Raw genomic sequence first — 225,542 nt, forward strand, 5'->3', positions numbered from 1 at the left:
GACTACGCTATCCGCTTTGACCTGGCTGCGCCCTGGACCTTGCAGAACTTCCGCAAGGCCTGGGACGCGGCGCCTTTTGCGCGCTACTTTTTGAACACCAGCCTGCTGGTGGCCATGATTTTGGCGGCGCAGCTGGTGCTGTCCACCCTGGCGGCCTTTGCCTTTGCGCGCTACCAGTTCCGGGGCAAGAACATCGCCTTCGCGCTGGTGCTGGTGCAGCTGATGATCATGCCCGACATCCTGCTGGTGGAGAACTACCAGACCATGGCCCGGCTGGGCCTGGTCGATACCTTGTTTGCGATTGGCCTGCCGTACTTTGCCTCGGCCTTTGCGATCTTTTTGCTGCGCCAGACCTTCATGGGCATCCCCAAGGAGCTGGACGACGCCGCGCGTGTCGAAGGGGCCAGCACCTTGCAGATTCTCTGGCGTGTCTATGTGCCGCTGGCCCGGCCCGTCTACACCGCCTTTGCGCTGGTCTCCGTGAGCTTTCACTGGAACAACTTTCTCTGGCCGCTGATCATCACCAACAGCGTGGAATCGCGCCCGCTCACCGTCGGGCTGCAGGTGTTCTCCAGCGTGGAGCAGGGCGTGGACTGGTCCACCATCACTGCCGCCACCTTGATGACCTCGGCGCCGCTTCTCGTCGGCTTTATCCTGTTCCAGCGCCAGTTTGTGCAGAGCTTTATGCGGGCAGGGATCAAATAGCGGAAGGCATCAGCACGCCACCACAGCGCCGCGAGAATGTGGCGCTGAAGTTCTTTGCGGCTGTCCCTTCACTGGCCGATGCGGGCGCTGTGACAGAAAGCCTGGGCGGTGCGCTGCTGCCCAGTAACGGGTCACCCTGTCCCCGCGGCCTGCTGAGCCGCAGTTTCCGCTCAGGCCGGTTGCTGCTGCGTGGTGCAGTGGATGCCGCCGCCGCCCGCCGCGATGGCGTCGATATTGAGCTGCACAATCTCACGCCCCGGGAACTGCTCGCGCAAGAGGGCGCGGCTGTTGCGGTCAGCGCGGGTATCGCCAAACTCCGCGCTGATCACCGCGCCGTTGCAGACGTAGAAGTTGATATAGCCTGCCGCAAAATCCTTGCTCTCATACTGCGGCCGGACTTCGTCAGGCCCCGGCATGCGCAGCACCTGCAAGGGGCGGCCACGCGCGTCCGCCGCCTTGCGCAAGATGGCCAGGTGGCGCTGGGTGACCGCATATTCTGGCGAGGACCGGTCGTTGTCAACACCGGCAACCACGACCCCGGGCGCGCAGAAGCGGGCATAAAAGTCGGTGTGGCCATCGGTGATGTCGTGGCCGGCAATGCCGGGCAGCCAGATCACCTTGTCTATCCCCAGCACCCGGTGTAATTCCTGCTCGCACTGCGCCTTGCTGACGCCGGGATTGCGGTTGGCGTTGAGCACGCAGCTCTCGGTGATGATGGCGGTGCCCTGGCCATCCACTTCAATGCCGCCGCCTTCCAGGACCAGGCTGCTTTTCAGCAAGGGCACCCCTGCCGTACCGGCCACAAAGGCCGCGACCTGGGCGTCATGGCGGTGGGATTGCTTGCGGCCCCAGCCATTGAAGTTGAAATCCACCCCGGCGAGACCGCCGCCTGCCGTCTTCACAAATACCGGGCCGGTGTCCCGCATCCACAGGTCATCGATGTCTTGCACCAGCAGCTTGACCTTGCTGCCGCACAGGCGCGCGGCCAGGTCGTAGTCCTGGGCGTTGACCAGCATCTGCACCGGCTCCATCTGGGCAATGGTCTGGGCAATCAGTGCCAGGTTGGCCTGTGCGCCCGCCTTCAGCCGCCGGCCCCAGATTGCGTCACTGGCACCAAAGGCCATCCAGGTCGCAGCATGGCGCTCGCCTTCATCGGGCATGCGCCCTTGGCGGTCTGCCGCGGGCGCCGACTGCGCTGGCATGCCTGCCGTTGTGCCAGCGGCCAAGGTGGCGCCGGCCGAGAGAAATTGTCGTCGTTGCATGGTGGTGGCTCCCATGGGGTCGTTCGCGCCATCGCGCATCACATCTTGACCTGTCTTCATCACTTTTCCAATGGCTCCTGTTCGGAGCCGTTGCGTTGCCGAATATTCGGACGAGGTCGCATTGTGGATGGCGGTAGGTATGAGATCAAATGATAAGATTTGTGCTAATTCATTAATATCTCTCATATGTCAGAGCCGCGTATCCCTTCGTTGAAGCTGTTGATGGGGTTTGAGGCCGCCGCCCGGCATGGCAGCTTTTCACGCGCAGCCGATGAGCTGCATGTGACCCAGTCTGCGATCAGCCACCAGGTGCAGCAGCTCGAAGCGCAGCTGATGCAGCCGCTGTTTCGGCGTGCGGGGCGCGGTGTGGAGTTGACCATCGCAGGCGAGGTGCTGCTGCGCAGCGTTCAGCGCTCGCTCACCGTGCTGCGCAGCGGCATGGAGCGCATTGGCACCTACCTCGATCCGGGCCTGGTGTCCTTGGTCTGCCCCGCGCCGCTGTTGCGCGGCTGGCTGCAGCCCCGGCTGCCCGCGTTGCATGCGCTGCTGCCCGGGCTGAGCCTGGTGCTGTCGGCCGACGAGAGCGCCCGCTTTGTCGATGAGATCGATGTGGACATTGCCATCAGCCGCAGGCCGCTGTTGCAGCCAGGCTTGGATGAGCGGCCTCTGCTGCAGGACGAATGGCTGCTGGTGGCCGATGCGGGTATCGCCCAGAAGCTGGGCCGCATCCCGCAGGAGCAGCAACACCTGCATGCCGATCTGGTGTGCCTGGAAGAAAGCCTTACTTCCGAAGCCACGGCGCCGCTTTTCCTGGGGCCGCTGGCGCAGTTCCGCAAGCGCGCCATGTATGACGATGCGCGGCTGGTGCTCGATGCCGTGCTAGCCGCGCAGGGCATCGCTTGCTTGCCCAGCCTGTTGGTGGAAGGGAGCGTGGCAAGCGGGCGGCTGCAGCTGCTGCCAGGCTACCCGCGCTTGCCGGGCACCACCTGGTGGCTGTCGGGCGTGTCTGGGCCCGCCCGTTCGGACATGGTTGCGCAGGTCTTCCAGTGGCTGGGCGCGCAAGGCCAACCACGGTGACCGTGTGCCCGGTGCTGCGCCAATGGTGCGAGGCATTTACCCTGCGATGCGCAGGGTCTGAAAATTATGTATGATGAGCATCATGCGAAATGAAACTTCCAACACCCGGGCTGCCGCCAAGCAAGCGACGCATGAGCGCATTGTGTCCGTTGCTGCCCGCGCCATCCGCCGCAGCGGCTATGGCGGCACGGGGGTGGCCGACATCATGAAAGAGGCGGGCCTGACGCATGGGGCCTTCTACGCGCATTTCGCCTCGCGCGAGGCAATGCTGGCAGAAGCTGCGCAGCTGGCGTGTGCAGAGTCTGCTGCCGCGGTGGCCGAGGTTGCGACCCAGGCAACCCCTGACCAGGCCTGGGATGCCGTGCTGCGCGCTTACCTCTCGAAAGCCCATGTGCAGCATGCCGAGCAAGGCTGCCCGCTGGTGGCCTTGGGGTCCGAGACCGCACGCCAGGCGCCGGAAGTGCGCCGCGTGACCACCCAGCACATCAAGGGCATGGTGGATCTCATCGCCCGCCAATCGCCCGATTGGGGGCAGGCGCAAGCGCATGAGCGCGCTATGGTGGCCTTGTCCACGATGGTGGGCAGCCTGCTGCTGGCCCGCGCGGTGGACGACGCGGCGCTGTCGGACAGCTTGCGCGAAGCGGCGCTTCAGCATCTGCTGCCCGCCGATCGGGCGGCAGACCTCGCACCCGGCAGCAGCGCCTAGCAGCGCGCTGCTTTTTTTTGATTTTTAATATGATGAATATCATGCGAGATAAGACCATGCAAGCGTTTGTGCTGGATCGCTATGGCAAAAAGAGCCGGTTGCGGTTGGCGCATGTCGACAAGCCGCAGCCGCGCGAGGATGAGGTGCTGGTGGAGGTGCATGCCGCTGGCGTCAACCCGCTGGACGCCAAGATCCGAAGCGGTGAGTTCAAGCGCATCCTGCCTTATCCCCTGCCACTCATCCTGGGCCACGACATCGCTGGGGAGGTGGTCGAGGTGGGATCCCGGGTGCAGAAGTTCAAGCGCGGCGATGCGGTCTATGCGCGGCTCGATGATTTGCACATCGGCGGTTTTGCGCAGTGGGTTGCCGTCAAAGAGGCATCGTTGGCCCATAAGCCCCAAGGCATCACGATGGAGGAAGCGGCTTCCATCCCCTTGGTGGGTTTGACGGCATGGCAGGCCTTGGTTGACAAAGCGGCGTTGCGTCCTGGGCAGAAGGTGTTCATCCAGGCAGGCGCAGGCGGGGTGGGCAGCTTCGCCATCCAGCTGGCCAAGCACCTGGGCGCCACAGTGGCAACCACCGCCAGCGCCGCCAATGCAGCGTTCGTCAAAGGCCTGGGTGCGGATACCGTCATCGACTACAGAGCCCAGAAGTTCGAAGACGTCCTGCACGGCTACGACGTGGTGCTGCACAGCCAGCCCCGGCAGGCGCTCGGTGCATCGCTGCGCGTGCTGCGCAGCGGTGGACAGCTCATCTCCCTCTCAGGCCCCCCCGATCCCGACTTTGGCAAGGCGATCGCTGCACCCCGTCTTTTGACGTGGGTGATGCGGTGGCTGAGCGCAGGCATCCGCGCAAAAGCCAAGGAGCGGGGTGTGGGCTATTCGTTCCTCTTCATGCAAGCCAGTGGCGAGCAGTTGCGCGAGATCGCCGCGCTGATCGAGTCGGGCGCGGTCCGTCCGGTGGTGGATCGCGTTTTTCCCTTCGAATGCACCCCTGAAGCGCTGGCCTATGTCGAGGCCGGTCATGCCAAAGGCAAAGTCGTCATTAAGCGCCCGTGAGCGCTCTTTCAACCTCGGTAAACGTGGAGATTCCCATGAAAATTGCTAACGCTGTCGTTCTTGTCTCAGGTGCCAACCGTGGCATCGGCCAGGCCTTTGTGCGCGAGTTGCTCGCCCGCGGTGCCCGCAAGGTCTACGCCGGTTCACGCGATCCCGCCAATATCAGCCCCCAAGCGGGGGTGCATCCGCTGCGGCTGGATGTCAATAACCCCGAGGATGTGGCGGCGGCCGTGGCGCAGGCGCCCGATGTGACCCTGGTGATCAACAACGCCGGCATCGCCCAGCCGGGAGGCTTTCTCGCCGAAGACAGCGAAGCGGTGGCTCGCCGCATCTTCGAGACCAATTTCTTCGCGGTGCTGCGCATGAGCAAGGCCTTTGCGCCGGTGCTGGCGGCCAATGGCGGTGGTGGCTTGCTCAATGTCTTGTCGATTGCCTCCTGGGTGAATGGCAGCGAACTGGCCGCCTATTCGGCGAGCAAATCGGCCGCCTGGTCGCTGACCAATTCGCTGCGCTACGAACTGGCCGCCCAGAAGACGCAGGTGCTGGGCCTGCACATGGCCTATGTCGATACCGACCTGACACGGGGGCTGGATGCCCCCAAGTCCAGCCCGGCCGACATTGTCGGCCGCACGCTCGATGCGCTCGAAGCGGGGCTGGACGAGGTGCTGGCCGATGACCTGACGCAGCAAGTCAAGCGCGGGCTGGCGGCGGACCGGCCGAGCTATCTGCCGCAGCGTTCTTAAGCTCTGGCCACCGGCAGCGCCTATCAGCGGTGCAGCACCAGCTGAAAGCCTTCTGACGCTGAAGGCGCTGCAAAGTGCTGGCTGATCAGCTCAAACTGCGCATCGCTGGTTTCAAATGGATGCTCGCCAGACGCATTGCGCACCCGCAGGCGGCGCTTGCATTCTTCGTCGGGCAGCTGCAGCCAGTGCAGCGCATGCGGGGCACCGGCTGCCTCAAAAATGCGGCGCGCCCAGGCGCGGGTGGCGGGGGTGTTCGATGGGAAATCCAGCACCACCGAGGTGCAGGCCTGGAGCAGCGCCACGATGTGGGGCTGCATCGCGCCCCGCAGTCGTTCAGACAATCGGACGTAGTCCTGGACCGAGACCAGCGCATCCGGGTAGAGCTGGGCGAGCCAGGCGTCTTCGCTGACCAGCACCGTGCGGGGCTGCGCCGCGAGCTGCCGGGCCAGGGTGGACTTGCCGGAGGCGATCTTGCCGCAGAGCAGGTGCAGGGTGCCGGTGTGGTTATTGGCTGAGGTATCAGGCGCTTGGCTAGTGTTCATTCCATCTCCTTCGAGGAAACCCCAGAGACGGAAAACCCACCTCCAGGGTGGGTTGCATGGTGACCTGGCCGCGCGCTATCCCACCGTCGGTATGACGATGCGAATAATTCGGGGGGTGGTGCACAGGGCCATCTGCGCAATGTAGCAGAAGTAAGAACAGAAGGCCAGACAGCGTGCAGCGCTGCGTAGCGTCAGGCGCGCCGCTTGGTCAGGCGGATATCGCCATCGCCCACATCGCGCTCATCGCCCCAGCCCAGGTGGCGGTAGAGGCGCGCGGCGCGGCTGGCTTTGGCTGTCTCCAGCCAGGCTGCTTCATGCTGCGCCAACAAGGCCTGCTCGCCGGCCCGGCACAGCGCGGTGCCCAGACCCCGGCCTTCGCAGCCGCTGCGCACAAACAGTGCAAACAGGCAGGCACTGCGCAGGTCCACCATCGCAAAGCCGGCGACCTCGCCATCGATGGTGGCGACCCAGGCGCAAGGGGCGCTGCGAATAGCCTCGGCAATGGAGGCGGGCGTGATGCCGGCGGCGGCCAGTTCTGCGCTGGTCATGCTGTTTTCCGTGACCGCCAGGCGCACCTGGAACATGGCGTCGACGTCGCCCACGGTGGCAGGGCGGATTTGAAAGGAATCTGGCTGGGGGTTGCGCATCGCCCGACTATAAGCGCGCAGGGGCTGGCTTTGGCTGCAGGCATGGCAAACGCATCGCCGCTGCTGCACAATCACCGGCAACTGCGCCAGCGGGCGCGGCTATCCACAGAGTTTCCCACATGCAAATACTGAGCTGGAATGTGCAATGGTGCTGCGGCCTCGATGGCCTGGCCGATCCGGCGCGCATCGTGCGCCATGCGTTGGCGATGGGCGAGGGCGCGGGCGCGGGCGGCATCGATGTGCTGTGCCTGCAGGAGGTCGCGGTGGGCCACGGCGCGTTGGCGGGCGCGCCGGGTGACCAGGTGGCGCAGCTGCAGGCGTTGCTGCCGGGCTGGCAGCTGTTTTTTGCCGCCACCACCGATGGCTTTGATGCCAGCGGCCAGCGCCGCAGCTTTGGCAATCTGGTGGCCAGCCGCCTGCCGGTGGCCGAGGTGGCGCAGCACCGGCTGCCCTGGCTGGCCGAGGCCGGTGTGGTGAGCATGCCCCGGGGCTGCTTGGTGGTGACGGTGCGTGACCCGGTGCTGGGCCTGGTGCGCGTGATGTGCACGCATCTGGAATACCACAGCGCCAGCCAGCGCCTGGCGCAGGTGCAGGCCTTGCGGGCGATCCATGCCCAGGCTCTGGCGCAGCTGCAGGCGCTGCCCGCTGCGGCATCGGCGGCCACGCCCTACACCACGCCGGTGCACACGCCGCACGCGGTGTTGTGTGGCGATTTCAACCTGCACGCCGGTGAGGCGGCCTATGCCGCGCTCGTGGCCTTGCAGGACGATGGCACGCCACTGTGGCATGACAGCTGGCCGCTGCTGCATGGCAGCGCGCCGCAGCCGGCCACCTTCTGTGTGTTTGACCGCAGCTGGGGCCCCACGCCGGTGGCCTGCGATTTTGCGCTGGTCAGCGACAGCCTGCGCAGCCATGTGCGGGCCTGGCACAGCGACAGCACCACGCAGCTGTCCGACCACCAGCCGGTGCTGATCACGCTGGCTTGAAATATGCGGCACCGGCCTGCAACTGGCGTTTGCATCGCTGCCTATGATGGGCAGCAGGAGAGTGCCCCATGACCGAAGACAGCCTGCACATTGTGTGCCCCCATTGCCATACCACCAACCGCGTGCAGCGCGCGCAGCTGGCCCAGCAGCCCGATTGCGGCAGCTGCCACCAGCCCTTGTTCACGGGCGAGCCTGTCGCGCTGGATGCCGACAGCTTTGCCAAGCAGCTGGGGCGCAACCACATTCCCGTGGTCGTGGACTTCTGGGCGCCCTGGTGCGGCCCCTGTCTGCAGATGGCGCCGGGGTATGCGCTGGCTGCCAAGCAGCTCGAACCCCGGCTGCGCTTTGCCAAGCTCGATACCGAGGCTTATCCGCATGTGGCCCAGCCCTTCAATATCCGCAGCATTCCGACCATGGTGGTGTTCAAGGGCGGCCAGGAGGCGGCCCGCATCTCCGGCGCGCTGCCGCCCGCTGAGATCGTGCGCTGGCTGCAGTCGGTCTTGTAAACGCACTGCGCCACGAAAAAATGCCATCCGTCGGGATGGCATTTTCTTTTTGAAGCGAGCGCGTGAGTGGCCACACGCTCTCTGAACCGTTTTACAGCTTCACAGCTTGCGGGGTGCCGGTCAGGTAACCCACCGAGGCGCCAAACTTGTTCTTGTAGTTGGCGTTGATCAGCGGATCGAGCTGGTCCTTGATCTTGGCGTGCAGCGCGCTCCAGTCACCAGGGTGCTGGAAGTTGCTCATGATGTAGGTCCAGCCGTTGGCCTCGTCCACCGCGTGCAGGCCGGTCGATTCCGCGCCGGCAGGGGTCGACAGGATGCGCGAGAGCTGCTTGGTGTCGGCGTTGTAGGCCCACAGGAAGTTGTTCACGTGGTTGCCGCTGTCTTCGCCGATGAACAGGGTGCGCATCTTTTCGGAGAACTTGAGGTTGTCCGGGCTGGCGATCTTGTCGGGGTTGGAGGTGTTGCCCAGTGCGTCGGCGGCAATGTCCTCGCCCATCATCAGCATGTGCGATTGCTGTGGCACCCATTCGCTGTTGATGGTGGCGCCCTGGCGGTCCTTGATGCCGCCGCCCAGGTTGTGGGCCAGCACGCCGCCGGCCTTCACGGTCTTGGGGAAGGTCACGTTGTGCTTGGCATTCCAGGCCTTGTCACCGTTGATCATCGAGGTCTGGATGTTGGCCAGTGCCGAGTAGGCCACCTTGTCCTTGATGTTGACGGTGGTGCCTTCCATCTTGGTGAACGCCATCGAGCCGCCCACCAGGTTGGCATAGCGGTGGGTTTCGAGGAAAGCGGCTGCCTTTTCCATGCCGGGCTTGAGCTTGAGCCAGGCGGCCTTGCCGTCCAGGAACACTGCGGTGTAGCTGGCATCCTGCGGGTCGGTGGTCAGCGACTCCATGATGTCGGCCGGCTTGAGGCTGTTCGCCAGCGCTTCGATCTCGGCGCTGGTGGCGTGGCCCAGGTGGATCCACTCCATCTTGGCGGTCGAGGTGTCGGTCAGCACTTCGGTGTAATGCGCGACGTACAGGTTGCCAGCGGACAGGTCTTTTTCCTTGTCGGCCACGAACATGAACAGGCCGCCGTTGGTGTAGTCATCGCCCATCAGCGCGGTGCGGTTGTCGGGCATCACATGGATCAGCTCGTGCGAGATGCGACCCAGGCAGTAGTGCTTCTTGACCGTGCCGGTGCCGTCCTTGTTGACGGTGATCTCGGGCAGGTGGCCGTAGTGGTAAGGGTTGGCCGTGGTCTCGTTGCCGTACACGTGCTTGCTGAAGGCCTTGAACTGGGCCGAGCTGGCAGCGGTGAAGGCATCGGGCTCGTACTCTTCGCTGGACAAATGGGTGTTCCACGGCGAGAGGCTGGCGCCGCAGGTGATCCACAGGCCATGGGCCTTGGACATGTCGACGTTGTGGTATTTGACCAGGCTCAGCTTGCCGGTGTCCTGGTCCTGGTCCAGGGTCAGCACGGCGATGGGCGAGGGCAGGGTGCCATAGGCATCGGCGCCCGACTGGTCCTTGGAGGTGTACTCGAACTGCACCACGGCAAACACGGGCTTGCCCTTGACGCCGTCGACCTTGGCATCGGCGACCTGGATGATCGAGGAGCCATCGGGGCAGTCAGAGAAAAACTGCCGCTCGCTGCCGGCCACGGACTTGTCCATGATGGGCTGGTTGTTGATGTCGTAGTAGCCACCCGCCAGGATCTTGCCGCCCTTGCCGTCCGCCACCATGTCGCCGGTGACAAAGAAGGATTGGTAGGCCAGCGCCACTTCGCGCTTGCTGTCGTCGGCGTAGAGGATGGTCATCACCGCGGTGGTCGAGGTGGTCGCCATCGCTGCGGGGTTGGTCAGGTTGGGCGCTGCCATGTTGGAGAAGCTCACCGACTTGAAGGCCGCCGTCGGGCCATCGTCATCACCACCGCCGCCGCAGGCGGTCAGCAGGCCTGCTGCAGACAGGGAGCCGGACAAGGGCAGCAATGGTGCGCTGCCCAGAAATTGCAAAAGACGGCGACGCGAGGTCAGCACTGCGCTCATATCGGTAACTCCGTGGGGTGTTATGTAGTGTTTGGATGCACCACAGAGGCCCATGAGAGATCCAGGCCAACATACTCTGTGGTGCGCACGGAGTATCGGCGGCGACCGTGGCAGAGGCGTGACGCTGCTGTGTCGTTTTTATGACGATGAAGTCAAGGCGTGTTGCCGTCTTGCGCCACCCAAGTCAGGTGCTGCGCCGGTGTGCGGCACGCGTTGGCGCACCGCCCTTCGAGGGGGAGGGGCGTGTTTCCGAGGCCAGCGCGGCGGCTGGCGCGGTAAACAGAAATATTGCCTGCATTGTGGTCATCCGTGTGTAGGACATGTGATCTGGTCAAAGCGCCGCTAAGGTGCTAAAACCAAGTCACGATAACGGTTGCCTAGGGAGGCTCTGCAAAACCCTCGCCAAATGGTATGGCCGCATTTGCGCCATGGCAGGGAGTTTTGCAGAGGGGTCCTAACAAGTTTGCGGCACGGTCTGCCCCTTGAGTGCCGCCACGGAGGTCGTATGGATGTGATCAGCAACTCTGCCGCTCGCTACGTGCGCCTGCGCGAAGAGGAAATGTCGCTCGACGAGTTTCTTGCTTTGTGCCAGCGCGACCCGATGGTCTACGAGGGAGCGGCACACCGCATGCTGGCCGCGATTGGCGAGCCCGAGATGATCGACACGCGCAACGATCCGCACCTCTCGCGTCTGTTTGCCAACAAGATGATCCGCCGCTACCCGGCGTTTGCCGAGTTCTATGGCATGGAAGACTCCATCGAGCAGGTGGTGAGCTTCTTCCGCCATGCCGCCCAGGGCCTGGAAGAGCGCAAGCAGATCCTCTACCTGCTTGGCCCCGTCGGGGGCGGCAAGAGCTCCATCGCCGAGCGCCTGAAGTACCTGATGCAGAAGGTGCCGTTCTACGCGCTCAAGGGCTCGCCGGTGAACGAGTCACCGCTGGCGCTGTTCGACCCCATCGAAGACGGCCCGGTGCTCGAGGAGCAGTTCGGTATTCCGCGCCGCTGCCTCAACCATGTGCTCTCGCCCTGGGCTGTCAAGCGCCTCGATGAATACGGGGGCGATATCCGCCAGTTCCGCGTTGTCAAGCGCTACCCCAGCATCTCGCGCCAGGTGGGCGTGGCCAAGACCGAGCCGGGCGATGAGAACAACCAGGACATCTCGAGCCTGGTGGGCAAGGTCGACATCCGCAAGCTGGAGAACTATGCCCAGGACGATACCGACGCCTACAGCTACTCGGGCGGCCTGTGCCTGGCCAACCAGGGCCTGCTGGAGTTTGTCGAAATGTTCAAGGCGCCCATCAAGGTGCTGCACCCGTTGCTGACCGCAACGCAGGAGGGCAATTACAAGGGCACCGAAGGCTTTGGCGCCATCCCCTTTGATGGCATCGTGCTGGCCCACAGCAACGAGAGCGAGTGGAAGGCCTTCCGCAACAACCGCAACAACGAGGCATTTTTGGACCGGGTCTACATCGTCAAGGTGCCATACTGCCTGCGGGTCTCGGAGGAGGTACGCATCTACGAAAAGCTGATCCGGGAATCGTCGCTCGCCAGCGCGGTCTGCGCGCCCGGCACGCTCAAGATGATGGCGCAGTTTGCCGTGCTCACACGGCTCAAGGAGCCCGAGAACTCCAGCATCTTCAGCAAGATGCAGGTCTACGACGGCGAGAGCTTGAAAGACACCGACCCGCGCGCCAAAAGCTACCAGGAGTACCGCGACTATGCCGGCGTGGACGAGGGCATGTCGGGCATCTCCACCCGCTTTGCCTTCAAGATCCTGTCCAAGGTGTTCAACTACGACAGCACCGAGGTGGCGGCCAACCCAGTGCACCTGATGTATGTGCTGGAGCAGCAGATCGAGCGCGAGCAGTTCCCCGCCGAGCTGGAGACCAAGTACACCGGCTACATCAAGGAATACCTGTCGCCGCACTACGCCGAGTTCATCGGCAAGGAAATCCAGACCGCGTATCTGGAGAGCTACAGCGAGTACGGCCAGAACATCTTTGACCGCTACGTGACCTACGCCGACTACTGGATCCAGGACAGCGAGTACCGCGACACCGACACCGGCGAGGTGTTCGACCGCAATGCGCTCAATGCCGAGCTGGAGAAGGTAGAAAAGCCCGCCGGCATTGCCAATGCGAAAGACTTCCGCAACGAGATCGTCAACTTCGTGCTGCGTGCGCGTGCCAACAACCAGGGCAAGAACCCCAGCTGGACCAGCTACGAGAAGCTGCGCCTGGTGATCGAGAAGAAGATGTTCTCCAACACCGAAGAGCTGCTGCCCGTCATCAGCTTCAACGCCAAGGCCAGTGCCGAGGATGCACGCAAGCACGAGGACTTTGTCACCCGCATGGAGGCCAAGGGCTACACGCCCAAGCAGGTGCGCCTGCTGTGCGAGTGGTACCTGCGTGTGCGCAAGAGCAGCTGAAGCAAAGATAACGGCGCGCCGGCACCGAACGCGCCGGGTCATGGATGGGGGCATAGATGGCATTGCAAATCATCGACCGCAGGCTCGCCGGCAAGAACAAGTCGGTGGGCAACCGCGAGCGCTTTGTGCGCCGCTACAAGACGCAGATTGCCGAGGCGGTGCGCCGCGCGGTGGCCAAGCGCGATATCCGCCACATCGAGCAGGCCGAGAACATCACCATTCCGCGCAAGGACATCCAGGAGCCCGTCTTCCACCATGGGCAAGGGGGCGTGCGCGACACCGTACACCCGGGCAATACCGAGCATGTGCGGGGCGACCGCATTGCGCGGCCCCAGGGTGGTTCGGGCGGGGGCGGAGGCTCGCAGGCCAGTGACAGCGGCGAGGGTGAGGACGACTTCACCTTCACGTTGACCAAGGAAGAGTTCATGGAGCTGTTCTTTGAAGACCTGGCGCTGCCGCGCCTGTTGCGCACCCACATCGCCAGCACCTTGCAGTACAAGACGCGCCGCGCCGGTTACAGCCACGACGGCACGCCACACAATCTGGCCGTGCTGCGCACCATGCGCGGCGCGCTGGGCCGGCGCATTGCGCTGACCAAGGCGCCGCACCGTGAGCTCAAGGCGCTGGAAGACGCGCTGGCAGAGCTCATGGCGCAGGATGACGGCACCAGCGAAGCAGTGGCCGAGCTGCAGCAGCGCATCGCCGTGCTGCAGGCGCGCATGGGCAAGGTGGCCTTTCTCGATCCGCTGGACCTGCGCTTTCGCAGCCGCACCAAGGTGCCCGAGCCCAGCAGCCAGGCGGTGATGTTCTGCGTGATGGATGTCTCGGGCTCGATGGACCAGTCGCGCAAGGACCTGGCCAAGCGCTTTTTCATCCTGCTGTACCTGTTTCTCACGCGCCACTACGAGAAGATCGAGATCGTCTTCATCCGCCACCACACCCAGGCGGCCGAGGTGGGCGAGGATGAGTTCTTCCATTCCACCGAAAGCGGTGGCACCGTGGTGAGCAGCGCGCTGGTGCTGCTCGACCAGGTCATCCGCGCACGCTACCCGGCAGCCGACTGGAACATCTACGTGGCCCAGGCGAGCGATGGCGACAACTTTGGCGACGACGGCGGCAACTGCCGCAGCCTGCTCGCTGACAAGATCCTGCCGCTGGCGCGCTACTTTGCCTATGTGCAGGTGGCACCGGACGAGCAAAGCCTCTGGCAGGAATACAGCCAGCTGTTGCCGCTGTTCTCGCATTTCGCGATGCGCAAGGTGGCCGTGCCCGGGGATATCTACCCGGTGTTCCGCGATCTGTTCAAGAAGGAGGGGGTACCGGTATGAACCCGTCGCAATACCCCGTGCTGGCACGGCGCAAAGGCTCTCCGCATTGGAAAGTGCCCTTCTCCGGTGACCGTTCCCAGCGCGACGTGCCCGCCACGCCCCGGCCTGCTGGCCAGCGCCCGAACCAGCCCTTGCCCGACCCCAGCGACTGGACCTTCGAGCTGATCGAGCGCTACCACGCCGCCATTGCCGCGACGGCCGAGCGCTACGGACTGGACACCTACCCCAACCAGCTCGAGGTGATATCGGCCGAGCAGATGATGGACGCCTATGCCAGCGTCGGCATGCCCGTGGGCTACCGGCACTGGAGCTATGGCAAGGAGTTTCTGGCCACCGAGCGCCGCTACCGCCGCGGCCACATGGGCCTGGCCTACGAGATCGTCATCAACTCCAACCCCTGCATCAGCTACCTGATGGAGGAGAACACCACCGCGATGCAGGCGCTGGTGATTGCCCATGCGGCCTACGGGCACAACAGCTTTTTCAAAGGCAATTACCTGTTTGGCATGTGGACCGATGCGGGCAGCATCATCGATTACCTGGTCTATGCCCGCGACTTCATCTCCCAGTGCGAAGAGAAGCACGGTATCGATACCGTGGAGCAGTGGCTCGATTCCTGCCACGCGCTGGCCAACCTGGGGGTGGACCGATACCGCCGCCCGTCCAAGAAGACGCTGGCGCGCGAGCGCGCCGAGCGCGAGCAGCGCGAGGCCTATGCCCAGCAGCAGGTCAACGAGCTGTGGCGCACCCTGCCGGCGCGCCCCGACAAGAACAGTCCGGCCCAGCACCATGAGCGCTTTCCCAAGGAGCCCGAAGAGAACCTGCTGTACTTCATCGAGAAGAACGCGCCGCTGCTGGAGCCCTGGCAGCGCGAGGTGGTGCGCATTGTGCGCAAGATTGCCCAGTACTTCTACCCGCAGCGCCAGACCCAGGTGATGAACGAGGGCTGGGCCACCTTCTGGCACTACACCCTGCTCAACACCTTGTACGACGAGGGCTGGCTCACCGACGGGGTAATGATTGAATGGCTGTCATCGCATACCAATGTCATCTACCAGCCGCCCGCCGGCCACCGTGCCTACAGCGGCATCAACCCCTATGCACTGGGCTTTGCGATGTACCGCGACATCCAGCGCATCTGCGAGCACCCCACTGACGAAGACCGGCGCTGGTTTCCCGATCTGGCCGGCACGCCCTGGCTGCCGGCGCTGCACCATGCGATGCAGAACTACAAGGACGAGAGCTTTATCGGCCAGTACCTGAGCCCCAAGCTGATGCGCGACATGCGCCTGTTCTCCATCCATGACGACGCCAGCGAGCGCGAGCTGCTGGTCAGCGCCATCCACAACGAAGACGGTTACCGCAACCTGCGCCAGACCCTGTCACAGCAGTACGACCTGGGCGCGCGCGAGCCCAATATCCAGGTCTGGAACGTGAACCTGCGCGGCGACCGCTGCCTGACCTTGCGCCACACCCAGTACCAGGGCCGCCCGCTGTCCGACGATGTGCAGGAGGTGCTCAAGCACGCCGCGCGCCTCTGGGGCTTTGGCGTGCAGCTCGAAAGTGTGAACGGCGATGGCACGGTGCCGGTGTTGCTGCATTCGGTGGCGGCGCCGCCAGCTTGACTTGGCGGTGCCTGACCCGGCGCCGCAGCTGCTCAAGGCTGCCCGGTAGCAGGGCCTGCGGCGGCGTCGGCTGCCACCATCTGTGCCACCGCCTGGCAGCGCGCATCATGCACCATCGCGCCAATCTCGGCACCTTGGCGGCCGCTGCGGGCGGCGCGTTCTGCCACCTCCTTGGTGCTGACGGCCTGCGCGGCGGCCAGTAGGCGCAGCAGCTGCGCGCGTTGCGGGTAGGGCTTGTCTTGCAGGCCCAGCCGCCCCTGCGCATCGCACTGGCAGGCCAGCAGCGCCTGGCCAAAGCGTTCGGGTTTGCGAAAGGCGTCGCAGCGCTCGAGCAGGCGCACGACGGCAGCGGGCGCAATGCCCGGGCTGCGGTGGATATTGCCGTGTTCGGCGGCCACCACCAACGCCAGCTCGGCGCAGTCGCTGGGCACGCGCAGGCGCTGCTGCAGCTTGCGGGCCAGCTCCACACTGCGCTCCTCATGGCCGATATGGCGGGGCAGCACATCGGCCGGGGTCGTGCCCTTGCCCAGGTCATGCGCCAGGCAGGCCCAGCGCACGGGCAGCGCGGCGTCCAGCTCGGCGGCGCGGTCCAGCACCATCATCACGTGGATGCCGGTATCCACCTCGGGGTGGTAGTCGGCGCGCTGGGGCACGCCCCAGAGGCGGTCCAGCTCGGGCAGCAGGCGGGCGAGGGCGCCGCAGTCGCGCAGCACCTCGAACATGCGTGAGGGCCGGGCCTCCATCAGGCCGCGTGCCAGTTCCTGCCAGACGCGCTCGGGCACCAGCGCATCGACCTCGCCATCGGCGACCATCTGGCGCATCAGCGCAACCGTTTCCGGCGCGACGGAAAAATCCTGGAAGCGCGCCGCAAAGCGCGCCAGGCGCAGGATGCGCACCGGGTCTTCGCGGAAGGCGTCGGTCACATGGCGCAGCACCCGGGCCTGCAGATCGGCCTGGCCGCCATAGGGGTCGGTCACCGGGTCGCTGCCATTCCAGTTCACTGGCGCGGCCATGGCATTGATGGTCAGGTCACGCCGGGCCAAGTCCTGCTCCAGCGTCACATCGGGCGAGGTGGCGATGCTGAAACCCCGGTAGCCCCGGCCGGACTTGCGCTCGGTGCGGGCCAGCGCATATTCCTCATGCGTGCGCGGGTGCAGAAACACCGGGAAATCCTTGCCGACCGGCACAAAGCCCTGGGCCAGCATGGCCTCGGGCGTGGCACCCACCACCACCCAGTCGTGGTCATTCACCGGCAAACCCAAGAGGCGGTCCCGCACTGCGCCGCCGACCATGTAAGTTTTCATCGTGCGAGTTTACTTGCGTACCGGCTGCACATAGATGCCGCTGTCGTGCAGTTCGCCTTCGGCCGACTCGATGCGGGCCACCGCCTGCGGGCCAGCGCGGCTGACCAGCACTTCCAGCAGCGACTCGGACAGTGCCTGGGCGGCGGTGACCGAGGGGAAGAAGGACGGGCTGTTGACGGCAAACAGCAGGGTTTCATCGGCCGCCAGCGACAGGGGCGAGGCCAGGCTGTCGGTCAAGGCCAGCACCTTGCAGCCGCGCGCGCGGGCCAGCTCCACCGCATGCACGGTTTCCTGCGAGTAGGGGGCAAAGCTGATGGCGACCAGTGCATCGCCCGCATCGATGGCGCGCAGCTGCATCTCGCGCACGCCGCCCATGCCTTCGAGCAGGTGCACCGAGCGGCGGAACAAACGATAGACATAGACCAGCGAGAAGGCCACCGGAAAGCAGGCGCGCATGCCCATCACATGCACCTGGTCGGCCGTCTCCAGCAGCTGGGCGGCGGCGGTCAGGCGCGCTGCGCTGTGCTGCTCGGTCAGGTCCAGGTTGCTGCGCTGCATCGCAAACATCTCGGCGGTGAGCTGCTGGTCCTGCGCGCGGCCCAGCAGGCTGCGGGCGCGCTCGCCGTATGCGTTGGCCACTTCTCCGGTCAGGCCCATGTCGGCGGTCAGCGCCTGCTTGAACGGGTTCCAGCCCTCAAAACCACAGGTCTGGGCAAAGCGCACCAAGGTGGTGGGGGGCACCTGGGCATGCTGGCCCACGCTGCGCATCGATTGCGTCACCACCTCATTGGGGTGGTCGAGCACATAGCGCGCCACTTGCTGCAGCGACGGGCTCAGGGAGGCAAAGCGGTCTCGCAATTGGTCGATTACGCCCATGGCGGCGGGTCTTTCTTCAGATTGAGGGAAATCACGGGTAGCCATTGTGCGGCATGGATCATATGATCCGAAAAAAATAAAAAAGGAGCAAAAGTTCTAAAACGCCGCAAGGCATTGGCCGGTACCGACGGGGTGCCAGAGGATCATGGATATGCAAGGAAAAATGGGTGTGAAGCGTGCGGTGGCTCTGGCTGCCCTGGTGTGTGCCTCTGCGGGCGCGATGGCGCAAAGCAGCAGCACGCTGGACAAGATCAAGAGCTCGGGCGCCATCACGCTGGGTTACCGCGAGGCCTCGTTCGGCTTCTCCTACCTGGACGCCAACCTCAAGCCGATCGGCTACAGCATCGATATCTGCGCGCATATTCTGGACGCGATCAAAGCCAAGCTGCAGTTGCCGGAGCTGAAGGTGAACTACCAGGCGGTCACCTCGGCCAACCGCATTCCGCTGGTGCAAAACGGCACCGTCGATCTGGAATGCGGCTCGACCACCAACCTGGTGGAGCGCCAAAAGCAGGTGGCCTTCTCGCCGGACATCTTCCGCTACAACGTGCGCATGCTGGTCAAGAAGAGCTCGGGCATCAAGGGCATTGCCGATCTGCAGGGCAAGTCGGTCGCCACCACCACCGGCACCACCTCGTTCCGCCTGCTGCGCCAGGCCGACCGGGCCAGCAAGCTCGACGTCACTAATGTGCCGGGCAAGGACCACACCGAGTCCTTCCTGCTGGTGCAGGGCGACAAGGCCGCCGCCTTTGTACTGGACGACATCCTGCTGGCCGGCCAGATCGCCAACGCGCGTGACCCGCAGAACTACGAGATCGTTGGCGAGAGCCTGCGCACCGAGAACCAGGCGCTGATGCTGCGCAATGACGACCCGGCCTTCAAGCAGCTGGTGGACGAGACCGTCTCGGGCCTGATGCAATCGGGCGAGATGGAAAAGCTCTACCAGCGCTGGTTCATGTCACCGATTGCGCCCAAGGGCATCAATATCAACTACCCGCTGAACGCGGAAACGCGCGATGCCTTTGCCAACCCCTCGTCCAAAGGGATCTGAGCGCCGATTGCGCACAGCCCGCTGAACACCGGCAGCCAGGCAGCCACGCCGCAAAGTGACCAGGACCAGGGGCCAGCCCCTGGTCTTTGCTTTATTGCGGCACCAGGCCGGCGGCCTTGACCAGCTGCGCATGCAGGCTGATCTCCTGCGCAATGGTTTGCTGGAACTGCTCCGGCGTGGTGGGCGCCACTTCCATGCCCACGTCCTGCAGCTGCTGCCGGATGTCGTCGCGCAGCAAGATGGCCTGCACCTGGCGGTTGAGCGCATCGACGATGGGGCGCGGTGTGCGCGCCGGGGCCAGCAGGCCGATCCAGGTCTGCATCACCATGTCGGGGATACCGGCCTCGGCCATGGTCGGCACCTCGGCAATCAAGGGTGAGCGCTTGTCGCTCATCAGCGCCAGCGCGCTGAGCTTGCCGGACTTGAGGTGGGGCAGGGCCTCGGGCAGCGGCGCAAACAGCAGGTCCACATTGCCGCCCAGCATGTCGTTGATGGCGAGGGCACCGCCTTTGTAGGGCACATGCGTCATCTGCAGATGGCCCCGGGTCTCGAACATCAACGCTGCCAGGTGCTGGGGACTGCCTTCGCCCGAGCTGGCATAGGTCACGAGGGTCGGCTGGGCCTTGGCGGCGGCCAGCACGGCCGCGGCGTTGGGGAATTTCTTGCGGTCCTTGACCACCAGCACCATGGCCTGGTTGGCGAGCTTGGTGATGGGCGCAAAGTCGGCCTGCGGGTCATAGGGCAGGTCCTTGAAGATGCTTTTGTTGGTGGTCAAAAAGGACGCGGGCGAGGCCATCAAGGTGTAGCCATCGGGGCTGGCCTTGGCGACCACCGGCAGGCCAATGCGGCCGGAGGCGCCGGCGCGGTTGTCGACGATGAACGGCTGGCCGGTGCTGGCCTGCAGCTGCTGGCCCACCAGGCGCGCAATCATGTCCACACCGCCCCCCGCGGGCAGGGCCACCATCACTTTGACCGGGTGGTTGGGGTAGCTGGCGGTCTGCGCCTGGGCACTGAAGGCCAGGAGACCCAGCGCGGCGGCCAGGCTGAAAAAGCAGTGACGACGATGCATGATGAACACTCCTGAAAAATCAATGGCTGGGGGCCGGGGCGGGATCGCTGGCCTGCAGGTAGCGCGCCAGCCGCAGGCGGCTGATGGCGGCAATCTCGTTCAGCGCCAGTCGCAGCTCCTTCTGCCGCGTGTGGCCCAGGCGCTGCTCGAACACAAGCAAGGCCGATGCCAGGCTGTGCTGGCGGATGCAGAGAATGAAGGGAAAGCCAAAGCGTTCGCGGTAGGCGCGGTTGAGGTCATCCCAGCGCTGGGCCTCGGCCGCCTGCAGCTGGCCCAGGCCCAGGCTGGCCTGCTCGTCGGTGGATGCGGCATTCATCGCCCCCTGCCGGGCCAGCGCGCCACCCAGCTCCGGGTGGCCGGCGTAAAAACGGATGCGCGCCGGTTCATCAAGCCCGGCGACTACGGCCAGCATGGCGCTGTGCAGGGCATCGGCGCTGGCAAAGGGGCGCAGCGCCACGGTCTGCGCCGCCACCCAGGGCGCATGCTCCCAGATGTCGGCCAGGGCCGCGCAGAAGTCGTCAGGGCTGCAATGGTTGAGGTGGTCGAGGCGTTGGGCAGGCGTCATGCAGGCCATGCTAGGCCTGCAGACCATTGCCGTCCATCATAGGTTTGGCAATGCTGCATACGAAAAATTAGTACAATCGCCGCATTCCGGAGGTCCCACCCGATGCGCCATTCGCTTGTCCCTACCGCTTTGCGCTATGCCGACCAGGTGGCCCGCTCGGGCTCGATCCAGAAAGCCGCGCGCGAGCTGCATGTGGCCGCATCGGCGATCAACCGCCAGATTCTGGCGCTGGAAGAAGAGCTGGGCGTGCCGCTGTTCGAGCGCATGCCCAGGGGCATGCGGCTGACGGCCTCGGGCGATGCGCTGATCACGATGGCCCGGCGTTGGCGCCAGGATGAGACCCGCATGGTGGCCGAGGTGCGGCGCATCCAGGGCATCCACCAGGGCCATGTGTCGCTGGTCGCGATGGACAGCCATGCCACCGGCGTGTTGCCCGCGCTGATCGAGGCACTCAATGCCCAGCACCCCTTGGTCAGCCTGTCGGTAGAGCTGAGCACCCCCGACGATGCCGAGACGGCGCTGATGACCGGCAAGGCCGACCTGGCCGCCATCTTCAACCTGGCGCCGCGCCGTGAGCTGCTGGTGCTGTGGCAAGCCCAGCTGCCGCTGGGCTGCGTTGTGGCGCCGGGCCATGCGCTGGCCGGTCGCAAGAGCGTCAGTTTCCAGGAGGCGACCGCCTATCCGATCGCACTGCAAAGCCGCGCCATCACCATCCGCCGCCTGCTGGAGGCGCAGTTCAGCTGGCTGTTTAAGGATGCGCGCGGCTTTGTCGAGAGCAATTCGCTGCAGCTGGTCAAACAGCTGGCGCTGGGCGGGCAGCGCCTGATCTTTACCTCGCAGCTCGATGTGGCCCCTGAGCTGGCGGCCGGTACGCTGGTGTTCATCCCCATCCGCGACCAGGGCGCCGAGCCCCAGAGCATCAGCGTGGCCGTCGATGCCACGCGCCCGCCAGGCCCGGTGGTCAAGCTGGTGGCCCAGCAGCTGAGCCAGGCTCTGCAGGCCAGCCTGGACCGGGCCCGCCAGCCAATTCCAGGCTTGGCCTGACGTCGGGCGAAGGCTGCGTAGCGGCCGCCCACAGCTTCCCAGCGCTTTGCGTCAGCCACACTTCCTCGCTATGCTGCTCGGTTGGCCCGATGGGCTGATTCGAAATAATACAAAGAGGGAGGGATTTATGTGGACAACCATGGGCGTGGTGTTGGTGACCATCGCATTGACGTTTGTCGGTCTGTTTGTGCTGCTCAAGTTCGGCATTCGCTGGTATTTTTCGCGCATGCTTGGGCATGTGCAGGCGCTGGGTAGTGCGCAGCAAGGCGTGGTGGCTCGCATCACGATGCAGTTGGACAAGCTGCAGTTCAGCGACCCGCAGGTGCGCCGGGTGATGCAGGAGTTCAAGGCGCTGGGCTATGCATCGGCCGGGCGCTACACGATTGACGAAATGCCCGGTGTCAAGATCTGGGCGGGCACGCATTCGCAAAACGGCAGTCTGGCCCTGGTGCTGGAGCTGGCGGACCGCTACTTCTCCGCAGATGTGGTCCGTTTTTATGACAATGGTGCAGCGCTGGGCGCGGGCACCAACCCGGTGTTCCATGCCGAGCACTACCCCAGCCATGTGCAGTACCGCCAATTTCCACGCGATACGGCCATGCAGGACCTGGCCCAGTGGCTGGAGGCGCGGCCCTTGCAGTCTGCGGTGGTGGCGGCCACGCCCAGGAATCTGCGCCAGCTCAATGCGCGCATGTACGCGGAGATGATGGACTTTCAGCTGTCGCAGCCCATGCCCAGCCTGGAGGCCTGGAAGCGCATGGCTTTGCAGGATGCCGCCGCCTTGGGAAGTGCCCTGCCGACCTTGACCGAGCCGCAATGGCAGGCCGCCTACGATGCGCAAAGGCAGAGCCAGCAGACGGCCACCGAAGACGCCCTGCAGGACCATGTGCTGCGCAGCGGGCAGGTGTCTGCCGCGCAGTGGCAGGCGATGGCGCATGAGCTGGTCTATGTGCATGCGCTCCTCGGCGCAGAAGAGGTCGCAGAGCGCGCACTGCGGCGCAGCGCCTGGACGGCGGATGCGCCCCAGGTCGAAGCGCTGCTGCGCCAGAACCTGGCGCATGCCGAGCTGTTTGAAGCGATCCAGGGCCTGCTGCCCGAGGACGAGCGCTTTGTCTACCTGATCAGCATCGATGCGCCGCTGGATGCGCGGGTGTACCGGCCGCAAGCGCTCTGATTGCGAGGCGGCAGATGCCCGTGCTCTGGCACACCAAGGTGCCCGAAGCTGCGGACAGGTCGACGAAGCTTAGCGCTTAACGCTCTGCGCGGTAGGGCTCGTCCACTGCGACAAAGTCCTGCTCGGCCAGCGCCGCATCGATCCAGGCCTTGACGCCGGGCAACTGGTGCACGCGCTCGATATAGGCGGCAATCTCGCCGGGGATGGGCAGCTGGTAGGTCTTGAGGCGCGAGCACACCGGCGCGTAGTAGGCATCGGCAATGCTGAATTGGTCAAACAGCATGGGGCCGCCATGCTGGGCCAGCAGGTGGCTCCACATGCTGCACAGGCGCTCGACATTCTTGCGCACAGCGGCGTTGTCGCGCCAGACGATGCGGCCCACCTCGGCCAGGTCGGCCTCGATGTTCATCGGGCAGGCACTGCGCAGGGCGGTGAAGCCGCCATGCATCTCGGCGCAGATGCTGCGGGCGCTGGCGCGGGCTGCCTTGTCCTTGGGCCACAGCTGCTTGTCAGGGAATTGCTCCGCTGCATATTCGGCAATCGCCAGGCTGTCCCAAACGCTGATGTCGCCATCGCGCAGCAGCGGCACCGTGCCGGTGGGGCTGATGGCGGTCATCGTGCGTTTGAACTCGGACTGGCTGTCAAAACCGTCGAAGCGGACAAACTTCTCTTCAAAAGGAATGCCCGCCTGGCGCAGCAGCACCCAGGCGCGCATGGACCAGGAGGAATAATTTTTGTTGCCGATATAAAGCTGCAGCATGATCTCAACCGATTGATGAATGAAGGTATCGGGCCATTAATACCGTCTGCACGCGCCCCAAAATGGGCTCGCCAGCGGCTACGAATCGCCCAGGGGCCAGACTACGCCATTGTCATTGAGGATGGCATCGAGCGGCAGGTCATGCGCTTCGGGCTCGAAATCATCGACAAAGCCATTCGTAAAGCCCAGGCCGACGGTGAAGGGGCGCGGCTCCAGCGCGGCCAGGGTGCGGTCATAAAAACCGCCGCCGTAACCCAGGCGGTAGCCGCCCGGGCCATAGCCCACGCAGGGCACAAACAGCAAGGTGGGCACGACCAGCTCGGTATTTTGCGGCTTGGGGATGTCGTAGGCATCCATCTCCATCGGGCAGCCGGGGTACCAGGCGTGGAAGCTCAAGGTCTTGTGCTGCTTGTTCACCACCGGCAGCGCAATGCGGCGCAGCTTGGGCTCGTCCATCAGCGCACCGTCTTCCTTCCAGCGGTGCAGCGCGGGCAGAGGGTCGAACTCGCCCTTGATCGGCCAGTAGGCGCCGATCACCGCATCCTGGCGCTCCATCAGCCAAAAACGCAGGACTTGCTGGAGCTGTTCGGCGCGCTCCAGACGATCGGGCATATGCAGACGCTGTTCAATGAGCGCTTGGCGCACGGCTTTTTTATCCATTGCAAATATCCCTACAGAAACACGCTGGGTCAACCATTCTGACAGCCAAAAGTGACGCTCCCAGCAAATTGGGTACGGTGAAAACCAGGTACCTTTTTTACATATTGGGGCTGTTTCGGTAAGGGCATGTAAGAGTAAGCCTGGTATTGCAGCCTTTGGGACCGCGGGCACGCTGGGCGATGTGTATGATTTTAGGGATCACCTGGGCGCCGCTCTATAGCGCCGCTGTCTCACAACCTGGATCGGCTATGCCTTGGAATGTTTTCACCCCCTTGATGGCGGCCTTGTTGGCCTGTAGCGCGCTGCCGCTGGCCGCCCAGACGATTTTGCAGGGCGCAACGGCCGCGCCCGCCTCGGTGCAGACGCCCGTGCAGCTGCAGTCCAGCCCCTCGGTCAGCAGTGGCATGGTCAACGACGATGTGATCGTTGACATGCAGCAGGCCTTTCGCAAGCGCGAGAAAAGCAAACTTACCCAGCTGCTGCCCGGCGCGCGCGGCCATGTGCTCGAGCCCTGGGCGGCGTACTGGGAGCTGCGCGCGCGCCTGAGCGAGGCCACGCAGGACGAAGTGCAGGCCTTTTTGACCCGCTGGGCCGGTACCTACCAGGAAGACCGGCTGCGCAACGACTGGCTGCGCCTCCTGGGCCAGCGCCGCGACTGGAGCAATTTCGATGCGATGTACCCGGCATTCCGCATGGGCGACGACCGCGAGCTGCGCTGCTACGCGGCGGTGATCGATCTGGCCAAGGGCGGCGAGCGCGAACCGCTGGCCAGCACGGTCAAGAGCAACTGGTATGCGCAGCGCGACTCGGAAGACGGCTGCAACCTGGCGGCCTCGGAGCTGTTCTCGGCCGGTGGCCTGCAGGCCGACGATATCTGGCGCAGAGCGCGCCAGACCATGGAAGCGGGGCGCCCGCGTGCCGCCCGCGCTGCGGTGGAGGTGGTGGCCCCGATGCAGCTGCCCGCCTTTGCGACCATGCTGCAGTCGCCCAGCAAGTTTTTGACGGCCCAGGCCAAGACGTCCTCCAAGGAGCAGCAGGAGCTGGCCACCTTGGCGCTGATCAAGATCGCCGCAGACAACCCCGATGGCGCCGCCACCTTGATGGAAGGCCGTTGGAACGAGCTGCTGACCCAGCCGCGCCGCGACTGGGTCTGGGGCGTCATCGGCAAGACGCAGGCCACGCGCCTGTCACCCGATGCGATGGCCAGCTTTGCCAAGGTGAGCAAGGACTCCCACCTGAGCGACGACCTGCTGGCCTGGAAGACGCGCGCGGCACTGCGCGCCGGCCAGTGGCAGCAGGTGCGCAAGAGCATCGAGGCGATGAGCGCCGAGGAGCGCGAAGACCCGACCTGGATGTACTGGCAGGCCAAGGCCTTGCAGGCGGGCCGCATCAGCGAGGCGCAGACTCAGCAGTCGCGCCAGCTGCTGCAAAAGATTGCCGGCACACAGGGCTTTTATGAGCAGCTGGCGCAGGAGGAGCTGGGCCAGCCCATCGTCATCCCGTCGCAGCCGGTGGCCATCGACGAGCAGGCGCGCCAGGCGGTGCGCAGCAGTGCGGGCCTGGCACGTGCGCTCTATGCGATTCAGCTGGGGCTGCGCAGTGAAGGGGTGCGCGAGTGGAACTACATGACCAACCTGCACCAGCGCGGCGGCATGGACGATGCCCAGCTGCTGGCTGCGGCCGAGCTGGCCTGCCAGCGCCAGATCTGGGACCGCTGCATCAACACCAGCGAGCGCACCAAGACCGTGGTCGATGTGGGCCAGCGCTACCCGATGCCGTTCAAGGAGGCCGTGGTGAACCGCTCGCGCGAGATTGGCCTGGACCCTGCGTATGTCTATGGTCTGATCCGCCAGGAAAGCCGCTTCATCATGGATGCGCGCTCGGGCGTCGGCGCCTCGGGCCTGATGCAGATCATGCCGGCCACCGCCCGCTGGACCGCCCGCAAGATCGGCATGACCGATTTCACACCGGCCAGCATCAATGACCGCGACACCAACATCACCCTGGGCACCGCCTACCTCAAACTCGCGCTGGATGATTTTGACGGCTCGATGGCGCTGGCGGCTGCCGGCTACAACGCCGGCCCCGGCCGGCCGCGCAACTGGCGCAATGGCCCGGTGCTGGACGGCGCCATCTGGGCCGAGAACGTGCCCTTTGCCGAGACGCGCGACTATGTGAAAAAGGTGCTCTCCAACACCACCAGCTATGCGGCGATTCTGACGGGCCAGCCCCAATCGCTGCGCGCACGCCTGGGCTCGGTGGGGCCCAAGCCCGAGGGCGAGCCGGATCTTTCCAAAGAGCTGCCCTGATCGGGCGGATGGTGACGTAAGCGCGCTTACTGGTTAACCAGCAGCGCGCCCTCACGCCGCGCGGCGCCCGAGCGCTCCAGGTCGGCCACCAACGATGCATGCCACTGCGCCAGGTCCTGGCCTGCAAAGTAGCGCTGGTGCAGCAAGCCGTAGTAGGGCGTGGCGGCCAGCCAGGCCTGCACTTGCACCAAGGGCAGCTGCTGCCATTCCAGCAGCTTGTACTTGAGCAGTACCTTGGCGGCATAGAGCGCATGGCGCTCGGGGCTTTGCACAAAGCGCTCCAGCCGCTGGCGGGCGGTGTGCAAGGCACTTCCCACATCGCTGAACGCACTGCCGTGGCCGGGCAGCACCAGGCGCGGCTGCAGGCGCTCGATCACATCCAGGGTGACGGCCACCTCGTCAAAGGCCGCCGTGCCTTCGATCTCCGGAAAGACCACGCCAAAGCCGCTTTCCCAGAGCGCGTCGGCCGAGATCAGGATGCCGGAGGCGGGCTCAAACAGAATCACCGAATGCGGGTCATGGCCGGGCGCGGCATGGATCTGCCAACGCTGCTCACCGAGCGTGATCTCTGTGCCCGGCTGCAGCAGCTCGTCCATCTGAAAGCGCGGGCAGTCCTGGCCGGTGGGGCGGTAGCTCAGCTGGTTCTCGTCCCAATCGGTGACCGCCTGCGCATGGCCGGGCGCAATGCTGGTGCGGGCCTGGGGCCAGCGCCGCTGCAAAGCGGCATTGCCGCCGCAGTGGTCGCTGTGCAAATGGGTGTTGACGATGCGCTGCAGCGGCGCGCCTTGCAGGCTGGCCTCGATGAGGCCCACGGTCTGCGCGGCATGGCTGCAGTAGCCGGTATCGACCACCGCCGTGGTGCCGCGCACAAACACCGTGTTGTTGGCCGACAGCCAGCCGCGCTCGATGAACTGGAGATCGGCGGGCAGCGAAGCGGTGGAGGCGGACATGGTGGCGCAGGCGAAGGGGCAAGACCGCCAGCCTAGCAGACGCGGCATGTCTGGCGCTGGCACCCAGGTGTCAGCGGGGCGTTTGCGGGCCGCTGCTGCCCAGCATGAAGGCCTGGCGGGCCTCTTGGGGCGCGGCCAGCGTGTCGGATTCGTCCTTGAGCTGGACGCCCGAGAGCTTGCGCTGGCGCGCCTGCTGCATCAGGTAGTGCAGCTTGTGGACGGCCTGCGCATAGCTCAGCCCCTGCTCGCGCACATTCGAGATGCAGTTGCGCGCCTCATCGGTCATGCCCGGGCGGGGCTGCCAGGTCATGTACAGGCCCATGCTGTCCGGGGAGCTCAGGCCCGGGCGCTCACCAATCAGCACCACCACCAGCGAGGCGCCCAGTGCCGCACCAATCTCGTCGCCCAGCGCCACCCGGGCATGGCGCACCACCGTGATCGGGCCGACGCGCCACTGCTCGGCCAGCGCCGGCAGCATCTGGCGCAGAAAAGGCAAGGCATTGCGCTCGATGGCCAGCGAGGAAAGCCCATCGGCGACGACAAACACCACATCGGCCTGGGCAGGGGGCAGGCCCTGGAGCAGAGCCCGCGACTCGGCGCTCAGGCGCCGGCCCAGATCCGGGCGCTGCAGGTAGGTGGGGCGGTCTTGGGCGGCGCTGTGCAGGCGCAGCACCGGCTGGGTGTGCAGCGCTTGTAGTTCGCCCGCGAGCGGGTCCATGTCAAGCTCGGTATGCACGGCCATGCGTGCCTGGGCATGGGCGAGGGCAAAGTCCAGGTGCGCGCGCGTGGGCAGGCTGGTGCCGGCGCGGCCCAACGCAATGCGGGCGCTGGTGAACTGGCGCAGGCGCTCCCAGGGGTTGGGGGTGACGGCGGCGCTCGCGGGCTCGGCTGGGTCGGGCAGGGCGGCTGGAGCAGAAGGGCGTGGGGACATGGGGAGCTTCAGTTGAGCTGGGCCAGCGCTTGCGAGAAAGGCGCGGGCAGGTCAGTGGCCAGGCGCAGGCCCGGGCCCGGGCCCGAGCCTGCGGCCTGGGCAATGCCCATGGTCTGCAGCCAGGCCTCGAACTCCGGCGTGGGCCGCAGGCCCAGGGTCTTGCGCAGGTAGAGCGCATCGTGGAAGGACGTGGTCTGGTAGTTCAGCATGATGTCGTCCGAGCCCGGAATGCCCATGATGAAATTGATGCCAGCCACGCCAAACAAGGTCAGCAGCACATCCATGTCGTTCTGGTCGGCCTGCGCATGGTTGGTGTAGCAGATGTCGCAGCCCATCGGCAGGCCCAGCAGCTTGCCGCAGAAATGGTCTTCGAGCCCGGCGCGGATGATCTGCTTGCCGTCGTAGAGGTACTCGGGGCCGATAAAGCCGACCACGGTGTTGACCAGCAGTGGCTCGAACTTGCGCGCCACCGCATAGGCGCGCGCCTCGCAGGTCTGCTGGTCCAATCCATGGTGGGCGCCGGCCGACAGCGCGCTGCCCTGGCCGGTCTCAAAGTACATGGCGTTGTTGCCGATGCTGCCGCGAGAGAGGCTCTGCGCCGCGTCATAGCCCTCTTGCAGCAGGGCCAGGTCCAGGCCAAAACTGCGGTTGGCAGCCTCGGTGCCGGCGATGGACTGGAACACCAGGTCCACCGGCACGCCCCGGCCAATGGCCTCGATGCTGGTGGTCACATGGGTGAGCACGCAGGACTGGGTGGGGATCTGGTACTGCTGGATCACCTCGTCGAGCATGAAGAGCAAGGTGCTGACGGCGGCGATGCTGTCGCTGGCCGGGTTGATGCCGATGACCGCGTCGCCATTGCCGTACATCAGGCCGTCGAGCAGGCTGGCAGCAATGCCCGAAGGGTCGTCGGTGGGGTGGTTGGGCTGCAGCCGGGTGGACATGCGGCCGGGCAGGCCGATGGTGTTGCGAAAGCGGGTGATGACGCGGCATTTCTGCGCGATCAAAATCAGGTCCTGGTTGCGGCAGAGCTTGGAGGTGGCAGCTACCATCTCCGGGGTCAGGCCGGGCGCCAGCGCGCGCAAGCTCGCCTCGTTGGCGGCATCCGACAGCAGCCAGTCGCGAAAGCCGCCCACCGTCAGGTGCGCTACCGGTGCAAAGGCGGCGCGGTCATGGCTGTCGATGATCAGGCGGGTGACCTCGTCGCTCTCATAGGGCACCAGCGCCTCTTGCAGAAAGTGGGCGAGCGGCAGATCGGCCAGCGCCATCTGTGCGGCAACGCGCTCGGTGTCATGGCGGGCCGCAACGCCGGCCAGTTGGTCGCCCGAGCGGGCCGGTGTGGCCTTGGCCATCAGCTCGCGCAAGGAGGCAAACAGATGGCGCTCGGCGCCAACGGTATGGGAATAGGGCATGGTCGCAGCGCCTCCTCAAGGGGTTGTCTCGCCGGGGGCGTCGGCCACCAGGTGGTGGCGGCTGTACAGCGCAAAGTAGGCCACGAAGACAGCGTAAACGATGACCGCGCCGATGAGAACCCGGGGGTCCACCAGAAAGCCGGCCACTACCGCGATGCAGGCCAGCACCAGCGCGATGCCCGAGGTGAAGACGCCGCCCGGCGTGCGGTAGGCGCGCGGCAGGTTCGGCTCCTTGATGCGCAGCCAGATGTGCGAGGCCATCATCATCACGTAGGAGATCGTGGCGCCAAACACGGCGACCAGGATCAGCAGATCGCCCTGGCCGGTCAGCGACAGCGCAAAGCCGATCGCGCCGGGCACCAGCAGCGCGAGGTACGGGGTCTTGCGCTGCGTGGTCAACGACAGGCCCCGGGGCAGGTAGCCGGCGCGCGACATCGCAAACACCAGGCGCGAGTAGCCATAGATGATCGAGAAGAAGCTGGCAATGAGGCCGGCCAGGCCGACAAAGTTCACAAAGCGGCTGATCCAGGTGGGGCCACCCAGCACCTTGCTGGATTCGAGCGCCTCGACCAGCGGGTTGCCCGAGTTCATCAAGGCCGCAGCCCCCGCGCCGCCTGGCGCCAGCACCAGGATCAGGCCGCAGAACAGCACCAGCACGGCGATGGCGCCAATCAGGCCGCGTGGCAGATCGCGGCGCGGGTCCTGCGCTTCTTCGGCGGCCAAGGGCACGCCTTCTACCGCGAGAAAGAACCAGATGCCATAGGGGATGCAGGCCCAGATACCGATGTAGCCAAAGGGCAGAAAGCTGCTGGCGCCCCAGGCGTCGGTAGGCGCAATGTCGAACAGGTTGCTGAGCTGGAAATGCGGCACCATCGCGACGATGAAGACCACGAGCGCAACGACTGCCAGCGCGGTGACGGCAAAGATGAGGCGCAGGGCTTCACCCGCGCCATAGATGTGGATGCCCAGAAACACGGCATAAAAGCCCAGGTAGACCATCCAGCCATCGATGCCGAACAGCGACTGGCAGTAGGCGCCGATAAAGGTGGCAATCGCCGCCGGTGCAATCGCGTATTCCATCAGGATGGCGACGCCACATAAAAAACCGCCCCAGGGCCCAAAGGCGCGCCGGGCAAAGCCATAGCCGCCGCCGGCCGTGGGCGCGATGGTGGCGAGTTCAGCGAGCGCAAAGCACATGCAGGTGTACATCGTCGCCATCAGCGCCGAGGCGACCAGCAGACCGCCCCAGCCACCAGTCTTGAGGCCGAAGTTCCAGCCGGCATAGTCGCCCGAGATGACATAGGCCACGCCCAGGCCGACCAGCAGCAGCCAGCCGGCGGCACCGCGCTTGAGCTGGCGCTGTTCGAAATAGTTGCTTGGGTGCGCGGCGCTGGCGCCTGCGGGATTGGGGTGATGGGCCATGGCCTGCCTTGTTGTCTGTGGTGTCCCCGATGGTGGCAAGAATGGCGCGCACGCTCTATCCGATTTCGGCAAATCTGGCTAAGGGGAAGGCTGGGTTGACCTTGGTGCGCTTTTTGCATGACCATGCCTGTATGCCTAGCCACGCCATTGCGCCGCCATGTCCCTGAGCGCCCCTTGTTCATCGCCCGCGCTGAGCAGCTCCCGTGCTGAGCGCGGCGCAGCGGCGCGCGGCCCAGCGGTGCGCGGCCCGGCTGCGCAGGTGGCGCAGACCTGTGATGTCGATGAGCAGGCGGCCTTGCTGCAGGGCTGGAACCAGCGCTATGAGCAGCTGTCGGCCGGCAGCTTTGAGGGCCGGGTGACCAGCCTGCACCTGGGGCCTATCCAGGCCTGGCGCGAGTTCTCCAGCCAGGCGCTGCACCAGACCGGTGCCTTGCGCGCCGGGCAATTGGCCATCGGCCTGCCCAGCAGCATTCCGGGCAACACCATGTTCTGCAACCGCTCCTGCAGCGAGGGGCATGCGATTGTGTTCTCGGGCGATGGCCCGTTCGAGTTTGTCTCGCCCGGCGGCCTGGAGATCATCGATTTTGTCGTGGACCGGGGCAGCCTGGACCCCTATCTGACGGCCAGCGAACGCGAGCAGCTGCAGGCCCAGCTGGCGCAGCCGCATCTGCGGCCGGTCTCGGCCCATGAGCGCTGGCGCCTGCCGATTCTGCTGTCCGACATGCAGCAGTGCCTGGCCGATACCACGCCAGACGCCCTGCCGCCCCAGCAGCTCGACGAGATGGCCGGCGATGTGCTTGCCGCCATTGCTGCGGTGCTGCGCGATGGCGTGGGGAGCGAGGCCGATGAGCAGCTGTCCTACCAGCGGCGCGCGCATATCGTCAGCATGGCGCGGGAGCGGGTGGTGGCGACGGGCGCCGATGGCTCATTGACGGTCGAAGACCTGTGCCAGGCGCTGGCGGTGAGCCGCCGCGCCTTGCAGTACTCGTTCCAGGAAGTGCTGGGCATCTCGCCGCAAAGCTATCTGCGCGCCGTGCGCCTCAATGGTGCACGCCGCGCGATCAAGCAGGGCAGCAGCGTCTCGGACGCCGCGCTGGCCTGGGGCTTTTGGCACTTTGGCCGCTTTGCGCAGGAGTACAAGGCGCTGTTTGCCGAGCTGCCCTCCCATACCTGCAAGCGCTACCGCTGAGCGGCGCGCGCAACTTTTAATCCTGGGCGTCTGCCGCCAGCTCCGGCAGGCCGCGCAATGCGGCATACACGGGGGTGAAGTCGCCCTCGGTCATGTCAAACAGCTGCTGGAAATCGTCGATGACGAAATAGGTCTGCTGGTAGCTGTCGATCTTGTAGCGGGTGCGCATCGTGCGCTCCAGCGACAGCGGCAGGCGCTGGGGCAGCGGGCTGGTGACGGCGTGCTGCAGCTCGCCCGATGAGCTGAGGATGCCGGCGCCATAGGCACGGATTTCACCTTTCTCGCGGATGAGGCCGAACTCGATCGTGTACCAGTAGAGGCGGCTGAGCATCTCGCAGGCACCCAGACGCTCGGCCTTGAGGCCGCCCTGGCCATAGCGCTGCACATAGTCAGCAATGACCGGGTTGAACAGCAGCGGCACATGGCCGAACAGGTCGTGGAAGATATCGGGCTCGACCACATAGTCGAACTCCTCGGGCTTGCGGATCCAGTCGGTGACCGGGAATTTTCGGTTGGCCAGCAGGCTGAAAAAAGGCACCTCCGGGATCAGGCCCGGCACCGCGACGATCTCCCAGCCGGTGGCCTGGCGCAGGCGCTGGTTGATGTCTTCAAAGCGGGGGATGCGGTCTTCGACGCCGAGCGATGGCAGCGCATCGATGAAGGCCTGGCTCGCCAGCCCCGGCAGCAAGGCCTTTTGGCGCGCATACAGGCGCCGGTAGGTGTCGTGGTCGGCCTCGGTGTAGGCGGCGTAGTCCTGCGCGCAGGTGTAGTCGTCCTGCGCGCGGCTGTAGTCGCCGCGGGGCGGCCGGTCCGATTGTCCATAAACCACGGGTGCTTGTCCCATGCTGTGCTCCTTACATTGTGGAGCCGCCAACACAACCCTTGATACGTCGTTGCCAAGCCTGGTCGTACGTCTGTACTGCCTGCGGCTTGACGCCTAGTCTCAACCGCAAACCTTCGGTTTGCTGGGTCGTGTTACCGGCTCTTATAAAGACCAGCCGGGCACCCGCAGTTGATGGGCTGCAGGCGCTCAGTTGGTCTTGATCTTGATCGTGTTGATCAGAAACTGAAACTTGCGTGCTTCCTGCGATACAAAGTGCGACAGCTCCTTAAGGCGCATGTCTTCGGGGGCGATGCCCATCTTCAGGTACTCGGCCTTGAAGCGCGGGTCGGTCAGCGCGCCCTGGAAGGCGTAGGCGTACTTCTGCGCTTCCTGGTCGGGCAGGCTGGCGGGCGCAAACACGCCAAACCAGGTAGAGACATCAAAACCGGGCACGGACTCGTTCACCGGCGGCACCTGGGGCAGGGCCACATTGCGGTCCGATGTGGTCACGGCCAGCGCCAGCAGCTCGCCGGACTTGATCAGCGGCAGGGCCGAGGCCAGGTTGTCGAACACCACATCGATATCGCCGCTCAGCAGCGCCTTCTGGGCCGGGGCCGCACCGGCGTAGGGCACGCTGGGCATCTGCAGATTGGCCAGCGACTTGAGCATCTCGCCCGAGATATGGCCGATACTGCCGTTGCCGCCCGAGCCCATCTTCAAGCTGCCGGGGTGGCCCTTGATATAGCTGACCATCTCCGAGGTGGACTTGATACCCAATTGGTCCGCGCGGCTCTTTTTCATCACCAGCACGTTGGGCACGCGCGCCACCAGGATCAAGGGCTTGAAGTCCTTTTGTGCATCGTACTGCGGTGGTGTGCCCAGGTAGGGCAGCACCGCGTGTGTGGCCACCGCGCCCATCAGCACCATGTTCTCCTGGGGCTTGGCCTGGGCCACCAAGGTCGCGCCTGTGGCACCGCCGGCCCCCGGCTTGTTGGCCACCGTGATGGTGCCCAGTTGCTTTTCGGCGCCCTGGGCCAGCAGGTGGGCCGAGGTGTCCAGCGGGCCGCCGGCGGGGTAGGGGACCACAAAGGTCAGCGGTTGGCTGGCGTTCTGCGCGCTGGCAGCCAACATGAAACCAGACAGAACGGCGGCGAGGGTGACGGAGCGTTTCACAATTGTTTCCAGATTGATAAATCGCTCCGCAGTATAGAGAGGCCGCATGGCAAATTGAGGAATATCAAAGCCGCAGCCGTTCAATTTTTCCTATAGCACCCCACGGCGAATCTGATCGAGCTCAATGCTCTCGAACAGCGCCTTGAAGTTGCCATTGCCAAAACCATCATCGCCCTTGCGCTGGATGAACTCGAAGAAGATGGGGCCCAGCTGGTTCTCGCTGAAGATCTGCAGCAGCAGTTTCTGGCCGGTGCCATCGATCAGGATCTTGCGCTTTTTCAGCTCGGCCACATCCTCGCCATGGTCGGGCAGGCGCTTGTCCACCAGCTCGTAGTAGGTGTCGATGGTGTCGAGCAGCTTGACGCCGCCGGCGCGCAACTGGTCCACTGTTTCGTAGAGGTTGTCCGAGCCCATCGCGATGTGCTGGATGCCTTCACCGTTGTACATGTCCAGGTACTCCTGGATCTGGCCGGCCTTTTCCTTGCCCTCTTCATTGATGGGGATGCGGATCTTGCCGCAGGGGCTGGTCATGGCCTTGCTCTTGACGCCGGTGACCTGGCCTTCGATGTCGAAGTACTTGATCTCGCGGAAGTTGAACAGGCGCTCGTAGAAGCCCGCCCATTCGTCCATGCGGCCCCGGTGCACGTTGTGGGTCAGGTGGTCGATATAGGTCAGGCCGTGGCCGTGCGGGTTCAGCGCCTCTTCGGCACTGACGCCGGGCAGCGGCTCGAAGTCCACATCGAAGAAGCCGATGTTGCCGATGTCGCCAGCTTGGGCACCGTTCTTGCCGCGCCAGCGGTCCACCAGGTAGATCAGGCTGTCGCCAATGCCCTTGATCGCGGGGATATTCAGCTCGCCTGGGCCGGCCTGGCCGGCATAGCCCCAGGCGCCCAGGCCCAGGGCGCGCTCATAGGCGGCCTTGGCGTCCTGCACGCGGAAGGCGATGGCGCAGACGCTGGGGCCGTGCAGGCGGGCAAAACGCTGGGCAAAGCTGTCGGGCTCGGCATTGATGATGAAGTTGATCTCGCCCTGGCGGTACAGGGTGACGTTCTTGTGGCGGTGGCGCGCGACGGGCTTGAAGCCCATGGACGTGAAGACCTTGCCCATGGCGACCGGATCGGGCGCGGCATATTCGATGAACTCGAAGCCGTCGGTGCCCATGGGGTTGTCCCAGGTCGTGAATTCGGTGGTCTGGTGGGGAATGGCGGCTGTCATCGCAGGTCTCCTGTGGATCGTCTCGGGTGGCGCCAGCGTCGGCTGGCTGCTGTGCCTCCACTGTACCGATCTTGGTGCGCAGCATTTTGGCGATTTATCCCAGTCCAATCGCTGGCAAAGCCTGATTCATGTGTTCTTGCTAAAAATCAAGCATTAAAATTGCGTGATCCTGTTGTGTCGCGCTGCTGCGGTGCAGCAAAAACATTCTGGACCTCTGCCATGACCACCTCTGCCTACCCCCTGGACAAGCTCGACCGTGCCATCTTGCAGCGCCTGCAGCACAACGGCCGCGAAACCTATGACGTCGTGGGCGAGCAGGTCGGCCTGTCGTCCAGTGCGGTGCTGCGCCGGGTCAAGCGTCTCGAAGAGGTGGGCGTGATCGAGCGCTATGTGGCCCTGGTCAAGCCCGAGGCCGTGGGCCTGTCGATGACGGCCTACCTCAATGTGCGGCTGGAGAAGTTCACCGAGGCGAGCAAGCGCAACCCGCTCGATCTCTTCCGCGCCAGCGTGCAAAGCTGGCCCGAGGTGGTCGAATGCGTGGCGCTGACCGGGGACATGGATTATCTGCTGCGCGTCGTCGTCGCCGACATGGCCCACTACAGCCGCTTTGTGATGGATACCTTGCTGCGCCACCCTGCGGTGCAGGACTGCAAGACCAGCTTTGTGCTGGACCGTGTCAAGCTCACCACAGCGCTGCCGGTATTGCCCGGGGTCTGAACCACAGCCGATGTTGCGCCAGCGCAAACGGCGCTGCGATTGCTGGGCCGCTCACAGGCCCTTCAAACCGCATGCCCGAGTGCCCACTTGCGGCGCAAAGCCGCATGGCCGGGGGCTTTGAATACCCTTTGTAAGCGCGGGGTAAGCCATAGGCACGAAATATGCTGCATCGCAGCATGATTGATAATACGCGGGTTAACCCGTATATTTACCCCATGATCACGACGAAAGAATGGTTCCCTTCATCCGTTGCCAACGGCATGATGGCGTTTTTCCCCTTCTTTGGCCGGTTGGGCGAGAGCCCGCAGCAGCCCGACGGCAAGAAGCCACGACCTTCCGCCTCTATGGTTCCTATCCGCGCCCTCAGTGAGCGTCACCGCCCGCGCATCCTCGCCCATCTGCTGGCGCTCGATGCGCAGGACCGCTATTTGCGCTTTGGCTACCAGGCGAGCGACGCGCAGATCGCGCGCTATGTCGAGGGCCTGAATTTCGAGCGTGACGAGATCTTTGGTATCTATAACCGCAGCCTCAAGCTGATTGCGATGGCCCATGTGGCCTATGCGCCGCCGTCGTCGAACATGGCCAGCTGCGCCGAGTTTGGCGTGTCCGTGCTCAAGTCCGGCCGGGGCAAGGGCCTGGGCAGCCGTCTGTTCGAGCGCGCAGCGATGGACGCGCGCACCAAAGGCGTGCAGATGCTGTTCATCCATGCACTGTCCGAGAACACCGCGATGCTCAAGATCGCGCGCAAGGCGGGAGCCACGGTCGAGCGCGATGGCTCCGAATCCGAGGCCTACCTGAAGTTGCCACCCGCAGGTTTTGACACCCGCATGGCCGACCTGGTCGAGGACCAGATGGGCGAGATGGACTACCAGTTCAAGAAGCAGGCGCGCCAGTTCTGGGATTTCCTGTCCACCGTGCAGGAAGTGCGGCGTGATGTGCAGGAAGGCCGGCACAAGTCGGGCCAATGAGCCGTGGATGTGCAGCAGGGCGTTGCTGAAGAATTCAGCAGCGATTTCGGAGGAAATCCGCAATTTGATATCCTGATCGCTTGTTTCACTACCGCACGTCCTGCATTCCAAGACAGTGTCAGACCCCCATCCCTCGCGCTTCCCTGACAAGGAAGACAAACGCACCTTTTTCCAGAAGGTCGCTGAACTGATTCACCCGGCCCCGGACTCTGCGGACGAGTTGATCGAAACCCTGGCGGAAGCCGAAAGCAACGATGTCATCAACGCGGACTCCCGCGTGATGCTGGAGCGGGTCATCCGTATGGAAGACATGACCGCTGGCGATGTGATGGTCGCCGCGCCCCGCATGGACCTGGTGGACATCGAAGCCGACTACGAGTCGGTGCTGCACACCGTCATCAACACCGCCCATTCGCGATTCCCGGTGTTCCAGGGTGAGCAGGAAAACATCATTGGCATCTTGATGGCCAAGGACCTGCTCAAGCTGCAACGCTCCCCCCAACTCAATCTGCGCGCCCTCCTGCGCCCGGCCGTGTTTGTGCCCGAGAGCAAGGGCCTCAACGACCTGCTGCGTGAGTTCCGGGGCAACCGCAACCACCTGGCCATCGTCATCGATGAGTTTGGCCGCGTGGCGGGCCTGGTCACGATTGAGGATGTGCTCGAACAGATCGTCGGCGAGATCGAGGACGAGTTCGATCTGCCCGAAGACGAGGGCGATATCTTTGCGCTGGCCGATGACACCTTCCGCATCTCGGGCGACACGCCCGTCGAGCGGGTGGCCGACGAGTTCAACGTGGTGCTCGAGAGCAGTGACCCCGATGAGTCGTTCGAAACCATCGGTGGCCTGATTGCCCACGAGCTGGGCCATGTGCCCAAGCGCGGCGCCCACATCATGCTGGGTGGCCTGCACTTTGAGGTGCTGCTGACCAAGGGCGGCGCGGTGCGCTGGTTCCGCGTGCAGCGGGCCGCGCCGGTGTCGGACCCGGCAGCAGACGCTTGAGGCAGCGCCCGATAGGCGCCCATACCGCCTGCCTCTGAGCGGCAAGCCATGGCAGCGAATCACGCGGTTCGCTGCCTTTTTTATGGGCACGCGCTGCGCCTGCCTGGCGTTTGGCCTTGTCGGCAGGGCGGTAGCGCAGCCTCCCTAAAATGCTGCTCCATGCCCACGATTCCACAAGCCCCGACCCCGGCACCTGCCGCTGATAGCGCAACCACGGCTCACCAGCCAGCCTGGCCGGCCATCACCGCCCCGCATGCGGCCCCCCAGGACCACTGGATTGAGCAGCTGGGCCGCCGGCGCAATGATGACTTTGCCTGGCTCAAATACATCCCCGAGACCGGCACGCGCAGCATGGACAACCTGCCCGAGCCCCTGGGCAGCCTGCTGCAGGCTGAGCGCGACTATGCGCAGCAGATGCTGGCGCCGCAGGCCGCATCGGCGCAGCGCTTCTACGATGCGATGGCCGCCCATGTCTGCAGCACCGAGCTGGCACCGCCTGCCGCACTGCAAGGCTGGGCTTACAGCAGCCAGCCAGGGGCGGGCGGCCAGCGGGTGTTTGTGCGCAGCCATTCGGATGGCCGGGTGCAGACCCTGGTCGACGAGGCCGTGCAATCGCAGGGCCATCGGTACTACCGCGCCACCGACCACCAGGCCAGCCCCGATGACCGTTACTATGCCTGGGCCGAAGACCTGATCGGCAATGACCGCCACCGCATCTGCGTGCTTGATACCGAAACCGGCCAGACCCAAGTGCTGGTGGAGGGCGACGCCTTTGGCTATGGTGGGCTGACCTTTTCGCCGTCGTCGCAGGACCTGTTTTGGATCTGGCGCGATGCGCACAGCCGGCCCTCGCGCCTGTACCGCAGTGCGCTGCAGGGCGGGCAGCCGGTGCTGGTGCATGAGGAGAGCGACCCGGCGCTTTTTATGCGCGTGGCGCGCACGGCGGCTAATGGCTTTGTGGTGCTGAGCCTGTTCGGGCCCGACACCAGCGAGCTGCACCTGATCGCCGCCGGCCAGGAGCATGCCGCGCCCCGGCTGCTGCGCCCGCGCGAGCGCGGCATCCGCTACGAAGTCAATGAATGGAATGGCAGCCTGGTGGCGCTGACCAATGCCGGGGGTGCCACCGACCGCCAGATCCTGCGGCTGGGCCCCGACCTGCAGCCCCAGCAAACGCTGGCCGCCCACCGCCACGGTGTGCCCATCATCAAGATGCAGCCCTTTGCCAGCACGCTGGTGCGGCTTGAGCGCGCCGATGGCCTGCACCAGCTGGTGCTGCTGCAGCGCGACGGGGCGCAAACCACCATCCGCTTTGACGAGCCCGCCTACACCTTGGACCTGCTGCCCGGCCAGCACTGGGATGCCAGCCATGTGCGTATCAAGCACCAGACGCCCGCCCAGCCGCCGCGCTGGCTGGACATCCGCCTGGCCGACGGCCAGATGACCGAGGTGGGGCGCGAGACCTGGAGTGGGTTGGACCCGGCGAACTACCGCATCGAGCGCCTTCAGGCCCGTGCCGATGATGGCCAGTGGGTGCCGCTGACGGTGCTCTCGCGCAAGGACATCGATAGCAGCCAGCCCCAGCCGCTGCTGCTGACCGGCTATGGCGCCTATGGCATTGCGCACGAGGCCTCGTTCTCGCTGCCGGCCCTCGCCTGGGTCGATGCCGGCTACCGCTATGCGATTGCCCATGTGCGCGGGGGCTCGGAAAAGGGCCATGACTGGTACCAGGGCGGCTGCCGCGAGCACAAGCGCAACTCAATGACCGACTTCATCGCCTGCGCCCAGCATCTGCAGCAGCTGGGCTACAGCACGCCGCAGCAGACGGTGGCCCACGGCATATCGGCCGGCGGCCTGCTGGTCTGCGGCGCGATGAACATGCAGCCCCAGCACTGGGCGGGGGTGATCGCGCAGGTGCCCTTTGTCGACATGCTCAACACCATGAGCGATGCCGACCACCCGCTGGTGCCGCTGCTGCGCCCGGACTGGGGCGATCCGCTGGCCGACCCGGTCGCCTATGACTACATCGCGGCGCTGTCGCCCTACGAGAATGTGCGTGAGGCGGCCTACCCGCCGCTGCTGTGCACGGCCGGCTTGAAGGATGACCGCGTGCCGTACTGGGAGCCGGCCAAACTGATGGCCAATGTGCGCCGCCGCTCCACCAGTGCCGCGCCCGCCTTGTTGCTGCTCAACCCGGACAGCGGCCACCAGGAAAGTGACCAGCAGGAGAGCGTGTTGGGCCAGGCCGCGCGCCTGTGGGCCTTTGCCCAGCACTGCGCCACGGCCGGCAAGCCGCCAGCGGTTTAGCGTGGCAGCGCTGCCTGGGGCCGGCTGCGCTGGAACAGCCCCCAGGCGCACCAGGCCGACACCAGCAGGGCTGGCACCGCCGTCACGGTGATGGCGCTGAGCAAATGGCCCTGCACCACCCAGGTGGAGATAAAACCCGCCAGCAGCGGGCCCAGTGCGCTGAACACCGATACGACAAAGCTCCACAGCGCAAAGATGCGGGCGCGCAACGCGGCGGGGGTGAGGTCCTGCAGCATCGTTGGCACCAGCGCATTGGCGGTGCAGGTGATGAAGAGAAAGAGCCCCACCACGACAAAGGCCTGGGGCAGCGATGCGGTGGAGAACAGCATCAGGATGGCAGGGATGGCCAGCAGTGCGCAGACGCCCATGATGAGCGGGCGCACCGCCTGGCCCAGGCGCTGGGCGAGCCAGCGGTCGAGCCAGGCCACCACCGGCAGGCAGCCCAGCGTGCTGACCAGCAGGATCGGGCCCATCACCTCGCCAATATGGGCGGGCGTGGCCTCAAAGCGGCGCTCCAGCGCCAAGGCGATCAGCTGGTTCAAGCCTTGCACGGCAACCATCAGGCTGCCGGCGATGCCGACAAACAGCGCAATGGGCTGCCAGCGCGCGCGCAGAAACTGGCGCAGCGAGGCGCCGCTCGCGCCATCGCTGCTGGCAATGTAGCGCGGTGGATCGGCGGTGAACAGGCCCGCCAGCAGCAAGGGCAGGCCGGCGACCGACAGCAGCAAGAAGGCCTTGCGCCAAGCATCCATGTCGCCCGGGATCAGTGCGACGGCTGTGCTCTGAATATCGCCTGCAAAATAAAAGCCGGCGCTGGCGCCGCTCGAGACCAGGGCCGCAAAGCCCAGGTTGGCCAGCACGCGGTGGCGCTGCGGAGCCAGGTCGGGAATCATCGAATACACCAGCGGGACCATTGCAAACTCGCTGATGCCGGCGGCCGAGCGGCCCAGAAAGAAGAGGGGAAAGTTGGGCGCCAGCGCGCTCAGCACCATCATCGCGGTGGAGGCCGCAATCAGGCACAGCAGCACGCGCTTGCGCGAGAAGCGATCGGCAAACCGCGCCAGCGGAATGGCCAGCGCGCTGCCCACCAGCACGCCGGCCAGGCCCTGCAAGGCGCCAATGGCGGCATCGCTGATCGCAAAGCTTTTCTGGATGGCCGACAGCGAGATGGCCTGCAGGCCGTAGTCGCTCATCTGCACCCCGGCGGTGAGACCCAGAAAAACAACCGTCAGCAAAGCGCGCACGGACCACTGCGCCGGTCCGGTGTCTGCGGCAGAGGGGGCGGCACTGCCGGAAGAAGTCGTCATGGAATTGCAGTCCGAGAAAAAGCCATATCCCCTGCTGCGGACACTGCCGCAGCATGGGCGCTAGGCTTTCGATCTTAGTGGCTTACTTCCACTGGTACTGCAGCTGCACATCCACCGTGCGGCCACCGCCGTAGTAGCAGTAGAAGTCACAGCCGCTGACATAGGTCTTGTCGGTCAGGTTGCGGGCATTGAGTTGCAGCGCCCATTCGCGGCTCAGGTCGTAGCGCACCATCAGGTCCAGCAAGGTGTAGCCGGAGATGCGCTTGCCGGGGCTGTAGCGCTGGTCTTCGGTCTGGCCGTTGTAGCGGGCACCGGCAGCCACCGTCAGCTTCTGGCTGTTGGCCAGGCTCAGGCTGTGGCTCAGCCACAGGCTGACCTGGTTGTCCGGGATCAGCGGCGTGCGCACGGTCTGCGTGGTCGAGATGTCCTGCTTGGAGTTGTTGTGCGTGTAGGCTGCCTTGATGGCAGTCGCCGCGCCCAGCTTGAAGTCGCCCTGCAGCTCGATGCCCTTGTTGGTGCGCTTGCCCGATTGCGTCTGGATGTTGGAGGCGTCCGAGATCAGCGCGTTCTTTTCCTTGATGTCAAAGTAGGCGAGGGTCAGCGTGCCGTTGAGCCAGGTGGGCTCCATCTTCAGACCGATTTCGCTTTGCTTGCCTTCGTAGGGCTTGTAGGCCATGCCTGTGCTGTCCACGCCGGCGATGGGCTTGAACGATTCCGAATAGCTGATGTAGGGCGAGACACCGAAGTCGGTGATGTACATCGCGCCCAGGTTGACGCTGTTCTTGCTCACATCGTAGGCAGCGTCGGAGCCGCTGACCGAGCCCGTGTTCTTGGCGCTGTCATGGCGGATGCCGGCGTTGAAGTTCCAGTGGCTGCCCACGCGCAGCTGGGTGGAGGCATAGGCGCCCCACTGCTTGGAGTGCAGGCCATAAGGCGTGCCGGTGATGTCGAAAGGCGCGCCGTAGACGGGATTGAACATGTCCAGACCCGGCACAAAGCCGAAGCCGTTGTTCAGGCCATCGGTGTCGGACTTGAGGTAGTCGATACCGAAGGTGGGCAGCAGCTGGATGCTGTCGGACAGCTTGAGCTTGCCGGTGATGCGGTTGTCCAGGTAATGGCTCTTGGAGGTGCCATCGGTGTAGGTGTAGCCGCGCGAGAGCGTCCGGTCACCGTCCGAGCCATAGGCAAAGGTGTTGACCTGGTCCAGATCGAGGTGGGTGTACTTGTAGTTCTGCGTGAACTTCCAGTCGCTGTTGATCTGGTGGCTCAGCAGCCAGCCCAGGCTGGACTGGGTGCGCTTGAGGTGGTCCACACCGGGCTCGCCCGCGTTCAAGCGGCGGTCGATGCGGCCATAAGGCGTATCGGTGATCGTGCCGTAGGCGGGCAGGAAGCCGTTGGTGGGGCGGCCATCTTCGCGCTGCACGCTGCCCAGCAGGGTCAGCGAGGTTTGGGGCGTGAACTCCATCGTGACGCTGGGCGCCAGGTAGTAGCTCTTCATATTGGTTTCGCGCTGCATGCCGTCTTCGCGGCGTGCCTGCGCCACCAGGCGGTAGTACACGGTGCCATCGGCATTGGCGATGTCGTTGTAGTCGATGCCAGCGCCCAGGCGCTTTTGGTTGCCGACCTCGGTGTTCAGCTGCAGTGCGCGCTCCTTCTTGGGGCGCTTGGTGACCAGGTTGACGACGCCGCCGGATTCCGAGGCGCCAAAGATCAGCGAGTTGGCGCCCTTGACGACTTCCACCGTTTCCACGCCAAAGATTTCAGGCTTCCAGACAAAGTAACCATTGGGCGAGGTGGGGGTGCCGTCCAGCGACACCGAGGCATCAAAGCCGCGGATCTTGAACCACTCGACCTTGTTGTCCGCGCCAAAGGGCTCGCTGACTACGCCGGCCTGGTACTGCAGGGCCTGGTCCAGCTTGCGCGCGCCCAGCGCGTCGATCTGGTCCTTTTGCAGCACGGCGCTGGAGTTGGGCGCGTAGAAGTCCAGCCTCTGCAGATCGTTGACCGAGCCGATCACCGTCACGGTTTCCAGCGTCGTGCTGGCGGCTTCAGCCTTGTCGGTGGTGTTGGTGTCAGCGGTTTGTGCCAGCGCAGGGGCAGCAAAGCCGATCGCGCCGATGGCCAGCACAACGGCCTGGACCACCGGGGTGTAGCGTGCGTATTGCATGGTGAGGGTGGGGGAGAAGTGGGACGAATGGAATGGATAACTAGTTTGTAATTTTATATTGCAATCGATAATTGTTCTCAAATGCATTCTCTTTTGTAGCGAATTTGCTGCATTTGTTATTTTCTATCGACCATTGCCCGACGTAGCTGCCAGTTGCGCTGTGCCGCCCACGCCGCTCAGCGCCCCAGAGGGGGATCGCGTATAGTGCGCCCAGCGGCCGTGCCCAAAGAGCGCGCGGTGGTTTCCCCTGCCAAACCCTGATTGACCTGTGCCCGCGTCCTATTCTTCTTATTCCCTGTTTGAGTCACCCCGCCGCTTTCCCTGGCTGTGGGCCTGCCTGGCACTGGTCGCCGGGGTTCTGCAAGCCTGGTCGCTGGCTTGGCCCTGGCATAGCGATGGTTTTCCGGCCAGCTATGGCCAGCCGCTGTGGTGGCTGCAGCTGCTGTCGCTGGCGGTGCTGCCCGCGGCACTCATGCGCGTGCAGCGGCCCTGGCACGGGGTGCTGATCGGCTGGGCCTTTGCCTGCGCCTGGCTCTGCGCCACCTTCTGGTGGCTGTTTATCTCCATGCACACCTATGGCGGACTGCCCGCGCCGCTGGCGGTTTTGGCGGTGCTGGGGCTGGCGGCATTTCTGGGGCTGTACTACGCCGTCGTCTGCGGCCTGTTTGTGGCCTGGCGAGGCGAGCGCCTGAGCGGCGCCGTGCTGCTGTTTGCCGCGCTGTGGCTGCTCGCCGAGCTGGCGCGTGGCCAGTGGTGGACCGGTTTCCCCTGGGGCGCAGGCGGCTACGCCCATGTCGATGGGCCGCTCGCAAGCCTGGCACCCTGGATCGGTGTCTACGGCATTGGCGCCGTCGCATCGGCCGCTGCGATGTGGCTGGCGGGGCTGCGCGGCGCGCATGTGGCGCGTTGGCCGGGCTATGTCGCGCTGCTGGCGGTGGCTGCCGTGCTCTGGCTGGCCCAGCACCTGCCCCAGGCCTCGGTGGCCGCGGCGCCCAACAAGCCGGTATCCGTCGCCTTGCTGCAAGGCAATATCTCGCAGGGCGAGAAGTTCCAGGCCAGCTCGGGCATCCCGATGGCGCTGGCCTGGTATGCCCAGCAGCTGCAGCAAAGCCAGGCGGACATGGTGATTGCGCCCGAGACTGCCATCCCCGTGCTGCTGCAGCAAACCCCGCATGGCTACTGGCAAGAGCTGCAGCAGCGCTTTGCCAGCGGCCAGCAGGCGGCGCTGGTCGGCGTGCCGCTGGGCGATTTTGAGCAGGGCTATACCAACTCGATGGTGGGCCTGGTGCCCGGCAGTGCCGAGGCCTACCGCTATGACAAGCACCACCTCGTGCCCTTTGGCGAGTTCATCCCGCCAATGTTCCGCTGGTTCACCGATTTGATGCAGATTCCGCTGGGCGATTTCAACCGCGGCGGCATGAACCAGCCCTCGCTGGCCTGGGCGGGGGAGCGCTGGGCGCCCAATATCTGTTACGAGGATCTGTTTGGCGAAGAACTGGCCAGCCGCTTTGTGGACAGTGCGCAATCGCCGACGATCATGGTCAATGCCAGCAATATCGCCTGGTTTGGCGATTCGATTGCGATCGACCAGCATTTGCAGATCAGCCGCATGCGGACCCTGGAGCTGGCGCGGCCCATGCTGCGCGCCACCAATACCGGCGCCACCGCGGTGATCGACCGGGACGGCGTGGTGCAGCAGATCCTGCCGCACCAAGCCCGCGCGGTGCTGCAGGCGCAGGTGCAGGGCGTGGATGCGGGCCCGACCTGGTTTGCCCAGTGGGCTGGTCGCTGGGGGCTTTGGCCGCTGTGGGGCCTGGGAGCACTGGTACTGGTCGGGGCCTGGCTGGGCCGGCGGCGCTGACCACCCAGCGCAGCTGCCGGTGCAGATGCCGTCTTAAACGGACAAATTGCCGGCAGATGACGGCCGCAGCACCGTGCTCACCCCATGCGGCTGCTTGGCGAGCGTCCACCATCGGCAAATGTAACTGCTGTTAAAAAACGCAGATAGCCTGGGTTCGGCGCACAAAGCACAGCGCACTCCACGGCTTTGTCTCGCACGTTCGGGCCCAGAAGCGGGATAATGTGTACCTGCAGGTAATGGTGCCTGGGCACCATCAGAGAAATGCGGCGGAGTGACCGCCACCAGAAGTTGGACTGACAATGGCTGAATCTTTTTCCTATGAACAACTGATCGCCTCCGGTGAGGGCAAGTTGTTTACCCCTGAAAGTGGCCGTTTGCCACTGCCGCCGATGCTGATGTTTGACCGCATCACCGAAATCGACGAAAACGGCGGCTCGCACGGGCTGGGAAAAATTGTCGCTGAGCTCGATGTCAACCCCGATCTGTGGTTCTTCAAGTGCCACTTCCAGGGTGATCCCGTGATGCCCGGCTGCCTGGGGCTGGACGCCATGTGGCAACTGATCGGTTTTTACCTGACCTGGCTGCGCCTGCCAGGACGCGGGCGCGCCCTGGGTGCCGGTGAGGTCAAGTTCACCGGCGAAGTCGGCCCCGACGTGAAGCTGGTAACCTACGAAATCGACATCAAGCGCGTGATCAAGCGCAAACTGAACATGGCCATTGGCGATGCGCGACTGCTCGCTGACGGCAAGGAAATCTATGTCGCCAATGACCTGCGTGTGGGGTTGTTCCTGCGCGAGGGCGATGGCAAGGAAAACGCAGCATGAAGCGTCGGGTGGTTATTACAGGGGCCGGTATCGTCTCCTGTATCGGTGTGGGGCTGGAAGCCGTGGAGACTTCGCTGCGCGAAGGCCGCTCCGGCATCGCCCATATGCCGGTGTTCAAGGAAATGGGCCTGCGCAGCCAGGTCGCTGGCATTCCGCGCATCAATGTCGAAGAGTTCATTGATCGCAAGCAACTGCGCTTCATGGGAGATGCTGCCGCTTACGCGCAGATCTCGCTGCAGCAAGCGATTGCCCAGGCAGGCCTGTCACCCGAACAAATCAGCCACCCGCGTACCGGATTGATCATGGGCTCGGGCGGCGGCTCGCCGGCCAACCAGATCGAGGCGGCCGACACCCTGCGTGAAAAAGGCATTCGCCGCGTGGGACCCTACCAGGTCACGCGCTGCATGGGCTCGACCGTGTCGGCCAACCTGGCGACCAACTTCAAGATCAAGGGCATCAACTACTCGATCACCTCGGCCTGCTCGACCTCGGCGCACTGCGTGGGCGCGGCCGCCCAGCAGATCTCCTGGGGCATGCAGGATGTGATGTTTGCCGGCGGCGGCGAAGAACTGTCCTGGGGTCTGGCCATCTTGTTCGATGGCATGGGCGCGATGTCCAGCAAATACAACGACGACCCGACCAAGGCCTCGCGCCCCTATGACACGGACCGCGATGGTTTTGTCATTGCCGGCGGCGGCGGCGCGCTGGTGCTCGAGAGCCTGGAGCATGCCCAGGCGCGCGGCGCCACCATCCTGGGCGAGATCGTCGGTTTTGGCATCTCGTCGGACGGTGAAGACATGGTCGCGCCTTCGGGCGAAGGCGCGGTGGCCGCGATGTCCCAGGCTATCGAAGGCCTGGACGCACCGATCGACTACATCAACACCCATGGCACCTCCACCCCGGTGGGCGATGTGCCTGAGCTGCATGCGATCCGCAAGGTGTTTGGCGACCGCATTCCGCCGTTCTCGTCGACCAAGTCGCTGACCGGCCACTCGCAAGGCGCGACCGGCGTGCAGGAAGCGATCTACAGCCTCATCATGCTGATGAAGGGCTTCATCGCCGGCTCGGCCAATGTGGACCATCCCGATCCTGCGGTGGGCGATATGCCGCTGGTCACCAAGGCGCGCGTGGCGGAGTTGAAGCAGGTGCTGTCCAACAGCTTTGGCTTTGGCGGCACCAATGCCTGCCTGGTGCTCAAGCGCTGGGAAGCGGCTTGATCGCCACCACCCTCCACTCCCACTGACAAAGCGCCTTCGGGCGCTTTTCTTTTGCTCTCGTAACCGCAGCAGGAGTGCTATCAAAATGAGACCGCTGTTGCAGTGCAGGCGCGGCGCCAACGCGCGCTGTTGCGGGCTGGCAGCCATGCGTGCCTGCCCTTGCCGCTGGCGCGCTCGGCTATCGCCACCCATGGGGCGGCTGAAAGCACTAAAATCAAATGTTTTTGACCGCTTTGCTGGTGCAGACAGGCAGCAAGGCATGCATGCAGTCCGATCTTGTCGCTGCGCGCCCCATTGCGGGCCGCCAGCAGCAGGCTGCGTCCACCACCAGACTCTCCATGTTGAATTTCCAACAAATCATTTTGAAGCTGCAGCAGTACTGGGCCGACCAGGGCTGCGCGCTATTGCAACCTTATGACATGGAGGTGGGTGCAGGTACCTCGCACACCGCCACCTTCCTGCGCGCCATCGGCCCCGAGCCCTGGAAAGCGGCCTATGTGCAGCCCAGCCGCCGCCCCAAGGATGGCCGCTATGGCGAGAACCCCAACCGCCTGCAGCACTACTACCAGTTCCAGGTGGTGCTCAAGCCCGCGCCTGCCAACATCCTCGATCTGTACCTGGGCTCGCTCGAAGCGCTGGGTTTTGACCTGAAGAAAAACGACATCCGCTTTGTCGAAGACGACTGGGAAAACCCGACCCTGGGCGCCTGGGGCCTGGGCTGGGAAGTCTGGCTCAACGGCATGGAAGTGACGCAGTTCACCTATTTCCAGCAAGTGGGCGGCATCGATTGCAAGCCCGCGACCGGCGAGATCACCTACGGCCTGGAGCGCCTGGCGATGTACCTGCAAGGCGTGGACAACGTCTACAACCTGCAGTGGACCGATGGCCTGACCTATGGCGATGTCTACCACCAAAACGAGGTCGAGCAGTCCACCTACAACTTCGAGCATTCCGATGCGGAGTTCCTGTTCCAGGCCTTTGGCGCGCATGAAAAGCAGGCCAAGCTCCTGATGGAGCAGCAGCTGGCCTTGCCCGCCTATGAGCAAGTGCTCAAGGCCGGCCACACCTTCAACCTGCTCGATGCGCGTGGCGCGATCAGCGTGACCGAGCGGGCGGCCTACATTGGCCGCATCCGCAACCTCGCGCGCGCCGTGGCGCAGAGCTACTACGACAGCCGCGAGCGCCTGGGCTTTCCGATGGCTCCGCGCGAGTGGGTCGCGCAGATCCCCCCGAAGGCTGCTGCCTAAACACCCCCGCCGCGCTGCCCATGCCCACGATCTTCACGCATGTCGCCGTACCGGTCGCCGCAGCGCTGGCGCTGGGCAGCCGCCGTGTGCCGCCCAGCATGCTGCTGGTGGGCGCGCTGGCCGCGATTGCGCCTGATTTCGACGGCATTCCCTACCAGTTCGGCAGCGCCGGCAGCGGCATCTGGGCCCACCGTGGCATCACCCACACGGCCTTGTTTGCACTGCTGATGGGCCTGCTGGGCCTATGGCTGGCGCGCTGGTGGAAGGTGCCGCGCCTGGCCGGCTTTGCCTGGGTGTTTTTCTGCACCTTGTCGCACCCCTTCCTGGACATGATGACCAGCGGCGGCAGCGGCATTGCCCTGCTGTGGCCTTTGAGCTCCGAACGTTTTTTCAGCCCTTGGCGACCGATTGCCGTCTCGCCCATTGCTGCAGACCGCTTTTTCTCGCAGCGCGGTGTGCAGGTCCTGGTCAGTGAACTCTACAACGTATGGTTCCCGCTGCTGACCCTGGGCCTGTCCATCTTCGCGCTGCGCCATACCCGGAAATCCTGATGACTTCCTCTCCCAATCTTCTGGTTGAACTGTTTGTTGAAGAGCTCCCTCCCAAGGCGCTCAAAAAGCTGGGCGATGCCTTTGCCCAGGTGCTGCTGCAGCAACTGCGCGCGCAGGGCCTGGCCGGTGACGGCTCGCAGCTGACGGCCTATGCCTCGCCGCGCCGCCTGGCCGCGCTGATCACCGACGTGCTGCCGCGCGCCGCTGACAAGCAGGTTTCGCAAAAGCTGATGCCCGTGGCAGTCGGCCTGTCGGCCGATGGCCAGCCAACGCCGGCCCTGCTCAAGAAGCTGGCCGCGCTGGGCGCCGATGCCTCGGTGGTGCCGCAGCTCAAGCGGGCCCAGGACGGCAAGGCCGAAGCGCTGTTCTACGACAGCACGGCCGCTGGCGTCAGCCTGGCCGAGGGCCTGCAAAAGGCGCTGACCGAGAGCATCGCCAAGCTGCCCATCCCCAAGGTCATGACCTACCAGCTCGAAGGCAACTGCGAATTGCCCGGCTGGAGCAGCGTGCAGTTTGTGCGCCCGGCCCATGGCCTGGTGGCCTTGCACGGCACCGAGGTGCTGCTGTCGATCGAAGCGCTGGGTCTGAAGGCCGGCAACACCACGCACGGCCACCGCTTTGAAGCGCTGGTCGATCCGCTGCTGATCACTGATGCCGACAGCTACGCCAAGACCCTGGCCGAGCAGGGCGCGGTGATTGCCAGCTTTGACGAGCGCAAGGCCGAGATCGTGCGCCAGCTGCAGGCAGCGGCCGAGCGTGTGGGCGGCGGCGTCAAGCCGATCGACGACGAAGCACTGCTCGATGAAGTGACTGCGCTGGTCGAGCGCCCCCATGTGCTGGTCTGCGCGTTCGAGAAGGAATTCCTGGGTGTGCCGCAGGAGTGCCTGATCCTGACGATGAAGGCCAACCAGAAGTACTTCCCGCTGCTCGCTGCCGATGGCGCGCTGACCAACCAGTTCCTGGTGGTGAGCAACATCAGCCCCGCTGACGCATCGGCCGTGACTGGTGGCAATGAGCGCGTGGTGCGCCCGCGCCTGGCCGATGCCAAGTTCTTCTTTGACCAGGACCGCAAGAAGACCCTGGCCTCGCGCGTCGAGGCGCTGGACAAGGTGGTCTACCACAACAAGCTGGGCACCCAGGGTGAGCGCGTGCAGCGCGTGCGTGCCATTGCCAAGAGCATTGCGCAGCAGTTGGGCGCCACCCAACTGGGCAAGCAGGTGGACCAGGCCGCCCAGCTGGCCAAGACCGACCTGATCACCGACATGGTGGGTGAGTTCCCAGAACTGCAGGGCACGATGGGCCGCTACTACGCGCTCAACGACCAGCTCGATGCCGCAGTGGCCGATGCGATCGAAGACCACTACAAGCCGCGCTTTGCCGGCGATGTGCTGCCACGCGGCGAGGTGGGCGTGATCGTCGCGCTGGCCGACAAGCTCGAAACCCTGGTGGGCATGTTCGGCATCGGCAACCTGCCCACCGGCGACCGCGACCCGTTTGCGCTGCGCCGCCATGCGCTGGGCGTCATCCGCATGCTGGTCGAAAAGGACCTGCCGCTGGACCTGGACACCTTGCTGGTCAGCACCTTGCCCGCCTTTGGCGACAAGATCGAAGACGCGAGCGCAGCGCTGTCCGACTTCATCTATGACCGCCTGGCCGGCAGCCTACGTGAGCAAGGCTTTGGCTCCCAGGAAGTGGAGGCCGTGCTGGCCTACCGCCCCCAGCGCCTGGCCGATGTGCAAAAGCGCCTCGAAGCGGTGCGTGCCTTTGCCGCGCTGCCCGAGGCACCGGCGCTGGCCGCTGCCAACAAGCGCGTGGGCAATATCCTGAAGAAGGCCGATGGCCCGGTACGCGCCCGCGTGGACGAAGCCCTGCTGCAAGAACAGGCCGAGAAGGACCTGTTTGCCGCGCTGCAGACCGTCGCACCCAAGGCTGATGCCCAGTTTGCCGAAGGCGATTACACCGCCAGCCTGCAGACCCTGGCGGCGTTGCGCACGCCGGTCGATGCCTTCTTTGAGCATGTGATGGTCAATGCCGAAGACCCGGCGCTCAAGGCCAACCGCCTGGGCCTGCTGGCGACCCTGCATGAGGCGATGAACCGCATCGCCGATCTGTCGCGCCTGGTCGCTGCCTGATAAGCTGGATGGGCGCGCAGCCATCGTGCATTGGCTGCCGCCCGCCAGGGCCGCGTGCCCCAGCCTGTCTTCGGAGGGAGCCTGTGATGAAACTTGCGATTCTCGAGCGTGACGGTATTGTTGGCCAGCCGGTGCTGGGCCAGCTGAGCGGCCACCAGGACTGGCAGAGCATGCCCGATGCGGCGATCAGCATCGCCCGGCTCAACCTGTCTGGCTGGCATGTGGTGCTGGTGGCCAACCAGCCCGGTCTGGGCCGGGGTCTCTACGACTGCGCCGCACTCAATGACTACCACCGCCAGATGTACAAGGAGCTGGCCACCGTCGGCGCCAAGGTCGATGCGGTGTTCTTCTGTCCCCATCCGCCCGATGACCACTGCGACTGCCTGGATGCCCAGGCCACGCTGCTGCGCCAGATCCTGGACCGCTTCAACATGGAAGCGGGCAAGGTCGCGGTGATCGCCCGCAGCGCCAGCTTGCTGCAGGCCGCCGCCAGCCTGGGCGCACGCCTGCACTGGGTCTCCGTGCCCGGCGGGCCGGATGCCGAGACGGCGCTGTGCCCCTCCGAAGAGGCGCAGCAACACGCCAGCATGGTCCAGTGCATCGAGCACTTGCTGCAGACCATCGCGAATCGGCCGCCGCAGGGCTGAGAAGCGACGTGCTCTGCCCCATGAAAAGCCCTGCCATGTAAAACGGCAGGGCTTTTGCTTGGGCGATATCGCAGCGCTCAGCCGCCTCGATCAAGCACGCATCGCACGCGACTGGCTGTGCACCGCTTCGACCAGCGCGGCCACATGCTCGGGCGGTGTGAACTGGCTGATGCCATGGCCCAGGTTGAAGATATGCGTGGGGCCGGGGCGGCTGGTGTCGGTATGGGGCGTGCCAAAGCTCTCGAGCACATGGCGCACCTGCTCGGCAATGCGCTCGGGCGGGGCAAACAGCACATTGGGGTCGATATTGCCTTGCAGCGCCTTGCCCGGGCCGCCAGCTTCGCCGCCGACGATGGCACGGGCCTTGCCGAGGTTGGCGGTCCAATCGAGGCCCAGCACCTCGCAGTCGAGATCGCGCATCTCGGGCAGCCAGATGCCGCCACCCTTGGTGAACACGATGCGGGGCACATCGGTACCGTCCACGCCGGTGCGCTTGAGCTGGCTGAGCACGCGCCTGGTGTAGGCCAGGCTGAACTGCTGGAAGGCGCCATCGGCCAGCACACCGCCCCAGCTGTCAAAAATCATCACGGCCTGCGCGCCGGCATCGATCTGGGCGTTGAGGTAGGCGGCCACGCTGTCGGCATTCACCTCCAGGATGCGGTGCATCAGATCGGGGCGGCTGTACATCAGCGACTTGACCTGGCGGTAGTCATCGCTGCCCTTGCCTTCGACCATGTAGCATGCGAGGGTCCAGGGGCTGCCGGAAAAACCGATCAGCGGCACACGGCCACCCAGCGCACGGCGGATGCTGGTCACCGCATCGAACACATAGCGCAGCTTGTCCATGTCGGGCACGGCCAGCGCCTTCACGGCGGCCTCGTCGCGCACCACCTGGGCAAAGCGCGGGCCTTCGCCTTCGGCAAACGACAGGCCCAGGCCCATCGCATCGGGCACCGTCAGGATGTCGCTAAAGAGGATCGCAGCATCGAGCGCAAAGCGCTCGAGCGGCTGCAAGGTCACCTCGGTGGCGTAGTCCACATTCGTTGCCAGCCCCATGAAGCTGCCGGCGCGCGCGCGCGTGGCCTTGTACTCGGGCAGGTAGCGCCCGGCTTGGCGCATCAGCCACAGCGGGGTGTAGTCGGTGGCCTGGCGGCGGCAGGCGCGCAAGAAGGTGTCGTTGCTCAGCGGTGCAAATGTCGTGCTCATGGGCAGGGATTGTCGCGCAGTTGCCGATGCCTGGGCAGCGATGCCGGTTTGCCCGGGTAGGGTATGGAGCAAAGTCCGCGCAGATCGCCCCCCGGCGGTGGCTCAGCCCAGGTGGTTTTGGCGGTGGCCGGACTGGCGCGGCGGAAAGGCCGCATCGCTGGCCTCGTCCTGCGCGGACCGGTTGGCCTGCTGCTGCAGCTGGTGCAGGCTCTGGTCCAATTGCGCCAGCGCATCGGCATCGAGCGCGGCCACCAGGTCGGTGTTGATGCGCCGCACCTGGGGCAGCAGCGCATCATGCAGGCGCTGGCCGGCAGGGCTCAGTTGCAGCGCTGCGCGGCGCCGGTTGCCTGTCTCGGTGGATTTGTGCAGCAGGCCCTTGGCCTGCATCGAGGCGATCGCGCGCGAGATGCGGGCCCGGTCAAGCTCGAGCAGATCGGCCAGTTGCGAAGGCTGCAGACCGGGCTGGCGCGCCAGCCACATCAGCACGCCCCATTCGCGCCGGGTGATGCCGTAGTGGCGCTCGCACAACCGCGTCACCAGCCGGCCCGCCGACGCAGTGAGCTTGGCCAGGCGGTAGAGCAGCAGGTCGCTGGGCTGCTGCGGATCGGCAAGGGAGTTGGGCGGCACTGCGGGTAAATCCGGGCGATGGTTGATTAGAACAATTGTGCCCTGGTTTTCTACAGTGCAGGCATGTTGCGCGGGCGCATGTGCGGAGGCTGAAAAAGCTTATGCCTTTGGGCTAGATCAAACGCGGCAACATAGAGGGCATCGGCCGTCCATGCGGCCTTGTTCATAAGCATCGGAGACTCTCCCCATGGTTCAACGTCGTCATTTTCTCGGCCAGTCCGCAGCCATGGCTGCCTCGGTGCTGACCACCTCCTCGTCGCTGTGGGCCTTGCCCGCGCAGGCCCAGGACGGGGTGCTGCGCATCATCGTGGGCTACCCGCCCGGTGGCGCGACGGACCGCGTTGCGCGCATCGTGGCCGACAAGCTGCAGGCCAGCCTGGGCAGCACCGTGATTGTGGACAACAAGGTGGGCGCCGGCGGCCGCGTGGCTGCGCAGTTTGTGAAGAATGCGCCGGCCAACCAGCCGGTGCTGATGCTGGCCAACCCCGCCGTCATGGTGGTGGCGCCGCTGGTGGTGAGCAATCTGGGCTATGACGCCGAGCAGGATTTTGTGCCGGTCAGCGAGGTCAACCGCTATGTGTTTGGCGTGGCGGTGTCCAGCGCCGTGCCGGTCAGGGAAATGCAGCACCTGCTCGCCTGGCTCAAGGCCAACCCGGCCAAGGCCAATATCGGCGTGCCTGCCACTGGCAGCCTGCCGCACTTCTTTGCGCTGATGCTTGGCCAGCAAGCCGGCGTCGAAGCCGAGGCGGTGGGCTACAAGGGCTCGGCCCCGCTGCTCACCGATCTGATGGGCGGCCAGGTGCCCGTCGCCGTTGATACGCTCGACACGCTGGTGCAGCAGCACCAGGCGGGCAAGCTGCGCCTGCTGGCCGTCAGTGGCGATGCCCGCAACGCCGCCGTGCCCGATGTGCCGACCTTGAAGGAGGCCGGCGTGAACCTGTCTGCCGCTGGCTGGAACACCTTCTTTGCGCCCAAGTCCATGCCCGCCGCGCAGGTGCAGCGCTACGCTGCCGCCATCCACAAGCTGATGCAGGACCCGGATGTGCACAAACAGTTTGCGACCAACTACCTGGACCCGGTGGCCAGCACCGCCGAGCAGACCGCCAAGGCGCTGCAGGCCTACAAAAAGCAGTGGGTCCCAGTGATCCAGGCCTCGGGCTACAAGCCCTGATCTGTTGCCCCTTGACATGCCAGACGCAGGCCGCGTGCCCACCGGATGCCGGCCTGCCATGACTGTGAGTGAGACCCCGTGTTGAAACGACCGAACATCATCTTTATCGTGGCCGATGACCTGGGCTACGCCGATCTGGGCTGCTATGGCGGCCGCAACGCCCGCTTTGGCGCCGTGTCGCCGCATATCGATGCGCTCGCTGCCGGGGGCCTCAAGCTCACGCAAGGCTATTCCAACTCGCCGGTCTGCTCGCCCACGCGCTTTGCGCTGATGACGGCGCGCTACCAGTACCGCCTGCGCGGCGCGGCCGAGGAGCCGATCCGCACCGCCACGCGCGGCAACCCTGACCTGGGCCTGCCGCCCAGCCACCCGACCTTGCCATCGCTGCTGCGAGAAGCAGGCTACCGCACCGCCTTGATGGGCAAGTGGCACCTGGGCTACCCGCCGCATTTCAGCCCGCTCCAATCGGGCTATGAGGAGTTCTTTGGGCCCATGTCGGGCGGCGTGGATTACTTCAGCCACTGCGGTGCCAATGGCCAGCATGACCTCTGGTTTGGCGAGGCCGAGCGCGCGCAGCCGGGCTACCTGACCGACCTGATCAGCGACTATGCGGTGGACTATATCGACCGCATGGCAGCCGGTGCGCAGCAGGACACACCCTTCTTTTTGAGCGTGCACTACACCGCCCCGCACTGGCCCTGGGAGACCCGGGACGACGAGGCCTTGTCGCGCGAGCTGGTGGAGAATAAGCAGGCCATCTACCACCTGCATGGCGGCAATATCGAGAGCTACCAGCGCATGATTCACCACATGGACGAAGGCATTGGCCGCCTGGTGGAGCGCCTGCAAGCGCATGGGCTGGCAGACGACACGCTGATCGTGTTCACCAGCGACAACGGCGGCGAGCGCTTCTCGGACAACTGGCCGCTGGTGGGCGGCAAGATGGACCTGACCGAGGGCGGCATCCGCGTGCCCTGGGTGGCCCATTGGCCACGCGTCATCGCCCCTGCGGGCGAGAGCCGCCAGACCTGCATGACGATGGATTGGAGCGCCACGATGCTGGACATTGGCGGGGCCCAGCCCGCTACCGGCTACCCCTGGGATGGGCAGTCGCTGCTGCCGCTGCTGCAGGACCCGGCCTGGCACCAGGATCAGCCCCTGTTCTGGCGCATGAACCACCGGGGCCAGCGCGCGATGCGCGATGGCGACTGGAAATACCTGCGGGTCGATGGCGTGGACTATTTGTTCAACCTGCACGCCGATGAGCGCGAGCGCGCCAACCTGGCCAGCGTGCTGCCCGAGCGCCTGCAAGCGATGGTGGCCGCCTGGGAAGCCTGGAACGCCAGCATGCCGCCGATACCGGGCGATGCGACGGTGAGCCTGTGCTACACCGACGCCGACATGCCCCAGCGCTGAGGGATTCACAAAGCCCTTGAGAGGCCGTTGCGGCGCCTGGTCGTACTTTTGTACTGCCTGCGGCGCGGCGCCTGGTCTCCTCCGCAAACCTGCGGTTTGCTGGACCTTGAGAGCCCCTCACTTCAACTTGTCATGGGCGGCCCGCTTGGGGCCCCGTGTCTTCTTCATCGTCCTCAGGAATCGCGGCCACACTGATGCCGCCGAGCAAGGCCATCACCAGGGCAAACAGGTAGACGGCGTTGCTGATACCCAGGCTCAGGCTGTAGCCCCAGGCGATGACCGAGCACCAGATGCTGTCCTTGTACTGCGCGGCGCACCCCGATTGGGCGGGCATGTGCACATACCAGACGACGGCCACGGCGGCAAAGGCCAGCGCGACGACGACACCCAGCGCATTGCGGTGGTGGCGCAGCATCGCGATCAAGGACAGCGGCACCAGCGCACCCCAGACAAACATCATCAGCCAGCTGGCCATGGGCGCCTGGGCGAGCCAGCCAGACAGCGCGGGCCAGTGCAGCTGGGTCTGGATCAGCTGCAGTCCGTCGCGCACCAGCGGCAGGGCCAGCGCGGCGATGGCCACGCACAGCAGCACGATCCCCAGACACACGCGTTTGGCGCTGACATGGCGCCGGTGGGGGCTCCCGGCCTGGGTGGACGAATGCAGATCATGGGAATGGGTAATGACAGCCATCTTTGTCTCCTATAGGAGGCTGTCATTGCCGGTTGCCAGCACCGTGCAGGGTGCCAACAGCGGGCATTGCAGCCCTGTTTTGAGGAAGGACCGCAGCACTTGGCCTGTTGCACTGCGGCAGCAGAGGTGCACAGCAGACCTTGGCTGAATGGCAGCAGTCCACTGCTTAACCCTGGTTTCAATATAGCCTTATTCAGCACATAGATCTATAGGCGCAGGCCGCAGGCGGTGGGCCTCGTATATGTGAAAAACGCATGTACAAGCGCATTTATATTCCTGTTCCAACGGCGTCCAGCGGCCTAAATTGGTGGCTATCCCCATCCATTTGACCTTAGAGGCGTTTTATGACGACAACCGATATCAGCCTGCCCGATGTACTGGATGCAGCCTGGAGAGCGGCGCAGGAGCAGTCCCTGGGCTATGCCGGCAGCGTGCCGCCGGTGGCGGCCTGGCTACTGGTGCAGCAGCAGCTGGCGGTGCTGGTCGATGTGCGCTCGGCCGAGGAGCGCCATTTTGTCGGCCATGTGCCCGGCAGCATCCATGTCCCCTGGGCGACGGGTACGGCGCTGAGCCGCAACCCGCGCTTTGTGCGCGAGCTCGAAGCGCGCCTGGCCGCCCACGGCGGCAAGGACGCCGTGGCACTGCTGCTGTGCCGCAGCGGCAAGCGCTCGGTGCTGGCGGCCCAGGCGGCCGAAGCGGCGGGCTTCCGCCATGTCTTCAATGTGCAAGAGGGTTTTGAAGGCGAGCTGGATGCGCTGCAGCAGCGCGGTCACGGCGATGGCTGGCGCTACCACCAGCTGCCCTGGGTGCAGGACTGAAACCCTGCCCCTCTCCATGAGCGCGCGTTGAACCCCTAAGAAGGCACCCCATGACCACCCCTTTTCCCATCCAAGAAGTGGCCGCACAGTTGGCCGAGCAGCGACGCCAGTGGCGCGAGTCCCACCAGCGCAGCCAGGAGCCCGGCGGGCGCGAGTTTCCCTCGCGCGATGCGCTGGCCCAGACCCTGGATCTTCTCAAAGGCGTGCTGTTCCCGATGCGGCTGGGTCCGCATGATTTGCTGCAGGAGAGCGAGGACTTTTATGTCGCCCATACGCTCGATGCCGCCTTGCACCGGCTGCAGACCCAGATTGCGCTGGAGCTGCGCTATACCCAGCGCAGCCCCGCAGGCACCGAGGAGCAGGCCCAGGCCTTGACGCGCCAGTTTGCACTCGCCTTGCCCGGCATTCGCCGCCTGCTCGACAGCGATGTGCAGGCGGCCTATGAGGGCGACCCGGCTGCCCGCACCGTCGACGAGGTGCTGCTGTGCTACCCCGGCGTGCTGGCGCTGATCCACCACCGCATTGCGCACCAGCTCTATGCACTGCAGCTGCCGCTGCTCGCCCGCATCGTGGCCGAGCTCGCGCACAGCGAGACGGGCATCGACATCCACCCCGGCGCGCAGATTGGCGAGGGCTTTTTCATCGACCACGGCACCGGCGTGGTGGTGGGCGAGACGGCGGTGATCGGCCGCAAGGTGCGCATCTACCAGGCCGTCACCCTGGGCGCCAAGCGCTTTGTGCAGACCGAGCAGGGCCATCTGCAAAAGGGCCAGCCGCGCCATCCGATCGTCGAAGACGGCGTGGTGATCTACGCGGGTGCGACCATTCTGGGCCGCGTCACGCTGGGCGCTGGCGCCGTCATTGGCGGCAATGTCTGGCTGACCCAGAGCGTGGCCGCCGGTGCCCATGTGACCCAGGCGTCGCTGCAGGCCGCTGCGCAGACCCTCGCACAGCGCCCCCGGAGCGAGCCCGCCTTGCCCGCCGAGGAGGCTGCGCTATGAATGATTTCTCCCACCATTTCGGTCTGGCCGTGCGCCGCTCGCGCGAGGCCATGGGCTGGTCGCAGGAGCAGCTGGCTGCGCAGGCCGATCTGAACCGCTCCTATGTCGGTGAGGTCGAGCGCGGCCAGGTGGCAGTGTCGCTGGCCACCATCGGCAAGCTGGCCCAGGCGCTGCAGGTGCCCCAGTCCACCTTGGTACTGCGCGGCGAGGAGCTGCACCAGCACAACCTGGTGCGCGCCCAGCACATGCGGCGCTTGGCGGCGATAGCCGGTTGAGGCGCCAGCGCCCGCCAGCGATGATTTTCCTGTTCATTCACACGCGCAACCGGAGAGAAATATGACAGCGAATGTAGGCGGCACGACCGCATTGGGCGACAGTGCTGCACGGCAGTTAGCCAACGCCACCAAGACCGTTCCCCAGCTTTCCACGATCAGCCCGCGCTGGCTGACGCATCTGCTGCAATGGGTGCCGGTCGAGGCGGGTATTTACCGCCTCAACCGAGTCAAAAACCCCGAGGACATCCGGGTGGCCTGCACCGCCAAGACGCATGAGAACCAGCTGCCGCGCACCTTTGTCGAGTACGACGCGCAGCCGCGCGAGTTCTTCCTCAACGCCGTCAGCACCGTGCTGGATGTGCACACCCGGGTCTCCGACCTCTACAGCAGCCCGCATGACCAGATCAAGGAGCAGCTGCGCCTGACCATCGAGACCATCAAGGAGAACCAGGAAAGCGAGCTGATCAACAACCCCGACTACGGCCTGCTGGCCCAGGTGGCGGAAGACCAGCGCATCTTCCCGCTGACCGGCGCGCCCACGCCCGATGACCTCGATGAGCTGCTGACCAAGGTCTGGAAGGAGCCGGCATTTTTCCTGGCCCACCCGCTCACCATTGCCGCCTTTGGCCGCGAGGCCACGCGCCGCGGCACGCCACCGCCCACGGTCAGCCTGTTTGGCTCGCAGTTCATCACCTGGCGTGGTGTGCCGCTGATCCCCTCGGACAAGGTGCCGGTGGCGGACGGCAAATCCAAGATCCTGCTGCTGCGCGTGGGTGACAAGCGCCAGGGCGTTGTTGGCCTGTTCCAGCCCGGCCTGCCCGGCGAGCAGGGCCCGGGCCTGTCGGTGCGCTTCATGGGCATCAACAACCATGCGATTGCCTCGTACCTGATCTCGCTGTACTGCTCGCTGGCGGTGCACACGCCCGATGCATTGGCTGTGCTCGATGACGTGGAGATCAACAAGTACCACGACTACCCCGATACCTACAAGTGAGCAAAGGAGCCGCCATGGTTTCCGCCGTATCCGGCCTGCCCGAGCCATCGGGCGCGCCCATCTCCACCGAGCTGCTCGCGCAGCTGGCCACCGCGCTGTTTGCCGAGCGGCCCGGCGCGCCCGGCTTGCCGCCGGGTGTGCAGGCGCCGGTGAACATTGCTCCGCCGGGCTCGCCGCTGGCCAGCCCGGCGGGCCTGGGGCCCAGCGTGCCGGGCACCCCCATCTCTGCGGGCGTGCTGCCGGGCAGCAACTTGTTGCCCGCATCGCCCACACCAGTGCTGTCGCTGGCCCACCGCGCCCCGGCCTTGCTGCCCCATGCCGCAGCCGGCAATGGGGTGCCCGATAGCGTGCTGGCCACGCTGCCCGCCTATGAGCCGCGCCTGGGCGGGTTGGTGCAAGGGGTGCCCCATGCGGCTGCACCGCAAGCCAGTGCATCCCAGGCGGTGGCAGCACCCGTTTCTGCTTCTACCCCTGGCGCTGGTTATTATTTTCTGGAGCCACCGTCAGCTGCAGCTGCACCTGCGGACAGCAGTGGTGCATCGTTGCAGGCGCTGGCCGACCAGGCCCGCCGTACTGCGCCCGATAGCCATCTGAACGGCATCGATTTGCGTGGGCCACGTGGTGCCGACGTGGCGCCTCTGGGCCACCAGGCCCACCCCGCTCCGGTGCCGGGCGCTGCGCCGCAGTACTACTTTGTGCATGCCGTGCCGCTGCCCAGTGGCTTTGTGACGCCAGCCAAGCCGCATCCGCATGCCGATGCGGCGCCTGTGGCTGCGCAGCAGGACCGCCATCCCGGTTTTGACATTCAGGCGGTGCGGCGCGACTTTCCGATCCTGGCCGAGCGCATCAACGGCAAGCCACTGGTCTGGCTGGACAATGCGGCCACCACGCACAAGCCGCGCCAGGTGATCGAGCGCATCAGCCATTTCTATGCGCATGAGAACTCGAACATCCATCGCGCAGCCCATACGCTGGCCGCGCGGGCGACCGATGCCTATGAGCATGCCCGTGAGGTGGTGCGGCGCTTCATCAACGCCCCTGAGGCGCGCGAGGTGGTCTTTGTGCGCGGCACCACCGAGGCCATCAACCTGGTGGCCAAGGCCTGGGGCGGGGCGAATGTGGGCGAAGGCGATGAGATCATCATCAGCCACCTGGAGCACCATGCGAACATCGTCCCCTGGCAGCAGCTGGCCGCAGCCAAGGGCGCCCGGCTGCGGGTGATACCGGTCGACGACCAGGGCCAGATCCGGCTCGATGAGTACCAGAAGCTGATCAACGACCGCACCAAGATCGTCGCCATCGGCCATGTCTCCAACGTGCTGGGCACAGTGGTGCCCGTCAAGCAGGTGGTGGAGATCGCCAAGCGCCGGGGCATCACGACCTTGATTGATGGCGCGCAGTCGATTGCGCACACCCCTGTCGATGTGCAGGAGCTGGGCGCGGATTTCTTTGTCTTCTCAGGCCACAAGATCTTTGCACCCACCGGCATTGGTGTGCTCTGGGGCCGGCGCGAGGTGCTGGAGGCCATGCCGCCCTGGCAGGGCGGCGGCAACATGATTGCCGATGTGACCTTTGAGAAAACCGTCTACCAGCCGCTGCCCAATACCTTTGAAGCGGGCACCGGCAACATCGCCGATGCGGTGGGCCTGGGCGCGGCGCTCGAATATGTGGAGCGCATCGGCATCGCGCAGATCAGCCGCTACGAGCATGCGCTGGTGGACTATGGCATGGCGCAGCTGGCCCGCGTCCCGGGGCTGCGCCTGATCGGCACCGTGCCGGGCAAGGCCAGCGTGCTGGCATTTACGCTGGAGGGCTACAGCACCGACGAGGTGGGCCAGGCGCTCAACGCCGAAGGCATTGCCGTGCGCACCGGCCACCATTGCGCCCAGCCCATCCTGCGCCGCTTTGGGGTCGAGACCGCCGTGCGGCCCTCGCTGGCCTTCTACAACACCTTTGACGAGGTCGACCAGCTGGTGCGCGAGGTGCGCAAGCTGGCGGCGCAGCGGCGCTGATCGGCAGCTTGTTCTGCGTTGCAGAAACGAAAAGCGCCGGGCACAACCGGCGCTTTTCTCATTGGGAGAGGTCTTAAAGCTGTGTGATCGCGTCCACCACTTCCTTGACGCTCAGCACCTCGGACAGGATCTGCGGCGCCTTGCCCGGTGCATACAGCACATAGACCGGCACGCCGCTGCGGCCCAGCTGATTGAGCGCCTGCGTGATGGCAGGGTCCTGGCGGGTCCAGTCGGCGCGCAGCAAGCTCACCTGTTTGCCTTCGAAGGCGGCGAGCACCTGGCTGTCGCTCAGGGTAGTGCGCTTGTTGTACTGGCAGGTGACGCACCAGGCGGCGGTGAAATCGACAAACACCGGCTTGCCGGTGGCATTGATCTCGCCCACCTTCTGCGCCGACCAGGCCTGCCACAGCGCGCCGCTGGCCTGTTGGCCGGGCGCAGGCGCAGGCGTGGTCAGGTTGTGGCCCATGGCGGTGGCCAGGTAGAGGCCACCGGCCAGCGACAGCACCGCAAAGCCCCAGCGCGCGCGCCCTTGCAGGCCCAGCGCCCAGACGAGCGCGGCCAGCAGCACCAGCATCGCCAGCAAGGTGGCTGCGCCATCGATACCGCTTTGCTGGCCCAGCACCCAGACCAGCCAGACCACGGTGGCAAACATCGGAAAGGCCATCGCACGGCGGAAGGTGTCCATCCAGGCGCCCGGGCGCGGCAGCCAGCGCACCACCGCAGGGATCCAGCTGGCCAGCAGATAGGGGGTGGCCATGCCCAGGCCCAGCGCGGCAAACACCAGCAGGGCCTCGGCGGCCGGCAGGCTCACGGCCAGGCCCATCGACGCGCCCATGAACGGGGCGGTGCAGGGCGAGGCAATGGCCACGGCCAGCACGCCGCTCAAAAAGGCATTGCTGATCGGGCTCTTGGCCTGCTTGCCCGCCAAGCTGCTGGGTACAAAGCTGCCAAACTCGAACATGCCCGCCAGGTTGAGGCCGATCACGGTGAAGAGCGCCGCCAGCGCCGCAATGACCAGCGGCGACTGCAGCTGGAAACCCCAGCCCAGCTGCTGGCCGGCCGAGCGCAGCGCCAGCAGCAGCGCGCCCAGGGCCAGGAACGACAGCACCACGCCCGCGGTATAGGCCAGGCCGGCATGGCGCTGCTCGCGCAGCTGGCTGCCGTGCGCGGTAAAGCCCAGCACCTTGAGCGCGAGGATCGGGAACACGCAGGGCATCAGGTTCAGGATCAGGCCGCCGATGAGCGCGCCCAGCAGCGCCAGCCACAGGCTGCCCGAAGAGGCCGGCGCGGCGGGGGCGGATGCCTGGGCATTCTTGGCCAGCGCAGCGGCCAGCTCTGGTGAGACCTGGGCCACAGCAGCGGCCTGCCATTGGCCGCTGAGGGGCGCCACGGTACGCCAGCCGATGGCGCCATCGACGGCGCGGTGCTGGTCGGTGGTCAGCACCAGCGGAATGTCTTGCGGCGTCTGGCCCCGGTTGGCCGACAGCGGCACCACGGCCGTCCAGTCCGCGCCTTGCCATTGCTGGTGGAAATCCTTGCCGTCCTGCATCGCATGGTGCAAGGTGTCGGGGCTCTCGCTGAGTACCTGCAGGCTCTGGCCCTGCAGAGCAGCGGGCAGGCCGGAGACGCGCAGCTGCAGCGTCTCGCCATCGACCGTGGCCTGGCTGCTGCCTTGCAGTGCGACCGGCGCCTGGGCATGGGCTTTTGCAAAGCTATCCGCCAGCAGCGCGGTGCTGCTCTTGGTCGGGATGGTCAGGCTGAACTGGCCTTCTTCAGGAATGCACTCGACGCGGCAGATCAGCCAGTTCGCGTGCAGGCGCACCGTCACATCGCGCGCATCGGCCGAGAAATGGCTGGGGATCTGCACGGTAACGGGCAGCAGCACCTGGCCTTCATAGCCGTAGTTGACGAGGGTACCGACCCGAATCGGGTGGGGCGTGGGCCAGGCGATTTCGCCGGCATCCCAGCCCGGCGGCAGCTGCCATTGCAACTGCGTGGGCAGGCCCGAGTCGCCGGGATTGGTCCAGTAGGTATGCCAGTCGGGCTGGTGGTCCAGCAGCAGGCCCAGTTCAATGCTTTTGCCCGGTTCGATGCCCTGCGGCGCCAGTGCCACCAGCTCTGCGCGCACACGCGGCGTGGTCACCACGCTGCTCGACGCGGGGCCGGAGGCCGTGTCCATCGCGGGAGCGCTGGCGCCGCTGCCGATCTGGAGCTTGATCTGGGCCTGGGCATGCAGCGCCGTGCCGCTCAGCACGAGGGCCAGCAGTGTAAAAAAAAGCGCTCCTATCGAGCGGCGCAGGAAAGCATGGGGCATATCGCGTGGTACCTGTTTGTCTGGCGGTGAGAGGACAGATACGTGGAGAGGTTCCCGCATCATAGAACCTGTGCGGCTTGCTCGCTGGTAGCGGCCTGGAAGCCGCTGGGTGCCAGCACCGCAGCCCCAACGCACAGACGCAAAAAAGGCCACTGCATCGCAGTGGCCTGTTCCCAAGGGGCGGTGAGTGTGTGCGCCGTCCCGTGGATGCCCTACCGGCTCAGTGGCTGCCGGCAAGGGGGAAAAGCTTATTCGCCTTCCAGGATCGAGCCGTTGGCCAGCGCTTGGCGGGCAGCCTGGGTCACTTCGGCGCGGCTCAGTTGGCCCTTGCCCAGTTCGTAGGCGTTCACGGTCGACTGGTTGCCTTGGGCAATCATCGTGTTGGTCTTGCGGGCTTCAGCCAGCTGGGCTTGCACATCGGCGCGGCTCACGGCGCTGGTCGCAGCCGCTTGGGGGGTGATGGCTTGGTCGCCTTCAAAAGGATTGGCTTGGGCAACGGAAGCACCCAGGGCGAGAGTAGCGGCGATAGCGAAAATACGTGCGTTCATTTTTCTTTCCTTTGGGATTGCGTTCGGCCTGGTGGTCGACTCGCGTCGTCTTTTGCGGTATCGGCCAACTTGTTTGCTGGCCATACCGCTTTTGTTTAACGATGGAATGAAGTTTATATTGGTATCTATCTTCGATAAATAGCCAAAAATCAAACTGATTGTTCCGAAATCAATGTGAATTAGCTTGGAACTTTTACAAATATGTGACAGCTAACCCTGGTGTTAACCCTAGATTAGGGTATTTACCAGGGGTATAAATTGGCTATGTTTTTTTGAGATAAAGTAGAGAAAAACTATTATAAAAATCTATCAAGAGCGCCTTGGGCATGAGCGGCCAGGTGGGCGCCACCCAGGGGGGCGGTGATGCCCTGCCGTGCGAATGCCTTGACTCCGTTGCAGTGCTGATATCGGCACTAATGGCCGGCTCGTTAGGCCGTCAGTTGCTGGCGCCGTGGCAAGGCCCGCGCGGGCCCTGGCCAAGACGCCTGGGAGACAGACGGGAGCCCCTGCTGGGCAGCAGCCCGTCCACGCTGTGCAACCATGCCGCGATAGCGCCTGCGAATGGTGGCATTGCTGGCAAGTATTAGACAGCCCGCGCGGTGCTGCCCACAATGGGCCGACAACAATAGGACAGCCACAGGAGACATTGCATGGACATGATTGCGCGCCGCCATTTCCTCACCACCCTCGCCGCCGCTGCGGGCGCCGCCAGCGTGCCCCAGTGGGCCCAGGCGCAAGCGGCCTATCCCAACAAGCCCGTGCGCGTGATTGTGCCGTTTGCCGCAGGCGGCACCACCGATGTGGTGGCCCGGCTGGTGATGCAGAAGATGGGCGAGCTGATGAAGGCCTCCTTTGTCATCGACAACCGGGGCGGCGCCAACGGCATGATCGGCACCGGCGAAGTGGCCCGCGCCCAGGCCGATGGATACACCTTGCTGTTCAATACCGCGGGTGCCCAGACGCTGAGCCCGGTGATCTACAAGGCGCCCTATGAGGCGGCCGCCAGCTTTGCGCCGGTGGCCAAGGTCTGCTCGGTGGGCTTCATCATCATTGCCCGCAAGGATTTGCCCGCCAACACGCTGCAAGAGCTGATCGCGCTGGCGCAAAACAAGGACAAGCCGCTGACGGCCTCGTCGGGCAGCGCCATCATTAACCTGATCACCGAGCAATTCAAGCAGGTGATCAAGGCGCCGCAGATCATCAATGCGCAGTACAAGGGCACCAGTCCGCAGATGCAGGCCGTCGTCTCCGGCGAGGTGGATTTCTCGTTCGACTCCTTTGCTGCCGTGGAAATGATCAAGGCCGGCAAGGTCAAGGCCTTGGCCGTGGTGCTGCCCCAGCGCGCCGCGTCCTTCCCCGATGTGCCGACCTTGGTCGAGCTGGGCATCAAGGACATGGAGTTCAGCTCCTGGGCCGGCTTGCTCGCGCCCAAGGGTACCCCCAAGGAGATCGTCGCGGCACTGTCGCAGAACATCGACAAGGTCATGCAGATGCCCGATGTGCTGGCCAAGCTCAAGCAGTACGACTACATCCCGGTAAAGACCAGCCCCGAGAGCTTTGCGCAGGAGATCCAGGCCGAGACCGACCGCTGGAAGCAGGTGGTCAAGACGACCGGCTTCAAGATCGAATAAACACAGTGGCGTTAGCGCCAGTGCGCAGGGGTGCTCTGTAGCAGCGCCCACAAAAAAACCACCGGCGCAACCCCGGTGGTTTTGCTTTTGGAGGGTGCTGCTCTTACTGCTTGCGGGCCGCAATCGCTTTCTCGGCGGCGGTCACCAGGTCGGCGCCCACTTGCTGCTTCCATTTGTCATACACCGGGCGGGTGGCTTTCACAAAGGCTTCGCGCTCGGCAGCGCTGAGCTCAGTGACGGTGACGCCATTGGCGCTCAGCTCCTTGACCAGCGGCTTGCCCGCCTCGATCATGCCTTTGCGGGCAATGGCGATCTCTTCCTGGCCGGCTTCGATGGCGGCCTGGCGTACGATGTCCTGGTCGGCCTTGCTCCAGCTCGCCCAGATGTCTTTGTTCACGACAAAGATCAGCGGGTCGTTGATGTAGCCCCACAGGGTCAGGTACTTCTGGCCCACGGTGTTGAGCTTGGCCGCCTGGTAGACAGCCACCGGGTTTTCCTGGCCGTCGACGGCGCCGCTGGCCATCGCCGGCTGCGCATCGGCCCAGCTCATCTGCGTGGGGTTGGCGCCCAGCGCGCTGAAGGTGTCGACAAACAGCGGCGAGCCGACCACGCGGATCTTGAGGCCCTTCATGTCGGCAGGGGTCTTGATCGCATGCTTGGAGTTGGAGATTTCGCGGTAGCCGTTCTCGCCCCAGGCCAGTGGCACCACGCCAGCTTTTTCCAGGCGGGCAAACAGGCGCTTGCCGGGCTCGCCCTGGGTCAGCGCGTCGGCCGCTGCATAGTCGGGCATCAGAAACGGCAGCGCAAACAGGTTCAGCTCCTTGATCTGAGGCGACCAGTTCAGGGTGGAGCCAACGGCCATGTCGATCACGCCCTGGCGCAGTGCCGAGAACTCGCGCGTCTGGTCGCCCTGCACCAGCGACACACCGGGGTAGAGCTTGATGTTGATGCGGCCCTGCGTGCGCTCGCGCACCTTGTTGGCCCAGATCTCGCCGCCCTTGCCCCAGGGGAAGGCCGTGCCCAGCACCAGCGACATGCGGTACTCGCTTTTGTAGTTGCTCTGGGCTTGCACGGCGGGCGCGGCAAAGCTCAGCGCCGCAGCAGCAGCCAAGGCAGTGGCAAGGAATTGACGGGTTTTCATGGTGTTGTCTCCGGGTGGTTCAAGGGGAAATCTTTGCAAATCCAGGAGCCGGGTGCAGGGCTGTGCGCCTGTACCCGGCCCGGGCTCCAATCAGTAGCCCAGCTTGGCGGGCAGCCACAGTGCGAGTTGCGGGAAGGCGATGACCAGCACCATCACGCAGAACATCGCAAACAGCATCCAGCCGACCCAGCGCACGGTCGATTCCATGCGCACGCCGGCAATGCGGCAGCTGACCATCAGGTTGACCGCCAGCGGCGGAGTGAACTGGCCCAGCGCCACCTTCAGGGTCAGGATCACGCCAAACCAGACCGGGTCCCAGTGGTAGTGCTGCATGATGGGCATCAACAGCGGCACAAAGATCAGGAAGATGGAGATGCCGTCGAGGAACATGCCCACGGTGATCAGCATCAGGATCAGCAGGGCCATCACACCCCATTCGCCCAGGCCCGAGTTGACGATGGCGTTGGTGATCGGGTCGATCACGCCCAGGGTCGACAGCGAGAACGCGAAGATACCAGCGAGCGACACGACGATCAGGATCACGGCCGAGAGCTCACCAGCTTCGCGCAGGATCGGGAACAGATCGCGCACACCGATGGTGCGGTGCACGACCATGCCGACAAACAGGCCGTAGAACACCGCGACCACGGCCGCTTCGGTCGGCGTGAACCAGCCCATGCGCATGCCGCCCAGGATCAGCACCGGCGCGGCCAGGCCCCAGGCCGCTTCGCGCAGGCTCTTCCAGAATTCGGGGCGGGGCAGGCGCGCTTCCAGCGCGCCCATCTTGTGCTTGCGCGACATCCAGACCGCCGGCACGATCAGCGCCAGGCCCGCCAGAATGCCCGGTATCATGCCCGCTGCAAACAGCGCCGGCACCGAGGCACCGGGCACCAGCACCGAGTAGATGATGAAGGCCACCGACGGCGGGATCAGGATATCGGTGGCAGCTGCGGCCCCGACCACGCTGGCCGAAAAGCTGCCCGGGTAGCCAGCGCGGCTCATTGCGGCAATCATCACGCCGCCTACTGCTGCCGCATTGGCGGGGCCCGAGCCCGAGATGCCACCCAGGAACATGGCCACGGCAATGGCCACCAGCGGCAGCATGCCCGGGCCGCGTCCAACGATGGCAATCGCAAAGTTGACCAGCCGCAGCGCCACGCCGGAGCGGTCGAAGATCGAGCCCACCAGAACGAACATCGGAATGGCCAGAAGCGGGTACTTGCCCAGGCCGGCGTAGAAGTTCTGCGGAATGGCCAGCAGGCCAAACCATTGCGCGTCGGCATTGGCCAGCGCAATGGCGACGGCGCCGGCCAGGCCCAGCGCAGCGCCAATGGGCACGCCCAGCAGCATCAGCGCGATAAAGCCGATAAAGAGCAGGGTGGCAATCATGCGTGCTCCTTGGAGGCAGCGTCGCTGTCTTCGGAGAACACATGGGCGAAGCTGGCCCGGCCCTGGCGCAGGAACAGGCCCAGTGCGCGCACGGTGATCAGCGACGAGAACACCGGCAGCCAGATGGAGTACCACCACTGCGGCACGCCAATGCCCGGCGAGGTCTCTTCGTAGCGGTAGTCATCAACCACCACGCGGATGCTGAGCACGCAAATGAGTGCAAACAGCAGCGCCACCGTCAACGCGCCAAAGCGGGCAAAGGCCTTGCGCCGGCGCGCGTCGCCACGCTCGGCAAAGTACTCGATGCGGATATGCAGGTTGCGCGCCACCGCGGCCGAGCCAGCCACCATGGCCAGCAAGATCATCAGGAACACCGAGATCTCTTCGGTCCAGGCAAAGGAGCCGTCGGTGAAATAGCGCACGATGACGTTGGCAAAGGTGATGAGCGCCAACAGCGCCATGATCACGACCGTGAGCCAGTCCTCCAGCCACAGCCCTTTGGCGGGTGCGGGCTCGCTGGGGAGCGTGGTGGAAGGGGCAGCGCTGCTGCGGCCCGAAGCATGAGGGGAGGGTGATGCCATAACAACCGGTCGCGAGAGGGCTCGGCAGAGCCAAGGGTGAATGCGGAAAACACAAACCGCCTTGTGAGCGGACCATCGGTATCGGATAGATCGGTATCTGCGGCAGCGCCGCGCCTGGCGGGTGGGCCAGTGGGGCCCGATTATGGCCTTGAAAGAACGGCTTGCAAGCCATCCATTTCCCGGGGATGGCGCGCTGCAGTCGCCTGCGTTGCGGGCGTCGGCCTGGCATCGGGCCTGCCCACTTGCAGCGGACTGCCATTGGCGTGTGGATAATGCGCGGATGGAAACCAAGTGGCTTGAAGATTTTGTGAGTCTGGCGGAGACGCGTAGTTTCAGCCGGTCGGCGCAGTTGCGCCATGTCACCCAGCCGGCATTCTCTCGGCGGATTCAGGCGCTGGAGTCCTGGGCGGGGGCCGATCTGGTGGACCGCAGCTCCTACCCGACGCGGCTGACGCCCGCGGGCAAGACGCTATACAACCAGGCCATCGAGATCCTGCAGGCGGTGCAGAGCACGCGCGCGATGCTGCGTGTGCACTCGTCCTCGGGCAAGGACATCATCGATTTTGCCGTTCCGCATACGCTGGCTTTTACCTTCTTCCCCACCTGGGTGTCGGGCCTGCGCAATGACTTTGGCCTGTTCAAGAGCCGCTTGATCGCGCTCAATGTGCACGATGCGGTGATGCGCCTGGTCGAGGGCGGCTGCGACCTGCTCATTGCCTACCACCATGAATCCCAGCCCATCCAGCTGGACCCGCAACGCTATGAAATGGTGAGCCTGGGCCGCGAGGTGATGGCGCCTTATTGCAAGCCCGGGCTCGATGGCCTGCCGCTTTTCCTGCTGCCCGGAGCGGCGGACGTGCCGCTGCCGTTTTTGGGCTACGCGCCGGGGGCCTACCTCAGCCGCGTCACGGACCTGGCCCTCAAGCAGGCGCCTGAGCCCGCGTATCTGGACCGCGTCTACGAGACCGACATGGCCGAAGGGCTCAAGGCCATGGCGATGGAAGGGCATGGTCTGGCCTTTTTGCCGCAGAGCGCGGCCAAGAAGGAGCTCAAGGCCAAGAAGCTCGTGCGTGCCGACTACCCCAGCTCAGCGCAGTGGGAAGTGGCAATGGATGTGCGCGCCTACCGGGAAAAGCCCCAGTCCAGCGATGCGGTCAAGACTGGCGCGCAGGCCCTGTGGGACTACCTCGTCTCCCGCAACGCCGCACATAATCCATGATGTCTATAAGAATATAGATAAATTGGATTTGCAGGGTAATTTCTAATATGCGGCTTAAATTTTCTGTGCAATGCTTGCGGATTGCTCGTGTTGCAGTTGGTTAGATGTACGCGATTTGTTCGAAAAAGGCTATGAATTGTTAGCAATTCATTGGTAATTTTCCGGATAATTGCACTGCTCAGTTTGCTGGCATTATCTGGACGGACTGCACAATACGTAGCGTGTCAGTTGTCGCTTTGGCGTCTGTTGAGGCCCATAGTCGACCACTTAATTGATTTATCTGGAGGTCTGATGATGAAGAAACATTTGCTGGCTTTTGCGGTCGCAGCGGTTGCTGCAGGTAGCGCGTTTGCGCAAGCGGGCGATACGCTGGCCAAGATCAAGTCGTCTGGCAGCATCACCCTGGGTGTGCGCGAGTCTTCGGGCCTGGGCTACACGCTGGGTAACGGCAAGTATGTTGGCTTCCACACCGAGATGGCTGAGCACATCGTAAGCGACCTGCAAAAGCAGCTGGGCCTGGCCAAGCTGGACATCAAGTACCAGCCCGTGACCTCGCAAAACCGCGTGCCGCTGGTGCAAAACGGTACCGTGGATCTGGAGTGCGGCTCCACCACCAATAACCAGTCGCGCCAAAAGGATGCTGCGTTCGCCTTCACCACCTACGTGGAAGAAGTGCGCATCGCTGTGAAGGCCAACTCCGGCATCACCGGCATCAAGGACCTCAACGGCAAGACCATCGTGACCACGACCGGTACCACGTCGGTGCAGACCCTGCGCAAGAACAAGCGCGCTGATGGCCTGACCTTCAAGGAAGTCATGGGCAAGGACCACGCGGACAGCTTCCTGATGCTGGAGTCTGGCCGCGCCGATGCCTTCATCATGGACGGCTCCATCCTGGCCGCCAACATCTCCAAGTCCAAGGCACCTGCTGACTACAAGGTCGTCGGCGAAGTGCTGTCGGTCGAGCCGATCGCCTGCATGCTGCGCAAGGACGACACCGCCTTCAAGAAGGCTGTGGACGACTCCATCGTGCGGCAGATCAAGGACGGCTCGCTCGAGAAGCTGTACGACAAGTGGTTCATGCAACCTATCCCTCCTAACAACGTGAAGGTGGGCCTGCCGCTGTCGGCTGCAACCAAGGATGCTTGGGCCAACCCGAACGACAAGCCCATGGAAGCCTACGAAGTCAAGTAAGCACACCATTTAGGTACCGCCCTTCCAGCCTGGGGTTTGGGGGGGCGTTTTTGTTGGTACTGGTTTCTGTCAGTTGCGACCAGGCACCAAACATTGCTACAAAGACAAAAAAAGAGGTAGTCCTATGAATTGGGATTGGCAAGTATTTTGTGAAGACACGATTGAGCGCCAGGTCGTGCAGGGCTGTTTCGGTAAAAACGGCGATGTCACGTATCTGGACTGGTTGTTGTCTGCGTGGGGATGGACTATCTCCGTTTCCTTGTGTGCGCTGGTGATCGCGCTGGTGGTGGGCTCCATCATCGGTACCTTGCGTACCCTGCCTGACCGGCCCTGGACGGTGCGTCTGGGCAATGCCTGGGTGGAGTTGTTCCGAAACATCCCCCTGCTGGTGCAAATTTTCCTGTGGTACCACGTCGTGCCCGCCATCTTCCCCGCACTCAAGCAAGTGCCTGGGTTCCTGCTGGTGGTGCTGGCGCTGGGCTTTTTCACCTCGGCGCGTATTGCCGAGCAGCTGCGTGCCGGTATCCTGGCGCTGCCCCGTGGCCAGCGTTATGCGGGTATGGCGCTGGGTTTCACGACCTTCCAGTACTACCGCTATGTGCTGCTGCCCATGGCCTACCGCATCATCATTCCGCCGCTCACCAGCGAGTCGATGAACATCTTCAAGAACTCGTCCGTGGCCTTTGCCGTGTCGGTGGCCGAGCTGACCTTGTTCGCGATGCAGGCGCAAGAGGAAACCTCTCGCGGCATCGAGGTCTACCTGGCGGTGACCGCGCTGTACATGATCTCGGCATTCGTGATCAACCGCATCATGGCCTTCATTGAAAAGAAGAGCCGTATCCCGGGCTTCATTGCCGCTGGCGGCTCCGGAGGTCACTGAGATGAATTTGAATCTTGATTTTTCGTTCTACAACTGGGACCTGATCCAGAACTTCATCATCAAGGGTCTGATGTTCAGCGTGATGCTGACCATCGTGGCCACCCTGGGTGGTATCTTCTTTGGCACCTTGCTGGCGCTGATGCGCCTGTCGGGCAAGAAGATCCTCGTGGTGCCGGCCACCATCTATGTCAACGGCATGCGTTCGGTGCCGCTGGTGATGGTGATTCTGTGGTTCTTCCTGCTGGTGCCTTTGCTGATCGGCAAGCCCATCGGGGCGGAGATGTCAGCGGTTATCACCTTCGTGGCGTTCGAGGCCGCGTACTTCTCCGAGATCATGCGCGCCGGTATCCAGTCCATTCCGCGTGGCCAGGTGTATGCCGGTCAGGCCGTGGGCATGACCTATGGCCAGAACATGCGTCTGGTGGTGCTGCCCCAGGCTTTCCGCAACATGCTGCCGGTGCTGCTGACGCAGACCATCATCTTGTTCCAGGATACGTCGCTGGTCTATGCCATTGGCGCCTACGACATGCTCAAGGGCTTTGAGGTGGCAGGCAAGAATTTCGGCCGTCCGGTCGAGGCCTATCTGGCCGCTGCTGTGCTGTACTTCATCATCTGCTTTACGCTGTCGTGGTTCGTCAAGCGTTTGCACAAGAAGATCGCCATCATTCGCTGATGCGGCAATACAAAGGATATCCAAATGATTGAAATGAAGAATGTCTCCAAGTGGTATGGCAGCTTCCAGGTGCTCAACGACTGCTCCACCAGCATCTCCAAAGGCGAAGTGGTGGTGGTCTGCGGTCCTTCGGGCTCGGGCAAGTCGACCTTGATCAAGACGATCAATGCGCTCGAACCCATCCAGAAGGGCGAGATCTGGGTCAACGGCACGGCCATCCACGATCCCAAGACCGACCTGCCCAAGCTGCGCAGCACCGTGGGCATGGTGTTCCAGCATTTCGAGCTGTTCCCCCACCTGTCGGTGACCGAGAACCTGACGATCGCGCAGATCAAGGTGCTGGGCCGCAGCGCCGACGATGCCAAGGCCCGGGGCCTGAAGATGCTCGACCGCGTGGGCCTGATGGCGCACAAGGACAAGTTCCCCGGCCAGCTCTCGGGCGGCCAGCAGCAGCGCGTGGCCATTGCCCGTGCGCTGTCGATGGACCCTTCGGTGATGCTGTTTGACGAGCCCACCTCGGCACTGGACCCTGAAATGGTTGGCGAAGTGCTGGACGTGATGATCGGCCTGGCCCACGAAGGCATGACCATGATGTGCGTGACGCACGAAATGGGCTTTGCCAAGAAGGTGGCCAGCCGCGTGATCTTCATGGACGTGGGCGGAAAGATCCTGGAGGACTGCTCCAAGGAAGACTTCTTCGGCAACCCCGATGCGCGCCAGCCCCGCACCAAGGACTTCCTGGGCAAGATCCTGCAGCACTGATTGCAGCGCAGCTCGCACCCAACCATGGCCGCTTATGCGGCCATTTTTTATCGGCAAAGTTAATGGGGGGAGGGGGCTGGCCTCCCGTGGACAGACGCATGCTGGGAGGCTTGGCGGTGAGCGCCGTGGCTCAGCAGCTGGTGGGAGGGCAGGGGCCGCAGAACGCGGCCCCCGAACGGTCAGTTGTCGAACTTGTCGCTGGGGAAGCGCAGCATGTCGGTGAGCAGGTAGGACATCGGCACGTTCAGTGCAAAGCTCTTGCCCGGCAGCGGCGACTCGAACCACTTCTTGTACAGGCGCGTGATTTCGTAGTTCTGCGACAGCACGCGCATCTCGGCGTCGAACACCTTCTTCATGCGCACGTCGGTGTCGCGCATCATCAGCGACAGCGGCTCGATCGACATCAGCTTGCCAATCAGCTTGACCTGCTCGGGCTTGTCTGACTGCGCGCGGTGGGCCGCCAGCAGGATGTCGTCCATCAGCCAGACATCGGCCGTGCCCGCTTGCACGGCCTTGAAGCAGGCGTCATGGGTGAGGCACTCGCTGTGCTGGATCTTGAGGCCATTGATGGCCACGCGGCGCTCGAGCACCTGCAGCGACGTGGTGCCCTTGGTGGTGATCACGCGCTTGCCCGAGAGGTCATCGACTTCGTTGATGCCGCTGTCAGACTTGACCAGCATGCGCACGCCAGCGATGTAATAGGGCAGGCTGAAGGACACATGCTTGCTCTCGCGCCGGTCCTTGGTGTTGGTGGTGTTGCTGCAATCGACATCAATGGCGCCGCTGGACAGGTCGGTAAAGCGGGTCTGGCCATTGATGGCGCGGTACTGGATATCGAGCTTGGCCAGGCCCATGCTCTGCTGGAGCTTGGCAATCAGCGCCTGGCAGATGTCGATGGCGTAGCCCACTGGTTTCTTGGTCTCGCCCATCTCGTAGGCAAAAGGCAGGCCGTCGGGGCGGTAGCCCACGGTGATGCGCTGTGCCTCCCGGATCTTGTCCCAGCTGTCGGGCAAAGGGGTCTGAGCCAGGCTGCTGCTGGCAAGGCACAGCAGCACAGCGCCGCGAAAAATATGGTTTAGCCACATGTTGCACAGTCCTTGATTAAGAATTCCTACAGCTGTCTATGATACGCATAGAGACTGTGTACTCTATGGGCACCTACCCTTAACATTGAGTTACCTTTATCCAATGCTCGGGGACTGTGATGACGCCGGCATGACCGGTGCGACAATGGCGGAATGAGCACCGCACCCTCTTCCATCAGCATCATCCGACCCGACGACTGGCACATCCATCTGCGCGATGACGCCGCCTTAGCCACCACCGTGGCCCATGCCGCGCGGCAATTTGCCCGTGCCATCGTCATGCCCAACCTCAAGCCCCCGGTCACGACCGCCGAGCTGGCCCAGGCCTACAAGGCGCGCATTGTGGCGGCCATCCCCCAGGGCCTGAAGTTCGAGCCGCTGATGACCCTGTACCTGACGGACAAACTCGCCCCCGAGGAGATCGTGCGCGCCAAGGCTGCCGGCGTTGTGGCCTGCAAGCTCTACCCCGCTGGTGCCACCACCAACAGCGACCATGGCGTGACCGATATCCGCAAGATCTACCCGACCCTGGAGGCGATGCAGCGCGAAGGCATGCTGCTCTTGGTGCACGGTGAGGTGACCGGCAGCGATGTGGACCTGTTCGACCGCGAGGCGGCCTTTATCGACCAGCACATGGTGCCGCTGCGCCGCGATTTCCCCGAGCTGAAAATCGTGTTCGAGCACATCACCACGCGCGAAGCGGCCCAGTATGTGACCGAGAGCGACTGCTTTGTCGGCGCCACCATCACGCCCCAGCATCTGCTGTTCAACCGCAACGCGATCTTTACGGGTGGCATTCGACCGCACTACTACTGCCTGCCCGTGCTCAAGCGCGAGGAGCACCGCCTGGCGCTGGTGCAGGCGGCCACCAGTGGCAACCCCAAGTTCTTCCTGGGCACCGACAGCGCGCCGCATGCCGCCCAGCTCAAGGAACACGCCACCGGCTGCGCCGGCTGCTACAGCGCCCATGCCGCTATCGAGATGTATGCCGAGGCCTTTGACAAGGTCGGGGCGCTGGACAAGCTCGAAGGCTTTGCCAGCCTGCATGGCGCGGATTTCTACAACCTGCCGCGCAATACCGACCGCATCACGCTGGTGCGCGAGTCCTGGACCCCGCCCGAGTCCTACCCCTTTGGCCAGGCGGATTTGAAGCCGCTGCGCTCGGGTGAAGCGCTGCCCTGGAAGCTGGCAGACTGAGCGTTTTTATCATTTAATGCGTGGATAACCGCGAGGCCACTGCACAGGATCGGCCCGCGCCGGGCTGGTCCTCGCTGGACTGGCAGGCGCCCTGGCTGCAGCCCTACCGGGCGCTGGGCCTGCAGATCCGCGCGCTGGATGGTCAGGGCCTGGCCATGCCCGATCTGCTCAACCGCCTGGGCGATTGCGGCCGGCGCTTTGTGCCGCAGTCGGCGCTGCCTGCGAGCGAGGCCTATGAAAGCTTTATCGCCCGCAGCGGCTGCGTGCCCACCCGCGAACACATGCATGACGGGCTCAACGGCCTGGTCTGGCAGCGCTTTGCGCGCACCAAGGCACGGCTCAATGCCTTGCAGGCCCAGGCCATTGCGCAAGCGGGCGGCGTCGGGGCCAGCCGGGGACCCTTGCGTGATGCCTTGACCTTGTTCGATGAAAACGGCGCTGTGCTGCTGGCGCCCGCAGCGCTGTGGCAGGCGCTGCAGCAGCGCCAATGGCAGCGGCTCTTTGTCGAGCTGCGGCCACTGTGGCAGCAGGCGCAGCTCCTCGTCATCGGCCATGCGCTGCTGGAAAAGCTCATCAGCCCCAGAAAACCAATCACCGCGCATGTTTTTTGCCCCCCGCAGCCTTGGCCGATGGTGGACAATATCGACGCGGTCATCGCCGATTCTCTGGACGCTGCGCACCTGGCGGGCAAGCCCTTCGCGCCCTTGCCGGTGCTGGGCGTTCCGGGATGGTGCCAGGAAAACCAGCATGTTTCCTTCTACGATGACCCAGACGTATTTCGCTCGGCCCGACGGCCACAAATATCATAAGCACCCGCCGTCGCCATAAAGTGGAGGTAAGGTCTTGAATTCGCAAGACATTGCCCCCAGCTATCGAGCACTGTGTTCCCCTCCTTGGAGAATCGACCCCATGAAACGAATGTTCCTTTTTCTGGCGACCAACATCGCCGTGGTTGTGGTGCTGGGCATTGTTGCCAGCCTGCTCGGTGTCAACCGCTACCTGACTGCCAATGGCCTGAACCTCGGGGCGCTGCTCGGCTTTGCCTTCATCATGGGTTTTGGCGGCGCCATCATCTCCTTGCTGATGAGCAAGCCCATCGCCAAGATGAGCATGGGCGTCAAGATCATCAACCAGCCCCAAAGCGCTGACGAGGCCTGGATTGTCGAGACCGTGCGTCGCTTCTCCGACCAGGCCGGCATCCAGATGCCCGAGGTCGGTATCTATGAGGGCGAGGCCAACGCGTTTGCGACCGGCGCTTTCAAGAACTCGGCCCTGGTGGCCGTCTCGACCGGGCTGCTGCAAGGCATGACCCGTGAAGAGGTCGAGGCCGTCATCGGCCACGAGGTGGCCCACGTGGCCAATGGTGACATGGTCACCATGGCGCTGATCCAGGGCGTGATGAACACCTTTGTGGTCTTCCTCTCGCGCGTCATCGGCTATGCGGTCGATTCCTTTCTGCGCCGCAATGACGAGCAAAGCTCGGGCCCTGGCATTGGCTACATGATCACCACCATCGTGCTCGATATCGTCTTTGGCTTCCTGGCCGCCATCATCGTGGCCTGGTTCTCGCGCCAGCGCGAGTTCCGCGCCGATGCCGGTGCCGCCCGCCTGATGGGCCGTAAGCAGCCGATGATCAATGCGCTGCACCGCCTCGGTGGCATGCACCCTGGCACCTTGCCGCAAAGCATGCAGGCCATGGGCATCACCGGCGGCCTGGGCAAGCTGTTCAGCTCGCACCCACCGATCGAAGAGCGTGTGGCCGCGCTGCAAAACAACCCGGTGCAATAAGGCCCGGTTGGCCGCCTCACCAAAGCACTGCCTCGGCAGTGCTTTTTTTGTGGGCGATGGGCGGCTGGCCGGCGTTTCACTGGCATGTTTGAACCCGCTTTTACCGCTGATTTACGCGCCGCTCACCGGGCGTTAAGCTGGCGCGCCTTCAATGGAGTTCTTGCAATGACTGGAGATACACCATGTCGCACACTCCCAGCTCTAGAGACCCTCTGCAAAACTCCCTGCCGTGGTCTGAACGCGGTCTCGGGCGATCCGCTGCGTTGTCTTCCTTGTCAATAGCTACGGCTATTGACTGCAAAAGACGCCTTGCGTCTCATCCCGATCCGCGTCCATCCCGCTTGGCGAGGGTTTTGCAGCGCATCCCTAAGCGTTCGGCCGCTTTGTGTGCTGGCGCCCTGGCGGTCGCCACCTTGGTGACCGGCTGCGTTGTCGCACCGGCCGAGCCCTATGCCTATGGCAATAGCGGGGCCGTGGTCGTGTCCAGCGAAGCGCCACCGCCCCTGCGCTATGAGCCCGCCCCGGTTGCGGTGGCGCCGATCGCGACCCAGGTCTGGATTGGCGGCTTCTGGGACTGGAGCGGTGGCCGCTATGTCTGGCGTGAAGGCCGCTGGGCTGCGCCGCCTCACCATGGAGACCGCTGGGTGCCCCGCGAATGGGTGCGCGGCCCCCACGGCTGGCAAGCGCGGGGCGGGCACTGGGAACGCCGCTGAGGCGCTGGGGCCGCGTGGCTGGCCCCCGGTCTCCTGCCCCCTCTATCCCTTGCCTGCCTGAGTCCCGCTTGGGGCCTGGGCCGCTGCGCCGGTCAGCGCATCGTGTAGTTCAGCTGAAACATCAGTGCGGACTTGCCCAGCACATTGAGCTGGCCGCCCCAGTGTTCGTTGTAGTTCCAGCCCACCGCAGGGATGGCGGTGACGCCCCAGCCGTTCTTGTTGTTGAGCGGGATCTTGCGGTGGTAGGGGAAGCGGTAGCCGTGGATCACTCCGCCGGTCAGCTTGACAAACAGCTGCGGCGAGCTGGACAGCGGCTGGAACTGCCAGCCGTAATAGGCGTATTGGCTGGGCTGGCCAAAGGAATTGCTGAAATAGGCGAAGCCGGCCAGCTGGTGGTCGTCGAGCTTTTTCTCGGCATTGATCAGCCACACATATTTGTGCCGCTCGTCATCGGGCTCGAAATCACGTTGCTTCTTGGCGTTGGAGTAGTGGTAGGTATAGGGTGAATAGCCAACGCTCCAGCCCGACAGTGCAGATGGGTTGCTGGGGGTCTGGCTGTCATGGCTGGAGGCCCCGGCCATCGCGCAGCTCAAGCACAAGGCCGCGCCCAGGCAGGCGCTCAGCGCGGGGTGGATCGGTACGGACATGGGGCTCCCTCCTTCAGCAATATCGGCAGAACAATCCAAAATTCTAGGATGCGCTGAGAAAGGATAGCTGCGTTTGTAGCGTATAGGCCTCAACGAACCAAGATGCGGTTTGTTAAGTTGTTCTTAAGTGTTTTTGCCGGATTTTGGCGGAACCTGCGCTGTCCGCCGAGGTCGAAGACCGCCACGCCGACACGGCGCCGTAGCCATGCCCGAATCGCTACCAACGCTTTGAACACTACAGTGCGCCGCCCGAGCCGCGCGAGCCCGACGACGGCACGGCCAGCCCCAAAATGGCGCAGGCCACCGCCTCACCCACCTTGATGCCATCAACCCCCGCTGACAGAATGCCGCCCGCGTAGCTGGCGCCTTCCCCAGCCGGGTACAGGCCGCGCGTGTTGTCGCTCTGAAAATCGGCACCCCGGCCAATCTTGACTGGGGACGAGGTGCGGGTCTCGACCCCCGTCAGGATGGCATCGCGCATGTCATAGCCGCGGATCTTCTTGCCAAAGGCGGGCAGGGCCTCGCGCATCGCCTCAATTGCGTAGGCCGGCAGGGCCTGGTGCAGGTCGCCCAGCGTGATGCCGGGTTTGTACGAGGGCTCTACGGTGCCAAAGGTAGTGGACGGCGTGCCTGCGACAAAATCGCCCACCAGCTGGCCGGGCGCGCTGTAGTTCTGGCCGCCCAGCAGATAGGCTTTGGACTCCAGCTGGCGCTGCAGCACGATGCCCGAGAGCGGATGGAAGGCGCCCGGCGCCTGCGTCTCCACGCCATAGGTCTTGCCGCCAAAGGCCCAGGCAAAGCTTTCGGCGTCCTGCGGGTAGTCTTCGGGGCTGATCGCGCAGACCATGCCAGCATTGGCATTGCGCTCGGCGCGCGAGTACTGGCTCATGCCATTGGTCACGACGCGCTCGGGCTCGCTGGTGGCGGCCACCACGGTGCCACCCGGGCACATGCAAAAGCTGTAGACGGCGCGGCCATTCTTGGCGTGGTGCACCAGCTTGTAGTCGGCCGCGCCCAAGAGCGGGTGGCCGGCATCCTTGCCCCAGCGGGCGCGGTCGATGACGCTTTGCGGGTGCTCGATGCGAAAGCCCACCGAGAAGGGCTTGGCCTCCATCGCCACACCGCGCTCGTAGAACATCGCAAAGGTGTCGCGCGAGCTGTGGCCCAGTGCCATCACCGCGTGGCGCGCTGGCAGGGTGTAGCTATCGCCACTAACCTGATCCAGCACCTGCAGGCCTACCAGCTGGCGGTCATCGCCTTCGACCAGCACATCAGTGACCTTTTGCTCAAAGCGGATCTCACCGCCCAGGCGCACGATCTCCTCGCGGATGCCCTCGACCACCTTGACCAGCTTGAAGGTGCCGATGTGCGGGTGGGCGGTGAACAGGATCTCCGGCGGCGCGCCGTAGGTGACGAACTCCTGCATCACCTTGCGGCCCAGGTGGCGCGGGTCCTTGATCTGGCTGTAGAGCTTGCCGTCCGAGAAGGTGCCGGCGCCCCCTTCACCAAACTGCACATTCGATTCGGGCGTCAAGCGGCGCTTGCGCCACAGGCCCCAGGTGTCCTTGGTGCGCTGGCGCACGGTCTTGCCGCGCTCCAGCACGATGGGCTTGAAGCCCATCTGCGCCAGCACCAGCGCTGCAAAAATGCCGCAGGGCCCAAAGCCCACCACCACCGGGCGATCCTGCATATCGGCAGGCGCCTGGCCCACCGGGTGCCAGGACATGTCGGGCGTTGGGTTCACATGCGAGTCTGCCGCGAAGTGCGCGAGCAAGGCCGCTTCCTGCGCGGGATCTGCCAAGGCCACATCGACGATGTAGACGGCCAGCAGTTCGGACTTGCGCGCATCGAAGCTGCGCTTGTGCACCTGCAGCTGGGCAATGGCTGCGGGCTGCAGGCCCAGGCGCTGCGCTGCGAGCTGGGTGAGCGCCTCTTGGGGCGCGTATTCGGTGTGGTTGTCGGGGTGGTAAGGCACCGCCGAGAGGGGGAGTTTGAGTTCTGCGATCCGGATCATGGCTTGTACCTATCAAGCAAGGGCATGGATGGTAGCCGATATGGCCGCTGCAGCGCGGCCGGGCAGGGCGCATCCCCATGGCGCCCTAAGGTAAAAAGCATAGCAAGGGTTCTGCGCTTCAGCCTTGCAGCTCTAAACGCGAATATCCGATTCCCGCCCCCTTCTCCACCCGGATCTGCGCCGGGATGCGCTCCTTGAGCGCCTCTACATGGCTGATGATGCCGATCATCTTGCCGCTGGCATTCAGCGTATCGAGCGCTGTCAACGCGATCTCCAGGGTGTCGCCGTCCAAGGTGCCAAAGCCTTCGTCCAGGAACAGCGAATCGATCGAGGTCTTGCTGCTGACCAGGTCCGACAGCGCGAGCGCCAGCGCCAGACTGACCAAAAAGGCCTCGCCCCCCGACAAGGTGCGGGTGTCGCGCGCGACATCGCCTTGCCAGCTGTCGACGATATCGAGCTCGAGCTCGCCAGTGGTCTTGCGCTGCAGCAGGTAGCGGCCATGCAGCCTGGCCAGATGGCCGTTGGCCAAGGCCAGCAAATGGTCCAGGGTCAGGCCCTGGGCAAACTTGCGGAACTTGTCGCCCTTGGCCGATCCGATCAGGCCATCGAGCCGCTGCCACAGCGCGCTGTCGCGCTCCTGCGCCGCAATCTGCGCCAGCAAGGCCTGCTGCCCCGCGCGGCGCTGGTCGTCATCGGCCAGGCGCGCGCGCTGGGCGCCCATGCGCTCTGCCGTCTGGTTGCGCTCGTCCTCCAGCGCCCGCAATTGCGCCGCGAGCGCCTCGGGTGCCTCCTCCGTCAAGGCCTGGGCCTGCAGTTGCTGGTGCTGCTGCACTGCCTCCTCGGCCACCGTGCCAGCGCGCTGCAAAGCCAACTGCAGGCCATCGCGCTGCTGGCTGAGCCGCTCCAGCGCGTCCGCTGGCAACAGCGCATGCGCAAAAGCCTGTGCATCGGCAAAGGGGCTGGCCTCCAAGCCCTGGTTCCAGGCGGCCTGGGCCTGCTCCAGGGCCCACTGCCGCTCGGCCAGTTGCTGGTCCGCTTGCTGGGCTTGGCCTTGCAGGCTGGCGAGTTCTTGGCGGGTCTGTTCCAGCAATGCCGCGCAATCCGCCAGGGTGGCGGGCAGTGCGATGGTCGCAGCACCGGTTTGTGCTGGTGACGGTGCCGGCAGTTGCGCCAGGCGCTGCTGCCATTGCTGGGCCTCTTGCGCGCACTGCTGGGCCTGCTGCTGCTGCAGTGCCAGTTGCTGGGCAGTGGTTTGCAGTTGGGCGCTGTGCTGCTGCCACTGCTGCCATTCCTGCTGGCGGGTCTGCAGCCAGGCATCGTGGCCATCGGCGGGCGGCATCGCCAGGTCCAGCGGGGCCAGGCTGGATTGCAAGGCGGCCTCGGCCGCGTCTGCCTGGGCCTGCAGCGCTTGCACGGCCTGCACCAGGCGTTGCTGCAGGCTGCTGTTGTCATGCAGGGCTTGCTGCAGGCGCGCTTGCGCATGCTGGGCGTCCTGCAGGGTCTGGGCTGCTGCATGCGCGGCATCTTTGGCAGCTTGCAGCGCTTGCTCAGCGGCCTCGGCTGCCGCCAGGGCCTGTTGCAACTGCGCCGCTTGCGCGGCGCTGGCTTGCTGGGCCTCGGCCAATGTGTGCGGCTGCTGCCAGGCAGATGCGGCGACGGGTTGGGCCATGGCTGCGCAGAGTGTCTGCCAGCGCTGTTGCCAGGCGTCCAGCCGCTGCTCGGCTGCTGTCAATTGGGCCTGCAGGCTGGACTGCTGGCTCAGGGCCGCCGCATGCGCGGCGCCCAGCTGTTCGCCCTGCTGCTGCAGCGCCTCCAGCTCGGCCTGGGCCGCTTGCAGCGCGGCGGCGGTGGCCGACACATCCAGCGCGGCATAGGCGGCAATGGCAGGGTGCTCCTGCGAACCACAAAGGGGGCAGGCCTCGCCGGGCTGCAGCGCGTGGCGGTGCGCTTCCAGGCTTTGGATGCGCTCTTCCTGCGCCAGCAGGCGCTGTTTGTCGGCCACGCGCTCTTTCTGGGCCTTGTACTGGCTGCGCAGCGCGGCCAGCGTGGCCTGCTGCTGGGCCAGCGGTGCGGTGCAGGCCTGCAAGGTATCGCCCAGTTGCTGCGCATCGCGCGCCAGCGGTTGGCGTTGCTCGGCATGCTGCAGCAGTTGCTGCCAGGCTTGCTGGTGCTGCTGCGCCGTCTGCCAGTGGGCGCGCAACTGGCCCAGACAGCCGCCGTGCGGGGCCAGGCGGGTGTGCTGCGCATGCTGCAGCTCGCGCGCCGCAGCATCGGCATGCTGCTGCGCGGCTTGGGCCTGCTGCAGTGCGGTGGCCTGTAATGCCATGTGCTGCTGCAGCGACTGGCCTTGTTCGCTGGCTTGCTGCAGTGCGGCTTGTTCTTGCCCCAACTGCCGCCGCTGCTGCTGGCGCTGCGCCAGTTGCGCGCGCCAGCCGCTCAGCTGATCGCCCAGCGCGGCATGGGCTGGGTGCTGCTGCAGCCAGTGCTGCAGATCGCTGTGCTGGGTCTGCAACTGCTGCAATGCCTGCTCGGCTTGCTGCTGGGCCTGCTGCGCCAGCGCGCTGGCATGCTGCTGCAGCTGCCACTGCTGGCGCTGGGCATCGGCCAGGCGGCCCTGCAATTGGGTCTGCTGTGCCTGGCTTGCTGCAGCGGCCGCTTGCGCCTGCTGCCAGCCCGTATGCAGCGGGGCAATCGCCTGTGCCGGGCCATGGGCCTGCAGGCGTTGCAGATCGGGGGCGGCAGCCTGCAGCGCTTGCTGGGCCTGCTGCAGGCGTTCCTGGGCCTGGTGCTGCGCCTGCGCCGCTTGCGCGGTGTGCTGCTGCCAGTGCTGCAAGGTTTGCAAGGCGGCGTGGCGCGCCTGCAAAGTGGCCAAGGTCTCTTGCAGTTGCTGGGCCTCGGTTTGCAGGTGATTGCGCTCGGCCTCGGGCAGCAGCTGCATGCCGCCGGCCTGCGCCTGGTCGCGCTCCAGCGCCTGGCGGGCATCGCGGGCGCGCTCAAACACGGCTTGCGATATCTGGCTGTAGATGTCGGTGCCGGTCAGCTCTTCGAGCAGCTCGGCGCGTTCATTCGCCTTGGCCTCCAAAAATGCGGCAAACCCGCCCTGGGCCAGCAGCATCGATTTGGTAAAGCGCTGAAAATCCAGCCCGGTGATCTCGGCCATCTGGCGCAGCTTGTCGTTGCTCTGGGTGCTCAGGATTACGCCATCGTCCACGCGCGCCAGCTCCACCCGGGGCGCCTGCAGCGCGCCGCTGGCCTTGTCGCGGGCGCGGCGCTGGCTCCAGAAGGCGCGGTAGAGGATGCCCTTGACCTCGAACTCCACCTCGGCCATGCAATCTGCCGTGTGGCGCGTCATCAGGTCATTGCTGCTGGCGCTGAGGGTCGCCAGCCGGGGTGTCTGGTGGTAGAGCGCCAGGCAAATCGCATCGAGCAAGGTCGATTTGCCCGCGCCCGTGGGGCCGGTGATCGCAAACAGGCTGTTATCGGCAAAGGGCGCGGCTGTGAAGTCAATGCGCCATTCGCCTTTGAGCGAGTTCAGGTTTTTAAGCCGCAGGCTGCGTATCTTCATGGCGCCTCCCCGCTGGGGTTGGAGAGCGACTGCAGCACGGCCTGGTAGCGCGCGGTCAGTGCCTGCTGCAGCTCGGCGTCCATCGTCTCCAGCGCCAGGCGGCGCTCAAACACCTGGGCCGGTGTCAGCGCATCCAGTGCTTCGATGGCAGGCCCGCTCCACTGCGCGGCCGCCCGACCGCGCAGCCGTTTGACCCGCAGCAGCTGCAATGGCAAACCTTCGGCAAGTGCCTGCACGCGCAGCGGCAGGTCGGCCAGGTAGTCGTCTTCTTCGATCATGATGTCCAGCCAGACCTTTTTGTCGTCCTGGGCCAGCGCACTGGCCTGCTGCAGCGCAGCGGGCAAGGCCGCCAGGCTGCTGCGCAGCGCTGCCATGGGCTGGAAGACCGGCACCGGCAGGGCGGTGACGGCCTGCAAGCCGGGCTCCCCCAACTCGACCAACAGCATCTGCTTGGGCTGGCGCGTCTCGTCAAAGCCCAGCGCGATCGGCGAGCCGCTGTAGCGGATGTGCGCCAGCCCGCCCACCTTTTGCGGCTGGTGGATATGGCCCAGCGCGATGTAGTCCACAGGGGGAAAGGCCTGGGTCGGGAAAGCCTCCAGCGCGCCGACATAGATCTCGCGCACCGATTCGCTGCTGCTGGCGCCCACGGTGGTGAGGTGGCCGGTGGCGATGATGGGCAGCTGCCGCCCCAGGCTGGCCTGCAGGGCAGCCTGCTGCTGCAGTGCCGCCGCATACACCTGCTGGTAGGTTGCCTGGATGGCCTGCTGCAAGGCCAGTTGCTTGTCTTGCGCACTCTGCTCAGCCTGGCTTTGCAGCACATCGCGGGGGCGGATAAAGGGCAGCGCGCAGACGATGCAGCCAGGCGTGCCATCGCGCAGCGGCAGGATGCGCACATGCTGCGCGGGCGCGCCGGTCGCGGCAATCACCTGGGTGCCCAGGTGCTGCAGCAGGCCCTGGCTTTCTTCCAGCACCGCAACCGAATCATGGTTGCCGCCCAGCACCAACAGCGCCACACCGGCCTGGTGCAGGCGGGCGATGAGGCGGTTGTAGAGCTCGCGCGCGTAGCTGGGGGGCGCGCCGGTGTCAAAAATATCGCCGGCGATCAGCACCGCATCGGCGGCTTGCGCCGCCACCTGTTCCAGCAGCCAGTCGATCAGCGCGCTGTGCTCTGCCTGGCGGCTTTGGCCCATGAAATGCTGGCCCAGGTGCCAGTCCGAGGTGTGAATGATGCGCATGGTCGGGGGAGGGGGATGGAGAGATCGCGGGAACCCTGTTGATGGTAGTCGCTGCGCGCAGCGCCGGTCAAAGAAAAAGACCTCGCCCAGGCTTGGCGCCCTGGCGAGGTCTGGCGGCCGACAAGGCGGTGCTTACTGCGGGACGCCCGGCGCCCTGCGCGCCGCCGCGCGGTTGTAGGCAAAGCCAAACACCACCAGCGCCAGCACCAGGGCCTGGGCCAGCAAGGTCTCCATCGTGGGGAACATGCCCAGCAGCTCGATGCGCGGCGCCGCTAGCGGCGTGGCGCTGACCCAGCCGGCCTCTTGCAGCGAGGACACGCCCTTGCCCACCAGCACGACCGCCAGCACGGCCACCAGGATCGAGGTGGCCGAGAAGAAGCGGCCCACGGGCATGCGGGCGCTGGTGCGCAGCAGCACCCAGGCAATGACCCCCAGGATGGCTACGGCCGCCAGGCCGCCGCCCAGCAGCGCGCCATGGTGGCCGTCCGAGGCCAGCGCCGAGAAGAACAGCACGGTCTCGAACACCTCGCGGTAGACAGAGACAAAGGCCAGTGCGAACAGGCCCCACATCGAGCCCTGGCCCATGCTGGCCGAGAGCTTTTCGCTCAAATAGCTTTGCCAGCGGCCGGCGCTGCTCTTGCTGTGCATCCACAGGCCCACGCTCAGCAGCACCAGCGCGGCGACCACCGAGCCCAGGCCCTCGGTCACCTCGCGGCTGGCGCCGCTGATCTCGACCAGATAGGTCGCAATCGCCCAGGTCATGCCGCCGGCGACCAGGGCCGAGCTCCAGCCTGCATGCACATACCGCAGTGCATCCTGGCGGCCGGCCTTGCGCAGCAGCGCGACCATGCCGATGACGATCAGCAAGGCCTCCAGCCCTTCGCGCAGCAAGATGGTGAGCGCGCCGACAAAGGTGGCGGTGGCGTCGGAGGCGCCCGCGTTCAGCTCGGCCTCGACCTGGCCAAACATCGCCTGCAACTGCTGGGCGGCGGCCTCGGCCTCTTGCAGCGTGCCGCTGGCTACTGTGGCGCGGTACTGCACCATGGCCGATTCGACCTGCGTCATCAAGGCCTTGTTGCGCGCAGCGATGGTGGGCTCCAGCGGCTCAAAGCCATCGAGGTAGGCCGACAGGGCCAGCTTCATCGCCTGGTTGCGGTCGCCCGCCTGGAGCGCAGCCAGGCTTTGCGCCAGGCGCTGGCGCGACAGGGCCACGCCGCTGGCCTTGCCTTCGCTGATGACCTCGGGGTTGGCGCGCAGGTAAGCGAGCACCGCGCGGGCCTGCTCGATCGGCATGGCGGGGGTCAGGCTTTGCGCGGTGGTGGTGCTGAGCGCGGCCAGGTCACCAAAGCGTGCACGCAAGCCGGCATCGCTCTGCCACAGCGCCTTGCCGGTGGCGCGCAGCTCATCGTTGTACGACAGGCCGCCAACAAAATAGGCCAGCGCCCAGCGGTCGTCTTCGGGCAGCGCGCCAAAGGACACCATCGAGGTGCCCTCCACGCCTTGCGAGGTCACCTGGTAGAGGGCCATCAGGCTGCGCGCATTCGCACGCTGCGCATCGCTGAAGGCAATCGGCGGCGGATCCAGGCCTTGCGCGGCCGGGCCATCGCCGCCGCCGGTAGCGCCATGGCAACTGGCACAGATTTGTTGAAAGAGTTGAGAGCCTTTGGTTATATCGGGGGCCTTGGCAGGCGCGACCGGCATCGGGTAGGCCGCCACCAGCAACTGGGCCGCCTGGTGGGCCAGCTGGGCGACTGCATCGGCCGTGGCCTTGGCCTGCACCGCTGCGCGCAACTGGGTCACCAAGCTCACCACCTTGGCCTTGTCGGCATGGGCGGGCAGGGCCTGGGCCTGTTCCAGCGCATTGGCGCTGAAGTCCAGCATCTCGGCATATTCGCCTTCGCTGGCGACCTGGCCGTTCTCGACTGCGCCGCCGTAGTCCACGGCGACATAGTCCAGCAGCTGCCAGAGCTGGCGCGCGTCCGTGGCTTGCGTGGCGGAAGCAGAGTTGGAAGCGGTGGTGGAGAGCGCCGCAGAGGGCGTTTGGGCCAGGGCAGGGCCGCTGAGCAAACCGGCCAAACCGGCCACAAGGGCCAGTGTCCAGCTGAGTGTGGAGCGCATGGAATGTTATGAATAAGAATTATTCGCGCCATTTTAAGCTTGTTTACATTCTGTACTGGCCCAGTCGACCAGTGTGAAAGAAGTGGCAAATCACGTCATTGAGCCCATTTTGCGACCGTGATGGGGCGGCGTTGGAAACGCAATTGGTAACCATTTCTGCATGCCAGATCGCTACACTGCGGCCACGCGCTTGTGCTCATAGGGAGGGCAAGGCGTTGCACGCCGCAAGCCCTGTGCCGTGCCGCAACGAGGAGAAAAAATGGAAAAACTAACAGGATTCGCCGTAGCCGCCGTGGTCGCATGTGCCGGTCTGATGGGTTGCAGCAAGAAGGAAGAGACGCCCAGCAGCCCACCGGCCGCCGCCGCGCCGGCCCCTGCGCCCGCAGCAGCACCGGCGCCAGCACCCGCCGCTGCCGCACAAAAAGTGCAGCCCGGCAAGTGGCAGGCGGTCACCGAGATGAGCGGCCCCATGGGCCAGCAGGCACTGGCCGGTATGGAGCAGGCCTTCAAGACCATGACGCCCGAGCAGAAGAAGGCCGCCAACCTGGATAACGCCAAGATCGAAGGCGGCAAGCTGGTGCAAGAGATGTGCATCACGCCCGAGATGGCCGGCAAGACCTTGCAATCGCTGGCCGATTCGCAGCTCAAGAACATGCCAGGCTGCAGCCCGGCTGACGTCAAGACCGATGGCAACAAGGAATCGATGCGCTTCAGCTGCGGTGAAGGCAAGATGAGCATGGTCCTCGAAGCGGTCTATGTCTCGCCCACCGAGAACACCGTCACCAGCACCATGGACATGGCCGGCCAGGGCATGACCACCACGGTGAGCAGCAAGCGCGTGGGCGACTGCTGATAGAGAAGCTCGCGCGCCGCTGCTTGGGTGGTGGCCTGGGGCTTTTGAATGTGAGAACGCAGCCTGGGTGGCTGCGTTTTTTTATGGGCGCCTTGGATGGGCCCCCAAGCGTCGGGCTTCAAACTTCGGGTGAGGGATTGCTGGGCCTTGCTGTTTTCTCCCGTTGCAATTCATCCCCATCCGTCCACACAAGGCTATTGCTCCACCCGTATCACCTGAGCCAAATCGACACCCAAAGACTGTGCTTTCTCCAGCAGGGCTTGCCGCTGGGCCTCCGGAATGGTCTTGCTGCGGGACAGAATCCACATGTAGTCCGTGCTGCTGCCAATCACCAGGGCGGTCTGGTACTGCTCATCGAGGCTGACCACGTTGTAGCCACCGTAAAACGGGCCAAAGAACGAGACCTTCAGCGCGGCCTCATTGGCTTGGCGCAGGAAGCGTGCCTTGCCTTGCGCTTCACGCCACTGTTGCTTGGCGGGGTCATAGCCGCGGTTCAGCACGGTCACGCTGCCATCGGCATTCAGGCTGTAGCTGGCCGTCACCTGGGTCAGGCCTTTTTCAAAACGGTGGTCGATGCGCGCCAGCTCATACCAGGTGCCCATGTACTTGCTGGCGTCAAAGCCGCTGACCGGTTGTACCCCTTGGGGGACAGAGACTGCGCAGCCGGGCAAGGCGACTGCGGCACCGGTGATTGCTACCGCCATAGCGGTGGCGCGGATGAGAGCGTTTGCAGAGAAAGGCATCGTAGATTTCCTTTTTGGTCTTGGGCGGTCGGTGAATGAACGGACTGGTGTTCAGGATTGACTGTTTTTGGACCCATCGTCATAGGCGCTGATGCTGTACCGCCGTCGTCCGGGCGCAGGCATCAGGCCTTGGTGATACGCCGCACGCTGGCAAAGTACCAGCGGTCGGGCAGGCAGCGCAGCAGGCGCACCCAGCGGGTAAAGCGGCGGGGAAAGTTCATCTCGAACTGTCCGCGCGCCCAGCCCTGCAAGATGTGCTGCGCCGCTTCGGCGGGGCTGATCAGCGCGGGCATCTTGAAATGGTTCTGGGCGGTCAGGGGTGTCTCGACAAAGCCTGGGTTGATGATGGATACGCCCAGCCCTTGGGGGTGCAGATCCAGGTAGAGGTTTTCAGCCAGGTTGTTGAGCGCGGCCTTGGTGGGGCCGTAGGCGAGCGACATGGGCAGCCCCCGGTAGCCCGCAACACTGCCGACCAGCGCGATATGGCCCCGGCCTGCCTGCAGCAGCATCGGGAGCACGGCATCGAGCACAAGGAGCACGCCGACATAGTTGACCGCCAGGTGTTTTTGCATCTCTGGCAGGTCGAAGGCGGTGGCGCGCAGCGGCCGGTAGTAGCCGGCGCAATACAGCACCAGGTCAGGCGCAGCACCCAGGGCGGTATGCACCGCTTGTGCGGCAGCCGCCACTTTGCCGGGCTCGCTCACATCCAGCGGTAGTGCCAGGCAGCCAGGGCGGCTGTTGGCAAAGTCCTGCAGTGCAGCGCTGTCCCGGGCCGATACGATGACGCGCGCGCCCTTGGCCCGCAGCGCTTCAGCCGTGGCCCGGCCAATGCCGGTGGAGGCGCCAATGATCCAGACGGATCGGCCCTGCCAGTCGCGCATCGGCTGATTGAGCTTGGCTTGCAGCAGCGGCATCACTCCGACCCTTTGGTGAAGGAGATGGTCAGATCGCCCAGCTGGATGCCGAACTTGCTCATCGCCGTGCGGTTGAGCATGGTGCGCCCGTCCATCAGGTACATCCAGTCGTCCATCCGCACATTCCAGACCCGGCCGTTCACCGGCAAGGCCAGCACATAGTTCCAGTGCAGGGCGTTGCCGGCGGCCTGGCCGGTGGCGGGGCCGACGACATCCCCTGCCTGGCCGCTGTAGCGGCCCTCACCCAGGTACTGGATGTGCCAGGTGCGTTCCTGCGTCGTGCCGTCGCTGTAGACAAAGTGCTCTTCCAGCACGCCGTCATTGCCCGTCCACGTGCCGGTCATGCGCACGGTAAAGCGCTTGACCACCTTGCCCTGGCGGTCGGTGAACATGCCCTGCGCCGTGAGCGGGCCGTTGAAATACTGGCGCAGGTCCAGCTGCGGGCGTTCCTGCGCATATTCTTCGACCGAGGGGCCGGCGCAGGCGCTGAGCAGGGCCAGCGTGCCGATCAAGGCCAGACCGATCCCCGCGCGCCGCAGGGTCAGGGAAGGACGGGGAAGGTGCAGTGGTTTCATATCTACCTCCAGGAGGGTTGCAGACGCTCGGCGCGCCAGAGAGAGGCCAGGGCCAACAACTTGAGCAGGCAGGGCAGGCCGCCATAGGCCCAGGCCAGCGCCTGCAGACCGGCAGGGGCGGTGCTGCCGCTGTGGTAGCCCGCAACGGCGAGCAGCGGCAGGCAGAGCCCGGCGGCAAGGGCCAGGTTGAGCTTGGTGGCACAGGCCCACCAGCCCAGGTAGCGCCCGTCGCCGGATCCCCCATGGCCCGATTCGTGGATCACGCCGGTCAGCAGCGCGCCGGGCACCGCCAGGTCGGCGCCCAGCGCCAGGCCGCTGGCGATGCAGATGGCCGCGAAGGCCCAGGCATCCCCCGCACCCAGCAAAGATGCGGAAAAAAAGGCGATAACGCTGGCGAGCATGCCGGCGCGCCAACTGGGCGCCAGGCCCCAGCGGGCCACGGCCCTCACCCACAGCGGCAGGCCCAGCGCGGCAGCGGCAAAGTAGCACAGCAAAAACAGTGGCAGCAATTCGGGCGCCTGGAGCCGGTCCACGACAAAGAATGGTAAGAGCGTGGCGGGTATGGCCGCCGCAATGCCGTTGAGCATGAACACGGACAGCAGCCGGCGAAAGGCGGCATCACGCCAGGGTGAGGCCTGGGGCAGTGCATCGCGCTGTGCGGCCCCTGCGCCGGCATGTGCAGCGTCGGTGCGTGGATCGCGCAGCCGGTACAAGCCCAGCAAACCCAGACCCAGCGCGGCCAGCAGCACCGCACTGGTCGCATCCATGCCCAGCAGGCTGGGCAAGACGCTGGCCGTGAGCACGCCAACCAAGGTCGGGCCCTCGCGCCAGGCCGTCACCTGCGTGCGCCAGGCTGCCTGGCCACCCCAGCGGGTGCCCCAGGTCTGGTGCAGGATCGCGACCGCGCTATAGGCCAAGGTGCTCAGCAGCAGGCAGCCGACGAGCCAGCCCAGCATCTGGAACGGGTTGCTGGTGGGCGGGTGCCAGAGCGCATAAAACCCCAGGGCCATGGCCAGACTGCCCAGCGCCGCAGCCAGCCAGGCGGCACGCCGCCCGCGCCGCAGCAAGCGATCCGCCAGGCGGCCCAGCGCCGGGTCCAGCAGCGCATCAAAGGCCCGGGTGGCGAGCAACACGGCCCCGAGGCCGGCCAGCGGCGCGCCGGCCACGGCCGCATAGTAGTGGGGCAGGGTGACGTACAAGGGCAGCGAGACAAAGGCCAGCGGTGCAGCCAGCGCGCCATAGGCGAGCCCGGTGCGCCAGGAAAGCGTTTGCTGCACAAGGGGGGCACGCATGGCAGGCAGTCCTCAGCCCTGGCCCAGCAGTGCAGCGCGCAGCGCCGGTGCGGAGGTTTGCTCCGACAGCCAGATGCCAAAGAACAGGCGCGCGTACAGCGCGTCGTCAATAGCTGCAGTCTCGCGCCCGTTGTGCAAGAAAACGACCTTGCCCGCACCGTCGTTCAAACCCAGCAAGCGGTCCTGCGCCACCACATCGGGAAAGGCCTGCTTCATCATGCGCAGCCACTGGCGGCCCTGGTCTTCGGAGAAGGGCGCCACCCGGCGCATCTCGGCGATGGAGCGCTCAGCGATGGCCTCGCCCTCGAGCTTGCGGTCATAGACCAGCTCCAGCGCAAAGGGCTGGCGCGCATAGTCCAGCGGGTTGAAGCCGGCAGACGCCCACAGGCGCGCCTCATACACCCGCAGCCCAAAAAACCGCAGCACTCCGGTGCCCACCAGGCGGGCGCCTGGCAAGGCCGTGCCCAGCTCAGCGGGAGGGGCAGGGGAGGCAGGCGTGGCAGCGAGGAGGTTGTGGGTCATGGCAGTCATGGAGAGAGCAAGAAGGCTGGCGCCCCAGCCCAGGGCTTGGCGACGGCGAATTTCAGGCATGGTCGGGCCTGCGCAGTGTGAACTGGACCACATCGGTATTGCCCATGTCGAACGAGGCCTCGCAGTAGGCGAGGTAGAAGCGCCAGATGCGCACAAAGCGTTCATCAAAGCCCTGTTCGCGGACAGCATCGATCTGCTGCTCGAAGGCCTGGCGCCAGCGCCGCAGCGTCTCGGCGTAGTCGCTGCCAAAATGCAGCTTCTTTTCCACGGTCAAACCCGCCTGGCGTGCTTCGCGCTCAAAGGCCTGGACGCTCGGCAGCAAGCCGCCCGGGAAGATGTACTGCTGGATGAAATCGGTCGAGCGCAGGTAGCGCGCAAACAAGTCGTCGCGCAAGGTGATCGATTGCACACAGGCATAGCCACCGGGCTTGAGGCACTGGCGCAGCGTCTGGAAATAGCTACGCCAGTATTCATGCCCCACCGCTTCAAACATCTCGATGGACACGATGGCATCGAAGGGCTGCGACTGGTGCTGGGCGGCCAGGTCCCGGTAGTCCTGGTAGCGCAGATCGACCTGGGCTTGCAGGCCCGCTTGGGCGATGCGCTCCAGACCCCATTGGCGCTGCTCGCGCGACAAGGTCACCCCGGTCACCTGGGCGCCAAACTCGGTGGCGGCCGTCTGCGCCAGTGCACCCCAGCCGCAACCAATTTCCAGCAGACGTTCGCCGGGTTGCAGCCCGGTTTCTTGCAAGGCTCTGCGCATCTTGGCCTGCTGGGCCTGCTGCAGATCGGCCTGGGCCAGCGCATCGCCGCTGCGCCCCTCAAACCAGGCCGCGCTGTAGTTCATGCTCGGGTCGAGAAAGAGGCGGTAAAAGTCATTGCCCAGGTCGTAGTGGGCATGGATGTTGCGCGCGCTGCCCGAGCGGGTGTTGCGGTTGAGCAAGTGGCGCAAGCGAAAACCCAGCCGCCCCCACCAGCTGCCATATACCAGCTGCTCCATGTGGTCGCGGTTGCTGATGCACAGGCGCAGCAGTGCGCTCAGATCGGGGCTGTCCCACTGGCCCTCGATATAGCCTTCGGCCAGGCCGATATCGCCCGAGCGCTGCACGCGTTCCAGCGCCTCCCAATCCTGGATGGCACAGCGCGCATCGGCCTGCGCTGCGGGCTGTTGGCTGAAATGCCGCAGTTGCCCATCGGGCAGCTGCATATCGAGCTGACCGCAGGGCAGGTGCTCCAGCAGCTGCAGCACCTGGCGCGCGCCGCGGGGGATGGATTGCCCGGCTTTGGCGGACGGGCTCGGCAGGGAGGCGGTGGTGGAGTTCATCGTGTGACGAAGCGCTTGGGCGCGGTGGGTTTGCGATGGAAGGGCAGGCGCTTGAACCACAGGCGCAGCGCCTGCCAGTGGATGCGGAACACGACACCCAGCGTCATCAGCGGCATGCCCCAGAATGCGCGCCGCACAGTGGCACGGGTCAAGGGCTGCAGCGTGCCTGCGACGCCGGTGCGCAGCAGCGCGCCGGCCTCGTCATGCAGGTCGACCTGCACCTGGTTGCGGCTGTCGCTGCGCACAAAGCGGAAGCGGTATTCGCCCTGCACATTGCAAAACGGCGACACATGGAAGCATTTGGCCGCCACCTGTTCCGTGCCCCAGGCCAGATCGGGCCCGGCCAGCAGGTAGGCATGGCGTTCGCCAAAGGTGTTATTGACCTCGGCCAGCACGGCGGCCAGCGAGCCATCTGCGCGGTGCGCATACCAGAAGCTGACCGGCTTGAAGGCATAGCCCAGCACACGTGGGAAAGTGTGCAGCCAGACCTCGCCGACCGCGTCGTCGATACCTTCTTGCTGCAGCAGCTGGTCAAACCAGGCCAGGCAGTCGGCGCTGCCCTCGCCATGGTCGCGGTCATAAAAGCTGATCAGGCCGCGCCGGTTGCGGCGCAGCACCGCATCGGGCTGGTCACGCAAGCTGCGCAGGGGCAGCAGCAAGAAATACCCGGGGTAGCGGAAGGCATGCACCACCGGGCGCAAGCGCTGGTGCCAGATGTGGCCAAAGCCGATCAGCGAGGGGTTGCTCATGCGGCCTCCTCCAGTGCCGGCGCCTGCGCGAGCGGCGCGGCGTCCTCCAGCGACTGGCACAGGCTAGCGGCAGCGGCCAGGCCGGACCGCAGCCCGTCCTCGTGGAAGCCATAGCCGCACCAGGCGCCGCAAAACCAGGTGCGCAGCTGGCCCTGCAGCTGGGGCAGCAGGCGCTGGGCGTCGATGGCTGCCTGGTCAAAAACGGGGTGGCTGTACTGGATGCGGGCATGTACCTGGTCTGCCGCAATCGGGCGCGCTGGGTTGAGCGATACCACCACCGGCTGCTGCCAAGGCAAGGGCTGGAGCCGGTTGATCAGGTAGTGCAGGCAGACGCCCGCTTGCTCGGCGCTGGATGCCGCTGCGCGCTCGTAGTTCCACGCGGCCCAGGCCGCCTGGCGCTGGGGCAGCACGCTGCTGTCGGTATGCAATACCGCCTCATTGGGCTGGTAGCGGATGCTGCCCAGCACCGCGCGTTCAGCGGCCGTGGCGCCATTGCCCAACAGCTGCAAGGCCTGGTCGCTGTGGCAGGCCAGAACCACGGCATCAAACCATTCGGCGCCCTGCGCCATCTGCACCATCACGCCCTGCGGGTGGCGCTGCAGGCCGAGCACCGGCGTGTTCAGGCGCGCCTCGTGGCGGCCATCCTGCGTCAAACGGGCCAGCAGGCGGCGCACGTACTGGCGTGAGCCTCCGCGCACGCTGTACCACTGCGGCCGGTCGCTGACCTGGATCAGGCCGTGGTTGTGGCAGAAGCGAATCATCGTGGCGACGGGGAAGTGCAGCATCTGGTCCGTGGGGCACGACCAGATGCAGCCCAGCATCGGCAGCAGATAGTCGCTGCGGAACGCGGCAGAGAAGCGGTGCTGGTCCAGGAATGCAGCGATCGAGGCCGTCATCTCGGCCTCGGCCTGGCGCTTGGCGATCTCGGTGGTCAGGCGGTTGAAGCGGGCGATGTCCCGCAGCATGCCCCAAAAGCGCGGGCGCAGCAGATTGCGTTTTTGGGCAAACACGCTGGCCAGGGACCGGCCGCTCCATTCCAGCGCAGATGCCCCGTTGACACCGGGCACCTGGACGGAGAACGACATCTCAGCGGCCACCGTATCGACCTGGAGGTCTTGGAAGAGCTGGGTCAGCAAGGGGTAGGTGCGGTGGTTGAACACCAGAAACCCGGTATCGACGCCGTGCGTGATGCCGTTCAGGCTCAGGTCCACTGTGTTGGCATGGCCGCCGAAATGGCTGCCAGCTTCCAGCAGGCTGACCCGGTGCGATGCCTGCGAACGGGCCAAGTGGGTGGCAGCAGCCAGCCCAGAAATCCCCGATCCGATGACAGCGATGCGTTGCATGAAAGGCCCCCTGTAGATGCCACAGTCAAACGGTTGAACCTTGTAGATCAATTGTTGAACTGATGAGTTCACACTATAAACCACAAATGTCAAAAATGCACCATTTAGTCTTCTTCATGACCTGCTACGTCATAAAATAGCGGCATGAATGCTCGGTCCGCCATCAAGGAACAAATACAACGTGTGCGTGAAGAGGCCATCGTGACGGCGGTGAACCGCCTTCTCGCGACCAAGGGCTACGACGCGATGACGGTCGATGAGGTGGCGGCGGAGGCGGGCATGGCCAAGGCCAGCCTCTACAAGCTGTTCACGTCGAAGGAAGAATTGGCGGGCGCCGCCATGGTGGGGGTGCTGGATCGCGCCTTGGGATTTGTTGATGACTTGCGCAATGCGGCCCAGGCGGCGGCAGAGGCAGGCCAGCCCATCGCGGCGCTGGAGCAACTGAAGGCCGTGGTGCGCTGGGCCATGCGCACCCAGCTGGAAGGTCAAATGCCGTCGCTGCCCGCGCAAAACTCCAACCTCAGCGCCTCGCTGCAGTCCAACGATGCCTATATGGACCGGCTGATTGCGCTGAGCAACCGGCTGAGCATCTGGATCACCGAGGCCCAGACCCGCGGCCAGCTGCCAGCGGCGCTGCCGGCCGAGCTGGTGCTCTACACCTTGTTTGCCCGGGCCTGCGATCCGGTGCTGGGTCTGCTCAAGGACTCGGGCCAGTACAGCGATGACCAGATCATCGACTGGGTGACGGGCACCACCTTTCACGGCCTGGCCGGGCCGGCGGCGGCGCCCGGTGCGGCTCCTAGCGCTTGACCGAGGCGTTGCGCCGCAGCCAGCGCATCAGGGCGCCAATCGCCGGTAATTTCTCGTACAGCTCTTCTGCGGCGTCCCAGTAGTCGCGGTGGTGGGACACGCGCCCTTGCGCATCGAAGCGCAACAGTGAAGCGCCGTAGATGCACTGGGACGCTTGCGCGTTCCAGCGCCGAAAGCGAAAGCGGAACTCCCACTCCAGGGACGCCCGCTCGCCCTGCACCAGCTGCTGGGTGACGATGAAACGGGGCTCATGCAAGGCTGTGAACATGTGTTCAAAGATGGCGCGGATGTCCGCGATGCCGCGCACCTCGTTGAACGGGTCCTTGAAAAAGGCATCTGCCGCGTAGTAGTCGCCCAGCTGCGCGAGGTTCTCGGGCGCGAGCGACTCGTAGAAGCCCACCAGCCGCTGCACCGCGGCGGCGCTGACATCGGAATCGGAAATCGCAGACATCGTGGCGCTCCTAGGAGGGACTAGTCCCGTGATTCTCGCTTGCCGCTGGCCTTGTTCCAGTAGCCAAACTCGTCCTCATGCACCTCATAGTCGAGCTCCTGCAGGCGCTCGTGCATGCGGGCCTGGGCGTCGGCCACACCCTGGTTGTAGAGGCTGGGGCCGATTTCCTTCAGGAAGAAGCCAAGCAGCGCGGCGGCGGTCATATTGCCGATGCGCTCGCCCTGGGTCTGCTCGAAGTAGCGTTCGATGGATTGGACGGCACGGTCGTGCACGTCCTTTTTGAGTTCAATAGCCATATGCAGATTTACAGAGGTCCATCGACCGGCTCGGCCAGGAAGCCGCCGCTCTGGTGGGCCCAGAGCTTGGCATAGATGCCGCCTTGGGCCAGCAGCTGCTGGTGGCTGCCTTGCTCGATGATCTGGCCCTTGTCCATGACGATCAGGCGGTCCATCGCGGCGATGGTGGAAAGGCGGTGCGCAATGGCGATGACGGTCTTGCCATGCATGAGGCTGTCCAGGCTCTCCTGGATGGCAGCCTCGACCTCGCTGTCGAGCGCGCTGGTAGCTTCGTCCAGCAGCAGGATAGGGGCGTCTTTGAGCATCACGCGGGCAATGGCCACGCGCTGGCGCTGGCCGCCCGAGAGCTTGACGCCGCGCTCGCCCACCTGGGCGTCGTAGCCGGTGCGGCCAAAACGGTCACTCAGTGTGGCGATAAAGTCGGATGCCTCGGCACGCTCGGTGGCGCGGCGCATGTCTTCTTCGCTGGCGTCGGGGCGGCCGTAGAGGATGTTGTCGCGCATCGAGCGGTGCAGCAGCGAGGTGTCTTGCGTCACCATGCCGATATTGCTGCGCAGGCTGTCTTGCGTGACCTTGGCAATGTCCTGGCCATCGATGCGGATCTGGCCGCCGGCCAGGTCGTGGAAGCGCAGCAGCAGGTTGACCAGGGTCGACTTGCCGGCGCCCGAGCGGCCAATGAGGCCAATGCGCTCGCCGGGGTGGATGGTCAGGTTGAGCTGGTCGATGACCGGGCGGCCCGCATCCTTGTAGGCAAAGCTGACGTTGTCGAACTCGATGCGGCCTTGCTGCACCACCAGGGGCTTGGCGCCGCTGGCATCGACGATGCTGCGCGGCTTGGTCAAGGTGTTGATACCGTCCTGGATGGTGCCGACGTTCTCGAACAGGCCCGTCATCTGCCACATCACCCAGTGCGAGTAGCCCATCAGGCGCAGGGCCATCGCGATCACGGCGGCGACCACACCGGCGCTGGCCTGGCCATTCATCCACAGGTACAGCGCCGTGCCCGATGCGCCCAGCAGCAGCAGCGTGATCATCAGGTGGTTGGTGATCTCGAACAGGCTGACCAGGCGCATCTGTGCATGGCCGGTCTGCTTGAAGGCTTCCATCGCGCTGCGGGCGTAGTCGGCCTCACGCCTGGTGTGGGCGAACAGCTTGACGGTGGCGATATTGGTATAGGCGTCGGTCACGCGGCCGGTCATCATCGAGCGCGCATCGGCCTGGGCCTTGCCGATCTTGCCCAGGCGCGGCACAAAGTAGAAGCAGGCGCCGATATAGGCGAGCAGCCACAGCAGGAAAGGAAGCATCAGCCGCCACTCGAAGCTGGCCGCCAGGATCAGGATGCCGATCATGTAGACGCTCACGCCTACCAGCACATCAACAATCATGAACACCACTTCGCGCACGGACAGTGCCGTCTGCATGATCTTGGTGGTGATGCGGCCGGCAAACTCGTCGGCGTAGAAGGACATGCTCTGGCCCAGCATCAGGCGGTGGAACACCCAGCGCAGCCGCATCGGGAAGTTGATGGCCAGCACCTGGTGCATCACCTGCGTGTGCAGGCCCAGCAGCAGCACACTGCCCAGCAGCACGCCGGCGATGCCCAGCGCAGTGCCGCCCTGCTCGGCCCAGAAGTTGTTGGGCGACAGGGTCGCCAGCCAATCGACCACATGGCCCATGACGGCAAACAGCAAGGCCTCATAGACGGCCAGCAGGGCCGAGGTGGCCGTGAGCAAGCCGATCCAGCCCCGCATGCCTTGCGTACAGGCCCACATGAAAGCAAAAAACCCCTTGGGTGGAACCTGGGGTTCGGCACTGGGATAGGGCGGCACCCGCCGCTCGAAAAACGAAAACATGCACTGATCTCCTGCAATAGGGCTGGGGCGCTGGGTCTGTGCCAGCCCTGGCGCTGCATGGTAAGCAGCTGTTGATATTAACAGTGGTAACAACCCCGATCCGGCAAGTCTAGCGGCGCCCGCGACCCCCTTGGCGGGCGGCCAACATAGCCCTAGAGGGGCGGGTGTCTTTGTGTCGGCGAACCGTCGCCTGGGCGTCAATCTTTCAACCTATGGGCTTGCAAAAAACCATAGGTGTGTTCACCAATGCGCAGCCCGCACACTGTTTCTAAGATAGCGGCTTTTGACACGAGGTGCTACTGATGCCACACAAATCGACAACAATGCTGCAGGTGTCCCAAGCGGCCCGCTGGCGGTTTCCCGCACTGAGTGCTGTGACCCTGGCGGTCACGCTGAGCCTGGGCGCTTGCGCCAGCGGCCCCCAAAACACCCAAGCCGCTGCGGCGGCCCCTGCCGTTGCCGCCGCACCTGCTGCAGCGCCAGCGGCTGCGCCTCAGGTGGCCCAGCAAGGCCAGCGCAATGTGGTCGTGCTGGCCACCGGCGGCACGATTGCCGGCGCCGGTGCATCGGCAATGAACAGCGCCACCTACAGCGCCGCCAAGGTGCCGGTGGACAAGCTGCTCGCCGGCCTGCCTGAGCTGTCCAAGGTCGCCCAGGTGCGCGGTGAGCAGGTCTTCCAGATTGCCTCCGAGAGCTTTACCAACGACAACCTGCTGGTGCTGGCCAAGCGCGTCTCTGCGCTGGTCAAGCAGCCCGATGTGGATGGCGTGGTCATCACCCACGGCACCGACACGCTGGCCGAGACGGCCTATTTCCTGAGCCTGACGGTGCACACCAACAAGTCCATCGTGGTCGTGGGCTCGATGCGCCCAGGCACCGCGCTGTCGGCCGATGGCGCTCTGAACCTGGTCAACGCCGTGAGCGTGGCAGCGTCCAAGGATGCCGAAGGCAAGGGCGTGGTTGTGACGATGAACGACGAGATCCAGACCGCGCGTGATGTGAACAAGGATGTGAACATCAAGACCAGCGCGTTCCAAAGCCAGTGGGGCCCGTTGGGCATGGTGGTGGAAGGCAAGAACTACTGGTTCCGTGCGCCAATCAAGCGCCACACGATGCAGTCCGAGTTCAACATCGACACCATATCCAGCCTGCCTGCCGTCGAAGTGGTCTACAGCTACGGCAATGTGCCGCGCACTGCGATTGATGCATTTGTCGGCACCGGCGCCAAGGCGATCGTGCATGCCGGCACCGGCAATGGCTCGGTGGCGGACCGCATCGTCCCCGCGCTGCAGGAAGCGCGCAGCAAGGGCGTGCAGGTGATCCGCTCGGCACGCGTGCCTTATGGCTTTGTGCTGCGCAATGCCGAGCAGCCCGATGACAAGTACGACTGGGTGGTCGCGCATGACCTGCGCCCGGAAAAAGCCCGCCTGCTGGCAGCGCTGGCGCTGACCAAGACCAACGACCCCAAGGAAATCCAGCGCATTTTCTGGGAATATTGATCGCCAGCGTGCCCGGCTGAGGCTGGGCACCTGCTTCGACAATGCGCAACCCCATCGCGCATACCAAAGGACAGCAAGCGCTGTCCTTTTTTCTGTCCGCTGCGTTGCTCGCCAGCGGCAGCGGGGGCCGCTGCCAATGTCACAATCGCTGCATTCACAGGAGCAAAGAAGATGGCGCATGCGTGGACCCGAATCAGTTACGAAGGCTTTGCCGCCTGGTGTGCCCAGTGGCCCGACGGGTCATCGGCCGTGGTGGCCGAGCAGGGCGCGCAGCTGCTGTCCTGGAAAACGGCCGATGGCCGTGAGCACCTGTATCTGAGCCCGGCCAGCCTGCGCGATGGCCAGGCGGCGATTCGCGGCGGTGTGCCGGTCTGCTTTCCACAGTTCAACACGCGCGGGCCGCTGCCCAAGCATGGCTTTGCACGCAACCTGCCCTGGCAGATGCGGGAGGGCGATGAAGCCGGCATCGTGATGCAATTGACGGACAGCGAGGCCACGCGCGCTTACTGGCCCCATGCCTTTGATGCGCGGCTGCGCATTGGCGTGCAGGCGGGCAGCCTCTCCATTCGCCTGGATGTGCAGAACACCGACCAGGTCGCCTGGTCCATGACCTGCGCGCTGCACAGCTACCTGCAGGTGGACGATGTGGCGCAAACGCGGTTGTCCGGCCTGCAGGGCCTGGCCTGCTGGGATGCACTGGCCGATACCCGCTTTGTGCAGCCGCCGGGCGATGTGGGTTTTGCCACGACCACCGAGCAGGGCTTTGACCGGGTGTTTTCCACACCGGACGCAGCGGGCACGGCGCTGCAGCTGCGCCAGCCCGAGGTGCCGTCCGGCCGCAGGCTGGAGATTGTCCACAGCAGCACGGCCAGCGAGGTGGTGGTCTGGAACCCGGGCTTGCTGCTGAGCCACAGCCTGGCCGATATGCCCGATGATGGCTGGCGCCAGATGCTGTGTGTGGAGGCGGCCAGCATCGACACGCCGGTGCAGCTGGCTCCGGGCCAGCCATGGTCGATCAGCCAGACCTTGACCTTGGGCTGACGCCAACGCGCCCTCAAGGAAACACGCGCCCTGTGGCGGAATTGTGGGCGGACACTACCGCAGAGCAGGGGAAAACCCGATAATGGCGGCCTTGTCATTGTCGGCATGGCGCTTGTGGCCATGCTTTTTTGTGTATGCCGGGTTCTGGGTCTTCATCTTCTTCCGCGCCAGTCAATGAACTGCGCCGTGATCTCAAGGCGCGCCATCTGTCGATGATTGCCATTGGCGGCTCCATCGGCACGGGGCTGTTTGTGGCCTCGGGCGCCACCATTGCGCAGGCGGGGCCCGGTGGCGCGCTGCTGGCCTATGGCGTCATCGGCCTGATGGTCTATTTTTTGATGACCAGCCTGGGCGAGCTGGCGGCCTTCATGCCGGTGTCGGGCTCGTTTGCCACCTATGGCGCGCGCTATGTGGACGAGGGCTTTGGCTTCGCGCTGGGCTGGAACTACTGGTACAACTGGGCCATCACGATTGCGGTCGATCTGGTGGCCTCGCAGCTGGTGATGGCCTACTGGTTCCCCGATGTGCCGGGCTACTGGTGGAGCGCGCTGTTCCTGCTGCTGATGGTGGCCCTCAATGCCATCTCGGTGCGCGGTTTTGGCGAGGCCGAGTACTGGTTTGCCGCGATCAAGGTGACGACGGTGCTGGTTTTCATCGCGCTGGGCGTGGCGATGATTTTTGGCATTCTGAAAGGCGGGCCTACCGACGGCGTCTGGGGCGCCATCGCCAACTGGCAGGTGGCCGATGCGCCCTTTGCCGGAGGCTTTGCGGCCTTGATCGGTGTGGCGATGATCGTGGGCTTTTCCTTCCAGGGCACCGAGCTCATTGGCATTGCAGCAGCTGAATCCGAGAACCCCGCCAAGAACATACCGCGCGCGGTGCGCCAGGTGTTCTGGCGCATCCTGCTGTTCTATGTCCTGGCCATTGCGGTGATCGGCTCGCTGGTGAGCTACACCGACCCGCATCTGCTGCGCAATGACATCGGCGATATCAGCGTCAGCCCCTTCACGCTGGTGTTCCAGAAGGCGGGCCTGCTGTCCGCTGCGGTGATCATGAATGCGGTGGTGCTGACTTCCGTGCTGTCAGCGGGCAACTCGGGCATGTATGCCTCCACCCGCATGCTCTACACGCTGGCCTGCCAGGGCATGGCGCCGCGCATTTTTGGCCGCCTCTCGCGCCATGGCGTGCCGGTGATGGCCTTGCTGGCGACAACGGTGATGGCCGGGCTGTGCTTTTTCAGCTTTCTGTTCAGCCCGCAGACCGTCTACCTGTGGCTGCTCAACCTCTCGGGCATGACCGGCTTTATCGCCTGGCTGGGCATTGCGATCAGCCACTACCGCTTCCGCAAGGGCTTTTTGGCGCAGGGCCATGATGTGTCGCAGCTGCCCTATGTCTCGCCCTGGTTCCCGTTTGGCCCCATCTTTGCGTTTGTGCTCTGCCTGGTCATCACGCTGGGTCAGAACTACGAGGCCTTCTTGAAAGACCATATCGACTGGGGCGGCGTGGTGGCCACCTATATCGGCCTGCCGGTGTTCCTGCTGATCTGGTGGGGCTACCGCTGGGCCAAAGGCAGCCGCACCGTGGCCTATGCCGATATGCGCTTTGATGGCCAGGTGGTGGGCGACAAATAAGCGGGGCGCGGGCTGCAGCAGTGGCCCCCATGCAGCAAAAAGCGAGTCGGAGGACTCGCTTTTTTTGTGGTTGATCGCCAGCGGCCTTATTCGCTGCGTGGCACCGGTTGGCGGCCAATCGACACATAGCCCAGGCCATAGCCGGCCACCAAAGCAGGATCATAGAGGTTGCGGCCGTCAAAGACCATGCGGTCGCGCAGGCTCTGGGCCAGCTGGCCAAAATCGGGCGCGCGGAAGATCTGCCACTCGGTGACGATGGCCAGGCAGTCGGCGCCTTGCAAGCAGGCCTCGGGGTCGGCAGCGAGCACCAGGTCGTTGCGTTGGCCATAGATGCGCTGGGCCTCCTGCATGGCGACAGGGTCATAGGCCTGCACGCGGGCGCCAGCGGCCCACAGCGATTCAAGCAGGTTACGGCTGGGCGCCTCGCGCATGTCATCGGTATTGGGCTTGAAGGCCAGGCCCCACAGCGCAATCGTCTTGCCCTGCAGCTGGCCGCCATAAAAGGCGCTGATGCGCTCGAACAGCACATTGCGCTGGGCCTCATTGCGGGCTTCGACGGCGTTGAGCAGCAGGGGATCGAAGCCGATCTCCTCGGCCGTGCGCACCAGGGCCTTCACATCCTTGGGGAAGCAGCTGCCTCCATAACCCACGCCAGGGTAGATGAAGTGGTAGCCAATGCGCGGATCGCTGCCAATGCCGCGGCGCACCGCCTCCACATTGGCGCCCAGGCGTTCGGCCAGGTTGGCGATCTCGTTCATGAAGCTGATCTTGGTGGCCAGCATGGCGTTGGCGGCGTACTTGGTCAGCTCGGCACTCTTCACATCCATCACCACGATCTTGTCGTGGTTGCGGTTGAAGGGCGCATACAGCTCGCGCAGCCGCGCCTCGGATGCGGGGTTGCTGGTGCCAATGATGATGCGGTCCGGCCGCTGGCAGTCGGCCACGGCGGCGCCTTCCTTGAGGAATTCCGGGTTGGAGACCACGTCGAAGCCGTGGCTGGCGCCGCGAGCTGCCAGGCCCTCGGCGATCACCGCGCGCACCTTGTCGGCCGTGCCCACCGGCACGGTGGATTTGTTGATGACGATGCGCGGGCCATCCATGTGCTGGGCAATGGTGCGGGCCACGGCCAGCACGTACTGCAAGTCGGCGCTGCCGTCTTCGTCAGGGGGCGTGCCCACTGCTAAAAAGATGACCTCGCTGTGCGCCACGCCCTGGGCTGCATCGGTGGTAAAGCGCAAGCGGCCGTTGGCATGGTTGCTGGTGACGAGCTTGTCCAGGCCCGGCTCATGGATGGGGATCTGGCCGGCCTGCAGCGCGGCGACCTTGGCGGCATCGACATCGACACAGAGCACCTGGTGGCCGACATCGGCCAGCACGGCGCCTTGAACAAGACCGACATAGCCGGTTCCAAAAACAGTGACTTTCATACGCGGTAGAACGAGCGGTACCAGTCGACAAAGCGCTGGATTCCGTCTGTGACAGTGAAAGAGGGGGCGAACTGCACCCAGGCCTGCAAGGCCCGGGTGTCGGCCGAGGTGCTGTGCATGTCGCCCGGCTGGATGGGCAGCATGCGCTTGTTGGCCTGCATGCCCAGGGCAGACTCCAGCGCGGCGATGTAGTCCATCAGCACGGTGGGCTGGCTGTTGCCGATGTTGAAGATGCGGTAGGGCGCGGTGCTGGTGCCCGGGTTGGGCTGCAGCGCGTCATAGTGGCTATCTGGCGTGGCCGGTTTGTCCAGCACGCGCAAAATGCCTTCGACGATGTCGTCGATGAAGGTGAAATCGCGCACCAGCTGGCCATTGCCATAGACGTCGATGGTCTCGCCCGCCAGGATCGCCTTGGTGAACTTGAACAAGGCCATGTCCGGCCGGCCCCAGGGCCCGTAGACCGTGAAAAAGCGCAGGCCGGTGGTGGGCATCTGGTAGAGGTGCGAGTAGGTGTGGGCCATCAGCTCGTTGGCCTTCTTGGTGGCCGCGTAGTAGCTGATCGGGTGGTCGACGGCATCGCTCTCGGCATAAGGCATCTTGGCATTGCCGCCGTAGACGCTGGAGCTGCTGGCATAGACCAGGTGCGCGACCTTGTGCTTGCGGCAGCCCTGCAGCACATGGCCAAAGCCCAGCAGGTTGGCATCCGTGTAGTCGTCGGGCTGGTCGATCGAGTAGCGCACCCCTGCCTGGGCGGCCAGGTGCAGCACGCGCCGGGGCTGGACCTCATCAAACAGCGCGGCCATGCCGGCGCGGTCGGCCAGATCGAGCTGGATGAAGCGGAAGTGGGGATGGCTTTGCAGCTGCGCGAGCCGCGCCTCTTTGAGCGCAACATCGTAGTAACTGTTGAGGTTGTCGATGCCAACCACGGGCAGGCCGCGCTCGAGCAGGCGCAGCGCGCAGTGCATGCCGATAAAACCGGCAGCGCCGGTGACGAGAACAGGTTTCATGGTGTGATGGGTGCGGGCAGCCACACAAATTGGTAGTGCATGGGTGGCGTGCTGGCACGCATATGGGAAAACGGAAGGGTCAGATCTTGCACGGACGCGCCGGGCGCCGCAGCCAGCACCGGCTCCCACCAGGCGGGTGTGGCCTTGTCCATGCGGGCAATGTACAGCAGGCCGCGGCCGGTTTGCGCGGCCTTGGCGCGGGCTTGAGCGAGGCAGTCGGCCATGCGGCCAAACTCGGCCGTGCAGGCCGTGGCATAGGCCCCGGGGTTGCGCGAGCGCAGCATGGCGGCAACCATGTTGTCCGAGCCAACGATGACGCCTTGGCCGTCATAGCCCGCAGCCGCCAGCGACGCGCTCAGCTGCGCGACGGGGTGGTTGAGCTCGTCGGGATCCTTGCGCAGGTTGGACTGCCAGGGGCGCACCGTTGCCAAGGTCAGAAAGACCAACGCAAACACCAGCACCGTGGTGGTGTAGCCCCGGCCCACGCCATCGGCCAGCAGGCGCGGGCGCCAGACATACAGGGCCAGCGGCGCCACGGCCGTCAGCGGCAGCACCCAGCGCTGCTTGAAGCTGCTGACATCGCCCACCAGCACCATGGCCACAAGGATGGCAAACACCAGCGCCAGGTAGCGCCACAGCAGCGGCCAGGCCCAGATGCGCCATTCAGGTAGAGCTAGATCTGCGGCGGGCAATGGGGTGGGGTCAGCCTTCCACAAGCGGCTGCGGTAGCTGGCCAGGCTGACCAGCAGCCACAGCCCCAGCGTGGAGAACACAGCCGTCGCCAGCGCGCCCAGGCCCTTGAGGTGGGAGACCTGGGTGGAGATGTCCATCTTGTGGATCGTCTCGGTGGTGGCCTCACGCCAGTGCTGCAGCAGCCAAAAGCCGTGCGGCGCAAAGATCAGCAGGCCAATCAGCGGCGCGAGCCACCAGCCCCGGCCCAGCAGCGCGCGGCGCACCTGGGGCACGCTGAAGGCGGCTACGGCAAACACGCCGATCAGCATCGCAAAGCTGTACTTGGCCAGCATGCCGACGCCACAGAAAATGCCCAGGCCGACAAAATTGACCAAATCTGGCGCGCGCACCTGGCGCAAGGCCATCCACCAGGCGCCAAAGGCCATCGCGGTGACCAGGATGGTGTGGGTCTGGTCGCGCACGCTGTCCCAGCCAAAGGGCAGCATCAGCAGCAGGCCGCCGGCGACCCAGAAGGCGCCCTTGGCCGGCAGCAGCGCGCGGCCGGTTTGCCAGGCCAGCACATAGGTCAGCACGATCAGGCTGTGCTTGACCAGCGACAGCGACAGCACCGTGGGCCCGAGCAGCTGGCCCACCAGCCATTGCAGCCAGCTGTAAGCAGGAGGCTGGGCGCCATAGCCCAGCAGGAACTGCTGGGACCAGAGGATTTGTTCGGATTCGTCCCATTTCATGCCGTCCGAGATGGCCACGCGCGAGAGGACATGTGCACAGGCCAGCACCAGCACCCAGGCCAAGGGGTGGCGGTAGAGCTGGGACTGCCAATCTTTGGCGGAGGAGGGGGACGCAGACGTCATGGCAGAAACACGAAATGCGGGTGCATACAGGGCCCGCAGCCCTGAGGCGCGGCACCAGCCTGTCGCATCAGCAGCAGAGGAAAGAGCGGATCAGGTAGTATAGGCGACCACTGTTTTACCAATGCCACAAGAGTCGCCAACCCCGGTTGGGCTGCGCCGCATGCCGGTTCCGGTCTCGGTCCAGCCGCCTGTTTGAGCGGCTTTTTGCAATGTGCCCTCTATGTCTCCTGCTGTTTCCATCGTCGTCCCCATCTACAACGAGTTCGACAATCTGATCACCCTGGTCGACCGGATTGACGCGGCCATGCGCTCGCAGCCGCTGAGCTATGAGCTGATTGCCGTGGACGATGGCTCCAAGGACGACAGCGCCAAGCGCCTGCTGGAGCTGGCTGCCACGCGCCCCTGGCTGCGCCCGGTGATCCTGGCGCGCAACTACGGTCAGTCCAGCGCGCTGCAGGCCGGTTTTGACCGCGTGCAGGGCCGCTATGTGGTGACCCTGGATGCCGACCTGCAAAACGAGCCCGATGACATCCCCCTGCTGCTCAACCGCCTGGAGACCGACCCGAGCGTGGACATGGTCTCGGGCTGGCGCAAGGACCGCCAGGATGCGGCCATCTCGCGCAAGCTGCCCTCCAAGATTGCCAACCGTTTGATCTCCAACGCCACCGGCGTGCAGCTGCACGACTATGGCTGCGCGCTCAAGGCCTACCGCCGCCACATCATTGACCGCGTGCACCTCTACGGCGAGCTGCACCGCTTCATCCCGTCGCTGGCGCGCGATGCCGGTGCCCGCATCACCGAGGTGCCGGTGCGCCACCATGCCCGCACGGCGGGGGTTTCCAAGTACGGCATTGACCGCACCTTCCGCGTGATTCTGGATTTGATCCTGATGGTGTTCCTGATGCGCTACCGCCAGCGTCCGCTGCACGCCTTTGGCGGCCTGGGCCTGTGGCTGGCCACGCCAGGTTTTCTGATCCTGGCCTATTTGTTCATCGTCAAGCTGATGGGTGAGAGCATTGGCGGGCGGCCCTTGCTGATCATTGGCGTGATGCTGGTGCTGATGGGCATGACCTTTGTTGCTGCCGGCCTGATCGGGGAGCTGCTGACGCGCATCTACTACGAGTCGGGCGGTGGCCGCCAGTACTATGCGGACGACTATGTGATCGACGAGACGGGCGACGCCCCCCGCATGGTGCGCCTGGACGCCCATGCCGGCCGTATGCCAAGCGTGCAGCCCGCTGCCGCTCCGAGTCTTTAAGCGCCCCTGGTGTGAACCGTACACAAAAAGCCTGCATCAAGGCCTTGTGTGGCGCCGCGTTGCTCGGCGCCGTGGCCTACTTTGCCGACCCTGCTGCTCTCTGGGCCCGGCTGCGTGCGGCCGATGGGCGCTGGCTGCTGGCGGGGCTGGCGGCGGCCATCGCATCGAACGTGGTCTCTGCCTGGCGCTGGCGCGCGCTGGCGCAGTGGCTGGGCGCGCCGATGCACTGGCCCGATGCGCTGCGCTGGTATTTCCAGGCCATTGGCCTCAATGCGCTGCTGCCCGGCGCTGTGGTGGGTGGCGATGTCTACCGCGCCGTGGTGCTGCAGCGCAGTGGCCAGGGCAAGGCCGCCGCTTCGCTGTCGGTCCTACTGGACCGTTTCAGCGGCCTGTGGATGCTCTGCGCCATCGGTGCCATCGGCGCGGCGCTCTCCGCCAACGCCTTGGCGCCCGTACTGCATATTTCTCCAGCGGCGCTGCAGGCTTTGATGCTGCTGGGCACCATCGTCTGGATCGCTCTGCCCTGGCTGCTGCTGTGGTGGCTGGGCCGGCGCCAGGCGGCCAGCCTGCCGGGCTGGTTGCAGCCCTTGCTGCAGGCCGCTGCGCGGCCGGACTTCAACCGCCAGATGCTGGTACAGGCGGGCTCTTCTGCGCTGGTGCAGCTGCTGTCTGCCGCTGCCCTGGCGCTGGGCGGGCTGGCGCTGGGCATTCATCTCGACCTGGCCGCCTGGGCCTTTGCGATGGCGCCCATTTTTCTGATGGCGGCCTTGCCGGTCAGCGTGGGCGGCTGGGGCACGCGTGAAGCGGCCAGTGCCGCGGCCTTGGCGCCCTTTGGCGTGCCAGCGGCCTTGGCCGTCGGCGTGGGGCTGATCTATGGCGTGTATGCGCTGGTGCAGGGCGCGCTGGGCGCTGTGGCCTTTGGCCTGCCCAGCCGGCGCGAGCGCGAGGCGGATGCAGCATCCTGAATCCTGCGCGTCCTGATGATTGCGCCCAAGAAAAAAGCAAGTCCGCAGACTTGCTTTTTTTGTGCCCAAGGCCTGCGCACAGGCCCTTGGACGGTCTTTACACGGCGGTAATCGACACGGCCTTGGAGTTCAGGTAAGCCTCCATGGCTTCGGGGCCGCCTTCGCTGCCGTAGCCGGAGTCCTTCACGCCGCCGAAGGGGAACTCGGCCGTTGGCGTGGCCGCCTGGTTGATCCAGACCATGCCCGCTTCGATCTGGTTGGACAGCAGCTGCACGTTCTTGTACGAACGGGTGTAGGCGTAAGCTGCCAGGCCAAATGGCAGGCGGTTGGCTTCGGTGATCGCGTCTTCAAGCTTGTCGAAGGTGCGGATCGCGGCGATCGGGCCAAAGGGCTCGTCGTTGAACACCGAGGCGTTCATCGGCACATCGGCCAGGATGGTGGGCGCGAAGAAGTTGCCTTCGCTGCCTACACGTGCGCCACCGGTGGCAACCTTGGCGCCCTTGGCAGCGGCGTCTTCGACGACCTGGGCCATGGCGGTCAGGCGGCGGGCATTGGCCAGCGGGCCCAGGGTGGTGCCGTCCGTCAGGCCATCACCCAGCTTCAGGCTTTCGGCATGCTTGACGAAGGCGCTGACAAAGGCGTCCTTCACATCGCGGTGCACCAGGAAACGGGTGGGCGAGATGCAGACCTGGCCGGCATTGCGGAACTTGGCAGCTGCCGTGGCCTTGACGGCCAGTTCCACATCGGCGTCGTCGGCGACGATCACCGGGGCATGGCCGCCCAGCTCCATGGTCACGCGCTTCATGTGGGCGCCGGCCAGCGCGGCCAGCTGCTTGCCCACCACGGTCGAGCCGGTGAAGGTCACCTTGCGGATGATCGGGTGCGGGATCAGGTACTCGGAGATCTCCGAAGGCGAGCCAAACAGCAGACCCAGCACGCCCTTGGGTAGGCCGGCATCGACAAAGCACTGCAGCAGCGCAGCAGGCGAGGCGGGGGTTTCTTCTGGGGCCTTCACCAGGAAGGAGCAACCGGTGCCCAGTGCCGCGCCCAACTTGCGCACCACCTGGTTGACAGGGAAGTTCCAGGGCGTGAATGCGGCGATGGGGCCGACCGGCTCCTTGATCACCAGCTGCTGCACATTGGGCACGCGGGCGGGCACGATGCGGCCATAGACGCGCAGACCTTCATCGGCAAACCACTCGATGATGCCGGCGCCAGCCAGCACTTCACCCTTGGCTTCGGCAAAGGGCTTGCCTTGCTCCTGGGTCAGCAGGCGGCCGATCTGCTCGGCGCGCTCACGCAGCAGGCCAGCGGCACGGCGCATGATGTTGGCGCGCTCGATCGCGGGGGTGGCACGCCAGACCAGGAAACCCGCCTGGGCGGCTTCCAGTGCACGGTCCATGTCTTTCTTGGTAGCGTGGGCCACCTTGCCGATGGGCTTGCCCGTGGCGGGGTTCACCACATCGATGGTCTTGCCGTCGGAGGCATCGCACCATTCGTTGTTGATCAGCAGTCGGGTATCCGGATATGCAGTGGTCATTGCCATTTTTCCTTGCGTGTCTTGGAGGTATCCAGTGGTCGGGCCGTCGCGCGCAGCCGATGGATGGCTGCGGGCGAACAGCTGTAAATCCTAACCGTTCATGCCGGTGTGCGTAGTCGCGCACGGCAATTTCGACATGCTGGGGCGGGCATGTACCGGATTTCTCCACAATAGAGCCGCAGGCCCGTGGTAAAACATGGGGTTTGCCGCGCGGGCAGCGTTGTTGCGCCGCGCCCTGTGCACGCCAGGGCGGCCTGGGCCGCACCACCATGAGACTTTTGGAAGCTTCAGACCATGCCATTGATCCGTACCAGTTCTGCCGTTGTCACCGTTCTTGCCGCACTGCTGGCAGGGTGCGCTACCAATGCGCCGGCTCCCACGCCTGATGCTGGCGCTGCTGCGACCACGGCCCCTGCCGCCAACGCGGCCCCTGCAGCGGCCGGCTGCGCAGGCAATGCCTGCGACTCGGCGCCCCAGCTGTTGACCGGTGCATCGCCCCGCTTCCCCTACCCCGCAGGCGCCCAGCCACAACCGGCCAGCGTGCGCGTGCAGTTCGTCGTCGACACCGATGGTGCGGTGAGCGATGTGAAGACCTTGACCACCACCTCCCGCGATATGGCCACCGAGGTGGAGCGCGCGGTGCGCCAGTGGAAGTACCGCCCCGCGATGAAGAACAACCAGCCGATGAAGGTCATCCTGCAGCAGCAGTTCGACTTCAAGCCCTGAGACAGACCGCGCTTTCGCGCGTTCTGCACGACAAAACGCCCGCTGCACCTGAAGTGCCGCGGGCGTTTTTGCAGTGGAGGAGCGATCAGTTTGTAGGCGAGGCGCTTACTTCAGCGCGCAGATGCGCTCGGCCAGCTCGATAAAGCCAGCGCCGCGCTCGCCACGCGTCACATAGCGCGGCAGGTGCTGCAGCTGGGGCACAAAGCGCGCGATATTGGCCACGCCAAAGCTGTTGTCGAAGTGCTGGAACATCAGCTGGTCGTTGGTGGAGTCGCCGATATAGCACCACTGGCCGATTTCCGCGTCGAGATTGCGCCCAAACAAGGTCTTGACGATCCAGCGCGCGCCTTCGAGCTTGTTGTGCCCGCCAAACCAGCCATTGATGTGGATGGAGCTGACGGTGGCATTCATGCCGGCCGCCTGCATCAGCGCCACGCAGCGGTCGATATCGGTCTGCGGCATCTGCGTGAACTCGCTGTGGTCCACCGCAATGTCGCATTCGCGCCCGGCCGAATCGGTGGCGCGCTGCGCCCCCGGCACCGTTTGCTCGATCTGCGTGAGCACTGCCTGCATCTTGGCAAAGTTGGCCATGCGCGTGGCCTCGTCCTGCTGGTAGAGCTTGTCCAGCCCGCCGCTGGCATTGCGGCGCAGCGCCACGGCACCGTTCTCCGCCACGATCGCGTCGACCGGCCAGGCGGCAGCAAAAGGCTCGCTCCAGCCCACTGGGCGGCCGGTGATGGGAATCACCGCCAGTCCCTGGGCCTTGAGGGCAGCGATGGCCTGCACCACGTTGTCAGGGACGGCGCCCTCTGTTGTCAGGGTGTCGTCGATATCGGTCAGCAGGCCGAGGATGGGGGCAGTCGGCTGCCATTGGGTCAGAGCTAGCATAGAGAGGGGAACAGCGAGAGGTCAGCGTAAAAAACGTTTGAGGCGAAGGGTGGGCGCTTCTACCAGCTGCCAGGACAGCCAGCCGGCCAGCAAGGTCAGTGTGGCCACCAGCACCAGACTGCTGGAAAAACCGAGTTCGGGCCAGAGATGGCGAACCGTTTGCTGGATGGGAAAGGCGTACAGATAAACCCCGTACGATACATCACCCCAGCCTCCTGCGTGGCGAAGCACTGGCCAGGACAGGGTGCCCACCCCCACAAGAACAGCGGGCAGAAACAGCAGCAACGCCGAATAGGCAAAGCCGAAAGCCCACAATAGCCCGCCGGCAGCACAGGCAGCAGTGCAGCAAGCGAAGCGATGGCGCAGAAACCAGCCGTTGACCGTGGCGATCAGCGACCCAAAGACAAAATAGGCAGGAAACTCCCACCAGTGGGTCATGACGCCCCGCAGGTCCATGGTCATCTGGGTCAGGAACCACAGCAGGTAGGCCAGGCAGCAGCAAGCCCATACCCAACGCCAGCGCAACAAGCCCAAAGTTCCGGCTGCCGCCAGTGCGGCATAGCAGCTCACCTCCATGGGAATGGTCCACAGGGAACCGTTGACGGTGTTGGGATAAGTATTGGCTGCAAAAACATCAGGCAGGTTAAAGCGAATATCAAGCAGTAGGTTGTGCAGGTAGTTCCAGGTCATGGGATGGCAGAAGTACTCGCGTAGCGGCAGGGTGGTAATGCTGGGGCCCAGCACCAGCATCGCCAACAGCACCACGGTGGCTAAGGCAGGCCAGATACGCAGCGCTCGCTTGGCGCAAAACGCCCACAGGCGCGGTTGGGAAAACCAGCTGATCGTCACCAGGTAGCCGCTGATGACAAAGAAAGCCATGACAGCTACGCCGCCAATCATTGCCACATTCATCCAGCTGGGCGGCACGGTAGCGGTCACCGGGTAATGGTGGCTGAACAACACGGCGAAAGCGGCCACTAGGCGCAATGCGTCAAAATTGTTGGCCTTGTGCAGGCGCTGCGGTTCTATGCGTTCCATATTCTCTAGAGTTTTCTAATTGTTTCACAGCCTGCATGCCGCACGCATTGGCGTTATGGCTGCCCAGCCTGCATCAGTGCTCTTGGCTCTGGCGGTACAACAGCCGGGTCATGCTCAGGTAATTCACTGTCATCGCGAACAAGATGCCCGTAGCCACCTACAGAATCAGCCACAACGGGCCTTGGGGAAAGGTCCAGGCCAGCAACGAATAGACCGCAATGTTGACAGCACCGCCGCCCAGCATCAGCCCCAGATAGCGCAGGTACTCGGTCAGCAGGCTGCCGCTGGTGTTGCGTCCCGCAAAGGAGATATTGCGGTTGATCAGCCAGGTGGTAGTGGCCGCGAGCCAGAACGATACGGCCCGTGCTGCATACACCCCCAGCACATCTCGCACGACATCAACCACAAAGGCGAGCGAGCCGGCAATCAGGAACCAGAGCACCGAGCGTTTGATCTTCGCATCACTTGCTCGGTGTGTTGGTCACAGAAGCCCAATAGCAAACTGCTTGATCTCGCGCCGCGTAAAGGTGATGGCTTACAGGCTCAAGCAGATCGGTCGCAAAACATAGCGCGCCATTAACAGCGGATAGCGATTTTTATCTACGCAATCATCCGGGATGCGACAGTGAGGCTGAGCTTCGGCGATCACTTAGCGGCTGGCTTGCAATAAGGCAGAGAAGCAGGATTTTCCATGAGCAGCCGATCGCCTGTCTTTTGATCAACCGTAATCAGGGTCATGCAGCGGGGCATATTCCCTGAATTTCCCGGAATGGTTAGTCTAAAGCCGTTAAATACTGAGATTAAATTACCAGTGTTGATAGGCAAGTCGGCTCGAGTCATGGTCACCCATTCAATCGGCTGTGCAGGAGTAGGTTTCACCATGATTTCCATACTGCGTGATGCCAATTCACCCTGCCACCCTCCCCATCCATTGAAAACAACGGCATTAGAATATGTTTTCTCCAAATTATAGAGCCCCTGCTTTTTGAGGTCCGAGGCGTAGTTTTCAATAGCCAACGCGTTGTTCACTTTGGCAAAACGACGGTAGGGGACTTCCAGCGAATCAGCCTGCCGAAGCGATGGTTCCAACGCCGGATAGGGATTGATATGTGAATACCTATTGAAAATATAGTTGAATTCCTTTTCAGGAAGCTCAGGAAAGTGCTTTTTCCAAAAATCAAGGTGCGGTACAGGCGTAACGTGGCTCAAAGAGCGAAAGCCCAAACCATTGGCGGTAGCGCCGGGTAAATCCATGGCGACCAAAAGGTTGTTGTTGGATTTTTCCTGCTCGCGCAGGTACTCAATAATTTTATTGTCTTTGAGATTGAATATAGGCCATGCCGACTGTAATGGATTGAATCTGCCGAAGAACAGTGCTCCAAATATCACCGATGTCATGAGAATGGCTGTGTTGGCATGCTGTGTTTTATTTTTAACTACTAGGTATGCTACTGCAATCATGGGTAAAAAGGCCAAATCCTCCCAGCGTTTTGGAGCGACGGAGTATTTGAAGAAGAACCAGCCACAAGCAGCAATAATAAGGATTGCCAAAAGGCGTTGCCAAGAAAAGACAATGCCTACAATGTTTGCGGTATAAAATACTAGGAGTGTGAGTATGACGCCGCTTGCAAATTGCATTCTGAGGGGCTGGACATTGTCCCATAGCAAGATTATTCCGATATTGGCCGGAATGGGTAGAAACATCCAGGCGCACTGCATAAAGAGCGCAATGCTCAGGCCTATAAAAATTTTGCGATGGGTTCCATCATTCCAAAGGCTATGGAAGTTTTTGTAGTTCAATAAGCATAAAACGGAAATGTAGTAATACATGCCTACCGTTCCGATTTCGGACATGTTCATGCCTACAAGGTCTTTATAGCTCCAGGAGAAATTGATCGCAGGAAAGAACCAGGATAGCCAAAAACGGGTTGGCACACCTCCACCCGTTATATGTCGTCCACCAGGATACAGAGTCGCACTCGTCTCTTTGAGATAGTCATACTGGTAGAGCGCTGCGGTAGCGGCTGCAAGTGCTGCAAATATCAGAAGATAGACCAGGTTTGGAAACTTGAAGAGCTTGGGGAGCAGTAAAATCAATATGATGAGGCCAACAAAGGCCAGAGATATCTGTACTGGAGGGTAGAGATTCGTCAACAGCCAGGAGACAGCAGCGTAATAAAAAAGAGAAAGTTGCCAGATTGGCTTTATCTTCAAGAAAAAGGGGATGATGACCCAGGGGAAAAGTGCGACCAGAGGACCTTTTTCATTCCACCAGAATTGGCTGAATCCCGTGAAGTAGAGGCCAAATGAAAGCAGTACAGCCACCTTGTCACTGGCGCCGAATTTTTTGAAGAGAAATGCATACCCAGCAATGAATAGCGCGAAGATAGCAAACCAATGGAGTGAGTAAGCATAGGCCGGATTGACAAACCCATACAGCCACATGGTGGGTTTGAAAATGATGCCCCAATCTGCAATGGGTAAACCGTAGTTGATGCGCAGGTCTTCCTCGTACAACGATGTTTTGTTGTAGCGTTCGAAATTATTATTAACTGTTGCCTGGGTCAAAGGGGTGACCACGGCCCATTCATCACTGCGTACTTGTCTAGATTGTCCAAAATCAGGTTTAATCTCTTCATAGCCAAGATGGTATTTCAAAAAATAGCCATAGGCGGAAGGAGACCAAGTTTTGCCAACGTACACAATGCCAGCCAGCAGGAAAATTAATACTAGTAGATATCTAAATCGTATGGTTTTCATTTTATGCTCCAGTTTTCTGCTAGATCGATAGATGTGGTCTAGGGGCATGAGCCCTAGGTCACCCCGTATTCCATATCGAGGACTATCTGCACCTTGACAATGGATGCAGCCAAGTGCGGTATATATTCATGCCGCAGTGGGCATGAAAAATTGCAGTGCCGATACGGCTCAGTTTTCCGTACGCTGGCGGTACAACAACCGGGTCATGCTCAGGTAATTCACCGTCATTGCGACCAAGGTTCCCGCAGCCACATACAGCATCAGCCACAGCGGGCCTTGGGGAAAGATCCAGGCCAGCAACGAGTACACCGCCAAGTTGACTGCGCCCCCGCCCAGCATCAGGCCCAGATAGCGCAGGTACTCGGTCAGCAGGCTCCCGGAGGCGCTGCGTCCCGCAAAGGAGATATTGCGGTTGATCAGCCAGGTGGTGGTGGCCGCGAGCCAGAACGATACGGCCCGTGCTGCATACACCCCCAGCACATCTCGCAGCAAGGTCAACACCACGACATCAACGACAAAGGCGAGCGAGCCGGCAATCAGGAACCAGAGCACCGAGCGCTTGATCTTGAACCGCATCACTTGCTCGGTGTGTTGGCCACAGAAGCCAAATAAGCAATCTGCTTGATCTCGCGCCGCGTCAAGGTAATGGCTTGCAAGATCAGTCCGGTCACAAAGGACACACCGCCGCAAACCACCATGGCGGACACCAGGCCCAAGGTCGGGAAGCGTCGCACCATGCCCGTGTGGCTGTACTCCATCACGATGGGGATGGCCAATGCAATGGCTACCACCGCGAGGACGGCGCCTAGCCAGCCAAAAAACTGCAAAGGCTTTTCGCTGACCACCAGACGGCCAATGGTCTTGAGGATGCGCCAGCCGTCGCGGTAGGTGGACAGCTTGCTGGCCGAGCCCTCGGGCCGGGCGCCGTAAGGCGTATCGACCTCGGTGCAAGGCATGCGCAGCTCCAGCGCATGGACATTGAGCTCGGTCTCGATCTCGAAGCCCTGCGAATGTGCAGGAAAGGATTTGACATAGCGCCGCGAAAACACCCGGTAGCCCGAGAGCATGTCGCGAAAGCTGCCACCAAAGATCTGCTGCACCGTGCCGGTGAGCAGCTTGTTGCCCCAGCGATGGCCGGGACGGTAGGTGATGCCGGTGTCGCCGGGCTCGGGCTCAGCCTCGACGCGCGCACCCACCACCATGTCCAGCTGCTGGTCAATCAGCATGTCGATGAGCTTGCGGGCCGATGGTGCGTGGTAGGTGGCATCGCCATCGGCCATCACATAGATATCGGCATCCACATCGGCAAACATGCGGCGCACGACATTGCCTTTGCCCTTGAGATGGACATTGCGCAGATGTGCGCCCACTTCAACAGCGATCTCTGCGGTGCGGTCCGTCGAGAGGTTGTTGAAGATGTAGATCTCCGCCTCCGGCAACGCTTGCCGAAAGCCTTCCACCACCGGGCGCACCGTCAGCTCTTCGTTGTGGCAAGGGAGGATGACGGCGATACGCTGGTTGCGGTAAAGGCGGGATGGAAATTCGGTCATGTCAGAAATTATTTTTAATCATTCACACGGCTGCCGCATTGTGCCTGAGCCAGAAAGTTAACCTGCAAAGCCTGCTCCAGAAAATGGCAGGGAGTAAGGAGGGAAAACGGCCATGGGGCAAAGGCGTCGTGCATGTTATTGCTGGATCAATGCATTTAATCAATATCATCTTTCGATATGCCAATGCGTGTTTGGCTCCAAGCCTCACAAACGCCAAAGAGATGCAGTACTGCCCTCCCTTAGCTAAGGCCTCAAACGATACAGGCTGACCTCGTCATCGACCAGCATTAATTCAAAATATTGCAGAAATGCAGATTGCTGCGCCACAGTCGGCGCCCGACCTGTGTGTATTACCAAGGCAGTGAAGCCCTCAGACTTGAGTTTATGATGCAGCAGCTGGGCACCGAGGTGTTGGTAGTCGCGGTAGCGCCACGGTCCAAACACATCGCCCCAGGTGGGGCGCGGTGCATAGTAGAGGCTGTCTTCCAGGTTCATCTGGTACAGCTTGGCCTCAGGGTGTTCTTTCAGGTAGCGCCAGATCTGGTAGCCGGCAACTTGCTGCTGCAGGACGGTATCGCGTGCGCCCGGAGTCGAAGCGATCAAAGGCCAGGATTTGGCGATGCTGCGTGCGCCCATGAACCCCAACGCCAGTACAAGCAGTCCTACCAACATGGTCGCCAGTGCCCGATACAGCTTGGCAGGCAGTTGCCGCAGTAGCTGAATGCATACCGCAGCCGACAGCAAACTGAGCAGGGGATAGGCGGGCAACAAGTAGCGCGGGTAGCGCGAGCTCAGCAGCCAGACCAACGCCATATAGGCCGCCACCAGCCAGGCAGCGCGCAGCGCCGGAACGCGTCGCAGAGACGGCAGCAGCGGTGCGGCCAAGGCTGGCCACAGTGCCCAATGCGGCCAAGCCGCATGGTTGCGCAGGTCCTGCAGCTGCCAAAGGTAGTCGCCCAGATTCCAATCCGTAAAGCCAAGCAGGCGCCCGCCGAGCGGGTTGAAGGGATCGCCTGTGAGCAAGGCGTTGCGGGCATACCAGTACAGACATGGCAGCGCAAAGCACAGGGCTGTAACCAGCCAGGTGTCCCATTCGCTGCGGATGCGCCAGCCAGGGCCTTGCATGCGGTGGCGCCACAGCAGCGCAGCACCAAACAGCGGCAGCAGCCCCAGCACCTGGTATTTGCTGCCAGCGGCTACGCCTAGCAGAAATGCCGCCAGCCATACTGCTCGTCGGCCAGCGGGCCGGATGCTGACCTGCATGGCGGTGAAAGCAGCGGTCAAAAACATGGCCACGGCCATGTCCACATAGGCGGCGCTGTAGTGGCTGCGGCTGGTGACCAGCCAGGTCACGGTGGCAAGAGCAGCTGCGGCGCCAGCAGGCGCAGGCAGGTATTGCATAGCCAGCCGGTAGAGCAACCAGCCTGTTACCCAGCCAGTGCTCGCATGGATCAGCTGGGGCAGCACATCGTTGCCCAACACCAGCGCGGCGGCAAACAGCAGGTCAAAGTTGTAGGGGAACCAGGGGTAGCGCAGCCATTCGTGCACACCCAGATGTCCGGTCAACGCCCACTCCCGCGCATGGGGCAGGTGGTACATCAGCGCATCCCAGGCCAGGGGCGGGCGCAGCGGGGCGAACAAGGTTGGCAACGTGGCCAGCAGCAAGAGCAGCAGCGGCCATCCCGGTGCAAGCCGGGGCCAGGCCATCTGACAGATTTGCAGCGCAGCAGCCACCAGCCCGCAGCCGATGACGAGCAGCACCGATGCGGTGTTGAGCAAGCCTGCAATGGCCAGCCCTTGCAGCGCACAAATGACCAAACCCATACCCAGCGCGATGCGCAAAGGCTGCCGTGTGGGCAGATCGGAGGCGGGCCAGAGCAGGGTGCCAAGTCCCCAGCAAGCAGTTATGAAAACCAGCAGCTGCGCGTACTGGCCAAGGACAAAGCCGATCAGCGCCATCCTGATCGGGGCAGGCTTCTCGTCACCCGTCGGCCACCCTCCAAGGCCTGCAAGTCGCTATGCCGGGTGACATAGGCTTGCAAAGGCAGTTGGGGGCTGGCGTGGCGGTAGGCCATCGGTATCTGGTACCGGCGCGATCAGGAGGTCTGCAATTCCAACCCCGCATGCTCGCGCAGCGGATGGAAGTGGATCTTCGGAAAACGCTCTTGCGCCAGGCGCACGTCATACGGGCTGGTGCACAGATACGCCAGGGTATTGGCGGCATCATGCGCCAGGCGCAGCGGGTAGGCGTGTTCAAACTCCCGCAGCTCGGCGGGGGTGTCGGCGGTGATCCAGCGGGCGCCGGTGTACTGGCAGCCTTCCAGGCGGACTTCGCAGTCGTACTCGGTCTTCAGGCGGTGCTGCACCACTTCAAACTGCAGCTGGCCCACGGCGCCCAGCAGCATATTGCCGCCGGCATCGGGCTTGAAGACCTGGATGGCGCCTTCTTCGCCCAGCTGCATCAGGCCTTGCTGCAGCTGCTTGGTGCGCAGCGGGTTCTTCAGCACCACGGTCATGAACATTTCTGGCGCGAAGAATGGCAGGCCGGTGAACTGCAGGTTGGGCCCATCGGTGATGGTGTCGCCCAGCTGCACGCCGCCGTGCGTGGTAAAGCCGATGATGTCGCCGGCATAGGCCTCGTCCACGGCTTCGCGGCGCTGGCTCATGAAGGTCACCACGCTGGTGGGGCGCAGTTCCTTGGCGGTGCGCTGCACCTTCATCTTCATGCCGGGGGTGTACTTGCCCGAGGCCACGCGCACAAAGGCGATGCGGTCGCGGTGGTTGCTGTCCATATTGGCCTGCACCTTGAACACCACGCCCGAGAAGCTGCTGTCTTCCGGATGGATGGTTTTTTCTTCGCGATTGCGGTTGACCTCGGTGTAGGCGATGCGCGGGCCGGGCGGTGGCGACATGTCCACCACCGCGTCCAGGACTTCCATCACACCGAAGTTGTTCACACCGGAGCCGAAGAACACGGGGGTCAGCTTGCCGGCCAGGAAATCTGCATGGTTCCATTCGGCAGAGGCGCCCTGGGCGAGTTCCATCGAGTCGAGCGCATCGTCAAAGGCCTGGCCAAAGCGGCTGCGCAGCTTGTCGGCCTCGCTCAGCGGGATGACTTCAAAGTCCTTGGGGCCGCGGTCGCTGCCTGGCGCGAACACGGTCATGCTTTGGGTCAGCAGGTTGATGATGCCGCCAAAGCTCTTGCCTTGGCCGACGGGCCAGGTGATGGGGCAGCAGGGCATGCCCAGCTCGCGCTCGACCTCGTCCATGATGTCCAGCGGATCGCGCACTTCGCGGTCCATCTTGTTGACGAAGGTGATGATGGGCGTATCGCGCTGGCGGCAGACCTCGATCAGGCGGCGGGTCTGCGATTCCACACCGTTGGCCGCATCGATCACCATCAGCGCCGAGTCCACGGCGGTGAGCACCCGGTAGGTGTCTTCCGAGAAGTCCTTGTGGCCGGGGGTGTCGAGCAGGTTGATGACATGGTCGCGGTAGCTCATCTGCATTACCGACGAGGCCACCGAAATACCACGCTGCTTTTCAATCTCCATCCAGTCCGAGGTCGCGTGGCGCGAGGCCTTGCGGCCCTTCACCGCTCCTGCGATCTGGATCGCACCGGAGAACAGCAGCAGCTTTTCGGTCAGGGTGGTCTTACCCGCGTCCGGGTGGGAGATGATCGCAAAGGTGCGGCGGCGTTGGGTTTCGGGAGCGTAGGACACAGTACGGAAGAGCAAAGGGCGCAGACCCGGGACTGGGCTGCCAAAAAACAAAGCCAGCAGGTGCTGGCTGGGACTGCGGGCATTTTAACGGAAAGCGTTTTACCCGGGCTTGGGCGGGCCGGGCTACAGATAGCGCTTCAGGCGCAACGCGGGCGACTCGATCAAATGCCACAGCGCATAGCCCAGCAGCATGGACAGCAGCATCGACAGCCCCATGCTGGCATAGAAGTCCATGCCCGGCCAGACGGCAAACACCGCCTGCGCGATCGGGCAGCCTGAGAGGTAGACCCCGTAGGAGGGATCACCCAGGCGGCTGACCCCGCCTGAAAAGCTGGAACTGCAGCTGCCCAGAAAGATCAGCAAAGCCGGCAGCACCACCAGGCCCGACGTATGCTGTAAGCCCGTCAGCCAGAAAAACAGGGCCACCGGAATCAACCCGAACGTGATGGCCGCGCCATGGGCCAAAAAGCGATCCCGGTGCAGCGCGATCAGCGCGCCGCAGGCAAAGTAGGCCGGGTACTCCCACCAATGCATCATCGTGCCAGTGAAGTCGGCGTTGTAGCGCGCAATGAACAGCAGGATGTAGGCCAGCAGCACCAGGCTGGCCAGCCAGCGGTAGCGGAAAACGCCCACCAAGCCGGCTACCGCCAAGGCGGCATAGCACATGGTCTCCATAGGTATGGTCCACAGCGGACCATTCATCAAGGTGTTCAGCGGGTTGCTGGAAAACACCTCGGGCAGGTTGACGTAGGCGCGGTAGAGCAGCAGGTTCTTGAAGTACTCCAGGGTCTGGCCATGGGTCAAAAACGTGCGCGCAGGTAAATCGGTAAATGCCAGGCCAAACACGTAGATGTTAAGCACCACCGCAGCAATCATGCCGGGCCACAGACGCAGCAGGCGCTTGGCGCAGAACTTGAACACATGCGGCTCACGCAGCCAGCTGGTGGTCACCAGGTAGCCACTGATCGTGAAAAACGTCATCACCGACACGCCACCAATCATGCCCACATTCATCCAGGCAGGGCCGTCACGGCCGCTGATGTAGTAGTGGTGGCAAAAGATCACACCCAGCGCCGCGCAGATTCGAAGAATGTCAAAAGAGTTGCTGCGATGGGGCATGGAAGGCTGCATAGGTAGGGGGCGGATGTGAGCGCGGCACCACTATACATGGCCCTGGCGGGTCCCCATTGCCTTTGCGCAACACCATCTTGATGCCATCTTGATATCCCCCCGCGCATTCTCAGCGCCTGCTTGATGCGCGCAAACCTACATTGGCTCCACTGCAGGCGTTTTGCCTGTGCAACACCACGCTGCGCGGGGCCGCATTGGGCGGCCTGGCGGCGCAAGAGGAGAGAGCGATGTTGTTCCATGGAGTGGAGGTGCTGGCCGCGCTGGTCAGTGCTGCGCTGTTTGTCTATCTGGGGTACGCGCTGTTGCGGCCCGAAAAGTTCTGAAAAAAGGGGAGAGGGCCATGTACATGCTGCAAGACCTCGTATTTGTCGGGCTCACGCTGGCCTGCTTTGTCGGCCTGCTGGGCTTTGTTCGCGCCTTGGTGCGCATCTGAGCGGGGGCTGACATGGGTTTAGTCTGGATCGAATATGCCGCCTTTGTGGCGGTGCTGGTGCTGCTCACCATCCCTATGGGATGGTGGCTGGCACGCTGCTTTACCAGCGCGCACGACAGCCGGCTGGAGCGCTGGACCTACGCCGCCATGGGCGTGGATCCGCAAGAGCGCATGGGCTGGCAGCGCTATGGCGCGGTGCTGGTGATGAGCAATGGCCTGCTGATGCTGCTGGGCTACCTGCTGTTGCGGCTGCAGGGCAGCCTGCCGCTCAATCCGCTGCAGAACGCTGCGCAGACGCCGGATCTGGCGTTCAATACCGCAGCCTCCTTCATCACCAACACCAACTGGCAGGCCTATGCGGGCGAGAGCAGCCTGAGCAATGCCACGCAGATGGTCGTGATCACCGGCCTGATGTTTGCAGGCTCCGCCGCCGGCCTGGCTGCGGCTGCCGGCTTTGTGCGCGGGCTGGCCCGCGCGGGCAGCCAGGACATTGGCAACTACTGGGTGGATTTTGTGCGCATGCTCTGGCGTGTGCTGCTGCCGCTGTCACTGCTGCTGGCGCTGGTCTATGTCTGGCAGGGCGTGCCGCAGACCCTGGGCACCGAGGTGTTGGCCCATACCATCGATGGCGGCCGCACGCAGCAGCTGCTGATGGGGCCGGTCGCGAGTCTGGAGAGCATCAAGCACCTGGGGACGAACGGGGGCGGATTTTTCAGCATGAATGCGGCCCATCCTTTTGAGAACCCCACGCCGCTCACCAATATGCTGCACATCCTGGCGATGCTGCTGATCCCGGCGGGCATGACCTATGCGCTGGGATCGATGCTGCTCAAGCGCCGCCAGGGCTGGGTGTTCTTTGGCGCCAGCCTGATCATCTTCCTGGGCTTTCTGGCGCTGGTCTGGACAGGCGAGCAAAACGGCAGCGCCCTGCTGGCCCGCGCCGGTGCCGACCAGCAGTGGAGCACCACGCAAGCGGGCGGCAATATGGAGGGCAAGGAGCTGCGCTTTGGCATTACCGATACCGCCTTGTTTGTCACCACCACCACGGCGGCCACCACCGGCTCGGTCAATGCCATGCATGACTCGCTCACGCCGCTGGGCAGCATCACACCGCTGGCGCTGATGATGCTCAACTGCGTGTTTGGCGGCGATGGCGTTGGCCTCATCAACCTGCTGCAGTACGCCATCCTGACGGTGTTCCTGGCCGGCATGATGATCGGGCGCACGCCAGAGTTCCTGGGCAAGAAGATCGAGGTGCGCGAGATGAAGCTGGTGATGCTGTCGGTGCTGGCGCACCCGGCCTGCCTTTTGGGCTGGACGGCGCTGGCCATGCTCTGGCCGGGCGCGGCCGACAGCCTGAACAACCGGGGCCCGCATGGCTTTTCGGAAATTCTCTACGCCTATGCCTCGGCCACCGCCAACAACGGCTCGGCCTTTGCCGGCCTCAATGCCAACACGCCCTTCTTCAACACCACCTTGGGCCTGGCAATGCTGATGGGGCGCTACCTGACCCTGCTGCCGCTGCTGGCTGTCGCCGGCAGCATGGCCAGCAAGGCCAGTGTGCCCGCCGGAGCCGGCACCTTCCCCACCGCCACGCCGCTGTTCACCGGATTGCTGGTGTTTGTGGTGCTGGTGGTCGGCGGGCTCACCTTTTTGCCAGCGCTGGCGCTGGGGCCGGTGGTCGAACACCTGCAGATGCTGGCTGGGCAGCTCTACCCCTGAGCCCCCTCTCTTTGACCTGATATCCCAACTGATTTGACGCGAACCGGGGCACGGCCAGGCCGTGCCCGCAGGAGAAAAACATGACAAGCCTTGATTCCGATAAACGCCTGCCTACGCCCAGCGCGCAGCAGGCCGCCGCCCCCGCCGACGCAGGCTGGGGCCGCACTTTTGGCCGCACTTTGGGCAGCAGTGCCCGCGCCGCCGTGCTGGTGCTGCTGCTGTGCGGCGTGGCATACCCGCTGGCCACGACCGGCGTCGCCCAGGCGCTGCTGCCCCATGCCGCCAATGGCTCGCTGGTGCTGCGCGATGGGCAGATCGTGGGCTCGGCCCTGATCGGCCAGTACTTTGACAGCGCCCGCTACTTCCATGGCCGGCCCAGCGCCACGACGGCGCCCGATCCCAATCAGGAGGGTGCCAGCATCGCTGCGCCCTATAACGCGGGCCTGTCTGGCGCCAGCAACCAGGGCGCCAGCAGCCAGGGGCTGGCCGATAGCGTGGCCGAACGTGTGGCGCAGTACCGCACGACCAATGGCCTGGCTGCCGATGCCGCCGTGCCGGTCGATGCGGTAACCGCCTCGGCATCGGGCCTGGATCCGCATATCTCGGTGGCCAATGCCAACTTGCAACTGGCCCGTGTGGCGCGCGAGCGGCAGTTGCCCCCCGCCCAGGTGCAGCAGTTGCTGGACCAGGCCACGCAGCAGCGCACCGGCTACTTGCTCGGTGAGCCGCGCGTGAACGTCCTGGCGCTCAATATGGCGCTCGATGCGCCGCCAACCCGGAGCCAACCATGAACACGAAAAAACTGACGGCCTCGGCCGGACTGGGTGATCTGGCGCTGCTGCAGGCCGCCGCCTGGGATGCGCTGCGCAAGCTCTCGCCCCGCCTGCAATGGACCAATCCGGTGATGTTTGTGGTCTACCTGGGCGCCTGGCTCACCAGTCTGCTGTGGCTGCAGAATCTGCTGACGGCACAGGGCAACAGCGGGTTTACGTTGGCCATTGCCGGTTGGCTCTGGTTCACCGTGCTGTTTGCCAACTTTGCCGAGGCGCTGGCCGAAGGGCGCAGCCGCGCGCAAGCGGCCAGCCTGCGCGGCATGAAGCGCGACACCGTCGCCAAGGTGCTGCAGCAAGCGCAGCATGGTGCCGCCTGGACGGCCCAGCCCGCCAGCAGCCTGACCAAGGGCACGTTCTTGCTGGTGGAAGCGGGCGATGTGATTGCGCTCGATGGCACCGTGGTCGAAGGCGTGGCCTCGGTCGATGAGAGTGCCATCACCGGCGAATCGGCCCCGGTGGTGCGCGAGGCCGGTGGCGATTTCTCGTCGGTGACCGGTGGCACGCGTGTGCTGTCCGACTGGCTGGTGGTCGAGGTCACGGTGAACCCGGGCGAGTCGTTTCTGGACCGCATGATCTCGATGGTCGAATCGGCCAAGCGCCAGAAGACGCCCAACGAGCTGGCACTGGGCATCCTGCTGGTGGGGCTCACCTTGGTGTTCCTGATGGTCATCGTCACGCTCTGGCCGTTCTCGGTGTTTGCCGTGGCGCAATCGGGCAGTGGCAGCGCCGTCAGCGTGGCCGTGTTGGTGGCGCTGCTGGTCTGCCTCATCCCCACCACCATCGGCGGCCTGCTGTCTGCGATTGGCGTGGCCGGCATGGGGCGCATGATGCAGGCCAATGTGATTGCCACCTCGGGCCGCGCGGTGGAGGCCGCCGGTGACGTGGATGTGCTGCTGCTGGACAAAACTGGCACCATCACCTTGGGCAACCGCCAGGCGAGCGAATTTTTACCAGCGCCTGGCGTGAGCGCCACGCAGCTAGCCGAGGCCGCCCAGCTCTCGTCACTGGCCGACGACACCCCGGAAGGCCGCAGTGTGGTGGCGCTGGCCCAGGAGCGCCATGGGCTGAGCCCCGCGGCTCTCGATCCCGCCCAGGCCCAGCCGGTGCCCTTTACCGCCCAGACCCGCATGAGCGGCCTGGACATCGCCACAGCCCAAGGCCCGCGCAGCCTGCGCAAGGGCGCGGCCGATGCGCTGCGCCGCCATGTCGAGGCGCTGAGCGGGCAGTTTCCGCAGGCGGTGCAGCTGGCGGTGGAGAGCGTCTCGCGCAAGGGCAGCACGCCGCTGGTCGTCGCCGATGGCGCGCGGGTGCTCGGCGTGATCGAGCTCAAGGATGTCGTCAAACCCGGCATGCGCGAGCGCTTTGCGCAGCTGCGCCGCATGGGCATCCAGACCGTGATGGTGACCGGCGACAACCCGCTGACCGCTGCTGCCATTGCCGCCGAGGCGGGGGTGGACGACTACCTGGCCGAGGCCCGGCCCGAGGACAAACTGCAGCTGATCCGCAGCCACCAGGCCGCTGGCCGCCTGGTGGCCATGACGGGAGACGGCACCAACGATGCGCCCGCGCTGGCCCAGGCCGATGTGGCGGTCGCGATGAACAGCGGCACGCAGGCCGCCAAGGAAGCTGCCAACATGGTCGACCTGGACAGCAACCCCACCAAGCTCATCGAGGTGGTGGAGACCGGCAAGCAGATGCTGATGACGCGCGGCGCGCTCACCACCTTCAGCATTGCCAACGATGTGGCCAAGTACTTTGCGATCATCCCGGCTGCCTTTGTCGCCACCTACCCGCAGCTGGCCTCGCTCAACATCATGGGCTTGCACAGCGCCGATTCAGCGATTCTGAGCGCTGTCATCTTCAACGCGCTGATCATCATCGCGCTGGTGCCGCTGGCCTTGCGTGGCGTGCGCTACCGGGCGGTGGGCGCGGCTGCGTTGCTGCGCCGCAATCTGCTGGTCTATGGTCTGGGTGGCCTGCTGGTGCCGTTTGCCGGCATCAAGCTGATCGACATGCTGCTGACCGCCACTGGCTTGGTCTAAGGGCTTGGCCCACAATAGCGCCACCATGCCCAACCCCAGCAACACCCCCAGCGTACCTGCAGCCAGGCCCGACCCGGACGCGCTGGTCGCCCAGCTCAAGGCCGACCAGCAGCAAGCGGCCCGGGGCAAGCTGCGCATCTACTTTGGCTCCAATGCCGGGGTGGGCAAGACCTATGCGATGCTGGCAGCGGCGCAGCGCGAGCGCCAGGCCGGCCGCCAGGTGCTGGTGGGCCTGGTGGAGACCCATGGCCGGGCCGAGACCGTGCAGCAGCTCCATGGCCTGGAGCTGCTGCCGCGCCGCCTGTTGCCCCACCAGGGCCGCCAGCGTGAGGCCTTTGACCTGGATGCCGCGCTGGCGCGCCACCCGCAGGTGCTGCTGCTCGACGAGCTGGCCCACAGCAATGCGCCCGGCTCGCGCCACCCCAAGCGCTGGCAGGATGTGCAGGAGCTGCTCGATGCCGGCATCGATGTCTGGACCACGCTCAATGTGCAGCATCTGGAGAGCCTCAACGATGTGGTGGGCGGCATTGTCGGCATCCAGGTGCATGAGACCGTGCCCGACCACATCTTTGACGATGCCAGCGAGGTCATCGTCGTTGACCTGCCGCCCGAGGAACTGCTCAAGCGCCTCAAGGCCGGCAAGATCTACCCGCTAGAGCAGGCCGAGCGGGCCTCGCACCATTTCTTCCGCCTGGGCAATTTGCTGGCCCTGCGCGAGCTGGCGCTGCGCCGTACGGCCGACCGGGTCGATGAGGACATGCGCGACTACCGGCGCGAGCGCTCCATCGGCGATGTCTGGCCCACGCGCGAGCGCCTGCTGGTTGCAGTAGGCGGTCAGGCGGGGGACGACGCGCTTGTGCGCCAGGTAGCGCGCCTGGCCCGGCGGCTGGAGGCCGACTGGATGGTGGTCTATGTGGATGCGCCCGCGCGCCAGCACCGCTCGGCGCAGTCGCAGCAGGCCGTGCTCAAAACCTTGGCGCTGGCCGCGCGCCTGGGGGCCGATACCGCAACGATACCCGGCGCCCAGGTCGCCGCGGCGCTGGTCGATTTTGCGCGCGAGCGCAATGCCAGCCACCTGGTGCTCGCCCGCGTGCCGCCAACGGCGATGCGCTGGTGGCCCTGGGCGCCGTCGGGCCTGCCCGAGCAGATTGCGCGGCTGGACCCGGGCCTGGACGTGCTGCTGCTGTCCGTGCCCCGGCCGCGCAACCGGCCAGAACCCGCGCCGGCGCGCGAGGCGCCCTGGCCCTGGCGCGGCTACCTGGGCGCCAGCCTGGCCTGCGGCGCGGCGGCGCTGCTGGCGCAAGCTTTGCTGCAGGTGTTTGACCCGGCCAATGTGGTGATGCTGTTTTTGCTGGTGGTCGTGCTGTCGGCCTTGCGCTGGGGCCGGGGGCCGGGCGCCTGGGCGGCGCTCTTGTCGGTGCTGCTGTTTGATTTTTGCTTTGTGCCGCCGCGCAACTCCTTCGGCGTGAACGACACGCAGTACATCTTCACCTTCTGCCTGATGCTGGGCGTGGCCCTGGTCTGCGGCCAGCTGATGGCCAGGCTGCGCCATGAGGCGCGGGTGGCGGCCGAGCGCGAGCGGCGCGCGGGCGCGCTGGCGCGCCTGGCCCGTGATCTGTCGGGGGCGCTCACACAGGCGCAGGTGGTGCAGACGGCGCTGACGACGGTCTCGGGCGTGTTCGATGCGCGCACCGGCCTGCTACTGCCCGATGCACAAGAGCAGCTGTATGTGGCGCCCGGTAGCGAGGCGGCGATTGATGCCAGCGTGGGCCGCTGGAGCATGGAGCACAGCCAGATGGCGGGCCGGGGTACGGACACCCTGGCCGCGTCGGACGCGCTGTATGTGCCGCTGATGGCGCCGGTGCGGGCGCGCGGCGTGCTGGTGCTGCAGCTGCGCACACCCGAGCGCTTGCGCGTGCCCGAGGAGCGGCGCCTGCTGGATGCCTGCGCCAGCCAGATTGCGCTGGCGCTAGAGCGCGTGCATTTTGTCGAGGTGGCCCAGCAGACCCAGGTGGCGATGGAGGGCGAGCGCATGCGCAACACCTTGCTGTCGTCGGTATCGCATGATTTGCGCACGCCGCTCACCAGTATCCTGGGCGCCGCCCAGGCCGGCCTGCCGCATGCGCCGCCGGGCCCGGCGCAAGACATGCTGCTGCAGATTCGCAACCAGGCCCAGGCCTTGCAGCAGCTGGTGGACAACCTGCTGGCCATGGCCCGGCTGCAGCAGGACGGTGTGCACCTGCAGCGCGCCTGGATCCCTGTCGATGAGCTGGTGGGCAGTGCCTTGCGCCAGCTCGGCGGCCGCCTGGCCGATCACCCGGTGCAGCTGCAGCTGCCGGCCGACTTACCGCTGCTGTGGATCGATGCGGCGATGATGGAGCGGGTGCTCGTCAACCTGCTGGACAACGCCAGCAAATACACCCCCGTGGGCACCGCCGTGCGGGTGACGGCGCAGGTCGAGCGCGACCAGCTGCTCTTGCGCGTGCAGGACAGCGGGCCGGGACTGCCCGCGCACCTAGCGCCCGAGCAGCTGTTTGCTCCTTTCAGCCGGGGCCATGCCGAGTCCAGCATCTCCGGCATTGGCCTGGGCCTGGCACTGGCCCAGCGCATTGTGCAGGCCCATGGTGGCCATCTGGATGCCGCTGCGTCCGAGCCTGGGCCGGGGGCCGTGTTCAGCGTGGCGCTGCCGGTGTTGCCTCAGCCGGCGCTGGATTGATGGGTATGCGGCGCAGCAAGTAGATATCCATGATCCAGCCATGCTGGGCGCGTGCTGCGGCGCGGGCGGCCACAATGCGCTCGGCCGCCTCGGCCAGCGGGCCATGCGCCAGGCACTGCTGGGCCATGCCCAGGTAGGCGCCCCACCAAATGTAGACATCGCGGGCCTGCGCCGCCGGCAGGCTGCGAAAGCTGCACTGGCCGTCCAGCATCACCACCAGCGTGTCCACGCCGGCCGGCCAGCCTTGCTCGCGCAGCTGGCGGCCGGTGGTGACGGTAAAGGGCTGGCCAATGTCATTAACGGCGATCGCGTGCGCGGCGGTGAGCGCCTGCATCGAGGTGATGCCGGCGATGACCGTGACTTGCAGCGGTGCCGGCTGCATGCGCGCGGCAATGCGCAAGGTGCTGTCGTAGAGCGATGGATCGCCCCAGACCAGCAGGGCCACCTGCAGCACGCCGTTACTCGCACGCGGCTTCAAGCCGCTCTCCAGCGCCTGCGCAATCGCGGCCTGCCAGCGCAGGGTGATGGCCGCATGCCATTCGTCGACCTGGTTCAGGTAGTCATCGCCCTGGCTGCGGCGCTCGGGCATGTCAAAGCCAGCGGTCTGCGGCGCGGGCTGCTGCAGCACGGCATCGCAGAGCGACTGGCGCAGGGCCGCCAGCTCGGCCTTGTCCTCGCCCTTGTGGGGCAGCAGCAGCAGGTCGGCAGCATTCATCGCGGCGATGGCCTGGCGCGTCAGGTGGTCGGGGTTGCCGGTGCCAATGCCGATCAGGCTCAGCGCGACCGGCGGCAAGCTGCTGCTCATGCCTGGCCTTCAGCGCTGATTGGGTTTGAGGTGAGCGGCCGGTCGGTGGCGGTATCCACCGCAGCGGCGGGCGCCGGAAAGCGCGGCTCCGTGCCCTGGGGCCGGTAGCGGCGGTCGTAGTCGGTGGCGTAGAGGCGGCTTTCGCCAAAGTCCTCGGCGCTGATGCTGCGGCCCACCAGGATGATGGCGGTGCGCTCCATGCTGGTGGCCACCGCCTGGGCCAGTTGGCCCACGGTGGTACGCACAACGGTTTCATCGGGCCAGCTGGCGCGCCAGACGATGGCAGCCGGGCAGTCGGCGCCATAGTGCGGCAGCAGCTCGCTTTGCACTTTCTCGGCCACATGGATGGACAAATGGATCGCCAGCACCGCGCCCGTGGCGGCAAAGGCGGCCAACTGCTCGCCCTCGGGCATCGCAGTGGCGCGGCCGGAGGTACGCGTCAGCACCACCGACTGGCACAGGCCTGGCAAGGTCAATTCGGCGCCCAGGGTGGCGGCAGCCGCCGCAAACGAGGGCACGCCCGGCGTCACGCTGTAGGCAATGCCCAGCGCGCGCAGGCGGCGCAGCTGCTCGCCCATGGCCGACCAGACCGACAGGTCGCCCGAATGCAGGCGTGCCACATCCTGGCCCTGCGCATCGGCGGCGCGGATCTCTTCGACGATCTCGTCCAGGCTCATCGATGCGGTGTTGACGATGCGCGCGCCCGGCGGGCAATGGGCCAGCAGCTCGCGCGGGATCAGCGAGCCCGCATACAGGCAGACGGGGCAACTGGCCATCCGATCGCGGCCGCGCACGGTGATCAGGTCGGCAGCGCCGGGGCCGGCGCCGATGAAATGCACGGTCATGCAGTAACTCCTTGGGTTTGTGGATCAGCCGGGCGCAGGCCCGCTGCCAGACAACAATAGGGGGGGCTGCCACGCTCGCGCAGCGCGGCGGCCAGGGTGGCACTGCCATCGCCGGCGACCAGGCGGGCCAGCAGCAAGCGGGGCGCTGGTGCGGCCGCAGACAGGGCCACGGCCTCGGCCACGCTGCCGGTGCCGTAACGCGCCAAGAGGCGCGGCGACTGCGTGACCACCGGCTGCGCGGGCAGGGCCTCTTGCGCCACCGCCACCATCGCCACCGCAAAAGGCAACTGCGCGGCCCATTGCTGCAGCGCGGGCCGCTGCTCCTTGCCTTGCAGCACCGCCACCGCGCAAAACTCGGCCAGCGCGGGCTGCTGCTGCTGGGCCTGCAGCCACAGCGCCTGCAGGTCGGCGGCCTGGGCCTGCGCCCGCAAACCCAGCCCCAGCACCACACAGCGGTGGGGCGCTGCTTGCGTCATACCTGCCAGCTCCACTGCACCAGCGGGCGCGCCGCCTTCCAGCTGCGCATGCGGCCCAGCGCTGCCGCGCTGGACAGCTCCAGCTGCAGCAGCTGGCCGCCCAGCTCGCCATGCAGCTGCACCAACAGCGCCTGGGTTTCCAGGGTCACGGCATTCACCACCAGGCGGCAGCCTGGCGGCATGTGGGCGCGCAATGCCGCAAACAGCGCCGCATCAAAACCGCCGCCGACAAACACCGCTTGCGGCGCCGGCAGGTCTTGCAAAGCTTCTGGCGCCAGGCCGTGCACCACCTGCATGCGGGCCTGCAGGCCAAAGCGCTCGGCGTTGCTGCGGATATTGGCCACGCGCGTGGCATGCTGCTCAATGCTGGTGGCCAGGCCACCGGCCAGGCACCATTCGACGGCGACCGAGCCGGAGCCGCCGCCAATGTCCCAGAGCCGCTCCCCGCGCCGGGGGGCCAGCGTGGCCAGGGTCAGCGCACGCGCAGGCGCCTTGGTGATCTGGCCGTCGTGGGCATACCAGTCGTCGGGCCTGCCGGGCACCGCTGGCAGCGCAGCGCCGCCTTGGGCGATCAAGGCCACGGTCACCGGCGCCTGCGCCGGGTCGGCCTGCAGCGCAGCGGCGGCCGCATCGGCGCGCAGCATGCGGCAGCGCTCGCGCGGGCCGCCCACCGCTTCCATCACCCACAAGGGGCTTTGGCCCCAGCCTTCGTGGCTGAGCCAATCGGCCAACTGCACGACGGCCGCGCCATCGCGCAGCAAGGTGATCAGCTGGCGGCCAGGGGCCAGGCGGGGCAGCAGCTGCGCAATCGGGCTGGCATGCAGACCCAGGCAGTCGCAGGCTTCCAGCCGCCAGCCCAGGCGGGCGGCAACCAGTGAAAATGTCGAGGGCTGGGCATGGCAGCGCCATTCCTCAGGCGACAAGTGCGCCGCCAGGCTGCCGCCCACGCCATACCAGAAGGGGTCGCCCGAGGCGAGCACCACCACCGGCCGGCCGCGCGCGGCCAGCACCGGGGCCACATCAAAAGGCTGGGGCCAGGGGCGGCCGCGCGCATCGATGGCGGCTAGCTGCAGATGGCGGGGGCCACCAAATACCAGCTCGGCCTGGTCCAATGCGTCTTTGGCTGCAGCGCTCAGGCCTGACAATCCATCCTCGTTCAACCCTATCAATGTCAACCACGGATCAGCCATGACGCATGTTCTCCTGCTGGGCGGCACCAGCGGCGCCAGCGAGTTGGCCCAGGCCCTGCACCAGGCGGGTGTGCGCGCCTGCTTCTCGTATGCCGGCGTCACCCAGCAACCCCTGGCCCAGCCCCTGCCCACGCGCAGCGGCGGCTTTGGCGGGCCCGAAGGCCTGGCCGCCTTTATCCGCGCCCAGGGCATCAGCCATGTGCTGGATGCCACCCACCCCTTTGCCGCGCAGATGAGCCGCCATGCCTGCGCGGCCTGCGCCGCCACCGGCACGCCCTTGCTGGCGCTGGAGCGCGCGCCCTGGCAGGCGCAGCCCGGCGACCGCTGGACGGAAGTGGCCAGCATGGCCGATGCCGCCAGCGCGCTGCCCCAGGCGCCCAGCCGGGTGTTTCTGGCCGTGGGGCGCAAACAGCTCGATGCCTTTGCCCCCAACCCGCAGCACCACTACCTGCTGCGCCTGGTTGATGCACCTGTGCCCGGCAGCTTGCCGCTGCCCCGGCACACCGTGGTGCTGGGCCGGGGCCCTTTTGGCATGCAGGACGACCTGGCCTTGCTGCAGCAGCAGCGCATCGCCTGGCTGGTGGCCAAGAATGCCGGTGGCGCCGCCACGCGCGGCAAGATCGATGCCGCCCGTGCGCTGGGCTTGCCGGTCGTAATGGTGCAGCGCCCGGTGCTGCCCTTGCGGCCGCGCACGGAAAGCGTTGCGGATGTGCTGCATTGGCTGCGTCATGGCGCGTTGCCATCCACTGCGCCGTAGTAGCGCGGCGTGTAGGTGTAGCGGCCCACGCGGCGGGTGAGGCGGTTGCCCACCAGCACGACGGTGCGCATGTCGGCCATCTCGGGCTGGGCATCGGCCAGGCTGCAGACCTGCAGCGATTCCTCGGGCGTGGAGACGGCGCGGGCAAAAATCAGCAGACGCTCGGGCTCGCAATGCTGGCGCAGCAAGGCCAACAGGCGGTTGAATCCTTCGGGCCGGCTGTGCGAGCGCGGGTTGTAGAAGGCCATCGCAAAATCGGCTTTTGCCGCCAGTTCCACCCGGCGGGCAATCACCGGCCAAGGCTTGAGGTTGTCCGACAGGTTGATGCAGCAAAAATCATGGCCCAGCGGCGCGCCTGCGCGGGCGGCAGCGGCGAGCATCGCGGTAACGCCAGGCAAGACCTGCACGTCCAGTGCCAGCCAGTCCTGCGCTTGTGGTCCCTCAGCGCTTTCGATGGCTTCAAACACCGCCGATGCCATTGCGAACACGCCCGGGTCACCAGACGACACCACCACGACCTGCCGGCCTTGGGCGGCCAACTCCAGCGCCTGCCGGGCGCGGTCGAGCTCCACCCGGTTGTCCGAGGCGAGCCATTGCGGCTCGCGGCTGCCAGCGGCTGCGCTCTGCGCCACCAAGGCCTGCGCCCGCGCCACGTAGGGGAAGTAGCCCACGACATCGTCGGCGGCCAGCAAGGCCTGCAGCACCGCAGGCGTGATCTGGTCCAGGTCGCCCGGGCCCAGGCCGGCAATGGTCAGTTGGCCGCTGCTTACCATGCGGCCTCCGGGCGGCGGCCCTGGCCGTGCACCAGCACGATCGCGAAATAGGGGCAAACCTCGTCGCCCACGTCACTGAGGCGGGCGACCTGCTGCTGGTCGGTGGTGCCGTTTTGCACCAGCCAGGCGGCGTCGGCGCGGCCCGCGCGGGCGAGCGCGCGGCGGATGCGCGGCAGGTTGCGGCCCACCTTCATCACCACCAGCGCATCGGCCGTGTCCATGCGGCGCACCAGCTCGTCTTCGGACAAGGTGCCGGTCATGACGCTCAGCACATCGTCGCCCCAGGTGATGGGCTCACCGGTGGCATGCCAGCAGCCCACCATGCCGGGGATGCCGGGCACCACCTGCAGGTCCACATCGCCGCGCGCACGCAGCCGGGTGTAGAGGTGCATGAAGGAGCCGTAGAGGAAGGGATCACCCTCGCAGAGCACGATGACCTGTTCCTGCCGGGCCAGTTCGGCCAGGCGCAGGCACCAGTCGTCGTAAAACTGCGCCAGCTGCTGCACATAGGCGGGGCTGTCCACCGGGATTTCGGTGGTCACCGGGTACTCCATCGGGTACTCGGCGGCCTGGCCGCTGAGCATGCCTTCGACCAGCTGGCGCGCCTTGCCGGGCCGGCCTTTTTTGCGGAAAAAGGCCACATGACGGGCGCCGCGCACCAGGCGGTCGGCCTTGATGCTCATCAGTTCGGGATCGCCCGGGCCCAGGCCCACGCAGATGATGCCCGTTGTGGCGACGCTGGTCTTATTCAACATGGCTGGCCATGGCATTGACGGCGGCCACGGTCATCGCCGAGCCGCCCAGGCGCCCGCGCACGATCATCGCCGGCACCGGCAGGTCCTGCATCAGCGCCTCTTTGGACTCGGCCGCGCCGATAAAGCCGACCGGGAAGCCGATGATGGCCGCAGGGCGGGGGCAGCTCGGGTCCTGCAGCATGTTGAGCAGGTGAAAGAGGGCGGTCGGCGCATTGCCGATGGCCACCACGGCACCGGCCAGGTGCGGGCGCCACAGCTCCAGCGCCGCAGCGCTGCGGGTATTGTTCATTTGCTGCGCCAGCTCGGCCACAGCGGGCTCGTGCAAGGTGCAGATCACCGGGTTGCCGGCGGGCAGGCGCGAGCGGGTAATGCCTTCGCTGACCATGCGCACATCGCAGAGCACGGGCGCGCCGGCCTCCAGCGCGCGCTGGCCTGCCGCGACTGCGCCGGCGGAAAACTGCACATGCGCGGCCAGCTCGACCATGCCGGCGGCATGGATCATGCGCACCGCCACGCGCTCCTCACCGGGGGTGAAGCGCTGCAGATCGGCCTCGCGGCGGATCGTGGCGAAGGACTGCCGGTAGATCTCGGCGCCATTGGTTTCGTAGGTATGAACCATTACATTTCTTCAAACAACAGCCCGGGATTGTCGCGCAGACTGCGCGCGCTCCAGCGGGAATCGGGGACGGCCTGGGCCGTGGCATGGCGGCCGCGCCCATAGACGGGCCCATCGCCGCCCGCTTGGGCCACCAAGGTGACAGTGGCGGGCAGCTGGCGTGCGCAGCCTTTGCTGCAGCCCGAGACATGCAGGTGCGCGCCCTCGGGCACATGGGGGGCCAGGGCGAGCGCTAGATCCTGCGTAGGCGCCAGGGCTTGGCGGCAACCGGGCGCGCCGCTGCAGGCCGAGACGCGCAGCCGCGCATCTTGCGCGTCGCAGATCCAGTGGTCGCGGTCGGTCAAGCCCGCCCCTGGCATGCCCTGGGGCGCAAGGCCTTCGACCAGCAGCATGCGCCAGGGTGTGAGCCGCAGGCCCGTGATGCCGCTGCGCGCCAGGCGCGCCAGCGCACTGGCAGCAACCCGGCCCAGCGGCGCGGCCACCAACAGGCCAAGACCGCACTGCCAGCCCGGTTTTGGCTGGCTCGGTGCGGGCAGGTATGGGGGCGCTTCATGCAGGCCAGCGGGCAGCGCCAGCGGTGGCAGCGCGCCTGTATGGGCTTGGGCCTGGCGCAGCAGCTGGGGCAGGCGGCCGGGGTGTTCGCCGGCTGCACGCCGCGCGCGCGCCTGCGCCACACACCAGCGGGCCAGTGCCAGGGCCGCTTGCACGCTGAGGATGGCGTTGTCTGCCCGCCAGGCGATGGGGTAGCCGGGCACCTGCAGCAGCCAGCCTTGGGCGCCATCGCGAACCAATTGCACATCCGCCGCGACCTCGGCCAGGCCGCCATGGCGGCCGCTGGCCAGCGAGACGCCAAATTTGGCAGGCAGGCCTTCCAGCGCGGTATCGGCCAGCAGCGCCTGCTGCAAGGCCTCGGCCAGTGCGAGTACGCCGTCACCGGGCTGGCACAGCGGGTCGATGACCAGGTTGCGCAGCTGCTCCTGGCGGGCATCGCCATCGAGCAGGCCCTGCGCGGCCAGCGCCGCCAGCAGCGCGCCATGCCCCGCAGGGGCGACGCCGCGCAGCTGGATATTGGCGCGGCTGGTCAGCTCCAGCAGGCCGGCGCCATGCTCGCTGGCCAGCTCGGCCAAGCGCAGCGCCTGCCCGGCCGACAGCCTGCCCAGCGGTGGGCGCACCCGCACCACCAGCCCATCGCCAGAGGCCATGGGCTGCCAGGCGCCAGGGCACCAGCCTTGGGTCTGTGGAAGGGGGGAGGGTGGGATGGCAAACATGGAGCAGGCGGCAGCGCAGTCGCAATGCCGGGGTGCTGAAGTGTAGCGAAGTGCCCGCTTGCTGCCGGCCAGCAGGCACAAACCACCCCGGTTTTTTGTCACAATCGGGCGCATGACGCTTGCTGCCCCCCGCATCCTCTTGGTGGACGATGATCCGCATATCCGCCGCTTTGTGCGTCTGGCCATGGAGGACGAAGGCTGGCAGGTCTTTGAGGCCGACAGCGCAAGGCGTGGCCTGATTGAGGCGGCCAGCCGCCAGCCCGATGCGCTGGTGCTGGACCTGGGCCTGCCCGATGCCGATGGCAAGACGCTGATCACCGAGCTGCGCGGCTGGAGCGGCCTGCCGGTGCTGGTGCTCTCGGCCCGCGACCAGGAGGACGAGAAAGTGGCGGCGCTCGATGCGGGCGCGGATGACTACCTGAGCAAGCCCTTTGGCGTGCCCGAGCTGCTGGCGCGCCTGCGCGTGATGCTGCGCCGCAGCCAGCGCAGTGGCGGCGAGCAGCCCGGCAGCACGGTGCACTTTGGCGATGTGGAGGTGGACCTGGCAACGCACGAGGTGCGCCAGGCGGGCGCTGCCGTACACCTGACGCCGATCGAGTTCCGGCTGCTGGCGGCGCTGATCGCCGGCCAGGGCCGGGTGCTGACGCACCGCCAGCTGTTGCTGCAGGTCTGGGGGCCGGAGTACCTGGACCGGCCGCACTACCTGCGCGTGCACATGGCCAACCTGCGCCAGAAGATCGAGGCCGAGCCGGCCCAGCCCCGGCACCTGCTTACCGAGCTGCAAGTGGGCTACCGTCTGGTGGGGTTACAGGGCTGATGCCCTTATAATCGCGTTCCATCCGAGGAGCGTTGCAGCGTTTCCCAGTCTGGCCAGGCGCCAGACCTCCATGGGGCGTGAGGCTCGGATTTCATCTCGCAACGACGCTCACCCACGCTTTCTGTGCGGTGAGATGGTTCTTCCCTTCTTCCGCGGAACGTGGTTTTTCATTCAATTTTTGGAGAAAACCATGAACGCTGCTGTTCGCTTCAATCCCGCTGACTCCGCGATTACCGATATTTCCCTGGCCGCTTGGGGCCGCAAGGAAATCAAGATCGCCGAAACCGAAATGCCTGGCCTGATGGCCGTGCGTGAAGAGTTCGCCGCTGCCCAGCCCTTGAAGGGCGCGCGCATCACCGGCTCGCTGCACATGACCATCCAGACCGCCGTGCTGATCGAGACGCTGACGGCGCTGGGCGCCCAAGTGCGCTGGGCCTCGTGCAACATCTTCTCGACCCAGGACCACGCAGCAGCGGCCATCGCCGAGACCGGCGTGCCCGTGTACGCGATCAAGGGCGAGTCGCTCAAGGACTACTGGGACTACACCCACGCGATCTTTGAATTCGGCGCCAAGGGCACCGAAGGCGAAGGCCCGAACATGATCCTGGACGACGGCGGCGATGCCACCATGCTGATGCACCTGGGCAAGAAGGCCGAGAAGGACATCTCCGTGCTGGCCAACCCCGGCAGCGAAGAAGAGAAGATCGTGTTTGCCGCGATCAAGGCCAAGCTGGCCGTCGATCCGACCTGGTACAGCCGCAAGTCGGCCCAGATCCTGGGCGTGACCGAAGAGACCACTACTGGCGTGCACCGCCTGAACGAAATGTCGGCCAACGGCTCGCTGCTGTTCCGCGCGATCAACGTCAACGACTCGGTGACCAAGTCCAAGTTCGACAACCTCTACGGCTGCCGCGAATCGCTGGTGGACGGCATCAAGCGCGCCACCGATGTGATGATCGCCGGCAAAGTGGCCGTGGTCGCTGGCTACGGTGACGTGGGCAAGGGCTGCGCCCAGGCGCTGACTGCGCTGCGCGCGCAAGTCTGGGTGACCGAGATCGACCCGATCAATGCCCTGCAAGCGGCGATGGAAGGCTACAAGGTCGTGACCATGGAGTACGCCGCTGACAAGTGCGATATCTTCGTGACTACCACTGGCAACAAGGACATCATCCGCCACGAGCACATGGTCGCGATGAAGGACGAGGCCATCGTCTGCAACATCGGCCACTTCGACAACGAAATCGATGTCGCATCGATCGAAAAGTACGAGTGGGAAGAGATCAAGCCGCAAGTCGACCACATCACCTTCCCCGATGGCAAGAAGATCATCCTGCTGGCCAAGGGCCGCCTGGTGAACCTGGGTTGCGCCACCGGCCACCCCAGCTTTGTGATGTCCAACTCCTTTGCCAACCAGACGCTGGCGCAGATCGAGCTGTTCACCCGCCCCGACGCCTACGAAGTGGGCAAGGTCTATGTGCTGCCCAAAGTGCTGGACGAGAAGGTCGCACGCCTGCACCTGAAGAAGGTCGGCGCCCAGCTGACCGAGCTGACCCAGGCGCAAGCGGACTACATCGGCGTGAAGAAGGAAGGCCCTTACAAGCCTGAAACCTACCGTTATTAAATTGAGCGGTAATCCCAGCGCCTGGTGACACCGTTGTGTGCCGCTAGGCGCTGCAGCCCTGTTGGGCATTTGTTGTGAAGACGGGCTGCTCCGCTTGGGCGGGCCAGCCGGTCGTTTTGATTGAAGGAACGCGCATGCGCGCAGATGTGTTTTTGGTGGAAACGGGCCTGGCGTCGACCCGCTCGCAGGCGCAGCGCCTGATTGCTGCGGGTGTGCAATGGCGCACCACCTCGCTGGCCCCCTGGATCAAGGTGGCCAAGAACGGGGACGAGATTCCAGCAGGCGCCCAGGTGGAGCTGCTCGATGACTCGGAAGCCAAGTACATCTCGCGCGGCGGCTTGAAGCTCGAAGGCGCGCTGGTGGCGACCGGCCTGGTGGTCCGGGACCTGCGCTGCCTGGACGTGGGCCAGAGCACCGGTGGCTTTACCGACTGCCTGCTGCAGGCCGGTGCCCAGCAGGTGATCGGTGTCGATGTCGGCACGGGCCAGCTGCACGAGCGCCTGCGCGCCGATGCGCGCGTGGTCTGTGTCGAGGGCTTCAATGCCCGCGCGCTGACGCCCGAGTCCTTGCAGGCGGCCTGCGATCTGGCTTTGACCGAGATCGTCTTGGAAGAAGAGGACAACGACACCCAGCCGGTGGCCCCTTATGCCTGGATGCGCAATGGCGGCCAGATCGATGAGGAATACGACGACAGCCAGGACGCCAAAGAGCAGGAGATCGAGGACTTCAAGGCAGAGCGCAATGCCAAGCAGCGCGCCAAGGCAGAAGGCACGGCTCCGGTCGAGCGCCGCCGCCGCGCCGGCACCGAGAACGTCGATATCCGCCCCGAGTTTGACTTTGTCACCGGCGATCTGTCCTTTATCTCGCTGACCCTCGTGCTGCCAGCGGTGGTGAGCGTGCTCAAGCCCGGCGGCCAGCTGCTGATGCTGGTCAAGCCCCAGTTCGAGCTGCAGCCCGGCCAGATAGGCAAGGGCGGCATTGTGCGCGACAAGGCCTTGTACGCCGAGGTGGAACAGCGCATCCGCGCCTGCCTCGCCGAGCTGGGCCTGGAGGTCAAGCAATGGCTGGATTCGGTCATCGATGGCGGTGACGGCAACCATGAGTTCTTTGTGCATGCCCAGCAAGGCGCCGTGGTGAAGCTGCCTGCGCCTGCGGCAGCCGATGCCAGCGATGAGGCCCCTGCCGCGCCTGCCGCGCCAGCGAAGAAGGCCGCAGCCAAGCGCCCATCGCGGGCCGATATGCGTGCCAAGCGCGATCTGCAGGAGCTGTATGTGGACCCAGAAGCGGCCAGCTTTGGCCAGCCCGGCCCGGCACGCAGCAAGCAGAAAAAACGCAACGAGCGCTGAGTATTGACGACCTGGAAGACGGCCATGACCTTTCCCATCAGTTTTGAATTTTTCCCGCCCAAGACGCCCGAAGGCGCTGACAAGCTGCGCGTGGTGCGCCAGGCGCTGTATGCGCGCAAGCCCCAGTTCTGCTCGGTGACCTATGGGGCCGGCGGCTCCACGCAAGAGGGCACCTTTGGCGTGGTCAAGGCCATCCTTGATGAGGGCGTGGATGCGGCATCGCACTTCTCCTGCGTGGGCGCGACCAAGCAGACCGTGCGTGCGCAGCTGCAGCAGCTCAAGGACATGGGCGTCAAGCGCCTGGTGGCCTTGCGCGGCGACTTGCCCAGTGGCTATGGCCTGGGTGGCGAGTTTCACTACGCCAGCGATCTGGTGACGTTTATCCGCGACGAATTCGGCCAGGATTTCCACATCGAAGTGGCCGCCTACCCGGAGATGCACCCGCAGGCGCGCAACCCTGAAGCGGACCTGCAGGCCTTTCTGGCCAAGGTGAAAGCCGGTGCCGATTCGGCCATCACGCAGTACTTCTTCAACGCCGATGCCTTTTGCAGATTTCAAGAAGATTTACAAAAACGCGGGGTAGACCTGCCGGTCATCCCGGGTATTATGCCGATCACCGGATCGACGCAGCTGATGCGCTTTTCGGATGCCTGCGGTGCCGAGATCCCGCGCTGGATTCGTCTGCGACTGCAAGGCTATGGAGATGATGTTGCCAGCATCCGCGCCTTTGGCCTGGATGTGGTGACCCAGATGTGCGAGGACCTGCGCCGCCGTGGTGCCGTCGGCCTGCACTTCTACACCATGAACCAAAGCGCAGCCACACTGGCGATCTGCGACCGGCTGGGGCTGTAGCCAACAGCGCTGTGGTCTTGCAGCGCGGTGGCCCCGAATGTGCCGAACGCGGAAAGACCAGGAGTTGCTGTTGCCCTCATCCACACGATCGCGATGCCGAGGCTGGCTGGCCGCTGTCAGCCTGGCCGCGCTCGCCGGTGGCTGCGTGCATGTGCCCAGCGACAGCGACGGCGCTGCGCCCGATGGCACGGCGCCCGATGGCGTGACGCAGAGCACAGCGCAGGGCCCTGTGCATCCCGAAGCCGCATTCACAGCCCCCGAGCGCTCGGCCGCCGAGTCGGCCATCACCTCCACCGCGCCTGAAGAGCTGGCCGCGCTGTCCGGTGAGCGCCGTGGCCTGGGCCTGGTGCTGCCGCCGTCGGCGCCGCTCAGCAGCATCGATGGGCTCTCGCGCCCTTGGGATGTGCCCGATATTCCTCCCGCCCTCAAGCAAGACCCTTACCGCTCGGCCGACCAGCAAGGCATGGCCTCCTGGTATGGCGGCCAGTTCCATGGCCGCAAGACGGCCAATGGCGAGCGCTTTGACAAGGAAGGCCTGACGGCAGCCCACAAGACCCTGCCTTTTGGCACCCAGGTCTGCGTGCGCAGCATGGTCACCGGCAAGGCCGTGGTGGTGCGCATCAATGACCGGGGCCCTTATGCCGGCGACCGCATCATCGACCTGAGCCAGGGCGCGGCCCAGGAGCTGGGCATGCTGGGCCTGGGCATCAAGCCGGTGGAGCTGTGGACCCTGGACGACGATGACGACGACTGCCCCTCATTTGTGCTGGCCGGGCGGCGCGGCAGCGGGGCACTGGCCGGTGATGCCGCGCCCCGCAGTCACCAGGCGGCCAAGGCCGCGGCACACCCTGGCCGCGTGCGGGCCGTGGTACCCGCCACCAAGGCCCGGGCCAAGCCTGCCAAGGCCGCACCCGCAGCACGGCGCAAAAAGTAAAACCGCAGCACACAAAAGCAAAAACGCAGGCCCATCTTTGTCGATGGCCTGCGTTTTTCTGTCCGGGGTTGACCCGGGCGGCGGTGTCTTTCCCGCCTGCGCTGCTTACTTGCCGCCGCTCTCCAGCACATAGCCGGCATTGCTGTCCTGCTGCAGCAGCTCGGCCATCTGGGGCAGGGCCACCTTGAGCTGGTCCTTCAGGGTGAACGGCGGGTTGATCAGGAACATGCCGCTGGCGGGCAGACCGGGGCGCTTTTCTTCGCCCTGGCGCATGGCGGTGGTGATCTTGCTGTTCTTGACCGTCAGCTCGGCATTGAGCCAGCTCTTGCCAAACTTGTTGGCCAGGGTCTTGAGGCGGCGCGGCAGGTCATGGGCTTCCTGGCGCGGAATGATCGGGTACCAGACCGCATAGGTGCCGGTGGGAAAGCGCTGCATGCTGTCGGCTACCATGTCGAGCACACGGCCGTAGTCGGTCTTCATCTCGTAGCTGGGGTCGCACAACAAAAAGGCGCGGCGCGATGGCGGGGGCAGAAATTTCTTCACGCCCTCAAAGCCGTCTTCCAGCAGCACCTGGACCTGGCGGCCGGCCTTCAGCTGCGCGATATTGCCACTCAGCGAGCGGCAGTCGGTGGGGTGCAGCTCGAACAGCTTGAGCTTGTCGCGGTCGCCCAGCAGGCGCTGCGCGATAAAGGGCGAGCCCGGGTAGACCTTGTAGGTGTTGCTGGTGTTGAAGGCTTTGACCATGTCCACATAGTCCTGCAGCATGGGGCACAGGTCCTTGGCACCTTCGAGGCGGCGAATGCCCTCGTCGGCCTCGGCGCTGGTGGTGGCGTAGTCGCCGTCCAGGCGGTACAGACCCGCCCCGGCATGGGTGTCCAGTGCAACCAATGCCGCCTCTTTTTGCGTCATGTATTGCAGGGAGGCAATCAGGATGGTGTGCTTGAGCACATCGGCGTGATTGCCGGCATGGAAGGCGTGGCGGTAACTGAACATAGGGCGCCAATGGTAGCGACAAGCGCTGTGCTACGGCGCCAAAGGGGCATGCAGCAGCTGCTACAAGCCCCAAAAACACCGAAAAAATGCCTGAACCGAGTCCATTGGCGGGAAGTAAGGAGGCACTTTACGTCTTGCCGAAAAACTTTTATAATGGAGAGCTTCGCAGCGATTTTTATGAATCCCGCGGCGAGGACTTTGTGTGCAGTGCTTACGCGCCGCATGTGAGGGAGTACCGCCTAAGAGGCTTCCTGCGTGACGAGAGTTGCGTCTAGAAGAAGCACCGACCGCGGAAAAGGATTCGCCAAACCCTCTATTGAAAGAGAAAACTCATGTCTACATTCAGCGCAAAACCCGCTGAGGTGCAACACGAGTGGTTTGTGATTGACGCCACCGATAAGGTGCTCGGACGTGTCGCCAGCGAAGTGGCACTCCGTCTGCGCGGCAAACACAAAGCCATTTACACACCTCACGTTGACACCGGTGACTACATCGTCATCATCAACGCCTCCAAGATCAAGGTCACTGGTACCAAGAACACGGACAAGGTGTACTACCGTCATTCGGGCTTCCCAGGCGGCATCACTGCCACCAACTTCCGCGACATGCAAGTGAAGTTCCCTGGCCGTGCTCTCGAAAAGGCTGTCAAGGGCATGCTGCCCAAGGGTCCTCTGGGCTACGCCATGATCAAGAAGCTGAAGGTCTACGGTGGTGATGAGCATCCTCACACCGCCCAACAGCCTAAAGTGCTGGAAATCTAAGGAGTCCCGAGATGATTGGTGATTGGAACAATGGCACCGGCCGTCGCAAATCCAGCGTCGCCCGTGTGTTTCTGAAGAAGGGCTCCGGCAAGATTGTTGTGAATGGCAAGGACATTCAACAATACTTCGGCCGCGAAACCTCGATCATGATTGCAAAGCAGCCTCTGGTGCTGACCGGCAATGTCGAAACCTTCGACATCCAGGTCAACGTGCACGGCGGCGGTGAATCCGGCCAAGCCGGTGCCACCCGCCACGGCATCACCCGCGCTCTGATCGATTACGATGCAGCACTGAAGTCGCAACTGAGCCAAGCTGGCTTCGTGACCCGTGACGCACGTGAAGTCGAGCGTAAGAAGGTCGGTCTGCACTCTGCACGCCGCGCAAAGCAGTTCTCCAAGCGTTAATTGCTGGCTACTTGCCAAGAACCGCCCCTCGGGGCGGTTTTTTTATGGCTGCTCGCTACGGCTTGGCTATTCCCACACTGCAATTGGCGTCACCCCGCTCGCAGGCTGCGAGAAACATGCGATTGGAGTACCATCCTTTGCAGTACATCAAATAAGACAGGAGTCGTCTCCCATGAGCGAAGTTGCTGAAAACACCATGACGGAAATGCCCACCCCGATTGTCTTTACCGACAGTGCAGCGGCGAAGGTGGCCGATCTGATTGCCGAAGAAGGCAATCCGGATCTGAAGCTGCGCGTGTTCGTGCAAGGCGGCGGCTGCTCGGGCTTCCAGTATGGCTTTACCTTTGACGAGATTGCCAACGACGACGACACGACCATGACCAAGAATGGCGTGTCGCTGCTGATCGATGCGATGAGCTACCAGTACCTGCTGGGCGCCGAGATCGATTACAAGGAAGACCTGCAGGGCGCGCAGTTCGTGATCAAGAATCCGAACGCCACGACCACCTGCGGTTGCGGATCGAGCTTCTCGGTATAAGCCGCGCAGTCTGTGATGGAAGGCATTGCTCCTGTGCTTGCCTTCTGGCCCACCACCTTGCCACAAGCCGCTGTTGACCAGCGGCTTTTGTTTTGTCCATGTCCGCTGAACTGACCCCCCGCCCCGTTGCGCCCCACAAGGAGCGCCTGCTCTGGCTGGTGGCGATTGCCTTTTTTCTGCAGTCGCTCGACGCCACGATCCTGAACATTGCGCTGCCGGCCATGGCCCATTCGCTGGGCCAAAGCCCGCTGAAGATGCAGTCGGTGATCGTCGCCTACTCGCTGACCACGGCGATGCTGATTCCTGCATCGGGCTGGATCGCCGACCGCTTTGGCACGCGCCGCGTCTTCATGTGGGCGATTGCGCTGTTTGTACTGGGCTCGGTGCTGTGCGCGCTCTCGCCCAGCCTGGGCTTTTTGATTGCCGCGCGCGTGGTGCAAGGCGTGGGTGGGGCGATGATGCTGCCCGTGGGGCGCCTGGCGGTGCTGCGCAGCCACCCCAAGGGCGATTTCATCCGCGCGATGAGCTTTATCGCGATTCCTGGCCAGATCGGCCCCTTGCTGGGCCCGACCCTGGGCGGCTGGCTGGTGGAGGTCGCGACCTGGAACTGGATCTTCTGGATCAATGTGCCCGTGGGCCTCTTTGGCGTCTGGGCCGCGCGCCGCTGGATGCCCGAGACCACCTGGTCGGTGCCGCGCAAGTTCGATGGCCTGGGCTATGCGCTGCTGTCGCTTGGCATGGTGGCCATTTCAGTGGCCCTCGATGGCATGTCCGGCATGGGCCTGGGCATGGCGATGGTGGTGGTGCTGATGGTGTTTGGCCTGGCCAGCCTGGCGAGCTACTGGATGCATGCGCTGCGCGTGCCCGAGCCGCTGTTTCCGCCGATGCTGTTCCGCGTGCGCTCGCTGCGCGTGGGCCTGCTGGGCAATCTGTTTGCCCGCTTTGGCACGGGGGCTGCGCCATTTCTGATTCCGCTGCTGCTGCAGGTGGGCCTGGGCATGGCACCGATGAACGCCGGCATGATGATGCTGGCCACCGTCATGGGCAGCATGCTGGTCAAGCGCTTTGCGGTGCAGACGGTGCAGCACTTTGGCTACCGCCGCGTGCTGCAGGTCAACTCGGTGATGGTCGCCATCATGCTGGCGAGCTTTGCATTGACCAGCGCCCAGCAGCCGCCCTGGTTGCTGCTGCTGCAGCTGTTTGTATTTGGCGGCTTCAACTCCATGCAGTTCTCGGCGATGAACTCGGTCACCTTGAAAGACCTGGACGGCGAATTTGCCAGCAGTGGCAACAGCCTCTTGTCGATGGTGCAGATGCTGGCCATGGGCATTGGTGTGGCGCTGGCTGGCGCGCTGCTGTCGGGCTATGCCGATCGCTGGATCACCGACCCGGACAAGTCGCTGCGCGCCATCCACGCCACCTTTTTGACCGTGGCTTTGATGACCTTGGCCGCTACCTTGGTGTTCAGCCAGCTCGACAAGGATGAGCCGGTCAAGCCGGCGCCCGATGGCGGGGATGCTTGAGCGTCAATCCTTAGCCGCTCAACGCGGGTAGATTGCGCCCAGCACCCGGGGCCCGCGTGCACCGGTCACCGCCGGCAGATTGCCCGGCAGGCGCTGCCAGCACTGGCGGGCCAGCCAGGCAAAGGCGCTGGCCTCGACCTGCTGCGGGGGCAGGCCATGTGCGGCCGAACTGTCCACCGCGATGCCGGGCAGCAGATCGGCCAGGCGTTGCAGCAGGTGCTGGTTGAGCGCGCCGCCGCCGCAGACGATCAAGGTCTGGCCCTCGGCTGCGCCATGGCGCTGCATGTCCTGCGCAATGGCCAGCGCGGTGAAGGCGGTCAGGCTGGCCTGCACATCGGCAGGGGCAGCACCGGGCGCATGGCGCTCGAGCAACGGGGCCAGCCAGGCGGGGTTGAACAGGTCGCGCCCGGTGCTCTTGGGCGGTGGCAGCTGGAAAAAAGGCTCTTCCATGAAGGCTGCTAGCAAATCTGGAATCACCTGGCCACTGGCCGCCCAGTGGCCGCCATCGTCATAGGGATTGCCGGTGTTCAGCTGGCACCAGTGGTCCATCAGCGCATTGCCCGGGCCGCAGTCCCAGCCGCGGATGTCATCGCCGTCGAGGCGGCTGATGTTGGAGATGCCGCCGATATTGAGCACCCAGCGCAGACCGCCTGCCGCGTCGCCATTGCCAAACACGCTGTGGTGAAAGGCGGGCACCAGCGGCGCGCCCTGGCCGCCAGCGGCCACATCGCGGCTGCGGAAATCGGCCACCACGGCAATGCCGCTCAGCTCGGCCAGCAGCGCAGGGTTGTTGAGCTGCAAGGTATAGCCAGTACCATCCCAGAGGCCGGGCTGGTGGCGCACAGTCTGGCCGTGGGCGCCAATGGCCGTGATGTCGCTCGGCTGCAAGCCACTGCGCGCCAGCAGCCGATCGACCACCTGCGCATAGCTGCGTGCCAGCGCGTTGCCCGCGAGTGCTGCGCGGTGCAGCTCCTGCTCGCCAGCGCTGTTGAGCGCCAGCAGCTCGGCCCGCAGCTCGGGGGCAAAGCCGGTGCTGGCGTACTGCAGCACCTCCATGCGGCCGTCCTGCCACTGGGCAATCACCCCATCCACCCCGTCCAGCGAGGTGCCGGACATCAGGCCCATAAAGCGTTCAGTCATTGTCTTCAAGGTTGCAAAAGCAAAGGCCCCAACAATACCAAGATTGTGGGGGCCTGGGGGCGGTGGCAGCAGTTGTTACGTGCTGCTTACCGGCGGACGGGCGTAGCAGCTTACTGGTTGGCGCTGGTCTCGAGCATCAGCATCTGGTCGTTCAGCGCCAGGCGCATGCTGTTGGCCAGGTTGTCAAACTTGGCGCGGGCCTGGCGGCTGATCGGTTTGCTGGTTTCGCTCTCGGCGACCATGGCCAGCGGGTCACGCTGCTCCCCAGCGACGCGGAACTCAAAATGCAGGTGCGGTCCGGTGGCCCAGCCGGTCTGGCCGACGGCACCGATCTCGTCGCCCTTGCCCACGCGCGCGCCTTGCTTGACGGCGATGCGGCTCAAATGGGCGTAGACGGTTTCGTGCTTGTTGCCGTGGTCGATGTAGATCACATTGCCGTAGCCGTTTTGCACGCCGGCAAAGGTGACCAGGCCATCGCCCACGGTGCGCACGGGCGTGCCTTGCGGGGCAGCCAGGTCGGTGCCCTTGTGGGCCGACCAGGTCTTGTGGATGGGGTGCACGCGCATCGCAAAGGCGCTGGAGACGCGGGTGTATTTGACCGGCGAGCCGATGTAGCTGCGCTCGCCGCTTTCGCCGGCGAAGTTGTAGTAGGCGCCCTTGTCCTTGGGCGAGTCCTGGAACCACAGCGCCTCATGGGTCTTGCCGTTGTTGCGGAACTCGGCGCTCAGCAGGCGGCCGGTGCCCAGCACCTCGCCATCGGCTTCCAGCGTTTCGTAGACCAGCGAGAAGCGGTCACCGGCGCGCAGCGCACGGCGGAAATCGATCTTGTCGGCAAACACCTCGACCATCTGGTTCGAGACGTTGTCGGGCAGGCTGGCTGCATCGGTGGCCGCATACAGCGAGCTGCGGATGATGCCGCCCGACAGGCGCGTGCCATGGGTCAGCGGCAGGAATTCGGTCAGGGTGTCGAACTTGCCATCGGCCTTGCGGATGCTAAAGCGCTGGAACACATCGCTGCTGTCACCGGCCCAGCGCACCGTGAGGGTGGTCAGCTCATGGCTTTGGGTGGTCTCGGCGGTGATCTGGCGGCCGGCCTTGCCAATGATGGCGCTGCGCGCCTTGGCATTGCTGCGGATGAAGGCCGCTGCAGCCGGGTCCGCCACGCCCAGGCGGCGCAGTAGGGATTCGGGCGTGTCGTTGCTGCGCACCTCGTCGGTGCGGTACAAAGAAAAACCTGGTCCGTCGACCAGGTCTGCGATCGAAATGTCCGAAGCCAGCGACTCGACGGGGTATTCCACGGTCTGCACAGGCATGTCGGACGGATTGGGGCCCAGCTCAGCCACGGCAAAAGCGGCGCCGCCACCGGTCATCAACATGACGGCGAGGGCAGCAGCGAGACGCTTGGGGTGTGTTTGGGCGGTATTGACCAGCTGGCGAATGACGAGGCTGCCAGCGGTGATGAATCCGTTGTTCAATGTTCCATCCCGGTTATGGATGGCCGTCTTGCCGGCTGCGTAGTCGGAGCCAAAACAAACCGCGTCTGCAGGCGCGGTAAGGTGTTTTTTAACAAGATGGCACAAAAAAATTCATGAACAGCGTTCGCGGGTCTGGATGAAGTCCCCTTGGGACATCGTCTGACAGACGCGGCTAGAATAAAACGCTGCAACGCAAGGGACGCAGTATAACGCCCTCGGCTTTGCTGGCAACCTGAGAAACCCCATATGAATCAATCGACTGTTACAACTTACCCTGTTACCGACCGTGTGCAAGAGGCTTTGCAGGTAAGTCTGCGTGGGGTGGATGAGCTGCTGCCACAGGAGGAATGGGTCAAAAAACTGGCCAAATCCGAGGCGACGGGTGTGCCCCTGCGCATCAAGCTGGGCCTGGATCCCACGGCCCCGGACATCCACATTGGCCACACCGTGGTGCTCAACAAGATGCGCCAGTTGCAGGACCTGGGCCATACCGTGATCTTCCTGATCGGCGATTTCACCACCCTGATTGGCGACCCCTCGGGCCGCAACAGCACCCGGCCGCCGCTGACGGCTGCGCAGATCCAGGTGAACGCTGAGACCTACCGCGAGCAGGCCTACAAGGTGCTCGACCCGAGCAAGACCGAGCTGCGCTACAACAGCGAGTGGTGCGACAAGCTGGGCGCGCGCGGCATGATCGAGCTGTCGGCCAAGTACACCGTCGCGCGCATGATGGAGCGCAACGACTTCCACACCCGTTTCAACGAAGGCAGCTCCATCAGCCTGCACGAGTTCCTCTACCCGCTGCTGCAGGGCTATGACTCGGTGGCGCTCAAGAGCGACCTGGAGCTGGGCGGCACCGACCAGAAGTTCAACCTGATGATGGGCCGCCACCTGCAGGCCGAATATGGCCAGGAATCGCAGTGCGTGCTCACCATGCCGCTCTTGGTGGGCCTGGACGGCGTGCACAAGATGTCCAAGTCCAAGAACAACTACATCGGCATCACCGAAGACGCCAACACCATGTTTGCCAAGGTGCTGTCGATCTCGGACGACCTGATGTGGGACTGGTTCACGTTGCTGTCCTTCATGGGCCTGCCCGAAATCGCCGCGCTCAAGTTGGAGATCGAAGGCGGCCGCAACCCCAAGGACGCCAAGGTGCTGCTGGCCAAGGAAATCACTGCGCGCTTCCACAGCGCGGCTGCAGCCGATGCGGCCGAGCAGGATTTCATCAACCGCAGCAAGGGCGGAATTCCGGACGACATCCCCGAAGTGGCGCTCAGCGGCGCGCCGCTGGGCATTGGCGCGCTGCTCAAGCAGGCCAACCTGGCACCATCGACCAGCGAAGCCAACCGCCTGATCGACGGCGGCGGTGTGCGTGTGGATGGCGTGGTGATCGAAGACAAGGGCCTGAAGCTGCCTGCCGGCACCTTTGTCGTGCAAGTGGGCAAGCGCAAGTTTGCCCGCGTGACCTTGGCCTAAAGCTACCGCCGTTCCCGCCTAAAGCTGGCTTTACCGGGCTGGTCTGGCCAAGCTGGCTGATCGATCAAAGAGCCGCTCCCCTTCGTTGGGGAGCGGCTCTTTTTTCTGAACGCCTCTTTTTGACAGCTGCTGCCACGCGCCAGCCCGCAAGGAAGACCTGGACCCTGGGAGGCTGACGACCAGCACCAGCCGCTGAGCAGCCGGGTGTACGGGTGCGCGGGCCGCGCGCTGGATCGCTTTGAACCAGGCGGGCCTGCAGCCTTACTGCAGCTCAATCTTGGCCTGGGTCGCAATGCGCTTCCACAGCGCAATCTCATCGGCCTGGAACTGGCGCATCTGCGCCGGGCCGCCGCTCATCGCCGTGGCGCCCAGGTTGGCATAGAACTGCTGGGTTTCGGGCTCGGTCGCAATCTGCATGAACCAGCCCGCCAGCTTGGCGCTGGTGTCCGCCGGCGTCTTGCTGTTGACCATCGCGCCCACCCAGGTGTAGGCCTCGATGCCCGGCAGGCCCGCTTCGCGGGCGGTGGGCACGTTGGGCAGGGCGGCCACGCGGCTGTCGGAGGCGACGGCCAGGCCCGTCAGCCGCCCGGCCTTGATCAGCTCCTGCACCGAGGTGGCCTCGGCAAAGGCGTAGTCCACCGTGTGGCCGGCCACGGCGGTGGCCACTTCGCCCGCGCCCTTGAAGGGCACATGCACGGTCTGCACCTTGGCCACATCGTTGAACAGCTCACCCATCAGCTGGTAGCCGGCCGAGCCCGCGCCAAAGTTGATCTTGCCCGGGCTGGCCTGGGCCTTGGCCACCAAATCCTTGAGCTGCCTGGTATCGGCATCCCCCGGCGCCACGACAATGGCCGGCGCGCGCATCATCATCGTCAGCGGCGCAAAGTCCTTTTGCGGGTCATAGGGCAGCTCCTTGAACAGCGCCGTGTTCACCGCCAAGGTGGAGTTGCTGCCAATAAAGACGGTGTAGCCATCGGCCGGAGCAGACAAGGCCTGCTTGACCGCAATAAAGCCATTGCCGCCGGGCCGGTTCTCCACCACCACCGGCTGGCCGCTGAGCTGCTGCAGCTTTTTGGCGTAGTAGCGCGCCGACGTATCGGTGCCGCTGCCCGGCCCAAAGGGCACGATGAATTTGATGGGCTTGCTGGGAAAGTCCTGGGCCTGCAGCGCCGGGCTGGCGGCGCCCGCGAGCAGCGCCGCACACAGCGCCAGCGCCTGCCGGCGGCCAAAGCGAGGGTTGAACATGGCTGTCTCCTTGTGTCGTTATCGATGGCGGCCTGCGGGTGTGGAGCGCGCAGGCCGCCGCTTTGACTGTAGGGAGGGGGCTCAGGCTTGTCTAATAGTGAATTGGCCGGGGCTGAGAGGACAGGCGTATCAGCGTGCGTGTGATTCAAGCGGCAATCAGCTGCCGGTGGTATCCCCGATGGCGGTGCGGGTAGCGGCGGCCTGCAGCTGCAGCCAGGCGCAAAAGGCCGTCACTTCGGGGCGCTGCTGGCTGCGCGGGCCGATCAGCAGCCAGTAGGCCAGCGGCGAATCCATGCGGTACTCGGGCAGCACTTCGACCAGATCGCCATTGGCCAGCGCATCGGCCACCAGCGGCATGCGTGCCAGCGCCAGGCCCTGGCCGGTCAGGGCGGCCTGCGCGATCTGGTGCGCGTAGTTGAGGTAGAGCCAGCGTTTGGGCTGCAGATTGCCGCAGCCGTGCAGCTCCAGCCAGCGCTCCCAGGTCAGCCAGTCCAGGTGCTGCAGGCGGTGGGCGTCACCTGCCTCGATCAAGGTGTGGCGGGCCACATCGGCGGGCTGGTGGATGCGCGGGTGGCTTTGCAGCAACCAGGGGCTGGCAACGACGGCCAGTTGCTCGCCAAACAAACGCTGGGCGCCGTTGCTGGCATGCTGGGGCAGGCTGTAGCGCAGCGCCAGGTCCACATCCGATGTTTCGAGGTCAAGCACGTTGTCGGTGGCATCGATGCGGATGTCGATCTCAGGGTTGTCGCGCTGGAAGGCCTCCATGCGCGGGATCAGCCACATCGAGGCAAAGCTGGCCCAGGTGGTGATGGCCACACTCTTGCGGCCGCTGGTCTGGCGAATCAGGCGCACGGCAGAGTCGATGCGCTCGATGGCCGGCGACACGGCGCGCTGCAGCTGGGCGCCGGCGCTGGTTAGCTCCACCGCGCGGGTATGGCGCAAAAACAGCGCAATGCCGACCTCGTCTTCCAGCGCCTGGATCTGGCGGCTGACGGCCGACTGGGTCAACGCCAACTCCTCGGCGGCGGCGCGAAAGTTCAGGTAGCGAGCTACCGCCAGAAAAGCACGCAGATGGCCCACGGCGATGGGCCGGGTGCGGAGCAGGGAAGGCGGCAGAGGCAGGTCTGGCATGGTGGAGGCACTGTAGCAAGAAGTACACACTGCGCCAGGGTGTATCCCCGAGGCAGGCCAACCATCATGCTCCTGCTTCGATAGCTGCCGCTGGCTTGGTGTGGCCTTGGAGCTGCGGAAAGCCAAAAACCTAGGGTAAACCATTAATGCTGTGGCTGCATCGATCGGCCCTCTTTTATTCATTGGACGCAGGCGCCGCCAAGGCGCAAGATACGCATATCGGGTAAACCCTAGGATCGCAACGACACCAGGGCCCTGCAAAGGAAATCACCATGGCAATGTCTGCATCTCATGTTCTGTCTGCTGGCTCCATCGCTGCGCGCCCTGCGCGTGCCAGCCGCGCTGCCTCGGCCGCTGCCGAGATGCGCATTCTGCCCACCGGCAAGGCCGTCAGCTTTGTGCCCCAGCGCGACGTCGTGCTGCGCATCTCCGAAGGCACCGCCTGGGTCACCCTGGGTCTGGGGCTGAGCAATGAAGCCAGCCTGCAAGCCGGTGACCTGGTGCTGCACGCCGGTCACACGGTCGTGCTCAAGGCCGGCCAATCGGTCGTTATCGAGAGCAAGCGCCAGGACGCGCTGGTCTACCACTTCCCCAAGAACCAGGGCGGCCAGCCCAACCTGGATGAGCAGCCCGCACGCTGGTTCACGCGCTTCCAATGGGGTAAGACCGACGGCAGCATGCTCTACAACATATAGAGTGACTGACACAGCCCTTGATACGTCGTTGTCCAGCCTTGTCGTACGTTTGTACTGCCTGCGGCTGAACGCCTCGTCTCAACCGCAAACCTTCGGTTTGCTGGGCTGTCTAAGTCCCTCATTCGAACACTTGCCCACAACAGTCTGCCTTGCGCAGGCTTTTTTTTGCCCAAAGACAGTGGCTGCTGCGGAAGCTGAAAGCCTGTAGAGCGCGCGATAATCACAGGGTTTTGTCTATTAGAGGCGGTGCCCGGCGCCGCCTCGCTGATTCACCATGACCGCTCCACTCGACATCATCATCATGGCCGCTGGCAAGGGCACGCGCATGAAAAGCCGCCACCCCAAGGTGTTGCAGAAGCTGGCCGGGCGCGCGCTGCTGCAGCATGTGCTCGATACCGCTGCCCAGCTGCAGGCCCGCTCGGCGGTGGTGATCACCGGCCATGGTGCTGACCAGGTGGAGGCGGCCATCGGCCAGAGCAGCGCCGGCATCAGCCAGCTGGCCTTTGCGCGCCAGGAGCCGCAGCTGGGCACGGGCCACGCGGTGCAGCAGGCGGTGCCGTTGCTGGCCGATGAGGGCATGGCGATTGTGCTGTCCGGCGATGTGCCGCTGACGCAGGCGGACACCTTGCAAGGCCTGCTCAATGCCGCGGGCAGCGACCGCATGGCCCTGCTCACCGTCAACATGCCCGACCCCACAGGCTATGGCCGCATTGTGCGCAATGCCGAGGGCACGGTGCAGCGCATCGTCGAGCAAAAGGATGCGAATGCGGACGAGCGTGCGATCACAGAGGTTTACAGCGGCATCATGGCCGTGCCGCTGCGCTGGCTCAAGCCCTGGCTGGCCCAGCTGAACAACCACAACGCCCAGGGCGAGTACTACCTGACCGACGTTGTGGCGATGGCCGTTGCCGACGGCGTGGCGGTGGAAGGCCATTGCATTGCCGATGTGCTGCAGGTGGCCGGCATCAACAGCCCCCAGCAGCTGGCCGAGCTGGAGCGTGCCCACCAGATGCGCCAGGCCCAGGCGCTGATGGCCCAGGGTGTGCGCATGGCCGACCCGGCCCGTTTTGACCTGCGCGACGATGCGCGCGGCGGCAAGGCGCAGCTCATCTGCGGCCAGGATGTCGAGATCGATGTGGGCTGCATCTTTGGCGGCCAGGTGCGCATTGGTGACGGCGCGCGCATTGGCGCCTACTGCCATATCAGCAATGCCGAGATCGCGGCCGATGCGGTGATCCACCCGTTTACGCATATCGACGGCGAGGCTACGGGCGCCCAGGTGGGCGAGGGCGCGCTGGTCGGGCCCTTTGCCCGCCTGCGCCCGGGTGCCCAACTGGGCAAGCAGGTGCACATCGGCAATTTTGTCGAGGTCAAGAACTCGCGCCTGGCCGATGGTGCCAAGGCCAACCACCTGGCCTACCTGGGTGATGCCGAGGTGGGCGAGCGGGTCAACTACGGCGCGGGCAGCATCACCGCCAACTATGACGGCGCCAACAAGCACCGCACCGTGATCGAGGCCGATGTGCATGTGGGCAGCAACTGTGTGCTGGTGGCCCCGGTCACCATTGGCGCCGGTGGCACCGTGGGCGGCGGCTCCACGATCACCAAGAGCACACCGCCGGGCGCCTTGAGCGTGGCGCGCGGCAAGCAGGTCAGCATTGCCAATTGGGAGCGGCCGCAGAAGAAGTCTTGAGCCCCAGTGCGCCTGAGCATGTCCGCACAGGCGTCTGGCGTGGACCCGGGTTCCACTATGCCCGGCGCTATGGGATGAGGGCTGCGGTCAAGCGCCTGCGGCTGCTCCAGGGCCAGGCATGCTGGCCAGCTCAGCCAGGTGCGCGGCCGAGATCGGTTCCAGCTCGGCATAGCTGCCGTACATGCGCGGGGCGCCCCGGGCCTGTTCCAATGCCGCTTCGGCCTGCACGATCCAGTCGTCCACCGACTGGTGGTATTTGGCCAGGCTGGCAATGCCGATGCTGACGCTGATCTGCACATCGGGCCAGTCGCGCAGACGGCGGTTGAGCGCCTGGCTGTGGATGCGGTCGGCAATCTGGTTGGCGATGTCCAGGTTCACACCCGACAGCAGCACGGCAAACGAGTCGCCGCCAAAGCGGCAGGTGGCATCGCCCGGGCGCACGCAGGTGCGCAAGGTGTTGGCCACGGCAATGATGACCTCATCGCCAGCGGTCTCGCCATGGCGGCTGTTGAGCTCGCGGAAGTTATCTACATCCACGACGATCAGGAACGCCGGAATGTCTTTTTGCTTGGCATAGGCGAACAAGCGGGTCGCCAGATCCTGCCAGTACATGCGGCCAAAAAAGCCGGTCATCGCATCGACGCGGCGCATCACCATCAGCATCTGTTCTTTGTGGGCCAGGCTGCGCAGCAGGTGGCCGGTGGCAATGCCTTGCATGGCCAAATACAGGGCGACGGCCAGCAGGCTGCCGACAATGGTGTAGGTGCTGGTGTGGTGCTGGACCTCGAACGAGGTGAGCAGACCGGTGACGGCCAGGCCTGCAATGGCGCCGACCACGGCCAGCATGGCATGGCGAACGCTTTGCATGGCGTAGGTGCAGTGCACCAGCACCATCAGCATGATGGCACTGGTCAGCAGGTGGAAATGCACCAGCGCCACCCAGACGCCAATGACCAGGCCGTCGACAAAGCTGAGGATGACATCGTTGACGTCCGACCCACCGGTGCGCCGGGTGCGCCAGCGGGCCAGCAGGGGCCAGGCCAGCAGCGGCAGCGCCACGGCCAGCCCGACGGGCCAGGAGGCATTGCGCTGCCACAGTGCGCCTGCGGCAGCGAGCGCACAGGACGCCAGGAAAACAATGCGGCCCCAGTCACTGCGCTGCTGGGTGCTGTCCATTTTGATATGCACCATGTATTGCCTCTCTTACCCAGTGAGTCACAGTCTGCGCAGGATGGCCTCGCAATGTTACTGTTTGATACTCACGGTGCAAGTATGAGGCCGGACTATCGCCAAGACAAGCCAGTCCGGGCTTATTACATTTGTTGAATGTTTTCGTCCACAACGACCGCCTGAGAGTGGTCATGCACATCGCGGCCATGCATCGTGGCTGCAGCGGGCCGGGTGGCAAGGCTGTGGCGCAATGCCCGTTTTTACCAAGCGGGTAATCGCAGGGCTCCAGAGGGCGCCGGAGCCGCAAACTACGCGGTAATGGTGTTAGCCGTGGTGCGACAGGTGCGGCCCCTTGGGCAAGGGGATGCGGGTGATGAACTTGCTGCGCTTGGTGGCGAAGTAGGTTTTTACATTGCGCACATTGCTCTGCGAGGTGAAGAGCTTTTGCGTCAGCGCCAGGTAGCCGGGCATGTCATGGGCGTAGACCACCAGCACAAAGTCCGGCCCCGGGCTGACCCGCCAGCATTGCTGCACCTGGTCGTTCTGCACCACGGCGGCCTCAAAGGCATCGAGCTCTTCGGCGCCCTGGCGATCCAGGCTGACCTCCACCAGCGCGAACAGGCCAAAGCCCTGCACCTTGGCCAGCACATCGTGTGAGAGCAGGGCCACCTCGGCGGCGATCAGGCCCATCTCGCGCAGGCGCTTGATGCGCCGCAGGCAGGTGGGGGGCGAGACATGCACTTTGTCGGCCAGCGCGTGGTTGCTCACCGAGGCATCCTTCTGCAAGGCATCGAGCAGCTGCAGGTCGATGATATCCAGTGTGAAATCATTCAAATTCTCATTCATTTTGAAATTTTATTTCAATAGATATTTAATAAGAAATATTATTTCAAAATCTCGCAAAAATGGAAAGAAAATAAAATGCTTACCTGTCTACACTGCAGCCATTGTTGATCAAGGAGTGAACACTATGTGCGGCATTGTTGGTGCAGTCTCTACGCGCAATATCGTCCCGGTGCTGGTGCAAGGTCTGCAGCGGCTGGAGTACCGCGGTTATGACTCCTGCGGCGTGGCCGTGCATGAGGCGAGCCTTGATGGCCGCCAGCCGGCAGGCCTGCGCCGCGCCCGCAGCACGGCCCGCGTGGCTGAACTGATGGAGCAGGTGGCCAGCGAGCAGGTGCAGGGCGCCACCGGCATCGCCCATACGCGCTGGGCCACGCATGGTGCGCCCGCCGTGCACAACGCCCACCCGCATTTCAGCGCAGGCCCGGGCGTGGCCGATGTGCAGGCCGTCGGCCGCGTGGCCCTGGTGCACAACGGCATCATCGAGAACCACGAAGCGCTGCGCGCCGAGCTGCAGGCCAAGGGCTACCAGTTCCTGAGCCAGACCGATACCGAAGTGATTGCACACCTGGTGGACAGCCACTACGACGGTGACCTGTTCACGGCCTTGCAGCAGGCCATCAAGTCCCTGCGCGGCGCCTATGCGATTGCTGTCATGCACAAGGACGAGCCCCACCGCGTGGTCGGCGCCCGGGCTGGCTCGCCGCTGATCCTGGGCGTGGGCAACAACGAGAACTTCCTGGCCAGCGATGCAATGGCGCTGGCCGGCGTGACCGACCAGATCGTCTACCTGGCCGAAGGCGATATGGTCGACCTGCAGATTGGCCGCTACTGGGTGGTGGACCACAACGGCAAGACACTGGAGGCGGCCGACCGCCCCGTCAAGACCGTGCATGCGCACAGCGGCGCGGTGGAGCTGGGCCCCTACCGCCACTACATGCAAAAAGAGATCTTCGAGCAGCCGCGCGCGATTGCCGATACGCTCGAAGGCGTGCAAAGGGTGGTGCCCGAGCTGTTTGATGGCGTGGAGGGCGATGCCGCCTGGCGCGTGTTCAAGGAGATCGACGAGGTGCTGATCCTGGCCTGCGGCACCAGCTACTACAGCGGCTGCACCGCCAAGTACTGGATCGAAGGCCTGGCGGGCATCCGCTGCAATGTGGAAGTGGCCAGCGAATACCGCTACCGCAAGAGCGTGCCCAACCCCCGGGCGCTGGTCGTCACCATCAGCCAATCGGGCGAGACGGCCGATACGCTGGCAGCACTGCGCCATGCCCAGGGCCTGGGCATGACCAACACTCTGACCATCTGCAATGTGGCCACCAGCGCCATGGTGCGCGAGTGCAAGCTGAGCTACATCACCCGTGCGGGCATGGAGATCGGCGTGGCCTCAACCAAAGCCTTTACCACCCAGCTGGCGGGCCTGTTCCTGCTGACGCTGGCCCTGGGACAAAGCAAGGGCTACATCACCGAAGCGCAGTCCGACGCCTACCTGGAAAAAATGCGCCACCTGCCGCTGGCCTTGCAAGCCGTGCTGGCGCTCGAACCCCAGGTGGTGAGCTGGGCCGAGGACTTTGCGCGCAAGGAAAACGCGCTCTTCCTGGGCCGTGGCATCCACTACCCGATCGCGCTGGAAGGCGCGCTCAAGCTCAAGGAAATCAGCTACATCCACGCCGAGGCCTACCCGGCCGGCGAGCTCAAGCACGGCCCGCTGGCGCTGGTGGACAGCGAGATGCCCGTCGTCACTGTCGCCCCCAACGACGAGCTGCTGGAAAAGCTGAAAAGCAATATGCAGGAAGTGCGCGCGCGCGGCGGCGTGCTCTATGTGCTGGCCGATGCCCACACCAATATCGAGAATGCCGAAGGCATGCACGTGATCCGCATGCCAGAGCACTACGGCGTGCTCAGCCCCATCCTGCATGTGGTGCCGCTGCAGCTGCTGTCCTACCACACGGCCGTGGCACGCGGCACCGATGTGGACAAGCCGCGCAATCTGGCCAAGTCGGTCACGGTGGAGTAAGAACCTGTTCAAAGTCTCCTCGCGTCGCGACAGTGTCTTTGCGAGATGGGATGCTAGGGGGGCGCCCAGCCGCGCAATACCGCAGCAATAGCCCAGCTATTGCGAGGATTTGCAACGACGCAGACCGCCCCTGCCCGGGTGGCCCTCGCCGGGCGCCCCTTCCCGGGCAGCGCAAAGCCACTGTCCCTGCGGGTTGGAGTGAAATCGGGCGATTTCTGCGCGCTGGCCCTTGCTTGCACCCCGGTGCAAGCGGCGGATCAGCCCTTTGAACTCATCCCGATTGCACTCCAACGCGGCTGCGTAGAGCCATTGAACAGGTTCTAAGACATGCCTGCATGGTTTGCTCAGCGCACCCAAGGAGGCCTGGTTTGACGGAACCGCTGAACCTGATCGTCACGCTGCAGCCGCGCGCGGGCTGTTTGCCGGATGTCGTCTCGACGCTCACGACGCTGGCGCAGGCCAGCCGGCAAGAAGCTGGCTGCCTGCGCTACGACGTGGCGGTGGGCAAGGAGCTGGTCTATCTCTTTGAGGCATGGACCGACCGCCAGGCTTTGGCTGCGCATGAGAAGGAGGCGCACTTTGTGCTGGGCGTCGCTGCGCTGAACCGCTTGTGTGAATCCCAAAGGGTGGAATTTGTCGAGTGGCAGGGGCCAGGCTAGCCGGCCTCGGTACCCATCTCCCTGGCTACTGAAACGGCTGCACCGGGCCGGTGCTAGCTGTGCCAGGTACTGAGCCAGGCAAAACAGGTCATCACCGCGAATGCCGTCAGCGCAAACGGCAGCAGGAACAGGTAGACCGACCGCTCCTCTGAAGCCCCATGACTGAGCCTGGCCGCAATCGACATGCGCACCGGTGAGAAAAAGCCCAGCGCGAGCCCGGACACATGCACCACCGCGCCCGTGGCCAGCAGGCTGATGCCGGCCTGCGACGCGAGCGTGGACAGCGGTGGCAGCAGCAGGCTGTTGCCAGCGTTTCCGGTGTTGGCAATGATGCCCAGCGCGCCAGCCAGTGCAGGGGTGAGCATCACCGCATCCCGCCCCCACGCGGCAAAGAGGCCATTGGCCAGGCCTTGGGCGATGCCCGATTTATTGAGCATTTCCGCCATCATCGCAAAGAGAAGTACTGTCCACACAGCCTGCTTGCCGGTGGACCAGGAGGCTGCGACCTCGGCCTTGAGCGTATGCGTGCGCTTGCGCAAAGCCGCCGTCAACAGCGCGGCCACCAGGAACCACAGGCCGGAATGCATCAGCGGCAGCAAGGTGGGCAGGTCGGGAAAGGGCCGGAACCATAGCAGCGTCGACAGGCATTCCCTGAGGCTGGGTAGGAGCCTGGTCGCGGCCAGCCATCCAATGATCAAGCCATAGGGCAGGCAGGCGATGGCACGTTGGCGAACTTGCTGCCCATCGGGGCGCTCATCCACCAGGTAGCGAAGAATGATGAGCGGGCTGAAGGCGGCAAGCAGTGCGGTCTCCGGACCCAGCAAGTAGGTGCAGGCAACGAGGCTCACCAGGCTTGCCGCCACCCAGAGCAACTCCCACGCGCACTCGCGGAGCGACATGTGCTCTTTGCCTTGGTGCAAAGTGACCCAGAACAGGGTGAGCCACAGCAGCATCAAGGTCGCGACAGGAACGGCTGAATACAGGGCCAGGTCCGTGGGCGACACCCGCAGGTAGGCTGCACCCAGCAGCGTGCCGCTGCTCATTGCACCCCAGGGAATGAAGGTCTGGCTGAGCAAGGCAAACACCATCAGGTGGCGAGGCGCCAGGGCCAGGTGGCGCAGCATCATCACCGTGCCCACCATTCCGACGCCAAACCCAGTCGCAGACTCGGCAAAAGGGCCGACCAAAAAGCAGGCAAAGAAAAGCCTTCTGCGGCGCGCATGGGGGTCGAGACCCGCAGAGGGAGCGTCAGCGCCGCCGAGCGCATGTTTGCTGGACGCAACGCGCCAAAAAAGCAGGCCGCCCAGAATATAGGGCGCGATGGTCCCGCCAATCCAGGCCCCCCGCATGAGCGACTCACCGAGCTTGTCGATGGAAAACGGAATGGGTCCGCTGAAAAACGCAATGGGCACCGTCAGCGCCAGACCCAGCAGCGCTGCCCGGGTCGCGTTCCACTTCAGAAAGGCAATGGCCAGCGCCACCACCAAGGTAGGCGTCGCCCAAAGCAGGTAGCTATGCATCACCGCGCTGTTGCTGTGGGGCGGCTGGCTGCAAACGCAGCGCTTTTAGGGTCATGCCTGGCATAGAAAAGATGTCGTTATTTATTACAACGATTCTCCGACCTTCCAGGGGTTTGCCCAGTCACCTTGGCTGCTCACGTCTGTTGAGAAGCCGGTCAGAGCGCACGGCGATAAAGCGCCAGTTCTGCATGTTATAGGGCGACGGGGCACGCGTTGCCTGTGCGATCAAGGCCTGGATGCGGGCCTCACCGAGCGGCGGGCCATCGACATAACGGTGGACGGAGACGCGGCTTTCAATGGCTTGTTGTACGGGATTGGTCATGGTCAGGTTGAGTGGCTAAGGGGTGAAAAAACGGGCAGGTCGGCATCAGCGAGAAGGCGCCGCCGTCCACTGCACGGCCAGCACGCTGACCAGCACCACCACCAGGCCGGCCAGCGCCATGCCGGTCATCGATTGGCCCAGCAGCGCCCAGCCCAGCACGACGGCGGTGAGGGGGCTGAGCAGGCCCAGCGATGCGACGGCCACGGTGGGTAAACGTGCAATGCCGCGAAACCACAGCGCATAGGCCAGCAGCGCGCCTGCCAGGCACAGATAGGCATAGGCCAGCCCTTGTACAGCTCTGAGCGACGGCAGCGGTGCATCCAGCCACCAGGCCAGCGGCGCAAGCATCAGGCCGCCCAGCAGCAGCTGCCAGCCGGTGAGCGCCATCACCGGCAAGTCCAACTGCCAGCGGCGCGTGAGCCAGACCCCGCTGGCCATGCAGGCGGCGCCCAAGAAGGCCGCGGCAATGCCGATGGGCTCGAACACCGTTTGCGGCGATACCAGCAGCAGCGCCATGCCCAGCACCCCGGCCACGGCCGCCGCCAAGGTGCTGCGGGCGGGGGATTTGCCGTCGGCCCACCAGGCCAGCGCCATCACCATCAGCGGCTGGATGGCGCCCAGCACGGCGGCCAGGCCACCGGGCAGGCGGTAGGCCGCCACAAACAGCAGCGCCTGGAAGGCGCCGATATTGAGCGCACTCAGGATCAGCAGGCGCAGCCAGTGCTGCTGCGCGGGCAGCCGGCGCATGGCCAGTACCAGCAGCAGGCCAGCGGGCAGCACCCGGATCAGCGCGGCGGTGAAAGGGCGGTGGGGTGGCAGCAGCTCCGAGGTCACGATATAGGTGGAGCCCCAGACCATAGGGGCCAGCGCGGTGAGGGCGATGTCTTGCCAGCGGGACGGGCGTGGGAGGGCTTGCATAGGTTTTATCTTCAAATCAAGATAAAATGAATGCTAACCTTTAAATATCTTGATATCAAGACAAATGCCAAAAAAACCTTTGTCCTCTGCGGGTGATGCCGTGGACGCGATCCTGGCGCAATGGGCGCGCGAGCGGCCCGATCTGGATGCCAGCCCGATGGGTCCGATTGGCCGCATCAAGCGCTGTTCCGCACTGATCGAGCAAAGTCTGGATGTGAACTTTGCGCAGTTCGGCCTGAGCTTTTGGGAGTTCGATATGCTGGCCGCGCTGCGGCGCTCGGGCGCGCCTTACCGGCTCAGCCCCACCGAGCTGTTTTCCACCCTGATGGTGACCTCGGGCACCATGACCCACCGGCTCAAGCGCCTGGAAGCCAATGGCTGGATCGAGCGGGTGCCCCATGCGCAAGATGCGCGCAGCATGCTGGTGCAGCTGACCAAGCCCGGCCTCAAGCTCATTGATGCCGCCGTTACCGCCCATGTGGACAAGGAACGTGCGCTGCTGCAGCCCTTGCCCGCAGCAAGCCTGGCGGCGCTCAATACGCATCTGTCGGCGTTGCTGGCGGTGCTGGAAGGCGGCGCAGGCAGCTCAGAGGATGAGCAGGGCAGTTGATGCGTTGTTGAGGGGGCAGTGTTTAGAACCTGTTCAAAGTCTCTACGCAGCCGCGTTGGAGTGCAATCGGGATGAGTTCGAAGGGATGGAACGCAGCTTGCACCGGGGTGCAAGCAAGGGCCAGCGTGAAGAAATTGCCCGATTTCACTCCAACCCGTAGGGACAGTGGCTTTGTGGGCGGCCGGCAAGGGGTGCCCGACTAGGGCCGCCCGGGCAGGGGCGGTCTGCGGCGTTGCAGTGCTTGCCAATAGCGGGCTATTGGCTGCGCACTGCGCGGCTAAGCGCCCCCCTCGCATCCCATCCCGCAAAGACACTGTCGCGGCGCGAGGAGACATTGAACAGGTTCTTGGATCAACGGACTTTAAATCCGCTGGTCTAGGCTGCCTCCTAGACGTCTCAGATCGCTGTGCTGCTGGTGGTCGGGGCGCCCGCCAGCCGCTCATACAAGGTATAGCTGCGGTAGGACTTGTGCGGCCCACGCACCTGGTGCTCGATGACAAAGCCGCCGCTGCGCAGGAACGCGTAACTGCTGTCATAGCGGTCCGCAATACACAGGTGCGAGCTGCTGGCGCTCAGCTGCCCGTCCTGGTCGACGGCAGGATGCAGCCGGTGAAAAAGGCGCTGCTGCTGGGCATCGAAATAGATGCACAAATGGGCCCCTTGCTGGCTGAAGAAATAGCTGCCGCTGGCGCGAAACGAGCCGCCGCTTTGCAGCACCATCTGGCCGCTCTCGGTGTAGTGGGCCGCGCTCGCCCCTTCGGGCGTGAAGCGCGCCTGGCCCTGCACGGTGCCAATGGGGTTGCGGGTCACCAGATCTTGCAGGCTGCGGGAAAAACGCCATTCGCCTTGCAGCGCGGCAAGCAGGTGTTCTGCCACCCAGGGGAGGGGGTGCTCGGTAGTCATTGCGGTGTTTTCCATAGGCGGAGCATCTGTGTTGCAGACCCTCTCAGCGCCTGACGCCCTTGTGCCGAGGTGCCGTGGGCAGCGGCAGATTTTGCCAGGGTTTTCTCGCCCGCCCTATCGCCGCCAACGGCTTGGAGCCGCCCGTTTGGGCGGTAGGTGAAATCTGACCATGTGTCCGTCCTGCCACCCACAGCCTGCGCGGTTGGGGCTGCTGATAATTCATTCACGCCATTGAGGCCAGCAACGCAGCCATTGTGGCGGTATTGCATGAATGACATGCCAGGAGACTATTTTTTTGCGCTTCATTGATAGGCCCAAAAAATAGTCAGCTCTTTCACCATAACGATCCAAGGAAAAAACCATGAAGCTCCAACCTACCATCGCCGCCCTGTGTGCAGCCGCTTTCTTCTCCGGTGGCGTTTTCGCCATGACCTCTGCCGAGCAAAAGGTCGAGAAGGACCGCATTGAAGCCGAGCACAAGGCGGCCAGCGACCAGTGCAAGCCCATGAAGGGCAATGCCAAGGATGTCTGCAAGAAGCAGGCTGATGGCCAAAAGAAGGTTGCCATGGCTGACCTGAAGCACCGTGCAGAACCTACCGAAAGCCACCGCCACGACCTGGCCAAGGCCAAGGCAGATGCCGAGTACGACGTGGCCAAGGAAAAGTGCGACGACGCCACGGGCAACACCAAGGACGTCTGCCAGAAGGAAGCCAAGGCAGCCCATGTGAAGGCTTTGGAAGCCGCCAAGGTCGCTGAGGTGAGCGCCAAGCCATCGTCCAATCCATCGGATGTGGCCGATGCGCGCAAGGACGCTGCCGACAAGTCGCGTGAAGCCGACTACAAGGCTGCCAAGGAGCGCTGCGATGCCATGGCCGGTGATGCCAAGGATGCCTGCGTGACCGATGCCAAGCGCAAATTTGGCCAGTAATTTGCGTTGATGCTGCGCCTGCGAAGGCGTTGTCACCAGCCCCTGATGCACCATCTGCGATGGCCATCAGGGGCTGGTTTTGTGCGGTGATAGCAAGTGCCTGCTATCGCTGCCAGGCTCTGGAGCAGAAAAAAGACCTCAGCCGGCACTCACCCGCCGAGGCAAGCAGTACATTGCATACATATTGACAGTGAAAGTGCAGCCATGCCTTCTTTTCTCCGATCCCTTCTCTACACCAGCAGGCTGGCTGCCGGCTATGGACCCACCGAGGTGGGGCGCATCGTCAAGCAGGCACGTGAGATGAATGCCATCCATGGCATCACCGGCGTGCTGGTGTTTGATGGCGACTGGTTTGCACAGTATGTGGAGGGCGCGCCCGAGGCCATGCTGGTGCTGGAATCCCATCTGCAGGCAGACCCCCGGCATTCCGATTTCCGGGTCATCGATTCGGGGCTGTCCGGCCCCGAGCGGCGCTTTCCCAACTGGGTGATGGGTTATGCGGATGGCGATATCGACAGCACCGGTTTGAACATCTCGGCGCTGGCCCAGGCAGATACCTATGAGGCGCTGGAGCGCTTTGCCCAAGCGGTCAAGACCTTGGATATTCTCTGACCGGAAGGCCTAGCCGCCCTCGCTGATGGCGAGCGCGCTCGATGGTGGTGGCGGACCCTTGGCCAGCAAGATGCCCCAGGCCCATCACCGTGCGCTGACCCTGTTTTTGCGGATGCGCATGCAGGCCGACAGGCCCTGCGGTTCGCGGCTGTGCAGCAACAGCACGCCGCCATGCGCCTGCGCAATGGCATCGACAATGCTCAGGCCCAGGCCGTGGCCACCCGTATTCTGGTTGCGTGATGCGTCCCCGCGCTCAAAAGGCTGGCGCATGCGCTCGAGCTGCGCGGGCGCATGCCCGGGCCCCGGTCCTCCACGCAGACCTGGGCAAGGTCCTCATCTTCATCGAGCACCAAGCTGGCGCTGCCGGCATAGCGCAGCGCGTTGTCGATCAGGTTGTCCAGCGCGCGTCGCAGGCTCAGAGGCTGGCCCATCACCGGCGCGCGGATGTGGCCGCGGATATCGACGGGCTGGCCTAGCTCCTGCCGGTCCTGGCAGATGCTGCGGGCCAGTGCATCCAGGTCAATCTGCTGCAGTGGGCCCTGGTGCTCCCGCGCCTGGATAAAGGCCAAGGTGCTGTCGATCAGGCCTTCCATGCAGCTCAAGTCGCCGCGCAGCTTTTGCTTGCCATTGTCCAGGTCGGCGCTGTCCAGCAGCTCCAGGCGCAGCCGCATGCGCGTGATGGGCGTGCGCAGATCATGCGATACGGCGGCCAGAAAATGCGTGCGCTCGGTCAGGTTGGCGGCAATGCGCTGCTGCATGCGGTTCAAGGCATGCGCGGCCTGGCGTACTTCGCGTGGGCCGTCCTCGTCCATGCGCGGCGCGGCGACCACATCGCGCTCCAGCGCCTGCGCGGCCTGGCCCATGCGCAGCAGTGGGGTCACCACCCAGCGCACCGCCAGCAGCACCAGCAACACCACCACCAAGTACCTGCAGTGGACGCTCAACGGCCCCTTTGAGGCGCTGGGCCGGCGCCACCAGTTCATGATGGGCGCGAACTACAACGACAACACATCGACCGCCTATGGCCTGGACTGCTTCAACAGCGCCGGCCAGTCGGTGGCCTGCATGAACGGCATCAGCAACGGCTTTGCGATCGGTGACTGGCGCGAATTTATCCGCACGGGCCAGGGCATTGGCGAAGTGACCACCGCCCGCAACGGCAAGGACACCGTCACGCGCATCAAGACCTATGGCAGCTATGCGGCCACGCGCCTGAGCATCACCGATCCGCTGTCGGTCATCGTCGGCGCGCGCCTGAGCTGGCAGCGCAACTTCTCCAACGGCGTCGTAACCTCGGGCTTCAGACACCAGGTCACGCCCTACCTGGGCGCCGTCTATGACCTGAATCGCAACTACTCGCTCTACGCCAGCTACACCGATGTGTTCGAAGCCCAGTCGCAGCGCCGCGTCGATGGCACGTATCTCGATCCCAAGTCCGGCACCGCGATGGAAGTGGGCGTCAAGGGCGAATGGCTCGATGGCCAGTTCGATGGCTCGCTGGCGGTGTTCCGCAACCAGCAAAAGGATGTGGCAACGATTGCGCGTGATGCCAACGGCGACCCGCTCTACGTGACCGGCGACGAGGGCGTGACCACCTATCTCAACGGCGCATCGGGCGTGACCACCAAGGGCTTTGAGCTGGAATTCTCCGGCCGCATCACGCCAAGCTGGAACGTCTATGGCGGCTACACCTATCTGTCGGTGAACAACCCCAACGCCACCGGCGCAGAGGATGATCCCAAGCACCTGCTGCGCCTGAACACCAGCTACCGCCTGCCCGGCAGCTGGAACAAGCTTACCCTGGGCACGGGCCTCACGGCACAGAGCAAGATGCACCAGGTCGCCACCGGCACCAGCCACCCGACCGAAGGCGCCAATGTCAATATCGACCTGAAGGCCTACACCTTGTTCCATGCGATGGCGCGCTATGAGATCAACAAGGACCTGGTCGCCACCCTGAACATCTCCAACCTGTTCGACAAGACCTACTACCGCCAGTACGGCTTCTACTCGGGCGCCATCTATGGCGAGCCCCGGACCGTGCGTCTGAACCTGAAGGCCACCTTCTAAACCAAGGACCGCGTTCCTAAGGCAGATCCGCAAAGATCTGCCATGCTGCAGCCCACTCTGCAGCCCTGGACTTTGCAGTGCCAGCCTGTGCTGGCGGTGCAGAGTCCTTTTTTTGTGGCCGTCTGCGCTATCGCTGCTGGAGCTCGTCCGCGATGCGCTGGCACCAGGCCTGGGCCTCTGCCTGCAGGCCAAAGCTGCTCAGGTGCATGGCGCGCTCGCCCCGTACACGCAGGCGCACGACATAGTAGGGCCCATCTTCGGCACTGCGCTCCAGCACGCTGGGCGGCTCGATATCAGCATAGGGAATGGCACGCGGGGGCCGTGGCAGGCGGCCATGGCGCACCAGGCAGTGCTGGCGCTGGTCAAAATGCAGCCGCAGGCAGCGCCCGCATGCCAGGCAAAGAAAGAACACCCCCAGCACCACCGGCGCCGTGATGCAGGCGGCCAGCAGCAGCAGTTGCCACCAGGGCAGGCCCCAGTGGCCATGCTGGACAAAGGGTACCGGGATGAGAAACATCGCCAGGCCCATCACCGCGACAAACAGCCGCATCGGCCAGCTGATGTGCTCCTCGTAACGGAGGCCATCGGCGCTGTCGCGGAATCCATGGGTCATGTCATGCCTTTTGCGCGGGGCGCGGATGGGGCGCTGAAGTGGAGAACCCACGAGCGGGGTCGCCAGGGAGCTGCACAGATTGGATCTGGATTCTACGGGGCGGCTTGGTATGGTGGGAAGAGCGAACACGCCCCATGCACAAAGTCCCGGGCCTGCATGCGATTGCAGGCCCGGGACTTTTCAGTCGTCGAAGGTGCTGGGGGCTCGTCAAGCCTCAGGCAGCTGGTACACAAAGCGGTAGGAATGCTGGCCGTTGTCGATCGTGATCTGCATGCTGCCGCGCAGGCCCTGCAGTGCATCGGTGGCCGAATCGGGTACGACGCTGATGCTTTGCGTGGACTCGCCCTGCGCCATGCTGGCGCTGTGCTGCAGCACAAAGGTGCCGCTGCGGCCATGCAGGCTGCCTTGCACGTGCTCCATCGCCACATAACCGGCCGAGCCGGCGGTCGTGCTGCGGAACGACAGCATTTCGCCCTGGCTGGTCGCCTGCAGGTCGCCGCTGAATTGTTTGTCCAGCGAGAACCGGCCCAGGCCGGTGGCCTCGGCAACCGGGCTCAGGCCTTCGGGTTGCAGCTTGATGTCAAAGCGTCCGGTGGCGATGTGGTCCATGGCAGTGTCCTGGCAAAAATGGCATTTTCATCTATCACTGTATTTATGTACAGTCATGGGTCGTGATCGTGATCTCCATGGTGATGAGGCTGTGCGCTTCGGGGCAACCCGTCGTTGGGACGGTGCCCCGGCGATCCTGTCCGGGCCTTAGTTCTCCGAGGAGGGCTTGGCGGGCGGGTTCGGTGGCGTTTGCAGATGATCGCTGTAGCCCTTGAGCATGTCTTGCAGCGCCTGGTCATTGCGCGTAAAGGCGCGGCAGCGAAAGCAGATCATGCGGTGCTGCCAGGCGGCGATTTTGCCGGCCGTGCCGGCCTCTTCCATTTGCCCGGTGGTAAGTTGAAAAATGTATTCACGGCATTTCATGAAGCAGTCTCTTTGTCAAACCAGTTTTGGTGCAGGCACAGCTGCAGCTGCTTGCGCGCGCGGCTCATGCACTGCCAGTAATCGGCCTTGGTGATGCCCAAGGTGCTGCAAATCTCCTCGGCCTCGCATTCCAGAAACTCCTTCATGGAAAACACCCGCGCTGGCTTGGCCGGCAGCTTGTGCACACACAGGTCGACGACGATGAAGAACTGGTCGTTTTGCAGCTGCTGCTGGGGGTTGACCCAGGTAGTGGGCGCAACGCCCTCAACCCAATGGCCCCGCTTGTCAAACAGGACTTGGTCGAGGTCGTCCTGGAAAGCCTCGTCATAGCTCACGGGCGCGCGGTATTTCTGTCGCAGCCGGTCGCTGATCTTGTTGCGCAAAATGCCAAACAGGTAGCTCTTGGCCTGGGCGGCGTCAAAGCTGCTGCGGTCCAGCTGCAGCAGCGCCGCCAAGGTATCTTGCACGGCATCCTCAGCCTCTTCACGCGAGGGCAGGTGCAGCATTGCAAAGCGCAGCATGGCGCTGCGCCATTGGACGGTGATCTCTGCTGCGATGGTGTGCATACACTCCTTTGCTTATCGATGGCAACAACGGTCCAGGGACCAGCGGCCCGGCCCCTGGCTGACAATGGCGACCAGCATGATGCCCAGCATCAAGGGCACCTTGAAGCCCAGGCCGTCATCGCTGTCGATCTGGTTCCAACCGGCCCAGCCCAGGTCGAAATGCACGCTGTACACCGCCACATAGGTGATGAAGATCAGCCCCAGCGCGGCAATGCGCGATGCCAGCCCGATGATCAGCGCCACGCCCAGCACCAGCTCGGCAAGCCCTGCAATGCCCCAGTTGAGGCTGGCAGGCAGCCAGCTCACCGGAATGGGAAAGTCCAGGCCTGCAAACCAGGCCGGTGCCTCCCAGCCCGATGACAGTTTACGAAAACCCGCCAGCACAAACTCCTGCCCCACCCACAGGCGCAGCAGCAGCAGACCCAGGCCATCAATCTTCTCGCGTGCTTTCACGTGCAATGAATTCAAGGAATGCATCTTTCATATCTCCATAGTAGGGCGAGCTCCAGCGCGAGTCGCGCACAAAGGCGGTGATCAATTCCCGCCAGGCCTCGTCGCCCAGTTGCTCGCGCAGTTCCGGAAAATGCGCCTCCACCATCTGGCTGGCGCCCAGGTGGACCAGGTGGCGGTAGGCACGCATGCCGTTGTCGCTGTAACCCGCAGGCACCTGGTCGGACAGACCTCTTACATAGTCGTAGAAGTGCGCAGACATGCCAGCTCCTGGTTGATGACCTCCATACCGGGGACATCGTTGTCCCATTCCAGCAGCACGGGGGTGCCATGGCGCTCGGCAAGGCTGCGTGCGAGCTGCTGGGTGTGTGCTTCCACCGGCTGGCTGTGCGTGTCCATGAACAGGTCAAAGCGCGCATCGAACTCATGGCCCGCCACATGCATGTAGCTCACGCGGCCCATGTCCAGGCCTTGCACGAATTCGCTCGGGCTGGGGCCGCCATGGTTCTTGTGGTTGACCGACAGGTTGTTCAGGTCCAGCAGCAGATGGCAGTCCGCCTGGTCGAGGACCATGCCGAGAAAATCCGCTTCGGGCATCGCGCCCACATTGGTGTACCAGGTCGTGTTCTCGACCGCGATGCGCATGCCCAATGCATCTTGCACGACGCGGATGCGGTCGGCCACCCGGCGCGCATGTGACTCGGTAAAAGGCACGGCAAACAGGTCATAGAGCTGGAAGCTGTCGCCGCTGGCGGCCAGGTGGTCGGAGTACAGCGGGGTGCCCAGGTCATCAATCAGCTGGCGCAGATCGCGCAGAAAGGACCTGTCCAGTGGTGCGGCGCCGCCCAGATTGAGGGCCACGCCATGCAGGTTGACCGGGCGTCCCGAGTCGATCAGCGCCTGCAGCGGCGCCAGATCCCGGCGCACCCAGTTCTCGGGTGCGACCTCAAAGAAGTCGGCATGCACGGCGGACATGTCCCAGTCGAGCATTTCACGTCGAAAGCCAAGGCCAATCATGTGGTGTCCTCATTTCTGTGGAGGCACGAGTTGGCGCTTGGCCAACCCGCATCCAACGTTACTCTCCAAAGCTGTCACCCTGTGGCAAGGTGCCGGCCATGCGGGCCTGGGAAGCGGCCTCGATGACCTGGGCACGGCTCAAGCCCATGCCGGGTTGCTGGGTTTTGAACTGCGGCGCATCAAAATTGCCGTCGAAACGCAACGTGCCGTCCATGCGGGCCTGGGTGAACTGCATCCGGACCTGGTCGCGGCTGAGGCTGCTGTTGGAGGGGGCATAAGCCGGGTAGTCCGAGCCGTTGCCCACGGGGGCGGTGCTCATGGCCTGGGCGCTGCCGGCAAAGGCCAGGCTGGCGGCCAGAAGAAGACGGGTAGTGATCTTGGTAGTGGTCGACATGGTTGGAACCCTTTCTGTGGTGGGGGCGGGTGAGCGTGGAGGCTCACCCTGGTGTTGTGTGGTGTGTTACGGAGTGGGTCAGTGGGTACCCGCGCCATCCTTCTTGGAGCAGCCGCCGTCCTTCTTGGAGCAACCGCCGTCCTTCTTCGAGCAGCCGCCATCCTTCTTGGAGCAGTTGGCGTCCTTGGTGCTCGATTCCTTCTTGCCGCAGCTGCCTGCGCCGCATTTGCTGTCCTGGCTGCCAGCGGCCCAGGCGGAGGTGGCGAGGACAGCGGCGGCCAAGGTGGTGAGGGTCTTGATGTTCATGGTGTCGTTCCTGTGATGAAAGGTTGAAAGTGCACAGCACAGCGCTGCCACGTTGATGAAGTCGTTCGACCTGATCGATTCCTGACATATTTTTGAAAATATTTATCGAGACCGCCAAAAAAAGCAGGCGCAAGGCTGCGCCCGCCCTGCCAAAGTGGCCAGGGTGTGGATGTTTTCAGGGAGAGTGAGTGCTGCTGGTGCTGCGGGCTAGCAACTAGCTAGTGGCTGCAGAGCTCGCGCCCATGGCATGGAAGCGGATAGCGATGAGGCACAAGGCGTTTTTTGGAAGGCGAGCCGTAGTCATGGCCAAGGCTGACCATGCAGCGGGTCAGCAGGGCCGGCGTTCAGACTGTAGCGGGGCGCATGGCAGAGGGCGCCTGGGGCAGACCCGAGAGCGTCAGGGCTGCAGCTGCGGATCGAGCTGCAGCTGCAGCAGCGCGCCGGCGATCAGCGCATGCATGCCCTGGGCCAGATCACCTTCCATCTCGGCGGTCTCAGCCTCGTAGCTGGTGGGCACCACGCTCTCCTGGCGCGCGGCCGAGTACACCGAATCGGCAGCGGCCAGGCCGTGGAAGGCGATGGTCGCCAGCAGCCAGCGCGACTGCTCTTTGCCAATGCGGTAGGCCTGCGCCACTTCTTCCTGGTGGGTATCGATCTTCTCGAGCATCGCCGGGGTGGCGACCAGCCTGCGGATCACATAGGGCGTCACGCCCGGGTAGGTCTTGGCGAACTGGCGCACCGAATCGCTGAAGCGGACCAGGTAGTTCTGCAGGCCCTCTTGTTCGCCCACCTTGGGCAGAGAAAACTCCCAGCGCCGAAAAATCTCCTCGGCCACCATGTGCTTGAGCTCGGCCAGGCTGGGCACATGCTTGTACAGCGCCATATGCGTCACGCCCAGCGTGCTGGCCACGCCCACAAAGGTGATGTTGGGCAAGCCCATCTCGATACCTGCATCGGCGATGCGCTCTTGCGTGATCAGGCGCGGGCGCCCGCGCGGGGCTGCTTTTTTCTCAGGGTCCATGTTCTCTCCAGGTGCCAGGCCATTGTCAGCCAAACCGCTGCTGCGATAGCTGTAAAAGATGTACGGTAATTTATTAGTTTAGTATTATTAAACTAACTATTGTTCCTATTGCGTTTCGCGTTGGGGCGGGCTGTCTATCGTGTGCCCGGCGCCGACTGGACCACCAACCTCTACAACCCGGTATGGGGCCCGGCTGCCGACTTTGTCGCGCCCCACATCGATGGCGCAAGACCGCGTGCAGCTCACCTTGGGCGTGCGCCGCCAGCAGGTGGTCAGCGACAGCTACAACATCACCTCGGGCGCGCGTACCTCGCGCTATGACGAAAGCGCCACCTCGCCCGCCGCTGCGCTGCTGGTCAAGGCCAGCGACAACCTCTCGCTCTACGCCAACTACATCGAAGGACTGAGCCAGGGCGCCACCGCACCGATGACCGCCGCCAACGCCGGCGAAGTGTTTGCGCCCTGCAAGAGCAAGCAAAAGGAGATGGGCCTGAAGCTCGACCTGGGCGACTTCGCCCACACCGTCAGCGTGTTTGAGATCACCCGGCCCAGCAGCTATACCGACCCTGTGACCAACGTCTTCTCGTTCGGCGGTGAGCAGCGCAACCGAGGCATTGAGTGGAGCTTCTTCGGCAGCGCCATGCACGGCCTGCGCCTGATGGGCGGCGTGGCCTACACTGCCCCGAAGCTGACGCAAACCGCTGGTGGCGTCAACCAAGGCAAGCTCGCCACCGGCACCCCCAAGTGGCAAGGCAAGCTGGGTGCGGAGTGGGATGTTCCTGGCGTGCAAGGCCTGGCCCTCAGCGCCAACGCCACCGCCGTGTCCCGCCAGTACATCAGCGCCGACAACAGCCTCTGGGCCGCCGGCCGCACCACCTATGACCTGGGCGCCCGCTACATCACCAAGGTGGCCGACAAACCAGTCACCTTGCGGGCATCTGTTCTGAACGCGACCAACAAGTCGTACTGGGGCATGCCCCAGCTGTCCAGCCTGGCGCTGGGCGCGCCGCGTACGTTTGCGCTGTCGGCGTCGGTGGATTTTTAATTAAGTTAGTAGCTAGCCCGCTGCAGCGCTTGCCGCTGCGGTGGGTGATGTGAGTGAGCCCAGATTGCTGCTGCCGTTGGCAGGGGGCGTCTGGGCTTTTTGTTGGGTTGGCCCGGTTTGAAGCGCGCAGATGCCGTCAACGCGAGGCACTGTGCAGACGCAAAAAAACATGCCCTCAGCATGTGTGTAGATAGAGAGAGATCAGGGGAGGGTAGACAGAAGGTCTGGTGGTGCTGGCTTGCCAAACATTGGCAGGGCAGAGCAAAGGCGTTTTCAGAGACTGGATCGCTGCGCTGCAATGGCGCTATCGAAGCCGGTGTTCATCGCAAAAAAATGCGTGGCTAGTGTGAACCATTGGCTGGCAAAAACGACTTCCGGACAGTTCCGGTCAGTCGCCCCACGATGAACCTTGGAGTAGCCGCAATTGCTACGCCATGGGTGCAGTATATGATCAATTGAGAATCATTCGCAAATAAGCTTTGGGGTTGTGGGGGGATTGGGGTGGGGTGCAGAGAGCCGATGAATCGTAAACGGCAATTCTTGGAGTTCGGGTTGGCGGAGGCCGGGAGATCTTCAAAGGGGTAGACGTTGCATCGAAGTTGGTATCGAGCTTCTGATGGCAGTGCTCAGCCATTGATCGCTGTTTTAGGCTGGATGCGGTCTATCAATTTGACTAGGCGTTATGGCCGCCATCGGGTGGTCGGCAGTCTTGCATCTCCGCCATACATGCGCCCTCGATTCATGTCCTCACTTGCTGGCGCATTAGACCGCTTGGCCACCCATGCCATATACAAGATTCCCAGAATGCAAAGAATCAGCGCCGGCCAGCCAACAACAAACACTCCCAAGACCCCTTCAAAGAAAAACAGCAGACAGATCCATAGCTGTGTAGGCCTGAACCGTCGCAGCGCTTGTTGGTGCATGCGAGCATCATCCTGCTCATCCACTCCGGAACCAGAGGGATCAAGCACTTCAGCTTCGATAAGGCCTTCACCCAAGGAAGTTTGACTGACGACTTCATCGGTCACGACAAGGAGCTTGTGCTCGTGCTCCATAGCAATAAATCCTTTCAGGTTGATGCATAAATGCGGACGCTCGGGTGGCGTGCTTGCAAGCATTCAGAGGGCGGTTTGGTTGCAGAAATAGTCCATTTCAGACTATTCCAGAACGGACTTTAACTTGTGAGCAGTTTCATGTCCATCCACCATGTACCGCTCCACCCACAATCCCAACTACCAGCTCTTACTGTCCGTTCTCACTGCCACGCGCAAGCGTATGGGCGTGTCGCAAGTGGAGCTGGCACAGCGTCTTGGTAACACGCAGACTTTTGTGTCCAAGTGCGAGCGTGGCGAGCGGCGCATTGATGCTGTGGAATTGGTGGAGTTCGCGGAGGCGCTTGGTGTGCCACCGTTGGAGGTCCTTGCGGAATACCTCGAAAGACGGGATAGCAACCTATTCGCAGCTAGCAAGAAGACGAGAAGCCGAAGCTAAAAGGGGGCAGACTACGCAGCGTTGGGTTGCGGAAAACTGCGTGTGCGAGCGAGCGTGGAGAAAGTCAGATAGCCCGGTGTATCTGGTGCCTTTGCCTGTTCTTTCCTGTTAAGGAGCAGAGATAGAGGCTCTCCTCGATTGGAGCGTAAATTCGCCGTAAACCTTCTCCCTTGAAAGCACCTCACTTATGCCTTTGTATGTGGCTCACTTCCTCATAAAGGAGGAAAACCTTTGGTTGAACAATCAACCACCGTACGAGGTTCTTCGCATTGAAGAACATCACTTTCTCGCATTGCATATGTTCGCAGCCGGCGACCCAGAGGCGGCATACAGCCGCGCTTTGGACATGCTCCCTGGCTTGAGCGATGCGAACCACGAAGGGCCCGGCGATCGAACACATTTCGAAGCGATTGGTATCTTCGATCTCGACGAAGTGTTCGTCGCTGAGGATCTTTCAACCAACCTGAACGACATCTATGGTGTTGATATTGGGGTGTTGGACATTGAGGAACTGCTGCATAAGCGATCTAGGGCCAAGCATGAGTTGCGCCTCTTCAAATATCAGACGGGCTTAGCTGCAACCGCAGCGAGTTAGCAATCTTCCCTAAATCCGCTGGGCCATTTAGCTCGCCGCGTGCAGTATTGACGCGTATCTCTAACGCGCCCGCTACCCCCTCACCCCAGCGCCGTATCCAACACCATCATCAAAACAAACCCCACCATCAACCCCGTAGTCGCAAAAAACTCATGCCCCTTGCGGTGCGATTCCGGGATGATTTCGTGGCTGATGACGAAGAGCATGGCGCCGGCGGCGAAGCCCAGGCCCCAGGGCAGGAGCAGGGCGGAGCTGCCGATGATGGCGGCGCCGGCGACGGCGCCCAGGGGTTCGACCAGGCCGGAGGCAATGCCCAGCAGGACGGAGAAGCCTCGGCTGTAGCCGACGGCCAGCAGCGCGGCGGCAACGACAAAGCCTTCGGGCACATCCTGGATAGAGATGCCGATGGCCAGCGCATTGGCGCGCATGCCTTCATTGCCGGCGTAGCCCACGCCAATGGCCAGGCCTTCTGGCAGGTTGTGCAGGATGATCGCAAACACAAAGAGCCAGGTGCGGCGCAGCTGCTGGGCGCTGGCGCCTTCGCGGCCTTTGATGAAATGTTCGTGGGGCAGCAGGCGGTCCATGGCCAGCAGGGCCAGGCCGCCTAGCAGGATGGAGGTGCCAACCACACCGCCGGCAGCCCAGGCGCTGCCGCCCATCAGGTTGGAGGCGCGTGCGGCATCCAATGCGGGGATGACCAGCGAGAACGCGCAGGCAGCCAGCATCACGCCGGCGCCAAATCCAAAAAGAGTGTCCCGTGTGCGTTCCGACGGACGCTGGGCCAGCAGCACGGGCAAGGTGCCCAAGGCAGTGGCCAGCGCGGCCATGCAGCCGCCCAGCAACGCGTTGCGCACCGAGGGCTGGTTTTTCAAGCCATCCCAGATCAGTGCGGCCAGCGCAAATACCCCCAGGGCACAGATCAACAGACCGATGCGGGTTTGCAGCTTGAGCGCCGGTTTGGGCGCAGGGCTGGCGGTGCTGCGCGATCCGTCATCGCGCGGGTCGGGCTGGTTGTCCATTTCCATCGGTTGGTTGCCTGGGGTCATGTGCGTGCTCGCGTGCTCGAAGAAGGGAGTGACTTACTTGCCCAGTGCAGCGGCGTACTTGCGGGCAACGACGCCCCAGTCCACCACATTGTAGAAAGCGGCAATGTATTCAGGGCGGCGGTTTTGGTACTTCAGGTAGTAAGCGTGCTCCCACACATCCAGGCCCAGGATGGGGGTGTTGCCCGAGCCAATGCCCTTCATCAGTGGCGAATCCTGGTTGGCGCTGCTTTCCACCGCCAGCTTGCCTGCAGGCGTCACTGTCAGCCAGGCCCAGCCGCTGCCAAAACGGCTCAGTGCCGCCTTGGTGAAGGCATCCTTGAAGGCGTCAAAACCACCCAGGTCGGCATCGATGGCCTGGGCCACATCGCCTTGGGGCAGGCCACCGCCGCTGGGCGACATCACTTCCCAGAACAGGCTGTGGTTGGCGTGGCCGCCGCCGTTGTTGCGCACGGGCAGGCGCAGCTTCTCGGGCAGCGATTCCACCTGGGCCACCAACGCTTCGATGGACAGGTTGGCAAACTCCGTGCCTTCAACCGCCGCATTGAGGTTGTTCACATAGGTCTGGTGGTGCTTGCTGTAATGGATCTCCATCGTCTGGGCGTCAATATTGGGCTCCAGGGCATCGTAGGCATAGGCCAGCTTGGGCAGGGTATAGGACATATCGTGTGTCAGTTGTTGAGTGGAGAACAGGGTGGTCAATGCCGGTGCGGCGGCTGTCAGTGCAGCAGCGTGCCCGGCGGCGGGTTGCCCGAAGGCATGGGAACGCTGTGGGCCTGCCGCTCCATCGCATCCTCGCGCTCGCGGGCGGCGCAGCGGTTGTGGTGCTCGGTCAAGGCGGCAAAGGTGTGGTGCAGGTGCTTGCAGGCGGCCGATCGCAGGTCGGCGCTGGCATGGTCGTCGCGCGTCAAGGCCAGCAGTTGGTGGTGGGCGCAGTTGATGCACTCGCCCGCTGATATCGGCTGGCTCAAGGTGTTGAAGCAGTCGGCCAGGTTCAGATGCGCGACCACAAAGGCGGCCAGGCGGTCATCGGCGCAGACCCCGGCCGGCGCATCGTGGAACAGCTGGTGCGCCACGCGTAGCGCATGCTCATGCCAGGCCAGCGCTTGCTCGGGGCGGTTGTCGCGGCTGGCTTCCACGCCGGTCTGGGTCAGGCGCTCCCATTCGCGCAGCAGCAGCGGGCCCGATACGGAGGACGGAAAACGCGAGCTCATGGCAGCTCCTTGGCGGGCACGCTGGCCGCCGTCATCACCCAGGCGTGCGAGGCCTTGGCGGTTTCTGTGGGGACAAAGCCCTGGGGGTCTTCCAGCAGGCAGGTGCTGCCCAGGCGCTTGCACTGGTCATGCTCGCGCCAGTAGCCGCCGTGGCTGATGCAGCCGGTCTGGCAGATCACCAGGTTGGTGGCATGCTGGCCCAGCTCTTGCAGATAGGCATCGGGTGGTGGCGGGGGCACGGCGGCCACTTCCATCGTCGCGGCCGGGTCCACACAGCGGCGCACGGCCGTGACGGCCGCCCGGTTGGCGATGGCCGACAGGTGCACCAGGCGGTCTTCGCGCTCCCAGATGAGGGCGCTGTCGCGCATGATGACCTGAGCCCGCAGCTGGGTGACCTGGGCGCGCAGCGCCTCGACTTCCGCGCGCAGTGCATCGACCTGGGCCGTGCAGCGCGCTTGCAGTGCAGCATAGTGGCGCAGCATCACACCGTGCTCCTGCACCAACGGATGGATGTCACTGTCTGGGTTTGGCACGGTTGGCTCGCCTCCACGGGATAAACGGAAAACACTTTGCTCGGCATCAAGGCAGCGTCAAATAAAAACATAATAAATGAGAATCGTTTCTATTCGCAAACTCATTTGTATATGGCCTGCCTGCAAGCAGTGGAATAGTGCAATCGGCTGCGCGAGCCTGACGGCCAGAAGGGGACATGGCGGCAAAGTTAAAATAGCTGTATAAAAATACAGATCGGCTATCACTCACCCACACCGCATCCGACCCCCATGCTGGCCCCCCACCGCTACTACTACCTGCACAACTTCGAGCGCGCGCTGCAGTGGCTGGGGCAGCGCTATGGCGATGTGCTGGACGCGCAGGAGCAGCAGTTTCTGGCGGACTTTGCCCAGGCCCCCATGCCGTCGCAGGCGCTGATGGTGCGCATGCTGATGCGGCGCGGGCCCTGGTTCCGCGCGGACAAGCTGGTCTACGACGAGATTCCCGATGTACATGCCGCCGCGCAGCCCTTGCTGGCACTGGGCTGGATCGATGCCGATGCCGATATGGCGTTGGCCGAGCTGTTTGCGCTGCACACCAAGCCCGAGCTGCTGCAGATCTTTGCCAATGCCGGCTTGGCGCGCTCGCTGCGCAAGGCGGACATGCTGGCCCAACTTGCGCAATGGGCTCAGCAGTCTGATCCAGGTACCGAGCAAGAAGCCCAAGAGCAGCTGCAGCCCTACCACCGCTGGCATCCGCAAGCCGAACATGCCGCCTGGCGCGTCACCGTCGGCGAGCTGGCCGAGGGCCTGCGCCTGATGTTCTTTGGCAATCTGCACCAGGACTGGTCAGAGTTTGTGCTGGCCGACCTGGGCATCTTCAAATACGAGACGGTGGCCTTTGATGCGCAGTCGCGCGCCTTCCAGACCCGCGCCGATGTGCAGGGCTACCGCCAGCTGCAGCAGTGGCGCCAGGCGGTGGATGAGGACGAAGACCGCCAGGCGCTGATGGACGCGTTGACCACCTGGCGCAGTGCCAACCCCTGGCTGCAGCAGCGCCATGCCAAGGTGCTGCTGCGCCTGGGCCAGGCCTGTGAGCGCAGCCAAAGCTGGGCGCTGGCCGAGCAGGCCTATGCTGCCAGCCCCTACCCGGGCGCACGCCACCGCCGCATGCGCGTGCTCGAACGCATGGAGCGCTTTGACGAGGCCCTGGCCTTGGCCAGCGCCGCTGCGCAGCAGCCCGAGAGCGATGAGGAAAGCCAGCGCCTGGCCCGCATGCTGCCGCGCTTGCGCCGCCACCTGGGCCAGCGCAGCGCCAGCCGCCGCGCGCTCAAACCCGAGGTGGCGCAGCTGCGTGAGGATGTGGCGCTGGACCGGGTGCTGCGCATGCCACGCATGCAACACGATCTGGCGGCGATGGATGCGCTGAGCGATGCCGCAGCGTTGGAGGCCGCCTTGCGCGCTGGCGACGCGATGAAAACCGCCGAGGTCACCGAAGGCCTGCGCCTGATGCCTGTGGAATACGCCTTGCGCGACCACTGGCACCGCGACGATGCGCCGGTGTTTTATGTCGAGAACGCGCTGGTCAACTCGCTGTTTGGCCTGCTGTGCTGGCCGGCGATTTTTGCGCCTTTGCCAGGGGCGTTTTTTCATCCGTTCCAGGCGGGGCCGGCCGATGTCTATGCGCCCGATTTTGTCGCGCGGCGTGCGGCGCTGTTTGAGGCTTGTCTGGCGACCTTGGACGACGGCAGCTACGCCGAGGTGATCCGCCAGCGCTTTGCCGACAAGGCTGGCCTGCAATCGCCCTTTGTGTTTTGGAGCACGTTGACGCAGGCGCTGCTGGACCATGCGCTGGCCTGCATACCGGCGGCCCACCTCCAACTGCTGTTCCAGCGCCTGCTCGGCAATCTGCAGGCCAACCGCACGGGCTTTCCGGACCTGGTGCGCTTTTGGCCGCAAGAGCGGCGCTACCAGCTGGTGGAGGTCAAAGGCCCGGGCGACAAGCTGCAGGACAACCAGATCCGCTGGCTGGAGTACTGCGCCGCCCATGGCATACCCGTGGGCGTCTGCCATGTGCAGTGGCGCGAGGCGGGCGCATGAGCTACACCGTGGCGGTGCGCGCCTTGTGCGAGTTCACCGCCCGCGCGGGCGACCTGGATTTGCGCTTTACGCCTGCGCCATCGGCGCTTGAAGGCATCGAAGGCCATGGCCTGGTGCGTGCCCGCCGGGGCGCCGGCTATGAGGCAGAACTGCGCCTGGCAGGCAGCTTTGAAGACCTGCAGGTACGCGGCCGCGCCGATGGCTTTGACCCGGCTCTGGGTCAGCTCGAGGAAATCAAGACCTACCGGGGCCAGATCGACAGCGTGCGCGACAACCACCGCGCCTTGCACTGGGCGCAGGCCAAGGTCTACGGCCACCTGCTGTGCCTGGAGCGGGGCCTGCCCCGCTTGAAGGTGGCGCTGGTCTACTTCAACGTCGGCACGCAGCAGGAGACGGTTCTGGCCGAGCCGTACAGCGCCGCCGAGCTGCAGGCGTTTTTTGAGCAGCAATGCCGCTTGTTTTTGGACTGGGCGCGCAGCGAGGCCGCGCACCGCAGCGCGCGGGATGCGGCGCTGGCGGCGCTGCGCTTTCCGTTTGCGCAGTTCCGCACCGGGCAGCGGGCGCTGTCGGTGGCGGTGTACCGCACGGCCCAGGCGGGCTTGCAGGCGGGCGGCGGCAGCTGTTTGATGGCGCAGGCGCCCACCGGCATTGGCAAGACCGTGGCCACCATCTTCCCCATGCTCAAGGCCAGTGCGCAAGAGGGGTTGGACAAGCTGTTTTTTCTGACCGCCAAGACCACAGGCCACCGGCTGGCCTTGCATGCGCTGGGCCTGTTGCAGACGGCGCTGCAGGGCCAGACGGGCGCGGTGCCGCTGCGCGTGGTCGACCTGCAGGCGCGCGACAAAAGCTGCGAGCACCCGGACAAGGCCTGCCATGGCGAATCCTGCCCGCTGGCCCAGGGCTTTTACGACCGCCTGCCCGCCGCCCGCGCCCAGGCCCTGGCGCAAGAGCCGATGCTGACGCCCGACAAGGTACGTACGCTGGCGCTGCAGCACCAGGTCTGCCCCTATTACCTGACCCAGGAGCTGGCGCGCTGGAGCGATGTGGTTGTGGGCGACTACCACTACTTTTACGACAGCGCCGCGATGCTGTATGCGCTGACCCAGGCCCACCAGTGGAAGGTGGGCGTGCTGGTGGACGAGGCCCACAACCTGCTCGAACGCGCGCGCCGCATGTACACGGCCGAGCTGCCGCAGCACACCTTGGCGGCGGCGCGCAAGGCGGCGGCCGGCCCGGTCAAGAAATCGCTGGATGCCTTGAACCGGCAATGGAACGCGCTGAACAAGGCCCAGCACGAGGGCGGGCAGGACTACCAGGTCTACGCCGAGCTGCCGCCCGGCCTGCTGGGTGCCGTGCAGCGCGCCGTGGCGGCCATTGCCCAGGCCCAAGGCGACAGCCCCATGCTGCCGGGCGACGCGGTGCTGGGCTTTTACCTGGAGGCGCTGTCCTGGCTGAACCTGGCCGAGCAGCTGGGGCCGCATGCGCTGTTTGATATCAGCCTATGGGGCAGTGCATCTGCCGGCCGGCGGGGGCCGATGTCCACGCTCTGCATCCGCAATGTCGTGCCCGCGCCGCACCTGGCCGCGCGCCATAGCGCCGCCTGCGCCACGGTGCTGTTCTCCGGCACCCTGGGGCCGCAGGCCTTCTACCAGGATCTTCTGGGCCTGCCACCTGCCACGCAGTGGGTCGATGTGCCCTCGCCCTTCCTGGCCGCACAGTTGCAGGTGCAGATTGCGGGCCATATCTCCACCCGCTACCAGGACCGGGCGCAGTCGCTCGTGCCGATTGCCGAAGTGGTGGCGGCGCAGTTTGCCCGCCAGCCGGGCAACTACCTGTGCTTTTTCAGCAGCTTTGATTATTTGCAGCGCGCGGCCGAATGCATGCAGCGCCTGCAGCCGCAGCTGCCGCTGTTCTGCCAGACCTCGGCCATGGACGATGCCGGGCGCGCCGCCTTTTTGGCGCGCTTTGACGAGGCCGGGCAGGGCATTGGCCTGGCCGTGCTGGGCGGGGCGTTTTCAGAAGGGGTGGACTTGCCGGGCAACCGGCTGATAGGCGCCTTTATTGCCACCCTGGGCCTGCCCCAGGTCAACCCCATCAACACGCATATGCAGCAGGCCATGGCCCAGCGCTTTGGCGCTGCCAAGGCCTATGACTACACCTACCTCTACCCGGGGCTGCGCAAGGTGGTGCAGGCGGCTGGGCGGGTGATTCGCAGTGAGGATGACCGGGGCGTGGTGGTGCTGATCGACGACCGCTTTCACCGCGCCCAGGTGCGCGCGCTGCTGCCTAGCTGGTGGCAGCCGCAACGGTGGTAGATTGGGGTTTCTCAGAGGAGAGCAGGGGTTTATGTACCAAATTTCCCATAGCATCAAACGCTGTAAGAAAATAGCTGCCTCTATGCCGATCCAAGCCTTTTCTCTCTCGCCCCTGCGCCCTGTGGCCGGGGCCGCTGCGCTGCTGTGCGCCCTGTCCGCCGCCGCGCAGACCGCACCAGCAACCCCCTCCACCGCTGAAACCCCCGCTGCCGAAGCCACCTTGCCGACCGTGTCGGTGCGCTCGGCCGTTGGCACGGCCGATCTGCTGCAACTGCCGGCATCGGCCAATGTGGTGGAGGGCAGCGAGCTGCAGGATCGGCAGATGCAGGTCAACCTGTCCGAAGCGCTGGGCAGCGTGCCGGGCCTGACGCTGAACAACCGTAACAACTACGCCCAGGACTTGCAGCTAAGCGTGCGCGGCTATGGCGCGCGCTCCACCTTTGGTGTGCGCGGCGTGCGCCTGTATGTCGACGGCATCCCCGCGACCATGCCCGATGGCCAGGGCCAGACCTCGAATGTCGATATCTCCAGTCTGGAGCGGGTGGAGGTGCTGCGCGGCCCGTATTCGGCGCTGTACGGCAATGCCTCGGGCGGTGTGCTGAGCTTTTACACCGAAGACCCGCAGGGCCCGCTGAAGCTGGAGACCGGCGTGAGCGTGGGCAGCGATGGCCAGCAGCGCTACAGCCTGAAGGCAAGCGGCCAGACCGATGGCGGCATGGGCTATGTGCTGAGCACCAGCCGCTTTATGACCGATGGCTACCGCGAGCACAGCGCCGCCGACCGCAACCTGCTCAATGCCAAGCTGGTGATTCCGCTGGCGCATGACGACAAGCTGACCCTGGTGGCCAACCACACCCGGGGCGATGCGCAGGACCCGCAGGGCCTGACCATGGCGCAGTGGCAGGCCGATCCGCGCCAGGCCAGCAGCGTGGCCGAGCAGTACAACACGCGCAAATCGCTGGAGCAGCAGCAGCTGGGCGCCACCTATGACCTGCGCATCAATGCCCAGCAAAGCCTGAGCCTGTCGGCCTACTACGGCCACCGCAGCATGCTGCAGTACCAGTCCATCCCCAAGGCGCCGCAGCTGGCGCCGGGCCATGCCGGCGGCGTGATCGACATGGCGCGCGACTATGCCGGCGCCCGCCTGGTCTGGGTGGGCGAGTTCGACACCATCGTGCCGCTGCAGCTAAGCGCAGGGCTGGATCTGCAGCAGATGACCGAAAACCGCCAGGGCTACGAAAACTTTGTCGGCGGCACCTATGGGGTGCGCGGCCAGCTGCGACGGGATGAGAAAAACAAGGTCAGCAGCACCGACCCCTTTGTGCAGGCGCGCTGGCAACTGGCCCCGCGCTGGAGCCTGGACACCGGCCTGCGCTACAGCCGCGTGCGCTTCAGCTCGGACGACTACTACATCACCCCCGGCAATGGCGATGACAGTGGCAGCAGCCGCCACAGCAAGCTGCTGCCTGTTGCCTCGCTCTCCTACCAGCTCAGCCCGCAGCAGACGGTTTACGCCAGCGTGGGGCGCGGGTTTGAGACGCCCAGCATCACCGAGATGTCCTACCGCAACAGCGGCTCGGGCCTGAACACCGATCTGCGGCCCACCAGCAGCACGCAGTGGGAGCTGGGCTACCGCCAGCAGCTGCGTGGCGATGCGCTGCGCGGGCTCTGGAGCGCGGCACTGTTCCAGTCGCACAGCAGTGACGAGATCGTGACCGACCAAAGCGCTGGCGGCCGCACCACCTACCGCAATGCTGGCAAGACCCGGCGCCAGGGCCTGGAGCTGTCGGCCCAGCTGGATTTGATGCGCGACTGGCAGCTGCGCGCCGCCTACACCTGGCTGGATGCCCGCTTTCGCGAGGATTCGGGCAGCGGCATCGCCGGCCAGCGCCTGCCCGGCCTGGCACGCCACAACGCCTACCTGGGCGCTGACTGGCACTTTGCCCCGACCTGGACCGTCGGCATGGGTGTGCAGGCCAGCTCCAATGTGCAGGCCAACGATGCCAACACCCAGGCCGCCCCGGGCTACGCCACCACCGCCCTCAGCCTGGGCTACCGCGCACAGATCGCCCCGCGCTGGACCTTGGCCGCCTTTGCGCGGGTCAACAATGTGTTCGACAAGAACTACATCGGCTCGGTCATCGTCAATGACGGCAACCAGCGCTATTTTGAAAGCGCGATGGGGCGTAACTGGGCCAGCGGCGTTAACGTCACTTACCAGTTTTAAGCCCTTACCACCGCCCTCGCACCCCGGGATGCTTAGGGCCGCTAACACGACCCAGCAAACCAAAGGTTTGCGGTTGAGACTAGGCGCCAGGCCGCAGACAGTACAGTAGTACGGCAAGGCTTGGCAACGACGTATCAAGGGTTGTGTTAACGGCCCTTATCCACAGCTTGCTGGTGCATCGCACGGGGGCATAAGGCCAGCCGGTAAAATCCCCGGTATTGCGGGCTGGCCGCCAGCTATAGCGGCTGTCCCCAGCGCCTGCCGCAAACCCCCATTTTTTAAAACCACCCGCCTGCGCTCTGCAGCTGCCCCGGCCCTGGCCCCGCAGCCCCCGCGCCCTGGCGGGTGTCTGTTGGTGCCTCCATGAACAACACCCCCCCATCTTTTTTCAGCCGTATCGCGATCGCGATCGGCAGCTTTTTCGCCATTTTGGGCAATGGCCGCCTGGCGGCTGATGTGCAGCGCGTGCGTGGCGGTGAGCGCCTGGCGGCCGATGTGCCGCCGCAGGAAGTGCGCGTCGAAGTGCCGGTCGAGAAGATTGTTGAAGTCCGCATCGAGGTGCCGGTCGAGAAAATCGTCGAGAAGACCGTAGAGAAGCGGGTCGAAGTACCGGTGGAAAAGCTGGTCGAGAAAGTGGTCGAAAAGACCGTGCAACTGCCCACCGAGACCGCTGCCCTGCAGCTGCTGGGCCTGCTCCAGCGCGAAGCCCGCTTTGTCGACTTTATCCAGGAAGACGTGGCGCCCTACACCGATGCCGAGATTGGCGCGGCCGCCCGCGTGGTGCATGAAGGCTGCCGCAAGGTGCTGCGCGAGCATTTTGCGCTTGCCCCTGTGCGTACCGAGGCCGAAGGCAGCCGCATCACCTTGCAGGCCGGCTTTGATGCCGCAGCCGTGCGCCTGACCGGCCATGTGGTGGGCCAGGCCCCGTTCACCGGCACCCTGGGCCACCGGGGCTGGCAGGTGACGGAGGTCAAGCTGCCCCAGCTGACCGACACGGCAGCCGCCAAGGTGCTGGCCCAGGCCGAGGTGGAGCTCTAAACCATGCAAGCACCTGCCCAATTCAGCATCGGTATCGACCTGGGGACCACGCACTGCGCGCTGTCCTATGTGGACAAGAGCGCCAGCGATGGCGAACACCTGGTCCAGCATGTGCTGGCCATCCCCCAGCTCACGGCGCCCGCCAGCATCGAGGCGCGGCCCTTGCTGCCGTCGTTTTTGTACCTGCCCCATGAGAGCGAGCTGAGCGCCGCCGACATGGCGTTGCCCTGGGGCGCGCAGCAGGATTTTGTCGTCGGCGAGTTTGCCCGCGCACGCGGCGCGGCGACGCCGATCCGCCTGGTCTCCAGCGCCAAAAGCTGGCTGTGCCACCCCGGTGTGGACCGCCGCAGCCCGCTACTACCAGCCGATGCCCCGGCCGAGGTGCACCGCGTATCGCCGCTGACGGCCTCGATCCGCTACCTGTCGCACCTGCGCTGGGCCTGGGAGCAGGCCCATCCCGAGGCGCCGTTTGATGCGCAGGACATCACCGTCACCATCCCCGCATCCTTTGACCCGGCCGCGCGCGAGCTGACGGCCGAGGCCTGCAAGGCGGCCGGCTTCCAGAAGCTCAGCTTGCTCGAAGAGCCGCAAGCGGCGCTCTACAGCTGGATCCAGGCGAGCGGCGGCGACTGGCGCAAGCAGGTGCAAAGCGGCGATGTGATCCTCGTCGTCGACGTGGGCGGTGGCACCACCGACCTGTCCTTGATTGCGGTACTCGAGCGCGATGGCAACCTGGCCTTGCAGCGCGTGGCCGTGGGTGAGCACATCCTGCTGGGTGGCGACAACATGGACCTGGCCCTGGCCTACGCCGTGGCGCGAAAGCTGGCGCAAGAAGGCAAGCAGCTCGACGCCTGGCAAACCCGCGCACTGGCCCATGGCTGCCGCGCCGCCAAGGAGCAGCTGCTGTCCGATGCGGCGCTGCAATCCGTACCCGTGGTGGTGCCCAGCCGGGGCAGCAAGCTGATCGGCGGCAGCATCCGCACCGAGGTGACCCGCAGCGAAGTGCTGGCCACCCTGGTCGAAGGCTTCTTCCCGCAAGTGGCCGTCAGCGACAAGCCCATCAGCCGCGCGCGTGGCGCGCTGACGCAGCTGGGTCTGCCCTATGCGCAAGATGCTGCGGTGACCCGCCACCTGGCCGCCTTCCTGTCGCGCCAGGCCGGCGTGACCGAGCAGATCGATGGCCTGCAGGGCACCCAGCCCGAAGGCGCCAGCTTTCTGCACCCCACCGCGATCCTGTTCAACGGCGGCGTGCTCAAGGCGCCACAGATTGAGCAGCGCATCACCGAAGTGCTGAACAGCTGGCTGGCCGCCGAAGGCGCCGCCCCCGCGCGCCTGCTGGACGGCGCCAACCTGGACCTGGCCGTCGCCCGTGGCGCTGCCTACTACGGCCATGTGCGCGAAGGCCGGGGTGTGCGCATCCGGGGCGGCACCGCGCAGTCCTACTATGTCGGCGTCGAATCCAACATGCCTGCGATCCCCGGCATGGAGCCCCCTATGTCCGCGCTGTGCCTGGCACCGTTTGGCATGGAAGAGGGCAGCGAGGCAGCCCTCGACACGCAGGAGTTTGGTCTCGTCGTGGGCGAGCCAGTGCGCATGCGCTTCTTTGGCTCCAGCGTGCGACGCAGCGATGCCGTCGGCACCATGCTCGACTTCTGGGGCCCCGAGGAGCTGCTGGAGCTGCAGGAGATCGAGCTGAACTTGCCCGCCGAAGGCCGCGCCAATGGCGAGGTCGTGCCCGTCACCCTGCATGCCCGCGTGACCGATATCGGCACGCTGGAACTCAACGCCGTGCCCGTGGGCGGCAGCGAGCGCTGGAAGGTGGAGTTTGATGTGCGGGCGCAGGCGGCGGCGGAGCAGTAAATTGAACTAGGCTGGCCAACGCAGCACCGCCCAAAAAAAATGCCACCAGGAGGTGGCATTTTTGCGTCTGGCCGCAGCAAGGCAGCGCGATCAGGTCGTGCGTCGGCGCATGCGGCCCAGGCCCAGCAGTGCCATGGTGAGCGACAGCGCGCTGACGGCCCAGGTGCCCAGGGTCGGCACTTGCTTGAGCGTCCCGGCATCGGTGGGGGTGGCGTTAGAGACCAAGGTGTTGGTAATGGTCGCAGTGTTGGCACCAGCGGCAATGGCCGCAGGCTGCGTGTAGCTGGGTTCGGCCCAACGGTAGCCCGCAGGGGCGGTGGGCAGCGCGCCTTCGGCCACCGTGCAGGCGCTGCCTTGCTGGATGGTGATGGGGGCAGCGCTGCCCTGGTTGGCCGCCACCACCAGGCTGCCGCTGAAGGACGTTGCCGGGCCGGTGCAGCTCACGGTAAACGGAATCTCACCGGCAAAGGGCGCCGCGCCTGCAGGCCCGGTGACCACCTTGTTCACGGTCAGCTGCGCAGCGGCGACAGAGCGCAGGTACCAGTTGCCATCGTCTGCGTCACGCACCAGTTCATAGCGGATGCCGCCGGCGTCCAGGAAACCGTCTGGCAGCGCAAAGACACTGGCCGCCGAGCTGGCTGCGCCGCCGGTCACGCGCACCACCAAAATGCCTTTGCCGGTGGTGAAGGCCGGCGCGCTGGCCGCATCGGGCAGCACCGAGAGCAGGGTGGGGCTGCCACCTGCCGCTGTCGCATTCACCTGCAGCACATCACTCACCGAGGTGGAGCCATCGTTGAGCACGGTGTTGAGCACCAGGCTGCCGCCATTGGCGGTGTAGGTACCCGCCAAGGCCAGGGTGTTGTTGGGGCTGGCATCGCTGCGAGCGAGCGACACGATGCCCCCGGCATTGCTCAGGTTGCCCGTGGCTGCCAGGCTGGGCAGCAAGGAGGCATCGAGCAGCGCATCGCTTTGCAGGTTCAGCACCGTAAAGGACGAGGCGGCGGTGGCCTCCCACAAGGCGGCGCGGTTCAGGTTCAAGGTCAGCTGACCGCCGCTCGCCAACTGGCTGCTGCCCTTGTAGTGGCCTTCGTTGCCGGTGTAGGTGGCCGTGCTGGTGGCATCGGCGTTCCAGACCACCGGGGCCGTCGTGGCGGTGACTGCATCCAGGCTGGTACTTCCGCTGGCCGAGAGGTAGTTGAAAGAGCTGCCCTGCGCGTTGACGACAAGGCCCGAGCCTGCGCTAAAGCTGCCATTGCTGCGCAGTTGCAGGCCAATGCCTGCGGCACCCGATGCGGTGATGGTGTTGCCCGCCAGCGGCCACCCGGCAACGCCGCCGATGCGGATATCCACGGCTGCAGCACCTGTGCCTGCCACCGTCACGCTGGTAGCGCCATTCAGGGTGACTTGGGAATTCGTCACCACGACGCCTGGCGTGAGGCCCGAGGCGGCTGCCGTGTTGACCGTGGTGGTACCTGTTACGGTGGTGGTGCCGCCCTGGCTCCATAGCGGTGCGTAGCTGTAGCCGGCGTAGTAGGTGGATTGGAAATCGAGCGTGAGATTACCGCCCACCGTGACCGTGCCCGCGCCCACATACAGGCCCGAGCGGGTGCCGCCTTGGCTGGTGATGCTGAGGTCTTTTTGGTAGTTGGCCGTGCCTGCGTTGTTGCGCACTCCATCGCGGGTGTTGATTCTGGCCGAAGGCGCTCCGGTGTTGGAACTGACCGTGACATTGCCCTGGAAGGTGACCACGCCGGAGCCGGCTTTCTCAATCCCAGCGGCATTGTTGGCACCGCTGGGTTTGTTGATCGTGACGTCCTTCAAAAAAGCGCCATTCCCAGCACCAGACAACAGGATGCCCCGGCTGTTGTCGCCGTTGGTGTCGGTGACGGTCAGCACGCCATTGACGGTGGTGTTGCCAGTGATTTGCACCAAACCGGTGGCCAGCCATCCATTGACGGTAACGGCCATGGGGTCTGCGGTGTAGACGCAGGTCAGACCATTGTCCGAAGCCTGCGTGGTGTAAGTCGATGCGCTGAGGTTGGCTGGGCAGGCCAGCGCTATCTGAGGTGCTGCAAACAACCCTGCGAGCAAGCTGCCATGGAGGGCAGCCTTGCCCAAAGGCGTAACGGAGCGGGACAAGTTCAGATGCGAAGTCGCGGATTCGGAAGCGAGGTGCATGGCGTATTTGTAATAAATATACTGAATAAGTAATTTCTACAAGATAACCGCAACAATTTAATTACGCTAGAGCGTTGCTCCCCAAACGACTCTAAAAAATGTGAACTTTAATAAAGTCATTCGGTTTGTTTATGGAGTGTTTGATTTGTGCGTCGGCTGGGGCATGCCTGCGGTCTTGCTCGCCGGTGGCCGCCCTCAAAACACCCGCCCTTCCTCCAAATGCGTCCGCGTGCCATTGAGCACATAGTCCCCCACCACCCGGGTCTTGTGCAGCAGCGGGTTGTGGCTAAAGATGGTGCGCAGGTTGCGCCAATGCCGGTCTAGGTTCAGCTGGCGCGAGGTGGCGGAGGCGCCGCCCACTTCAAACAGGCGCTCGCCGGCATTCAGCGCCAGGCGGCTGACGACCAGCTGGGTCTGGGCGGTGGCCAGAGCCCCTTGCAGCACGACATCGTCCGCGCTTTGCGGCGCGTGCACGATGGCATAGGCGCCCTGGTCCAGTTGGCGGGCGTTGGCGGCGATCAAGGCATCGATCGCATAGCTGGCGGCCGCCAGCTCGCCGATGACGGCCTGCACAAAATGGTCGTCGCGTGAGCGCTCGGCGGGGCTGTGCATCGCGGGCCTGCCCAGCTGCAGCACATAGTGGCGTGCATCGGCTAGGATATTGCGCACAATGCCGGCGGCAGTCGCCACGAGGATCAGCTGGCGCAGCGCAGAGGCATGGCGGCCGGCCAGGTGGTTGCGGGCGCCGGGGCTGATTTCGTCGTCATAGACCAGCACGTTGTTCAGCTCCAGGCTGCCGCTGGCGGTCAGCCGCTGGCCCATGCCATCCCAGTCGTCGAGCACCCGCACGCCTTCGCGCTGCACGGGGATCACGGCATTGACGCCCTGGCCCTCGTCATTGGTGGCAAAGACGTTGAAGTAATCCGCATAGGCCGTGCCGGTGGCGTAGTACTTCTTGCCATTCAAGCGGTGGTGCAGGCCCTCGCGCAGCAGGGTGGAGGTGCTGATGCCGGCGCGTGCCGTGCCCAGCTCGGTAAAGGCACCGCCAAACAGCTTGCCCTGCAGGGCCCAGGCGTTCTGGCGCTGGGCCAGCGCCGAGGGCTTGGTCTCCAGCCGCAGCAGCTCGGTGGTGTTGAAGTGGGTGCGCAGCGCATGGGCCACGTTGGAATCCGCTGCGGCCAGGGTGCTGACCACCTCGACCACATCGGCCACTGACCCGCCCGGCCCGCCCTGTTCGCGGCCAATGCGCAGGCCGCCCAGGCCCGATGCGCGCAGCAGGTCAAAGGCCGCCCAGGGCGGCTCGCGCAGCAGCTCGCGCTGCGCGGCGCCTTGGCCAATATCGGCGGCCAGCTGGGGCAGGCGGGCCAGCAGGTCATCGCGGCTGGGGTGGCGGGAGCGCAGGGGGGGAACCGAGGCATTCATGGCGGTGGACCTGTTGGGTTAGGCGGCCGCTGGCGCGGGGGCCTGCGTAGCTGCCACATAAGGCACCCGGCCTTCGACCGGGTGGCCGGGGTCGGTAAAGCCCAGGGTCGAGGGGTGGCCGGCAGCCACCAGGCGGTTGACCAGGGCCTCGTCATCGGCGGTGAACTGGTAGTCCAGCGCGCGGATATAGCCATCCCATTGCTCGGGCGTGCGCGGGCCGGCGATGGCGGCGGTCACCAGGCGGTTGTTCAGCACCCAGGCCAGCGCAAAGTCCACCGGGCTGATGCCACGCGCGTCGGTGTGCGTTTTGATCTCGGCGGCAATGTCGATGGACTCGGGGCGCCACTCGGTCTCGAGCATGCGCTTGTCCAGCCGCGCGGCGCGCGAGCCGGGCTCGGCCGCTTCCACATTCGGGTACTTGGCCGTCAGCACGCCCCGGGCCAGCGGGCTGTACGAGACCACGCCCAGGCCATAGGCGGCGGCAGCGGGCAGCTGCTCGGCCTCGGCCGTGCGGTTGACGATGTTGTAGAGCGGCTGGCTGGCAATGGGCCGGTCAATGCCTTCGGCGTCCGCGAGGTGCGCCACCTCGGCAATGCGCCAGCCGCGAAAGTTGGACAGCCCAAAGTAGCGCAGCTTGCCCGCGCGCACCAGGTCGCCAATCGCGCGCACCGCCTCGCCCAGCGGCGCATCAAAATCGGCGCGGTGAAAGTAGAGCAGGTCGATGTAGTCGGTGCCCAGGCGGCGCAGGCTGTTGTCGACCGACTCGATGATCCATTTGCGCGAGGTGCCGCGCCGGTTCGGGCCCTCACCCAGCGGGTTGCCAAACTTGGTGGCCAGCACCCAGTCATGGCGGTCCTTGGCCAGCGCACGGCCCACCACCTGCTCGGTCAGGCCCTTTTGGTAGACGTCGGCCGTGTCGATGAAGTTGATGCCCTGGGACTTGCCCTTGGCGATGATGGCGTGCGCGGTCTGCTCGTCGGTCGGGCCGCCAAACATCATGGTGCCCAGTGCCAGGCGGGAGACTTTGAGGCCGCTGCGGCCGAGATAACGGTAGGTCATGGCAAAAGAAAAAACGAAGGGTTAGTGAAAGGAAATCACGGAGGTCTGCGTGCCAGAGGCCGGTGGCAGCTGCGGATGGTGGCAGGCCACCAGGTGGCCATTGCCGCCGTCGCTGAGCAGCGGTTCCTGCGCAGTGCACAGCGCCGTGGCGCGCGGGCAGCGCGGATGAAAGCGGCAGCCCGTGGGCAGGTTCTGCGGGCTGGGCAGGTCGCCGCCCAACGGGGCGGCCTGGCGGTGGCGGGTGGGGTCAGGCACGGCATCGAGCAGCGCCTGGGTGTAGGGGTGGCGCGGGCTGCTCCACAGGCTGCGGCGGTCGGCGCTCTCGACGATGCGGCCCAGGTACATCACCAGCACCCGGTCGGCAAAGTACTGCACGACCGACAGGTCATGCGAGATGAACAGGTAGGACAGGCCGAACTCGCGCTTCATCTCAACGAGCAGGTTCAGGATCTGCGCCTGGATCGACAGGTCCAGCGCCGAGACCGGCTCGTCGCAGACCACCAGATCGGGCTGCAGCATCAGCGCGCGGGCAATGCCCAGGCGCTGGCGCTGCCCGCCGGAGAACTCATGCGGGTAGCGGCCCAGCGCGTTGCGCGGCAGGCCCACGCGGTCGAGCAGGCGCTCGACCTGGCGGCGGCGCTGGGCGCGGTCGCCCAGGCCATGCACCTGCAAAGGGGTCTCCAAGATCGTGCCGATGCTGTGGCGCGGGTTGAGCGAGGCGAACGGGTCCTGGAAGATCATCTGCATGCGCTTGCGCAGGCTGCGCAGCCGCGCGCCTTGCAAGGGCAGAATATCTTCGCCGTCGAGCGCCACCTGGCCGGCGGTGGGCGTCTCCAGCCGCAGCAGGCTGCGGCCCAGGGTGGATTTGCCGCAGCCCGACTCGCCGACCAGGCCGACGGTCTCGCCCTTGGCAATGTGGAACGACACGCCATCGACGGCGCGCAGCACGCCCTTGGGCAGTTTGAAATGGGTCTGAAGATCGCTGACAGTCAGCAGGCTCATGGCGGTCCTAGGCAAGGTGGGCGCTGCGCGCAGACGCAGGCAGGGTGATGGGGCAGGCGCTCAGGCGCTGGGGGCCTGCTACTTGCAAGGGCGGCACAACGCTGTGGCAATAGGCCTGGGCGCGCGGGCAGCGCGGCGCAAAGGCGCAGCCGGTCTGGCCAATGGCCGAGGTGATGCTGCCGCGAATCTCGGTGAGCGGGCCATCGAGGTAATGCGCGCCGGGCTGCAGCCGGGGCGATGCCGCCAGCAGGCCCTGGGTGTAGGGGTGCAGGGGCTCGTCAAACAGTGGGCCAGGGCGGGCCTGCTCGACCTCGCGGCCGGCATACATCACCACCACGCGGTCGGCCCATTGCGAGACCACACCCAGGTCGTGGGTGATCAGGATCAGGCCCATCGACAAGTCCTTGCGCAGCCGGTCGAGCAGGTCCAGCACCTGGGCCTGGATGGTCACATCGAGTGCGGTGGTGGGCTCGTCGGCGATCAGCAGGCGCGGGCGGCAGGCAATGGCCATCGCAATCATCACGCGCTGGCGCATGCCGCCCGAGAGCTGGTGCGGAAAATCATCGACCCTGCGCTGCGGATCGGGGATGCGCACGGTATCGAGCAGCTCGATGGCGCGCAGCCGCGCGGCCTTGGCGCTCAGGCCCTCGTGCTGGCGCAGCACCTCGGCAATCTGCCAGCCAATGGTGTAGACCGGGTTGAGCGACGTCATTGGCTCCTGGAAGATCATGCCGATCTCGCGCCCGCGCAGCTGGCGCATCGCCGGCTCGCTCAGGTCCAGCAGGTTCTGGCCGTTGAAGCGGATCTCGCCCTGCGCAATGCGGGCCGCGCGTGGCAGCAGGCGCATCAGCGCGAGGGCGGTGAGCGATTTGCCCGAGCCGGACTCGCCGACGATGGCCAGGGTTTCGCCAGCCTGTACCGAAAAGCTCAGCCCACGCACCGGATCGAGCTGCGGAAAGCGGATGCTCAGCCCGCGCACATCCAACAAAGAGGTTTCGGACATTCAGCGCTCCTGCGACAGACGGGGGTTGAGGGCGTCGTTCAAGCCATCGCCAATCAGGTTGAAGGCGAGCACGGCAAACACGATGGCCAGGCCCGGAGCCGCAGTCAGGTACCAGGCCGTGCGCAGCAGGTCGCGCCCCATGCCGATCATGCTGCCCCAGCTGACGACGTTCGGGTCGCCCATGCCCATGAAGGACAGGGCTGATTCCAGCAAGATGGCCGAGGCCACCATCACCGATGAGGTGACGATGATGGGCGGCAGCGCATTGGGCAGCATCTCACGCAGGATGATGCGGCTGTGCGAGTAGCCCAGCGCGCGGGCGGCCAGCACAAACTCCTTGTGGCGCAGCGCGCGGAACTCGGCCCGCACCAGGCGTGCCACCGTGGGCCAGGTCACCAGGCCAATCGCGACGACGATGGTGCTGATCGCAGGCTGGGCAATCGCCACCAGCACCACCAGCAAGATAAAGCTGGGAATCGTCTGGAACAGTACCACCACGCGCTGCAGCAAGTCATCGACCCAGCCGCCAAAGTAGCCGCTGACGGCGCCAATGCCAATGCCCAGGCTCAGCCCGATCAAGGTAGCCGACACGCCCACCAACAGCGACACCCGCGCGCCATGGGCAATGCCGGCGGCCACATCACGGCCCATCGAATCGGTGCCGAGCAAATAGGTCCCATCCTGGCCGGGCCAGAGAAAGGGCTGGGCCACCATGTCCAGCGGGTCACCGGGGAAGAGCCAGGGCGCTGTCAGCGCCAGCAGCAGCACGGCCAGCAAAAAGCCACAGCCCAGCATGGCCGTGGGGTTGCGCAGGAAAACGCGCAGCGCGCGGTAGCCCTGGCTGCCACTGCCGGCGTTGGCGGCACTGGTGCTGGTGCGCACCGCATCGGGCGCATGCAGATTCGGCCAGGGCGCGGCATCGGGCTCGGCGTTGCTGGTGGTACTGTGCGCCGCTTGTGCGGCCGCCAGCGGGTGGGCGGCGGCCGGGGGGATCGGCAGCGCCTGGGTAGAGGAAGACAAAGACATCAACGCACCTCGATTCGGGGATCCAGCCAGGCATGCAGCAGATCGACCAGCACATTGGCGGCGATCACGAGCAGCGAAGAGAGAAACAGCACACCCATCAGCACGCTGAAATCGCGGCTGAGCACGGCCTCAAAGGCCAGGCGCCCGAGGCCGGGCCAGCTGTAGACGGTCTCGACGACGACCGCGCCGCCGAGCATGCCGCCCAGGTGCATGCCGGCCATCGTGGTGACCGGCAGCAGCGCATTGCGCAGCACATGGCGCACGGTGATGCGCCAGGGCGAGAGGCCTTTGGCCGCCGCGGTGCGCACAAAGTCCTGCGACTGCACCTCCAGCATCGCCGCGCGGGTGAGGCGGGCATAGATCGCCACATAAAAGAGTGCGAGCGACGTGGCCGGCAGCACCATGTAGCGCAGCTGGTCGAGCACAGCGGCCAGGCCGCTCAGCTCGGAGCCAATGCTGGCCGAGCCACCACTGGGCAGCCAGCCAAGCTTGACCGAGAACAGCACGATCAGCATCAGCCCGGTCCAAAAGCCCGGCACCGAATAGAACAGCAGCGACAGCACGGACAGCAGGCGGTCGGGCAGGCGGCCGGCAAAGTAGGCCATGGCCGTGCCCAGCGCAATGCCCAGGCTCAGCGCAATCGCCAGCGCCAGCCCCATCAGCAGCAAGGTGCTGGGCAGGCGCTGGCCGATCAGCTCCATCACCGGCATGTTGTAGCGCGGGGAGAAGCCCAGGCTGAAATGCGCCAGGTTGCCCAGGTAGGCCTGCAATTGTTCGAGCACGCTCAGGTCCAGCCCAAAGCGCGAGCGCAGCGCCGCCAGGGTCTCGGCCGTCGCGGCCCCCGATTCGCCGGCCATCACATCGGCCGCATCACCGGGCGTGAGCTGCAGCAGCAAAAAGTTCAAAATCGCGACGCCCAGCACCGTTGGCACTGCATATTTGGCATTGAACCAGAGCGATCGCAATAAACGTGGGGTGGTATTCATGCGCATTATTCATCGGGAGGTGACCTGTGCATGATAGGAGCGTTCCTGCGTTATCAACGGTATTTGCAGCATGCCATTTCATATATCAAAAGGCGTAAATTAAATAACAAATATCGGTATCTGATTTTTATCGGTTGGTGGCTGCTCGCCAAAGTTTTTTGTGGTGATTCGCACCTGAGACGGCATATTTTGTTTGGCTTGCTGCATATTTTCGCAAGCTATAAGCGCGGATGGAGGCTGTGCAGAGCGCTGGCATTGCGCCTGCGGCTCTGTTTGTATGCCTGCGCCAATGGCTGATTTTTAAATATGCAAATGCAAAATCGGCGCAAGAGCGGGGTGGTGATTCATGGGATTATTCAAGCCAATGCGGATGCTGAATAGCTGGTTATCTCAAGGCTGGTTCGGCTTCCTTTGTATTGACAACCTTGGCCGCCCCATGAACTCTGCAATACCGCTGGAAAAACTCGCTGATAGAGAGACATTCGCCTCACCGCTGGATTTTCCGGACAGCCCCCTGTCGCAGGCTTTTGCGCAGCCGATTCTGCTGGGCCTGTTTCTGCCGATCCAGGCAGGAGGCTGGAGTGCCTCCACCCTGCCGCGCAGCACCGACTGGCGCTTTGACTACAACAAGGACCTGGTGCTGAAGGCCGAGAACCTCGGCTTCGATCTGGTGTTTGCGCTGTCGCAGTGGCTGCCCAAGGGCGGCTATGGCGGGGTGTTCAATGGCGATGCGCTGGACTCCTTTGCCACCACGGCGGCGCTGACCTCGGTCACGAGGCGCATCATGCTGATCTCGACCATCCATGTGCTCTACGGCCCGTTGCACCCGCTGCACCTGGCCAAGTGGGGGGCTACGCTGGACCATATCTCGGGCGGGCGCTGGGGCATCAATATCGTCACCGGCCACCGCGAGGTGGAGCACAGGATGTTTGGCTGGGACCAGATCGAGCATGACCGTCGCTATGACCTGGCCTGGGAGTTCATCGAGGTGGTGCAGCGCCTGTGGTCTTACGACGAGAACTACTCGTTTGAAGGCATCTCGCCCTGGAAGCTGGGCGGCGGTTTTGTCAGCCCCAAGCCGCGCTTTGGCCGGCCCGCGCTGGTCAATGCCACCGGCTCGGACGCCGGCATTGCCTTTGCAGCCAGGCATTCGGACCTGGTCTTTATCACCAGTCCCGGCGCATCGGACTTTGCCCGAGCCATCGAGGTGCTGCCCACCCATGCCGCCCGCGTCAAGCAAGAGGCGCGCAATGCCGGCCGCACGGTGCGCACCTTGCTCAACCCCATGGTCATCAGCCGCGATACCGAGGCTGAGACCTGGGCCTACCACGATGCCATCGTCGCCCACCAGGACCAGCGCACGCCCGAGGGCTTTAGCAGCTTGAAGAGCGATGCCCATGCCTGGCGCGGCCGCACCGCCCTTGATGCCCCCAAGCGCCGCGCCATCGGCGGCAATATCGAAGTGATCGGCACGCCCGAGCAGGTGGTCGAGCAGTTTGTGCAGCTCAAGCGCGCCGGCATCGATGGGCTGCAGCTGAGCTTCTTCGACTTCAAGCCGGATCTGGAGTTTTTTGGCGACCGCATTTTGCCGCTGATGAAGCAGGCGGGTCTGCGCTTCTAGCCGCAGCACCTGCGCTGCACTGCACTGTGCACCGCACTTATCCACAGACTTTCTCCGTCCCTCCCGTTTTTACTTTGCGCTTTTGCGTGCTACCCGCGCCTTGTCTGCGCCTTTTCTCCTGGACCATTGCCCATGCGAACTCTCTACAAAAACCTGGCCTGGGGCCTGCTGGCTGCCAGCAGCTTTGGGGCTGCCAACGCCCAGGCGCCGGCCACGCCCGTCAAGGGCGGCACCGTCACGTCCGTGGTCGCGCAAGAGCCGACCTCGCTGGTGTCCTTTCTCGACACCAAGACCGACAACCGCGATGTCAGCGCCAAGATCACCGAAGGCCTGCTGCGTTATGACGCCAAGTTCCAGCCCCAGCCCTTGCTGGCAACATCCTGGACGGTCAGCCCCGATGGCCTGCAGTACCGCTTCAAGCTGCGCGAGGGCGTCAAGTTCCATGATGGGCGCGACTTCAGCTCGGCCGATGTGCGCTATTCCTTCCTGACCCAGAAGAAGCTCGGCCCGCGCGGCCGTATCACCTTGCAGAACCTGGAGCGGGTCGATACGCCCGATGCGCACACGGCGGTGCTGGTGCTGTCCAAGCCCGCGCCGTTTTTGCTCAAGTCGCTGTCATCGGCCGAGCTGCCCATCGTGCCGGCGCACCGCTATGGCGATGGCGACCCGCTGGGCAGCCCCAACGCCAATGCGCCAGTGGGCACGGGCCCCTTCATCTTTGAGCAGTGGGTGCGTGGCAGCCATGTGATCCTCAAGCGCAACCCCCACTACTGGCGCCCGGGTGTGCCCCATGTGGACCGGGTGGTGATCCGCTTTGTACGTGACCCTGCTGCCATCTCGGCCGCCATCGAAACCGGCGAGGCCGATGTGGCGCAGAACCTGGCCTTGGCCGACCTGGGCCGCTTGCTGCAAAAGCCCACGCTCAAGCTTGACGCCAGCTATGACGCGTTCCTGAACAATGCCTCCTTCCTGGAGTTCAACGTCGAGAACCCGGTGCTGTCCAAGCCCCAGGTGCGCCATGCGATTGCCCATGCGGTGGACCGCAATTTCATCGTCAACAACGTCTACTACAAGCAGGCCGAGCTGGTGAACTCGCCCATCCCCAAGGTGCTGGGCGCCTACTACGACGACAGCGAGTTCAACTACGGCTTTGATGTGGCCCGCGCCAACCAGCTGCTCGACAGCGCCGGCTACCCGCGCCAGGCCAATGGCCAACGCTTTGCGCTCAAGCTCACCTACATCCCGGGCGCGCAGTTCAAACAGACTGCCGAGTACCTGCGCTCGGCGCTCAACCGCGTGGGCATCAAGGTGGACATTCTGGACGGCGACCTGCCCACCTTTTTGAAGCGCGCCTACACCGCGCGTGAGTTTGACCTGAACCTCAATGGCCTGGGCCGCTTGTTTGATCCATCGGTCGGCGTGCAGCGCATCTACTGGTCCGACGGCATCAAGAACCCGCTGATCTGGATCAACGCCTCGCATTACAACAACCCACAGGTCGACAACCTGTTCCGCCAGGCCGCTGTCGAGGTCGACGAGGCCAAGCGTGCCGCGCAGTTCCGCGAGATTCAGCAGATCGTTGGCCGTGATCTCCCCGTCTACCCGATCGCCACCGTGCCCTCTGCGCTGCGGGTACACAGCACGCGGGTGCATGGGCTCAACAACAGCATTGACCTGACGTCTGGAGATTTTTCTGACCTGTGGCTGGAGGCTAGCAAATGACGACGACCATCGACTTTCCCAACGAATCCACCCTGAGCGAGAGCGCAGTAGCGTCGCCCGGCATTGCCGCCAGCCTGGCCTTTGCCAGCGCCCGTGCGCAGTTGCAAGCGCTGGCCGATGGCCGCGTCAGCGCGGTCGAGCTGCTGGAGCAGGCGCTGGCCCGCATCGAACGCCATGATGGCGAGCTCAATGCGATCCCGGTGCGGGCGATAGAGCAAGCCCGGCGCGATGCCCAGGCGGCAGACGCCGCCTTGCAGCGGGGCGAGCGCAAGCCATTGCTGGGCCTGCCGATCACGGTGAAGGAGAACTTTGATGTCGCCGGCCTGCCCACCACCGTGGGCAACCCGGACTACCGCAGCAATATCGCCCGGCAGGATGCGCCGGCAGTCGCGGCCTTGCGCGCGGCGGGGGCGGTGCTGATCGGCAAGAGCAATGTGCCGCTGGCGCTGAGCGATCTGCAAAGCTACAACGCCGTGTACGGCAGCAGCAGCAACCCCTGGGATCTGCAGCGCACACCGGGCGGCTCATCGGGCGGCAGCGCGGCGGCCGTGGCGGCCGGCTTTGTCGCGCTGGAGCTGGGCACGGATATTGGTGGGTCGGTGCGCATCCCCGCGCACTTCAACGGCGTGTTTGGCCACAAGACCAGCTATGGGCTGATCTCGATGCGCGGCACCGGCGCGCCGCAAGGGCGCTTTAGCGCGCGTGATCTGTCGGTGGCCGGGCCGCTGGCGCGCACTGCGCTCGACCTGGAGCTGGCGCTGGAGCAGCTGCTTAACCTTGATCCGCTGCAGGCCAAGGGCTGGCAGGCGAGTCTGCCGCCACCGCGCCACCAGCGGCTGCAGGATTTTCGGGTGCTGGTGCTGGATGCCTGGCCGGGCCAGGAGGCGAGCCTGTCCGAGCAGCTGGTGATCGCGCGCGTCGTCAGCGCCTTGCAGGCCCAGGGCGTGCAGACCACGCAGTGGCGCGATCTGCCGCCTGCGCAGCGCCCTGATCTGAGCGAGCAGCACCGCACCTACCGCAGCCTGCTGGGCTCGTCGGTGGCTAACGCGGCCCCGTTGACCGAGGCGCAGCAGCAGCGCCTGGCCGAGCTGGAGCCCGACGACCGCAGCGCCGAGGCCGCCTTGCTGCGCGCGCCCAGCCTGCCCCATGCCACCTGGCTGCAGGACAACGAGCACCGCCATGCGCTGAGCCACCAGTGGGAGCAGCTGTTCCAGGACTATGACGTGGTGCTGACCCCCGTGGCACCGACGCCCGCTTTTGCGCACCAGCAGCAGGGCCACAAGGAGGAGCGCCGCTTTCCCGTGGCCTATGCCGATGGGGTGCGCGAGATCGGCTTTCGCGAGCTGTTTTACTGGGCCGGTTTGCCGGTGCTGCCAGGCCTGCCTGCGACCAGCTTTCCGGTCGGGCTGGACGATGACGGCCTGCCGATCAGCGCCCAGGTGGTCGGCCCCTATCTGGAAGACCGCACCACGATTGCCTTTGCCCATGCCTGGGAGCAGGCCCAGGGCGGCTTTGTGGTGCCGCCCCGCTATGCGCAGGGGGATGCATGAGCGCCGTGCTGCAAGTGCTGCAGCCGCCACGGGAAGCGGCCAGCCCGGGCCCGGCCTTGGACGAGGCCGCCTTGCTGGCCCGCGCCCAGGCGCTGATCGGCAAGCTGGCCGCACTGGCGGAGGCGCATGACGCCAGTGGCGCTGCACCGGCGTCGCAGTTTGCGCTGCTGCACCAGGCCGACTTGCTGCGGCTGACCATTGCCCGCGAGGCCGGTGGCCATGGCGCCGGCCTGGCCAGCGCGCGTGCAGTGATGGGAGCCATTGCCCAGGGCGACCCGGCAGTCGCTTTGATTTTGGCGATGCACTACAGCAACCATGCGGCGATTGCCCGCTCGCAGCGCGCGGGGCAGGGCGAGTGGCCGCCAGCGCTGGCGGACGAGCTGATCGCAGCCAGCCTGCAAGGCCCCGCCTTGCTCAACGCCGCCCAGGTGGAGCCGGAGCTGGGCTCCCCCTCGCACGGCGGCCTGCCAGCGGCGCGGGCCAGGCGCGTGGCCGGTGGCTGGCAGCTGAGCGGCCACAAGGTCTATGTGACCGGCGGCCCGCTGCTGGCCTGGATCAGCGTGCTGGCGTTGACTGATGAGCCCGAGCCGCGCCTGGGCAGTTTTGTGCTGCCCCGAGGCACGGCCGGTGCGCGCCTGGTCGATACCTGGAACCCGCTGGGCATGCGCGCTACCGCAAGCCAGGACCTGGTGCTCGACGGCGCCTGGGTGCCCGACCACCATGCGGTGGGCCTGCGCCCAGCCAGCCTGGGCCTGTAGCGCGAGGCCCATGGCATTGCCTGGTACTTCAGCCTGGTGGCAACGGTCTATGACGGCGCGGCGCGCTCAGCCCGCGACTGGCTGGGCGCTTTTTTGAACCAGCGCCGCCCCAGCGCGCTGGGCGGTGCCAACCTGGCGTCGCTCGCCACTGTGCAGGAAAAGTTTGGCGAGATCGAGGTATTGCTGCAGACCAGCGACTGGCTGCTGGACAGCCATGCCCGCGCCTACGACAGCGGCACGGCCCCCGATGGCCTGGTTGCCGTGGCCAAGCATGTGGCGGTGGACAACGCGCTGCGCGCGGTGCAGCTGGCGCTGGAGCTGGCCGGTAACCACGGCCTGGCGCGGCGCAATCCGCTGGAGCGCCATCTGCGCAATGTGCTGTGCAGCCAGATCCATTCACCGGCCAACAGCCTGATCCGCAGCAACACCGGCCGCGCGGCCTTGCAACGGCACCAGGCCGCTGCCTGAGCGCTGCCCTGTTTTTACCCTTGGTACCTCGCATGTCTATTGATTCCGATTTCTCGCTCGCCACGCGCCGCCACTTTATGCTGGCCGCTGCTGCCTCCGGCATCGGCACGGCAGTTCCCAGCCTGGCCTGGGCGCAGGACAAGCCGCAAAAAGGCGGCACCCTGAACCTGCTGCTCTTTCCCGAGCCGCCAACCCTGACGACGATTGCGCACACCGCCGGCTCGTCGGTGACGATCTCGGGCAAGGTCACCGAGGGGCTGCTGACCTATGACTTCAACCTCAACCCGCAGCCGCAGCTGGCTGTTGCCTGGTCGATCAGCCCCGATGGCCTGGTCTACCGCTTCCAGCTGCGCCAGGGCGTCAAATGGCATGACGGCAAGCCTTTTACCTCGGCCGATGTGGTGCACTCGATTGCCTTGCTCAAGGAGTTCCACCCCCGGGGCCGCGCCACCTTTGCGGGCGTGGCGGAGGTGCAGGCGCCCGACGCGCATACCGTGGTGCTGCAGCTGAGCCGCCCCATCCCCTACCTGATCACGGCACTGGCGGCCTCAGAGTCGCCCATCGTGCCCAAGCACCTGTATGCCAGCGGCCGGGCCGATACCAACCCGGCGAACAATGCGCCGGTGGGCACGGGCCCCTTTGTGTTCAAGGAATGGTTGCGCGGCAGCCATGTGATCTACGAGCGCAACCCCCATTACTGGGATGGCGACAAGCCCTATATCGACCACCTGGTGGTGCGCTTTATCCCCGATGCCGCCGCGCGCACGGCGGCCATCGAAAGCGGCCAGGTGCAGATTGCGCCCAGCTCGCCGGTGCCCTTTGCCGAGGTGGAGCGCCTGCGCGCCAAGCCGGGCCTGCAGTTCGAGACCCGGGGCTACGAGTACATCAACAGCGTCTACCGGCTGGAGTTCAACCTGGAGAGCGAGCTGCTCAAGGACCTGCGCGTGCGCCAGGCCATTGCCCACGCGCTGCAGCGCGAGAACCTGCTCAAGGTGGCCTGGTACGGCCAGGGCAAGCTGACCACCGGGCCGGTGCACCCGGCGCTGAAAAAGTTCTATGTGCCCGATCTGCCGGTGCTGCCCTATGACCTCAAGCGTGCCGAGAAGCTGCTGGACGACGCGGGCCTCACGCGCGGCAAGGCCGGCGGCCAGTGGCGCGCGCGCTTGAACCTGACCCCCATCCCCAACGAGGGCGGCCAGCGCACGGGTGACTTCCTCAAGCAGGCCTTGGGGCGCATCGGCATCGATGTGCAGATCAACAGCCAGGACTTTGCCACCTACATCAAGCGCATCTACACCGACCGCGCCTTTGACCTGCATGTGAGCGCGATGAGCAACACCTTTGACCCGACGGTGGGCATCCAGCGCCTGTACTGGTCCAAGAGCTTTCAGCGCGGGCTGCCGTTCTCCAACGGCTCGCACTACGCCAGCCCTGAGGTGGACCGCCTGCTGGAGTCCGCCGCCGTCGAGATGAACGAGGCCCAGCGCATCCGCGAGGTGGCCGAGTTCCAGAAACACATCGCTACCGACCTGCCCGACATCACCCTGGTCGCCCCCGACATCTACACCATTGCCGACAAACGCGTGCGCAACCACACCGTGGGCGCAGACGGCGTGGCCGGCAACCTGGCCGGCGTCTGGCTGGCCGCGTCCTGATCCCGTTCCCCCAAGGAGAAACCGATGACAAGCCCTTCCGAAACATCGAACGTACAAGGTCAACAACCCAGCTCCCTTTGGTACACCCGCTGCCCGGTGCCGTCGCCACTGGGCATTGCCGCGCAGCACGGCTGGCTGCAGCAGGCCTTTGCGGCCCTGGGCATTGGGGTCGAGTCCATCTTTGACTCCAAGGACCGCAGTGTGCGCGAGAGCCATTTTGACCACCGCCTGCCCTGGTCCTTCCGCCAGGGCGGCAATATTCCGCCGATCTGGGCGCGCGCCAAGGGCAGCGATACACGCCTGGTGGCCATCACCTGGACAGACGAGTTCCAGGCGCTGGTGACCTTGCCGGGCCGGGGCATCGGCAAGCCCGAGGACCTGGCGGGCAAGCGCTTTGGCGTGCCCCAGCGCGTCAATGACCTGATCGATTTCCACCGCGCCACCGCCCTCAAGGGCCTGGTCTCGGGCCTGTCGCTGGTGGGCCTGCAGCACAGCGATGTGCAACTGGTCGATCTGGTGATCGAGGAGTCGGTGATCCAGCAGCATGGCACGCCCAGCCTGTTTGGGCTGCGCCGCCGCCACCCGTACTTCCGCGAGGCGGAGGCCTTGGTGCGCGGCGAGGTCGATGCGATCTTTGTCAAAGGCGCCGAGGGCCTCTTGGTGGCCAACCTGATCGGCGCGCAGCTGGTGAGCGAATTTGGCCGCCACCCCGACCCGCGCGTGCGCATCAACAATGGCACGCCGCGCACCTTGACGGTGGACGCCGCACTGGCCGACCAGCGCCCGGACCTGGTGCTGGCGCTGCTGCGCGTGGTGCAGCGCGCCGGCCGCTGGGCCCAGGCCCATCCCGATGAGACCCTGCGCTTTGTGGCCCGCGAGATCGCCACCAGCGAAGAGGCCATCCTGGCCTCCAACGGCGCCGATGTCCACCGCCATCTGGGCATCAGCCTGGAGCCCGAACTGGTCGATGCGATCGGCTACTTCAAGGACTTTTTGCTGGAGTGGGGCTTTTTGCCGGCCGATTTCTCGGTCACCGACTGGGTCGATGCCCGGCCGCTGAACCGTTTGCTGGCCGAGAATGCGCCCGCGCAAAGCGTGGCGCAGCCCGAGGCGCTGCGGGCATGAGTGCGCACCCGCATCCCCGCGTGCTGGTCTGCGGCGCGAGCGGCCGCCTGGGCCAGCTGCTGGTGCCGCGCCTGCTGGCCCGGCAAGCGCGACCCCGGGTGTTCGTGCGCCAGGCCGCTACTGCGCGGGCGCTGTGGGGCGATACCGTCGAGATAGCGCAGGGCTGTTTTGAGGATGCGGCCACCTTGGGCAAGGCGCTCGTCGGCATTGAGCGTCTCTTCCTGCTCTCTCCGATCAGCCCTGCGCTGGCCGAGCAGCAACTGCGCGTGGTCGAAGCCGCGCGCGCTGCCGGCGTGCGGCACATCGTCAAGCTCTCCGGCTCGGACTGGACCATAGCCCCGCCCGGCCATTCGCTGTCCGGCGATGCCCATGGCCGCATTGAAGAGGGACTGCAGGCCAGTGGCATCTCCCATGTTGTGCTGCGCCCCAATGCCTGGATGCAGGTGGGTTTGTCGCGCATCGCCGGGGAGCTGCGCACCGGCGTTGTGATCCGCTCCCAGCACCTGGGCGCTGGTGTCTCCTATATCGATGCCCGCGACATCGCCGATGTTGCTGTTGAAGCGCTGCTGAACCCCGAGGCCGCCCAGCAGCGGCTGGGCGCCCCCGGCCCCTGGGTGCTGACCGGCAACCAGGCGCTGCGCCCGCAAAAACTGGCCGATATTGCATCGCGCCTGCTGGGCCGGCCCATCACCGCCTCCGCGCCTGTGGCCGCCCCCGCCGCGGCTGACCCGTTTATCGCGCAAGTGCATGGCGAGTTTTTTGCGTTGATGCGTGCGGGGCATGCGGCTGCGGTGACTGCCACGGTGCAGCAGGTGCTGGGGCGGGAGGCACGGACGGTGGAGGGGTTTTTGGCGGAGGAGCTGGGGGCTTTGGCTGTGGCAGTTTGAGGCGGAGGGAAGTAGGCTGGCAGTGCCCGGTGTGCATTAACGGCACCCCATCGGTTGGACGGATATCCAACTTGTGGGGATGCTGTTCAATCAGCGGGCAGGTGCCGACCTGCTTGGCATTTGGCGCCGCCTCGTCAGTTGACCATTGCCAAGCAGGCCTTGGAACAGGCCCTGCAGGTTTCCGCACATCGCACGCAATGGTCATGCTGGTGATGGGCGCACTCGTTCGCGCAGGCGAGGCAGATCTCGCTGCATAGCCTGCAGAAGTGTTTCGCCATTTCGCTGTTGCGCGCCATGGCACCCACGGAGAGCGAGCAGATGGCTGCGCAATCGACATCCAGCGCCATGCAGCGTGCCATCATCTTGGGATCGTCCTCTTTGAGGCATCCTGCAAAGCATTCGTTGCACGCAATCACGCAGGCGTTGCATGCGTCAATACAGGCCTGATAAGGGTTGGCGGTGGTGGTCATCACAGTCTCCTTTTGCAAAACCTTGTTGTACGGCTTGTGCGCAGCTGAAGCTGTAGGAGTGACGCGTTCATTTCCTCTGCATCCAGTTCGGCATGCAACTGGCCAAAGGTGAACCGAGGTTGGAGCTGGGGTGGCAGCACTGGGGTCATAGCGCCACTTCAACCTATAGCGCTCATTCGGCCTACATAAGTTTCCGGTACCCGCTGAGAGGCGTAGAACTAGCTTCAACGTAGACTGGTGGAAATAACTGCTTGAAGGATCTGCCGCTGGTAGGGCGTTCCGCACACTCCAGGGTATGAATCCAAAAGACGTATAGCGGTGTATAGCGCACATGCCCATTTCTTCTAAACTTTCCACCCCCATGAGTCGCCGTCTGAGCCTCCTCGGCATCGGTTCCGCCATCGCAGCGCTGCTGTCCGGGTGTTCTGGTGCCCAAGTACTGGACCACTTGGTGGCACATGACACCTACCACGGCCCCACCGGCGTGCGCTATGGGCTCGATGCAAGGCATCTGCTGGATGTGTACCAGCCAGCGACAGGCACGTCGCCCGGCCATGCACCGGTGGTGCTGTTTTTTTATGGCGGCAACTGGACGAGTGGCGAGCGGGCCGAGTACCGGTTTGTCGGCGAAGCGCTGGCGGCCAACGGCATCATCGCGGTGGTCGCCGACTACCGGCTGAGCCCCCAGGTGCAGTACGAGGGCTTTCTGGGCGATTGCGCCTTGGCGCTGCAGTGGACCTTCGCGCACGCCGCCAGCCTGGGTGGCGACCCTTCGCGGGTGATGGTGATGGGCCATTCGGCCGGGGCTTACAACGCAGCGATGCTGGCGCTGGACCCGCGCTGGCTGGCACCTTTGGGCCTGACACCCGATCGGCTTGCGGGCTGGATTGGGCTGGCCGGGCCCTACGACTTTTTGCCGATTGTGGACCCCCAGGTCCAGGTGGCGTTTAACTGGCCACACACCCCGGCCGATTCCCAGCCGATCTTCTACGCCGACGCCAAAGCCCCCCGCACCCTGCTGCTGGCCGCACGCAATGACAAGGTGGTGGACACGCAGCGCAACACCGTCGGCCTGGCAAACCGCTTGCGGGCTGCCGGTACCGACGTGGATATACGGATCTTTGACCACCTCAGCCACGTGACGACCGTCGCCGCCCTGGCCCGGCCGCTGGACTGGCTAGCCCCGGTACTGCCGACGGTGCTGGACTTTGTACGCGGGGATCCGAAACGGGTGCAATGACCCCTCATGTGATAGCAGCCGTGACCGGTTGTGTCGCGGCGACAAGCTTGCTTAGCAGCCGGTCCCTAGGTTGCTCCATCGTGGCGAGAGTCCCATGCTGACGGGCTGCTGGCGCTAATATGGCGTTTTCGGCCAGAAACGGCCTTTAGCCACCACCGCGCAACGGTGCCAGCCAGCGCTGCTGTCTACCGCTTCCATGCATCACCTCTACACACACCCCTACCAGGGCAGGTTTGGCAATGGCCTGGCCAAACTGCTCAATTCGCGTCGCTTTGCCAGCTATCGGCGAGCGCTGATGTCTCGTCTGCCCTTCATGATCTTGGACAGCGATGTGGTGGATGTGGTCTACATGACATGGCTGGTGGACGAAGCCCTGGCCGCCCCGTTTGCCCCACCGGGCGCGCGCCTCTGGTCTTACCAAGGTCGCACGCCTCTTACGGTGCTGACCTATCGGCATGGGCATTTTGGTCCTCGGTGGATGGGGCCCTTGAGGCGGTTTATGCCTTCGCCATTGCAGAGCAACTGGCGTCTGTACCTGGCAGAGCCGCTGGCTGATGCGCCGCCCATTCCCACCGTTGCCTTTGTCTACAACGTGATGGACAGCCTCGCCCATGTGGCCGGGACGCGCCTGTTCAGTGATGCCTTGCCATCCCATTGGCCAGCTGGCTTCGATTTCCGCGTGAACGCTGATGAGGCCATTGTCGACATCGCGCCCGGCGATGGCAGCGCGCCGAGATTGGGGGCCAGGGCGGTGAGGGCAGGGGACGCCGTTTTGTCGCCGCCCTGGTCCGGTATGTTCGATGGCTGGTCGGATGCAATCGTGCGCCTGGCCTCCCAGGACGCTGCGGTGGTGGAGGTGCCAACAGTGGAGGGCGCCCCTGGCAGGTCGGCCTTGGCCACAATTGACTTGCCGGTGGATGTCGCCTCGGTGCAGCCCTTGCTGCTGGACACGCAAACCCTGGACTGCCCTGTGCTGCAGAGGCTGGATGCGGACCCGGAGGCGCTCTGCTTTCTGCTGCCCAGCGTGCGCTTTTCTGCCTTGTCCGAACGGCTTTTACGCGCTTCTGTGTGAGCTAGGGCTGCTGCGACAGCGTGGCTCGGCCAACAGTCAAAGAGGCTTGACGCCAACCGATCAACTAGTAGAATGGCTCATCTTTGAAAGCGCTAGCTGCCCACCCGATGACTGTTGAACTCTCCCCCCGCGCCACGGAATTGGCAGAACATGCCCGCCAATTGCTGGCCGCTGGCGGCTACAACGGCTTCAGCTATGCGGATCTCTCTGAAAAGGTAGGGATAGGAAAGGCCAGCATCCACCACCACTTCCCCAGCAAGGCGGATCTTGTGTTGACGGTGGTTCAACGGCATCGGCAGCAATCTGTGGAGGGCTTGGCAGCGATGCAGCAGCATTTGGGCGATGACCCGCAAGCCCAATTGAACGCTTATGTCGATTACTGGGCGCGCTGCATACGCGACGGTTCATCGACGATGTGCATCTGCGCGATGCTGGCCGCAGAAGCGCCGATGATCCCGGCTGAAATTGCGGCGGAAGTGCGCGGCTATTTCCAGGATCTGACGCAGTGGCTGGCAGCGGTGATCTCGCAAGGCCAGGCTAAAGCGCAGTTCAAGCCAGAAGCGAATGCGCCGGTAGAAGCGCTCGCCTTGATGTCCACCGTGCATGGCGCGATGCTGACGGCCCGCGCCTTGGGGGATCCCGATGCTTTCCAGACGATCGTGCGCGTGGCGATACATCGGCTGGCAGCTTGAAGAATGGCCCGGTCACCCAGGGTGTCGGGCCCTCTATTTTTTGCCCATGTAACCAATCAACTAGTCGGTTGTTTTTAGAAAGACCACCCTATGCCTCATCCCATCTCCTCGCTTGGCGCCTTCCATACCGCCATCAGTGTGCTGCCGCTCGCTGCCGGCTTGTACAGCTTTGTCCGCTACCGCGCCATTGAGCCGGCCAAGCGCTCGGGTCAGCTGTACCTGGTCGGCATGCTGCTGTCCGTGCTGACGGCGTTCGGCCTGTCCAGCACCGGAGGATTCAACGCCGGCCATGCCTTGGGCATTCTGGCGCTGTTGGTGATGGGCGGGTCATTGCTCATCCGGCAGCTGCCGCTGTTTCCACGCCTCGCTCCCTACCTGTCGCAGTTCGGCTTTTCTTTCAGCTTCTTTCTGTTGTTGGTCCCTGCCATCGGTGAAACCTTGACGCGTCTGCCGGTCAGCCATCCTCTGGCCTCAGGCCCTGAATCGCCTTTGGTGCGCGGCACGGTGCTCGCTTGGCTGGCGATTTTTGTGGTGGGAGCCGCATGGCAAATGTGGTGGATGCGGTCACAACGCAAGCGCTGAATAGGCAGCGCATTTTTTGTCTTGCTTGTCTTGGGATAGGCAGGCCCTTGTTGGCATTGATTGGCTGCTCCTGCTCTCGCACCAGCCCGGCGCGCTGTGTGTGGCCGAGATCACATCGCGCCTGTTGGGCCGGCCGATCATCGCTGGCGCGCCTGTGCCTGCAGCGGCGCCTGACCCCTTTATCGCCCAGGTACATGGCGAGTTTGCGCTGTTGCGCCCGGGGTATGCGGCTGCTTTGACGGCTACGGCGCGCCAGGTGCTGGTGCGCGAGGCGTGGACGACGGAGCGCTTTTTGGCGGAGGCGCTGAGCGCACTGGCGGTGGCCGCTTGAGGGGGATGATGCGGGATGGGCGGGCGGCTGCGTTGCCCGTCTGGCTTGCCAATGGCTGGCTGGAGATTGGGAACGGTGCCTTGCTGTCGGTGCCGGGTCGAACTCCTGCTTCATGGTTCCTGGTGCACATCACAAGGATGCAACACCCGATGATGCGCGGGCCCTCGCGCAACCGTTTTCAGCGCATTCCCCACGGACTGTGCACATGGTGAAAATTTAAGCGGAAAGGGTGGCCGAATAGACGCTCAGCGTGTCTACGGCCAGCCAGGAGCGGCTCTTCGCCCCTGCGGCAGAAACTGGCCAAACTTCGTTATCTAGGCAGGGGCCCGCAACTCAGTCAGAATGCCGAACTAGGCATTGCACGGGGACACTATCCTCACCCTTCAAAGGAGCACTCCATGGCCGAGACATCCAAGGTAAAAGGACCTGCCTCGTACTTTCCTTCCATCGAAAAGACCTACGCCAAGCCAATAACGCATTGGATGGAGATTCTTCAGAATGCGGGTCCGTTGAAGCACATGGAGCTGGTCAATTGCCTCAAGACCCAGCACCAGATCGGTCATGGGCACGCGAACGCCCTGGTTGCAGCGTTCCTCATGAAGAAGTAGCACGACTAGAAACCTGCCCCAGGCTGCATCTGGGCCACAAACGGACACTTCCACCACACATGCATCGCGCCACTGCTTATGCCGCACTCGCTACCGAGCTTGAGCCTATGGACCCAGCCATATGCGGATGGAGCAGCTCCAAGAGGCGTTAATTGTGCCAATAGGGGAATGAGGCCAAGCGTTGTGGGCACGGCTGCATCCGGCCAGTTGCTGCCGTTCAATCATTTGTTTACTTCCACAGTAACGAGCTCCTACTAGGAAGGCGTCATGGTTATGTCGCAGTAAGCCACGACTGGTCGGATGATGTGATGAAATCCTGCGCACAGCCCACGCCAGAAACCCTCAAGCCAGTGATCAAACGCAAGCGTTTTCCGCTGGAGATCATGCTCATCTGCGTGCGTTGATATTTGGCCTAGCCACTCAGCTTGCATTCAAGATATGAATGATTCTTTTGATTTTCGTGTCTCAACAAATAAAGACGTCACTGCTGAAGAGTATGCGCAAATCGCTCGCTCTGTTGGTTGGGGAAGCGAAGAGGACAGCAAATTGTTCGTTGTCTCCAATGCTGCATACCCCTTGGTTGTTCATGCTCGTGAAACTTCAGGACTGCTCATCGGATATTTGTCTGCTTTCAGCGACGGAGCTTTTAGCACCATGCTCGGTGAATTGATCGTACACAACCAGTTTCAGGGTCATGGAGTTGGGCGGGCGATGCTTGAAGTAGTCGAAAAGCAATGGCCGGGCGTGCCAATTTATATCAAAGCCCTGGGTGAGGCGAAGCACTTTTTTAAAGCTTGTGGCTACAAAGTTCCGCTGGCTGAAATGACTATTCTTTTCAAGCGTCCTTAAATCAATGCCATTTCCACAATCCTATTTCGGGCTAAGTCGAATTCCAGCTACGGAATAGGCTGAGCGGCAGCATCGGATCGTTCAGAGACCGTCAGAAGCAACCCATAGGGCTACGTGGATTGAGCCACCACGCCATCAGCCTTCACAGCACCGATCTCCGCCTCTCCCTGTGCTGCTACCGTGGCGGCACATCCCGATCGCCGCCCATCCCCTGGGCCAGGGTTCTGCAGAGGCCCCCCAGGTCTTTGCAAGAATTGTTACGATTCGCCTACCCGGCAGGCCTTTGCCGGGTGTTGCCGTCTCGCTTGGCCGTTTATGAATTCCTCGTCTCCCTCCTATGTCATTGGTATCGATCTGGGCACCAGCCACACGGTGGTGGCCTATGCACCACTGACGGGGACGGGCGAGGAGATTGCGCTGCTGACCCTTCCCCAGCGCAGCAGCGCAGGCGAGATACAGGCCCAAACGCTATTGCCCTCGGTGCGCTACCAAGCGGCAGAAGGCGAGCTGGGTGATGCCTGGCAGCAGCCCTGGCCCCCGCAAGGCGCGAGCGATGCAGCGCCGGCGGTGGTGGGCCGCTGGGCCCGGGATTTGGGCACGGCGGTGCCCAACCGCCTGGTGGCGAGCGCCAAAAGCTGGCTGTCGCACACGGGGGTGGACCGCAGCGCGGCCATCCTGCCCTGGGGCGCGGGTGACGAGGTCGCCAAGATATCGCCGCTAGCGGCATCGGCCTCCTACCTGGCCCATGTCAAGGCGGCCTGGGAGCAGGCGCATCCAGAGGCGCCGCTGGACGCGCAGATCGTGGTGCTGACGGTGCCGGCCTCGTTTGACGAGGGCGCGCGTGCGCTGACCCTGGAGGCCGCCCAGCTGGCGGGCCTGCCCCAGGTGCATTTGCTCGAAGAGCCCAAGGCCGCTTTCCACGACTGGCTGGTGCTGCAGGGGGAGCAGCTGGCCGCACGGCTGGCGGACAGCCGGTTGGTGCTGGTGGTCGATGTGGGTGGAGGCACGACCGACCTGACCTTGATCCAGGTCGAGTCCGCTGCCGATGGCGGCCTGCCCAGCCTGACGCGCACTGCCGTGGGCGAGCACCTGATGCTGGGCGGCGACAACATGGACCTGGCCCTGGCGCATCAGCTCGAACCCCAGTTTGCACCCGAGGGCCAGCGCCTGCCCGCTGCCCGTTTTGCGCAGCTGGTGCATCGCTGCCGCATCGCCAAGGAGCAGTTGCTGGCCGCCGATGCGCCCGAGCAGGTGGCGGTGACCCTGCTGGGCGGCGGCAGCCGGCTGCTGGCGCAAAGCAAGACCGCCCACCTGAGCCGCGCCCAGGTGCAGCAATGGGTGGTTGAAGGATTTTTGCCGCTGGCCGAACGCAGCGCGGTGCCCGGCAAACGCCAGGGCGCCTTGCGCGGCTTTGGCCTGCCCTATCCGGCCGATGCGGCCATCACCCGGCACCTCGCGCAGTTCTTGGCGCAGCATGCGAGCAGTGGCGCGGCGCAGGCGCTGCCCGATACCGTGCTGCTCAATGGCGGCGTGTTCCATGCGCATGCGGTGGTGGAGCGGCTGACGCAGCAGTTGTCAGCCTGGCGCGGCGCGCCGGTGCGCGTGCTGCACAACCCGCACCCGGATTGGGCCGTGGCCCGGGGCGCGGCCGCCTATGGCCTGACCCGTTTTGCGCCCGAGCCTGAGCCAGCTGTAGCAATGCCCGCAACTGACGATGCAGCAGCGCCGCCTGCGGCCAGCCTGCGCAGCCGTTTGCCGCAGATTGGTGGCGGATCGGCCCGCAGCTACTGGCTGCTGCTGCCCGGTGCCCAAGGCGCAGCGCCCCAGGGTCTGTGCCTGCTGCCACGCGGCACGCAGGAAGGCGTGCGAATCGTTCTGTCGGGCCGGCGCTTTGCGCTCAAGCTGGGCCAGGCGGTGCGCTTTGACCTGCTGGCCAACAGCCTGCCCAGCCTGCCGGCCCAGGCCGGGCAGCTGGCAGCGTTGCAGGGGGAGGGTTGGGTAGAGCTGCCACCGCTCGCCACCGTGCTGCCCGCGCCCGAAGGCCAGAACAAGAGCCAGATCGAGGTGCAGCTGCAAGCCAGCATGACCGAAGTCGGCACCTTGGAGGTGCGCTGCCTGGCCGTCGATGACCCCCGCCAATCCTGGCTGCTGCCACTCAGCCTGCGCGGCGCCGTGCAGGCAGCGGATGACAGCGCAGCCACCAATGACAGTGCCGACGATGCACGGGCCAGCGCGCGCCGGGAGCAGGCGATTGCGCAGATCGACCGCATTTTTGGCAACCAGGCGCAGGCGGTGGACGCCAAGGAAGTACGCCAGCTGCGCCTGGTGCTGGAGCGGCTCTTGGGCCCGCGCACGAGCTGGGACCTGGCCCTGCTGCGGGCCATGTTTGATGCGCTGCTGGCGCGTGCCAAGCGCCGCCGCCGCACACCCGAGCATGAGCGCGCCTGGCTGAACCTGGCCGGCTGGTGCCTGCGCCCGGGCCTGGGCGCGCAGCTCGATGCCTGGCGCGTGGAGCAGGTCTGGGCGCTGTACCCGCAAGGCCTGGGCCATGGCAAGGAGCCGGGCAACTGGACGGAATGGTGGGTGTTCTGGCGCCGCGTTGCTGCCGGGCTGAATGAAGCGCAGCAGATGGAGCTGCTCGAAGATGTGGCCGGCCACATGCAAAAGGCCGTGCAGCAAACCGCCCGCAAGCGCGCCGATGGCAGTGGCGGCAAGAGTAGCCATGGCAGCTATGACGACATGCTGCGCCTGTTTGCCGCGATGGAGGCTGTCCCCTGGCAGTACCGCCAGGAGATGGGCCAGTGGATGCTGCAGCGCTTGAAGCGCGAGGGCGAAACCGTGCAGACCTGGTGGGCCATTGGCCGCCTGGCCGCCCGCCAGCCAATGGCCGCCAATGCGCACTTGGTGATGCCGCCTGCCGCAGCCCAGGAATTTGTGCAGGCCACGCTGGCCCAGGACTGGCGCCGCAACGAGACCGCCATGTTTGCTGCGCTGCAGATGGCGCGCATGACCGGCGACCGCGCCCGCGATCTGCCCGATGCGCTGCGCTCGGACGTGCTGGACAAGATGCGCAGTAGCGGCGCGCCCGAGCGCTGGATCACGATGGTGAGCCAGGTGGTGGAGATGGATGCCGAAGACCAGCAGCGCAGCCTGGGCGACAGCCTGCCGCCGGGGTTGGTGCTGCTGTAGGCCTAGCCGGGAAAGCGCTTAGGATGCAGCATCGCCTCCCATTTCTGAGCCTTTGTGATGTCCCATCCTTCTTCCCCCTTGGTCATTCGTCCGCTGGCCCTGTCTGACCTGACGGCGCTGCTGCAGCTCTACACCCATCTTCATCCGCAGGATGAGGCGCTGCCAGCGCAGGACCAAGTGCAGGCCATTTGGCAAGGCTTGCTGGAAGACCCACGCAACCACTATTTGGGTGGTTTTGTCGATGCACAGCTGGTCAGCAGCTGCCTGCTCGTCGTGATTCCCAACCTCACGCGCGGCTGCCGCCCTTATGGGCTGATCGAGAATGTGGTCACCGATGGCGGCCATCGCCAACGCGGCTACGGCAAGGCCTTGCTGCATGCGGCGCTGGACCGGGCCTGGGCCCAGCACTGCTACAAGGTGATGCTGATGACCGGCAGCAAGGAAGAGGCGACCCTGCGCTTTTATGCCAATGCCGGTTTTGACGGCAGCAGCAAGCAGGCCTTTGTCGCCAGGCCGCCGCAGTAGGGCGGGCGCGGCTGGCCTTCGCCATCCGAGCAGGATGGGCTCTTGGTTGGCGATAGCCAGGGCCCAGTGCGCAGCGGGCCGGCTGCGCAATGCAACAATGTCGCCATTTACCGACAAAGCCAATCCAAGGAGTGCCCCGGCCATGCAACAACAAAACCCCCATCACCACAAAGCGCAGGGCGCATGGCGTGCCGGCACCGCAGGCAAACGGCGTGTGCTGCTGGCGGCAACGGCTGCGCTGGCATGGGCAGCGGTGGGCGCTCCCCAGGCCTGGGCACAGGCCAGCACCGCCAACTGGCCGAGCAAGCCCATCACCTTTGTGGTGCCCCAGGCGCCCGGCGGTGCCAATGATGTGATTGCCCGCGCGATTGCGCAGGGCCTGGGCCAGTCGCTGGGGCAGCCGGTGATTGTGGAGAACCGGGCAGGGGCCAATGGCAATGTGGGCACCAGCCAGGTGGCGCGCAGCGCGGCCGATGGCTACACCTTTTTGGTGACCGCGCAAAGCGCCTACACGATCAACCCGGCGCTCTACAGCTCGGTGCCGTTTGACCCGATCAAGGATTTCACGCCGGTGATGCAGCTGGCAGTCGCCCCGTATTTGCTGGTGGTGAACCCGAATTTTCCGGCCAAGAACCTGGACGAACTGGTGGCCTATGCCAAGCAGCACCCCGGCAAGGTCGAGTACGCATCGGCCGGCAATGGCACCTTGAACCATTTGCTGGGCGAGATGCTGAAAAAGCAAAAGGGTGTGGACCTGCTGCATGTGCCCTACAAGGGCGCCTCGGCCGCTGCCACCGATGTGGTGGCCGGCCAGCTGCCGATGACCTTTGGCAGCTTTCCCGGCGTGATGCCCTTTGTCAGCAGCGGCAAGCTGCGGGTGCTGGGCGTGGCCTCGGACAAGCCCACGCAGCTCGCGCCCGAGATCGTGCCACTGGGCAAGGGCCTGGCTGTTACCAGCTGGTATGGGCTGTTTGCGCCGGCCGGCACGCCCGAGACCGTCGTCGTGCGCCTGCATGCCGCCATCACCAAGGTGCTGGCCACGCCGGTGATGACCGAGCGCCTGAAGACCTTGGGCGCCGAATCGGTGGTGTCCACGCCGCAGAGCTTCAAGGCCAGCCTGCCGGCCGAGCTGGCCTACTGGAAGCAGGTGGTGCAGGACTCGGGAGCGCACATTGACTGAACCCCAAGACTCGGCGCCGCTGGCCGCCTGCCAGCAACTGCCCGTGGTCGGCCTGCTGCCTGCGGGCCCGCGCAATGCGATCACCGATGTGGCGGGCCTGCGCCTGGGGCACTGCACGGTGGCCGATGGCGATCTGCAGACAGGGGTAACCGTGCTGATACCGCCGCTGGACAACCCCTTTATGCACAAATTGCCAGCGGGCCTGGCCGTTATCAATGGCTTTGGCAAAAGCGCCGGCCTGGTGCAACTGGCCGAGCTGGGCCAGATTGAAACGCCGATTGCGCTGACCAACACCTTTGGCGTCTCGGCCGTGGTGCAGGCGCAGATTGCGCAGTGCATTGCCGCCAACCCCGAATGCGGCCGCAGCCTGCCGACGGTGAATGCGCTGGTGCTGGAATGCAATGACGGTTACCTGAGCGATATCCAGCGCATGGCAGTGGGGCCGGAACACTACCAGGCGGCGCTGGACAGAGCCTCACCCGAAGTAGTGCAGGGCGCGGTGGGCGCGGGCCGGGGCATGTCGAGCTTTCGGCTCAAGGGCGGCATCGGCAGCGCATCGCGCCTGGTCACACTGGGCGAGCAGCGCTATACCGTGGGCGCGCTGGTGCTGGCCAATATGGGCAAGCTGGCCGATCTGCGCTGGGGCGGCCAGGCGGTGGGCGCGGCGCTGGAGCGGCGTCTGCAGGCCAAGCTGGCGGCGGGCATACCAGCTGGCAGCGCAGCGGGCGATGGCGTCGACAAAGGCAGCATCATCATGCTGCTGGCCACCGATGCGCCGCTGGACAGCCGCCAGCTCAGCCGCGTGGCGCGGCGTGCCGCTGCCGGCCTGGCCAATACGGGATCCTGCTACGGCCACGGCAGCGGCGATATTGCGCTGGCGTTCTCGACCGCCTACACCGTGCCGGCCGATGCGGCCGCGCCGATGCCGGCGCTGGCGATGCTGCATGAGGCGCAGCTCGACCCGCTGTTCCGCGCGGCGGCGGATGCGGTGGAGCAATCGATTTTGAATGCGCTGTGGCATGCGCAGAGCGTGCAAGGGCGTGACGGCCACCAGCGTTGGGGTCTGCAAGAACTGTGCAAGGACTGAGGCGATGAAAGTACTGATTTCTGTCGATATCGAAGGCGTGGCCGGTGTCTACCACCCCGAGCAGGTGCGAGCGGGCAACCCCGAGTATGAGCGCGCGCGCCGCCTGATGGCCCAGGAGGCCAATGCCGCCGTCGAAGGCGCTTTTGCCGCTGGCGCGCTCGAGGTCTATGTCAATGACTCGCATGGCGGCTTTCGCAATATGCCGCCCGATCTGCTCGATGCGCGCGCCCAGGTCATCCAGGGCAAACCGCGCTACCTGAGCATGGTCGCTGGCGTGGAGCTGGGGGTGGAAGCGGTCTGCATGGTCGGCTACCACTCACGCGCGCAGGGCCGGGGCATTCTGGCCCACACGATCAACAGCTTTGCGTTTGCCAGCATCCATATCAATGGGCAGGAGGCCAGCGAGGCCAGCCTTTACGGCGCCTTGGCAGGCGCCTATGGCGCGCCGGTGGTGATGCTGGCTGGCGATGATGTGCTGCGCGAGGAGAACCAGGCGATCTTCCCGCAGGCGGTGTTTGTACAGACCAAGCGCGCCACCGGCCAGGGCAGCGGCATCAGCCTCTCGCCTGAGCAGGCGCAAAAAGCCATCCGCGCCGGGGTGGAGCAGGGCCTGGCCGGGCGCGGGCGCTGCCAGCCACTGCACACCGCCAGCCCGGTGCAGGTGCAGATTGTCGCCACCTCGCCCGGCATGGCCGATCTGTTCTGCCAGTGGCCGACGCTGGAGCGGGTCGATGGCCGCACGGTACGTTTTAGCGCGCCGGACATCGAATCGGCGGTGCGCATGACCAATTGCCTCTCGGCCATGTCCAGCATGCTGCGCTGAGCGGCGCTGGGGCAGGCCCCCGGCTGGCATGGCATGAAACCTGCTGGGTAGAGCGCTCAACATCGGTGGTGCGCGTTTATGAAGTCTTCCCTGCATTTTCTGGTCGCTGCTCGCCAGCATGAGATGGCCGCGCTGGAGCAGCTGGGTAAGGCCTGCTCGCTGGTGGTAGCGATGTCCTCGCTGGTGCATGCGCTGCAAAAGGAGCGCGGGCTGTCGAACATGGTGCTGGCCAGCGGCGGCGCGCAGGGCGCCGAGCTGCTGGCGCCCCAGCGCCTGCTGGCGGATGCGCAGATCGCCCACGTGCGCGATGAGCTCGATCGCCTGGGCCCACACCCCTCCGGCGGCAGCGGCGCGCGGCTGTGCAATGCGATTGCCTATACCTTGCAAGGCGTGGCGGCGCTGCCTGCGCTGCGCGCCCAGGTGCAGGCCGGGCGGCTCACGCCCTCCGCCTGTACCGACGCCTTTGCGCGCCTGATTGCCGGCTGTCTGTCCGTCGTGTTTGAGGCGGCCGACAGCGCCAATGAGCCCGAGATATCGCGCATGCTGGTGGCCCTGTTTCACCTGATGCAGGGCAAGGAGCTGGCCGGGCAGGAGCGCGCCTGCGGCACCAGCGCCTTTGCCTCAGGCCAGCTGCAGCCCAGTGCCCGGGCGCAGTGGCTGCATTTGATCGAGTCGCAGGAGCGCTGTTTTGAGGTGTTTGCCAGCCTGGCCACGCCGCGCGTGCTGGTGCTGTGGCAGGCCCATATGGCGGGCGACACCGACATGGCGGCGGTGGAGCGCATGCGCCGCGTGGCCCATACCGCGAGCGGATCGAGCCTGAGCCGCAGCTGGAGCGCCGACTGGTTTGCCGCCTGCAGCCACCGGCTCGATGCCTTGCATGGGGTGGAGACCTTGGTCGCGCAGGAGCTGCAGGTGCTGTGCCTGCACAAGCTGCAGGCGCAGGAACAAGCGCTGGCGGCCTTGCAGGCGTTGCCACCGGGCGCTGAACCTGCCCAAGAGGGCGCAGAGGGCGCTGAGGGCAGCGAAGCCGGCATGGCCTTTTTTGAGGCCTCGGCACCGCCCGATACCTGGTCGCTCGATGCCGTGGGCGCGCCGGCGCTGGGGCGCGATATCCTGTCGCTGGTGCAGCAGCAATCGCAGCGGCTGCAGACCATGCAGAGCCAGATCCAGGAGGCGCGCACTGCGCTGCACGAGCGCAAGACCCTGGAGCGCGCCAAGGGTCTGCTGATGGCCCAGCACCAGCTCAGCGAGAGCGATGCCTACCAGCTGCTGCGCCAGACGGCGATGAACCAGAACAAGCGCATGCTGGAGGTGGCCGAGGCCGTGCTGGCGATGGCGGCCTTGGTGCCCCAAGCCCCTGCAGCGCCCGCAGGCCCTGCTGCAGCTGAGCGCTAGCAGCTTTCCGCCCGCGCACCAAAGCATGGCAGCCGTTGGCCCGCAGGCTGCTGCAATGCACCATTGCAGGGATCCGGGCCGGTGTGCAGCGCCGGCCCAGGTTGGCTCTTCAGAGGGAAGCACTGCAATTTTTGAATTGGCATGGAATATGCATTGATCTTCCCAACCAGGCCAAAGGCGGCCTGTTTCCGGTAATCGCGAGTTATTTCGGGACAACGGCGTCCCTTTCCTGATGGTGCAAGCCCTCAGCGAAAGGACGCCGTTTTTTGTTTTTGGAATCTGCAACGCCTTCGATGGAGTTTGACAAGAATGACGATACGCCCCACCCCTGACACCGCCCCGGCGGCAGAGGCTTCGCCCGCTTCTTCGCCGCTGGCCGGCCGCCGTCAGTTCTTGCGCCATGGCGCCCAGGCAGCGGCAGCCACCTTTGTCTACAGCGCGCTGGGCCACCAGGGCGTCTGGGCCGCCGGCTCGGATGCGCCGGAGAAAAAAGAGGTCAATATCGGCTTTATCCCGCTGACCGACTGCGCCAGCGTGGTGATGGCCTCGGTGCTGGGCCTGGACCAGAAGTACGGCGTCAAGATCACGCCGACCAAGGAAGCGAGCTGGGCCGGCGTGCGCGACAAGCTGGTCAATGGCGACCTGGACTTTGCCCATGTGCTCTATGGCCTGGTCTATGGCGTGCAGCTGGGCGTGGGCAGCCCGCAAAAGGACATGGCGGTGCTGATGACGCTCAACCGCAATGGCCAGGCGATCACCCTGTCCAAGAAGCTGGCCGACAAGGGCGCCGTCGATGCGGCGTCACTGGCCAAGCTGATGGGCGCGGAAAAGCGCGAATACACCTTTGCGCAGACCTTTCCGACCGGCACCCATGCGATGTGGCTGTACTACTGGCTGGCGAGCGCGGGCATCCACCCGCTCAAGGATGCGAAAGTGATCACCGTGCCGCCGC

The 225,542-nt window shown here is 64.7% G+C and carries 204 protein-coding genes, 2 pseudogenes and 1 riboswitch (2 of these 207 cut by a window edge); of the genes and pseudogenes, 106 read left to right on the plus strand and 100 right to left on the minus strand.

Annotated elements, in window-relative coordinates; translation table 11 throughout:
* Window positions 1-705 carry the 3' portion of a carbohydrate ABC transporter permease gene (locus tag F0Q04_RS05630; RefSeq protein ID WP_116926657.1) on the plus strand. The gene continues 129 nt to the left of window position 1, outside the view, so only the last 705 of its 834 coding nucleotides appear in the window; the start codon falls outside the window, past its left edge; the stop codon is at window positions 703-705.
* A gap of 170 nt (window positions 706-875) precedes the next feature.
* On the opposite strand, the gene F0Q04_RS05635 is transcribed toward F0Q04_RS05630, so the two are convergent.
* Entirely contained in the window at window positions 876-1,967 is a 1,092-nt protein-coding gene (locus F0Q04_RS05635) for an agmatine deiminase family protein (RefSeq protein ID WP_182344873.1), read from the minus strand.
* Between the two features lie 186 nt (window positions 1,968-2,153).
* Between F0Q04_RS05635 and F0Q04_RS05640 the strand changes: the two genes are divergently transcribed.
* From F0Q04_RS05640 to F0Q04_RS05655, 4 genes are all read left to right on the plus strand, one after another.
* Window positions 2,154-3,044: a LysR family transcriptional regulator gene (locus tag F0Q04_RS05640; protein WP_116926656.1), complete on the plus strand. Its 891-nt coding sequence runs from the start codon at window positions 2,154-2,156 to the stop codon at window positions 3,042-3,044.
* Between the two features lie 70 nt (window positions 3,045-3,114).
* A complete protein-coding gene (locus F0Q04_RS05645; protein WP_116926655.1) occupies window positions 3,115-3,750 on the plus strand; it encodes a TetR/AcrR family transcriptional regulator in 636 nt (211 codons plus the stop codon).
* A gap of 56 nt (window positions 3,751-3,806) precedes the next feature.
* Window positions 3,807-4,808, plus strand: a complete 1,002-nt coding sequence (locus tag F0Q04_RS05650) for an NADP-dependent oxidoreductase (protein ID WP_182344874.1) — start codon at window positions 3,807-3,809, stop codon at window positions 4,806-4,808.
* 35 nt (window positions 4,809-4,843) lie between these two features.
* The gene (locus F0Q04_RS05655; protein WP_182344875.1) at window positions 4,844-5,551 is read left to right on the plus strand and encodes an SDR family oxidoreductase; all 708 of its coding nucleotides are present in this window, start codon (window positions 4,844-4,846) and stop codon (window positions 5,549-5,551) included.
* 23 nt (window positions 5,552-5,574) lie between these two features.
* Here F0Q04_RS05655 and F0Q04_RS05660 read toward each other — a convergent pair whose 3' ends face one another.
* Window positions 5,575-6,093 carry an AAA family ATPase gene (locus F0Q04_RS05660; RefSeq protein WP_182344876.1) on the minus strand — a complete coding sequence of 173 codons (519 nt, stop codon included), beginning with the start codon at window positions 6,091-6,093 and terminating at the stop codon, window positions 5,575-5,577.
* A 191-nt stretch (window positions 6,094-6,284) separates the two neighbouring features.
* Window positions 6,285-6,740, minus strand: a complete 456-nt coding sequence (locus tag F0Q04_RS05665; protein ID WP_116926652.1) for a GNAT family N-acetyltransferase — start codon at window positions 6,738-6,740, stop codon at window positions 6,285-6,287.
* Between the two features lie 119 nt (window positions 6,741-6,859).
* Between F0Q04_RS05665 and F0Q04_RS05670 the strand changes: the two genes are divergently transcribed.
* Both F0Q04_RS05670 and trxC read left to right on the plus strand, forming a co-directional pair.
* Complete coding sequence (locus tag F0Q04_RS05670; RefSeq protein ID WP_182344877.1) at window positions 6,860-7,726, plus strand: endonuclease/exonuclease/phosphatase family protein; 867 nt, start codon at window positions 6,860-6,862, stop codon at window positions 7,724-7,726.
* A gap of 68 nt (window positions 7,727-7,794) precedes the next feature.
* A complete protein-coding gene (gene trxC, locus F0Q04_RS05675) occupies window positions 7,795-8,232 on the plus strand; it encodes a thioredoxin TrxC (protein WP_116926650.1) in 438 nt (145 codons plus the stop codon).
* Window positions 8,233-8,323: 91 nt separating this feature from the next.
* Here the strand turns inward: trxC and F0Q04_RS05680 are convergent, their stop codons facing one another.
* A complete protein-coding gene (locus F0Q04_RS05680; RefSeq protein ID WP_116926649.1) occupies window positions 8,324-10,261 on the minus strand; it encodes a PhoX family protein in 1,938 nt (645 codons plus the stop codon).
* Window positions 10,262-10,766: 505 nt separating this feature from the next.
* On the opposite strand from F0Q04_RS05680, the gene F0Q04_RS05685 reads away from it, so the two are divergent.
* The 3 genes from F0Q04_RS05685 to F0Q04_RS05695 are packed head-to-tail and all read left to right on the plus strand — an operon-like array spanning window position 10,767 to window position 15,642.
* Window positions 10,767-12,689 (plus strand): PrkA family serine protein kinase, encoded by a 1,923-nt coding sequence (locus F0Q04_RS05685; RefSeq protein WP_116926648.1) that lies wholly within the window; start codon window positions 10,767-10,769, stop codon window positions 12,687-12,689.
* Between the two features lie 56 nt (window positions 12,690-12,745).
* Window positions 12,746-14,017 carry a YeaH/YhbH family protein gene (locus F0Q04_RS05690; RefSeq protein WP_182344878.1) on the plus strand — a complete coding sequence of 424 codons (1,272 nt, stop codon included), beginning with the start codon at window positions 12,746-12,748 and terminating at the stop codon, window positions 14,015-14,017.
* Complete coding sequence (locus tag F0Q04_RS05695; RefSeq protein ID WP_182344879.1) at window positions 14,014-15,642, plus strand: SpoVR family protein; 1,629 nt, start codon at window positions 14,014-14,016, stop codon at window positions 15,640-15,642. The genes F0Q04_RS05690 and F0Q04_RS05695 overlap by 4 nt, the downstream gene beginning before the upstream one ends.
* 32 nt (window positions 15,643-15,674) lie before the next feature.
* On the opposite strand, the gene F0Q04_RS05700 is transcribed toward F0Q04_RS05695, so the two are convergent.
* Window positions 15,675-16,946, minus strand: a complete 1,272-nt coding sequence (locus F0Q04_RS05700) for a multifunctional CCA addition/repair protein (protein WP_182344880.1) — start codon at window positions 16,944-16,946, stop codon at window positions 15,675-15,677.
* A 9-nt stretch (window positions 16,947-16,955) separates the two neighbouring features.
* On the minus strand, window positions 16,956-17,822 hold the full coding sequence (locus F0Q04_RS05705; protein WP_116926644.1) for a MurR/RpiR family transcriptional regulator: 867 nt from the start codon (window positions 17,820-17,822) through the stop codon (window positions 16,956-16,958).
* Window positions 17,823-17,985: 163 nt separating this feature from the next.
* Here F0Q04_RS05705 and F0Q04_RS05710 point away from each other — a divergent pair, with 163 nt between their 5' ends.
* Window positions 17,986-18,873, plus strand: a complete 888-nt coding sequence (locus F0Q04_RS05710) for an amino acid ABC transporter substrate-binding protein (RefSeq protein ID WP_182345558.1) — start codon at window positions 17,986-17,988, stop codon at window positions 18,871-18,873.
* A 91-nt stretch (window positions 18,874-18,964) separates the two neighbouring features.
* Here the strand turns inward: F0Q04_RS05710 and F0Q04_RS05715 are convergent, their stop codons facing one another.
* Window positions 18,965-19,942, minus strand: coding sequence for a Bug family tripartite tricarboxylate transporter substrate binding protein (locus F0Q04_RS05715; RefSeq protein WP_182344881.1), 978 nt, complete (start codon window positions 19,940-19,942; stop codon window positions 18,965-18,967).
* Between the two features lie 19 nt (window positions 19,943-19,961).
* Window positions 19,962-20,507: a 2-oxo-4-hydroxy-4-carboxy-5-ureidoimidazoline decarboxylase gene (uraD, locus tag F0Q04_RS05720; RefSeq protein ID WP_165841209.1), complete on the minus strand. Its 546-nt coding sequence runs from the start codon at window positions 20,505-20,507 to the stop codon at window positions 19,962-19,964.
* A gap of 102 nt (window positions 20,508-20,609) precedes the next feature.
* On the opposite strand from uraD, the gene F0Q04_RS05725 reads away from it, so the two are divergent.
* Together F0Q04_RS05725 and F0Q04_RS05730 are read left to right on the plus strand one after the other, a co-directional pair.
* On the plus strand, window positions 20,610-21,551 hold the full coding sequence (locus F0Q04_RS05725; protein ID WP_182344882.1) for a LysR family transcriptional regulator: 942 nt from the start codon (window positions 20,610-20,612) through the stop codon (window positions 21,549-21,551).
* Between the two features lie 127 nt (window positions 21,552-21,678).
* Entirely contained in the window at window positions 21,679-22,725 is a 1,047-nt protein-coding gene (locus F0Q04_RS05730) for a hypothetical protein (RefSeq protein ID WP_182344883.1), read from the plus strand.
* Window positions 22,726-22,801: 76 nt separating this feature from the next.
* Here F0Q04_RS05730 and F0Q04_RS05735 read toward each other — a convergent pair whose 3' ends face one another.
* Together F0Q04_RS05735 and F0Q04_RS05740 are read right to left on the minus strand one after the other, a co-directional pair.
* Window positions 22,802-23,485, minus strand: a complete 684-nt coding sequence (locus F0Q04_RS05735; RefSeq protein ID WP_182344884.1) for a glutathione S-transferase family protein — start codon at window positions 23,483-23,485, stop codon at window positions 22,802-22,804.
* A 78-nt stretch (window positions 23,486-23,563) separates the two neighbouring features.
* Window positions 23,564-24,145, minus strand: a complete 582-nt coding sequence (locus F0Q04_RS05740; RefSeq protein ID WP_021028751.1) for a 5-formyltetrahydrofolate cyclo-ligase — start codon at window positions 24,143-24,145, stop codon at window positions 23,564-23,566.
* Window positions 24,146-24,393: 248 nt separating this feature from the next.
* Between F0Q04_RS05740 and F0Q04_RS05745 the strand changes: the two genes are divergently transcribed.
* On the plus strand, window positions 24,394-26,454 hold the full coding sequence (locus tag F0Q04_RS05745) for a transglycosylase SLT domain-containing protein (protein ID WP_420093976.1): 2,061 nt from the start codon (window positions 24,394-24,396) through the stop codon (window positions 26,452-26,454).
* Between the two features lie 26 nt (window positions 26,455-26,480).
* Here F0Q04_RS05745 and F0Q04_RS05750 read toward each other — a convergent pair whose 3' ends face one another.
* From F0Q04_RS05750 to eat, 4 genes are all read right to left on the minus strand, one after another.
* The gene (locus tag F0Q04_RS05750) at window positions 26,481-27,404 is read right to left on the minus strand and encodes an MBL fold metallo-hydrolase (protein ID WP_182344885.1); all 924 of its coding nucleotides are present in this window, start codon (window positions 27,402-27,404) and stop codon (window positions 26,481-26,483) included.
* Window positions 27,405-27,474: 70 nt separating this feature from the next.
* The gene (gene eutC, locus F0Q04_RS05755) at window positions 27,475-28,335 is read right to left on the minus strand and encodes an ethanolamine ammonia-lyase subunit EutC (protein ID WP_182344886.1); all 861 of its coding nucleotides are present in this window, start codon (window positions 28,333-28,335) and stop codon (window positions 27,475-27,477) included.
* Between the two features lie 8 nt (window positions 28,336-28,343).
* Window positions 28,344-29,747 carry an ethanolamine ammonia-lyase subunit EutB gene (locus F0Q04_RS05760; protein WP_182344887.1) on the minus strand — a complete coding sequence of 468 codons (1,404 nt, stop codon included), beginning with the start codon at window positions 29,745-29,747 and terminating at the stop codon, window positions 28,344-28,346.
* Window positions 29,748-29,762: 15 nt separating this feature from the next.
* Window positions 29,763-31,169, minus strand: coding sequence for an ethanolamine permease (eat, locus tag F0Q04_RS05765; RefSeq protein WP_116926634.1), 1,407 nt, complete (start codon window positions 31,167-31,169; stop codon window positions 29,763-29,765).
* Window positions 31,170-31,326: 157 nt separating this feature from the next.
* Between eat and F0Q04_RS05770 the strand changes: the two genes are divergently transcribed.
* Complete coding sequence (locus tag F0Q04_RS05770; protein WP_182344888.1) at window positions 31,327-32,358, plus strand: helix-turn-helix domain-containing protein; 1,032 nt, start codon at window positions 31,327-31,329, stop codon at window positions 32,356-32,358.
* Between the two features lie 16 nt (window positions 32,359-32,374).
* On the opposite strand, the gene phhA is transcribed toward F0Q04_RS05770, so the two are convergent.
* The 3 genes from phhA to hppD all read right to left on the minus strand — a co-directional run bounded on the left by phhA (window position 32,375) and on the right by hppD (window position 35,569).
* On the minus strand, window positions 32,375-33,202 hold the full coding sequence (gene phhA, locus F0Q04_RS05775; RefSeq protein WP_116926632.1) for a phenylalanine 4-monooxygenase: 828 nt from the start codon (window positions 33,200-33,202) through the stop codon (window positions 32,375-32,377).
* Window positions 33,203-33,388: 186 nt separating this feature from the next.
* Entirely contained in the window at window positions 33,389-34,354 is a 966-nt protein-coding gene (locus F0Q04_RS05780) for a tripartite tricarboxylate transporter substrate binding protein (protein WP_313900072.1), read from the minus strand.
* A gap of 90 nt (window positions 34,355-34,444) precedes the next feature.
* Window positions 34,445-35,569 (minus strand): 4-hydroxyphenylpyruvate dioxygenase, encoded by a 1,125-nt coding sequence (gene hppD / locus F0Q04_RS05785; protein ID WP_182344889.1) that lies wholly within the window; start codon window positions 35,567-35,569, stop codon window positions 34,445-34,447.
* Between hppD and F0Q04_RS05790 the strand changes: the two genes are divergently transcribed.
* From F0Q04_RS05790 to F0Q04_RS05810, 5 genes are all read left to right on the plus strand, one after another.
* Window positions 35,556-35,726, plus strand: a complete 171-nt coding sequence (locus tag F0Q04_RS05790; RefSeq protein ID WP_182344890.1) for a hypothetical protein — start codon at window positions 35,556-35,558, stop codon at window positions 35,724-35,726. The two genes, hppD and F0Q04_RS05790, sit on opposite strands and share 14 nt — an antisense overlap.
* Window positions 35,727-35,788: 62 nt before the next feature.
* Window positions 35,789-36,286, plus strand: a complete 498-nt coding sequence (locus tag F0Q04_RS05795) for an Lrp/AsnC family transcriptional regulator (RefSeq protein WP_021028762.1) — start codon at window positions 35,789-35,791, stop codon at window positions 36,284-36,286.
* Between the two features lie 215 nt (window positions 36,287-36,501).
* Complete coding sequence (locus tag F0Q04_RS05800) at window positions 36,502-37,254, plus strand: GNAT family N-acetyltransferase (RefSeq protein ID WP_182344891.1); 753 nt, start codon at window positions 36,502-36,504, stop codon at window positions 37,252-37,254.
* A 115-nt stretch (window positions 37,255-37,369) separates the two neighbouring features.
* On the plus strand, window positions 37,370-38,254 hold the full coding sequence (locus F0Q04_RS05805) for an HlyC/CorC family transporter (RefSeq protein ID WP_116926628.1): 885 nt from the start codon (window positions 37,370-37,372) through the stop codon (window positions 38,252-38,254).
* 159 nt (window positions 38,255-38,413) lie between these two features.
* Entirely contained in the window at window positions 38,414-40,558 is a 2,145-nt protein-coding gene (locus F0Q04_RS05810) for a prolyl oligopeptidase family serine peptidase (RefSeq protein WP_182344892.1), read from the plus strand.
* Here the strand turns inward: F0Q04_RS05810 and F0Q04_RS05815 are convergent.
* Together F0Q04_RS05815 and F0Q04_RS05820 are read right to left on the minus strand one after the other, a co-directional pair.
* A complete protein-coding gene (locus F0Q04_RS05815) occupies window positions 40,555-41,865 on the minus strand; it encodes an MFS transporter (RefSeq protein ID WP_182344893.1) in 1,311 nt (436 codons plus the stop codon). The two genes, F0Q04_RS05810 and F0Q04_RS05815, sit on opposite strands and share 4 nt — an antisense overlap.
* 82 nt (window positions 41,866-41,947) lie before the next feature.
* Window positions 41,948-44,032 (minus strand): TonB-dependent siderophore receptor, encoded by a 2,085-nt coding sequence (locus F0Q04_RS05820; protein ID WP_232539518.1) that lies wholly within the window; start codon window positions 44,030-44,032, stop codon window positions 41,948-41,950.
* Window positions 44,033-44,300: 268 nt separating this feature from the next.
* Between F0Q04_RS05820 and lnt the strand changes: the two genes are divergently transcribed.
* The 7 genes from lnt to F0Q04_RS05855 all read left to right on the plus strand — a co-directional run bounded on the left by lnt (window position 44,301) and on the right by F0Q04_RS05855 (window position 52,511).
* The gene (lnt, locus tag F0Q04_RS05825; RefSeq protein ID WP_409935129.1) at window positions 44,301-45,893 is read left to right on the plus strand and encodes an apolipoprotein N-acyltransferase; all 1,593 of its coding nucleotides are present in this window, start codon (window positions 44,301-44,303) and stop codon (window positions 45,891-45,893) included.
* Between the two features lie 299 nt (window positions 45,894-46,192).
* Window positions 46,193-46,717, plus strand: coding sequence for a bifunctional 3-hydroxydecanoyl-ACP dehydratase/trans-2-decenoyl-ACP isomerase (gene fabA / locus F0Q04_RS05830; RefSeq protein ID WP_116926625.1), 525 nt, complete (start codon window positions 46,193-46,195; stop codon window positions 46,715-46,717).
* A complete protein-coding gene (fabB, locus tag F0Q04_RS05835) occupies window positions 46,714-47,934 on the plus strand; it encodes a beta-ketoacyl-ACP synthase I (RefSeq protein ID WP_116926624.1) in 1,221 nt (406 codons plus the stop codon). Before fabA ends, fabB begins: the two co-directional genes overlap by 4 nt.
* A 338-nt stretch (window positions 47,935-48,272) precedes the next feature.
* Entirely contained in the window at window positions 48,273-49,181 is a 909-nt protein-coding gene (gene glyQ, locus F0Q04_RS05840) for a glycine--tRNA ligase subunit alpha (protein ID WP_116926715.1), read from the plus strand.
* A gap of 20 nt (window positions 49,182-49,201) precedes the next feature.
* Window positions 49,202-49,732 carry a metal-dependent hydrolase gene (locus tag F0Q04_RS05845; protein ID WP_182344894.1) on the plus strand — a complete coding sequence of 177 codons (531 nt, stop codon included), beginning with the start codon at window positions 49,202-49,204 and terminating at the stop codon, window positions 49,730-49,732.
* Complete coding sequence (gene glyS / locus F0Q04_RS05850) at window positions 49,732-51,864, plus strand: glycine--tRNA ligase subunit beta (RefSeq protein ID WP_182344895.1); 2,133 nt, start codon at window positions 49,732-49,734, stop codon at window positions 51,862-51,864. The genes F0Q04_RS05845 and glyS overlap by 1 nt, the downstream gene beginning before the upstream one ends.
* An 86-nt stretch (window positions 51,865-51,950) precedes the next feature.
* Window positions 51,951-52,511 carry a histidinol phosphate phosphatase gene (locus F0Q04_RS05855; RefSeq protein ID WP_116926621.1) on the plus strand — a complete coding sequence of 187 codons (561 nt, stop codon included), beginning with the start codon at window positions 51,951-51,953 and terminating at the stop codon, window positions 52,509-52,511.
* Between the two features lie 90 nt (window positions 52,512-52,601).
* Here F0Q04_RS05855 and hemE read toward each other — a convergent pair whose 3' ends face one another.
* The gene (hemE, locus tag F0Q04_RS05860; protein WP_182344896.1) at window positions 52,602-53,717 is read right to left on the minus strand and encodes a uroporphyrinogen decarboxylase; all 1,116 of its coding nucleotides are present in this window, start codon (window positions 53,715-53,717) and stop codon (window positions 52,602-52,604) included.
* 102 nt (window positions 53,718-53,819) lie between these two features.
* On the minus strand, window positions 53,820-54,344 hold the full coding sequence (locus F0Q04_RS05865) for a MarR family winged helix-turn-helix transcriptional regulator (RefSeq protein WP_232539519.1): 525 nt from the start codon (window positions 54,342-54,344) through the stop codon (window positions 53,820-53,822).
* Between the two features lie 187 nt (window positions 54,345-54,531).
* Here F0Q04_RS05865 and F0Q04_RS05870 point away from each other — a divergent pair, with 187 nt between their 5' ends.
* Both F0Q04_RS05870 and F0Q04_RS05875 read left to right on the plus strand, forming a co-directional pair.
* A complete protein-coding gene (locus tag F0Q04_RS05870; RefSeq protein WP_182344897.1) occupies window positions 54,532-55,515 on the plus strand; it encodes a Bug family tripartite tricarboxylate transporter substrate binding protein in 984 nt (327 codons plus the stop codon).
* Between the two features lie 78 nt (window positions 55,516-55,593).
* On the plus strand, window positions 55,594-56,931 hold the full coding sequence (locus tag F0Q04_RS05875) for a sulfatase (protein ID WP_182344898.1): 1,338 nt from the start codon (window positions 55,594-55,596) through the stop codon (window positions 56,929-56,931).
* Window positions 56,932-57,061: 130 nt separating this feature from the next.
* Here F0Q04_RS05875 and F0Q04_RS05880 read toward each other — a convergent pair whose 3' ends face one another.
* Window positions 57,062-57,622, minus strand: coding sequence for a hypothetical protein (locus F0Q04_RS05880; protein ID WP_182344899.1), 561 nt, complete (start codon window positions 57,620-57,622; stop codon window positions 57,062-57,064).
* Between the two features lie 344 nt (window positions 57,623-57,966).
* Between F0Q04_RS05880 and F0Q04_RS05885 the strand changes: the two genes are divergently transcribed.
* The 5 genes from F0Q04_RS05885 (at window position 57,967) to F0Q04_RS05905 (ending at window position 62,722) form a co-directional block, all read left to right on the plus strand.
* The gene (locus F0Q04_RS05885; protein ID WP_182344900.1) at window positions 57,967-58,440 is read left to right on the plus strand and encodes a rhodanese-like domain-containing protein; all 474 of its coding nucleotides are present in this window, start codon (window positions 57,967-57,969) and stop codon (window positions 58,438-58,440) included.
* A gap of 50 nt (window positions 58,441-58,490) precedes the next feature.
* Complete coding sequence (epsC, locus tag F0Q04_RS05890; RefSeq protein ID WP_182344901.1) at window positions 58,491-59,441, plus strand: serine O-acetyltransferase EpsC; 951 nt, start codon at window positions 58,491-58,493, stop codon at window positions 59,439-59,441.
* Window positions 59,438-59,716 carry a helix-turn-helix domain-containing protein gene (locus tag F0Q04_RS05895; protein WP_182344902.1) on the plus strand — a complete coding sequence of 93 codons (279 nt, stop codon included), beginning with the start codon at window positions 59,438-59,440 and terminating at the stop codon, window positions 59,714-59,716. Before epsC ends, F0Q04_RS05895 begins: the two co-directional genes overlap by 4 nt.
* 61 nt (window positions 59,717-59,777) lie before the next feature.
* A complete protein-coding gene (locus tag F0Q04_RS05900) occupies window positions 59,778-60,710 on the plus strand; it encodes a family 2A encapsulin nanocompartment shell protein (RefSeq protein ID WP_182344903.1) in 933 nt (310 codons plus the stop codon).
* 14 nt (window positions 60,711-60,724) lie between these two features.
* Window positions 60,725-62,722, plus strand: coding sequence for a family 2A encapsulin nanocompartment cargo protein cysteine desulfurase (locus F0Q04_RS05905; protein ID WP_182344904.1), 1,998 nt, complete (start codon window positions 60,725-60,727; stop codon window positions 62,720-62,722).
* A 73-nt stretch (window positions 62,723-62,795) separates the two neighbouring features.
* Here the strand turns inward: F0Q04_RS05905 and F0Q04_RS05910 are convergent, their stop codons facing one another.
* Together F0Q04_RS05910 and F0Q04_RS05915 are read right to left on the minus strand one after the other, a co-directional pair.
* Window positions 62,796-65,036 carry a protein-disulfide reductase DsbD family protein gene (locus tag F0Q04_RS05910; RefSeq protein WP_182344905.1) on the minus strand — a complete coding sequence of 747 codons (2,241 nt, stop codon included), beginning with the start codon at window positions 65,034-65,036 and terminating at the stop codon, window positions 62,796-62,798.
* 248 nt (window positions 65,037-65,284) lie between these two features.
* Window positions 65,285-65,584, minus strand: coding sequence for a hypothetical protein (locus F0Q04_RS05915; protein ID WP_116926612.1), 300 nt, complete (start codon window positions 65,582-65,584; stop codon window positions 65,285-65,287).
* 650 nt (window positions 65,585-66,234) lie between these two features.
* Here F0Q04_RS05915 and F0Q04_RS05920 point away from each other — a divergent pair.
* Window positions 66,235-67,215, plus strand: a complete 981-nt coding sequence (locus F0Q04_RS05920; protein WP_116926611.1) for a Bug family tripartite tricarboxylate transporter substrate binding protein — start codon at window positions 66,235-66,237, stop codon at window positions 67,213-67,215.
* A gap of 103 nt (window positions 67,216-67,318) precedes the next feature.
* Here the strand turns inward: F0Q04_RS05920 and F0Q04_RS05925 are convergent, their stop codons facing one another.
* The 3 genes from F0Q04_RS05925 to F0Q04_RS05935 form a co-directional block, all read right to left on the minus strand.
* The gene (locus F0Q04_RS05925) at window positions 67,319-68,356 is read right to left on the minus strand and encodes a DctP family TRAP transporter solute-binding subunit (RefSeq protein ID WP_116926610.1); all 1,038 of its coding nucleotides are present in this window, start codon (window positions 68,354-68,356) and stop codon (window positions 67,319-67,321) included.
* A gap of 90 nt (window positions 68,357-68,446) precedes the next feature.
* Complete coding sequence (locus F0Q04_RS05930) at window positions 68,447-69,745, minus strand: TRAP transporter large permease (RefSeq protein ID WP_182344906.1); 1,299 nt, start codon at window positions 69,743-69,745, stop codon at window positions 68,447-68,449.
* Window positions 69,742-70,326 carry a TRAP transporter small permease gene (locus F0Q04_RS05935; protein ID WP_182344907.1) on the minus strand — a complete coding sequence of 195 codons (585 nt, stop codon included), beginning with the start codon at window positions 70,324-70,326 and terminating at the stop codon, window positions 69,742-69,744. The genes F0Q04_RS05930 and F0Q04_RS05935 overlap by 4 nt, the downstream gene beginning before the upstream one ends.
* Before the next feature lie 280 nt (window positions 70,327-70,606).
* Between F0Q04_RS05935 and F0Q04_RS05940 the strand changes: the two genes are divergently transcribed.
* The 5 genes from F0Q04_RS05940 to F0Q04_RS05960 all read left to right on the plus strand — a co-directional run bounded on the left by F0Q04_RS05940 (window position 70,607) and on the right by F0Q04_RS05960 (window position 75,054).
* Entirely contained in the window at window positions 70,607-71,545 is a 939-nt protein-coding gene (locus tag F0Q04_RS05940) for a LysR substrate-binding domain-containing protein (RefSeq protein WP_116926608.1), read from the plus strand.
* 294 nt (window positions 71,546-71,839) lie between these two features.
* Window positions 71,840-72,739, plus strand: coding sequence for an amino acid ABC transporter substrate-binding protein (locus F0Q04_RS05945; protein WP_116926607.1), 900 nt, complete (start codon window positions 71,840-71,842; stop codon window positions 72,737-72,739).
* A gap of 124 nt (window positions 72,740-72,863) precedes the next feature.
* Window positions 72,864-73,619, plus strand: a complete 756-nt coding sequence (locus F0Q04_RS05950; protein WP_021026658.1) for an amino acid ABC transporter permease — start codon at window positions 72,864-72,866, stop codon at window positions 73,617-73,619.
* A 1-nt stretch (window position 73,620) separates the two neighbouring features.
* Window positions 73,621-74,292 carry an amino acid ABC transporter permease gene (locus tag F0Q04_RS05955; protein ID WP_182344908.1) on the plus strand — a complete coding sequence of 224 codons (672 nt, stop codon included), beginning with the start codon at window positions 73,621-73,623 and terminating at the stop codon, window positions 74,290-74,292.
* Between the two features lie 24 nt (window positions 74,293-74,316).
* A complete protein-coding gene (locus F0Q04_RS05960; protein WP_021026656.1) occupies window positions 74,317-75,054 on the plus strand; it encodes an amino acid ABC transporter ATP-binding protein in 738 nt (245 codons plus the stop codon).
* A gap of 179 nt (window positions 75,055-75,233) precedes the next feature.
* Here the strand turns inward: F0Q04_RS05960 and F0Q04_RS05965 are convergent, their stop codons facing one another.
* Window positions 75,234-76,139 carry an amino acid ABC transporter substrate-binding protein gene (locus F0Q04_RS05965; RefSeq protein ID WP_116926606.1) on the minus strand — a complete coding sequence of 302 codons (906 nt, stop codon included), beginning with the start codon at window positions 76,137-76,139 and terminating at the stop codon, window positions 75,234-75,236.
* A 153-nt stretch (window positions 76,140-76,292) separates the two neighbouring features.
* Here F0Q04_RS05965 and pyrC point away from each other — a divergent pair, with 153 nt between their 5' ends.
* The 4 genes from pyrC (at window position 76,293) to F0Q04_RS05985 (ending at window position 79,837) form a co-directional block, all read left to right on the plus strand.
* Window positions 76,293-77,336, plus strand: coding sequence for a dihydroorotase (pyrC, locus tag F0Q04_RS05970; RefSeq protein WP_182344909.1), 1,044 nt, complete (start codon window positions 76,293-76,295; stop codon window positions 77,334-77,336).
* 20 nt (window positions 77,337-77,356) lie between these two features.
* A complete protein-coding gene (locus tag F0Q04_RS05975; protein ID WP_232539520.1) occupies window positions 77,357-78,145 on the plus strand; it encodes a DUF3025 domain-containing protein in 789 nt (262 codons plus the stop codon).
* A 100-nt stretch (window positions 78,146-78,245) separates the two neighbouring features.
* Window positions 78,246-79,124: a protease HtpX gene (gene htpX, locus F0Q04_RS05980; RefSeq protein ID WP_116926604.1), complete on the plus strand. Its 879-nt coding sequence runs from the start codon at window positions 78,246-78,248 to the stop codon at window positions 79,122-79,124.
* A gap of 353 nt (window positions 79,125-79,477) precedes the next feature.
* On the plus strand, window positions 79,478-79,837 hold the full coding sequence (locus F0Q04_RS05985) for a hypothetical protein (RefSeq protein WP_409935131.1): 360 nt from the start codon (window positions 79,478-79,480) through the stop codon (window positions 79,835-79,837).
* 92 nt (window positions 79,838-79,929) lie between these two features.
* On the opposite strand, the gene F0Q04_RS05990 is transcribed toward F0Q04_RS05985, so the two are convergent.
* From F0Q04_RS05990 to F0Q04_RS06010, 5 genes are all read right to left on the minus strand, one after another.
* Window positions 79,930-80,484 (minus strand): hypothetical protein, encoded by a 555-nt coding sequence (locus F0Q04_RS05990; protein ID WP_116926602.1) that lies wholly within the window; start codon window positions 80,482-80,484, stop codon window positions 79,930-79,932.
* A gap of 235 nt (window positions 80,485-80,719) precedes the next feature.
* Window positions 80,720-82,498, minus strand: a complete 1,779-nt coding sequence (locus tag F0Q04_RS05995; protein WP_182344911.1) for an NAD(P)/FAD-dependent oxidoreductase — start codon at window positions 82,496-82,498, stop codon at window positions 80,720-80,722.
* Between the two features lie 118 nt (window positions 82,499-82,616).
* A complete protein-coding gene (locus tag F0Q04_RS06000) occupies window positions 82,617-86,063 on the minus strand; it encodes an SbcC/MukB-like Walker B domain-containing protein (protein ID WP_182344912.1) in 3,447 nt (1,148 codons plus the stop codon).
* The gene (gene sbcD, locus F0Q04_RS06005; RefSeq protein WP_182344913.1) at window positions 86,060-87,298 is read right to left on the minus strand and encodes an exonuclease subunit SbcD; all 1,239 of its coding nucleotides are present in this window, start codon (window positions 87,296-87,298) and stop codon (window positions 86,060-86,062) included. The genes F0Q04_RS06000 and sbcD overlap by 4 nt, the downstream gene beginning before the upstream one ends.
* Window positions 87,299-87,430: 132 nt before the next feature.
* On the minus strand, window positions 87,431-89,416 hold the full coding sequence (locus F0Q04_RS06010; RefSeq protein WP_182344914.1) for a cytochrome c/FTR1 family iron permease: 1,986 nt from the start codon (window positions 89,414-89,416) through the stop codon (window positions 87,431-87,433).
* A gap of 259 nt (window positions 89,417-89,675) precedes the next feature.
* On the opposite strand from F0Q04_RS06010, the gene F0Q04_RS06015 reads away from it, so the two are divergent.
* A complete protein-coding gene (locus tag F0Q04_RS06015; RefSeq protein WP_116926597.1) occupies window positions 89,676-90,269 on the plus strand; it encodes a DUF3617 domain-containing protein in 594 nt (197 codons plus the stop codon).
* A gap of 194 nt (window positions 90,270-90,463) precedes the next feature.
* On the opposite strand, the gene F0Q04_RS06020 is transcribed toward F0Q04_RS06015, so the two are convergent.
* The 8 genes from F0Q04_RS06020 to F0Q04_RS06055 all read right to left on the minus strand — a co-directional run bounded on the left by F0Q04_RS06020 (window position 90,464) and on the right by F0Q04_RS06055 (window position 97,740).
* On the minus strand, window positions 90,464-91,012 hold the full coding sequence (locus F0Q04_RS06020; RefSeq protein ID WP_182344915.1) for a lipocalin family protein: 549 nt from the start codon (window positions 91,010-91,012) through the stop codon (window positions 90,464-90,466).
* A gap of 122 nt (window positions 91,013-91,134) precedes the next feature.
* Entirely contained in the window at window positions 91,135-91,926 is a 792-nt protein-coding gene (locus tag F0Q04_RS06025) for an SDR family NAD(P)-dependent oxidoreductase (RefSeq protein WP_182344916.1), read from the minus strand.
* On the minus strand, window positions 91,926-92,501 hold the full coding sequence (locus F0Q04_RS06030) for a DUF3833 domain-containing protein (RefSeq protein WP_182344917.1): 576 nt from the start codon (window positions 92,499-92,501) through the stop codon (window positions 91,926-91,928). The genes F0Q04_RS06025 and F0Q04_RS06030 overlap by 1 nt, the downstream gene beginning before the upstream one ends.
* Before the next feature lie 2 nt (window positions 92,502-92,503).
* On the minus strand, window positions 92,504-93,793 hold the full coding sequence (locus tag F0Q04_RS06035) for an MFS transporter (protein ID WP_182344918.1): 1,290 nt from the start codon (window positions 93,791-93,793) through the stop codon (window positions 92,504-92,506).
* 12 nt (window positions 93,794-93,805) lie between these two features.
* Window positions 93,806-94,384, minus strand: a complete 579-nt coding sequence (locus F0Q04_RS06040) for a chalcone isomerase family protein (RefSeq protein ID WP_182344919.1) — start codon at window positions 94,382-94,384, stop codon at window positions 93,806-93,808.
* Window positions 94,377-95,648 carry an SAM-dependent methyltransferase gene (locus F0Q04_RS06045; RefSeq protein WP_182344920.1) on the minus strand — a complete coding sequence of 424 codons (1,272 nt, stop codon included), beginning with the start codon at window positions 95,646-95,648 and terminating at the stop codon, window positions 94,377-94,379. Before F0Q04_RS06045 ends, F0Q04_RS06040 begins: the two co-directional genes overlap by 8 nt.
* The gene (locus tag F0Q04_RS06050; protein WP_182344921.1) at window positions 95,645-96,397 is read right to left on the minus strand and encodes a DUF1365 domain-containing protein; all 753 of its coding nucleotides are present in this window, start codon (window positions 96,395-96,397) and stop codon (window positions 95,645-95,647) included. The genes F0Q04_RS06045 and F0Q04_RS06050 overlap by 4 nt, the downstream gene beginning before the upstream one ends.
* Window positions 96,394-97,740: an NAD(P)/FAD-dependent oxidoreductase gene (locus F0Q04_RS06055; protein WP_182344922.1), complete on the minus strand. Its 1,347-nt coding sequence runs from the start codon at window positions 97,738-97,740 to the stop codon at window positions 96,394-96,396. The genes F0Q04_RS06050 and F0Q04_RS06055 overlap by 4 nt, the downstream gene beginning before the upstream one ends.
* A gap of 144 nt (window positions 97,741-97,884) precedes the next feature.
* Between F0Q04_RS06055 and F0Q04_RS06060 the strand changes: the two genes are divergently transcribed.
* The gene (locus F0Q04_RS06060; RefSeq protein ID WP_182344923.1) at window positions 97,885-98,550 is read left to right on the plus strand and encodes a TetR/AcrR family transcriptional regulator; all 666 of its coding nucleotides are present in this window, start codon (window positions 97,885-97,887) and stop codon (window positions 98,548-98,550) included.
* On the opposite strand, the gene F0Q04_RS06065 is transcribed toward F0Q04_RS06060, so the two are convergent.
* The 3 genes from F0Q04_RS06065 to F0Q04_RS06075 are packed head-to-tail and all read right to left on the minus strand — an operon-like array spanning window position 98,540 to window position 101,150.
* Window positions 98,540-99,001, minus strand: a complete 462-nt coding sequence (locus F0Q04_RS06065) for a nuclear transport factor 2 family protein (protein ID WP_182344924.1) — start codon at window positions 98,999-99,001, stop codon at window positions 98,540-98,542. The two genes, F0Q04_RS06060 and F0Q04_RS06065, sit on opposite strands and share 11 nt — an antisense overlap.
* Before the next feature lie 20 nt (window positions 99,002-99,021).
* Window positions 99,022-99,297 (minus strand): DUF2164 domain-containing protein, encoded by a 276-nt coding sequence (locus F0Q04_RS06070; RefSeq protein WP_116926588.1) that lies wholly within the window; start codon window positions 99,295-99,297, stop codon window positions 99,022-99,024.
* 8 nt (window positions 99,298-99,305) lie between these two features.
* Window positions 99,306-101,150: an ABC transporter ATP-binding protein gene (locus tag F0Q04_RS06075; RefSeq protein ID WP_116926587.1), complete on the minus strand. Its 1,845-nt coding sequence runs from the start codon at window positions 101,148-101,150 to the stop codon at window positions 99,306-99,308.
* Between the two features lie 323 nt (window positions 101,151-101,473).
* Between F0Q04_RS06075 and F0Q04_RS06080 the strand changes: the two genes are divergently transcribed.
* From F0Q04_RS06080 to F0Q04_RS06090, 3 genes are all read left to right on the plus strand, one after another.
* Window positions 101,474-102,649 carry a type II asparaginase gene (locus tag F0Q04_RS06080; protein ID WP_198424364.1) on the plus strand — a complete coding sequence of 392 codons (1,176 nt, stop codon included), beginning with the start codon at window positions 101,474-101,476 and terminating at the stop codon, window positions 102,647-102,649.
* Window positions 102,650-102,820: 171 nt separating this feature from the next.
* Complete coding sequence (locus F0Q04_RS06085; protein WP_182344925.1) at window positions 102,821-103,690, plus strand: D-hexose-6-phosphate mutarotase; 870 nt, start codon at window positions 102,821-102,823, stop codon at window positions 103,688-103,690.
* Between the two features lie 134 nt (window positions 103,691-103,824).
* Window positions 103,825-105,321, plus strand: coding sequence for an amino acid permease (locus tag F0Q04_RS06090; RefSeq protein WP_116926585.1), 1,497 nt, complete (start codon window positions 103,825-103,827; stop codon window positions 105,319-105,321).
* Between the two features lie 86 nt (window positions 105,322-105,407).
* On the opposite strand, the gene F0Q04_RS06095 is transcribed toward F0Q04_RS06090, so the two are convergent.
* Genes F0Q04_RS06095 through F0Q04_RS06105 form a run of 3 tightly spaced genes read right to left on the minus strand, consistent with a single transcriptional unit; the run spans window position 105,408 to window position 109,299 of the window.
* Window positions 105,408-106,748 carry a UDP-glucose dehydrogenase family protein gene (locus tag F0Q04_RS06095; protein WP_182344926.1) on the minus strand — a complete coding sequence of 447 codons (1,341 nt, stop codon included), beginning with the start codon at window positions 106,746-106,748 and terminating at the stop codon, window positions 105,408-105,410.
* Window positions 106,745-107,755, minus strand: a complete 1,011-nt coding sequence (locus F0Q04_RS06100; protein ID WP_182344927.1) for an NAD-dependent epimerase — start codon at window positions 107,753-107,755, stop codon at window positions 106,745-106,747. Before F0Q04_RS06100 ends, F0Q04_RS06095 begins: the two co-directional genes overlap by 4 nt.
* Window positions 107,752-109,299: an ArnT family glycosyltransferase gene (locus F0Q04_RS06105; protein WP_182344928.1), complete on the minus strand. Its 1,548-nt coding sequence runs from the start codon at window positions 109,297-109,299 to the stop codon at window positions 107,752-107,754. The genes F0Q04_RS06100 and F0Q04_RS06105 overlap by 4 nt, the downstream gene beginning before the upstream one ends.
* 220 nt (window positions 109,300-109,519) lie before the next feature.
* Here F0Q04_RS06105 and F0Q04_RS06110 point away from each other — a divergent pair, with 220 nt between their 5' ends.
* Together F0Q04_RS06110 and F0Q04_RS06115 are read left to right on the plus strand one after the other, a co-directional pair.
* Window positions 109,520-110,557 (plus strand): glycosyltransferase family 2 protein, encoded by a 1,038-nt coding sequence (locus tag F0Q04_RS06110; protein ID WP_182344929.1) that lies wholly within the window; start codon window positions 109,520-109,522, stop codon window positions 110,555-110,557.
* Between the two features lie 11 nt (window positions 110,558-110,568).
* Window positions 110,569-111,522, plus strand: a complete 954-nt coding sequence (locus F0Q04_RS06115) for a lysylphosphatidylglycerol synthase transmembrane domain-containing protein (RefSeq protein ID WP_182344930.1) — start codon at window positions 110,569-110,571, stop codon at window positions 111,520-111,522.
* Window positions 111,523-111,619: 97 nt separating this feature from the next.
* Here the strand turns inward: F0Q04_RS06115 and F0Q04_RS06120 are convergent, their stop codons facing one another.
* Window positions 111,620-113,062, minus strand: coding sequence for an NAD-dependent succinate-semialdehyde dehydrogenase (locus tag F0Q04_RS06120; protein ID WP_116926580.1), 1,443 nt, complete (start codon window positions 113,060-113,062; stop codon window positions 111,620-111,622).
* A 294-nt stretch (window positions 113,063-113,356) separates the two neighbouring features.
* Here F0Q04_RS06120 and F0Q04_RS06125 point away from each other — a divergent pair, with 294 nt between their 5' ends.
* Window positions 113,357-113,788 (plus strand): energy transducer TonB, encoded by a 432-nt coding sequence (locus F0Q04_RS06125; RefSeq protein WP_182344932.1) that lies wholly within the window; start codon window positions 113,357-113,359, stop codon window positions 113,786-113,788.
* A 105-nt stretch (window positions 113,789-113,893) separates the two neighbouring features.
* Here F0Q04_RS06125 and F0Q04_RS06130 read toward each other — a convergent pair whose 3' ends face one another.
* The 9 genes from F0Q04_RS06130 to F0Q04_RS06170 form a co-directional block, all read right to left on the minus strand.
* Complete coding sequence (locus F0Q04_RS06130; RefSeq protein ID WP_182344933.1) at window positions 113,894-114,676, minus strand: HAD-IIB family hydrolase; 783 nt, start codon at window positions 114,674-114,676, stop codon at window positions 113,894-113,896.
* Between the two features lie 21 nt (window positions 114,677-114,697).
* Window positions 114,698-115,714, minus strand: coding sequence for an acyltransferase family protein (locus F0Q04_RS06135; RefSeq protein WP_182344934.1), 1,017 nt, complete (start codon window positions 115,712-115,714; stop codon window positions 114,698-114,700).
* A 157-nt stretch (window positions 115,715-115,871) separates the two neighbouring features.
* Window positions 115,872-116,156: a GtrA family protein gene (locus F0Q04_RS06140; protein ID WP_182344935.1), complete on the minus strand. Its 285-nt coding sequence runs from the start codon at window positions 116,154-116,156 to the stop codon at window positions 115,872-115,874.
* Between the two features lie 203 nt (window positions 116,157-116,359).
* Window positions 116,360-118,474, minus strand: coding sequence for a DUF7657 domain-containing protein (locus tag F0Q04_RS06145; RefSeq protein ID WP_182344936.1), 2,115 nt, complete (start codon window positions 118,472-118,474; stop codon window positions 116,360-116,362).
* A gap of 168 nt (window positions 118,475-118,642) precedes the next feature.
* On the minus strand, window positions 118,643-119,050 hold the full coding sequence (locus F0Q04_RS06150; RefSeq protein ID WP_182344937.1) for a GtrA family protein: 408 nt from the start codon (window positions 119,048-119,050) through the stop codon (window positions 118,643-118,645).
* Entirely contained in the window at window positions 119,050-120,024 is a 975-nt protein-coding gene (locus tag F0Q04_RS06155; protein ID WP_182344938.1) for a glycosyltransferase family 2 protein, read from the minus strand. The genes F0Q04_RS06150 and F0Q04_RS06155 overlap by 1 nt, the downstream gene beginning before the upstream one ends.
* A gap of 243 nt (window positions 120,025-120,267) precedes the next feature.
* Entirely contained in the window at window positions 120,268-121,983 is a 1,716-nt protein-coding gene (locus F0Q04_RS06160; RefSeq protein WP_182344939.1) for a hypothetical protein, read from the minus strand.
* A gap of 137 nt (window positions 121,984-122,120) precedes the next feature.
* Complete coding sequence (locus F0Q04_RS06165; RefSeq protein WP_116926707.1) at window positions 122,121-123,746, minus strand: peptide chain release factor 3; 1,626 nt, start codon at window positions 123,744-123,746, stop codon at window positions 122,121-122,123.
* A gap of 123 nt (window positions 123,747-123,869) precedes the next feature.
* Complete coding sequence (locus F0Q04_RS06170; protein WP_232539522.1) at window positions 123,870-124,865, minus strand: acyltransferase family protein; 996 nt, start codon at window positions 124,863-124,865, stop codon at window positions 123,870-123,872.
* Between the two features lie 239 nt (window positions 124,866-125,104).
* Here F0Q04_RS06170 and kdpF point away from each other — a divergent pair, with 239 nt between their 5' ends.
* The 5 genes from kdpF (at window position 125,105) to F0Q04_RS06195 (ending at window position 132,623) form a co-directional block, all read left to right on the plus strand.
* Entirely contained in the window at window positions 125,105-125,200 is a 96-nt protein-coding gene (gene kdpF, locus F0Q04_RS06175) for a K(+)-transporting ATPase subunit F (RefSeq protein ID WP_116926573.1), read from the plus strand.
* 122 nt (window positions 125,201-125,322) lie between these two features.
* Entirely contained in the window at window positions 125,323-127,032 is a 1,710-nt protein-coding gene (kdpA, locus tag F0Q04_RS06180) for a potassium-transporting ATPase subunit KdpA (RefSeq protein WP_182344941.1), read from the plus strand.
* An 80-nt stretch (window positions 127,033-127,112) separates the two neighbouring features.
* Window positions 127,113-127,823 carry a potassium-transporting ATPase subunit KdpC gene (kdpC, locus tag F0Q04_RS06185; protein ID WP_182344942.1) on the plus strand — a complete coding sequence of 237 codons (711 nt, stop codon included), beginning with the start codon at window positions 127,113-127,115 and terminating at the stop codon, window positions 127,821-127,823.
* The gene (gene kdpB, locus F0Q04_RS06190) at window positions 127,820-129,907 is read left to right on the plus strand and encodes a potassium-transporting ATPase subunit KdpB (protein ID WP_182344943.1); all 2,088 of its coding nucleotides are present in this window, start codon (window positions 127,820-127,822) and stop codon (window positions 129,905-129,907) included. Before kdpC ends, kdpB begins: the two co-directional genes overlap by 4 nt.
* Window positions 129,908-129,932: 25 nt before the next feature.
* Window positions 129,933-132,623: a sensor histidine kinase gene (locus F0Q04_RS06195; protein WP_182344944.1), complete on the plus strand. Its 2,691-nt coding sequence runs from the start codon at window positions 129,933-129,935 to the stop codon at window positions 132,621-132,623.
* On the opposite strand, the gene cobF is transcribed toward F0Q04_RS06195, so the two are convergent.
* Genes cobF through cbiE form a run of 4 tightly spaced genes read right to left on the minus strand, consistent with a single transcriptional unit; the run spans window position 132,580 to window position 135,939 of the window.
* Complete coding sequence (cobF, locus tag F0Q04_RS06200; protein WP_116927854.1) at window positions 132,580-133,428, minus strand: precorrin-6A synthase (deacetylating); 849 nt, start codon at window positions 133,426-133,428, stop codon at window positions 132,580-132,582. The genes F0Q04_RS06195 and cobF overlap by 44 nt on opposite strands.
* Window positions 133,425-134,273, minus strand: coding sequence for a precorrin-4 C(11)-methyltransferase (gene cobM / locus F0Q04_RS06205; protein WP_182344945.1), 849 nt, complete (start codon window positions 134,271-134,273; stop codon window positions 133,425-133,427). The genes cobF and cobM overlap by 4 nt, the downstream gene beginning before the upstream one ends.
* Window positions 134,270-134,749 (minus strand): cobalamin biosynthesis protein, encoded by a 480-nt coding sequence (locus F0Q04_RS06210; protein WP_182344946.1) that lies wholly within the window; start codon window positions 134,747-134,749, stop codon window positions 134,270-134,272. Before F0Q04_RS06210 ends, cobM begins: the two co-directional genes overlap by 4 nt.
* Entirely contained in the window at window positions 134,746-135,939 is a 1,194-nt protein-coding gene (gene cbiE, locus F0Q04_RS06215) for a precorrin-6y C5,15-methyltransferase (decarboxylating) subunit CbiE (protein WP_182344947.1), read from the minus strand. Before cbiE ends, F0Q04_RS06210 begins: the two co-directional genes overlap by 4 nt.
* Between cbiE and F0Q04_RS06220 the strand changes: the two genes are divergently transcribed.
* Window positions 135,938-136,696: a cobalt-precorrin-6A reductase gene (locus tag F0Q04_RS06220; RefSeq protein ID WP_116927857.1), complete on the plus strand. Its 759-nt coding sequence runs from the start codon at window positions 135,938-135,940 to the stop codon at window positions 136,694-136,696. The genes cbiE and F0Q04_RS06220 overlap by 2 nt on opposite strands.
* Here F0Q04_RS06220 and cobJ read toward each other — a convergent pair.
* The 4 genes from cobJ to cobG are packed head-to-tail and all read right to left on the minus strand — an operon-like array spanning window position 136,666 to window position 140,108.
* Entirely contained in the window at window positions 136,666-137,469 is an 804-nt protein-coding gene (gene cobJ, locus F0Q04_RS06225) for a precorrin-3B C(17)-methyltransferase (RefSeq protein ID WP_182344948.1), read from the minus strand. The two genes, F0Q04_RS06220 and cobJ, sit on opposite strands and share 31 nt — an antisense overlap.
* On the minus strand, window positions 137,463-138,224 hold the full coding sequence (gene cobI / locus F0Q04_RS06230; RefSeq protein WP_182344949.1) for a precorrin-2 C(20)-methyltransferase: 762 nt from the start codon (window positions 138,222-138,224) through the stop codon (window positions 137,463-137,465). The genes cobJ and cobI overlap by 7 nt, the downstream gene beginning before the upstream one ends.
* Window positions 138,214-138,843 carry a precorrin-8X methylmutase gene (locus F0Q04_RS06235; RefSeq protein WP_116927860.1) on the minus strand — a complete coding sequence of 210 codons (630 nt, stop codon included), beginning with the start codon at window positions 138,841-138,843 and terminating at the stop codon, window positions 138,214-138,216. The genes cobI and F0Q04_RS06235 overlap by 11 nt, the downstream gene beginning before the upstream one ends.
* Complete coding sequence (cobG, locus tag F0Q04_RS06240) at window positions 138,843-140,108, minus strand: precorrin-3B synthase (RefSeq protein ID WP_182344950.1); 1,266 nt, start codon at window positions 140,106-140,108, stop codon at window positions 138,843-138,845. The genes F0Q04_RS06235 and cobG overlap by 1 nt, the downstream gene beginning before the upstream one ends.
* Window positions 140,109-140,220: 112 nt before the next feature.
* Between cobG and F0Q04_RS06245 the strand changes: the two genes are divergently transcribed.
* The 5 genes from F0Q04_RS06245 (at window position 140,221) to F0Q04_RS06265 (ending at window position 145,678) form a co-directional block, all read left to right on the plus strand.
* On the plus strand, window positions 140,221-140,925 hold the full coding sequence (locus tag F0Q04_RS06245) for a response regulator (protein ID WP_182344951.1): 705 nt from the start codon (window positions 140,221-140,223) through the stop codon (window positions 140,923-140,925).
* A gap of 18 nt (window positions 140,926-140,943) precedes the next feature.
* Window positions 140,944-141,042, plus strand: a riboswitch (S-adenosyl-L-homocysteine riboswitch).
* Window positions 141,043-141,115: 73 nt separating this feature from the next.
* Complete coding sequence (ahcY, locus tag F0Q04_RS06250) at window positions 141,116-142,546, plus strand: adenosylhomocysteinase (protein WP_116927713.1); 1,431 nt, start codon at window positions 141,116-141,118, stop codon at window positions 142,544-142,546.
* Between the two features lie 134 nt (window positions 142,547-142,680).
* The gene (locus F0Q04_RS06255) at window positions 142,681-143,892 is read left to right on the plus strand and encodes a TlyA family RNA methyltransferase (protein ID WP_182344952.1); all 1,212 of its coding nucleotides are present in this window, start codon (window positions 142,681-142,683) and stop codon (window positions 143,890-143,892) included.
* 24 nt (window positions 143,893-143,916) lie between these two features.
* Complete coding sequence (metF, locus tag F0Q04_RS06260; protein ID WP_021026904.1) at window positions 143,917-144,744, plus strand: methylenetetrahydrofolate reductase [NAD(P)H]; 828 nt, start codon at window positions 143,917-143,919, stop codon at window positions 144,742-144,744.
* 70 nt (window positions 144,745-144,814) lie between these two features.
* Complete coding sequence (locus F0Q04_RS06265) at window positions 144,815-145,678, plus strand: septal ring lytic transglycosylase RlpA family protein (protein WP_232539523.1); 864 nt, start codon at window positions 144,815-144,817, stop codon at window positions 145,676-145,678.
* A 105-nt stretch (window positions 145,679-145,783) separates the two neighbouring features.
* On the opposite strand, the gene F0Q04_RS06270 is transcribed toward F0Q04_RS06265, so the two are convergent.
* A complete protein-coding gene (locus F0Q04_RS06270) occupies window positions 145,784-146,671 on the minus strand; it encodes a 23S rRNA (adenine(2030)-N(6))-methyltransferase RlmJ (RefSeq protein WP_021026902.1) in 888 nt (295 codons plus the stop codon).
* A gap of 332 nt (window positions 146,672-147,003) precedes the next feature.
* Here F0Q04_RS06270 and rplM point away from each other — a divergent pair, with 332 nt between their 5' ends.
* From rplM to mdtD, 4 genes are all read left to right on the plus strand, one after another.
* Window positions 147,004-147,432, plus strand: coding sequence for a 50S ribosomal protein L13 (gene rplM, locus F0Q04_RS06275; protein WP_021026901.1), 429 nt, complete (start codon window positions 147,004-147,006; stop codon window positions 147,430-147,432).
* A gap of 11 nt (window positions 147,433-147,443) precedes the next feature.
* Window positions 147,444-147,836 (plus strand): 30S ribosomal protein S9, encoded by a 393-nt coding sequence (rpsI, locus tag F0Q04_RS06280; protein ID WP_021026900.1) that lies wholly within the window; start codon window positions 147,444-147,446, stop codon window positions 147,834-147,836.
* Between the two features lie 172 nt (window positions 147,837-148,008).
* Complete coding sequence (gene erpA / locus F0Q04_RS06285; RefSeq protein WP_021026899.1) at window positions 148,009-148,374, plus strand: iron-sulfur cluster insertion protein ErpA; 366 nt, start codon at window positions 148,009-148,011, stop codon at window positions 148,372-148,374.
* Window positions 148,375-148,472: 98 nt separating this feature from the next.
* A complete protein-coding gene (gene mdtD / locus F0Q04_RS06290; protein ID WP_182344953.1) occupies window positions 148,473-149,897 on the plus strand; it encodes a multidrug transporter subunit MdtD in 1,425 nt (474 codons plus the stop codon).
* A gap of 18 nt (window positions 149,898-149,915) precedes the next feature.
* Here mdtD and F0Q04_RS06295 read toward each other — a convergent pair whose 3' ends face one another.
* Window positions 149,916-151,037, minus strand: a complete 1,122-nt coding sequence (locus tag F0Q04_RS06295; RefSeq protein WP_182344954.1) for an anhydro-N-acetylmuramic acid kinase — start codon at window positions 151,035-151,037, stop codon at window positions 149,916-149,918.
* A 110-nt stretch (window positions 151,038-151,147) separates the two neighbouring features.
* Window positions 151,148-152,512: a M23 family metallopeptidase gene (locus F0Q04_RS06300; protein WP_182344955.1), complete on the minus strand. Its 1,365-nt coding sequence runs from the start codon at window positions 152,510-152,512 to the stop codon at window positions 151,148-151,150.
* 246 nt (window positions 152,513-152,758) lie between these two features.
* Between F0Q04_RS06300 and tyrS the strand changes: the two genes are divergently transcribed.
* Window positions 152,759-153,991, plus strand: coding sequence for a tyrosine--tRNA ligase (gene tyrS / locus F0Q04_RS06305; RefSeq protein ID WP_116927718.1), 1,233 nt, complete (start codon window positions 152,759-152,761; stop codon window positions 153,989-153,991).
* A 261-nt stretch (window positions 153,992-154,252) separates the two neighbouring features.
* On the opposite strand, the gene F0Q04_RS06310 is transcribed toward tyrS, so the two are convergent.
* The gene (locus tag F0Q04_RS06310; protein WP_182344956.1) at window positions 154,253-155,236 is read right to left on the minus strand and encodes a Bug family tripartite tricarboxylate transporter substrate binding protein; all 984 of its coding nucleotides are present in this window, start codon (window positions 155,234-155,236) and stop codon (window positions 154,253-154,255) included.
* Between the two features lie 156 nt (window positions 155,237-155,392).
* Window positions 155,393-156,367: a LysR substrate-binding domain-containing protein gene (locus F0Q04_RS06315; RefSeq protein ID WP_182344957.1), complete on the minus strand. Its 975-nt coding sequence runs from the start codon at window positions 156,365-156,367 to the stop codon at window positions 155,393-155,395.
* A 272-nt stretch (window positions 156,368-156,639) separates the two neighbouring features.
* On the opposite strand from F0Q04_RS06315, the gene F0Q04_RS06320 reads away from it, so the two are divergent.
* The gene (locus tag F0Q04_RS06320) at window positions 156,640-157,062 is read left to right on the plus strand and encodes a DUF2917 domain-containing protein (RefSeq protein WP_116927721.1); all 423 of its coding nucleotides are present in this window, start codon (window positions 156,640-156,642) and stop codon (window positions 157,060-157,062) included.
* Between the two features lie 274 nt (window positions 157,063-157,336).
* Window positions 157,337-158,755 (plus strand): bifunctional UDP-N-acetylglucosamine diphosphorylase/glucosamine-1-phosphate N-acetyltransferase GlmU, encoded by a 1,419-nt coding sequence (gene glmU / locus F0Q04_RS06325; protein ID WP_182344958.1) that lies wholly within the window; start codon window positions 157,337-157,339, stop codon window positions 158,753-158,755.
* An 87-nt stretch (window positions 158,756-158,842) separates the two neighbouring features.
* Here the strand turns inward: glmU and F0Q04_RS06330 are convergent, their stop codons facing one another.
* Complete coding sequence (locus F0Q04_RS06330) at window positions 158,843-159,946, minus strand: GGDEF domain-containing protein (protein ID WP_182344959.1); 1,104 nt, start codon at window positions 159,944-159,946, stop codon at window positions 158,843-158,845.
* Window positions 159,947-160,249: 303 nt separating this feature from the next.
* A complete protein-coding gene (locus tag F0Q04_RS06335; RefSeq protein WP_182344960.1) occupies window positions 160,250-160,771 on the minus strand; it encodes an Lrp/AsnC family transcriptional regulator in 522 nt (173 codons plus the stop codon).
* A 124-nt stretch (window positions 160,772-160,895) separates the two neighbouring features.
* Here F0Q04_RS06335 and glmS point away from each other — a divergent pair, with 124 nt between their 5' ends.
* Together glmS and F0Q04_RS06345 are read left to right on the plus strand one after the other, a co-directional pair.
* On the plus strand, window positions 160,896-162,785 hold the full coding sequence (gene glmS / locus F0Q04_RS06340) for a glutamine--fructose-6-phosphate transaminase (isomerizing) (protein ID WP_182344961.1): 1,890 nt from the start codon (window positions 160,896-160,898) through the stop codon (window positions 162,783-162,785).
* A gap of 368 nt (window positions 162,786-163,153) precedes the next feature.
* Complete coding sequence (locus tag F0Q04_RS06345) at window positions 163,154-163,444, plus strand: putative quinol monooxygenase (protein ID WP_165841249.1); 291 nt, start codon at window positions 163,154-163,156, stop codon at window positions 163,442-163,444.
* Window positions 163,445-163,497: 53 nt separating this feature from the next.
* Here the strand turns inward: F0Q04_RS06345 and F0Q04_RS06350 are convergent, their stop codons facing one another.
* From F0Q04_RS06350 to F0Q04_RS06360, 3 genes are all read right to left on the minus strand, one after another.
* Window positions 163,498-164,964: a hypothetical protein gene (locus F0Q04_RS06350; RefSeq protein ID WP_182344962.1), complete on the minus strand. Its 1,467-nt coding sequence runs from the start codon at window positions 164,962-164,964 to the stop codon at window positions 163,498-163,500.
* Between the two features lie 121 nt (window positions 164,965-165,085).
* Window positions 165,086-165,286 carry a nitroreductase family protein gene (locus tag F0Q04_RS06355; protein ID WP_116927728.1) on the minus strand — a complete coding sequence of 67 codons (201 nt, stop codon included), beginning with the start codon at window positions 165,284-165,286 and terminating at the stop codon, window positions 165,086-165,088.
* 45 nt (window positions 165,287-165,331) lie between these two features.
* Window positions 165,332-166,204, minus strand: a complete 873-nt coding sequence (locus F0Q04_RS06360; RefSeq protein WP_182344963.1) for an EamA family transporter — start codon at window positions 166,202-166,204, stop codon at window positions 165,332-165,334.
* Window positions 166,205-166,268: 64 nt separating this feature from the next.
* Between F0Q04_RS06360 and F0Q04_RS06365 the strand changes: the two genes are divergently transcribed.
* The gene (locus tag F0Q04_RS06365; protein WP_182344964.1) at window positions 166,269-166,814 is read left to right on the plus strand and encodes a MarR family winged helix-turn-helix transcriptional regulator; all 546 of its coding nucleotides are present in this window, start codon (window positions 166,269-166,271) and stop codon (window positions 166,812-166,814) included.
* A gap of 396 nt (window positions 166,815-167,210) precedes the next feature.
* Here the strand turns inward: F0Q04_RS06365 and F0Q04_RS06370 are convergent, their stop codons facing one another.
* Entirely contained in the window at window positions 167,211-167,717 is a 507-nt protein-coding gene (locus F0Q04_RS06370; RefSeq protein ID WP_182344965.1) for a DUF6314 family protein, read from the minus strand.
* Window positions 167,718-168,078: 361 nt separating this feature from the next.
* Here F0Q04_RS06370 and F0Q04_RS06375 point away from each other — a divergent pair, with 361 nt between their 5' ends.
* Window positions 168,079-168,645, plus strand: coding sequence for a hypothetical protein (locus tag F0Q04_RS06375; protein WP_116927732.1), 567 nt, complete (start codon window positions 168,079-168,081; stop codon window positions 168,643-168,645).
* A gap of 204 nt (window positions 168,646-168,849) precedes the next feature.
* Entirely contained in the window at window positions 168,850-169,257 is a 408-nt protein-coding gene (locus F0Q04_RS06380; RefSeq protein WP_116927733.1) for a BLUF domain-containing protein, read from the plus strand.
* A gap of 84 nt (window positions 169,258-169,341) precedes the next feature.
* Here the strand turns inward: F0Q04_RS06380 and F0Q04_RS06390 are convergent.
* Window positions 169,342-170,120: pseudogene (locus tag F0Q04_RS06390) on the minus strand (sensor histidine kinase).
* Between F0Q04_RS06390 and F0Q04_RS06395 the strand changes: the two are divergent.
* On the plus strand, window positions 170,119-171,327 hold the full coding sequence (locus F0Q04_RS06395) for a TonB-dependent siderophore receptor (RefSeq protein WP_182344967.1): 1,209 nt from the start codon (window positions 170,119-170,121) through the stop codon (window positions 171,325-171,327). The pseudogene F0Q04_RS06390 and the gene F0Q04_RS06395 overlap by 2 nt on opposite strands.
* 127 nt (window positions 171,328-171,454) lie before the next feature.
* Here F0Q04_RS06395 and F0Q04_RS06400 read toward each other — a convergent pair whose 3' ends face one another.
* The 10 genes from F0Q04_RS06400 to F0Q04_RS06445 all read right to left on the minus strand — a co-directional run bounded on the left by F0Q04_RS06400 (window position 171,455) and on the right by F0Q04_RS06445 (window position 176,666).
* Window positions 171,455-171,940 carry a hypothetical protein gene (locus tag F0Q04_RS06400; protein ID WP_116927736.1) on the minus strand — a complete coding sequence of 162 codons (486 nt, stop codon included), beginning with the start codon at window positions 171,938-171,940 and terminating at the stop codon, window positions 171,455-171,457.
* Between the two features lie 207 nt (window positions 171,941-172,147).
* Window positions 172,148-172,549 (minus strand): DUF3224 domain-containing protein, encoded by a 402-nt coding sequence (locus F0Q04_RS06405; protein ID WP_182344968.1) that lies wholly within the window; start codon window positions 172,547-172,549, stop codon window positions 172,148-172,150.
* Between the two features lie 147 nt (window positions 172,550-172,696).
* Window positions 172,697-172,912: a hypothetical protein gene (locus F0Q04_RS06410; protein WP_182344969.1), complete on the minus strand. Its 216-nt coding sequence runs from the start codon at window positions 172,910-172,912 to the stop codon at window positions 172,697-172,699.
* The gene (locus F0Q04_RS06415) at window positions 172,909-173,478 is read right to left on the minus strand and encodes a sigma-70 family RNA polymerase sigma factor (protein WP_182344970.1); all 570 of its coding nucleotides are present in this window, start codon (window positions 173,476-173,478) and stop codon (window positions 172,909-172,911) included. The genes F0Q04_RS06410 and F0Q04_RS06415 overlap by 4 nt, the downstream gene beginning before the upstream one ends.
* A 12-nt stretch (window positions 173,479-173,490) precedes the next feature.
* Entirely contained in the window at window positions 173,491-173,946 is a 456-nt protein-coding gene (locus tag F0Q04_RS06420; RefSeq protein WP_232539524.1) for a DoxX family protein, read from the minus strand.
* A complete protein-coding gene (locus F0Q04_RS06425; RefSeq protein WP_182344972.1) occupies window positions 173,909-174,190 on the minus strand; it encodes a putative DNA-binding domain-containing protein in 282 nt (93 codons plus the stop codon). Before F0Q04_RS06425 ends, F0Q04_RS06420 begins: the two co-directional genes overlap by 38 nt.
* Window positions 174,163-174,945 carry a DUF692 family multinuclear iron-containing protein gene (locus F0Q04_RS06430; protein WP_182344973.1) on the minus strand — a complete coding sequence of 261 codons (783 nt, stop codon included), beginning with the start codon at window positions 174,943-174,945 and terminating at the stop codon, window positions 174,163-174,165. Before F0Q04_RS06430 ends, F0Q04_RS06425 begins: the two co-directional genes overlap by 28 nt.
* Before the next feature lie 58 nt (window positions 174,946-175,003).
* Window positions 175,004-175,339: a DUF4148 domain-containing protein gene (locus tag F0Q04_RS06435; RefSeq protein WP_116927742.1), complete on the minus strand. Its 336-nt coding sequence runs from the start codon at window positions 175,337-175,339 to the stop codon at window positions 175,004-175,006.
* Between the two features lie 78 nt (window positions 175,340-175,417).
* A complete protein-coding gene (locus tag F0Q04_RS06440) occupies window positions 175,418-175,645 on the minus strand; it encodes a hypothetical protein (protein WP_116927743.1) in 228 nt (75 codons plus the stop codon).
* Between the two features lie 397 nt (window positions 175,646-176,042).
* Window positions 176,043-176,666 (minus strand): TetR/AcrR family transcriptional regulator, encoded by a 624-nt coding sequence (locus F0Q04_RS06445; RefSeq protein WP_182344974.1) that lies wholly within the window; start codon window positions 176,664-176,666, stop codon window positions 176,043-176,045.
* Between the two features lie 147 nt (window positions 176,667-176,813).
* On the opposite strand from F0Q04_RS06445, the pseudogene F0Q04_RS06450 reads away from it, so the two are divergent.
* Window positions 176,814-177,711: pseudogene (locus tag F0Q04_RS06450) on the plus strand (TonB-dependent receptor); the annotation flags it as partial.
* Between the two features lie 680 nt (window positions 177,712-178,391).
* Here F0Q04_RS06450 and F0Q04_RS06455 read toward each other — a convergent pair.
* Window positions 178,392-178,829 (minus strand): hypothetical protein, encoded by a 438-nt coding sequence (locus F0Q04_RS06455; protein ID WP_133248237.1) that lies wholly within the window; start codon window positions 178,827-178,829, stop codon window positions 178,392-178,394.
* A gap of 88 nt (window positions 178,830-178,917) precedes the next feature.
* On the opposite strand from F0Q04_RS06455, the gene F0Q04_RS06460 reads away from it, so the two are divergent.
* On the plus strand, window positions 178,918-179,202 hold the full coding sequence (locus F0Q04_RS06460) for a helix-turn-helix domain-containing protein (RefSeq protein WP_182344975.1): 285 nt from the start codon (window positions 178,918-178,920) through the stop codon (window positions 179,200-179,202).
* A gap of 187 nt (window positions 179,203-179,389) precedes the next feature.
* Window positions 179,390-179,797, plus strand: a complete 408-nt coding sequence (locus F0Q04_RS06465) for a hypothetical protein (RefSeq protein WP_182344976.1) — start codon at window positions 179,390-179,392, stop codon at window positions 179,795-179,797.
* Window positions 179,798-179,877: 80 nt separating this feature from the next.
* On the opposite strand, the gene F0Q04_RS06470 is transcribed toward F0Q04_RS06465, so the two are convergent.
* The 4 genes from F0Q04_RS06470 to F0Q04_RS06485 are packed head-to-tail and all read right to left on the minus strand — an operon-like array spanning window position 179,878 to window position 182,536.
* Window positions 179,878-180,816 carry a ZIP family metal transporter gene (locus F0Q04_RS06470; RefSeq protein ID WP_182345563.1) on the minus strand — a complete coding sequence of 313 codons (939 nt, stop codon included), beginning with the start codon at window positions 180,814-180,816 and terminating at the stop codon, window positions 179,878-179,880.
* A 60-nt stretch (window positions 180,817-180,876) separates the two neighbouring features.
* A complete protein-coding gene (locus tag F0Q04_RS06475) occupies window positions 180,877-181,503 on the minus strand; it encodes a superoxide dismutase (RefSeq protein WP_182344977.1) in 627 nt (208 codons plus the stop codon).
* 56 nt (window positions 181,504-181,559) lie between these two features.
* Window positions 181,560-182,054: a hypothetical protein gene (locus F0Q04_RS06480; RefSeq protein ID WP_021028932.1), complete on the minus strand. Its 495-nt coding sequence runs from the start codon at window positions 182,052-182,054 to the stop codon at window positions 181,560-181,562.
* Window positions 182,051-182,536 carry a hypothetical protein gene (locus tag F0Q04_RS06485; RefSeq protein ID WP_409935212.1) on the minus strand — a complete coding sequence of 162 codons (486 nt, stop codon included), beginning with the start codon at window positions 182,534-182,536 and terminating at the stop codon, window positions 182,051-182,053. Before F0Q04_RS06485 ends, F0Q04_RS06480 begins: the two co-directional genes overlap by 4 nt.
* Before the next feature lie 300 nt (window positions 182,537-182,836).
* On the opposite strand from F0Q04_RS06485, the gene F0Q04_RS06490 reads away from it, so the two are divergent.
* The 5 genes from F0Q04_RS06490 to F0Q04_RS06510 all read left to right on the plus strand — a co-directional run bounded on the left by F0Q04_RS06490 (window position 182,837) and on the right by F0Q04_RS06510 (window position 192,085).
* On the plus strand, window positions 182,837-184,645 hold the full coding sequence (locus tag F0Q04_RS06490) for a VRR-NUC domain-containing protein (protein WP_182344978.1): 1,809 nt from the start codon (window positions 182,837-182,839) through the stop codon (window positions 184,643-184,645).
* Entirely contained in the window at window positions 184,642-186,960 is a 2,319-nt protein-coding gene (locus tag F0Q04_RS06495) for an ATP-dependent DNA helicase (RefSeq protein ID WP_182344979.1), read from the plus strand. The genes F0Q04_RS06490 and F0Q04_RS06495 overlap by 4 nt, the downstream gene beginning before the upstream one ends.
* Window positions 186,961-187,042: 82 nt before the next feature.
* Complete coding sequence (locus F0Q04_RS06500) at window positions 187,043-189,187, plus strand: TonB-dependent receptor family protein (RefSeq protein ID WP_182344980.1); 2,145 nt, start codon at window positions 187,043-187,045, stop codon at window positions 189,185-189,187.
* A 363-nt stretch (window positions 189,188-189,550) separates the two neighbouring features.
* Window positions 189,551-190,225, plus strand: a complete 675-nt coding sequence (locus F0Q04_RS06505) for a DUF2760 domain-containing protein (protein ID WP_182344981.1) — start codon at window positions 189,551-189,553, stop codon at window positions 190,223-190,225.
* A gap of 3 nt (window positions 190,226-190,228) precedes the next feature.
* Complete coding sequence (locus F0Q04_RS06510; protein ID WP_182344982.1) at window positions 190,229-192,085, plus strand: Hsp70 family protein; 1,857 nt, start codon at window positions 190,229-190,231, stop codon at window positions 192,083-192,085.
* Window positions 192,086-192,175: 90 nt separating this feature from the next.
* Here F0Q04_RS06510 and F0Q04_RS06515 read toward each other — a convergent pair whose 3' ends face one another.
* The 7 genes from F0Q04_RS06515 to F0Q04_RS06545 all read right to left on the minus strand — a co-directional run bounded on the left by F0Q04_RS06515 (window position 192,176) and on the right by F0Q04_RS06545 (window position 200,761).
* A complete protein-coding gene (locus tag F0Q04_RS06515) occupies window positions 192,176-194,224 on the minus strand; it encodes a DUF5979 domain-containing protein (RefSeq protein WP_182344983.1) in 2,049 nt (682 codons plus the stop codon).
* Window positions 194,225-194,458: 234 nt separating this feature from the next.
* Entirely contained in the window at window positions 194,459-195,685 is a 1,227-nt protein-coding gene (locus tag F0Q04_RS06520; protein WP_182344984.1) for an acyl-CoA dehydrogenase family protein, read from the minus strand.
* 18 nt (window positions 195,686-195,703) lie between these two features.
* Window positions 195,704-196,744 (minus strand): aldo/keto reductase, encoded by a 1,041-nt coding sequence (locus tag F0Q04_RS06525; RefSeq protein WP_182344985.1) that lies wholly within the window; start codon window positions 196,742-196,744, stop codon window positions 195,704-195,706.
* 21 nt (window positions 196,745-196,765) lie between these two features.
* A complete protein-coding gene (locus F0Q04_RS06530; RefSeq protein WP_182344986.1) occupies window positions 196,766-197,746 on the minus strand; it encodes an ABC transporter ATP-binding protein in 981 nt (326 codons plus the stop codon).
* A gap of 7 nt (window positions 197,747-197,753) precedes the next feature.
* On the minus strand, window positions 197,754-198,749 hold the full coding sequence (locus F0Q04_RS06535; protein WP_182344987.1) for an ABC transporter ATP-binding protein: 996 nt from the start codon (window positions 198,747-198,749) through the stop codon (window positions 197,754-197,756).
* Window positions 198,750-199,775, minus strand: a complete 1,026-nt coding sequence (locus tag F0Q04_RS06540; protein WP_182344988.1) for an ABC transporter permease — start codon at window positions 199,773-199,775, stop codon at window positions 198,750-198,752.
* Window positions 199,775-200,761 carry an ABC transporter permease gene (locus F0Q04_RS06545; protein ID WP_182344989.1) on the minus strand — a complete coding sequence of 329 codons (987 nt, stop codon included), beginning with the start codon at window positions 200,759-200,761 and terminating at the stop codon, window positions 199,775-199,777. Before F0Q04_RS06545 ends, F0Q04_RS06540 begins: the two co-directional genes overlap by 1 nt.
* A 436-nt stretch (window positions 200,762-201,197) precedes the next feature.
* Between F0Q04_RS06545 and F0Q04_RS06550 the strand changes: the two genes are divergently transcribed.
* From F0Q04_RS06550 to F0Q04_RS06580, 8 genes are all read left to right on the plus strand, one after another.
* Window positions 201,198-202,382, plus strand: coding sequence for an LLM class flavin-dependent oxidoreductase (locus tag F0Q04_RS06550; protein ID WP_182344990.1), 1,185 nt, complete (start codon window positions 201,198-201,200; stop codon window positions 202,380-202,382).
* Between the two features lie 132 nt (window positions 202,383-202,514).
* Entirely contained in the window at window positions 202,515-204,104 is a 1,590-nt protein-coding gene (locus F0Q04_RS06555) for an ABC transporter substrate-binding protein (RefSeq protein WP_182344991.1), read from the plus strand.
* Window positions 204,101-205,654 (plus strand): amidase, encoded by a 1,554-nt coding sequence (locus F0Q04_RS06560; RefSeq protein ID WP_182344992.1) that lies wholly within the window; start codon window positions 204,101-204,103, stop codon window positions 205,652-205,654. Before F0Q04_RS06555 ends, F0Q04_RS06560 begins: the two co-directional genes overlap by 4 nt.
* Complete coding sequence (locus F0Q04_RS23970; protein ID WP_232539526.1) at window positions 205,651-206,412, plus strand: acyl-CoA dehydrogenase family protein; 762 nt, start codon at window positions 205,651-205,653, stop codon at window positions 206,410-206,412. The genes F0Q04_RS06560 and F0Q04_RS23970 overlap by 4 nt, the downstream gene beginning before the upstream one ends.
* 36 nt (window positions 206,413-206,448) lie before the next feature.
* A complete protein-coding gene (locus tag F0Q04_RS23975; RefSeq protein ID WP_232539527.1) occupies window positions 206,449-206,880 on the plus strand; it encodes an acyl-CoA dehydrogenase family protein in 432 nt (143 codons plus the stop codon).
* Window positions 206,881-206,912: 32 nt separating this feature from the next.
* Window positions 206,913-208,535: an ABC transporter substrate-binding protein gene (locus F0Q04_RS06570; protein ID WP_182344993.1), complete on the plus strand. Its 1,623-nt coding sequence runs from the start codon at window positions 206,913-206,915 to the stop codon at window positions 208,533-208,535.
* A 24-nt stretch (window positions 208,536-208,559) separates the two neighbouring features.
* On the plus strand, window positions 208,560-209,660 hold the full coding sequence (locus F0Q04_RS06575; protein ID WP_182344994.1) for an ABC transporter substrate-binding protein: 1,101 nt from the start codon (window positions 208,560-208,562) through the stop codon (window positions 209,658-209,660).
* On the plus strand, window positions 209,657-210,547 hold the full coding sequence (locus tag F0Q04_RS06580; protein WP_182344995.1) for an NAD(P)H-binding protein: 891 nt from the start codon (window positions 209,657-209,659) through the stop codon (window positions 210,545-210,547). Before F0Q04_RS06575 ends, F0Q04_RS06580 begins: the two co-directional genes overlap by 4 nt.
* Before the next feature lie 134 nt (window positions 210,548-210,681).
* Here F0Q04_RS06580 and F0Q04_RS06585 read toward each other — a convergent pair whose 3' ends face one another.
* Complete coding sequence (locus F0Q04_RS06585; protein ID WP_116924883.1) at window positions 210,682-211,017, minus strand: four-helix bundle copper-binding protein; 336 nt, start codon at window positions 211,015-211,017, stop codon at window positions 210,682-210,684.
* A gap of 451 nt (window positions 211,018-211,468) precedes the next feature.
* Here F0Q04_RS06585 and F0Q04_RS06590 point away from each other — a divergent pair, with 451 nt between their 5' ends.
* The 14 genes from F0Q04_RS06590 to F0Q04_RS06655 form a co-directional block, all read left to right on the plus strand.
* Window positions 211,469-212,257: an alpha/beta hydrolase gene (locus F0Q04_RS06590; RefSeq protein ID WP_232539528.1), complete on the plus strand. Its 789-nt coding sequence runs from the start codon at window positions 211,469-211,471 to the stop codon at window positions 212,255-212,257.
* A 313-nt stretch (window positions 212,258-212,570) separates the two neighbouring features.
* Window positions 212,571-213,329: a hypothetical protein gene (locus F0Q04_RS06595; RefSeq protein WP_420093982.1), complete on the plus strand. Its 759-nt coding sequence runs from the start codon at window positions 212,571-212,573 to the stop codon at window positions 213,327-213,329.
* Between the two features lie 107 nt (window positions 213,330-213,436).
* Window positions 213,437-214,021, plus strand: coding sequence for a TetR/AcrR family transcriptional regulator (locus F0Q04_RS06600; protein WP_182344998.1), 585 nt, complete (start codon window positions 213,437-213,439; stop codon window positions 214,019-214,021).
* 90 nt (window positions 214,022-214,111) lie between these two features.
* On the plus strand, window positions 214,112-214,603 hold the full coding sequence (locus tag F0Q04_RS06605; protein ID WP_116924524.1) for a hypothetical protein: 492 nt from the start codon (window positions 214,112-214,114) through the stop codon (window positions 214,601-214,603).
* Window positions 214,604-214,703: 100 nt separating this feature from the next.
* On the plus strand, window positions 214,704-214,934 hold the full coding sequence (locus tag F0Q04_RS06610) for a hypothetical protein (RefSeq protein WP_182344999.1): 231 nt from the start codon (window positions 214,704-214,706) through the stop codon (window positions 214,932-214,934).
* Window positions 214,935-215,332: 398 nt separating this feature from the next.
* A complete protein-coding gene (locus F0Q04_RS06615; RefSeq protein ID WP_116924526.1) occupies window positions 215,333-215,542 on the plus strand; it encodes a DUF4287 domain-containing protein in 210 nt (69 codons plus the stop codon).
* A gap of 438 nt (window positions 215,543-215,980) precedes the next feature.
* On the plus strand, window positions 215,981-216,391 hold the full coding sequence (locus F0Q04_RS06620; protein WP_182345000.1) for a GNAT family N-acetyltransferase: 411 nt from the start codon (window positions 215,981-215,983) through the stop codon (window positions 216,389-216,391).
* Between the two features lie 315 nt (window positions 216,392-216,706).
* Entirely contained in the window at window positions 216,707-219,580 is a 2,874-nt protein-coding gene (locus F0Q04_RS06625; protein WP_182345001.1) for an Hsp70 family protein, read from the plus strand.
* A gap of 57 nt (window positions 219,581-219,637) precedes the next feature.
* The gene (locus F0Q04_RS06630) at window positions 219,638-220,105 is read left to right on the plus strand and encodes a GNAT family N-acetyltransferase (protein WP_116924529.1); all 468 of its coding nucleotides are present in this window, start codon (window positions 219,638-219,640) and stop codon (window positions 220,103-220,105) included.
* Between the two features lie 142 nt (window positions 220,106-220,247).
* Window positions 220,248-221,285, plus strand: coding sequence for a tripartite tricarboxylate transporter substrate binding protein (locus F0Q04_RS06635; protein WP_182345002.1), 1,038 nt, complete (start codon window positions 220,248-220,250; stop codon window positions 221,283-221,285).
* Window positions 221,278-222,372 carry a P1 family peptidase gene (locus tag F0Q04_RS06640; protein ID WP_232539529.1) on the plus strand — a complete coding sequence of 365 codons (1,095 nt, stop codon included), beginning with the start codon at window positions 221,278-221,280 and terminating at the stop codon, window positions 222,370-222,372. The genes F0Q04_RS06635 and F0Q04_RS06640 overlap by 8 nt, the downstream gene beginning before the upstream one ends.
* Window positions 222,373-222,376: 4 nt before the next feature.
* Window positions 222,377-223,195, plus strand: a complete 819-nt coding sequence (locus tag F0Q04_RS06645) for a M55 family metallopeptidase (protein WP_116924531.1) — start codon at window positions 222,377-222,379, stop codon at window positions 223,193-223,195.
* 78 nt (window positions 223,196-223,273) lie between these two features.
* The gene (locus F0Q04_RS06650) at window positions 223,274-224,590 is read left to right on the plus strand and encodes a nitrate regulatory protein (RefSeq protein ID WP_182345003.1); all 1,317 of its coding nucleotides are present in this window, start codon (window positions 223,274-223,276) and stop codon (window positions 224,588-224,590) included.
* 309 nt (window positions 224,591-224,899) lie between these two features.
* On the plus strand, window positions 224,900-225,542 hold the start of the coding sequence (locus tag F0Q04_RS06655; RefSeq protein ID WP_182345004.1) for a CmpA/NrtA family ABC transporter substrate-binding protein. It continues 653 nt past the right edge of the window; 643 of the gene's 1,296 nt are visible here — the first part of the coding sequence; its start codon is at window positions 224,900-224,902; its stop codon lies off the right edge, out of view.

This window comes from Comamonas koreensis (assembly GCF_014076495.1).
GTDB lineage: Bacteria > Pseudomonadota > Gammaproteobacteria > Burkholderiales > Burkholderiaceae_C > Comamonas > Comamonas squillarum.

Coding starts and splice junctions, on each gene's coding strand:
- epsC (WP_182344901.1), top strand. CDS start 58,491: ATGACCACCCCTTTTCCCATCCAAGAAGTGGCCGCACAGTTGGCCGAG.
- F0Q04_RS05945 (WP_116926607.1), top strand. CDS start 71,840: ATGAAGAAACATTTGCTGGCTTTTGCGGTCGCAGCGGTTGCTGCAGGT.
- F0Q04_RS05855 (WP_116926621.1), top strand. CDS start 51,951: ATGAAACTTGCGATTCTCGAGCGTGACGGTATTGTTGGCCAGCCGGTG.
- F0Q04_RS06035 (WP_182344918.1), bottom strand. CDS start 93,793: ATGCGTGCCCCCCTTGTGCAGCAAACGCTTTCCTGGCGCACCGGGCTC.
- F0Q04_RS06360 (WP_182344963.1), bottom strand. CDS start 166,204: ATGCAAGCCCTCCCACGCCCGTCCCGCTGGCAAGACATCGCCCTCACC.
- glmU (WP_182344958.1), top strand. CDS start 157,337: ATGACCGCTCCACTCGACATCATCATCATGGCCGCTGGCAAGGGCACG.
- kdpB (WP_182344943.1), top strand. CDS start 127,820: ATGAACACGAAAAAACTGACGGCCTCGGCCGGACTGGGTGATCTGGCG.
- F0Q04_RS06120 (WP_116926580.1), bottom strand. CDS start 113,062: ATGACCACTGCATATCCGGATACCCGACTGCTGATCAACAACGAATGG.
- rplM (WP_021026901.1), top strand. CDS start 147,004: ATGTCTACATTCAGCGCAAAACCCGCTGAGGTGCAACACGAGTGGTTT.
- hppD (WP_182344889.1), bottom strand. CDS start 35,569: ATGACAGCCGCCATTCCCCACCAGACCACCGAATTCACGACCTGGGAC.
- F0Q04_RS05680 (WP_116926649.1), bottom strand. CDS start 10,261: ATGAGCGCAGTGCTGACCTCGCGTCGCCGTCTTTTGCAATTTCTGGGC.
- F0Q04_RS06065 (WP_182344924.1), bottom strand. CDS start 99,001: ATGTCTGCGATTTCCGATTCCGATGTCAGCGCCGCCGCGGTGCAGCGG.
- F0Q04_RS06445 (WP_182344974.1), bottom strand. CDS start 176,666: ATGGACCCTGAGAAAAAAGCAGCCCCGCGCGGGCGCCCGCGCCTGATC.
- F0Q04_RS05925 (WP_116926610.1), bottom strand. CDS start 68,356: ATGAAAACCCGTCAATTCCTTGCCACTGCCTTGGCTGCTGCTGCGGCG.
- F0Q04_RS06330 (WP_182344959.1), bottom strand. CDS start 159,946: ATGGTGCATATCAAAATGGACAGCACCCAGCAGCGCAGTGACTGGGGC.
- F0Q04_RS06075 (WP_116926587.1), bottom strand. CDS start 101,150: ATGTTTTCGTTTTTCGAGCGGCGGGTGCCGCCCTATCCCAGTGCCGAA.
- F0Q04_RS23970 (WP_232539526.1), top strand. CDS start 205,651: ATGAGCGCCGTGCTGCAAGTGCTGCAGCCGCCACGGGAAGCGGCCAGC.
- F0Q04_RS05670 (WP_182344877.1), top strand. CDS start 6,860: ATGCAAATACTGAGCTGGAATGTGCAATGGTGCTGCGGCCTCGATGGC.
- F0Q04_RS06130 (WP_182344933.1), bottom strand. CDS start 114,676: ATGCTAGCTCTGACCCAATGGCAGCCGACTGCCCCCATCCTCGGCCTG.
- F0Q04_RS05665 (WP_116926652.1), bottom strand. CDS start 6,740: ATGCGCAACCCCCAGCCAGATTCCTTTCAAATCCGCCCTGCCACCGTG.
- F0Q04_RS06620 (WP_182345000.1), top strand. CDS start 215,981: ATGAATGATTCTTTTGATTTTCGTGTCTCAACAAATAAAGACGTCACT.
- F0Q04_RS06055 (WP_182344922.1), bottom strand. CDS start 97,740: ATGCAACGCATCGCTGTCATCGGATCGGGGATTTCTGGGCTGGCTGCT.
- F0Q04_RS05735 (WP_182344884.1), bottom strand. CDS start 23,485: ATGCTGCAGCTTTATATCGGCAACAAAAATTATTCCTCCTGGTCCATG.
- F0Q04_RS05930 (WP_182344906.1), bottom strand. CDS start 69,745: ATGATTGCCACCCTGCTCTTTATCGGCTTTATCGCGCTGATGCTGCTG.
- F0Q04_RS05900 (WP_182344903.1), top strand. CDS start 59,778: ATGACAGCGAATGTAGGCGGCACGACCGCATTGGGCGACAGTGCTGCA.
- F0Q04_RS06510 (WP_182344982.1), top strand. CDS start 190,229: ATGCAAGCACCTGCCCAATTCAGCATCGGTATCGACCTGGGGACCACG.
- rpsI (WP_021026900.1), top strand. CDS start 147,444: ATGATTGGTGATTGGAACAATGGCACCGGCCGTCGCAAATCCAGCGTC.
- F0Q04_RS06410 (WP_182344969.1), bottom strand. CDS start 172,912: ATGAAATGCCGTGAATACATTTTTCAACTTACCACCGGGCAAATGGAA.
- F0Q04_RS06010 (WP_182344914.1), bottom strand. CDS start 89,416: ATGCGCTCCACACTCAGCTGGACACTGGCCCTTGTGGCCGGTTTGGCC.
- F0Q04_RS06045 (WP_182344920.1), bottom strand. CDS start 95,648: ATGAACTCCACCACCGCCTCCCTGCCGAGCCCGTCCGCCAAAGCCGGG.
- F0Q04_RS05845 (WP_182344894.1), top strand. CDS start 49,202: ATGCCCACGATCTTCACGCATGTCGCCGTACCGGTCGCCGCAGCGCTG.
- F0Q04_RS05920 (WP_116926611.1), top strand. CDS start 66,235: ATGGACATGATTGCGCGCCGCCATTTCCTCACCACCCTCGCCGCCGCT.
- F0Q04_RS05730 (WP_182344883.1), top strand. CDS start 21,679: ATGTGGACAACCATGGGCGTGGTGTTGGTGACCATCGCATTGACGTTT.
- F0Q04_RS05915 (WP_116926612.1), bottom strand. CDS start 65,584: ATGAACGCACGTATTTTCGCTATCGCCGCTACTCTCGCCCTGGGTGCT.
- F0Q04_RS06220 (WP_116927857.1), top strand. CDS start 135,938: ATGACGCATGTTCTCCTGCTGGGCGGCACCAGCGGCGCCAGCGAGTTG.
- F0Q04_RS06155 (WP_182344938.1), bottom strand. CDS start 120,024: ATGACCGAATTTCCATCCCGCCTTTACCGCAACCAGCGTATCGCCGTC.
- F0Q04_RS05655 (WP_182344875.1), top strand. CDS start 4,844: ATGAAAATTGCTAACGCTGTCGTTCTTGTCTCAGGTGCCAACCGTGGC.
- F0Q04_RS06425 (WP_182344972.1), bottom strand. CDS start 174,190: ATGTCTGCGCACTTCTACGACTATGTAAGAGGTCTGTCCGACCAGGTG.
- F0Q04_RS06435 (WP_116927742.1), bottom strand. CDS start 175,339: ATGTCGACCACTACCAAGATCACTACCCGTCTTCTTCTGGCCGCCAGC.
- F0Q04_RS05685 (WP_116926648.1), top strand. CDS start 10,767: ATGGATGTGATCAGCAACTCTGCCGCTCGCTACGTGCGCCTGCGCGAA.
- erpA (WP_021026899.1), top strand. CDS start 148,009: ATGAGCGAAGTTGCTGAAAACACCATGACGGAAATGCCCACCCCGATT.
- kdpC (WP_182344942.1), top strand. CDS start 127,113: ATGACAAGCCTTGATTCCGATAAACGCCTGCCTACGCCCAGCGCGCAG.
- F0Q04_RS06040 (WP_182344919.1), bottom strand. CDS start 94,384: ATGCCTGAAATTCGCCGTCGCCAAGCCCTGGGCTGGGGCGCCAGCCTT.
- F0Q04_RS06430 (WP_182344973.1), bottom strand. CDS start 174,945: ATGATTGGCCTTGGCTTTCGACGTGAAATGCTCGACTGGGACATGTCC.
- F0Q04_RS06580 (WP_182344995.1), top strand. CDS start 209,657: ATGAGTGCGCACCCGCATCCCCGCGTGCTGGTCTGCGGCGCGAGCGGC.
- F0Q04_RS06085 (WP_182344925.1), top strand. CDS start 102,821: ATGGCGCATGCGTGGACCCGAATCAGTTACGAAGGCTTTGCCGCCTGG.
- sbcD (WP_182344913.1), bottom strand. CDS start 87,298: ATGCGCATCATTCACACCTCGGACTGGCACCTGGGCCAGCATTTCATG.
- F0Q04_RS06635 (WP_182345002.1), top strand. CDS start 220,248: ATGCAACAACAAAACCCCCATCACCACAAAGCGCAGGGCGCATGGCGT.
- F0Q04_RS06575 (WP_182344994.1), top strand. CDS start 208,560: ATGACAAGCCCTTCCGAAACATCGAACGTACAAGGTCAACAACCCAGC.
- F0Q04_RS06645 (WP_116924531.1), top strand. CDS start 222,377: ATGAAAGTACTGATTTCTGTCGATATCGAAGGCGTGGCCGGTGTCTAC.
- F0Q04_RS06485 (WP_409935212.1), bottom strand. CDS start 182,536: ATGCTGCGCCACTATGCTGCACTGCAAGCGCGCTGCACGGCCCAGGTC.
- F0Q04_RS06245 (WP_182344951.1), top strand. CDS start 140,221: ATGACGCTTGCTGCCCCCCGCATCCTCTTGGTGGACGATGATCCGCAT.
- F0Q04_RS05965 (WP_116926606.1), bottom strand. CDS start 76,139: ATGTGGCTAAACCATATTTTTCGCGGCGCTGTGCTGCTGTGCCTTGCC.
- eat (WP_116926634.1), bottom strand. CDS start 31,169: ATGGCCCATCACCCCAATCCCGCAGGCGCCAGCGCCGCGCACCCAAGC.
- F0Q04_RS06025 (WP_182344916.1), bottom strand. CDS start 91,926: ATGCCGCTGCTGCAAGCCAAGCTCAATCAGCCGATGCGCGACTGGCAG.
- kdpF (WP_116926573.1), top strand. CDS start 125,105: ATGTTGTTCCATGGAGTGGAGGTGCTGGCCGCGCTGGTCAGTGCTGCG.
- F0Q04_RS05725 (WP_182344882.1), top strand. CDS start 20,610: ATGCGCCATTCGCTTGTCCCTACCGCTTTGCGCTATGCCGACCAGGTG.
- F0Q04_RS05940 (WP_116926608.1), top strand. CDS start 70,607: ATGGAAACCAAGTGGCTTGAAGATTTTGTGAGTCTGGCGGAGACGCGT.
- F0Q04_RS06605 (WP_116924524.1), top strand. CDS start 214,112: ATGCCTCATCCCATCTCCTCGCTTGGCGCCTTCCATACCGCCATCAGT.
- F0Q04_RS06295 (WP_182344954.1), bottom strand. CDS start 151,037: ATGACTGAACGCTTTATGGGCCTGATGTCCGGCACCTCGCTGGACGGG.
- F0Q04_RS05990 (WP_116926602.1), bottom strand. CDS start 80,484: ATGTCCGTACCGATCCACCCCGCGCTGAGCGCCTGCCTGGGCGCGGCC.
- F0Q04_RS05995 (WP_182344911.1), bottom strand. CDS start 82,498: ATGATCCGGATCGCAGAACTCAAACTCCCCCTCTCGGCGGTGCCTTAC.
- F0Q04_RS05880 (WP_182344899.1), bottom strand. CDS start 57,622: ATGGCTGTCATTACCCATTCCCATGATCTGCATTCGTCCACCCAGGCC.
- F0Q04_RS06585 (WP_116924883.1), bottom strand. CDS start 211,017: ATGACCACCACCGCCAACCCTTATCAGGCCTGTATTGACGCATGCAAC.
- F0Q04_RS06160 (WP_182344939.1), bottom strand. CDS start 121,983: ATGGCGCTGATCGGCTTTGTCCTTGGCCAGTACGCGCAGCTGCTGGTT.
- F0Q04_RS05645 (WP_116926655.1), top strand. CDS start 3,115: ATGATGAGCATCATGCGAAATGAAACTTCCAACACCCGGGCTGCCGCC.
- cobM (WP_182344945.1), bottom strand. CDS start 134,273: ATGACCGTGCATTTCATCGGCGCCGGCCCCGGCGCTGCCGACCTGATC.
- F0Q04_RS06350 (WP_182344962.1), bottom strand. CDS start 164,964: ATGCATAGCTACCTGCTTTGGGCGACGCCTACCTTGGTGGTGGCGCTG.
- F0Q04_RS06490 (WP_182344978.1), top strand. CDS start 182,837: ATGCTGGCCCCCCACCGCTACTACTACCTGCACAACTTCGAGCGCGCG.
- F0Q04_RS06615 (WP_116924526.1), top strand. CDS start 215,333: ATGGCCGAGACATCCAAGGTAAAAGGACCTGCCTCGTACTTTCCTTCC.
- F0Q04_RS06210 (WP_182344946.1), bottom strand. CDS start 134,749: ATGACGCAAGCAGCGCCCCACCGCTGTGTGGTGCTGGGGCTGGGTTTG.
- F0Q04_RS06090 (WP_116926585.1), top strand. CDS start 103,825: ATGCCGGGTTCTGGGTCTTCATCTTCTTCCGCGCCAGTCAATGAACTG.
- F0Q04_RS06100 (WP_182344927.1), bottom strand. CDS start 107,755: ATGAAACCTGTTCTCGTCACCGGCGCTGCCGGTTTTATCGGCATGCAC.
- F0Q04_RS05895 (WP_182344902.1), top strand. CDS start 59,438: ATGAATGATTTCTCCCACCATTTCGGTCTGGCCGTGCGCCGCTCGCGC.
- F0Q04_RS06060 (WP_182344923.1), top strand. CDS start 97,885: ATGAATGCTCGGTCCGCCATCAAGGAACAAATACAACGTGTGCGTGAA.
- F0Q04_RS05820 (WP_232539518.1), bottom strand. CDS start 44,032: ATGCAATACGCACGCTACACCCCGGTGGTCCAGGCCGTTGTGCTGGCC.
- F0Q04_RS06545 (WP_182344989.1), bottom strand. CDS start 200,761: ATGAATACCACCCCACGTTTATTGCGATCGCTCTGGTTCAATGCCAAA.
- F0Q04_RS06000 (WP_182344912.1), bottom strand. CDS start 86,063: ATGAAGATACGCAGCCTGCGGCTTAAAAACCTGAACTCGCTCAAAGGC.
- F0Q04_RS06505 (WP_182344981.1), top strand. CDS start 189,551: ATGAACAACACCCCCCCATCTTTTTTCAGCCGTATCGCGATCGCGATC.
- F0Q04_RS06020 (WP_182344915.1), bottom strand. CDS start 91,012: ATGCCTTTCTCTGCAAACGCTCTCATCCGCGCCACCGCTATGGCGGTA.
- F0Q04_RS06530 (WP_182344986.1), bottom strand. CDS start 197,746: ATGAGCCTGCTGACTGTCAGCGATCTTCAGACCCATTTCAAACTGCCC.
- F0Q04_RS06415 (WP_182344970.1), bottom strand. CDS start 173,478: ATGCACACCATCGCAGCAGAGATCACCGTCCAATGGCGCAGCGCCATG.
- F0Q04_RS06455 (WP_133248237.1), bottom strand. CDS start 178,829: ATGCTTGCAAGCACGCCACCCGAGCGTCCGCATTTATGCATCAACCTG.
- F0Q04_RS06335 (WP_182344960.1), bottom strand. CDS start 160,771: ATGAATGAGAATTTGAATGATTTCACACTGGATATCATCGACCTGCAG.
- F0Q04_RS05885 (WP_182344900.1), top strand. CDS start 57,967: ATGACGACAACCGATATCAGCCTGCCCGATGTACTGGATGCAGCCTGG.
- trxC (WP_116926650.1), top strand. CDS start 7,795: ATGACCGAAGACAGCCTGCACATTGTGTGCCCCCATTGCCATACCACC.
- F0Q04_RS06080 (WP_198424364.1), top strand. CDS start 101,474: ATGCTGCAGGTGTCCCAAGCGGCCCGCTGGCGGTTTCCCGCACTGAGT.
- F0Q04_RS05640 (WP_116926656.1), top strand. CDS start 2,154: ATGTCAGAGCCGCGTATCCCTTCGTTGAAGCTGTTGATGGGGTTTGAG.
- F0Q04_RS06460 (WP_182344975.1), top strand. CDS start 178,918: ATGTACCGCTCCACCCACAATCCCAACTACCAGCTCTTACTGTCCGTT.
- F0Q04_RS06600 (WP_182344998.1), top strand. CDS start 213,437: ATGACTGTTGAACTCTCCCCCCGCGCCACGGAATTGGCAGAACATGCC.
- fabA (WP_116926625.1), top strand. CDS start 46,193: ATGGCTGAATCTTTTTCCTATGAACAACTGATCGCCTCCGGTGAGGGC.
- F0Q04_RS05795 (WP_021028762.1), top strand. CDS start 35,789: ATGACCACCTCTGCCTACCCCCTGGACAAGCTCGACCGTGCCATCTTG.
- F0Q04_RS06095 (WP_182344926.1), bottom strand. CDS start 106,748: ATGAAAGTCACTGTTTTTGGAACCGGCTATGTCGGTCTTGTTCAAGGC.
- F0Q04_RS05710 (WP_182345558.1), top strand. CDS start 17,986: ATGGGTGTGAAGCGTGCGGTGGCTCTGGCTGCCCTGGTGTGTGCCTCT.
- F0Q04_RS06440 (WP_116927743.1), bottom strand. CDS start 175,645: ATGAACATCAAGACCCTCACCACCTTGGCCGCCGCTGTCCTCGCCACC.
- F0Q04_RS06170 (WP_232539522.1), bottom strand. CDS start 124,865: ATGCCCCATCGCAGCAACTCTTTTGACATTCTTCGAATCTGCGCGGCG.
- F0Q04_RS06365 (WP_182344964.1), top strand. CDS start 166,269: ATGCCAAAAAAACCTTTGTCCTCTGCGGGTGATGCCGTGGACGCGATC.
- F0Q04_RS05650 (WP_182344874.1), top strand. CDS start 3,807: ATGCAAGCGTTTGTGCTGGATCGCTATGGCAAAAAGAGCCGGTTGCGG.
- F0Q04_RS05705 (WP_116926644.1), bottom strand. CDS start 17,822: ATGGGCGTAATCGACCAATTGCGAGACCGCTTTGCCTCCCTGAGCCCG.
- F0Q04_RS06560 (WP_182344992.1), top strand. CDS start 204,101: ATGACGACGACCATCGACTTTCCCAACGAATCCACCCTGAGCGAGAGC.
- F0Q04_RS06650 (WP_182345003.1), top strand. CDS start 223,274: ATGAAGTCTTCCCTGCATTTTCTGGTCGCTGCTCGCCAGCATGAGATG.
- F0Q04_RS06355 (WP_116927728.1), bottom strand. CDS start 165,286: ATGACCAATCCCGTACAACAAGCCATTGAAAGCCGCGTCTCCGTCCAC.
- F0Q04_RS06195 (WP_182344944.1), top strand. CDS start 129,933: ATGCCCAACCCCAGCAACACCCCCAGCGTACCTGCAGCCAGGCCCGAC.
- F0Q04_RS05905 (WP_182344904.1), top strand. CDS start 60,725: ATGGTTTCCGCCGTATCCGGCCTGCCCGAGCCATCGGGCGCGCCCATC.
- F0Q04_RS06310 (WP_182344956.1), bottom strand. CDS start 155,236: ATGTTCAACCCTCGCTTTGGCCGCCGGCAGGCGCTGGCGCTGTGTGCG.
- F0Q04_RS06125 (WP_182344932.1), top strand. CDS start 113,357: ATGCCATTGATCCGTACCAGTTCTGCCGTTGTCACCGTTCTTGCCGCA.
- F0Q04_RS06525 (WP_182344985.1), bottom strand. CDS start 196,744: ATGACCTACCGTTATCTCGGCCGCAGCGGCCTCAAAGTCTCCCGCCTG.
- F0Q04_RS06030 (WP_182344917.1), bottom strand. CDS start 92,501: ATGAAACCACTGCACCTTCCCCGTCCTTCCCTGACCCTGCGGCGCGCG.
- F0Q04_RS06270 (WP_021026902.1), bottom strand. CDS start 146,671: ATGTTCAGTTACCGCCACGCCTTCCATGCCGGCAATCACGCCGATGTG.
- F0Q04_RS06520 (WP_182344984.1), bottom strand. CDS start 195,685: ATGAATGCCTCGGTTCCCCCCCTGCGCTCCCGCCACCCCAGCCGCGAT.
- F0Q04_RS06500 (WP_182344980.1), top strand. CDS start 187,043: ATGCCGATCCAAGCCTTTTCTCTCTCGCCCCTGCGCCCTGTGGCCGGG.
- ahcY (WP_116927713.1), top strand. CDS start 141,116: ATGAACGCTGCTGTTCGCTTCAATCCCGCTGACTCCGCGATTACCGAT.
- F0Q04_RS05700 (WP_182344880.1), bottom strand. CDS start 16,946: ATGAAAACTTACATGGTCGGCGGCGCAGTGCGGGACCGCCTCTTGGGT.
- F0Q04_RS06535 (WP_182344987.1), bottom strand. CDS start 198,749: ATGTCCGAAACCTCTTTGTTGGATGTGCGCGGGCTGAGCATCCGCTTT.
- F0Q04_RS05770 (WP_182344888.1), top strand. CDS start 31,327: ATGTCCCTGAGCGCCCCTTGTTCATCGCCCGCGCTGAGCAGCTCCCGT.
- cobJ (WP_182344948.1), bottom strand. CDS start 137,469: ATGGTAAGCAGCGGCCAACTGACCATTGCCGGCCTGGGCCCGGGCGAC.
- hemE (WP_182344896.1), bottom strand. CDS start 53,717: ATGAGCACGACATTTGCACCGCTGAGCAACGACACCTTCTTGCGCGCC.
- F0Q04_RS06255 (WP_182344952.1), top strand. CDS start 142,681: ATGCGCGCAGATGTGTTTTTGGTGGAAACGGGCCTGGCGTCGACCCGC.
- F0Q04_RS06540 (WP_182344988.1), bottom strand. CDS start 199,775: ATGTCTTTGTCTTCCTCTACCCAGGCGCTGCCGATCCCCCCGGCCGCC.
- F0Q04_RS06400 (WP_116927736.1), bottom strand. CDS start 171,940: ATGACCCATGGATTCCGCGACAGCGCCGATGGCCTCCGTTACGAGGAG.
- F0Q04_RS05960 (WP_021026656.1), top strand. CDS start 74,317: ATGATTGAAATGAAGAATGTCTCCAAGTGGTATGGCAGCTTCCAGGTG.
- glyS (WP_182344895.1), top strand. CDS start 49,732: ATGACTTCCTCTCCCAATCTTCTGGTTGAACTGTTTGTTGAAGAGCTC.
- F0Q04_RS06105 (WP_182344928.1), bottom strand. CDS start 109,299: ATGACGTCTGCGTCCCCCTCCTCCGCCAAAGATTGGCAGTCCCAGCTC.
- htpX (WP_116926604.1), top strand. CDS start 78,246: ATGAAACGAATGTTCCTTTTTCTGGCGACCAACATCGCCGTGGTTGTG.
- F0Q04_RS05870 (WP_182344897.1), top strand. CDS start 54,532: ATGGTTCAACGTCGTCATTTTCTCGGCCAGTCCGCAGCCATGGCTGCC.
- F0Q04_RS05750 (WP_182344885.1), bottom strand. CDS start 27,404: ATGTCCGCCTCCACCGCTTCGCTGCCCGCCGATCTCCAGTTCATCGAG.
- F0Q04_RS06630 (WP_116924529.1), top strand. CDS start 219,638: ATGTCCCATCCTTCTTCCCCCTTGGTCATTCGTCCGCTGGCCCTGTCT.
- F0Q04_RS06395 (WP_182344967.1), top strand. CDS start 170,119: ATGCGCAGCAGTGGGGTCACCACCCAGCGCACCGCCAGCAGCACCAGC.
- F0Q04_RS05745 (WP_420093976.1), top strand. CDS start 24,394: ATGCCTTGGAATGTTTTCACCCCCTTGATGGCGGCCTTGTTGGCCTGT.
- eutC (WP_182344886.1), bottom strand. CDS start 28,335: ATGTCCCCACGCCCTTCTGCTCCAGCCGCCCTGCCCGACCCAGCCGAG.
- tyrS (WP_116927718.1), top strand. CDS start 152,759: ATGAATCAATCGACTGTTACAACTTACCCTGTTACCGACCGTGTGCAA.
- cobF (WP_116927854.1), bottom strand. CDS start 133,428: ATGAGCAGCAGCTTGCCGCCGGTCGCGCTGAGCCTGATCGGCATTGGC.
- fabB (WP_116926624.1), top strand. CDS start 46,714: ATGAAGCGTCGGGTGGTTATTACAGGGGCCGGTATCGTCTCCTGTATC.
- glyQ (WP_116926715.1), top strand. CDS start 48,273: ATGTTGAATTTCCAACAAATCATTTTGAAGCTGCAGCAGTACTGGGCC.
- glmS (WP_182344961.1), top strand. CDS start 160,896: ATGTGCGGCATTGTTGGTGCAGTCTCTACGCGCAATATCGTCCCGGTG.
- cbiE (WP_182344947.1), bottom strand. CDS start 135,939: ATGGCTGATCCGTGGTTGACATTGATAGGGTTGAACGAGGATGGATTG.
- F0Q04_RS06495 (WP_182344979.1), top strand. CDS start 184,642: ATGAGCTACACCGTGGCGGTGCGCGCCTTGTGCGAGTTCACCGCCCGC.
- F0Q04_RS06320 (WP_116927721.1), top strand. CDS start 156,640: ATGGCAATGTCTGCATCTCATGTTCTGTCTGCTGGCTCCATCGCTGCG.
- F0Q04_RS06135 (WP_182344934.1), bottom strand. CDS start 115,714: ATGGAACGCATAGAACCGCAGCGCCTGCACAAGGCCAACAATTTTGAC.
- F0Q04_RS06145 (WP_182344936.1), bottom strand. CDS start 118,474: ATGAAAACCATACGATTTAGATATCTACTAGTATTAATTTTCCTGCTG.
- F0Q04_RS05740 (WP_021028751.1), bottom strand. CDS start 24,145: ATGGATAAAAAAGCCGTGCGCCAAGCGCTCATTGAACAGCGTCTGCAT.
- F0Q04_RS05800 (WP_182344891.1), top strand. CDS start 36,502: ATGATCACGACGAAAGAATGGTTCCCTTCATCCGTTGCCAACGGCATG.
- F0Q04_RS05790 (WP_182344890.1), top strand. CDS start 35,556: ATGGCGGCTGTCATCGCAGGTCTCCTGTGGATCGTCTCGGGTGGCGCC.
- F0Q04_RS06380 (WP_116927733.1), top strand. CDS start 168,850: ATGCCTTCTTTTCTCCGATCCCTTCTCTACACCAGCAGGCTGGCTGCC.
- F0Q04_RS06475 (WP_182344977.1), bottom strand. CDS start 181,503: ATGTCCTATACCCTGCCCAAGCTGGCCTATGCCTACGATGCCCTGGAG.
- F0Q04_RS06110 (WP_182344929.1), top strand. CDS start 109,520: ATGTCTCCTGCTGTTTCCATCGTCGTCCCCATCTACAACGAGTTCGAC.
- pyrC (WP_182344909.1), top strand. CDS start 76,293: ATGAGCACCGCACCCTCTTCCATCAGCATCATCCGACCCGACGACTGG.
- mdtD (WP_182344953.1), top strand. CDS start 148,473: ATGTCCGCTGAACTGACCCCCCGCCCCGTTGCGCCCCACAAGGAGCGC.
- F0Q04_RS06595 (WP_420093982.1), top strand. CDS start 212,571: ATGATCTTGGACAGCGATGTGGTGGATGTGGTCTACATGACATGGCTG.
- phhA (WP_116926632.1), bottom strand. CDS start 33,202: ATGGGACAAGCACCCGTGGTTTATGGACAATCGGACCGGCCGCCCCGC.
- metF (WP_021026904.1), top strand. CDS start 143,917: ATGACCTTTCCCATCAGTTTTGAATTTTTCCCGCCCAAGACGCCCGAA.
- F0Q04_RS06570 (WP_182344993.1), top strand. CDS start 206,913: ATGTCTATTGATTCCGATTTCTCGCTCGCCACGCGCCGCCACTTTATG.
- F0Q04_RS05810 (WP_182344892.1), top strand. CDS start 38,414: ATGCCCACGATTCCACAAGCCCCGACCCCGGCACCTGCCGCTGATAGC.
- F0Q04_RS06375 (WP_116927732.1), top strand. CDS start 168,079: ATGAAGCTCCAACCTACCATCGCCGCCCTGTGTGCAGCCGCTTTCTTC.
- F0Q04_RS05760 (WP_182344887.1), bottom strand. CDS start 29,747: ATGCCCTATTCCCATACCGTTGGCGCCGAGCGCCATCTGTTTGCCTCC.
- F0Q04_RS06070 (WP_116926588.1), bottom strand. CDS start 99,297: ATGGCTATTGAACTCAAAAAGGACGTGCACGACCGTGCCGTCCAATCC.
- kdpA (WP_182344941.1), top strand. CDS start 125,323: ATGGGTTTAGTCTGGATCGAATATGCCGCCTTTGTGGCGGTGCTGGTG.
- F0Q04_RS05690 (WP_182344878.1), top strand. CDS start 12,746: ATGGCATTGCAAATCATCGACCGCAGGCTCGCCGGCAAGAACAAGTCG.
- F0Q04_RS06315 (WP_182344957.1), bottom strand. CDS start 156,367: ATGCCAGACCTGCCTCTGCCGCCTTCCCTGCTCCGCACCCGGCCCATC.
- F0Q04_RS05815 (WP_182344893.1), bottom strand. CDS start 41,865: ATGACGACTTCTTCCGGCAGTGCCGCCCCCTCTGCCGCAGACACCGGA.
- F0Q04_RS06015 (WP_116926597.1), top strand. CDS start 89,676: ATGGAAAAACTAACAGGATTCGCCGTAGCCGCCGTGGTCGCATGTGCC.
- F0Q04_RS06050 (WP_182344921.1), bottom strand. CDS start 96,397: ATGAGCAACCCCTCGCTGATCGGCTTTGGCCACATCTGGCACCAGCGC.
- F0Q04_RS05635 (WP_182344873.1), bottom strand. CDS start 1,967: ATGCAACGACGACAATTTCTCTCGGCCGGCGCCACCTTGGCCGCTGGC.
- F0Q04_RS05910 (WP_182344905.1), bottom strand. CDS start 65,036: ATGCCCCATGCTTTCCTGCGCCGCTCGATAGGAGCGCTTTTTTTTACA.
- uraD (WP_165841209.1), bottom strand. CDS start 20,507: ATGACGCCTGCCCAACGCCTCGACCACCTCAACCATTGCAGCCCTGAC.
- F0Q04_RS05935 (WP_182344907.1), bottom strand. CDS start 70,326: ATGGCATCACCCTCCCCTCATGCTTCGGGCCGCAGCAGCGCTGCCCCT.
- F0Q04_RS06235 (WP_116927860.1), bottom strand. CDS start 138,843: ATGGTTCATACCTACGAAACCAATGGCGCCGAGATCTACCGGCAGTCC.
- F0Q04_RS06550 (WP_182344990.1), top strand. CDS start 201,198: ATGAACTCTGCAATACCGCTGGAAAAACTCGCTGATAGAGAGACATTC.
- F0Q04_RS05950 (WP_021026658.1), top strand. CDS start 72,864: ATGAATTGGGATTGGCAAGTATTTTGTGAAGACACGATTGAGCGCCAG.
- cobI (WP_182344949.1), bottom strand. CDS start 138,224: ATGTTGAATAAGACCAGCGTCGCCACAACGGGCATCATCTGCGTGGGC.
- F0Q04_RS06150 (WP_182344937.1), bottom strand. CDS start 119,050: ATGCGGTTCAAGATCAAGCGCTCGGTGCTCTGGTTCCTGATTGCCGGC.
- F0Q04_RS05955 (WP_182344908.1), top strand. CDS start 73,621: ATGAATTTGAATCTTGATTTTTCGTTCTACAACTGGGACCTGATCCAG.
- F0Q04_RS06370 (WP_182344965.1), bottom strand. CDS start 167,717: ATGACTACCGAGCACCCCCTCCCCTGGGTGGCAGAACACCTGCTTGCC.
- F0Q04_RS06470 (WP_182345563.1), bottom strand. CDS start 180,816: ATGGACAACCAGCCCGACCCGCGCGATGACGGATCGCGCAGCACCGCC.
- cobG (WP_182344950.1), bottom strand. CDS start 140,108: ATGTTTGCCATCCCACCCTCCCCCCTTCCACAGACCCAAGGCTGGTGC.
- F0Q04_RS06465 (WP_182344976.1), top strand. CDS start 179,390: ATGCCTTTGTATGTGGCTCACTTCCTCATAAAGGAGGAAAACCTTTGG.
- F0Q04_RS06405 (WP_182344968.1), bottom strand. CDS start 172,549: ATGGACCACATCGCCACCGGACGCTTTGACATCAAGCTGCAACCCGAA.
- F0Q04_RS05660 (WP_182344876.1), bottom strand. CDS start 6,093: ATGAACACTAGCCAAGCGCCTGATACCTCAGCCAATAACCACACCGGC.
- F0Q04_RS06625 (WP_182345001.1), top strand. CDS start 216,707: ATGAATTCCTCGTCTCCCTCCTATGTCATTGGTATCGATCTGGGCACC.
- F0Q04_RS06555 (WP_182344991.1), top strand. CDS start 202,515: ATGCGAACTCTCTACAAAAACCTGGCCTGGGGCCTGCTGGCTGCCAGC.
- F0Q04_RS06480 (WP_021028932.1), bottom strand. CDS start 182,054: ATGAGCTCGCGTTTTCCGTCCTCCGTATCGGGCCCGCTGCTGCTGCGC.
- F0Q04_RS05695 (WP_182344879.1), top strand. CDS start 14,014: ATGAACCCGTCGCAATACCCCGTGCTGGCACGGCGCAAAGGCTCTCCG.
- F0Q04_RS05715 (WP_182344881.1), bottom strand. CDS start 19,942: ATGCATCGTCGTCACTGCTTTTTCAGCCTGGCCGCCGCGCTGGGTCTC.